The organism is Brevundimonas guildfordensis, assembly GCF_014836405.1.
Classification (GTDB): Bacteria; Pseudomonadota; Alphaproteobacteria; order Caulobacterales; family Caulobacteraceae; genus Brevundimonas; species Brevundimonas guildfordensis.
On sequence record NZ_JACSQU010000001.1, the window covers coordinates 1 to 226626 of the forward strand.

Annotated in this window: 210 protein-coding genes, 1 tRNA gene and 1 pseudogene (1 of these 212 only partly in view); 131 read left to right on the top strand and 81 right to left on the bottom strand. The window is 66.4% G+C overall.

What is annotated here, in order from left to right; translation table 11 throughout:
• Positions 1 to 1103: 1103 nt before the first annotated feature.
• On the bottom strand, positions 1104 to 4013 hold the full coding sequence (locus tag H9656_RS00005; RefSeq protein ID WP_191742277.1) for a TonB-dependent receptor plug domain-containing protein: 2910 nt from the start codon (positions 4011 to 4013) through the stop codon (positions 1104 to 1106).
• A gap of 312 nt (positions 4014 to 4325) precedes the next feature.
• Here H9656_RS00005 and H9656_RS00010 point away from each other — a divergent pair, with 312 nt between their 5' ends.
• The 12 genes from H9656_RS00010 to H9656_RS00065 all read left to right on the top strand — a co-directional run bounded on the left by H9656_RS00010 (position 4326) and on the right by H9656_RS00065 (position 21290).
• Entirely contained in the window at positions 4326 to 6350 is a 2025-nt protein-coding gene (locus H9656_RS00010) for an alpha/beta hydrolase family protein (RefSeq protein ID WP_191742278.1), read from the top strand.
• Positions 6351 to 6757: 407 nt separating this feature from the next.
• Complete coding sequence (locus H9656_RS00015; RefSeq protein ID WP_191742279.1) at positions 6758 to 9715, top strand: TonB-dependent receptor; 2958 nt, start codon at positions 6758 to 6760, stop codon at positions 9713 to 9715.
• Positions 9716 to 9842: 127 nt separating this feature from the next.
• Positions 9843 to 11234 (top strand): purple acid phosphatase family protein, encoded by a 1392-nt coding sequence (locus tag H9656_RS00020; RefSeq protein ID WP_225212154.1) that lies wholly within the window; start codon positions 9843 to 9845, stop codon positions 11232 to 11234.
• A 40-nt stretch (positions 11235 to 11274) separates the two neighbouring features.
• On the top strand, positions 11275 to 12471 hold the full coding sequence (locus H9656_RS00025) for an alkaline phosphatase (protein WP_191742280.1): 1197 nt from the start codon (positions 11275 to 11277) through the stop codon (positions 12469 to 12471).
• Between the two features lie 292 nt (positions 12472 to 12763).
• Positions 12764 to 13171 carry a Zn-ribbon domain-containing OB-fold protein gene (locus H9656_RS00030; protein WP_191742281.1) on the top strand — a complete coding sequence of 136 codons (408 nt, stop codon included), beginning with the start codon at positions 12764 to 12766 and terminating at the stop codon, positions 13169 to 13171.
• Positions 13168 to 14334: a thiolase C-terminal domain-containing protein gene (locus H9656_RS00035; RefSeq protein WP_191742282.1), complete on the top strand. Its 1167-nt coding sequence runs from the start codon at positions 13168 to 13170 to the stop codon at positions 14332 to 14334. The genes H9656_RS00030 and H9656_RS00035 overlap by 4 nt, the downstream gene beginning before the upstream one ends.
• Before the next feature lie 4 nt (positions 14335 to 14338).
• A complete protein-coding gene (locus tag H9656_RS00040; RefSeq protein ID WP_191742283.1) occupies positions 14339 to 15202 on the top strand; it encodes an alpha/beta fold hydrolase in 864 nt (287 codons plus the stop codon).
• On the top strand, positions 15199 to 15954 hold the full coding sequence (locus H9656_RS00045) for an SDR family NAD(P)-dependent oxidoreductase (protein ID WP_191742284.1): 756 nt from the start codon (positions 15199 to 15201) through the stop codon (positions 15952 to 15954). The genes H9656_RS00040 and H9656_RS00045 overlap by 4 nt, the downstream gene beginning before the upstream one ends.
• A gap of 3 nt (positions 15955 to 15957) precedes the next feature.
• A complete protein-coding gene (locus tag H9656_RS00050) occupies positions 15958 to 17187 on the top strand; it encodes an NAD(P)/FAD-dependent oxidoreductase (RefSeq protein ID WP_191742285.1) in 1230 nt (409 codons plus the stop codon).
• A 70-nt stretch (positions 17188 to 17257) separates the two neighbouring features.
• Complete coding sequence (locus tag H9656_RS00055) at positions 17258 to 18442, top strand: aromatic ring-hydroxylating oxygenase subunit alpha (protein WP_191742286.1); 1185 nt, start codon at positions 17258 to 17260, stop codon at positions 18440 to 18442.
• A 125-nt stretch (positions 18443 to 18567) separates the two neighbouring features.
• Positions 18568 to 20067 (top strand): class I adenylate-forming enzyme family protein, encoded by a 1500-nt coding sequence (locus H9656_RS00060; protein WP_191742287.1) that lies wholly within the window; start codon positions 18568 to 18570, stop codon positions 20065 to 20067.
• A gap of 11 nt (positions 20068 to 20078) precedes the next feature.
• On the top strand, positions 20079 to 21290 hold the full coding sequence (locus H9656_RS00065; protein ID WP_191742288.1) for a cytochrome P450: 1212 nt from the start codon (positions 20079 to 20081) through the stop codon (positions 21288 to 21290).
• 58 nt (positions 21291 to 21348) lie between these two features.
• On the opposite strand, the gene H9656_RS00070 is transcribed toward H9656_RS00065, so the two are convergent.
• On the bottom strand, positions 21349 to 22056 hold the full coding sequence (locus tag H9656_RS00070; protein WP_191742289.1) for a TetR/AcrR family transcriptional regulator: 708 nt from the start codon (positions 22054 to 22056) through the stop codon (positions 21349 to 21351).
• Between the two features lie 242 nt (positions 22057 to 22298).
• Between H9656_RS00070 and H9656_RS00075 the strand changes: the two genes are divergently transcribed.
• The 7 genes from H9656_RS00075 (at position 22299) to H9656_RS00105 (ending at position 30100) form a co-directional block, all read left to right on the top strand.
• Entirely contained in the window at positions 22299 to 24668 is a 2370-nt protein-coding gene (locus H9656_RS00075) for a TonB-dependent receptor (RefSeq protein WP_225212155.1), read from the top strand.
• A gap of 76 nt (positions 24669 to 24744) precedes the next feature.
• A complete protein-coding gene (locus H9656_RS00080; protein ID WP_191742291.1) occupies positions 24745 to 25062 on the top strand; it encodes a 2Fe-2S iron-sulfur cluster-binding protein in 318 nt (105 codons plus the stop codon).
• A gap of 89 nt (positions 25063 to 25151) precedes the next feature.
• Positions 25152 to 26759, top strand: coding sequence for a GMC family oxidoreductase (locus H9656_RS14240; RefSeq protein ID WP_191742292.1), 1608 nt, complete (start codon positions 25152 to 25154; stop codon positions 26757 to 26759).
• 14 nt (positions 26760 to 26773) lie between these two features.
• Positions 26774 to 27196, top strand: coding sequence for a GFA family protein (locus H9656_RS00090; RefSeq protein ID WP_191742293.1), 423 nt, complete (start codon positions 26774 to 26776; stop codon positions 27194 to 27196).
• 43 nt (positions 27197 to 27239) lie between these two features.
• Positions 27240 to 28025: an enoyl-CoA hydratase-related protein gene (locus H9656_RS00095; protein WP_191742294.1), complete on the top strand. Its 786-nt coding sequence runs from the start codon at positions 27240 to 27242 to the stop codon at positions 28023 to 28025.
• Between the two features lie 29 nt (positions 28026 to 28054).
• Complete coding sequence (locus tag H9656_RS00100) at positions 28055 to 28939, top strand: crotonase/enoyl-CoA hydratase family protein (protein WP_191742295.1); 885 nt, start codon at positions 28055 to 28057, stop codon at positions 28937 to 28939.
• Positions 28940 to 28954: 15 nt separating this feature from the next.
• Positions 28955 to 30100 carry an acyl-CoA dehydrogenase family protein gene (locus H9656_RS00105; protein WP_191742296.1) on the top strand — a complete coding sequence of 382 codons (1146 nt, stop codon included), beginning with the start codon at positions 28955 to 28957 and terminating at the stop codon, positions 30098 to 30100.
• Here the strand turns inward: H9656_RS00105 and H9656_RS00110 are convergent.
• The 3 genes from H9656_RS00110 to H9656_RS00120 all read right to left on the bottom strand — a co-directional run bounded on the left by H9656_RS00110 (position 30097) and on the right by H9656_RS00120 (position 32710).
• Positions 30097 to 30759 carry a TetR family transcriptional regulator gene (locus H9656_RS00110; RefSeq protein WP_191742297.1) on the bottom strand — a complete coding sequence of 221 codons (663 nt, stop codon included), beginning with the start codon at positions 30757 to 30759 and terminating at the stop codon, positions 30097 to 30099. The two genes, H9656_RS00105 and H9656_RS00110, sit on opposite strands and share 4 nt — an antisense overlap.
• Before the next feature lie 77 nt (positions 30760 to 30836).
• Positions 30837 to 31913 carry a CaiB/BaiF CoA transferase family protein gene (locus tag H9656_RS00115; RefSeq protein WP_191742298.1) on the bottom strand — a complete coding sequence of 359 codons (1077 nt, stop codon included), beginning with the start codon at positions 31911 to 31913 and terminating at the stop codon, positions 30837 to 30839.
• Between the two features lie 5 nt (positions 31914 to 31918).
• Positions 31919 to 32710: an SDR family NAD(P)-dependent oxidoreductase gene (locus H9656_RS00120; protein ID WP_191742299.1), complete on the bottom strand. Its 792-nt coding sequence runs from the start codon at positions 32708 to 32710 to the stop codon at positions 31919 to 31921.
• Between the two features lie 254 nt (positions 32711 to 32964).
• Here H9656_RS00120 and H9656_RS00125 point away from each other — a divergent pair, with 254 nt between their 5' ends.
• A complete protein-coding gene (locus H9656_RS00125) occupies positions 32965 to 33990 on the top strand; it encodes an NADP-dependent oxidoreductase (RefSeq protein WP_191742300.1) in 1026 nt (341 codons plus the stop codon).
• Positions 33991 to 33992: 2 nt separating this feature from the next.
• Positions 33993 to 34373 carry an EthD domain-containing protein gene (locus H9656_RS00130; protein WP_191742301.1) on the top strand — a complete coding sequence of 127 codons (381 nt, stop codon included), beginning with the start codon at positions 33993 to 33995 and terminating at the stop codon, positions 34371 to 34373.
• 45 nt (positions 34374 to 34418) lie between these two features.
• Here H9656_RS00130 and H9656_RS00135 read toward each other — a convergent pair whose 3' ends face one another.
• Both H9656_RS00135 and H9656_RS00140 read right to left on the bottom strand, forming a co-directional pair.
• Entirely contained in the window at positions 34419 to 35198 is a 780-nt protein-coding gene (locus H9656_RS00135) for an enoyl-CoA hydratase/isomerase family protein (protein ID WP_191742302.1), read from the bottom strand.
• Between the two features lie 3 nt (positions 35199 to 35201).
• Positions 35202 to 36047, bottom strand: coding sequence for an SDR family NAD(P)-dependent oxidoreductase (locus H9656_RS00140; RefSeq protein WP_191742303.1), 846 nt, complete (start codon positions 36045 to 36047; stop codon positions 35202 to 35204).
• Positions 36048 to 36151: 104 nt separating this feature from the next.
• Between H9656_RS00140 and H9656_RS00145 the strand changes: the two genes are divergently transcribed.
• The 4 genes from H9656_RS00145 (at position 36152) to H9656_RS00160 (ending at position 42856) form a co-directional block, all read left to right on the top strand.
• Positions 36152 to 37345 (top strand): acyl-CoA dehydrogenase family protein, encoded by a 1194-nt coding sequence (locus tag H9656_RS00145; protein ID WP_191742304.1) that lies wholly within the window; start codon positions 36152 to 36154, stop codon positions 37343 to 37345.
• A gap of 102 nt (positions 37346 to 37447) precedes the next feature.
• Positions 37448 to 39577, top strand: a complete 2130-nt coding sequence (locus H9656_RS00150; RefSeq protein WP_225212156.1) for an acetate--CoA ligase family protein — start codon at positions 37448 to 37450, stop codon at positions 39575 to 39577.
• Positions 39564 to 41879 carry an enoyl-CoA hydratase-related protein gene (locus H9656_RS00155; RefSeq protein WP_191742305.1) on the top strand — a complete coding sequence of 772 codons (2316 nt, stop codon included), beginning with the start codon at positions 39564 to 39566 and terminating at the stop codon, positions 41877 to 41879. Before H9656_RS00150 ends, H9656_RS00155 begins: the two co-directional genes overlap by 14 nt.
• Positions 41876 to 42856, top strand: a complete 981-nt coding sequence (locus H9656_RS00160; protein ID WP_191743694.1) for an NAD(P)H-dependent flavin oxidoreductase — start codon at positions 41876 to 41878, stop codon at positions 42854 to 42856. Before H9656_RS00155 ends, H9656_RS00160 begins: the two co-directional genes overlap by 4 nt.
• Before the next feature lie 77 nt (positions 42857 to 42933).
• On the opposite strand, the gene H9656_RS00165 is transcribed toward H9656_RS00160, so the two are convergent.
• From H9656_RS00165 to H9656_RS00175, 3 genes are read right to left on the bottom strand one after another with little or no spacing between them, the layout of a single operon-like run.
• Positions 42934 to 44163 (bottom strand): acetyl-CoA C-acetyltransferase, encoded by a 1230-nt coding sequence (locus H9656_RS00165; RefSeq protein WP_191742306.1) that lies wholly within the window; start codon positions 44161 to 44163, stop codon positions 42934 to 42936.
• A gap of 51 nt (positions 44164 to 44214) precedes the next feature.
• Positions 44215 to 44892, bottom strand: coding sequence for a nitroreductase (locus tag H9656_RS00170; protein WP_318240576.1), 678 nt, complete (start codon positions 44890 to 44892; stop codon positions 44215 to 44217).
• Entirely contained in the window at positions 44889 to 46031 is a 1143-nt protein-coding gene (locus H9656_RS00175) for an acyl-CoA dehydrogenase family protein (protein WP_191742307.1), read from the bottom strand. Before H9656_RS00175 ends, H9656_RS00170 begins: the two co-directional genes overlap by 4 nt.
• Positions 46032 to 46193: 162 nt before the next feature.
• On the opposite strand from H9656_RS00175, the gene H9656_RS00180 reads away from it, so the two are divergent.
• Both H9656_RS00180 and H9656_RS00185 read left to right on the top strand, forming a co-directional pair.
• Positions 46194 to 47612 carry an aldehyde dehydrogenase family protein gene (locus tag H9656_RS00180; RefSeq protein ID WP_191742308.1) on the top strand — a complete coding sequence of 473 codons (1419 nt, stop codon included), beginning with the start codon at positions 46194 to 46196 and terminating at the stop codon, positions 47610 to 47612.
• The gene (locus tag H9656_RS00185) at positions 47612 to 48745 is read left to right on the top strand and encodes an acyl-CoA dehydrogenase family protein (protein ID WP_191742309.1); all 1134 of its coding nucleotides are present in this window, start codon (positions 47612 to 47614) and stop codon (positions 48743 to 48745) included. Before H9656_RS00180 ends, H9656_RS00185 begins: the two co-directional genes overlap by 1 nt.
• A gap of 27 nt (positions 48746 to 48772) precedes the next feature.
• On the opposite strand, the gene H9656_RS00190 is transcribed toward H9656_RS00185, so the two are convergent.
• Positions 48773 to 49993 carry an acyl-CoA dehydrogenase family protein gene (locus tag H9656_RS00190; protein WP_191742310.1) on the bottom strand — a complete coding sequence of 407 codons (1221 nt, stop codon included), beginning with the start codon at positions 49991 to 49993 and terminating at the stop codon, positions 48773 to 48775.
• A gap of 145 nt (positions 49994 to 50138) precedes the next feature.
• On the opposite strand from H9656_RS00190, the gene H9656_RS00195 reads away from it, so the two are divergent.
• Genes H9656_RS00195 through H9656_RS00205 form a run of 3 tightly spaced genes read left to right on the top strand, consistent with a single transcriptional unit; the run spans position 50139 to position 54236 of the window.
• A complete protein-coding gene (locus tag H9656_RS00195; RefSeq protein ID WP_191742311.1) occupies positions 50139 to 52211 on the top strand; it encodes a 3-hydroxyacyl-CoA dehydrogenase NAD-binding domain-containing protein in 2073 nt (690 codons plus the stop codon).
• Between the two features lie 44 nt (positions 52212 to 52255).
• On the top strand, positions 52256 to 53428 hold the full coding sequence (locus tag H9656_RS00200; protein ID WP_191742312.1) for an acetyl-CoA C-acetyltransferase: 1173 nt from the start codon (positions 52256 to 52258) through the stop codon (positions 53426 to 53428).
• Positions 53429 to 53456: 28 nt separating this feature from the next.
• Positions 53457 to 54236, top strand: a complete 780-nt coding sequence (locus H9656_RS00205) for an SDR family NAD(P)-dependent oxidoreductase (RefSeq protein ID WP_191742313.1) — start codon at positions 53457 to 53459, stop codon at positions 54234 to 54236.
• Positions 54237 to 54303: 67 nt separating this feature from the next.
• Here H9656_RS00205 and H9656_RS00210 read toward each other — a convergent pair whose 3' ends face one another.
• Both H9656_RS00210 and H9656_RS00215 read right to left on the bottom strand, forming a co-directional pair.
• Entirely contained in the window at positions 54304 to 55491 is a 1188-nt protein-coding gene (locus H9656_RS00210) for an acyl-CoA dehydrogenase family protein (protein WP_191742314.1), read from the bottom strand.
• Positions 55488 to 56549 (bottom strand): phosphotransferase family protein, encoded by a 1062-nt coding sequence (locus H9656_RS00215; protein ID WP_191742315.1) that lies wholly within the window; start codon positions 56547 to 56549, stop codon positions 55488 to 55490. Before H9656_RS00215 ends, H9656_RS00210 begins: the two co-directional genes overlap by 4 nt.
• Before the next feature lie 186 nt (positions 56550 to 56735).
• On the opposite strand from H9656_RS00215, the gene H9656_RS00220 reads away from it, so the two are divergent.
• Entirely contained in the window at positions 56736 to 58019 is a 1284-nt protein-coding gene (locus H9656_RS00220) for an MFS transporter (RefSeq protein WP_191742316.1), read from the top strand.
• A 16-nt stretch (positions 58020 to 58035) separates the two neighbouring features.
• Here the strand turns inward: H9656_RS00220 and H9656_RS00225 are convergent, their stop codons facing one another.
• A complete protein-coding gene (locus H9656_RS00225; protein ID WP_225212158.1) occupies positions 58036 to 59370 on the bottom strand; it encodes a sigma-54-dependent transcriptional regulator in 1335 nt (444 codons plus the stop codon).
• A complete protein-coding gene (locus H9656_RS00230) occupies positions 59367 to 61178 on the bottom strand; it encodes a sensor histidine kinase (protein WP_191742317.1) in 1812 nt (603 codons plus the stop codon). Before H9656_RS00230 ends, H9656_RS00225 begins: the two co-directional genes overlap by 4 nt.
• 254 nt (positions 61179 to 61432) lie before the next feature.
• On the opposite strand from H9656_RS00230, the gene H9656_RS00235 reads away from it, so the two are divergent.
• The 4 genes from H9656_RS00235 to H9656_RS00250 all read left to right on the top strand — a co-directional run bounded on the left by H9656_RS00235 (position 61433) and on the right by H9656_RS00250 (position 69090).
• Entirely contained in the window at positions 61433 to 62716 is a 1284-nt protein-coding gene (locus H9656_RS00235) for an MFS transporter (RefSeq protein ID WP_191742318.1), read from the top strand.
• Positions 62717 to 62828: 112 nt separating this feature from the next.
• Entirely contained in the window at positions 62829 to 65339 is a 2511-nt protein-coding gene (locus tag H9656_RS00240) for a TonB-dependent receptor plug domain-containing protein (RefSeq protein ID WP_191742319.1), read from the top strand.
• Between the two features lie 65 nt (positions 65340 to 65404).
• Positions 65405 to 67567 (top strand): acylase, encoded by a 2163-nt coding sequence (locus H9656_RS00245; RefSeq protein ID WP_225212159.1) that lies wholly within the window; start codon positions 65405 to 65407, stop codon positions 67565 to 67567.
• A 59-nt stretch (positions 67568 to 67626) separates the two neighbouring features.
• The gene (locus tag H9656_RS00250) at positions 67627 to 69090 is read left to right on the top strand and encodes a CRTAC1 family protein (RefSeq protein WP_225212160.1); all 1464 of its coding nucleotides are present in this window, start codon (positions 67627 to 67629) and stop codon (positions 69088 to 69090) included.
• 41 nt (positions 69091 to 69131) lie between these two features.
• On the opposite strand, the gene H9656_RS00255 is transcribed toward H9656_RS00250, so the two are convergent.
• From H9656_RS00255 to ygfZ, 5 genes are all read right to left on the bottom strand, one after another.
• Positions 69132 to 69728 carry a DNA-3-methyladenine glycosylase I gene (locus tag H9656_RS00255; RefSeq protein WP_191742321.1) on the bottom strand — a complete coding sequence of 199 codons (597 nt, stop codon included), beginning with the start codon at positions 69726 to 69728 and terminating at the stop codon, positions 69132 to 69134.
• Positions 69729 to 69814: 86 nt separating this feature from the next.
• Entirely contained in the window at positions 69815 to 70786 is a 972-nt protein-coding gene (locus tag H9656_RS00260; RefSeq protein WP_191742322.1) for a TraB/GumN family protein, read from the bottom strand.
• Positions 70787 to 70833: 47 nt separating this feature from the next.
• Positions 70834 to 71034 (bottom strand): helix-turn-helix transcriptional regulator, encoded by a 201-nt coding sequence (locus H9656_RS00265; RefSeq protein WP_191742323.1) that lies wholly within the window; start codon positions 71032 to 71034, stop codon positions 70834 to 70836.
• Positions 71031 to 71489: a hypothetical protein gene (locus H9656_RS00270; protein WP_191742324.1), complete on the bottom strand. Its 459-nt coding sequence runs from the start codon at positions 71487 to 71489 to the stop codon at positions 71031 to 71033. Before H9656_RS00270 ends, H9656_RS00265 begins: the two co-directional genes overlap by 4 nt.
• Before the next feature lie 110 nt (positions 71490 to 71599).
• On the bottom strand, positions 71600 to 72388 hold the full coding sequence (gene ygfZ, locus H9656_RS00275) for a CAF17-like 4Fe-4S cluster assembly/insertion protein YgfZ (RefSeq protein ID WP_191742325.1): 789 nt from the start codon (positions 72386 to 72388) through the stop codon (positions 71600 to 71602).
• A gap of 225 nt (positions 72389 to 72613) precedes the next feature.
• On the opposite strand from ygfZ, the gene ppdK reads away from it, so the two are divergent.
• The 3 genes from ppdK to H9656_RS00290 all read left to right on the top strand — a co-directional run bounded on the left by ppdK (position 72614) and on the right by H9656_RS00290 (position 76799).
• The gene (ppdK, locus tag H9656_RS00280) at positions 72614 to 75304 is read left to right on the top strand and encodes a pyruvate, phosphate dikinase (protein WP_191742326.1); all 2691 of its coding nucleotides are present in this window, start codon (positions 72614 to 72616) and stop codon (positions 75302 to 75304) included.
• A gap of 221 nt (positions 75305 to 75525) precedes the next feature.
• Positions 75526 to 76059, top strand: a complete 534-nt coding sequence (locus H9656_RS00285) for a porin family protein (protein WP_191742327.1) — start codon at positions 75526 to 75528, stop codon at positions 76057 to 76059.
• Positions 76060 to 76271: 212 nt separating this feature from the next.
• Positions 76272 to 76799: a porin family protein gene (locus H9656_RS00290; protein ID WP_191742328.1), complete on the top strand. Its 528-nt coding sequence runs from the start codon at positions 76272 to 76274 to the stop codon at positions 76797 to 76799.
• Between the two features lie 75 nt (positions 76800 to 76874).
• Here H9656_RS00290 and H9656_RS00295 read toward each other — a convergent pair whose 3' ends face one another.
• The 11 genes and pseudogenes from H9656_RS00295 to H9656_RS00340 form a co-directional block, all read right to left on the bottom strand.
• Positions 76875 to 77141 (bottom strand): hypothetical protein, encoded by a 267-nt coding sequence (locus tag H9656_RS00295; protein ID WP_191742329.1) that lies wholly within the window; start codon positions 77139 to 77141, stop codon positions 76875 to 76877.
• 98 nt (positions 77142 to 77239) lie between these two features.
• Positions 77240 to 78385, bottom strand: coding sequence for a beta-ketoacyl-ACP synthase III (locus H9656_RS00300; protein ID WP_191742330.1), 1146 nt, complete (start codon positions 78383 to 78385; stop codon positions 77240 to 77242).
• A 148-nt stretch (positions 78386 to 78533) separates the two neighbouring features.
• Positions 78534 to 80597: a capsular polysaccharide biosynthesis protein gene (locus H9656_RS00305; protein WP_225212161.1), complete on the bottom strand. Its 2064-nt coding sequence runs from the start codon at positions 80595 to 80597 to the stop codon at positions 78534 to 78536.
• A gap of 190 nt (positions 80598 to 80787) precedes the next feature.
• Positions 80788 to 81606 (bottom strand): HpcH/HpaI aldolase/citrate lyase family protein, encoded by an 819-nt coding sequence (locus tag H9656_RS00310; protein ID WP_191742331.1) that lies wholly within the window; start codon positions 81604 to 81606, stop codon positions 80788 to 80790.
• Positions 81606 to 82283, bottom strand: a complete 678-nt coding sequence (locus H9656_RS00315; RefSeq protein ID WP_191742332.1) for an SDR family NAD(P)-dependent oxidoreductase — start codon at positions 82281 to 82283, stop codon at positions 81606 to 81608. The genes H9656_RS00310 and H9656_RS00315 overlap by 1 nt, the downstream gene beginning before the upstream one ends.
• Before the next feature lie 63 nt (positions 82284 to 82346).
• Positions 82347 to 83243 carry an ROK family protein gene (locus H9656_RS00320; protein ID WP_225212281.1) on the bottom strand — a complete coding sequence of 299 codons (897 nt, stop codon included), beginning with the start codon at positions 83241 to 83243 and terminating at the stop codon, positions 82347 to 82349.
• Positions 83240 to 83734: a GAF domain-containing protein gene (locus tag H9656_RS00325; RefSeq protein ID WP_191742334.1), complete on the bottom strand. Its 495-nt coding sequence runs from the start codon at positions 83732 to 83734 to the stop codon at positions 83240 to 83242. The genes H9656_RS00320 and H9656_RS00325 overlap by 4 nt, the downstream gene beginning before the upstream one ends.
• A gap of 114 nt (positions 83735 to 83848) precedes the next feature.
• Positions 83849 to 83986 (bottom strand): hypothetical protein, encoded by a 138-nt coding sequence (locus H9656_RS00330; protein ID WP_191742335.1) that lies wholly within the window; start codon positions 83984 to 83986, stop codon positions 83849 to 83851.
• Between the two features lie 127 nt (positions 83987 to 84113).
• The gene (locus H9656_RS13990) at positions 84114 to 84398 is read right to left on the bottom strand and encodes a TlpA family protein disulfide reductase (protein ID WP_225212162.1); all 285 of its coding nucleotides are present in this window, start codon (positions 84396 to 84398) and stop codon (positions 84114 to 84116) included.
• Between the two features lie 250 nt (positions 84399 to 84648).
• A pseudogene (locus H9656_RS14290) lies at positions 84649 to 84915 on the bottom strand (prolipoprotein diacylglyceryl transferase family protein); the annotation flags it as partial.
• 96 nt (positions 84916 to 85011) lie between these two features.
• Positions 85012 to 85185, bottom strand: coding sequence for a DUF1328 family protein (locus H9656_RS00340; RefSeq protein ID WP_191742336.1), 174 nt, complete (start codon positions 85183 to 85185; stop codon positions 85012 to 85014).
• A gap of 206 nt (positions 85186 to 85391) precedes the next feature.
• Here H9656_RS00340 and H9656_RS00345 point away from each other — a divergent pair, with 206 nt between their 5' ends.
• Positions 85392 to 87860: a zinc-dependent metalloprotease gene (locus tag H9656_RS00345; RefSeq protein ID WP_191742337.1), complete on the top strand. Its 2469-nt coding sequence runs from the start codon at positions 85392 to 85394 to the stop codon at positions 87858 to 87860.
• 53 nt (positions 87861 to 87913) lie between these two features.
• Positions 87914 to 89710: a DUF885 domain-containing protein gene (locus H9656_RS00350; protein WP_191742338.1), complete on the top strand. Its 1797-nt coding sequence runs from the start codon at positions 87914 to 87916 to the stop codon at positions 89708 to 89710.
• A gap of 34 nt (positions 89711 to 89744) precedes the next feature.
• Here H9656_RS00350 and H9656_RS00355 read toward each other — a convergent pair whose 3' ends face one another.
• The 3 genes from H9656_RS00355 to H9656_RS00365 form a co-directional block, all read right to left on the bottom strand.
• Positions 89745 to 90065 (bottom strand): YdeI/OmpD-associated family protein, encoded by a 321-nt coding sequence (locus H9656_RS00355; RefSeq protein WP_191742339.1) that lies wholly within the window; start codon positions 90063 to 90065, stop codon positions 89745 to 89747.
• A gap of 100 nt (positions 90066 to 90165) precedes the next feature.
• A complete protein-coding gene (locus H9656_RS00360; RefSeq protein WP_191742340.1) occupies positions 90166 to 91572 on the bottom strand; it encodes a HAMP domain-containing sensor histidine kinase in 1407 nt (468 codons plus the stop codon).
• Positions 91550 to 92227, bottom strand: coding sequence for a response regulator transcription factor (locus H9656_RS00365; protein ID WP_191742341.1), 678 nt, complete (start codon positions 92225 to 92227; stop codon positions 91550 to 91552). The genes H9656_RS00360 and H9656_RS00365 overlap by 23 nt, the downstream gene beginning before the upstream one ends.
• A 140-nt stretch (positions 92228 to 92367) precedes the next feature.
• Between H9656_RS00365 and H9656_RS00370 the strand changes: the two genes are divergently transcribed.
• Genes H9656_RS00370 through H9656_RS00395 form a run of 6 tightly spaced genes read left to right on the top strand, consistent with a single transcriptional unit; the run spans position 92368 to position 100826 of the window.
• On the top strand, positions 92368 to 93615 hold the full coding sequence (locus tag H9656_RS00370; protein WP_225212163.1) for an isochorismate synthase: 1248 nt from the start codon (positions 92368 to 92370) through the stop codon (positions 93613 to 93615).
• Entirely contained in the window at positions 93612 to 95240 is a 1629-nt protein-coding gene (locus H9656_RS00375) for a (2,3-dihydroxybenzoyl)adenylate synthase (protein WP_191742343.1), read from the top strand. The genes H9656_RS00370 and H9656_RS00375 overlap by 4 nt, the downstream gene beginning before the upstream one ends.
• The gene (locus H9656_RS00380; RefSeq protein ID WP_191742344.1) at positions 95237 to 95899 is read left to right on the top strand and encodes an isochorismatase family protein; all 663 of its coding nucleotides are present in this window, start codon (positions 95237 to 95239) and stop codon (positions 95897 to 95899) included. Before H9656_RS00375 ends, H9656_RS00380 begins: the two co-directional genes overlap by 4 nt.
• Positions 95896 to 96159: a phosphopantetheine-binding protein gene (locus tag H9656_RS00385; RefSeq protein WP_191742345.1), complete on the top strand. Its 264-nt coding sequence runs from the start codon at positions 95896 to 95898 to the stop codon at positions 96157 to 96159. Before H9656_RS00380 ends, H9656_RS00385 begins: the two co-directional genes overlap by 4 nt.
• A 9-nt stretch (positions 96160 to 96168) precedes the next feature.
• A complete protein-coding gene (locus H9656_RS00390; protein WP_191742346.1) occupies positions 96169 to 100059 on the top strand; it encodes a non-ribosomal peptide synthetase in 3891 nt (1296 codons plus the stop codon).
• A complete protein-coding gene (locus H9656_RS00395) occupies positions 100056 to 100826 on the top strand; it encodes a 2,3-dihydro-2,3-dihydroxybenzoate dehydrogenase (RefSeq protein ID WP_191742347.1) in 771 nt (256 codons plus the stop codon). Before H9656_RS00390 ends, H9656_RS00395 begins: the two co-directional genes overlap by 4 nt.
• Positions 100827 to 100873: 47 nt before the next feature.
• On the opposite strand, the gene H9656_RS00400 is transcribed toward H9656_RS00395, so the two are convergent.
• From H9656_RS00400 to H9656_RS00410, 3 genes are read right to left on the bottom strand one after another with little or no spacing between them, the layout of a single operon-like run.
• Positions 100874 to 101269 carry an OsmC family protein gene (locus tag H9656_RS00400; protein WP_191742348.1) on the bottom strand — a complete coding sequence of 132 codons (396 nt, stop codon included), beginning with the start codon at positions 101267 to 101269 and terminating at the stop codon, positions 100874 to 100876.
• A 29-nt stretch (positions 101270 to 101298) separates the two neighbouring features.
• Positions 101299 to 102195 (bottom strand): pirin family protein, encoded by an 897-nt coding sequence (locus tag H9656_RS00405; protein ID WP_191742349.1) that lies wholly within the window; start codon positions 102193 to 102195, stop codon positions 101299 to 101301.
• Between the two features lie 59 nt (positions 102196 to 102254).
• Complete coding sequence (locus tag H9656_RS00410; protein ID WP_191742350.1) at positions 102255 to 103127, bottom strand: pirin family protein; 873 nt, start codon at positions 103125 to 103127, stop codon at positions 102255 to 102257.
• 127 nt (positions 103128 to 103254) lie between these two features.
• On the opposite strand from H9656_RS00410, the gene H9656_RS00415 reads away from it, so the two are divergent.
• Genes H9656_RS00415 through H9656_RS00425 form a run of 3 tightly spaced genes read left to right on the top strand, consistent with a single transcriptional unit; the run spans position 103255 to position 105252 of the window.
• The gene (locus H9656_RS00415) at positions 103255 to 104211 is read left to right on the top strand and encodes a LysR substrate-binding domain-containing protein (protein WP_191742351.1); all 957 of its coding nucleotides are present in this window, start codon (positions 103255 to 103257) and stop codon (positions 104209 to 104211) included.
• Position 104212: 1 nt separating this feature from the next.
• Positions 104213 to 104770: an NADPH-dependent FMN reductase gene (locus H9656_RS00420; protein WP_191742352.1), complete on the top strand. Its 558-nt coding sequence runs from the start codon at positions 104213 to 104215 to the stop codon at positions 104768 to 104770.
• Positions 104767 to 105252, top strand: a complete 486-nt coding sequence (locus H9656_RS00425; RefSeq protein ID WP_191742353.1) for a GNAT family N-acetyltransferase — start codon at positions 104767 to 104769, stop codon at positions 105250 to 105252. Before H9656_RS00420 ends, H9656_RS00425 begins: the two co-directional genes overlap by 4 nt.
• 117 nt (positions 105253 to 105369) lie before the next feature.
• On the opposite strand, the gene H9656_RS00430 is transcribed toward H9656_RS00425, so the two are convergent.
• Together H9656_RS00430 and H9656_RS00435 are read right to left on the bottom strand one after the other, a co-directional pair.
• A complete protein-coding gene (locus H9656_RS00430) occupies positions 105370 to 106233 on the bottom strand; it encodes a hypothetical protein (protein ID WP_191742354.1) in 864 nt (287 codons plus the stop codon).
• A complete protein-coding gene (locus H9656_RS00435; RefSeq protein ID WP_191742355.1) occupies positions 106230 to 107129 on the bottom strand; it encodes an ABC transporter ATP-binding protein in 900 nt (299 codons plus the stop codon). The genes H9656_RS00430 and H9656_RS00435 overlap by 4 nt, the downstream gene beginning before the upstream one ends.
• A 104-nt stretch (positions 107130 to 107233) precedes the next feature.
• On the opposite strand from H9656_RS00435, the gene H9656_RS00440 reads away from it, so the two are divergent.
• The 3 genes from H9656_RS00440 (at position 107234) to H9656_RS00450 (ending at position 111327) form a co-directional block, all read left to right on the top strand.
• Positions 107234 to 108469, top strand: a complete 1236-nt coding sequence (locus tag H9656_RS00440) for an alkaline phosphatase family protein (protein WP_191742356.1) — start codon at positions 107234 to 107236, stop codon at positions 108467 to 108469.
• A 69-nt stretch (positions 108470 to 108538) separates the two neighbouring features.
• Complete coding sequence (locus tag H9656_RS00445; RefSeq protein ID WP_191742357.1) at positions 108539 to 109843, top strand: TCR/Tet family MFS transporter; 1305 nt, start codon at positions 108539 to 108541, stop codon at positions 109841 to 109843.
• A gap of 95 nt (positions 109844 to 109938) precedes the next feature.
• Complete coding sequence (locus H9656_RS00450; RefSeq protein ID WP_191742358.1) at positions 109939 to 111327, top strand: Do family serine endopeptidase; 1389 nt, start codon at positions 109939 to 109941, stop codon at positions 111325 to 111327.
• A 27-nt stretch (positions 111328 to 111354) separates the two neighbouring features.
• On the opposite strand, the gene H9656_RS00455 is transcribed toward H9656_RS00450, so the two are convergent.
• Positions 111355 to 111774, bottom strand: a complete 420-nt coding sequence (locus H9656_RS00455) for a VOC family protein (RefSeq protein ID WP_191742359.1) — start codon at positions 111772 to 111774, stop codon at positions 111355 to 111357.
• A 67-nt stretch (positions 111775 to 111841) separates the two neighbouring features.
• Between H9656_RS00455 and H9656_RS00460 the strand changes: the two genes are divergently transcribed.
• From H9656_RS00460 to H9656_RS00480, 5 genes are all read left to right on the top strand, one after another.
• Positions 111842 to 113140, top strand: coding sequence for a replication-associated recombination protein A (locus tag H9656_RS00460; RefSeq protein WP_191742360.1), 1299 nt, complete (start codon positions 111842 to 111844; stop codon positions 113138 to 113140).
• A gap of 76 nt (positions 113141 to 113216) precedes the next feature.
• The gene (locus tag H9656_RS00465; protein WP_225212164.1) at positions 113217 to 113657 is read left to right on the top strand and encodes a hypothetical protein; all 441 of its coding nucleotides are present in this window, start codon (positions 113217 to 113219) and stop codon (positions 113655 to 113657) included.
• A gap of 90 nt (positions 113658 to 113747) precedes the next feature.
• Positions 113748 to 114200: a hypothetical protein gene (locus tag H9656_RS00470; protein WP_191742362.1), complete on the top strand. Its 453-nt coding sequence runs from the start codon at positions 113748 to 113750 to the stop codon at positions 114198 to 114200.
• 11 nt (positions 114201 to 114211) lie between these two features.
• Positions 114212 to 114937 carry an RluA family pseudouridine synthase gene (locus H9656_RS00475; protein ID WP_191742363.1) on the top strand — a complete coding sequence of 242 codons (726 nt, stop codon included), beginning with the start codon at positions 114212 to 114214 and terminating at the stop codon, positions 114935 to 114937.
• 79 nt (positions 114938 to 115016) lie between these two features.
• Positions 115017 to 115511, top strand: coding sequence for a CC0125/CC1285 family lipoprotein (locus H9656_RS00480; RefSeq protein WP_191742364.1), 495 nt, complete (start codon positions 115017 to 115019; stop codon positions 115509 to 115511).
• 3 nt (positions 115512 to 115514) lie between these two features.
• Here H9656_RS00480 and H9656_RS00485 read toward each other — a convergent pair whose 3' ends face one another.
• The gene (locus H9656_RS00485; protein ID WP_225212165.1) at positions 115515 to 115952 is read right to left on the bottom strand and encodes a DUF2214 family protein; all 438 of its coding nucleotides are present in this window, start codon (positions 115950 to 115952) and stop codon (positions 115515 to 115517) included.
• Positions 115953 to 115995: 43 nt separating this feature from the next.
• Here H9656_RS00485 and crcB point away from each other — a divergent pair, with 43 nt between their 5' ends.
• From crcB to H9656_RS00520, 7 genes are all read left to right on the top strand, one after another.
• Positions 115996 to 116394, top strand: coding sequence for a fluoride efflux transporter CrcB (crcB, locus tag H9656_RS00490; RefSeq protein ID WP_191742366.1), 399 nt, complete (start codon positions 115996 to 115998; stop codon positions 116392 to 116394).
• A complete protein-coding gene (locus tag H9656_RS00495; protein WP_025977619.1) occupies positions 116391 to 117386 on the top strand; it encodes an RluA family pseudouridine synthase in 996 nt (331 codons plus the stop codon). The genes crcB and H9656_RS00495 overlap by 4 nt, the downstream gene beginning before the upstream one ends.
• Positions 117383 to 118888 carry a putative 2OG-Fe(II) oxygenase gene (locus tag H9656_RS00500; RefSeq protein ID WP_191742367.1) on the top strand — a complete coding sequence of 502 codons (1506 nt, stop codon included), beginning with the start codon at positions 117383 to 117385 and terminating at the stop codon, positions 118886 to 118888. The genes H9656_RS00495 and H9656_RS00500 overlap by 4 nt, the downstream gene beginning before the upstream one ends.
• Positions 118889 to 118916: 28 nt before the next feature.
• Positions 118917 to 119576, top strand: coding sequence for an HAD-IA family hydrolase (locus H9656_RS00505; protein ID WP_318240578.1), 660 nt, complete (start codon positions 118917 to 118919; stop codon positions 119574 to 119576).
• Between the two features lie 9 nt (positions 119577 to 119585).
• Positions 119586 to 120347: an ATP12 family chaperone protein gene (locus H9656_RS00510; RefSeq protein WP_191742369.1), complete on the top strand. Its 762-nt coding sequence runs from the start codon at positions 119586 to 119588 to the stop codon at positions 120345 to 120347.
• An 80-nt stretch (positions 120348 to 120427) separates the two neighbouring features.
• Positions 120428 to 120877 carry a hypothetical protein gene (locus H9656_RS00515; protein WP_191742370.1) on the top strand — a complete coding sequence of 150 codons (450 nt, stop codon included), beginning with the start codon at positions 120428 to 120430 and terminating at the stop codon, positions 120875 to 120877.
• Positions 120874 to 121176, top strand: a complete 303-nt coding sequence (locus H9656_RS00520) for a winged helix-turn-helix domain-containing protein (protein ID WP_191742371.1) — start codon at positions 120874 to 120876, stop codon at positions 121174 to 121176. Before H9656_RS00515 ends, H9656_RS00520 begins: the two co-directional genes overlap by 4 nt.
• On the opposite strand, the gene H9656_RS00525 is transcribed toward H9656_RS00520, so the two are convergent.
• On the bottom strand, positions 121166 to 121924 hold the full coding sequence (locus H9656_RS00525) for a pseudouridine synthase (protein WP_191742372.1): 759 nt from the start codon (positions 121922 to 121924) through the stop codon (positions 121166 to 121168). The genes H9656_RS00520 and H9656_RS00525 overlap by 11 nt on opposite strands.
• 304 nt (positions 121925 to 122228) lie before the next feature.
• Here H9656_RS00525 and H9656_RS00530 point away from each other — a divergent pair, with 304 nt between their 5' ends.
• Complete coding sequence (locus H9656_RS00530; protein WP_225212166.1) at positions 122229 to 122720, top strand: hypothetical protein; 492 nt, start codon at positions 122229 to 122231, stop codon at positions 122718 to 122720.
• Here the strand turns inward: H9656_RS00530 and H9656_RS00535 are convergent.
• Positions 122717 to 123352 carry a DUF938 domain-containing protein gene (locus tag H9656_RS00535; RefSeq protein WP_191742373.1) on the bottom strand — a complete coding sequence of 212 codons (636 nt, stop codon included), beginning with the start codon at positions 123350 to 123352 and terminating at the stop codon, positions 122717 to 122719. The two genes, H9656_RS00530 and H9656_RS00535, sit on opposite strands and share 4 nt — an antisense overlap.
• Positions 123353 to 123561: 209 nt before the next feature.
• Here H9656_RS00535 and H9656_RS00540 point away from each other — a divergent pair, with 209 nt between their 5' ends.
• Complete coding sequence (locus H9656_RS00540; RefSeq protein ID WP_191742374.1) at positions 123562 to 125406, top strand: phosphoenolpyruvate carboxykinase (GTP); 1845 nt, start codon at positions 123562 to 123564, stop codon at positions 125404 to 125406.
• Positions 125407 to 125458: 52 nt separating this feature from the next.
• Positions 125459 to 126481: an NAD(P)/FAD-dependent oxidoreductase gene (locus H9656_RS00545; protein WP_318240579.1), complete on the top strand. Its 1023-nt coding sequence runs from the start codon at positions 125459 to 125461 to the stop codon at positions 126479 to 126481.
• Here H9656_RS00545 and H9656_RS00550 read toward each other — a convergent pair.
• Positions 126478 to 127125: an energy transducer TonB family protein gene (locus H9656_RS00550; RefSeq protein WP_225212168.1), complete on the bottom strand. Its 648-nt coding sequence runs from the start codon at positions 127123 to 127125 to the stop codon at positions 126478 to 126480. The genes H9656_RS00545 and H9656_RS00550 overlap by 4 nt on opposite strands.
• A gap of 240 nt (positions 127126 to 127365) precedes the next feature.
• Between H9656_RS00550 and H9656_RS00555 the strand changes: the two genes are divergently transcribed.
• Positions 127366 to 128163 carry a transglycosylase SLT domain-containing protein gene (locus tag H9656_RS00555; protein ID WP_191742376.1) on the top strand — a complete coding sequence of 266 codons (798 nt, stop codon included), beginning with the start codon at positions 127366 to 127368 and terminating at the stop codon, positions 128161 to 128163.
• An 89-nt stretch (positions 128164 to 128252) separates the two neighbouring features.
• Positions 128253 to 129392, top strand: coding sequence for a DUF2336 domain-containing protein (locus H9656_RS00560; RefSeq protein ID WP_191742377.1), 1140 nt, complete (start codon positions 128253 to 128255; stop codon positions 129390 to 129392).
• 46 nt (positions 129393 to 129438) lie between these two features.
• On the opposite strand, the gene H9656_RS00565 is transcribed toward H9656_RS00560, so the two are convergent.
• The 3 genes from H9656_RS00565 to H9656_RS00575 are packed head-to-tail and all read right to left on the bottom strand — an operon-like array spanning position 129439 to position 131902.
• Positions 129439 to 129915 carry an Hpt domain-containing protein gene (locus tag H9656_RS00565; RefSeq protein ID WP_191742378.1) on the bottom strand — a complete coding sequence of 159 codons (477 nt, stop codon included), beginning with the start codon at positions 129913 to 129915 and terminating at the stop codon, positions 129439 to 129441.
• A gap of 60 nt (positions 129916 to 129975) precedes the next feature.
• Positions 129976 to 130755, bottom strand: coding sequence for an NAD kinase (locus tag H9656_RS00570; RefSeq protein ID WP_191742379.1), 780 nt, complete (start codon positions 130753 to 130755; stop codon positions 129976 to 129978).
• A 31-nt stretch (positions 130756 to 130786) separates the two neighbouring features.
• A complete protein-coding gene (locus tag H9656_RS00575; protein WP_191742380.1) occupies positions 130787 to 131902 on the bottom strand; it encodes a DUF2336 domain-containing protein in 1116 nt (371 codons plus the stop codon).
• Between the two features lie 159 nt (positions 131903 to 132061).
• On the opposite strand from H9656_RS00575, the gene H9656_RS00580 reads away from it, so the two are divergent.
• The 4 genes from H9656_RS00580 (at position 132062) to H9656_RS00595 (ending at position 138106) form a co-directional block, all read left to right on the top strand.
• Entirely contained in the window at positions 132062 to 132832 is a 771-nt protein-coding gene (locus H9656_RS00580; protein WP_191742381.1) for a class II aldolase/adducin family protein, read from the top strand.
• Positions 132829 to 133614: a hypothetical protein gene (locus H9656_RS00585; RefSeq protein ID WP_191742382.1), complete on the top strand. Its 786-nt coding sequence runs from the start codon at positions 132829 to 132831 to the stop codon at positions 133612 to 133614. Before H9656_RS00580 ends, H9656_RS00585 begins: the two co-directional genes overlap by 4 nt.
• A gap of 110 nt (positions 133615 to 133724) precedes the next feature.
• Positions 133725 to 134870, top strand: a complete 1146-nt coding sequence (locus H9656_RS00590; protein WP_191742383.1) for an efflux RND transporter periplasmic adaptor subunit — start codon at positions 133725 to 133727, stop codon at positions 134868 to 134870.
• Entirely contained in the window at positions 134870 to 138106 is a 3237-nt protein-coding gene (locus H9656_RS00595; protein ID WP_225212290.1) for an efflux RND transporter permease subunit, read from the top strand. The genes H9656_RS00590 and H9656_RS00595 overlap by 1 nt, the downstream gene beginning before the upstream one ends.
• 79 nt (positions 138107 to 138185) lie before the next feature.
• On the opposite strand, the gene H9656_RS00600 is transcribed toward H9656_RS00595, so the two are convergent.
• The 3 genes from H9656_RS00600 to H9656_RS00610 all read right to left on the bottom strand — a co-directional run bounded on the left by H9656_RS00600 (position 138186) and on the right by H9656_RS00610 (position 139522).
• Positions 138186 to 138716 (bottom strand): c-type cytochrome, encoded by a 531-nt coding sequence (locus H9656_RS00600; protein ID WP_191742385.1) that lies wholly within the window; start codon positions 138714 to 138716, stop codon positions 138186 to 138188.
• An 83-nt stretch (positions 138717 to 138799) separates the two neighbouring features.
• Complete coding sequence (locus tag H9656_RS00605) at positions 138800 to 139426, bottom strand: TetR/AcrR family transcriptional regulator (protein WP_191742386.1); 627 nt, start codon at positions 139424 to 139426, stop codon at positions 138800 to 138802.
• Between the two features lie 20 nt (positions 139427 to 139446).
• Positions 139447 to 139522: transfer RNA gene (locus H9656_RS00610), tRNA-Thr, on the bottom strand.
• Positions 139523 to 139573: 51 nt separating this feature from the next.
• Between H9656_RS00610 and H9656_RS00615 the strand changes: the two genes are divergently transcribed.
• A complete protein-coding gene (locus H9656_RS00615; protein WP_025977596.1) occupies positions 139574 to 139924 on the top strand; it encodes a DMT family protein in 351 nt (116 codons plus the stop codon).
• A 4-nt stretch (positions 139925 to 139928) separates the two neighbouring features.
• Here the strand turns inward: H9656_RS00615 and H9656_RS00620 are convergent, their stop codons facing one another.
• The gene (locus H9656_RS00620) at positions 139929 to 140366 is read right to left on the bottom strand and encodes an HIT family protein (RefSeq protein ID WP_191742387.1); all 438 of its coding nucleotides are present in this window, start codon (positions 140364 to 140366) and stop codon (positions 139929 to 139931) included.
• Between the two features lie 113 nt (positions 140367 to 140479).
• Between H9656_RS00620 and H9656_RS00625 the strand changes: the two genes are divergently transcribed.
• Positions 140480 to 140836 (top strand): phage holin family protein, encoded by a 357-nt coding sequence (locus H9656_RS00625; protein ID WP_191742388.1) that lies wholly within the window; start codon positions 140480 to 140482, stop codon positions 140834 to 140836.
• A gap of 72 nt (positions 140837 to 140908) precedes the next feature.
• Entirely contained in the window at positions 140909 to 141481 is a 573-nt protein-coding gene (locus tag H9656_RS00630; protein WP_404821519.1) for a DUF2239 family protein, read from the top strand.
• A gap of 15 nt (positions 141482 to 141496) precedes the next feature.
• On the opposite strand, the gene H9656_RS00635 is transcribed toward H9656_RS00630, so the two are convergent.
• The gene (locus tag H9656_RS00635) at positions 141497 to 142900 is read right to left on the bottom strand and encodes a D-alanyl-D-alanine carboxypeptidase (RefSeq protein ID WP_191742390.1); all 1404 of its coding nucleotides are present in this window, start codon (positions 142898 to 142900) and stop codon (positions 141497 to 141499) included.
• Positions 142901 to 143164: 264 nt separating this feature from the next.
• Here H9656_RS00635 and H9656_RS00640 point away from each other — a divergent pair, with 264 nt between their 5' ends.
• The 3 genes from H9656_RS00640 to clpA all read left to right on the top strand — a co-directional run bounded on the left by H9656_RS00640 (position 143165) and on the right by clpA (position 146452).
• Complete coding sequence (locus tag H9656_RS00640; RefSeq protein ID WP_191742391.1) at positions 143165 to 143635, top strand: phasin family protein; 471 nt, start codon at positions 143165 to 143167, stop codon at positions 143633 to 143635.
• Positions 143636 to 143806: 171 nt separating this feature from the next.
• Positions 143807 to 144136 carry an ATP-dependent Clp protease adapter ClpS gene (clpS, locus tag H9656_RS00645; protein WP_003164443.1) on the top strand — a complete coding sequence of 110 codons (330 nt, stop codon included), beginning with the start codon at positions 143807 to 143809 and terminating at the stop codon, positions 144134 to 144136.
• A 12-nt stretch (positions 144137 to 144148) separates the two neighbouring features.
• Positions 144149 to 146452 (top strand): ATP-dependent Clp protease ATP-binding subunit ClpA, encoded by a 2304-nt coding sequence (clpA, locus tag H9656_RS00650; RefSeq protein ID WP_191742392.1) that lies wholly within the window; start codon positions 144149 to 144151, stop codon positions 146450 to 146452.
• 71 nt (positions 146453 to 146523) lie between these two features.
• On the opposite strand, the gene H9656_RS00655 is transcribed toward clpA, so the two are convergent.
• The 4 genes from H9656_RS00655 to H9656_RS00670 form a co-directional block, all read right to left on the bottom strand.
• Complete coding sequence (locus H9656_RS00655) at positions 146524 to 146829, bottom strand: CsbD family protein (protein ID WP_191742393.1); 306 nt, start codon at positions 146827 to 146829, stop codon at positions 146524 to 146526.
• Positions 146830 to 146929: 100 nt separating this feature from the next.
• Complete coding sequence (locus H9656_RS00660) at positions 146930 to 148075, bottom strand: GNAT family N-acetyltransferase (protein WP_191742394.1); 1146 nt, start codon at positions 148073 to 148075, stop codon at positions 146930 to 146932.
• Entirely contained in the window at positions 148072 to 148530 is a 459-nt protein-coding gene (locus H9656_RS00665) for a RidA family protein (RefSeq protein WP_191742395.1), read from the bottom strand. The genes H9656_RS00660 and H9656_RS00665 overlap by 4 nt, the downstream gene beginning before the upstream one ends.
• A 55-nt stretch (positions 148531 to 148585) precedes the next feature.
• Positions 148586 to 149860 carry a DNA polymerase IV gene (locus H9656_RS00670; protein WP_191742396.1) on the bottom strand — a complete coding sequence of 425 codons (1275 nt, stop codon included), beginning with the start codon at positions 149858 to 149860 and terminating at the stop codon, positions 148586 to 148588.
• A 123-nt stretch (positions 149861 to 149983) separates the two neighbouring features.
• Here H9656_RS00670 and H9656_RS00675 point away from each other — a divergent pair, with 123 nt between their 5' ends.
• Positions 149984 to 150349: a response regulator gene (locus tag H9656_RS00675; RefSeq protein WP_191742397.1), complete on the top strand. Its 366-nt coding sequence runs from the start codon at positions 149984 to 149986 to the stop codon at positions 150347 to 150349.
• 3 nt (positions 150350 to 150352) lie between these two features.
• Complete coding sequence (locus H9656_RS00680) at positions 150353 to 151714, top strand: PleD family two-component system response regulator (protein WP_191742398.1); 1362 nt, start codon at positions 150353 to 150355, stop codon at positions 151712 to 151714.
• A gap of 91 nt (positions 151715 to 151805) precedes the next feature.
• On the opposite strand, the gene rpmG is transcribed toward H9656_RS00680, so the two are convergent.
• Positions 151806 to 151973 (bottom strand): 50S ribosomal protein L33, encoded by a 168-nt coding sequence (rpmG, locus tag H9656_RS00685; RefSeq protein WP_003164451.1) that lies wholly within the window; start codon positions 151971 to 151973, stop codon positions 151806 to 151808.
• Positions 151974 to 152099: 126 nt separating this feature from the next.
• On the opposite strand from rpmG, the gene H9656_RS00690 reads away from it, so the two are divergent.
• Positions 152100 to 152708 carry a hypothetical protein gene (locus H9656_RS00690; protein WP_191742399.1) on the top strand — a complete coding sequence of 203 codons (609 nt, stop codon included), beginning with the start codon at positions 152100 to 152102 and terminating at the stop codon, positions 152706 to 152708.
• Between the two features lie 18 nt (positions 152709 to 152726).
• On the opposite strand, the gene H9656_RS00695 is transcribed toward H9656_RS00690, so the two are convergent.
• Together H9656_RS00695 and rnr are read right to left on the bottom strand one after the other, a co-directional pair.
• Positions 152727 to 153434 carry an NUDIX hydrolase gene (locus tag H9656_RS00695; protein ID WP_191742400.1) on the bottom strand — a complete coding sequence of 236 codons (708 nt, stop codon included), beginning with the start codon at positions 153432 to 153434 and terminating at the stop codon, positions 152727 to 152729.
• A complete protein-coding gene (rnr, locus tag H9656_RS00700; protein WP_191742401.1) occupies positions 153431 to 155746 on the bottom strand; it encodes a ribonuclease R in 2316 nt (771 codons plus the stop codon). Before rnr ends, H9656_RS00695 begins: the two co-directional genes overlap by 4 nt.
• 111 nt (positions 155747 to 155857) lie before the next feature.
• Here rnr and H9656_RS00705 point away from each other — a divergent pair, with 111 nt between their 5' ends.
• From H9656_RS00705 to H9656_RS00715, 3 genes are read left to right on the top strand one after another with little or no spacing between them, the layout of a single operon-like run.
• The gene (locus H9656_RS00705) at positions 155858 to 157261 is read left to right on the top strand and encodes a pyridoxal-phosphate dependent enzyme (protein WP_191742402.1); all 1404 of its coding nucleotides are present in this window, start codon (positions 155858 to 155860) and stop codon (positions 157259 to 157261) included.
• A 4-nt stretch (positions 157262 to 157265) separates the two neighbouring features.
• The gene (locus tag H9656_RS00710; protein ID WP_191742403.1) at positions 157266 to 158429 is read left to right on the top strand and encodes a cystathionine gamma-synthase; all 1164 of its coding nucleotides are present in this window, start codon (positions 157266 to 157268) and stop codon (positions 158427 to 158429) included.
• A gap of 55 nt (positions 158430 to 158484) precedes the next feature.
• Positions 158485 to 159711, top strand: coding sequence for a mechanosensitive ion channel family protein (locus H9656_RS00715; protein WP_191742404.1), 1227 nt, complete (start codon positions 158485 to 158487; stop codon positions 159709 to 159711).
• Between the two features lie 84 nt (positions 159712 to 159795).
• On the opposite strand, the gene H9656_RS00720 is transcribed toward H9656_RS00715, so the two are convergent.
• The 5 genes from H9656_RS00720 to H9656_RS00740 all read right to left on the bottom strand — a co-directional run bounded on the left by H9656_RS00720 (position 159796) and on the right by H9656_RS00740 (position 162985).
• Complete coding sequence (locus H9656_RS00720; protein ID WP_003164457.1) at positions 159796 to 160008, bottom strand: cold-shock protein; 213 nt, start codon at positions 160006 to 160008, stop codon at positions 159796 to 159798.
• A gap of 168 nt (positions 160009 to 160176) precedes the next feature.
• Entirely contained in the window at positions 160177 to 160383 is a 207-nt protein-coding gene (locus H9656_RS00725) for a hypothetical protein (RefSeq protein WP_191742405.1), read from the bottom strand.
• A 62-nt stretch (positions 160384 to 160445) separates the two neighbouring features.
• On the bottom strand, positions 160446 to 161138 hold the full coding sequence (locus tag H9656_RS00730; protein ID WP_191742406.1) for a TorF family putative porin: 693 nt from the start codon (positions 161136 to 161138) through the stop codon (positions 160446 to 160448).
• A 37-nt stretch (positions 161139 to 161175) separates the two neighbouring features.
• Entirely contained in the window at positions 161176 to 162102 is a 927-nt protein-coding gene (locus H9656_RS00735) for an NAD(P)H-dependent flavin oxidoreductase (RefSeq protein ID WP_191742407.1), read from the bottom strand.
• Positions 162103 to 162283: 181 nt separating this feature from the next.
• Entirely contained in the window at positions 162284 to 162985 is a 702-nt protein-coding gene (locus tag H9656_RS00740) for a TonB family protein (protein ID WP_191742408.1), read from the bottom strand.
• 201 nt (positions 162986 to 163186) lie between these two features.
• Here H9656_RS00740 and queF point away from each other — a divergent pair, with 201 nt between their 5' ends.
• From queF to H9656_RS00755, 3 genes are all read left to right on the top strand, one after another.
• Positions 163187 to 163648, top strand: coding sequence for a preQ(1) synthase (gene queF, locus H9656_RS00745; protein WP_112999514.1), 462 nt, complete (start codon positions 163187 to 163189; stop codon positions 163646 to 163648).
• A 244-nt stretch (positions 163649 to 163892) separates the two neighbouring features.
• Positions 163893 to 165503, top strand: a complete 1611-nt coding sequence (locus tag H9656_RS00750; protein WP_191742409.1) for an AAA family ATPase — start codon at positions 163893 to 163895, stop codon at positions 165501 to 165503.
• 60 nt (positions 165504 to 165563) lie between these two features.
• Complete coding sequence (locus H9656_RS00755) at positions 165564 to 166379, top strand: DUF817 domain-containing protein (protein WP_225212169.1); 816 nt, start codon at positions 165564 to 165566, stop codon at positions 166377 to 166379.
• On the opposite strand, the gene H9656_RS00760 is transcribed toward H9656_RS00755, so the two are convergent.
• Positions 166369 to 166971: a nitroreductase family protein gene (locus H9656_RS00760; protein ID WP_191742411.1), complete on the bottom strand. Its 603-nt coding sequence runs from the start codon at positions 166969 to 166971 to the stop codon at positions 166369 to 166371. The two genes, H9656_RS00755 and H9656_RS00760, sit on opposite strands and share 11 nt — an antisense overlap.
• A gap of 45 nt (positions 166972 to 167016) precedes the next feature.
• Here H9656_RS00760 and H9656_RS00765 point away from each other — a divergent pair, with 45 nt between their 5' ends.
• The 3 genes from H9656_RS00765 (at position 167017) to H9656_RS00775 (ending at position 168795) form a co-directional block, all read left to right on the top strand.
• Positions 167017 to 167646 (top strand): NUDIX domain-containing protein, encoded by a 630-nt coding sequence (locus H9656_RS00765; protein WP_191742412.1) that lies wholly within the window; start codon positions 167017 to 167019, stop codon positions 167644 to 167646.
• A gap of 28 nt (positions 167647 to 167674) precedes the next feature.
• Positions 167675 to 168496 carry a serine O-acetyltransferase gene (cysE, locus tag H9656_RS00770; protein WP_191742413.1) on the top strand — a complete coding sequence of 274 codons (822 nt, stop codon included), beginning with the start codon at positions 167675 to 167677 and terminating at the stop codon, positions 168494 to 168496.
• 89 nt (positions 168497 to 168585) lie between these two features.
• A complete protein-coding gene (locus H9656_RS00775) occupies positions 168586 to 168795 on the top strand; it encodes a DUF3126 family protein (RefSeq protein ID WP_003167318.1) in 210 nt (69 codons plus the stop codon).
• A 79-nt stretch (positions 168796 to 168874) separates the two neighbouring features.
• On the opposite strand, the gene H9656_RS00780 is transcribed toward H9656_RS00775, so the two are convergent.
• Positions 168875 to 169429, bottom strand: coding sequence for a hypothetical protein (locus H9656_RS00780; protein ID WP_191742414.1), 555 nt, complete (start codon positions 169427 to 169429; stop codon positions 168875 to 168877).
• Between the two features lie 81 nt (positions 169430 to 169510).
• On the opposite strand from H9656_RS00780, the gene H9656_RS00785 reads away from it, so the two are divergent.
• Together H9656_RS00785 and H9656_RS00790 are read left to right on the top strand one after the other, a co-directional pair.
• A complete protein-coding gene (locus tag H9656_RS00785; protein ID WP_191742415.1) occupies positions 169511 to 170377 on the top strand; it encodes a 50S ribosomal protein L11 methyltransferase in 867 nt (288 codons plus the stop codon).
• 37 nt (positions 170378 to 170414) lie between these two features.
• Positions 170415 to 172238, top strand: a complete 1824-nt coding sequence (locus H9656_RS00790) for an aminopeptidase P family protein (RefSeq protein ID WP_191742416.1) — start codon at positions 170415 to 170417, stop codon at positions 172236 to 172238.
• Between the two features lie 84 nt (positions 172239 to 172322).
• On the opposite strand, the gene H9656_RS00795 is transcribed toward H9656_RS00790, so the two are convergent.
• Complete coding sequence (locus tag H9656_RS00795; protein ID WP_191742417.1) at positions 172323 to 172745, bottom strand: DUF2147 domain-containing protein; 423 nt, start codon at positions 172743 to 172745, stop codon at positions 172323 to 172325.
• Positions 172746 to 172867: 122 nt separating this feature from the next.
• On the bottom strand, positions 172868 to 175195 hold the full coding sequence (gene ligA, locus H9656_RS00800; RefSeq protein WP_191742418.1) for an NAD-dependent DNA ligase LigA: 2328 nt from the start codon (positions 175193 to 175195) through the stop codon (positions 172868 to 172870).
• A 133-nt stretch (positions 175196 to 175328) separates the two neighbouring features.
• Between ligA and H9656_RS00805 the strand changes: the two genes are divergently transcribed.
• The 3 genes from H9656_RS00805 to H9656_RS00815 all read left to right on the top strand — a co-directional run bounded on the left by H9656_RS00805 (position 175329) and on the right by H9656_RS00815 (position 177514).
• On the top strand, positions 175329 to 176288 hold the full coding sequence (locus tag H9656_RS00805) for a M28 family peptidase (RefSeq protein WP_191742419.1): 960 nt from the start codon (positions 175329 to 175331) through the stop codon (positions 176286 to 176288).
• Positions 176289 to 176378: 90 nt separating this feature from the next.
• Positions 176379 to 177002, top strand: coding sequence for a methyltransferase family protein (locus tag H9656_RS00810; protein ID WP_191742420.1), 624 nt, complete (start codon positions 176379 to 176381; stop codon positions 177000 to 177002).
• Positions 176999 to 177514 (top strand): hypothetical protein, encoded by a 516-nt coding sequence (locus tag H9656_RS00815; protein WP_191742421.1) that lies wholly within the window; start codon positions 176999 to 177001, stop codon positions 177512 to 177514. Before H9656_RS00810 ends, H9656_RS00815 begins: the two co-directional genes overlap by 4 nt.
• A 139-nt stretch (positions 177515 to 177653) precedes the next feature.
• Here H9656_RS00815 and H9656_RS00820 read toward each other — a convergent pair whose 3' ends face one another.
• Positions 177654 to 178118, bottom strand: a complete 465-nt coding sequence (locus H9656_RS00820) for a peptidylprolyl isomerase (RefSeq protein WP_191742422.1) — start codon at positions 178116 to 178118, stop codon at positions 177654 to 177656.
• An 80-nt stretch (positions 178119 to 178198) separates the two neighbouring features.
• Between H9656_RS00820 and H9656_RS00825 the strand changes: the two genes are divergently transcribed.
• On the top strand, positions 178199 to 178921 hold the full coding sequence (locus H9656_RS00825; protein WP_191742423.1) for an RlmE family RNA methyltransferase: 723 nt from the start codon (positions 178199 to 178201) through the stop codon (positions 178919 to 178921).
• Here the strand turns inward: H9656_RS00825 and H9656_RS00830 are convergent.
• On the bottom strand, positions 178918 to 179478 hold the full coding sequence (locus H9656_RS00830) for a DUF2061 domain-containing protein (protein WP_191742424.1): 561 nt from the start codon (positions 179476 to 179478) through the stop codon (positions 178918 to 178920). The genes H9656_RS00825 and H9656_RS00830 overlap by 4 nt on opposite strands.
• Before the next feature lie 128 nt (positions 179479 to 179606).
• On the opposite strand from H9656_RS00830, the gene guaB reads away from it, so the two are divergent.
• The 6 genes from guaB to H9656_RS00860 all read left to right on the top strand — a co-directional run bounded on the left by guaB (position 179607) and on the right by H9656_RS00860 (position 186720).
• On the top strand, positions 179607 to 181067 hold the full coding sequence (gene guaB, locus H9656_RS00835; RefSeq protein ID WP_191742425.1) for an IMP dehydrogenase: 1461 nt from the start codon (positions 179607 to 179609) through the stop codon (positions 181065 to 181067).
• Between the two features lie 65 nt (positions 181068 to 181132).
• Positions 181133 to 181531 carry an MAPEG family protein gene (locus H9656_RS00840; protein ID WP_191742426.1) on the top strand — a complete coding sequence of 133 codons (399 nt, stop codon included), beginning with the start codon at positions 181133 to 181135 and terminating at the stop codon, positions 181529 to 181531.
• A 1-nt stretch (position 181532) separates the two neighbouring features.
• Positions 181533 to 182828 (top strand): RsmB/NOP family class I SAM-dependent RNA methyltransferase, encoded by a 1296-nt coding sequence (locus tag H9656_RS00845; protein WP_191742427.1) that lies wholly within the window; start codon positions 181533 to 181535, stop codon positions 182826 to 182828.
• On the top strand, positions 182825 to 183520 hold the full coding sequence (locus tag H9656_RS00850; RefSeq protein WP_191742428.1) for a 5'-methylthioadenosine/S-adenosylhomocysteine nucleosidase: 696 nt from the start codon (positions 182825 to 182827) through the stop codon (positions 183518 to 183520). Before H9656_RS00845 ends, H9656_RS00850 begins: the two co-directional genes overlap by 4 nt.
• Positions 183517 to 185079: a glutamine-hydrolyzing GMP synthase gene (gene guaA, locus H9656_RS00855; RefSeq protein ID WP_191742429.1), complete on the top strand. Its 1563-nt coding sequence runs from the start codon at positions 183517 to 183519 to the stop codon at positions 185077 to 185079. Before H9656_RS00850 ends, guaA begins: the two co-directional genes overlap by 4 nt.
• 291 nt (positions 185080 to 185370) lie before the next feature.
• The gene (locus H9656_RS00860) at positions 185371 to 186720 is read left to right on the top strand and encodes a tyrosine-type recombinase/integrase (protein ID WP_191742430.1); all 1350 of its coding nucleotides are present in this window, start codon (positions 185371 to 185373) and stop codon (positions 186718 to 186720) included.
• A gap of 1379 nt (positions 186721 to 188099) precedes the next feature.
• On the opposite strand, the gene H9656_RS00865 is transcribed toward H9656_RS00860, so the two are convergent.
• From H9656_RS00865 to H9656_RS00875, 3 genes are all read right to left on the bottom strand, one after another.
• Positions 188100 to 191057, bottom strand: a complete 2958-nt coding sequence (locus H9656_RS00865; RefSeq protein ID WP_191742431.1) for a TonB-dependent receptor — start codon at positions 191055 to 191057, stop codon at positions 188100 to 188102.
• A 93-nt stretch (positions 191058 to 191150) separates the two neighbouring features.
• Positions 191151 to 192131, bottom strand: a complete 981-nt coding sequence (locus tag H9656_RS00870) for a FecR family protein (RefSeq protein WP_191742432.1) — start codon at positions 192129 to 192131, stop codon at positions 191151 to 191153.
• A gap of 5 nt (positions 192132 to 192136) precedes the next feature.
• Positions 192137 to 192628: an RNA polymerase sigma factor gene (locus tag H9656_RS00875; RefSeq protein ID WP_191742433.1), complete on the bottom strand. Its 492-nt coding sequence runs from the start codon at positions 192626 to 192628 to the stop codon at positions 192137 to 192139.
• Between the two features lie 476 nt (positions 192629 to 193104).
• Between H9656_RS00875 and H9656_RS00880 the strand changes: the two genes are divergently transcribed.
• The 25 genes from H9656_RS00880 to H9656_RS01000 all read left to right on the top strand — a co-directional run bounded on the left by H9656_RS00880 (position 193105) and on the right by H9656_RS01000 (position 218063).
• Complete coding sequence (locus tag H9656_RS00880; protein WP_191742434.1) at positions 193105 to 193347, top strand: response regulator transcription factor; 243 nt, start codon at positions 193105 to 193107, stop codon at positions 193345 to 193347.
• 608 nt (positions 193348 to 193955) lie between these two features.
• Positions 193956 to 195257: an aromatic ring-hydroxylating oxygenase subunit alpha gene (locus tag H9656_RS00885; protein ID WP_191742435.1), complete on the top strand. Its 1302-nt coding sequence runs from the start codon at positions 193956 to 193958 to the stop codon at positions 195255 to 195257.
• Positions 195258 to 195300: 43 nt separating this feature from the next.
• On the top strand, positions 195301 to 196083 hold the full coding sequence (locus H9656_RS00890; protein ID WP_191742436.1) for an SDR family NAD(P)-dependent oxidoreductase: 783 nt from the start codon (positions 195301 to 195303) through the stop codon (positions 196081 to 196083).
• On the top strand, positions 196061 to 196678 hold the full coding sequence (locus tag H9656_RS00895; RefSeq protein WP_191742437.1) for an aromatic-ring-hydroxylating dioxygenase subunit beta: 618 nt from the start codon (positions 196061 to 196063) through the stop codon (positions 196676 to 196678). Before H9656_RS00890 ends, H9656_RS00895 begins: the two co-directional genes overlap by 23 nt.
• Positions 196679 to 196804: 126 nt before the next feature.
• Complete coding sequence (locus H9656_RS00900; protein ID WP_191742438.1) at positions 196805 to 199129, top strand: TonB-dependent receptor; 2325 nt, start codon at positions 196805 to 196807, stop codon at positions 199127 to 199129.
• Positions 199130 to 199223: 94 nt separating this feature from the next.
• Positions 199224 to 200387: a Rieske 2Fe-2S domain-containing protein gene (locus tag H9656_RS00905; RefSeq protein WP_191742439.1), complete on the top strand. Its 1164-nt coding sequence runs from the start codon at positions 199224 to 199226 to the stop codon at positions 200385 to 200387.
• Between the two features lie 34 nt (positions 200388 to 200421).
• Entirely contained in the window at positions 200422 to 201372 is a 951-nt protein-coding gene (locus tag H9656_RS00910) for a PDR/VanB family oxidoreductase (protein ID WP_191742440.1), read from the top strand.
• 16 nt (positions 201373 to 201388) lie between these two features.
• Complete coding sequence (locus H9656_RS00915; protein ID WP_191742441.1) at positions 201389 to 201943, top strand: carboxymuconolactone decarboxylase family protein; 555 nt, start codon at positions 201389 to 201391, stop codon at positions 201941 to 201943.
• Complete coding sequence (locus H9656_RS00920) at positions 201940 to 202929, top strand: ornithine cyclodeaminase family protein (protein ID WP_191742442.1); 990 nt, start codon at positions 201940 to 201942, stop codon at positions 202927 to 202929. Before H9656_RS00915 ends, H9656_RS00920 begins: the two co-directional genes overlap by 4 nt.
• 27 nt (positions 202930 to 202956) lie before the next feature.
• Positions 202957 to 204072 carry a cupin domain-containing protein gene (locus tag H9656_RS00925; protein ID WP_191742443.1) on the top strand — a complete coding sequence of 372 codons (1116 nt, stop codon included), beginning with the start codon at positions 202957 to 202959 and terminating at the stop codon, positions 204070 to 204072.
• On the top strand, positions 204072 to 204917 hold the full coding sequence (hpaH, locus tag H9656_RS00930) for a 2-oxo-hept-4-ene-1,7-dioate hydratase (RefSeq protein WP_225212170.1): 846 nt from the start codon (positions 204072 to 204074) through the stop codon (positions 204915 to 204917). The genes H9656_RS00925 and hpaH overlap by 1 nt, the downstream gene beginning before the upstream one ends.
• A gap of 22 nt (positions 204918 to 204939) precedes the next feature.
• Positions 204940 to 205734 (top strand): 4-hydroxy-2-oxoheptanedioate aldolase, encoded by a 795-nt coding sequence (gene hpaI, locus H9656_RS00935; RefSeq protein ID WP_318240580.1) that lies wholly within the window; start codon positions 204940 to 204942, stop codon positions 205732 to 205734.
• A gap of 1 nt (position 205735) precedes the next feature.
• Entirely contained in the window at positions 205736 to 207118 is a 1383-nt protein-coding gene (locus H9656_RS00940) for an aldehyde dehydrogenase family protein (RefSeq protein ID WP_191742444.1), read from the top strand.
• Positions 207115 to 207798 (top strand): 3-oxoacid CoA-transferase subunit A, encoded by a 684-nt coding sequence (locus H9656_RS00945; RefSeq protein ID WP_191742445.1) that lies wholly within the window; start codon positions 207115 to 207117, stop codon positions 207796 to 207798. The genes H9656_RS00940 and H9656_RS00945 overlap by 4 nt, the downstream gene beginning before the upstream one ends.
• Positions 207795 to 208451: a 3-oxoacid CoA-transferase subunit B gene (locus tag H9656_RS00950; RefSeq protein WP_191742446.1), complete on the top strand. Its 657-nt coding sequence runs from the start codon at positions 207795 to 207797 to the stop codon at positions 208449 to 208451. The genes H9656_RS00945 and H9656_RS00950 overlap by 4 nt, the downstream gene beginning before the upstream one ends.
• A complete protein-coding gene (gene pcaF / locus H9656_RS00955; protein ID WP_191742447.1) occupies positions 208448 to 209653 on the top strand; it encodes a 3-oxoadipyl-CoA thiolase in 1206 nt (401 codons plus the stop codon). The genes H9656_RS00950 and pcaF overlap by 4 nt, the downstream gene beginning before the upstream one ends.
• 2 nt (positions 209654 to 209655) lie before the next feature.
• Entirely contained in the window at positions 209656 to 210720 is a 1065-nt protein-coding gene (locus tag H9656_RS00960; protein ID WP_191742448.1) for a maleylacetate reductase, read from the top strand.
• Positions 210721 to 210749: 29 nt separating this feature from the next.
• Positions 210750 to 211646 (top strand): intradiol ring-cleavage dioxygenase, encoded by an 897-nt coding sequence (locus H9656_RS00965; RefSeq protein WP_318240581.1) that lies wholly within the window; start codon positions 210750 to 210752, stop codon positions 211644 to 211646.
• A 327-nt stretch (positions 211647 to 211973) separates the two neighbouring features.
• Complete coding sequence (locus H9656_RS00970; RefSeq protein ID WP_191742450.1) at positions 211974 to 213176, top strand: CaiB/BaiF CoA transferase family protein; 1203 nt, start codon at positions 211974 to 211976, stop codon at positions 213174 to 213176.
• A gap of 14 nt (positions 213177 to 213190) precedes the next feature.
• Entirely contained in the window at positions 213191 to 213721 is a 531-nt protein-coding gene (locus tag H9656_RS00975; protein WP_191742451.1) for a MaoC family dehydratase, read from the top strand.
• Positions 213722 to 214846, top strand: coding sequence for a CaiB/BaiF CoA transferase family protein (locus H9656_RS00980; protein WP_191742452.1), 1125 nt, complete (start codon positions 213722 to 213724; stop codon positions 214844 to 214846).
• 2 nt (positions 214847 to 214848) lie between these two features.
• Positions 214849 to 215337 (top strand): hotdog family protein, encoded by a 489-nt coding sequence (locus H9656_RS00985; protein WP_191742453.1) that lies wholly within the window; start codon positions 214849 to 214851, stop codon positions 215335 to 215337.
• The gene (locus H9656_RS00990) at positions 215334 to 216491 is read left to right on the top strand and encodes a thiolase family protein (protein ID WP_191742454.1); all 1158 of its coding nucleotides are present in this window, start codon (positions 215334 to 215336) and stop codon (positions 216489 to 216491) included. The genes H9656_RS00985 and H9656_RS00990 overlap by 4 nt, the downstream gene beginning before the upstream one ends.
• Positions 216491 to 216901, top strand: coding sequence for a Zn-ribbon domain-containing OB-fold protein (locus H9656_RS00995; protein WP_191742455.1), 411 nt, complete (start codon positions 216491 to 216493; stop codon positions 216899 to 216901). The genes H9656_RS00990 and H9656_RS00995 overlap by 1 nt, the downstream gene beginning before the upstream one ends.
• 49 nt (positions 216902 to 216950) lie before the next feature.
• Positions 216951 to 218063 (top strand): WD40/YVTN/BNR-like repeat-containing protein, encoded by a 1113-nt coding sequence (locus tag H9656_RS01000; RefSeq protein ID WP_191742456.1) that lies wholly within the window; start codon positions 216951 to 216953, stop codon positions 218061 to 218063.
• Between the two features lie 121 nt (positions 218064 to 218184).
• On the opposite strand, the gene H9656_RS01005 is transcribed toward H9656_RS01000, so the two are convergent.
• The gene (locus H9656_RS01005; protein ID WP_318240613.1) at positions 218185 to 218874 is read right to left on the bottom strand and encodes a dienelactone hydrolase family protein; all 690 of its coding nucleotides are present in this window, start codon (positions 218872 to 218874) and stop codon (positions 218185 to 218187) included.
• 215 nt (positions 218875 to 219089) lie between these two features.
• Here H9656_RS01005 and H9656_RS01010 point away from each other — a divergent pair, with 215 nt between their 5' ends.
• The 3 genes from H9656_RS01010 (at position 219090) to H9656_RS14000 (ending at position 221037) form a co-directional block, all read left to right on the top strand.
• The gene (locus H9656_RS01010; protein ID WP_191742458.1) at positions 219090 to 220067 is read left to right on the top strand and encodes a LysR family transcriptional regulator; all 978 of its coding nucleotides are present in this window, start codon (positions 219090 to 219092) and stop codon (positions 220065 to 220067) included.
• 147 nt (positions 220068 to 220214) lie between these two features.
• Entirely contained in the window at positions 220215 to 220733 is a 519-nt protein-coding gene (locus tag H9656_RS13995; RefSeq protein WP_225212173.1) for a hypothetical protein, read from the top strand.
• A gap of 55 nt (positions 220734 to 220788) precedes the next feature.
• Entirely contained in the window at positions 220789 to 221037 is a 249-nt protein-coding gene (locus H9656_RS14000; protein ID WP_225212174.1) for a hypothetical protein, read from the top strand.
• A gap of 79 nt (positions 221038 to 221116) precedes the next feature.
• Here the strand turns inward: H9656_RS14000 and H9656_RS01020 are convergent, their stop codons facing one another.
• From H9656_RS01020 to fahA, 7 genes are all read right to left on the bottom strand, one after another.
• On the bottom strand, positions 221117 to 222100 hold the full coding sequence (locus H9656_RS01020) for an LLM class flavin-dependent oxidoreductase (protein WP_191742459.1): 984 nt from the start codon (positions 222098 to 222100) through the stop codon (positions 221117 to 221119).
• Positions 222097 to 223191 carry a Gfo/Idh/MocA family protein gene (locus H9656_RS01025; protein ID WP_191742460.1) on the bottom strand — a complete coding sequence of 365 codons (1095 nt, stop codon included), beginning with the start codon at positions 223189 to 223191 and terminating at the stop codon, positions 222097 to 222099. Before H9656_RS01025 ends, H9656_RS01020 begins: the two co-directional genes overlap by 4 nt.
• Positions 223184 to 224047 carry a TetR/AcrR family transcriptional regulator gene (locus H9656_RS01030; RefSeq protein ID WP_191742461.1) on the bottom strand — a complete coding sequence of 288 codons (864 nt, stop codon included), beginning with the start codon at positions 224045 to 224047 and terminating at the stop codon, positions 223184 to 223186. Before H9656_RS01030 ends, H9656_RS01025 begins: the two co-directional genes overlap by 8 nt.
• A 169-nt stretch (positions 224048 to 224216) precedes the next feature.
• Positions 224217 to 224555 (bottom strand): DUF6880 family protein, encoded by a 339-nt coding sequence (locus tag H9656_RS14295; RefSeq protein ID WP_404821549.1) that lies wholly within the window; start codon positions 224553 to 224555, stop codon positions 224217 to 224219.
• A gap of 334 nt (positions 224556 to 224889) precedes the next feature.
• Positions 224890 to 225036: a hypothetical protein gene (locus H9656_RS01035; protein WP_191742462.1), complete on the bottom strand. Its 147-nt coding sequence runs from the start codon at positions 225034 to 225036 to the stop codon at positions 224890 to 224892.
• Between the two features lie 658 nt (positions 225037 to 225694).
• Positions 225695 to 225817: a hypothetical protein gene (locus H9656_RS14175; RefSeq protein WP_263598604.1), complete on the bottom strand. Its 123-nt coding sequence runs from the start codon at positions 225815 to 225817 to the stop codon at positions 225695 to 225697.
• 127 nt (positions 225818 to 225944) lie between these two features.
• Positions 225945 to 226626 carry the 3' portion of a fumarylacetoacetase gene (gene fahA / locus H9656_RS01040; RefSeq protein ID WP_191742463.1) on the bottom strand. 626 nt of this gene lie beyond the right edge of the window, so the window shows 682 of its 1308 coding nt (coding positions 627-1308); its start codon lies off the right edge, out of view; its stop codon occupies positions 225945 to 225947.

The window sequence follows — 226626 nt, forward strand, 5'->3', positions numbered from 1 at the left end:
GATGGAGCAGCCCGGTAGCTCGTCAGGCTCATAACCTGAAGGTCGTAGGTTCAAATCCTACTCCCGCACCCAAGCCTCACCTAACCCCGTAGCCCATGCTGCGGGGTTCTCTGCTTTCTCGGGTCGGCGCGGGCTGCGGACGACGACGAGGCTGCCGTTCAGGGCGCGGGCGACTACGCCCTCTCTGCGCAAGGCCTAGCCCTTTCCCACTTTCAGCCGATCTTGACCCGTTGCTCTCCATGGACGCAGGTTGGCGTTCGCGCCCAGGCGTTGGCGTTGGCCTTGGCAGCCTCCTTGGCGCGTGATCCCCAGGGCGGTCGCTAGCCAGGCTAGAACGCCGGCGTCAGCACGATCATCGCAAGACGCGCTTTCACTTCTCCTATGTGGCCCTGGCGATCGACGCCAATGGGCCAGGGCCGCTTGCACTGGCGAAAGGTGCGCGAGGCGCTGGGAGACCCGCGACGCGGAAAAGGCCAGTCACGGCGCGCGCGACATCCGCTACTACATGCAGGGCGAGGTCGCCCGCATCATGCTGGCCCGCGGGCTGCGCCTGAGGGCTGCCGCCGGCGTCGAAGAGGGCTGCTGGGCATCGACCAGTCGGTCAGCCGCTATCTCTGGGCGCGGGCGGGTCCAAGTGCGAGCTTGAGCAGGGAAGGCGCATCGGCTGAACATGACCCGTCGGCCGGGACGTCGGCCCGGGCGCCTCGCAAGGCGAACGACCCCTCCAGTGGTCCCCGCCTTCGGCTTCTTGCAGGCCGCCCATTGGTGGCTTCCGCGGACGTGGAAGGGCTGTGACGGAGTGAGGCGCGCGTTGGGACCGCCGGCGCCCGGATCCAAAGGCCTGCCCGGGCCCTCGACGCCGCGCTTTCCCCTACATTTGCGCCGCAAGGCCTGACCTTCGAGATCCCGCGGGCAGTCGTTGCTCCGGTCTAGATCGAGGCCTGCATTACCGGCCGCTACTCGGGGCATAAGACATCACCCCGCAACGCGGCCAAGTCGGTTCAGGTCCCGTATCGCCAATCAGTTGGGCATTCAGGCCGATGCCACAAAAGAAAAGGGGCGGCGAATCGCTTCGCCGCCCCTCTGTCTCGCGCCAGTAGGACTTACCAGCTGCGGCTCAAGTTGATGAACCCGCGACGGCCCAGGTAGTCGTACTGGGAGGACAGCGGCACGTTACCGGCGCCGCGTCCGCCACCCGAGCCCGAGGTGAAGGTCGCGGTGTCGTCGAACAGGTTCCGGATACCGACCTGCACCGTCCACTTGTCCATCTTCTTACGGATCGAGACGTTGTGGTTGATGTAGGTGTCAACGGTACGGACCATGTAGACGGTCTCGCCCAGATAGTTCGCGCTGTTGCTGGCGTACAGGTGATCGTTGGAGCTTTCGGCGACGATGTCGGTGCTCCAGTTGAACGTGTAATCGCCCTGGTCGTAACGAGCGGTCAGATTGGCCACCCATTCCGGGTTGCCGATACGATCGTTCAGGTTGGTCGGAACCGAAGCGGTACGCAGTTGCGATTCCCACTCCAGGATGTAGCTGGCGCGAGCGCTCAGCGTCAGGTCGCCCGACTTGAATTCGTGGCCGTAGCGCACGTTCAGGTCAAGACCTTCAGACAGCTGGCGGTTGATGTTGATGTAGCTGTCGTTGATGGCGGTGATGCGATGGCGCTCTGTAGCAATCGGAGTATTGCCCGGAGCACGGGTGAACAGGGTGCAGAGCGGATCGTTCGGGAAGTTTTCCGACAGGTAGCAGCCGGCAACGATGTTGGCGGCGCCGAAGCGAGCCACTTCGTTTTCGATTTCGATCTTGTAGTAGTCGAGAGCGATGCTGAAGTCCGCGAACGACGGCGTCCAGACCAGACCGGCGCTGAACGAGTCAGCAGTCTCCGCTTCCAGCACGCCTGCCCCACCACCCGTGGTGATGGTTGCCGACGAAGACCCGCCAGCGGTCAGATTGTCCGGAACGCCGGCAGCGGCACAGTTTTGCTGCAAGATCGGGTTGGTCGAGTTGGCCCAGTTCAGGCACGGGTCAACCGAGGTTTGGCCCAGGAAGCTGGTCTGGTTGGCCAGGAACAGTTCGTACAGGGCCGGCGAACGGAACGAAGTGCCCTTGGAGGCGCGCAGGCGCCATTCCGGGTTGATGGCCCAGTTCAGGCCGACCTTGTAGGTCGTGTTGTCCCCATAGCTATCGTAATCCGATAGGCGGCCCGACACGTTCAGCGTCAGTTCTTGGATAAGCGGAAGGTCCTTCAGAAGCGGGGCTTCCAACTCCAGGAATACTTCGCGGATCGTTTCTTCGCCCTTGGTGCGGCCTGCCGCCGACATACCCCAGCTGTTGCTGGTGATTTCTTGTTCACCCGGGGTGTCGTCAATCGACTCGCGACGGACCTGGAAGCCAAGAGCGGCGCCCAGGGGACCGGCAGGCAGGTCGAAGAGCTCACCGCTGATCAGGCCTTCAATGTAGGCATGCTCATAAATGGTGGTGCCTTCTTCGTAGCCGAAGAGGAAGTCGGCGTCCTGTTGGCGGAACTGGCCGTCACGGAGAACCGGGACCGAAAAGAAGTCCACACCACCAGCCGGGCAGGCGGTTGCGGTGGTCAGGAAGTCTTCATCGCAGCCGTCATCGCCTTGAGCCGCATACAGGCGGTCTTTGTAGATGAAGGTTGAGCCATAAACTGCGTCAGAGCGGGAGTACTGCGCAGCCAGTTCCCAGTCGAAGCCTCGACCCATGTCGATCTTGCCACGGATACCGCCGAGGGCGCGGTAGTAATCGACGACCTGCTTGGTATCGCTGTTGATCAGGATCGTCGGATCGGCCAGAGCCATATCCTTGAACGGGTTGAGCGGGTGCGACGGACCAATGCCGAAGTCAGCCCAGACCTGGCGGAACGAGGCGGTGCTCGATTCACGACGATTATACATCAGCTCGCCAAACACTTCGGTGTTGGCGGTCAGGTCATATCCGGTGAACAGGTTCAGCGTGATGCGTTCGACCGGGTTGACGGCGGTGCGGCTGCTGTAGCGGTCGTCGTGCGTCGGGTTGCGCTCGGCATAGTAACGACGCTTGGCGGGGTCGCTGTTTGCGGCGGTGACGGCGCAAGCGCCGTAACCGCTGGCGAAGGCCACAACCTGCGCCCAGCCATTTCGGTCACACCCGTTCAGGCCGCCGCCGAGGGTGGCCGATGCATCCGGCTTATAGTCGATAGCCTGGAAGGACGGGTTGTACAGGGTCACCAGGCCGGCAGCGGTCGAGCTGCACTTGTATTTGCCCGTTTGCTTGTCGACCAGGTCGGCGCGGATCAGGTGGTTCGCGTCGTAGTAGTAGTTCAGCTGCGGACATTCGAAGATCTCGCGGTCGCCGAACTCGAGGGCCTGACGGTTGTAGTAGTCTGCCGAAATCGACAGGTAGCCGCGGTCGTAGGTCCAGCCGTGGCTGGCCGAGATGTTGTACTCTTCGCCACCGCTTTCGAACGGCACCGAGGCGTAGCCGGACATTTCGCCGCCATCACGGTTGGTGCGGGTGATGATGTTGACCACACCGGCCACAGCGTCGGAACCGTAGATCGACGAAGCGCCGTCAGTCAGGATTTCAATGCGCTCGATCAGGTTGCTGGGGATGACGTTCAGGTCGGTCGGGCCAACCGTACCGCGCACACCGGCCGGACCGGCGCGACGACCATTCAGCAGCACCAGCGTACGCTGAGCCCCGAGGCCCCGCAGCGAGATGGTGTTGGCGCCCGGCCCGCCGGTGGTCACGTAACCGGTGAAGTAGTTGTTGATCTGCCCCGAGGTCGCGGCAATCGTCGAGCTCTGCAGGATTTCAGTGGTGTCGACCATACCGGCGAGGGCGGATTCCTCGGAGGTGATGACCTGAACCGGTTGGGTGCTGTTGTAAGCGTTGCGCTTGATCCGCGAGCCGGTGACGACGACATCGGTCACCGTCGTGGTCTGCTGCGAGCCGGACTCGCTTTGGTTCGATTGCGCCTGCGCGCTCGCATGGGCGGGAGCCAGCATCACAACGCTGGCCAAGACTGTAGAGGCCAGTAGGCCGATACGATTCACTCTCATAAAACCCCCAGTTTGGTCGCTTAGCAGTTGTCCTGATCGGCTGCCGCGAAGGCGGCCACGTACGGACCATCGTCGATGGCGAATAGCCTACATTTAGACTAGAACGCCGCAATGCCAACACTAATATGACTAACTTTGTTGCTTTTTCGCCGTAATTGTCGTTCCTCGACGAGGTGCGGTTTGCCGCGCTGCCCCATCGTCAGAGGCAGTCGCATCCGTTGCAAAGATGGCGATATCTGAAAATATCAGAGAGAATTCATGACGAGTCAGCTGCTTGGCGGCCTTGTGGCTGCGGTTCTTCTCGCCACAGGGGCGTCAGCCCCGTCAGCGGCGGCGACAAATCCCCCGGAAGCCTCGGCATTCGCGCGAAGGCCAGCGATCTCCAGCGTCTCTATTTCGCCTAATGGCGAACACATTGTGGCGGTCATTTCCGCCGACGGCAAACGTCGCGCCCTCGCCATCTGGAAGGCCGATGATCTGCGATCAGCGCCTCATGTCGTGGGGTCGGATCCCCGTTCCGAAATCATTGCCGCCCAGTTCATCAAGAACGACCGCCTCTTTGTAACGACTCAACAACTTGCCGATTTCAGCCTGAGCGGAACGGCCGAACGTTCCTATAGAACGCGGACACAGGTGCTCGACCTGGAGGGCAATCCGGTGCGGATTGGGCTGAAGTTCGACGGGCTGACCGACGAGCAGCAGCAGTTCGTGGGCATTGGCGGTCTAGTCAGCAGCCTGCCGCAGGATCCCCAATCCATTCTGGTGCGCGATCCCATGCGGGGCGACACCTATGTGCTCAACCTCTATACCGGCCGCAGCGAACGGAGGGAGCGCGGCTCCGATCGGTTCAGCAGCCCGCAGGCCGACCTGAACGGCGAGATCCGTGCGCGACAACAGGTCGATTTTGACAACGGCGCCGCCTACATCGCCCAATGGATCAAAGATCCTAGCGGCAACTGGGCCGAGCACTTCCGCTGGTATGCCCGCGACAGAAAGCCTGTTTCCATCGCCGGCTTCTCGAACGATCCCAACATCATCTTCGTCAGCCATGTAGAGGGTCGGGACCACGACGCGATCTACGAATATGACATCGCGCAGCGTAAGCTAGGCGATGTCGCCTTCGCACATCCTTTGTTCAGCGCCAGCGGAGTCGTCCGTTCGCGATCACCCCAGGATTTCGGCGAAGTCTTGGGCTTCAGCTATGAAGCCGAGCGCGGGCGAGTCTACTGGGCCGATCCTCAGATGGAGGCGGCCTTCAGCCAGATTCGCGCGGCCCTGGGCGTCCGCGACGTCGCTGTGGACTGGAAGGACACGGCGACGGGCCAGGTCGCACGCCTGAACGTTGGGGAGGGCGCTGACATTGACATCGTTTCCTACACCGACGACCGCTCCAAATTCATTATCCGCAAGGCTGGCGGCTCGCTGCCCCCGGAATACTACGTGCTTCAGCACGGCCGAATGAGCCTGCTGGGGCGTGCCAATCCCGAACTACGCGAAGCCAAGCTCGGTCCCGTCAGTCTGGTCCAGTACGCGGCGCGAGATGGCCTCACGATCCCCGCCATCCTAACCAAGCCGGACCCAACCGTGTTCGGCCCCGGACCCTATCCGTCCATCATTACCCCTCACGGCGGACCTTGGGCCCGCGATGAGCTGGACTGGGACGCCAGCGGATGGACCCAGTACTTCGCCACGCGCGGCTACGCCGTCCTGCAGCCGCAATTTCGAGGATCGGAGGGGTGGGGCCAGACGCTGTGGCGCGCTGGGGATGGCGAATGGGGCCGCAAGATGCAGGACGACAAGGACGACGGCGCCCGCTGGTTGATCGAGCAGGGCGTCGCTGCTCCGGATCGGATCGCCATGCACGGCTACTCCTACGGCGGCTACGCCGCCATGATGGCGGCGGTGCGTCCCAACGGCCTCTATCAGTGCGCCATCGCTGGGGCTGGTCCGGCGACGATCGACCTGTTCAAGAAGGGCACTTACAACAGTCGCTTCCTGCGCGAGTTCCAGCACCCCACCGCCAATGGCGAGGACCCGCTGCGGCGTATTGGGGAGGTCTCGATCCCGATCTACCTCTACACTGGCGACCGCGACACGCGCGTCGTTCCGGCTGAGTCCCGCACTTTCGCCGCGGCGCTGGAGCGACTGGGCAAGCCAGTGCAACTGCGCATCTTGCCGGACATGGAGCACACCATAAACACCTGGACGCCTGAGAACACCGAGGCGATCCTCACCTCGATCGAGGAGTTCCTGAAGACCTCCTGCGGCCCCAACGGTCTGTAAGTCTGGCCCAGCGGGCGCGAAGGCTAGCCGGCGGCGCGTCGTCGGCGCATTCAATCGTCATCCGGCACAGGCCGGGAAAGCTGCTCGGTCGCGATCACGGAGCTGACGCCTGATGCGATCGCAGCTCGCTTAAGGGTAACGCGAGAGTGACCTCATTGCGCGGGCACGCCCAATTACTCTGGTCGCGGTGCGATCCAGCGTAAGGTTTTGTCGAAAAATAGCGACCCTAGAGATAACGAGCGTATCTCAGTTCAATATCTCTGTGCGACATAGTTGAAATCACTCTCTGCAGTGAAGGAAATACAAAAAAGGTAAACCAAAACTATTTCAAAGAATGACATTAACGGCCCAGCTTAAGGGCTACATGGCCGCCCGAAGATTTTGTCTCACTTCGGGGGCCTTCGGGCATGCTTACAAAACAGTTCAAATCGGCATTGATGTGCGGCGCGGCCTGCATGGGGCTGGGCGTCGTCGCCATCCCGACGGCCTCGTGGGCTGATGATGCGGCGTCGACGGTTGTAGCTGCGGACGCGGGCCAGGTCAGCGGTGTCGTGACCGACGCCGACGGGCGGAGCTATCTGGTCGGCGCCGAGGTGCGCATCGACGGCTACAGCCAGGTCGCCGTGACCGACCGCGAAGGGCGCTTCACGCTCCAGCGGGCGCCGGTGGGGCGTCATACCCTGAGCATCGCCTATGTCGGCCGCGTCACCCACCGCATGGAAGTTGACATCGCCGCCGGCGCCGTCACGCCCGTGAATGCCGCCCTGTCGATCGACACCGGCGCGTCTTCGGTCGCCGACGTGGTCGTGACCGCCTCGCGCCCGATGGCGGAATCGGAAGCCGCCGCGCTGCAGATCCAGCGCTCGTCGACGTCGCTCGTGAACGTGGTGGCGGCGGACGCCATCGGCCGCTTCCCGGACCAGAACATCGCCGCGGCCCTCAGCCGCCTGCCGGGCATCGCCGTCGAGCGCGACCAGGGCCAGGAGCGCTATGTCAACCTGCGCGGCGCGCCGTCGCGCTGGACGACGATCGCCTTCGACGGCGTCAACGTCATCAGTCCCTCGGGCCGTACCGCGCGCCTCGACACCATCCCAGCCGCCATCGCCAGCTCGGTGCAGGCGCGCAAGGCCGTCACCGCCGCCATGCCGGGCGAGACCCTGGCGGGCAACATCAACATCATCACCCGCAGCGCCTTCGACTATCCGGGCCTAATGGCCGCGGCCGACCTCGGCCTGGGCTATAACGACCTGGGCGGCGGCGCTCAGTACAACGTCGGCGGCTTCATCTCGAACACCTTCGCCGACGGCCGCTTCGGCGTTCTGCTGTCGGCCTCGCGCTATGAGCGCGAAATGGTCACCGACAACTTCGAGACCGACTGGGAAGTGGCTTCGGAAGACCGCGAACCCGGCGCCGAGACACGCACCTGGGCCGACGCCCACCAGAACAAGCTGTACCGTCTGACGCGCAGCAACACCGCCTATTCGGGCCGGCTGGACTATCGTCCCTCGGACGACCACCGCTTCTTCCTGAGCAGCATCTACACCGAGTTCACCGACGACGAGATGCGCAACGCGCATGAGTTCGACTTCGACGACGGCGCAGTGCGCACCGATCGGGCGGCGATCACGCGCGGCTACGCCGACGTCCGCACCGGCAATACGGCGCAGCAGGGCACGATCTACAACGTCGACCTCGACAGCACGCTGAACATCGGCCACACGACCCAGAGCATCTTCACCACCACCTTGGGCGGCGATCAGCGCTTCGGCGGGTGGAACGCCTCCTGGCGGCTGAACTACACGGACGCGAAGAGCGAGGGCGGCCCGGGCTTCAACTCGACCTGGAAGAGCCCGAGTAACCGTCGCCCGACCGTGGTCTATGACTTCACGGACCGCGAGAATCACGGGGTCCGCCTGTACGACACGGTGGTCAATCCCGACGGCTCCTTCAGCCGCGGCGACATCAAGCGTTCGCTGGACCCGCAGGACTACAACTTCGTCAATCTGCGCTCGACCACCAGCCTGGCGCAGACTGAGGCCTATACGGCGCGGCTGGACCTGACCCGCGACGTCGATCTGTTTGGCTTGCCGACCGAACTCGCGTTCGGCTTCCAGTACGACAACCGCACCAAGGAGAACACCACCAGCCGACTGGACATCCTGCCCGGGGCGCTGACGGCGGCGGGCATCGCCCTGCCGACCACCGACGACTTCGCGCTCAACAAGCCCTACAAGGGCGCCCTGCCGCTCGGCTACGCCTTCCGCTACCACTCCAAGCAAGGCGCCTGGGATCTGTGGAACCGCCTTGCGCCCCACGCCGTGGTCGCGCCCGGCGTTGCCGAGGACGGCTATTACAAGGTGAGTGAGGCCGTGACGGCCGGTTACGCGATGGCCACCACCTATTTCGACTGGGGCAACCTGGTCGCCGGGGTGCGGCTTGAGCACACCGAAAACACGGGTGAAGCCCTGGTGGATAAGGGGCAGGGCTATCAGCCGCTGGAAGTCTCGGACGATAACGTCCAGGCCTTCCCGAGCCTGCACCTGAACTGGGACATCAACGATGAGATGAAGCTGCGCTTGTCGGCCAACACCGGGGCGGCCCGCCCCGACTACACCGACCTGCGTCCGAACTTCAGCATCAACGACGAAGACCTGGAAATCAGCGGCGGCAATCCCTCGGCCGGTCCGGAGAAGTCCATCGGCTTCGACGCCTATTTCGAGTGGTACCGTCCGGGCGGAGCCTTCCTGTCGGTCGGCGCCTACTACAAGGATCTGCGCGACGTCCTGTTCGATATCGAACAGGTCCGGTTCGGCAGCGATGTCCTGAACCAGCCTGGCCTGGACCGTTCCGACTATGCGTTCTTCACCATCGACAACGGCGGCGACGGCTTCATCCGCGGCCTGGAGTTCTCCTACTCGCAGACGCTGGAGCCCTACGCCGAGCGTCTGGGCCTGCCGGACTGGGCTTCGGGCTTCGGCGTGCGCGCCAACCTGACGCTGAATGAGTCGGAGGCCACCACGCCGGACGGCCGCAAGGTCGGCCTGCCGGGCGCCTCGGACGTCATCTACAACGCGGCCCTGTCGTATGAGCGTTACGGCTTCTCGAGCCGCATCAGCTGGCAGCACCGCTCCGAATGGCTGGACGGACTGGGCGACGGCGACATCGTCGGCGACAGCTATTGGGACGAAGTGGGCCGGCTGGACTTCAAGGCCAGCTATGCCTTCAACGACAATGCTGAAGTCTACTTCGACGCCAACAACCTGCTGAACGAGCCGGGCATCCGGTACCAGGGCGAAACCTGGCGCGTGTCCGAGTTCGAGCGTTTCGGCGCTCGCTACATGATCGGCCTGCGTCTGAACTTCTAAACGCGTCCGTCTACTTGCGCCGCCGCCGTTCCGACCTCGGGACGGCGGCGGTCGCGGCGTTTTCAGAGGCGCTTTCGCCTCACCATCCGGTCGTCATGACCGTCGTGTAACTCGATTGAGGGCGTCAATGTCCAAGAAGAACCTGTTGCTGGCCGCAAGCGTGATGGTCGCGCTCAGCCTTCCTGCGTCCGCCATGGCTCAGGCCCCCGCGTCTAGCGCTCCGTCGCCCACGCGGCCCGCATGGGCGCCGTCGGGCCTGCCCGACCGCATCGTGCTGAGCCCCGGCGCCGACGCCGCGCGCGAAATGGCGGTCGCCTGGCGCACGGACGGACGCCAGGTCGAGGCCGTGGCCGAACTGGTCGAGGCCATTGACGGTCCCGCCTATGAGGAGCGCGCGCGCACCCTGACCGGCGTGTCGGTCGACGGAGCGGAGCTGAAGGGGCAGGGACGTTACCAGACGGTGCGCTTCGCCGACCTGAAGCCCGCCACCCCCTATCTCTATCGCCTCAAGGGGGCCGACGGCTGGTCCGAATGGCTGTCGTTCCGCACCGCGTCGGCCGAAGCCTCGGCGCCGTTCCGCATTCTCTATTTCGGCGACACCCAGAACAGCATCCTGTCCAAGGGCTCCCGCACCATCCGCAGCGGCCTGCTGCGCACCGCGCCGGACGTGGTGGTCCACGCCGGCGACCTGACGGGCCGATCGCATGACTGGGAGTGGGGCGAGTGGACCGCAGCCGGCGGCTACGGCTTCGCCATGCTGCCGCAGATCGTGGCCGCCGGAAACCATGAGTACACCGACGACGACGACGGTCCTCGCCAACTGGGCCCCTTGTGGCCGGCCCAGTTCGCCCTGCCGGACAACGGCGCCGAACAGGCCTCCGAGACCAGCTATTTCACGGACTATCAGGGCGTGCGCTTCATCGTCCTGGACGGCACCGCCGCCACCAGTCTGGGCGCCCTGGATTCCCAGACGCGCTGGCTGGATCAGACCCTCGCCTCCAGCACGGCGCGCTGGAACATCGTGGTCCAGCATCAGCCCATCTACACCTGCGCCCGGCCCAAGGACACCGAGGCGCTGAAGGCAGCGTGGGAGCCGATCTACCGCGCCCGCAACGTCGACATGGTCCTGCAGGGCCATGATCACTGCTACAGCCGCATCACCGACGCCGAGGGCAAGGACGCCGGGGCCGCGCGCCGCGCTGCGGGCGAAGCTCAGGGGCCGGTCTATGTGGTCTCGGTCGCCGGTCCCAAGATGTACGGGCTGAACGACCGCACCCTGACCCAGCCGGACCGCGTCGCCGCCGACACCCAGCTGTATCAGACCATCGACGTCGAAGCGGGCCGCCTGCGCTACCGCGCCTATACGGCCACGGGCGGCCTCTATGACGCCGTGGACATCGTCCGGACGGCCGAGGGCTCCAAGACCCTGCAGCAGCCGGTCGAGACCTTGCCATCGCTCCGGCTCTGCGACGGGGCCACGGGGCCGGACGGCGTCCCGTGCGTGGGCAGCGCGAAGTAACCGGCGCGACAGTTGTAATCCTTAAGGACTAGCCATTCTCATGACGAACCTCTCTCGCCGGCTTCTGGCCTGCGCCCTCACGGCTTCCCTGGCCTTTGCCGCCGGGGCTCCGGCCTGGGCGGGTGAAGCGGCGCCCAATCGTATGGCCGCCCAGGGCGTCGACGCCTCGCCCGCGCGTGCGAAGAATATCATCCTGTTCCTGGCTGACGCCGGCGGCGTCTCGACGCTCAACGCCGCCAGCCTGATGGCCTATGGCGAACCGTTGAAGCTGCACATTCAACAGTGGCCCCACCTGGGGTTGAGCGAGACATCGCCGGTCGACCAGTTCGTGTCGGATTCGGCCAACGGCATGTCCTCGATCATGACCGGGGTGAAGACGCGCAACGGAGTGATCAGTCAGACCCCGGACGCCGTGCGCGGCCGTCAGGACGGCGCCCCGGCCAAGACCCTGCTGGAGTACGCCGAGGAACGCGGCCTGCGCACCGGCGTGATCTCCAGCCAGTCGATCGCCGACGCCACGCCGGCGGCGACCTACGCCCACTCCAATGATCGCGCAAAGTGGGGGGAGATCTTCCCGCAAGCCTTCACGCCGCGCTTCGGCGACGGGGTGGACGTCCTGTTCGGCGCCGGCCGTCAGAAGATCGGCGAGCAACTGGCCGCCAAGGGCTCAAGCTTCGAGGCGCTGAGCCAGACGCATGACCGGCCGATCTACGCCCGCCTGGACGAGGCGCCCGCATCGAACACCCGGCCCGTGGTCGTGGGCGATCAGATGGACGTGCGCGCGGCCACGTTGAGGGCTTTGGACCTGCTGCAGGCGGCGCCTGAGGGCTATCTGCTGGTGGTCGAGTGGGACGCGCATACGGATGACGCGCGCAAGGGTCTCCAGAACATTGCGGACTTTGACCGCCTGATCGCGGAGGTCGAGGGCCGCGTCGACCTGAGCGACACCCTGCTGCTGTTCACCGCCGACCACTCCTTCGGCCTGCAGGTGGACGGCGGCCGCCGAGGCGAGCCTGTGCTGGAAGGCTACGACGCCTGGAAGGCCGCCGGAAGCGATGAGGATATCGTCCGTCTGGAGAACGTCCTGGTCAACCGCACCCATACGGCGGAGGAGGTTCCGGCCCTGGCCATCGGCGCCGGCGCAGACGGCGTGCGCGGCTATTTCCCCAACACTCGGCTCTTCCATGTGATGATGGAGGCCTGGGGCTGGGGCGCAGCTGACCATCCTACGCGCTGACAAGAGTCCGCGATGGCGCTCGACGCCTAGCTGATTTTCTTCGTGTAAGCCCGCTATCCAACAGGATGGCGGGCTTCATTGTATTGGGACCACGCCCCGAGACGCATTGTTTTCACTGTCTGGCAGGTCAGAGCGTGGGACCGCGGGACGACTTCGCGGCCTCTGCGCCCGCTAGCCACGCACCGCATGATTTCATCAATCGATTAATCACAAAATGACGAGCGACGCGTTTGCGTCCTTGTTCCTTAAATCTAATGTCGTTAGCCTCTCTGGAACTGCGGGAGCTGACGGCATGGAGATTGCCTTGAAGGGACTGGGTAACGACGCCAATTATTGGCAAGCGCTGGGCGAGGGCCGGCTGTCCCTGCCGAAATGCGCGGGCTGCAAGCGCTGGTGCTGGCCGGCGCCGTTCCGGTGTTCCGACTGCGGAAGCTGGGATTTCGACTGGCAGGACGTCGAAATGGCCGGCGAGGTCTATGCCTGGACGCGCGTCCGTCACCCGTTCGGCGGGGCGGAAGCCTTGGGCCTGCCCTATGTGGTCGCCTCCATCGCCTTGCCCGCGGCCAATGGTATCCGCCTGTTCGGTCTGTTGGAGCCCGGGGATGACGCGGCCATCGGCCTGAAGGTGGCCGGCAAGGTCCGCACCAACCGCGCTTTCGAACGAGATGTTCTCGCCATTAGCTGGAGGCCCGTCGCATGAGCACGCCGCGATTTCCCGTGAGCACGGCTGTCGTCGGCCTGGGCGTGCGCCAGTACAAGCGGGGCGCCGCACCGATGTCCGAGCATGGCGTGCTGGTGCGCGCCATCGTCGACGCCTGTGAGGACGCCGGGCTGGACCCCGCCGACATCGACGGCTTCGTCACCTATGGAGACGACAAGAACGAGCCGGTGCGGCTGATGACCGATCTCGGCACGAAGGAACTGTGCTGGTCCACCCAGGTATTCGGCGGCGGCGGCGGCGGCATCGCTGCGGCCTTCGGCGCGGCGGCGGCGGCCATCATCAGCGGTCAAGCCAAGACGGTGGCGGTGTTTCGCGCCCTGGTTCAGGACAACAGCGGCCGACTGTCGGCGGCGGTCATGGCTCACCATCTCACGGACTACATCGTCGGAGTGGGCCTGACGGCCCCGGCGGTGGAGTGCGCCATGCGCGCCCAACGGATGCTGGAGCATCACGGCGTGCCGCGTCAGTGCATGGAGGACATGGTGCGCGCCTCCTATTACCATGGCGCGCGCAACCCTAAGGCGGTCGGCTACGGCAAGGAGTTGGACGTGGAGGCCTATCGGTCCTCGCGCGTCATCGCCGAACCCTTCCATCTGTTCGACTGCAGCCGAGAGAACGACGGGGCCGGCGTGGCCATCCTGACCTCGGCTGAGCGCGCGCGCGATCTGAAGCAGAAGCCGGTCTATCTCAAGGGTGTGGCTCAGGGCGCGGGCAAGGGCTGGGGCGACCTGCTGCAAAACGACGAGCATTACGCCTCGGCCGGCTTTGCGTCGGTGGCGCGGCGGCTGTGGGAGCAGACCGGACTGACTCCGGCGGACATCGACGTGGTCCAGGTCTATGAGAACTTCAGCGCCCAGGGCATCGCCTCACTGATCGACCACGGCTTCTGCACCTATGAGAACGTCGCCGAGGTGGTGCGCTACGAAAACCTGATCGCGCCGACTGGCAAGCTGCCGGTGAACACCGGGGGCGGCAATCTGGCCCAGGGCTTCATCCATGGCATCGGCACGGCCATCGAGGCGGTTGAGCAGTTGCGCGGCACCTCGGCCAATCCTGTCCCGGGCGCGCGCTACTCTCTGCTGGCAGGCGGCCCCGGGGTGCCCACGGTCAGCTCGGCCGTCTTCTCCGTCGATACCGAGTAAGCGGATGACGGGCGAAGGTTCCGGCACACGCACCTATGGCTCCAGCGGCGGGGTCAGCATCGTCGCGGACGGCGGCGGCCCCGAGGGGGCGCCGACGGTGCTTCTGATGCATGGCGGCGGCCAGACGCGCCACAGTTGGTCAGGCGCTATGAACTCGCTGGTCGAGCGGGGCTATCGCGTCGTCAACTATGACGCGCGCGGCCATGGCGACAGCAGTTGGGCCGAGGACGGGGCCTATGCCCTGGACGATCGCGTGGACGACGTGCGCGCGGTGCTGGGCGCTTCGCAGTCGCCGTTCGCCCTGGTCGGCGCTTCACTGGGCGGGGCAACGGCCGTCCATGCCGTAGCGTCGGGTCTGGCGGCGTCCGCCGTCGTCATGGTGGACATCGTGCCGGACCCGGAACCGCTAGGCATCGGCCGCATCGCTGACTTCATGAACAGCCATCTGGACGGCTTCGCTGATCTGGACGAGGCGGCGGACGCGGTCGCCGCCTATAATCCCGAACGCCCCCGACCCAAGGACGCAAGCGGGCTGATGCGTAATCTCCGCCGGCGAGACAACGGACGCCTCTACTGGCACTGGGACCCGCGGATTCTGAAGGACCCGACGGGGCAGAAGGCCATTATTCGTCGCTCGGCCGAGGCGGCTGCAGCGGCTGATCCTCCGCCATTTCTCCTGGTGCGCGGCCTGCACAGCGATGTGGTCAGCGACGCCGGCGTGGCGTCCTTCCGGGCGCTGATGCCGGAACTGGAGGTCGTCGACGTGGCGGGCGCGGGCCATATGGTCGCCGGCGACCGCAATGACGCCTTCAACGCCGGCGTGATCGATTTCCTAGCGCGCAAAATGCCGCCGGAGCGGTCGGCATGAGCGTGGATTTGCACGGACATGTGGCCCTGGTGACGGGGGCCAGCGCCGGTCTGGGGCGTCATTTCGCCAAGACTCTGGCGCGGGCGGGCGCGGCGGTGGTGCTGTGTGCGCGCCGCCTGGAGGTTCTCGAAGGCCTGGCCGAAGAGATCCGCGCGGAGGGCGGCAGGGCGCTTCCCCTCGCGCTCGATCTGTCCGACGCCTCGGCCATGGCCGGGGTGTTCGACGCCGCCGAGGCGACCTTTGGCACGGTGGATATCCTGATCAACAACGCTGGCGTGGCGGATGGCAAATACGCCACCCGCATGACGCTGGACGAGGTGGATCATGTGCTGGCGATCAATGTCCGCGCGCCCTTCCTGATGGCGACGGAGACGGCGCGCCGGCTGATGGCGGCTGAAAAGCCCGGCCGGATCGTCAACCTCTCGTCGGTCGCGGCCTATGCCTATACGCACAAGAGCGCGGCGGCTCTCTATGCCTCGACCAAGGCGGCGGTGGTGAAGATGACCGAGGTCCTGGCGATCGAATGGTCGGCGCAGCGGATCAACGTCAACGCCATCGCGCCGGGCCTGTTCAGGTCGGAAATGAGCGCCGGATACCTTGAACGGGCAGGCGACTTCACCGGGCGTTTCCCGCGCGGGCGGGTCGGCGAGCCTGAGCATCTGGAAAGCACCCTGCTTTACCTGGTCGATCCGGCCTCCAGCTTCGTGACCGGCACGACCATCATCGTCGACGACGCCCAACAGGGACGGTAGGCCATGCAACATTTCGACACCCTGATCGTCGGCGGCGGGCATGCCGGCGCGAGCGCGGCCGCCTCGCTGCGGCAGCTTGGATATGAGGGCAGCGTCGCCATTCTCGGCGCCGAGCCCGTGGCCCCCTATGAGCGACCGCCGCTGTCCAAGGACTATCTGTCGGGCGAGAAGACGTTTGACCGTCTGCTGATCCGGCCCGAGGCCTTCTGGGCCGAGCGGAACGTCGAACTTCTGCTGGGTAGGGTGGCAGAGCGGGTCGCGCCGCACGAGCACCAGGTGACGACGGCGGACGGCGAAACCTTCACCTACGGTCAGCTGATCTGGGCGACCGGGGGGCGACCACGGCGGTTGAGCTGCAGCGGCGGCGACCTGGCGGGAGTGCACAGCGTGCGCACCCGCGCCGACGTCGACCAGATGACGGCGGAACTGGATGCGGTGCGTCAGGTCGTCATTGTCGGCGGGGGCTATATCGGCCTTGAGGCTGCGGCGGTCCTGACCAAGCTGGGCAAGTCGGTGGTGCTGCTGGAGGCGTTGGACCGGGTGCTGGCGCGGGTCGCGGGCGAGCCCCTGTCGCGCTTCTTCGAGACCGAACACCGCGCGCGCGGCGTTGATCTGCGTCTTGGGGCGGCGGTCGACTGCATCACGGAGGAGGGCGGTCGGGCCAGCGGCGTGAAGCTGACGGACGGCCAGATCATTCCGGCACAGATGGTCATCGTGGGCATCGGCGTCATTCCGGCGGTCGAGCCGCTGCTGGAGGCGGGCGCCGCAGGGGGCAACGGCGTCGCTGTCGACGCCCATTGCCGAACGAGTCTTCCCGACATCTACGCCATCGGCGACTGCGCGCTGCACGCCAACCGCTTCGCCCAGGGCGCGGAAATCCGGCTGGAGTCGGTCCAGAACGCCAACGATCAGGCCAAGGTCGCGGCCAAGGCGAGCATGGGCGATCCGGCGGCCTATGACGCCATCCCCTGGTTCTGGTCGGATCAGTACGACCTCAAGCTCCAGACGATCGGCCTGCTGACCGGGCACGACTCCTGGGTGGTCCGGGGCGATCCGGGCTCGCGCAGCTTCTCGGTGGTCTACCTGCGCGGCGACGTGATCTGCGCCATCGACTGCGTCAACGCAGTCAAGGACTACGTCCAGGCGCGCCGCCTGATTACCGAAGGAGTGTCGATAGATCGCGCCGCGCTGAGCGATTCCGATGTCGCTCTGAAGGACCTCGCGCCATCGTGACAGCTTTATCTATTGCCATTAGGTAAGCGCATGCTAATCGTGTGATTAAATCGTTACGAAGGGCATTGGCATGAACCAGGTTTCCGAAATCGCCACGGCGCCGAAGCGCCGGATCACGAGCTTGAAGGCGCTGAACCCCAACCTGCAGGCGGCGATCCGACGGATCCCCGCCGAACGCGACGCCTACACGGATCCCGCCGCCGAGACGCGACCGAATGCGATCTTCACCAGCCAGGCGCACTTCGATCTCGAGCAGGAAAAGATCTTCAAGCGCTTTCCAGTCCCGGTGACCCTGTCGGCCCTGCTGGCGGAGCCGGGCACGGTGATCGCCAATGACGGCTACGGAATTCCTCTGCTGGTGACGCGGGCGCGTGATGGGGTGGTGCGCGCCTTCGTCAACGCCTGCCAGCACAAGGGGTCCAAGATCGTCGAGGACTGCGAAGTGCACAAACAGGGCCGCCTGACCTGCCCGTATCACGCGTGGACCTACGGTCTGGACGGCAAGCTGGTCGGCGTGGCGCGCGCCGACATGTTCAAGGATCTGGACAAGTCGGAGCGCGGCTTGAAGGAGCTGCCCGCGCGCGAGTGGGGCGGCGTGATCTACGTCCAGCTGGACGGCGGCGAGCCGGACTGGTCGAACCTGTCGGATCAGGTGGCGGAAGATTTCGAGTCGCTGGGTATCCCCACTGCCCACGTCTATGGCCGAAAGACCTTTGAGCTGAAGGCCAACTGGAAGCTGGTTCTGGAACCCTTCCTCGAGGGCTATCACGTCCAGCGCCTGCACGCGGCGTCCATCGGCGATCTCTTTGTGGACGCGCCCAACATCGTCGACATGTTCGGCCCCAACGTTCGTCAGTTGTCCGGCCGGATCGGCTACGAGCCGTCGATGCTGGACGAGGACGCAGACGCCAACATCCACAAGCTGATCACCCACGCCTATACCGGCTTCCCGAACTGCGTCGTGATCACGAGCCAGTACTACATCAGCGTCATGCTGCTGAAGCCTAAGGGTGTGGATCAAACTACCGTCGAATACTTCATGCTGACGCCTGGGCCGGCTGAAACGCCCAAGGCCAAGGAGGTTTTCGAACGGTCCTACGAGCTGATCGTCAAGGTCTTCGGCGGCGAGGATTTCCGCGCCGCAGAGATCAGCCAGGCCGGTCTGAGTGCGGGCGTGCCTGAAACGACGCTGTATTGCGGACTCGAGGAGAACATCATCCGCTATTACGAGCATCTCGAAGCCCTAATGAAGTAAGCAATCGGTTTTCCGGCGCTTTCTCGGACGTGAGTGTGGTTATCAAGTATTAGTCTGTCTTCACGGAGCGCATGGCATGCTGGCGATAGATCAGCGCCTGCGCCCCGTGTCCTGGGGAGGAATATATGGCGCAAACGCTATCGGATGCGGTCGCCTGGTGGGCGAGGGTGAGGCCGGATCAGAAGGCCATCATCATGGACGGCGAGCCGCTGTCCTATCGCGAGTACAAGGCCTGGTCGGACCGCGTGGCTGCGATGCTGATCGCGGAGGGGCTGGAGCCGGGGGACAGGGTCGGCATTTGCGATCTGAACAGCCTGGCCTATTGCGCCCTGATCATGGGCGTCATCCGCGCGGGCGGCATCGTCAACCCGATCAATTATCGCTTCACCACCCGTGAGATCGTCGACCTGTGCAGCACGACGGAGCCGCGCTTCGTCTTCGTCGGCGACGACTTCGCGGACAAGGTGCAAGCAGCGAGTCTGGCGACGCGGCCGATGGCCGAGATCAACGCCCTTCGTGACGGCGAGCCCGCTGTGATCAACCGCGACGTCGATCCTGAGGCCGATGTCGTCATCATCGCCACCTCCGGGTCGACGGCCAAGCCCAAGGGCGTGGTCCTGACACACCGCTCGATGACCGCCTATGTCAGCAACTGGTCGCTGGAAGGGACGGGGTCGGCCGCGGGCGCGCGAGTTATCAGCCTGGCCCCGCTAAACACCTCGGCGGGCTTCGTCCAACTGATCCAATATACGACCCAGGGCTGCACCATCTACATGGAGCCCCAGTTCATCCCGGCCAAGGCGCTGAAGATGATCGTGGACGAGAAGATCACCTGCTTCGGCGCCGTCCCGGTCTTCTTCGAGGCGCTCGCCGCCCTGCCGGAGTTCGCCGGGGCCGACTTGTCGGCGCTGAAGCTGGCCACCTGCGGCGGCGCCCGGGTCAGCCGGCGCCTGCTCGAGGCCTACAAGGCCAAGGGCGTGACCATCCGTCAGATCTACGGCCAGACCGAAGTCGGCGGCAACGCCACCATGATGCCCGAGCATCTGGCCCTGGAAGAGCCGGAGAAGTGCGGCTGGGGCGGCGCCTACATCGAGCTGCGCGTGGTGCGCCCCGGCGACATCGATTGCGAGCCCGGCGAACCCGGCGAGATCCTGATGCGGTCGCCGGGCATGATGAAGGAATACTGGCGCAACCCTGAGGAGACCGCCAAGGCCCTGAGCGGCGGCTGGCTGCACTCAGGCGACATCGGGATGCTCGATGAGCGCGGCCTGCTGACCTACATCGACCGGATGAAGGACCTGATTATCTCGGGCGGGCTGAATATCTCCGCCGCCGAGATCGAGGCCGTGGTTTGCGAATATCCGGGCGTCGCCGAAGCTCTGGTCATCGCCGCCCCTTGCGACAAGTTCGGCGAGACGCCCTTCGCCGTCTATCACGGCCCGGCGGAACTCGATGTCGAGGGCCTGATCGCCCACTGCAACGCCAATCTGTCTAACTACAAGGTGCCGCGCTACGTCGCCTTCTCGGCCGACCCTCTGCCGCGCCTCGCCACCGGAAAGCTGTCCAAACCGGCGGTTCGTGAAGCCTATGCCGGGGCGCATCACGCCCTGCCGCGCGTCCGATAGGAGGGATCGTCATGGCAACATCGACCATATCGCCCAAGCCTGAGCATGTTCCCGACCACCTGGTGTTCGACTTCGATATCTACAACGATCCCCGGATCGGGGAGGACGTCCAGGGCACCTACGCTGCGACGCTGGAGCATCTGCCGGACATTTTCTGGACGCGTCAGAACGGCGGCCACTGGATGGTCAAAGGCTTCGACGTCATCGGCGAAGTGGTCCGCGACCCGGAGCACTTCTCAGTGCGCGAGATGCAGATTCCGCGCGTCGAGAACCCGCCCTTCTTCATCCCCTTGAGCCTCGATCCGCCGGACAACCTGCCGTATCGCCAGGCGATGATCCCGATGTTCGGCCCTGTTGCGATCAAGGCGCTGGAGCCGCGCATTCGCGAACTGGCCGGTCAGTTGATCGACAAGGTGACGGCCAGCGGCGCCTGCGACTTCCAGGCGGACGTGTCAAAGCTGTTCCCAGTCATGGTCTTCATGGAACTGATGGGCATGGACCTGTCTCGGCTCCAGGAATTCCGCCGTCTGGCCGAGGGCTTCTTCGAGACAGAGAACGACAGCGCTGAACTGGCGCGGCTCAGCGGCCTTATCATGGGGGTGCTGACCGAACTCATTGCCGAAAAACGCGCCAATCCCGACGGCAAGCTGATGAGCCACTTCATCACCGTCGACATTGGCGGCCGTCAGATGAACGAAGACGAAATCCTGGCGATGAGCTTCGTGCTGTTTCTGGGCGGCATGGACACTGTCACCAACGTGACGGGCTTCGCCTACCAGCAGTTGGCGCAGATGCCGGATGTGCAGAAACGGCTCGCCGACGACCCGGGCCAGATTCCGGCCTTTGTCGATGAGGCCATCCGTCTCTTCGGGGTGGTCAGCACGCCGCGCCTGGTGGTCAAGGATCGCCAGATCGGCGACGTCCTGTTCCGCGACGGCGACATGGTGCTGAATGTCCTGTGTCTCGGCAGCCGCGACCCCAAACGGTACGAGGCGGCCAACGCCTTCAACATGGATCGCAAGAAGGTGGCCCACCTGACCTTCTCGTCAGGGCCGCACCTGTGCGTCGGTCACGTGCTGGGCCGCACCGAGCTGCGCATTCTGACCGAGGAGTGGTTCAAGCGGATCCCGTCCTTCGAAGCGACGCCGGGCCGGCCCCACCATTTCCGCGTCGGCACCGTGATGGCGCTGGAGACCCTGCCGCTGCAGTGGCAGGCGGCCTGACGTCCGAGTTTCCTCCCCCTGGGCGGCTGCGCCGACGCTGGCGCGGCCGCCCTCTTTTTCACGCTTCTGTTGGAGGTACGGAGGCCGCGAACAGGTTCCAGCTGTCGTTGACGGGCTGTCCCATCTCGCCGCGACGATAGCGCTCAGCCACGCCCAGGAAGAACATCCGCAAGGTCTCCTTCAGAAGCTCCTCGTCATCGGCGAAGGGGCTGTTCGACAGGGCGAGGGCGACAGCGGGATAACGATCGGATTGGACGGCGGGCATGGTGTCCGTGCCGCGCGCGCGCGCTGCGGCGCCGAACAGGGCGGAGCCGAACATCAGCTTGTCCGTGCCCTCCAGGATGACCATGTGAAACTGCGGCGGATAGGGATTGGCCTCAGCCGCGTCTTCATAGGCCTGAAGCAGAAGTCGGCGCGGGAAGTACTGCAGCACCAGAACGGCGGCGTGGGGGTGTTGCAGGATCGCCCGGCGAGCCGAGACGCACAGATCGACCATCCGCTCCTCGAACGAAAGGTCGCCGCGCTTCAAAACTGGCAGGCCAAGATCGTCATTTAGCTCCGGCAGGCTGCGGAACAGCAGGCGCACCACCTCTTCCAGAAGCTCGTCCTTGTCCTGGAAGTAGTGATAGAGCGACGGCGGGCGAACCCCGAGCTTGCGCGCCACGCGGTCGAGGCTGAAGCGTGCCAGCCCGACCTCGTCGATGACGTCCAGCGCCGCCTGCGCGGCCGCCGCGCGGCTGATCAGGGGGGTCGAGGGTCGCGCCAAGATCTACTCCCAATGGCCTAATGACCTTCCATTGCACCTCCTGCCGCAAGGCTCAACCCACGGGCGGAGGCAGCGCAGGCGGGGTGGTGGTCGAGATAGTAATCAATCAATCAAATAAATTGACGGGCGCAGTTAATTGTGCGGCTATGCCCCATCATAAAAGCCATTCTAAAGTGGCGAACAAGGGAGATACGACCATGAGGGGAAAGGCAGGCCTTTGGGCTGGCGCCGCGAGCGCGGCTTTGCTGTCGAGTTTCGGTTTCGCGCCGTACGCTGCGGCGCAGGAAGCCCCGGCGGCGACCGCCATTGCGGATGTTGTGGTTCAGGCCCGGCGGCGCGACGAGCGCTTGATCGACGTGCCGGTGGCCATCACCGCCATTGGCGGAGAGGCGCTGGACGACTATTCGGTCTCGCGGGTCAGCGATCTGGCGACTCTTGTGCCGTCGTTGGTTACGGGCAAGGCGGCGTCGGGTTCCTCGGCCAGCATCTTCCTGCGCGGCGTGGGCTCCACGGCCCTGTCCGCCGGTTTCGACCAGTCGGTCTCCTTCGTCATCGACGGCCTGCCGATGAGCCGTGGCCGCGAGATCAGCCTGCCGCAGTTCGACATCCAGAATGTTGAGGTGCTGAAAGGCCCTCAGGCCCTGTTCTACGGCAAGAACACCACCGGCGGATTGATCAACGTCAACTCCAACAATCCGACTTCGACGTTCGAAGCCGGGGCCAAGGCCGGATACGGCTTTGAGGCCAAGGAGATGTATGGCGAGGCCTATGTCTCGGGTCCGATCAGCGACACCCTGCGCGGACGCCTCGCGGTGCGCCTGGCGGACTCTGCAGGCGCTTTCACCAATACGGCAGCGGACACCTATCCGGCTATGGTGCCGGGCCAGGACGACTGGCATCGGCCGAGCGAGCGTCGCGGCGGGTCGCAGAGCCGGGCAGGGCGCCTGACGCTCGACTGGGACCCGACCGCCCAACTCACCGTGCGCCTGAAGGCCGGCATGACGTCGGTCGACGACAGCGGTCCGACCGACATCATCGAACGCCTCTGCGCGGCGGGCCGCACGACGCCCGCCTCGGCCAACGGCTTGCCGCCCAGCCCCAACGCTGATTGTAAGATCAATGGCCGTTCTGACTCTTCGGCCCTGCCGGGCAACGTCGCCTCGGCGAACTATCGTTACGCCCGCGACGGCGAGCCCTACGCCGAGTTCGGCTCGGAGTACGCGGTCGTCACCGCCAACTGGGAAGGATCGAAGTTCGATATCGAATCGATCACCGGCTACTACCACTTCGATCAGTACGATCTGAACAACGTGTCGGGCGAAGCCTATCCGGCGTCCTTCACCCAGTTCGCGGACTTCACGCAGTATTCGCAAGAGCTGCGCTTCGAGACGAAGTTCGATGGGCCGATCAACTTCTCTGCCGGCGGCTTCTGGGCTCAGGGCGACTTCGTGTTCAACACGGACGGCTACATCATCCCGCTGCCGTTCGATCCGGTTACCCAGTCCTATGTGACCTTCCGTCGTGACAACGGCTTTAAATCGGAATCCTTCTCTGTCTTCGCTCAGGCGTCTTGGGCGATGGGCGAGCAATGGGAACTGAGCGGCGGGGGGCGGTTCAGCAAGGAGACGCGCGACAGCTATCAGCGCTCCTTGGCCCCGCACAGCATGATGGCCGCGGCCTTCCCTGGCGGGATCGAATTGGTCGACGATTACGAAGACGACAACTTCTCGCCGGAAGTGACCCTGCGCTACAAGCCGAGCCGCGACACCACCATCTACGCGGCCTACAAGCAGGGCTTCAAGGCTGGCGGGTTCAACATCTCGCAGGCGCTCACTCCCGACGCCTCGGTCGAAATGGGCCGCTTCGGCGCGGAGACGGCTGAGGGCTTCGAGACCGGTCTGCGCACCCTGGCCTTCGATCGCCGCTTGAGCCTGGGCGTCACGGCCTACCACTACACCTACGACGATCTGCAGGTGCAGTTCTATGACCCGCAGACCAACTCTCTGACGGCCGGTAATGCGGGCAAGCTCCGCACCATGGGGGTCGAGGCGGACTTCAACTACCGCGTGGCCAGCGTCGAGGGCCTGGCTATTCGCGGGGCCGTCGCCTGGAACGACGCCGAGTACCAAGACTATATCGGTCAGTGCTTCCCCGGCCAGACGATCGCCGAGGGCTGCGACCAACTGGAATCCGGCGGCGTCTTCAACGGCCAGAACTACGAGGGCCTGACCCCGCCTAAGGCCCCCGAACTGGCGGCCCGCCTGGGCGCCACCTTCGATCGCATCGTCACCGCTTCGGGCATCGCTCTGCGCTGGAATGGTGATCTGAGCTACACGTCCGAGTACTACTTCACGGACGCCTTGCGCCCCGATGGCATCCAGGACGCCTTCGCCAAGGTCGACACCTCGATCTCGCTGGTGGCACCGGATGAGCGTTGGACCGTATCGCTGATCGGCCGCAACCTGACCAACGAGCTGGTCGTGACGGCTGCGAACGACATTCCGTTCACCGGCGGCATCGGCACCGGCACCGGCGCCGGCGTCCGCGCCGACATGTCGGCCTTCGTCGACAACCACCGCGAAGTCTTCCTCGAGTTCGCCTGGCGGTTCTGACGGGAGGGCAGGGCGGCGTGATCCGCCGCCCTGCTTCCATGTCCTGTTGTAGAAGCCTCACCAAGAAGAGTTGAAAATGCCAGTACTGAACGTGACGACCCGGGACGGCGAGAGCCGTCAGATCGAGGCCGCGGTCGGGCGTAGCGTCATGGAGATCCTGCGCGATGCGGGGTTCGACGAACTGGTCGCCATGTGCGGCGGCGCATGCTCGTGCGCGACCTGCCACGTCTATGTTCACGCCGACCACCTGGGGCGGCTAGCGCCTGTTCAGGGCGCCGAGAACGATCTCCTCGACAGCTCCGAACATCGCCAAGCCGATTCTCGCCTGTCCTGCCAACTGCGGTTCGCCGCCGAGCTTGACGGTCTTAGCGTGACCATCGCCCCTGAAGACTAGGGAACCCCGCCGTCGTCCGATGGGGGAGGGCGTCTGATTTCAACAAGCGCCTTGCTCAACGAGGCGTCGACTATCCGAAGGAGGCTGGCGTGGCGGATTATGACTATGTGATCGTTGGGGCGGGGGCCGCCGGCTGTGTGCTAGCCTATCGGCTGAGCGAGGACCCGAGCGTCAGGGTGGCGTTGATCGAGGCCGGCCCGCGCGACACCCACCCCTTCATCTCCATGCCCAAGGGCCTGGCCAAGGTGATGCAGGATCCAGCCCATCTGTGGCTGCACGCCAGCAAGCCGGAAGAGGCCAGCGGCGGCCAGGCGGAAGTCTGGGTCCGCGGCCGCGTGCTGGGCGGATCCAGCTCGGTCAACGGCATGATGTATGTCCGCGGCCAGCCAGAGGACTTCGACGGCATCGCCGCCCTGTCGAGCGACGATTGGAACTGGGCGTCGATTGGCCCGGCCTATCGCGCCTTGGAGAACCACGAACTGGGAGCGGCGCCCACGCGGGGCGATCAAGGGCCTCTGAAGGTTTCCATGCCCACCCTGCGAGACACGCTGAGCGACGCCCAGGTGGCGGCGGGGCGCGCCCTGGGCTGGGCGGGCAAGGCCGACGTCAATGAGCCCGACGATGTGGAGCGGATCGGCTATACGCCCCGCACCATCTACAAGGGCAAGCGCCAGAGCGCGGCCACGGCCTTCCTGCGTCCGGCAGAGGGCCGTCGCAATCTGACTGTGCTGACAGATCGAACCGTCGACCGCGTCCTGTTCGAGGGGCGTCGGGCCGTGGGCGTCGAGGTCGGCAGCCAGGGCGGCGTTGAAACGATCCGCGCCGGTCGTGAGGTCATCCTGTGCGGCGGCGCAATGTCGACGCCGGGGATTCTGGAGCGTTCCGGCGTCGGCGATGCGGCCCGCCTGGAGGCGCTCGGTGTGCCAGTCGTCCATGACCTGCCGGAAGTGGGCGAGGGGCTGATCGAGCACCGCGGCATCGTCATGCAGTGGAAGCTCAACGCCCAGATTTCCCAGAACCAAGAGTTTTCCGGCCTGCGCCTGCTCAAATCGACGGCGCTTTATTATCTCACCAAGGACGGCCCCATGTCGTCCGCCGCCTATGAGATCGGCGGCTGGTTCAAGTCGGACCCGAGCCAGCCGCGACCGGACCTGCAGATGCTGGCGGCGCCCTACAGCTTCAATCTCGCCAACCGGACCGAGCTTGAGCCCTTCCCGGGCATGAACGTGGTCGTCTATCCGCTGCGCCCGACGTCGCGCGGCAGCATCCATATCGAAACGCGCGACCCGACGGCGCCGGCGGTGTTTCAGCCCAACTATCGCTCTACCGACGCCGACCGTGCGGCCATGGTGGCTGGGCTGCGGCGCGTGCGCGACTGGGCTAACCAGCCCGCGCTGAAGGATCTGATCGTCGAAGAGACCATGCCGGGGCCCGCCTATCAGAACGACGCCGAAATTCTGGACGCCTACGACCGCCACGGCATCTGCGGCTATCACGCGGTGGGCAGCTGTCGCATGGGCAAGGACTCGGCTTCGGTGGTCGATCCCGAACTGAAGGTGCGCGGCGTCGAGGGCCTGCGCGTGATGGACACCTCCATTATGCCGATCATCCCCTCGGGGAACACCAATGGTCCGACCATGGCCATGGCCTGGCGCGCCGCCGACATCATCAAGCGCGACGCCGCCGGAGCGGCCTGAGAGGAGGAGCAGTCATGTCCGAAGAATTCAACCTGACCGGCGGGTGCAACTGCGGCGCCGTTCGCTACGCCTTGAGCGCGCCTCCATTGGCGGTCGCGGCCTGCCACTGCTCCAACTGCCGCAAGCAGTCGGGCGCCGCCTATTCGGTGAATCTGGTGGTGCGGGCCTCGACGATGACGGTTGAAGGCGAGCTGGCGGTCTTCTCCGACCATGACACCGAGAGCGGCCAGCCGGTTTCGCGCCAGTTCTGCGCGGCGTGCGGCTCGCCGATCCGCTCGGTTCCTGCCGCCACCCCCAAGATCGTCGCGGTCAAGGCCGGCACCCTGGACGACGCAAGCGCCTATGGGCCGCAGGTGCACATCTGGACGAAGTCGAAACTGCCCTGGGTCGAGCTGCCGGCGGGCGCCGTCGTGTTCGAGCAAGGCCCGCCGGCCTGAAAACATTCGACCCGCCTGACACGATCACATGAGAAGCGTTGAAATGACCACGACCGGCATGACCCTGGACTGGGACGGCCAGATCGCCATCCTGCGGATGGACGACCCTGCGACCTTGAACGCCGTCACCCTGGCCTCCATCGAGACCTTCAGCGACCTGCTGGACGAAGCCGCCGGACGGGCCCGCGCCATGATCCTGACCGGCGCCGGTCGCGCCTTCTGCTCGGGCGCCAATATCGGCATGGGCATGGAAGGTCGGATGGAGGGCGCGGATTACGACGCCGGCGAAACCCTGGACACCCATATCAATCCGCTGATGACGCGGTTGCGCAACCTGCCCATGCCGTGGATCACCGCCGTCAACGGCGCCGCCGCCGGCGTAGGGGCGTCTCTGGCGTTGGCGGGCGATATGATCATCGCCGGCGAGAGCGCCTTCTTTCTTCAGGCGTTTTCGCGGATCGGCCTGTCGCCCGACGGCGGCTCTTCGCACCTGCTGGTCCGCACCGTGGGACGGGCGCGGGCGACGGAGTTGATGATGCTGGGCGAGCGCCTGCCGGCGGCGAAAGCGCTGGAATGGGGTCTGATCAACCGCGTCGTCCCCGATGCCGAATTGACCGAGGCCGCTTTGGCTTTGGCGCAGCGACTGGCGAACGGCGCCTATTCCCAGCGGCTGATCCGCCAGCTGGCGTGGTCGGCGGTCGACGCCGATTGGGAGACGGCCCTGGCCGAAGAGCGCGCCGCCCAGCGCACGGCTGGCCGTAGCGCCGATCACCGTGAAGGCGTTCGCGCCTTCATGGAAAAGCGCCCGACCGCCTTTACCGGCGCCTAAGGCGCCTCCCGCATCAGTCGAGTAGGCTTATGACTTACAACACCATTCGCTACGAGGTCGAAGACGGGGTCGCCCTGATCACCCTGTCACGCCCGGACAAGCTGAACGCCTTCACGCCCGAGATGATGCGGGAAATGATCGACGCCGTGGATCGAACCGACGCCGATGACGCGGTGAGGGCGGTGATCTTTACCGGCGAGGGGCGAGCCTATTGCGCCGGCGCCGACCTTTCGGCCGGAACCCGGGGTTTCGTCGACGAGAGCCAGCAGTCGCTGATGAACACCGACGGTTCGGTCAACTACAGCTCTGAGGCGGCCCGCGACGGCGGCGGCCTGCTGACCCTGCGCCTGTTTGAGTCCAGGAAGCCGCTGATCGGCGCCATCAACGGCGCCGCCGTGGGCATCGGCGTCACCATGACGCTGCCGATGGATATCCGCCTGGCCAGCGAAGCCGCGCGTTTCGGCTTTGTCTTCACGCGCCGGGGCATTGTGCCCGAGGCGGCCTCGTCCTGGTTCCTGCCGCGTGTGGTCGGGGTCTCGAAGGCGTTGGAGTGGTGCTACAGCGGCCGGGTGTTCGACGCTCAGGAAGCTCTGGACGGCGGACTTGTACGTTCGATCCATGCGCCCGAGAACCTGTTGCCCGCGGCTCGGGCTATCGCGCGCGAGATCGTGGAGAACACGGCGCCGGTCTCGGTCGCACTAACCCGACAGATGCTGTGGCGGGGCCTGGGCCAGAGCCATCCGATGGAGGCTCACCGCATCGACAGCCGCGCCATCCTCTCGCGCACCGCCAGCGCCGACGCCGCCGAGGGCGTCGCCTCCTTCCTCGAAAAGCGGCCTGCTGCCTATCCGGACGCGGTTTCAAAGGACATGCCGGATTTCTACCCGTGGTGGGATGACCAGCCCTACCGCTGAAGCGACGGAGCCGACGTGGATTTCGACCTGACCAGCGAGCAGTCCCAACTGCGCGATAACCTCCGCCGCTATCTGGCCGAGGCCTATCCCTTTGCGGCTTATAATGACGCCAGTCGAAGCGGACCGGGCTGGATGCCGCCGATCTGGCGCGCATTGGCTCAGGACCTGGGTCTGTTGGGCGCAGCCCTGCCGGAAGAGGTGGGCGGTCAGGGGGGCGGCCCGGTTGAGGTGATGCTGATCGCGGGCGAGTTGGGCGCCGCCTTGGCTCTGGAGCCTTACGTCGAGACGGTGGTCACGTGCGGCGGCCTTCTGCGCGAGACCGGCGGGCCGGTCGCCCACGCTCTTTTGCGCCAGATCGTCGCCGGGGAGGCCGTCGCAGCCTTCGGCTGGGCCGAGCCGGCCGCGCGCCATGACTTCGCCGACGCAGCGACGACGGCCGTGGTCGAGGGCGACGGCTGGCGCCTGACCGGCGTGAAGTCGGTCGTGACTGCAGCCCCTTGGGCCGACCATCTGATCGTCACCGCGCGCACAGGCGGCGCGCCCGGCGACCGCGACGGCCTGTCGTTGTTCCTGGTAGATCCTGCTGCCGCGGGGGTGGAGCTGAAGGCCTATCCGACGATCGACGGACGCAGGGCGGCGGACATCGTGCTCAAGAATGTGCGATTGGAGGCCAGAGCATTGCTTGGCGAGACCGGGCAGGCCTTGCCGGTGGTCGAGAAGGTGGCTGACGAGGCTGTCGCCGCCCTGTCGGCCGAGGCGGTGGGGGTGCTGCGCCGCATGTTGCTCGATACGGTCGCCTACACCAGCCAGCGTCGCCAGTTCGGCAAGCCGTTATCAGAGATGCAGGTGCTTCAGCATCGTATGGTCGACATGTTCATTCAGGTCGAGGCGGCGGACTCGGCCGTTCTTCTGGCCACCTTGAAGCTAAACTCGCCGGCGGCGGAGCGGATGCGCGCCGTTTCGGCCGCCAAGGTCACGGTGGGCGAGGCCTGCCGGTTCGTCGGCCAGAACGCCGTGCAACTGCATGGCGGCATGGGGATGACGGACGATCTGCCCCTGGGGCGCTATTTCAAGCGCGCCATGGCCATCGACGCCGAGTTCGGCGGCGAGGACCAACATCTGCAACGCTATGGATCGCTGGCGGCGGCTGCCTGTGCTTAAGCCGCCTTGCCCGACTTGATGACCGTGGCGGCGGTAGCGCCGGCCTTTTCGATGAGGAGGCCGGTCAGAACCATGTCCAGCAGGGTGTCGGTGTAGCGGCGACGCAGGTCATCGTCGATTTCATCAACGCCGAAGCAGTGGTGCAGGATATGCTGGCCGAAGAAGATGTGGTCGCAGGCCCCCAGGACGATGAAATAGAACAACATCGGATCGATCTCGCGGATCCGGCCCTGCGCCACAGCTTCCTCGAGTAGGCGTCGCTGGGTCTCGGCCAGGGGCTTGGAGATGGTCTCGGCCACTTCTTTCGCGGTTTCCGGCGTCTGGAACATGGCGTGGATCAGCCGGTTCACGAACGGGTAACGGAAGTAGACGGTGATGATGCCCTTGATATGAAGCTTCAGCTTCTCCACCGGATCCAGGTCCATCTCGAGCAGTTCGCCCATCTGAATAAGAGCGCGGCCGAGGATTTCCTTGACCAACTCCATCATCAGGCCGTTCTTGCTGCCGAAGTAATACTTCACCAGGGCAGAGTTCAGCCCCGACTTCTGGGCAATCTCGCTCAGCGAGACCTCGATGGAGCCCCGCTCGCTCATCAGGGCCGCCGCGGCCTGCAGCAATTGCGCGCGGGACGAGGATTTTGTGGCTTCGACGTCGGTCATCGGTGAGTCCGTTCGATTTTGTCGCCACTTAAGCGGTTGGTTAGGTGGAACGTCAAGGTCAAGGTTTGCAGCACTTGCTAGATTCTTGAAAAACCTAACCCCGTTAGGTGCTTCTGGGTGGAAAGTCGCGGCGGGGCGCAGGGCGTCGCTGAGTAGCGGGGGGCTGGCGCCGGCTGAGGCGCGCCGTTGAGCTCGACAAAGGAGCCGCGCGCGACGTTGTGCGGGTGTTCGAGGGTTTCCGCCATGGAGAGCACAGGTGCAAAACAGGCGTCGGCGTCTTGCAGCAGCGCTATCCATTGATCGCGCGTGCGGGATTTGAACACTGCCGTCAGGCGGGCCTTCTGCTCGGGCCAGAGGGCTTGGTTCATCTGATCGTCGAACAGGGCGTCGTCGGCCAGACCTGTTCGCTCGCGCAGGCGCGCGTAGAACTGAGGTTCAATGGCGCCGAGGGCGATATGCAGGCCGTCGGCGGTCTCATAGGTGTCGTAGAAGGGGGCGCCGGTGTCGAGCAGGTTGACGCCGCGTTCGTCGCGCCAGGCCCCATGGGCGCGGAACCCCCACATCATGGCGGTCAGCAGCGCAGATCCGTCGGTCATGGCGCAATCGATGACCTGGCCCGGCCCGCCGGCCTTCACCGCGAGCAGGGCCGAGACGATCCCAAAAGCCAGCATCATGCCGCCGCCGCCGAAATCGCCGACCAGATTGACGGCCGGCGTCGGCTTTTCGCCCTGGCGGCCGCTCATGCCCAGGGCGCCGGAGATGGCGATATAGTTGATGTCGTGCCCGGCCAGCGGGGCAAAGGGGCCTGTCTGGCCCCAGCCGGTCATGCGGCCGTAGATCAGCTTGGGATTGTCGGCCAAAAGCACGTCAGGGCCGAGCCCGAGCCGCTCCATCACGCCGGGGCGGAAGCCTTCGATCAGGGCGTCAGCGCTCCGGCACAGGGCGCGCAGCCGATCACGATCCGCCTCTGACTTGAGGTCCAGCGTCACGCACGTGCGCGATCGCAGCAGCGGGTCCAGCGGGTCGTGCACCGCGCCGGGACGTTCGACCCGGATGACCTCGGCGCCATGGTCGGCCAACATCATGGCCGCGAAGGGCCCCGGCCCCAGGCTGGCCAGTTCGACGATCTTCAGTCCTGCGAGCGGTCCCTCCATGGCGGTTACAGCGTCTGGCCGTCGTCGATGGTGAAGACCGAGCCGGTCACCTGGGCGCTGGCGTCGGAGCAGAGATAGAGCAGGGTGGCGTCCAGCGCGTCGGCGTCCATGAACCGGTGGCGCGGGAATTTGGCGAGCAGCGCCTGGCCGGTCCGCGATTCCGCCAGGCCTTCGGTCAGGTCGGTGTGCATGTACCCGGGCGCGATCGTGTTGACGTTCACGCCCTTTTCTGCCCAGTCACGGGCCAGTACGCGCCCCATCTGGGTGACGCCCGCCTTGGTCGCGCTGTAGGGCGCCAGGCCAGGCGAGACCTGCTGTCCGGTGATCGAGGAGATGATGACGATGCGGCCTCGGCCGCTCTGTTCAGAGCCATGCGCCATCATGCGCTTGGCCCCTTCGCGCACGGTCAGAAAGACGCCGCGCAGGTTGACGGCCACGACCCGATCGAACTCGGCGATGGGCAGGTCGACGGCGCGACCGATGCTGCTCAGGCCCGCATTGGCGACCACGCTGTCGACCTGACCGAAGGCGGCTTCGGCGGCGTCATAGGCGGCGATGGTCGAGGCCTCGTCAGCGACGTCCATGGCCACTGAGATTGCTTTCACGCCGTCCGCCTCAAGCTCGGTCTGAAGCTCCTGCAGCAGCGGCAGGCGGCGCGCGGCGAGCACGACCTGCGCGCCGCTGGCCCCCAGGATCTTGGCGAAGCGACGGCCGATGCCGGACGAGGCGCCGGTCACAAGCACGGTTCGCCCGCGCAGATCGAAGCCGGGGCGGATATTCGGGTTCACTTCGGTCATGGAAGGCGACGCGTCTCCAAAAGTCGGGCGTCAGAGTGCGCGCCCTGCGCCCAAGCGGTGAAGGCCAATTTAGGCCCCGCCGCCGCCCAGCGTCAATCGGCCGATTAAAATTCTGCGGCCCAGGCTTTGCAAAAGCGATCAGCGCGGATAGATCGATTTAGTCATTCAGTTAAAATGCGGGCGATCGATATGCGGACGCCCCACCTCAACCCTCTGTTCCACGCCCGCAGACTGCGGGCGGCCAGGAGAGCTTCATGACCCTGATCAATCGCAAGTGGATTCTGAAGCAGCGGCCCACGGCCTCGCTGGCGCCTGACGATCTGCAACTGGTCGAGGCCCCAGCGCCGGCCCCGGGCGGGGGCGAAGTCCTGATCCGCAACATCTACCTGTCGCTGGACCCGACCAACCGGATCTGGATGAGCGACCGCGAACAGTATCTGCCGCCGGTCGGTCTGGGCGATGTCATGCGCGGAACGACGCTGGGCGTGGTGGTCGAAAGCCGCTCGGATCGCTTCGCGCCCGGCGACATCGTTCTGCCCCCGGACGGCGGCTGGCAGCTCTATACGCTCGCAGACGCCAGCCAGACACGGCGGATCAAGGGGGAGCCGGGCGTGCCGCTTACGGCCTATCTGTCCGTGCTCGGGGTGACGGGCCTTACAGCCTATGTCGGCGTGATGGACATCTGCCGTCCCAAGGCGGGCGAGACCTTTGCGGTGACGGCGGGCGCGGGCGCGGTCGGCTCCGTGGCGGGGCAGATCGCCGCCATCCAGGGCGCGCGCGTCGTGGGCATCGCCGGCGGTCCGGCCAAGACCGGCTGGCTGACGGGCGAACTCGGCTTCGACGGCGCCATCGATTACAAGGGCGAGGACGTCGGCGCTGCGCTGGATCGTCTCTGCCCCGACGGCATCGATTCCGCGTTTGAGAACGTCGGCGGACCAATCATGGACGCCGTTTATGAGCGCCTGAACACCGGCGGGCGCGTAGCGGTGTGCGGCCTGATCTCCAACTACAACGACGAGGGGCCGATCCCGGGGCCGACCGACTTCGGACGGATGCTGATGAAGCGGCTGACGGTCAGCGGCTTCATCGTGATCGACCATTTCCACCGCGCGCGCGACGCCTGGTCCGATATCTCCCGGTGGATCGCAGAGGGCCGACTGAAGTGGAAGGATCACGTCGTCGACGGGCTGGACAACGCTCCGGACGCCCTCGGCCTGCTGTTCACCGGCGCCAATGACGGCAAGCTGGTGGTTCGCATCTCTGAAGAGCCGGAGGCCTGAGCATGATCAAGATCATCTTTTGCATCCGTAAGTTGCCGGGTCTGACGGACGCGGAATTCCAGCGCTACTGGCGCGAGGATCATGCGGACCTGGTGCGTCAGGCGGCCGGACCGCTCAACATCCGCCGCTACGTTCAGAGCCACGCCTTTGCGGATCCCCGGGTGTCGCCGGCGATCGATGCGCGCGGCATCGAGGCGGCGCCCTATGACGGCATCGCCGAGCTGTGGTGGGATGATATCGACGCCATCCTGGCGGCGGGCGCCAGCAAGGAGGGGCGCGCGGCGGGGCGACGCCTGCTGGAGGACGAGAAGCGCTTTATCGATGTGAAGGCCTCGCCGCTGTTCTATGCGCGCGAGCACGAAATCATCGCGCTGAAGGATTGAGCCTCTTCGGCGACGGCGGGCCGTTTCCTCCGCTGTCGCCGCCCTTCAGGGCAGCCGATCCAGCGCTTCGTTGTCAGCGATAAAGCGGTCGAGGCGCGGACGGACCGCGGCATCTTCCTGCAGCAGCTGGGCGAAGGCGCGCACGCTCTGTTCGGCGTGGGCGCTGTCCGGCCGGGTGAGGCGCAGGATGGCGGCGACCGCGTGTGGGCTTCGTCCGCTCCAACGCGCGGCGACATCCGACGCCGCCTCCAGCGCGTCCGGTGCGACGGCGTCCACCAGGCCCTGAGCCAGCGCCGCCTCCGCCACGACGACTTCTCCGTCGAGGATGAACAGCCGCGCCCGATGGGGTCCGATCAGGCGCGACAGGCGCTCTGGCCCGCCGGAGCCCGGGAAGATGTCAAGCCGGACCTCGGGCAGGCCGATCACCTCGACCGAGGCCTGGGCGATGCGCATGTGGCAGGCCAGAGCGATCTCGAAGCCGCCGCCCATGCACACGCCGTTGATGGCGGCGATGACCGGCTTGTCCGCGCCCTCGATCAGCCGCCCCAGGCGATCGAACGGGGCGCCGACGAAGCTGTCGGGTTGGATCGCGCCATCCGCCACCGCCTGCGCCGCGCGCGAGATCTGGGCGACGTCGGCGTGGCGGATGAAGACATCGTCCTGGCCTGTCAGAATGAGCGCCCGCGTGTCGGGATCGTCGAGCGCCGCCTGAACGACCTCGGCCAGCTGTGCGGCTCCGCCGTTGCTGATGAATCCGCCCGGCGCGTTGGCGTAGCGAATGACAGACACACCGGCGCGTCGCTCGAGGGTGACGGATGCAGCCATGGCTCAGTCGAACCGGACGCCGCCGTCGACGTTGACGGTCTGACCGGTCACGTAGCCGGCGTCCGGCCCCAGCAGGAAGGCGATGGTTGCAGCCTGTTCGTCCGGATGGCCCTGACGACGCATGGGAATGCTGCGGGACACGGCCTTCTTGATGGCGTCGAAGTCGTTGCGGCTGGAGCGGTCGGCCAGGCGGTTGAAGGTGCCGTCCATCATGTCGGTGTCGACCGAGCCGGGGCAGACGGCGTTGACGCGGATGCCCAGCGGCGCCAGTTCCAGCGCCAGTTGCTGGGTGAGGCCGATCACGCCGAACTTCGACGCGCAATAGCCGCCGTAGTTGGCCATGCCGGCGCGACCCGCCAACGAGGACAGATTGACGATGGCGCCGGGCTTCTCGGCGCTGCGCATGGCGCGGCCGGCCGCCCGGCAGACATTGAAGACGCCGTTCAGATTGATGTCGATGGTGCGCCGCCACAGGGCGTCGTCGATATCCAGCAGGGGCGCGCCGCCGGCGCCGCCCGCCGTGCCGGCGTTGTTGACGATGGCGTCAGGGACGCCCAGTTCGGCGCAGGCGCGCTCGATCATGGCGTCGACCTGAGCGATGTCGGTGACGTCGCAATCGACGGCGATGGCGCGACCGCCGCCCTGGCGGATCTCGTCTGCGACCGAGGCGGCGCCGGTCCAGCCGCAGGCCTTTTCTTCGTCGGGGAAGGTGTTCGGGTCGCGCGCCGGCGCGGACACCACGACCGCGGCGCCTTCAGCGGCCAGTCGCAACGCCGTGGCGCGTCCAATCCCCCTCAAGCGGCCCGCCCCAGTGACCAGAGCCACGCGTCCTTGCAATCGACCGCTCATGACAGCTCCCCTTTGTTATTCGCGCGATTAAGATGCGTTGGCTTGCCATCGCCTCCTTCATCGGTCAATTAAAATAACGGGCTGTGCGTCAGCGGAGGGATTGCGTGAACCTGTCTTTCGAACCGTCTGAGCTGGCCTTCCGCGATGAGGTCCGGGCCTATTTCGCTAGCGATTATCCCGCGGATATTCTGGCCAAGGCGCGGAATGGCGAACCGTTGGCGCGTGCGGACCACGTCCGGTCGCAGCAGGCGCTGAACGCCAAGGGCTGGTTCGGGGTCGGCTGGCCTCCTGAGCATGGCGGTCCCGACTGGACGCCGATCCAGCGCTACATCTTCGAAAGCGAGCTGGAGCGCGCTGGCGCGCCCGGCATCATCCCCATGGCCGTCATCTACATCGGCCCGATCATCTGCGCTTTCGGCAGCGAACAGCAAAAGCGCGACTGGCTGCCGGCCATCCTGGAGTCCCGCGCTCTGTGGGCTCAGGGCTACTCCGAACCCGAGGCCGGTTCAGACCTGGCCAGCCTGTCCATGCGGGCGGAGCGGGATGGCGACCACTATGTGCTGAACGGCGAAAAGATCTGGACGTCCTCCGCCCACTGGGCGGACTGGATCTTCTGCCTGGTGCGCAGCTCGGTCGAGCCGCGACGGCAGGACGGCCTGTCGATGATCTGCGTCGATATGCGCACGCCCGGAGTCCAGGTTCATCCCATCATCGGCATCGATGGGTCGCACGAGTTGAACCGCGTCAGTTTTGACCATGTGCGCGTGCCGGTCGCTAACCGCATCGGCGAGGAGGGCAGGGCGTGGACCTACGCCAATGTGCTGTTGAAGGCCGAGCGCCTGTCGTACGCCCATGTCGGGCGCAAGAAGGCCGACTTGGCGCGAATCCGGGCCCTGGCGAGCGAGACGCCGTGGCGCGGCGGGCGCCCTCGTAGCGCGGATGGCCTGTTCATGGCGCGTCTCGCCCGGCTCGAGATCGAGGCGGAGGTGCTGGAGGTGTCAGTGCTGCGCGCGCTCAGCGGGGAGGTCGAGGCCGCCGCCGTATCGGCGTTGAAGATCAGCGCCACGGAACTGGCTCAGAAGATCACGGAACTGGAGATCCTGCTGGCGGGCCGCGACCAGATCGCCTACCCGCCGCGCGCTGGATCGAGCTGGCGCGAGGCGGTGCCGGCCGTGCTGCCCTTCGCGCCGCCAGCCTCGGCGGCCTATCTGTTTGAGCGGGCGCAAACCATCTATGGCGGGGCGACCGAGGTGCAGAAGACCATCATCTGGCGCAGCCTGGCTCGCCTCGCTGGCTGAGTATAGATAATCGATTGATTAAAGCTCCCGGCTTGCTATGGTTTTCTCCGAGGAAACGACCGTGCCGCCCTGTCGCCCACGGCACGAAACGGGGAAGTAGCTTTGCATCAAGACGCTGATCTTCAAGGACGTCTCCAGTCGCTGGATCGTCTGTTCCGACCGCGTTCGATCGCCTTGGTCGGCGCTTCCGACCGGTCGATCTGGTCTGTGTCGGCCTTCGATAACCTGAAGCGCGCGGGCTTCACGGGGCGGGTCGTTCCGGTCAATCCCAAGGGCGGCGTCATTCATGGCGTGGAGGCTGCGACCTCGATCGGCGCAATCGGCGAGCCCATTGATGCGGCCTTGCTGATGGTCCCTGAGGCCGTGATGCACGACACCTTGCACGACCTGAAGGCGGCCGGTGTCGGCGGGGCTGTGATCCTGTCGGCGGGCTTCGCCGAAACGGGCGAGGAGGGCGTGCAGCGCCAGGCCGCACTCAGCGCCACGGCGCGCGAGGCGGGCATCCGCATCCTGGGGCCCAACTGCCTGGGCTTCGCCAACATGGCGGACGGCGCGCCTATCTGGACCACGCCGCTGCGTCGGCCCATGCCGAACCCGACGCTGGCCGTGGTGTCGCAGAGCGGCGCCCTAGCCAGCCAGATGGAGCAGTTCGCCTATCAGCAGCGGATCGCCCTTACGCATATGATCTCGACCGGCAATGAGGCCGACGTCACCATCGCCGATGCGATCGAGTACCTCGCCCATCGCTCAGAGGCGCGCGCCATCGCCCTGTTCCTTGAGACCGTGCGCAATCCGGCCGCCTTCGCCCGCGCGGTCGAGGCCGCCAACGCGGCCGGCAAGGCCGTCGTGGTGCTCAAGGTCGGGACCAGCGAGGCCGCGGCGGCCGCAGCCCAGGCGCATACCGGCTCGCTGGTCGGCGATGACCGGGTGTTCGACGCCCTGTGCCGCCGCCTGGGCGTGGTGCGGGTCAAGTCGCTGGAGGAATTGGTCGTCACCGCCGACATCATCGGCCGCATCGGCAAGGTGGAGCGCCCGGGGCTGGCCATGATGGCCATGTCCGGCGGGCTGTGCGAGATCGCCGTCGATCAGGCCGAGGTGGACGACCTGCCCCTGCCGGCCCTGGCGCCCGAGACCCTTGCGGCCCTGCGCGAGGCTCTGCCGTCCTACGCGACGCCGAACAATCCCCTGGACACCACCGGCGCGGCGATGACGCAGCCCAACCTGATCGCCGAGGCCATGCGCATCGTGTCGAACGACCCGGCCATCGGCCTGGTGTCCTTCGTTTTCGACGCCCCGGCCAAGGCCGACGCGCGCGGCTTCGCCGCCCGCTTCATCGACGCGGTGGGGCAGGGGATCGCGAAGGCCGCGACGCCCGGCCTGATGTTCAGCCACACCTTCTCGCCGGTCAGCGGTGAAGGCCGCGGCATGGCCGACGCGGCGGGCGTCGCCTATTCCGGCGGCGGCTTGCGTCACGCCCTGACAGCCATCAGTCATCTGTTCCGCTGGTCCGAGGCGCAACCGCAGGCGCTGGACCTGAACCGGGCCTCCGGCGTCCGGCCTCAGATCGGCGACGGCGAGCGCGGGGTGCTGGACTACCTGGCCTCGCATGGCGTGCCGGTCATTCCCGGCGCGGTCGCAACCAGCGCCGATGAGGCCGTTGAGACGGCGCGCGGCTTTGGCGGTCCGGCGGTGCTGAAGATCGCCTCGCCTGATATTCCTCACAAGACGGAGGTCGGCGGCGTCGCCCTGCGGCTGAGCGGCGACGAGGCCGTGGCGCAGGCCTATGCCGACATCCGCGCCCGCGTCGAGGCGGCCAAGCCTGAGGCCCGCATCGACGGCGTCATCGTCTCGCCGATGCGGTCGGGAGGCGTCGAACTGTTCGTGGGCACGCTGAAGGATCCGCAGTGGGGGCCGGCCATCGCCGTCGGCCTGGGCGGCGTCTTTGTGGAGGCGCTGAAGGACACCTCGCTGCGTCTGCTGCCGATCACCGAGGCGGACGCGTTGGAGATGATGGACGAGCTGCGCGGCAAGGCCCTGCTAGACGGGTTCCGGGGCGCGGCTGCTGTGGATCGCGCGGCCGCCGCGCGGGCCATTGTCGCCATCGGCGACGCGGCTCTGGCGCTGGGCTCCGACCTGGTGTCGCTGGAAGTGAACCCGCTGCTGGCCGATGGCGAGCGCATCGAGGCCCTGGACGGCCTCGTGATCTGGGAGGACAACGATGAGCACGCCTGAAACGACGCCGGTCATCGTCGGGATTGGCGAATTCATCGACCGTCCTGCCGATGTGACCGAGGCGCTGGAGCCGGTCGCCGCCATGGCCGAGGCTCTGCGCGCCGCAGAGCGCGACGCGGGCGCGGACCTGCTGTCCCGGGCCGAGTCGATCGAGCTGATCGGCCTGATCAGCTGGCGGTACGCCGATCCGGTGAACCTGTTGTGCGAAAAGCTGGGCATCGCCCCTGGCCGCCGCACCAACGCCAGCATGGGCGGCGAGACGCCGATCCGTCTGATCCACGAGGCCGCCGTGCGGATCGCGCGCGGCGAGCAGAGCGTGGCCCTGATCGTCGGCGGCGAAGCGATGAACGCCCGCAATCGGGCGCGCAAGGAGAAGGCCCGCCTGGACTGGACGCCCCAGGTCTCGGCCGACGATGCGGTCGCCTTCCCCGCCAGCCGCTATGCCATGAGCCGCCCGGCCAAGGCGCTGGGGATGATGGATCCGGCCCAGGTCTATCCCTTCTATGAAGTCGCTGCGCAGACCGCCTGGGGGCAGACCCCGGCCGAGGCTCAGGCCGAGTCCGCCCGGCTGTGGAGCCGTTACGCCGCCGTCGCCGCGACCAACGATGGGGCGTGGATCAAGACCGCGCCCGACGCCGAGACCATCGGCGCGGCCAGCGCCGACAACCGACTGATCAACTGGCCCTATCCGAAACTCATGGTGGCCAACCCCAGCGTGAACCAGTCCGGCGCGGTCATCGTCGCCAGTCTGGCGGCGGCCCGAGCCGCAGGCGTGCCCGAGGACCGGATCATCCATATCTGGGGCGGTGCGGCGGCCAGCGAGCCGGAAGACTATCTGTTGCGCGACGCTTACGATCGCTCCACCGCTCAGACGGCGGCGCTCGAGGCGGCGGTCGAGATCGTCGGCGGCGACGCCAAGGCCTTTGACCGTCTTGAGCTCTACAGCTGCTTCCCGGTAGTGCCCAAGATGGCCCTGCGCACCCTGGGCCTGGACCTGGAGACCACCACTCCGACGGTGGCCGGCGGCCTGACCTTCTTCGGCGGGCCGCTCAACAACTACATGACCCACGCGGTCTGCGCGATGACGCGCCAGCTGCGGGCCGCGCGCGAAGAAGTCGGCCTGCTGTATGGGCAGGGCGGCTACGTCAACAAGCACCACACTCTGGTGGTCAGCGCCCGCCCGGCGCCGACGTCGCTGGCGCTGGATTACTCGGTTCAGGAGAAGGCCGAGGCCGCGCGCGGACCCGTCCCCGAACTGTTGGAGACCTATCAGGGCCCTGCCACGGTCGAAACCTACACCATCACCTACGCCCGCGACGGCGAGCCCCTGCAGGGCGTGGTCATTCTGAGGACGCCGAGCGGCGCGCGGGCGATGGCGCGGGTGCTCGCCGTCGATACGGAGAGCCTGGACCTGCTGCGCTCGACCGAAGGGTCGGCGGTGGGGGCGGCTGGCTTCGTTCGCGTCGACGCCTTCGGCAAGCTGGTGTGGGAGGCGGGTGAACAGCGTCAACGTCCGCGCCGGTTCGCCCAGGTCGAGCGGGAAGGGCCGCTAACGATCGTCACCATCGATCGCGCCGAGGCCATGAACGCGCTTCATCCGGCGGCCAACGCCGAACTGGCCGAGATTTTTGACGCGTTCGCCGCAGATCCTGATCAGTGGGTCGCCATTCTGACCGGCGCGGGCGGCAAGGCCTTCTCGGCGGGCAATGACCTGAAGGCCACGGCCGTTTCCATGGCGCGCGGCGAGCCGCTGGAGACGCCGGTGACGGGCTTCGCTGGCCTGACAGCGCGGTTTGATCTGGACAAGCCAGTCATTGCGGCCGTCGAAGGCGTGGCCATGGGCGGCGGCTTTGAAATCGCCCTGGCCTGCGACCTGATCGTGGCGGGAGAGGGGGCGGTGTTCGCCCTGCCGGAGCCGCGCGTGGGTCTGGCGGCGCTGGCCGGCGGCCTGCTGCGCCTGCCGCAGCAGATCGGCCTGAAACAGGCCATGGGCATGATCCTGACCGGGCGTCGGGTGAACGCGGCCGAGGGCGAGCGCCTGGGCTTCGTCAATGAGGTGGTCGCCGACGGCGAAGCTCTGGCCGCTGCCCGTCGCTGGGCCGCACAGATGCTGGAATGCAGCCCCATGTCCCTGCGCGCCTCGAAGCAGATCGTGCAGAAGGCCCTGGACACGACCGTCGCCGACGCCACCGTCCAGCAGAACCGATACTCGGCCGTGCGCGCCCTGTTCCGCTCGGCAGACGTACGTGAAGGGCCGACGGCCTTCGCTCAGAAGCGCGCGCCGCAATGGAAGGGACGCTGATGCTCAAGACCCGTTTCACCGAAATGTTCGGCGTCGAACATCCCATCGCCCAGGGCGGGATGCAGTGGGTCGGCACGGCCGAGCTGGTGTCGGCGGTGGCCAACGCCGGGGCGCTGGGCTTCCTGACCGCCCTGACCCAGCCGACCCCCGAGGCGCTCGCCAAGGAGATCGCACGCACGCGCGAGATGACGGACAAGCCATTCGGCGTGAACCTGACCATCCTGCCGTCGATCAATCCGCCGCCCTATGCCGAATATCGCCGCGCCATCATCGAAAGCGGCGTCGGCGTCGTCGAGACCGCCGGCTACAAGCCGCAGGAACACATCGACGATCTGAAGGCTCACGGCGTCAAGATCATCCATAAATGCACGGCGGTCCGCCACGCCCTGTCGGCCGAGCGGATGGGGGTGGACGCCATCTCCATCGACGGCTTCGAGTGCGCGGGCCATCCGGGTGAGGACGACGTGCCGGGTCTGGTGCTGATCCCGGCGGCGGCGGACCGGCTGACGGTGCCCATCCTGGCGTCCGGCGGGTTCGGCGACGGGCGCGGCCTGGCGGCGGCCCTGGCGCTGGGCGCCGACGGCATCAATATGGGGACGCGCTTCTGCGCCACGGTCGAGGCTCCCATCCACGAGGCCTTCAAACAGGCCATGGTGGCCAATGACGAGCGCGCGACCGACATCATCTTCCGCACCTACCGCAACAGCGCGCGCGTGGCCCGCAACGCCATCAGCCAGGAGGTCCTGCGGCTGGAGAGCGAGGGACGGCCGTTCGAGGAGGTGGCCCATCTGGTCAAGGGCGCGCGCGGTCGCGAGGGCCTGATCTCGGGCGACCTGGATCACGGCGTCTGGACGGCGGGGACGGTGCAGGGGCTGATCCACGACGTCCCGACGGTGAAGGAACTGGTCGAGCGCATCGTCGCCGACGCCGAGGCGGTGATCCGTCAGCGCCTGTCACGGATGAGCGTCGCCGCCTGATCGACCGATCTGACGCGCGAAGAAAAGGGCCGGTCCATCGCTGGACCGGCCCTTCTGTTATCCGCGCACTGCTTTGATCAGATGCGCTCGATGATGGTGGCGGGCGCCATGCCGCCGGCGGCGCACATGGTGACCAGGCCGGTGGTCAGGTCGCGGCGCTCCAGCTCGTCCAGCAGCGTTCCCAGGATCATGGCGCCGGTCGCGCCGATCGGGTGGCCCAGGGCGATGGCGCCGCCGTTCACATTGACCCTGGCCGGGTCGAGATTGAAGTCGCGCATGAACTTTAGCGGCACGACGGCGAAGGCTTCGTTGATCTCGAACAGGTCGATGTCCCCGATGCTCATGCCGGCCTGGGCTAGGGCCTTTTCGGTCGCCGGTTTGGGGGCGTTCAGCATGAGGGTGGGGTTGTCCCCGGCGTTGGCCAGGGCGCGGATGCGCGCGCGCGGCTTCAGGCCGTGGGCGCGGGCGTAGTCGGGCGAGGCGATGATGACCGCCCCGGCGCCGTCCACGACGCCCGAGCTGTTGCCCGCCGTATGGATGTGATTGATCGCCGCGTCCGGATAGGCCTGACGGACCAACTGGCCGTAGGTCGTGCCTTCTTCGTCCAGCGGATGCTCCACCAGCCCCGCGAAGGCGGGTTTCAGCGAAGCCAGGCCTTCGGCGGTCGTGCCTGGACGTGGGAACTCTTCCTTGTCGATCACGACGTCGCCGTTCTCGTCGCGGACAGCGATCAGGCTGCGGTCGAAGCGGCCGTCGGCGATCGCAGCCGCCGCCCGCTTCTGGCTTTCCAGGGCCAGGGCGTCGACGTCTTCACGGGTGATGCCTTCCAACGTAGCGATCAGGTCGCCGCAGACCCCCTGGTGCGGCTGGGGCACGAGGCGACGCAGGTGGGTGTTGCCCGAATCCATGAAGGGCGTCGTCGCCAGGGTCGAGTTGTGCGACATCGACTCCACCCCGCCGGCGACCAGCAGATGCTGGACGCCCGCCATGACGCCCATGGCCGCCAGCTGGACCGAGGTTAGGCCCGAGCCGCAGAAGCGATCGAGCGAAAAGGCCGAGCTGCGCGCGTCGTAACCGGCGTCGAGCGCCGCCATGCGGGCGATGCAGAAGCCCTGCTTGCCGAACTGGGTGCCGCAGCCGGCGATCACGTCGTCGATGTCGGCGGTATTCAGGTTGTTGCGCTCCGCTAGGGCCTTGAGCACGCTGGACAGGATGCGCTGCGGGTGGGTGTCGGCCAAGGCGCCCTTGCCGACCTTGCCGATGGCGCGAGGCGTCCGCGCGGTGTCGATGATCCAGGCTTCATTCATAAGGAGTCTCCAGCGCCGAAAGAGCGCATTATGTAATCGATCAATTAAAATCTAATCGTGGAACGAGACGATTTCGTCAATGGGTGCGCGGGCCACGTGGAACCGATTGACGGCGGCGTCAGGGTCGCGAAAGCCGACAGCCAGGCCCGCGAAGAGCATTTCCTCGCTGTCGGCGCCCAGGTGAGCGTCCACGGTGGCGGCATAGGGCGCCCAGGCCTCCTGAGGGCAAGTGTCCAGTCCCGCCTCGCGGAGCAGCAACATGAGGGTCTGCATCAGCATCCCCACGTCGGACCACTGGGGCGCTCCGTGACTGCGCTGGATATGAAAGAAGATGACGACCGGCGCGCCGAAGGCCCGATAGTTGTTCAGGAATTGACTGCGCCGAGCGGGCTTGTCCTCTCGCGGGATCTTGAGCGCGGCGTAGAGATCCTCGCCGGCCCGATAGCGCCGGTCGCGCCATGGCGAGGCCAGCGGGGAGGGGTAGATCGGGTAGTCCGCCGACTCGCCCTCGGGGCGCTCGATGGCGCGCTGGACGACGGCCGCCTTGAGCCGCTCCAGCGCCTCGCCCGAGACCACGCGCAGCCGCCAGGGCTGAAGATTGCCGCCTGACGGCGTGCGCAGCGCCGTCTCCAGCACGCGACGCAGCACGGCCTCGTCCACTGGAGTCGGCAGAAAGGCGCGGACCGATCTGCGCGAGGCGACGGCGTCCGAGACGGTCAGGCTCTTCACAGCGCGCGCGCCACGACTTCCTTCATGATCTCCGAGGTGCCGCCGAAGATGCGGGTGACGCGGGCGTCGCGCCACAGGCGGGCGATCATGTATTCGTTCATATAGCCCGCGCCGCCGTGCAACTGCAGCGCCTTGTCGGCGACCTCGCCCAACAGTTCGGTGTGAAACAGCTTAGCGGCCGAGGCTTCGGCGGGAGTCAGCTCGCCGTTGGCGTGGCGGATGATGGCCCAGTCCAGGTGCGCCCAGCCGACCTGCAACTTGGCGGCCAGGTCGCCCAGGGTGAAGCGGGTGTTCTGCAGGTCGAAGACCGTCTTGCCGAAGGCCTTGCGTTGCTTGGTGAAATCGACGGCCTCGTCAAAGGCGCGCTGGGCTGAGGCCTGGGCTGAAACCGCGATGGACAGGCGTTCTTGCGACAGCTTTCCCATCAGATAGGCGAAGCCCTTGCCCTCTTGGCCCAGCAGGTTCTCGTGCGGGATGCGCACATCGGCGAAGGACAGTTCGGAGGTGTCGGCCGAATGCTGGCCGATCTTGTCCAGGTTGCGTCCGCGCGTGAACCCGGGACGGTCCGCTTCCACAAGGAAGAGGGAGATGCCTTTGGCGCCGGCGCTGGGATCGGACTTGGCGACGACGATGATCAGATCGGCAAGCTGGCCGTTGGTGATGTAGGTCTTGGAGCCGTTGATGATCCAGTCGTCGCCGTCCTTGCGGGCGGTGGTCTGGATGCCTTGCAGGTCCGAGCCGGCGTTGGGTTCGGTCATGGCGATGGCGACGATAGCCTCGCCGCTGATCATGCGCGGCAGCCATTTGGCCCGCTGCTCGTCCGAGCCGTAAGCCACGATGTAGTCGACCACGATGTCCGATTGCAGCGGCAGGCCCGCTGAGGATCCGGCGTAGGCCAGTTCCTCGTCGATGATGGCGTTGTAGCGGAAGTCGAGCCCCAGGCCGCCATGCTCCTCCGGCACGGTGGGGCACAGGAGGCCAGCCTCGCCCGCCGCCAGCCAGAACGCGCGGTCGACAATGCCGTCGACCTCCCATTGCTCCAGCTTGGGGTGGAGTTCCTGGTCGAAAAAGCGCTTCACCTGATCGCGGAAAAGGGCGTGATCTTCGTTGTAGGCGGCGCGATTGGCGACGGGCAGCATGGCGGCTCCTGGGGGCTGCAAAAGGGGTTTGGACAGTCTCTGCCGCAAATTCAATCAATCGACTAGATATGTTCTTGAGCCTGCCCTATCTTTCGCTCAAGTCCGTCGGGACAGGCCGAGCAAACTGGCCGCCGGCGCCCATCGACGGGGAGGAACAGCGTCATGGACTTCGCTAAAGACTATCGAATGACAATCGACGGCGAGGCCGTGCCCGCCGGGGCGACCTTTGATGTCGTCAATCCGGCGACGGGCGAGGTGTTCGCTCAGGCTCCGGCTGCGACGTCGGCCGATCTGGACCGCGCCGTGGCCGCCGCCGCTGCTGCACAGAAGTCCTGGCGCGCCGTGCCTCTGGAGGAGCGCAAGGCCCTGCTGATCAAGGCCGCCGAGGCGATCGAGGCTCATGCTGATGAACTGGGCGAGCTTTTCATGCGCGAGCAGGGCCGCCCGCTGGCGATGGCCCGCGAGGAAGTGAAGGGCGGCGCCGGCTGGCTGCGCGCGACGGCCAAACTCGACATCCCGGTCGAGGTGACTGAGGACAGCAAGCGTCGCCGGGTCGAGGTGCACCACGAGCCGCTGGGCGTTGTCTGCGCCATCGTGCCGTGGAACTTCCCCTTCCTGCTGGCGACGTGGAAGATCGGTCCCGCCTTGATGACCGGCAATACGGTGGTGCTGAAGCCTTCGCCCTTTACCCCGCTGACCACGCTGAAGCTGGGCGAGATCCTGCTGGATGTCTTCCCCAAGGGCGTCCTCAACGTCATCACTGGCGGGGATGAGCTCGGCCCGCTCATGACGTCTCATCCTGGCTTCCAGAAGATCTCCTTCACGGGTTCGACGGCGACCGGCCGACGCGTGATGGAGTCGGCGGCCAAGGATCTGAAGCGCATCACGCTGGAGCTGGGCGGCAACGACGCCGCCATCGTCCTGCCCGACGTGGATGTGGACGAGGTGGCCATGCAGTTGTTCATGGGCGCCTTCTGGAACACGGCCCAGATCTGCGTGGCGACCAAGCGCCTCTATATCCACGAGGACATCTACGACGCCCTGCGCGATAAACTGCACCAGATCGCCCAGACCATTCCGGTCGGCGACGGCGCGACCGAGGGATCGGTCATCGGGCCGGTGCAGAACGGGCCGCAGTTCCGCCGCGTGCAGGAGCTGATCGAGGACAGCCGCAAGAATGGCTACGCGGTGTTGGAGGGCGGCGCTGTCCCGAACAGCGGTTACTTCATCCCGCTGACCCTGGTCGACAATCCGCCGGACGACTCGCGCGTCGTGGTCGAGGAAGCCTTCGGGCCGATCCTTCCGCTGCTGCGCTTCAGCACCATCGATGAAGCGATCGAGCGCGCCAACAACAGCGAGTACGGCCTGGCGGGCGCGGTCTGGTCCAAGGACATCGAGAAGGCCACGGAGGTAGCGCACCGCCTGGAGACCGGGACGGTGTGGATCAACCAGAACCTGCAATCGACGCCCTTCACGCCTCTGGCGGGCCACAAGCAGTCGGGCTTCGGCGTCGAAAACGGTCTGCACGGCCTGATGGAGTTCACCGTGCCCAAGGCGATCTTCATTCCCAAGACCGCCTGATGGACCTCGCGCTCAGCGATACCCAGACCCAGTTGGCCGAAAGCGTGCGCACCTTCATGGCGCGCCTGCCGGCCGGCGGCATGAGCCAAGCGCCCGGCGCGCCGGGACCGACTGTGGTCTGGCGTGAGATGGGCGAGGCTCTGGGCGTCCTGGCCCTGGCCCTGCCTGAGGATCTCGGCGGGCTGGGCGGGGAGGCCGCCGACGTCATGGTGGTGATGGAGGCGTTCGGCGAAGCTCTGTCGACCGAACCCTATCTGGAGACCGTCGTCACAGCGGCGGGCCTGCTGCGTCGCTGCGACCAGCCCCACGCCCGCGCGCTGGCCCAGGCGATCGGGGAGGGGGCGGCCATCGTCGCTCCGGCCTTGACCGAGCCGGCAGGGCGAGGCGATTGGCGCTTCTGTTCAACGCGCGCTGAGCGCGACGGGGCAGGCTGGCGGCTGAGCGGAGGCAAGGGGCTGGTGGCGCCGGGAGCCTCCGCCGAGACGTTGATTGTCGCGGCGCGCACGCGCGGCGCTGACGGCCAAGGCGACGGGCTGTCGCTGTTTCTCGTCGGGCGGGATGCGCCGGGGCTGACCCTGCGCGATGTGGCCACGCTCGACGAGCGTTGGGCGGCCGAAGTCTTGCTGAGCGACGTGGTCCTGCCGCTGGATGCCCTGATCGGCGACGAGCATGAAGCCGGCCCCCTGATCGCCCAGGTTCTGGACGAAGCGACGGCCGCGCTGTGCGCCGAGGCCGTCGGGGTGTTGCGGCGGATGCTGAACGACACCGTGGCCTTCGCCAAGGAACGACGCCAGTTCGGCCAGCCCATCGGCCGTTTTCAGGCCTTGCAGCACCGGATGGCGGACATGTTCATCCAGTTCGAACTGGCGCGCTCGGCGATGCTTTTGGCCACGCTCAGCCTCGACAAGCCGGAGCGCGAACGTGCGATGGCGGTGTCGGCCGCCAAGATCGCGATCAGCGACGCCTGCCGCTTCATCGGCCAGAATGCGGTGCAACTGCATGGCGGTCTGGGCATGAGCCTGGAAACCGAGGTCACGCGCTATTTCAAGCGCGCGACCGTCATCGAAACCCAGCTGGGCGGGCGCGAGCACCATCTTGATCGCAGCCTGGCGCTCGGCGTCCGGGCGGCCTGATCGCCCTGACGCCGGGTCCTGAGGGCATCAGAGGCCCAGCGCGGCCTTGGCGATGATGTTGCGCTGGATCTCGTTCGAGCCGGCATAGATGGAGCCGGCGCGGTCGTTCAGATAGTGGACGCCGGCCAGCGCAGGGAGCAGGGGGCCGGCGACCCCCGCCGCGTGCGGCAGTAGCGCCGCGCCGCCGGGCCGCCCCGCGTCGGGCTGATAGGCCCGGCCCCAGCCGTCTGCGGCCTCCAGCGCCAGTTCGGTGATGTGCTGGCTCAGCTCAGTGCCCAGAACCTTCATCGCCGACGGGCCTGCGGCGGTCAGGGCGGCGTCGGCCGCGCCGGACATCACGCGGAACTCGAACACCTCCAGCACGGCCAACCGGGCGCGCGCCTCCGCCAGCTTGCGTGCAAAGCCCGGCGTGTCGGCCAGGGGACGGTCGCCGCACAGGCTGCTGCGGGCATAGGCCTCGACGCTATCCAGCCGCTCTTGCAACTCCGGCGCGTAGGCGACGCCGCCGCGTTCGAACTCGAGAAGATATTTGGCCACGGTCCAGCCTTGGCCGATCTGCCCGACGACATTCGCCTTGGGCACGCGTACCTGGTCGAAGAAGACCTGATTCTGGATGTGCTCGCCGGACGGGGCGACGATCGGCCGAACGGAAATGCCGGGCGTGGTCATGTCGATCAGAACGAAGGTGATGCCCTTCTGCGGGCGATCTTCCTTGGACGTCCGCACCAGGCAGAAGATCCAGTTCGCTTGGTCCGCGTGGGTGGTCCAGATCTTGGTGCCTGTGCAGACCAGATCGTCGCCGTCGATGCCGGCTTCCATCTGCAGCGAGGCGAGGTCCGACCCGGCTTCAGGTTCGGAATACCCCTGGCACCAGAAATGCTCGCCGTTGAGCATCCGGGGCAGGAAGTAGGCCTTCTGGGCGTCGGAGCCGTAGCCGATCAGGGCGGGCCCGCACATCTGGACGCCCATGGGGGAAATCGGCGGGGCTCCCGCCGCGACGCGCTCGCGAGTGAAGATGTACCGCTGCAGCACGGACCAGCCGCAGCCGCCGTACTCGATCGGCCAGGCCGGGGCCACCCAGCCCTTCTGATGCAGGATCGCCTGCCACTTCATCGAGGCGTCGTGCTGGGCGTAGACACTGGTCATCAGGCGCCCCGCAGCACGGATTTCTTCGGTCAGATTGTCGTGCAGGAAGGCCCGCACTTCATCGCGAAAAGTCAGGTCGGCGGGTGACCAGTTCAAATCCATCGGGCGGTCCTGTGCTTGCCGCTTGATCGGCCGATTAAAACTAAGTATCCAATTAACTGAAATAGGGGTGCGCGACAAGGTCGGGTGCTCCGCGCGTCGCCGTTGCGGCCATGCGAATACCCTTACGAGCCCATCGGGAGGCGGCGTGTCAGTACCCACCAATTCCATTTCCTCCCTCGAACGCCGCGGCGACGTCGGCGTCCTGACGATCAACTCGCCTCCGGTGAACGCTTTGGGTCAGGCGGTGCGCGCGGCCCTGCGCGATGGGTTGAGCGCCCTGATCGCCGACGATGCGGTCAAGGCGGTGGTCATCCGGTGTGACGGCCGCACCTTCTTCGCGGGCGCCGACATCAGCGAGTTCGGCAAGCCGTTCGTCGAGCCTGATCTGAATGTCGTCTTCGACATCATCGAAGCCTCGGCCAAGCCGGTGGTCGCGGCGATCCACGGCACGGCCCTGGGCGGCGGCTTCGAGGTGGCGCTGGCCTGCCACTACCGCGTCGCGGCGGCGTCGGCCAAGGTCGGCCTGCCGGAGGTGGCGCTGGGGTTGCTGCCGGGCGCCGGCGGCACCCAGCGGGCGCCGCGTCTGGCCGGCGTCGAGGCGGCGCTGGACCTCATCATCAGCGGACGTCCGGTCAAGGCCGACACGGCGCTGGAGATGAAGCTGATCGACGCTGTCGCGTCTGACGCCGGGCTGGTGGACGAAGCGGTTCAGTTCGCCGAAGGCTTGATCGCGGACAGCGCGCCTCTGCGGCGCGTGCGCGATATGGAGGTCGATCTCCAGAGCGACGCCGCGCGCGCCGTCATCGCCGCCTACCAGGAAAAGAACGCCCGCCTGTTCCGCGGCCCGGTCGCGCCGACCAATATCGCCAAGGCGGTCGAAGCGGCGGCGACGCTGCCATTCGAGGCTGGGTTGAAGCGCGAGGCAGAGCTCTTCGAAGAGCTGATGGAGGGCCGCCAGTCGGGCGCCCAACGCCATATCTTCTTCGCCGAGCGCGCGGCGGGCAAGGTGGCGGGCCTGTCCCGCGATGTGCAGCCGGTCGCCATCCAGTCCGTCGCAGTTCTCGGCGCGGGGACGATGGGGACGGGGATCGCCACCGCCTTCCTGTCGGGCGGCTATGAGGTCACTCTGATCGACCTCAACCCTGAGGCGGTCGAGCGGGCTCAGGGTCGGATCTACAAGACCCTGGACGGTCTGGTGTCCAAGGGCCGTCTGTCGTTCGGGGCCGCTGCAGCTCAGAAGAGCCGGCTGGTCATCGACAGCAGCCTGGACGCCGTCGCTTCCGCCGATCTCATCGTCGAGGCGGTCTATGAGAATCTTGATCTGAAGAAGGACGTGTTCCGCCAGTTGGATTCGCGGGCCAAGGCGGACGCCGTGCTGGCCAGCAACACCTCCTTCCTCGATTTGAACGCCATCGCGGCCGTGACCTCACGGCCCGAACGGATCATCGGCCTGCACTTCTTCGCCCCGGCCAACATCATGCGTCTGCTGGAGGTGGTGCGCGGCTCGGCCACGGCGCCGGAGATCGTGGCGACGGGCATGGCCCTGGGCAAGAAGCTGGGCAAGGTGGCGGTTCTGTCGGGCGTCTGCGACGGCTTCATCGCCAACCGCGCCATGGCGCCGCGTGTCACGGCGGCGGAGAAACTGATCCTGGAAGGCCCCATGCCCTGGGACGTCGACCGGGTGATGACCGCCTACGGCTTCCCGATGGGGGTGTTCTCCATGCTGGATCTGGTCGGCCTGGACGTGATCGGCTGGGACCGCGAGAATTCGGCCGGGCGCACTGTTCAGGAAGTCCTGTGCGAGCGGGGGCACTGGGGCCAGAAGACCGGCCAGGGCTATTACGTCTACGACGAAAACCGTCGGGCGACGCCGTCGGACGAGGCGGCGGAGGTCATCGCCGGGTTCGCAGACAAGACTCCGGTGGCGATGGATGACGAGGCCCTGCTGGAGCGCCTGCTCTATCCGGTGGTGAACGAGGGCGCGAAGATCGTCGAAGAGGGGATCGCCCAGCGCGCCTCGGACGTCGATGTGGCGCTGGTCACCGGCTACGGCTGGCCGGTCTGGACCGGCGGTCCGATGTTCTGGGCCGACACCGTCGGGCTGGACAAGGTCATAGCGGGCCTCGAGCGCACGCTCGGTCCCGACGCCGTCTCGCCGCTGCTCCGCAGGACGGCGCAGCAGGGCCAGGCCCTGGCTGAACAGACCGCTCCTCACTGATCGATTGCATTTGAGGCGCCTGTAGCGGGCGCCAGGAGAACCCCATGGGTGAAGCCTATATCGTCGCCGCCGCGCGCACGGCCGGGGGCCGTCGCGGCGGCCGTCTCAAGGATTGGCACCCCGCCGATCTGGGCGCTGTGGTTCTGGACGCACTGGTCGAGCGCAGCGGGATTGATCCGGCCCTGATCGAGGACGTCATCCTGGGCTGCGTCAGCCAGGTCGGCGAACAGTCGATGTCGATCGCGCGCAACGTGGTCCTGGCGTCCTCGCTGCCGGAAAGCGTGCCGGCCGTCAGCATCGATCGCCAATGCGGCTCCTCGCAGCAGGCGCTCCATTTCGCGGCTCAGGCCGTGATGAGCGGGACGATGGACGTGGTGATCGCCGCGGGCGTCGAGAGCATGACGCGCGTCCCCATGGGCCTGCCGACAGCCCTTCCCGCCAAGAACGGCTTTGGCGATCCGATGTCGCCAGGGATGGCTGCGCGCTATCCGGGCGTCGTCTTCTCTCAGTTCGACGGGGCCGAGGCGATCGCGGTCAAGCATGGCTTCGACCGCGAGGCGATGGATCGCTTTGCGCTGGAAAGCCACCAGCGGGCCACGCGCGCACAAGACGAGGGAGCCTTCGACGCCGAGATCGTCGGGCTCGATTACGTCGATGCCGAGGGGCAGACGCAGAGGCATCTCACCGACGAGGGCGTGCGCCGCACAGCGACGCTGGACGGCATCGCCGGCCTGCAACCCATCCTCGAAGGGGGCCGTCTGTCGGCCGGCAGCGCCAGCCAGATCTGCGACGGTTCGGCGGGACTGCTGGTGGTCAACGAGCGTGGCCTGAAGGCCCTCGGCGTCGAGCCTCTGGCCCGGGTCCACCAGATGACGGTCATCGGCGAAGACCCGGTCATCATGCTGGAAGCGCCGATCAACGCCACGCGCCGCGCCCTGCAGCGCGCGGGTCTGAAGATCGAGGATATCGGCCTTTACGAGGTGAACGAAGCCTTCGCCTCGGTGCCTCTGGCCTGGCTCAAGGAGGTCGGCGCCGACCCGGCCCGGCTGAACGTCAATGGCGGCGCCATCGCCCTGGGGCATCCGCTGGGGGCCTCGGGCGCCAAGCTGATGACCACCCTGATCCACGCTCTGCGGGCGCGCGGCGAGCGCTACGGGCTGCAGACCATGTGCGAAGGCGGCGGCCTGGCCAACGTCACCATCATCGAAGCGCTTTGATCGCGCCCCCAATCAGCAGGAGAAGACCATGAAACTGGACGGTAATTCGGCAGTCGTGACCGGCGGGGCCAGCGGCCTGGGCGCCGCGACCGCGCGCGCCCTGGCGGCGCAGGGCGTAAAGGTCGCCATCTTCGACCTCAACGCCGAGCAGGGCGAGGCGGTGGCGGCCGAGATCGGCGGCGTCTTCTGCGCCGTCAACGTCACCGACGACGCTTCGGTCGACGCGGGTTTTGAAAAGGCCCGCGCCGCCCACGGCCAGGAACGGATCCTGATCAACTGCGCTGGCACCGGGAACGCCTTCAAGACCGCCTCGCGCCATCGCGAGACTGGCAAGATCAGCCACTTCCCGATCGAGGAGTTCGATCGCATCATCCAGATCAACCTGGTCGGCACCTTCCGTTGCGTGGCCAAGTCGGCGGCGGGCATGCTGACGCTGGACGTCCAGGAGGACGGCGAGCGCGGCGTCATCGTCAACACGGCCTCCGTGGCGGCCGAAGACGGCCAGATGGGCCAGGCCGCCTATTCGGCGTCGAAGGCCGCCGTCGTCGGCGTCACCCTGCCGATCGCACGGGACCTGATGAGCGAGGCGATCCGCGTCAACACCATCCTGCCGGGCATCTTCAACACGCCGCTGATGAACGCCGCCCCAGACAATGTGAAAGAGGCCCTGGCCGCCAGCGTCCCCCATCCGAAGCGTCTGGGCAATCCGGCGGAATACGCCAGCCTGGCCGTCGAGATGTGCCGCAACGGCTATTTCAACGGCGAGGACGTCCGCCTGGACGGCGCCATCCGCATGGCTCCGCGCTGATCGGACGGATAAGCTGAATTGAAGAGGCCGCCCCGGAACGTTCCGGGGCGGCCTTTTTTGTCGGGCGTCAGTGAGGGGCGGCGAGGGTCTCGCGCTTGATCTTCTTGGCCAGGCTCCATTTGTGAACCTCGGTCGGCCCGTCGTAGATGCGGAAGGCGCGAACCTCTCTGAAGATCTGTTCGACCACGGTGTCGCCTGAGACGCCGGTGCCGCCTAGGACCTGGACGCAGCGGTCGGCGATACGGAACAGGGCTTCGGACACCGCCACCTTGGCCATGGAGCTTTCCGCCGTGCCCAGCACGCCGGTGTCGAGCACGCCGGCGCACCAGTCGATCATCAGCTCAGCCTGTTTCAGCTCGATCAGATTGTCGGCCAGCATGAAGCCGACGCCTTCATGATCGATCAGCGGCTTGCCGAAGGCCTGGCGCTTGACGGCATAGGCCGAGGCGATCTCGTGGGCGCGGCGACAGCTGCCGAGCCAGCGCATGCAGTGGGTCAGGCGGGCGGGGGACAGGCGCACCTGCGCATATTTGAAGCCCTGGTGCGGTTCGCCCAGAATCTGGTCGGCCGGCACGCGCAGGTTCTCGATCTTCAGGATGGAGTGGCCGCCGGGCATGGAGCTGTCGATCGTGTCCAGCACTCGTTCCAGCTGGATGGCGGGGTCAGGCAGGTCGACCAGGAACATGGTGGCCGCGACCTTGCCGTCGCCAGCATCGGTCCGGGCCATGATGATGCCGACCTTGGCGCCGACGGCGCCGGTGATGAAGGCTTTGCGGCCGTTGATGACCCAGTGGTCACCGTCCTGAACGGCGGTGGTCTGGATCATCGAGGGGTCGGCGCCGGCGCCGCCGTCGGCGGCGGGCTCGGTCATGAAGAAGGCCGAGCGGGCCGTACCCGCGACCAGCGGGGCGAGGAAGCGCGCCTTCTGAGCCTCATTAGCCACCCTGCCCAGCATGTAGATATTGCCTTCGTCGGGCGCCATCACATTGAGCGCGACGGGGCCGAGCGGCGAGACACCGGAAGCCTGCAGCACCAGGGCCGTCGCGCGGTGCGACAGATGCGATCCGTCGGCCCCGATGTGCGGCGTCAGCAGGCCGGCTTCGCGAGCTTTGTCGCGCATCTCGGCGACCAACTCTTCAGTCGGGCCGTGGGCATCGGCGCGGGTGTCCTTCTCATAGGGGATGATGGTTTCGCGCACGAAGGCTTCAACCCGAGCGGCGATCTCGCGTCCCTTGTCCAGGTCGTCATGAATCATGTGGTTTCTCCGGTCTGGGCCCAGGCCAGCGCCGCCAGCGCGGGCATGTTGTCGGCCATGGTTTGGGCATGGGCGGAGGCGGCGGTGCCGCGGGCGATCCGCCCCTTGATGCCGTGGAAGATCGCCGCCAGACGGAACATGTTGAAGGCCATGTAGAAACGCAGTTCGCGTTCAGTCGGCAGGGACACGTTCATCCGGTCGCAATAGGCGGCGAGGTAGTCCGCCTCGCTGGGTATCCCCAGAGCCTGCAGATCGGCGCCGGCGAAGCCGCCGATCATCTGCGGCGGCAGGCGGTACATCATCAAATGATAGGTGAAATCGCCCATCGGGTGGCCGAGCGTCGACAACTCCCAGTCCAGCACGGCCCTGACCTGGGGGCCGTCCGGCGCGAAGATCAGGTTGTCCGCGCGGAAGTCGCCATGCACCACGCTGGCGGCGCCGTCGTCCTCGGGCAGATGATCGGGTAGCCAGGCGACCAGACGATCCATGTTCGGGTCGCGTCCGGCCAGGTCGTCTTCCTGATACTGGCGCGACCAGCGCTGGACCTGCCGGGCGAAGAAGTTGCCGGGACGCCCATAGTCCGCCAGGCCGAGCGCCTGAATATCCAGACTGTGCAGCCGGGCGATGGTGGCGTTCAGGGCGTCGAAATGGGCGGCCCTTTGGTCGGGGGTCAGATCGGGCAGGGTGGGGTTCCAGAAGATGCGGCCCTCGACCATCTCCATCACATAGAAGGGCGTGCCGATGACGGCGTCGTCCTCGCACAGGGCCAGCGGCGCCGGGACGGGAAAGCCGGCCGCATGCAGGGCCGAGATGACGCGGTGTTCGCGCTCGACCGCATGGGCGCCTTTCAGCAGCGGCCCGTCCGGTTTGCGGCGCAGCACGTAGGATTTACCAGGCGTGTCAATGCGATAAGTCGGATTGGACTGACCGCCGTTGAACTGGTTCACAGTGATCGGATAGCGAAAATCCGGCGCGTGTCGCTCCAGCCATGCTGTTAAAGCGGCGATGGGCAATTCATAGCCTGGCCTGACCGTCGCCGCGCCTTCGAAAACGTCCAACTGGGTGACTCCGGCTAGTTTTAATCACTCAGCTAAGGCTGTAGCTGCTCGACAGGCTGGTTTCAACGGGTGATCCGAGAGATGCGCCTAAAGTGAACTCCTGCGCCGCGACAAAAACGAGCGTTGCTAAGGATTGGATGAAATGTAATCAATCGAACAAATAAATTGTCGGAGCGGTTGTGGCGGATGGACGAGCTTAAAAAGGCGGGGCCGCCGGGTCCGCAAGGCATCATTGCTGAGCTGCTGCAGGCGAGGCGGCCGATGATCGTGATCGTGCTCGGTATGGCCGTCGGCGTCCTGCCCGTCTATTCGATCGGGGCGTTTGTCGCGCCGATCGCGGCGGAAATGTACTGGGCCGACACCCAGGTGATCGGGTGGGCGCTCGCCCACGCTGTCGGCGCAGTGCTCGCGGCGCCGTTTATCGGGTTGCTCTCCGATCGTTTAGGGCCGCATCGGGTCGTGATGACCGGTCTGGTGCTCTTGGCGGCGGCGTTGTTCGCCAGCGCCTTGCTGCCGCCCATTCTGCCGTTGCTTTACCTGTCCGGTTTCGCGGTTGGCGCGGCGGCGGTCAGCGTGAGCGGCATCACCCTTGGCCGGATTATAGCGGGCCTGTTCGATAAGGGGATGGCGACGGCCTTTGGCCTGATGTCGTGCGGCATCGGGCTTAGCGCCGCTCTCGGGCCCCGTCTGATGCAAGCGACGATCGACGCCGAAGGGTGGCGCCTGGCGTTTCTGGCGGCTGGCGTCGCGCCGCTGTTGGTCCTGCCGGTAGCCTGGCGTTGGCTGCGTGCTCGTCCTTCCCGGCAGGGGGCTCAGCCGGGCGTCGTCCGGGAGGAGGCGGGCCATACCTTACGAACCGTGGTTGGGCTTCCCGTCTTCTGGGTCCTGGGGATCGGGACGGTGCTCTATGGCCTGTGCGCCGGCGGCATGGCGGTGAACCTGATACCCTACCTGACGAGCGAAGGCGTAAGCCGGGCCGACGCCGCCACGGTTCTGGGGCTGCTGGGGCTTTCGACGATGGCCGGGCGGTTCCTGACCGGTGTGCTGATCGACCGCTTTCAACTGAATGCAGGCCTGTTCATGACTGGGGCGCTGATCGTGCAGGCGGCGGCGTTCGCGGTGCTGGCGTTGACCTCGACGCAGTATATGGTGGTCGCCATTCTGGTCTTCGGCCTGACCATGGGGGCTGAGGCGGATTGCGTCGCTTACAGCACGGCCAAACTGTTCGGCCGGCGGGCGTTCAGCGCCATCTTTGGCGTCGTGGGCTATGCGATGCTCTACATCGGCACGGGGGTTGGTCCGGTGCTGTTCAGCGTGGTGCGCCACATGACCGACAGCTACGCATCCGCCCTCTACGTCTGGGCCGCCATCGCCGCCGCCGGCATCCCGCTGTTCCTGATCGTCAGCCGAGCGCTCGCGACGGGCCGAACGCTGGCGTCTGCTCCGCGACCTCTGATGGCGGAGGCCTGAAGAGAGGACGCGAGGCTTAGCGGTAATCGGCTGGGTCGATGTTGAGGCGCTTGAACTTCCCGTAAAGCGTCTTTCGAGGCGTCGCGAGGCGGGCGATGACCTCGGAGACGTTGCCATGAGCGGCTTCCAAAGCCTCGCGGATCACGGCCGCTTCGAAGGCGTCCACCCGGTCTGTGAGGCTTTGAGGGGACCGGGACGCGGGGGCGTCGTCGTCAGGGGCATCGACCAGGGTGCTGAGCGCGAAATTGCGCAGCTCCCGTACATTGCCGGGCCAGCTGTGCTCCATGAGATGCCGGCGAATGCGGTCCGACACGGTGAATGCGTCTTTGTCAGACGGCCGCTTTCGGTCTGCCAAGAAGTGCGCGAAGAGCGGAAGGATGTCCTCTCGCCGCTCGCGCAATGGAGGCATCCGCAGGCGCACGACGTTCAGCCGATAGAAAAGGTCGGGACGAAAAGCCCCCTCGCTCGCAGCGCTTTCCAGATCCCGTTTCGAGGCCGCGATCACCCGGATATCAATAGGGTAGGGCTCGCCGCCCGGTGTCAGGGTACGTTCTTCGAGGACCCGCAGCAGCTTGACCTGCACCGCAGGGCTCATGCTGTCGATTTCATCAAGGAACAGGGTGCCCTTGTCCGCAGCCTCGATCCGGCCGACCTGGGCGCTTCGTCGATACCCTGAGCCATCCAGCGTCTGACCGAACAGTTCGACTTCGGCGAAATGATCGGGGATGGCGCCGCAGTTGACGGGCACGAAGCTCCGGCCGCGTCGCTTGCTGAGTCGATGCAGGGTCAGAGCCGCCAACTCCTTGCCCGTGCCGGTCTCGCCTTCCACCAGAACATCCAGGTCCGATGCCGCGATCCGGGCGATGGACTCCCGCAGGGCGATCATGGCCGGACTTTCTCCGATCAGCAGGGTGTTGGCGTGGGCGGCGGCTTCGGTTGCCGCGCGCAGAGCTCGGTGCGCTAGGGCTCGGGTTCGATAGTCCTGCGCCTGATTCACGGCGTTGATCAGCCGCTCCATGGCGAAGGGTTTCGTCAGAAAATCGAAGGCGCCGTCCTGCAGCGCCTGAACCGCCATCGGGACATCCGCATGCCCGCTGATCAGAATGACTGGTATCTGCGGATCCAGGGCGCGAATGCGCGAAAACAGCTCAAGTCCGTCCATTCCGGGCATGCGGATGTCGGAGATCACCACGCCGCGGAACTGAGGGGTCAGGCCGGCCAAAGCCTGGGCGGCGTCTGGCAGAGCCTGGACAGCGATGCCTTCAAGGTCCAGCGCATCGACAAGCGCCCGCCGCAACTCGGCGTCGTCTTCGATGAAAAGGACTGAGGGAGGCGTTTCCAGAGTCGTCATGCGCGTCTCAATCGAACACAGAATGCTGCGCCGCCCAAGGGCGAAGCAACGAGAGAAAGCGAGCCGCCGAACTCCCGCGCGATGTCGCGGGCGATGCCGAGGCCGAGGCCCAGGCCGGTCGGCTTGCTGGTGACGAACGGGGTAAACAGCGACCCCGCGAGGTCCGGCGCGATGCCCGGACCGTTGTCGGCGATGCTAATGGCGATGTCATCGTCGCCTACTTCCAGCAGGACGGCGATGTTCGGGGCCGGTCGACCCTCGAGGGCGTCGGCGGCGTTTTGGATCAGGTTGATGAAGATCTGCTCCAGTCGCATCTTGTCGGCGCTGACGCGCAGAGTCTGCGTGGGCGGAGTCCAGTCCAGGCGGATGCCGGCGGTCCGCAAGCGGTCGCCGATGAGAAGCAGGGCGCCATCCAACGCCTCGTTCAGGCTCACCTCGTCCACAAGCGGCGTTCGCTTGCGGGAGAAGGAGCGGAGTTCTGTCGTGATCCGGGCGACTCGGTCGGTCAAGCTGACGATGGACGACAGGTCGTCCTGCACCTTGGCGATGGAACCGCGCTGCAGATATCGCACGCCGTTTTCAGCGAAGGCGCGGATCGCGGCGATCGGCTGGTTAATCTCGTGGGCGACCCCAGCCGTCACTTGGCCAATAAGGCCAAGCCGGTTGGCCTGAGTCAGTTCTTCGCTGGCGGCGCGCCACCGACGGTCGGCCTCTAGACGCCCTTGTGATTCCTCGCGCAGGCGTCGATTGGCGTCGCGCAACTCGCTGGTGCGGGCGTCGACTTCCTCCTCCAGGGCCTGACGGGCGCGAACCTGGGCCAGGCGGCCCATGTGAATGCGCCAATAGGCGGCGAAGACCATGAGCGCGGCGGCCAGGATGGCGAAAACGACCAGACGCGCCTGCAGGCTGGCGCTTCTGTACGCGGGCTCCAGAGACGCCACGTGCAACAGGGATGCGCCGTCGATGGCTGAAGCCGTCCTCGCTTGGCGAAACCGGCCTTGGGCGTCAGCCATGCTGAGGTCTCCCTCATCGTTCTGCTGGAACCTGAGCGGCGACAGCGGCAGGGAGGCGAACTGAAGGGCGCTGCGGATGCCCTGATGGTCTTCGGGCGTGAGCGGACGAGTGGCGCGAAACCGCCACGGGTCGTGGTCTGTGATGATGACGACGCCGCGAGGGTCGACGACCAGGGTATGCTCGGTCGTTCCACTCCACTGCGCCTCCAGATCGGCGAAATCGATCTTGACGACAATGACGCCCAGGGTTCGAGCGCCGTCGTCGATCCTGCGGGCGATGAAGAAACCTGGACGCCCTGTGACCGAGCCGACCGCAAAGAGTTCGGCTTCGCCATTGGCCATGGCGTTGAGGAAATACGGGCGATAGCTGAAATTCTGTCCGACGAAGCTTCCGGGCTCGTTCCAGTTGTTCGCCGCCAATGTCAGGCCGTTCGGCGCGATGACATAGATGGCCGCGGCGTCGGTCCGTTCCGCCAGCAGCTCCAGTTTTCCGTTCAGTCGCGCCACTGGCTCGGGGCGGGCGTCGCTGAGCACCGCGTGGACGTCGGGGTATTCGCTCAGAACCAGGGGAAGGAGGCGGAATTTCTGGAGCGCCCCGGCCAGCTGACGCGCACGCTTGTCCGCCTGCTCTGCCGCGGCGGCGTCTGTCGCCAATCGGGCCTGACGCGCCGCCCAATAAGCGCCGCTCCAGACCGCCAGTCCGCACCCCAGCAGCAGGCCGATCGCCATCAGCGTCAACATGCGGTGGCGCGGCTGCAGGGCGTTTTGCACGGAACTGTGTGGTTTGCGGGACAAGTGGCGGTCTCACGTGGGCGCTTTTCGGCACGGCCGAGCGGCGCAGAATCGGGGCTAGGTAGGCATTAAAGCTAAGAAAAACATCGTGTTGTGAAGTATTTGTGAGGCCGCGTTGCCGCGCCGATCGTCCCCATGACTATCATTCTTCATCAAGCCGTCGCAGAGCGGTTTAGGGGTTTGGGGGAGCGGTATGCCAGATTTGATGAGCCGGGATCATTTCGATTGCAAGAATAGATTCTCCCGGAGCTAGTGATATGTCTTCAATGACTAACGCGCGCCGCCTAAAAAACATTATAGGTGGCTCGACGGGCAATCTAGTCGAGTGGTTTGACTGGTACGCCTATGCAGCGTTCGCGCTTTATTTTGCGCCTGTGTTTTTCCCGAGCGATGATGGAACAGCCCAACTCCTAGGCGCCGCGGCCGTCTTTGCGGTGGGTTTCTTGATGCGGCCCATCGGCGCCTGGATCATGGGGGTCTACGCTGACAGGCGAGGCCGCAAGGCCGGCCTGACCTTGTCGGTCACCCTGATGTGCGCCGGATCCTTGCTGATCGGCTGCACCCCGGGCTACGCGCAGATCGGCATCGCCGCGCCGGCTCTGCTGCTGGTCGCTCGACTGCTGCAGGGCATCAGCGTCGGCGGGGAATATGGCTCTTCAGCCACCTACCTGTCCGAGATGGCGACGGCGAAGAACCGCGGCTTCTGGTCCAGTTTCCAGTATGTGACCCTGATCTCGGGCCAGCTTTTGGCTTTGCTGTTGCTCATCGTGCTGCAGGCGGTGATGACGGATGAGGCTCTGAGCGCCTGGGGTTGGCGCATTCCCTTCTTTGTCGGGGCGGCTCTGGCCGTCGTCGTGTTCTGGTTGCGCCGGGGTCTGGATGAGACCAACGCCTTCAAGGCGGAAGATACCCGCGCTGCGCCGAAATCCAGCGCCATGCTGCTGATTCTCAAGCATCCGAAAGAAGCGCTTCTGGTGATGGGGCTGACGGCTGGGGGCACGCTCGCCTTCTATACGTACACGACCTATCTGCAGAAATTCCTGGTCAACACTTCGGGCTTTTCCAAGGACGCAGCCACCCAGATCAGCGCTGCGGCCCTCCTGGTCTTCATGCTGTTGCAGCCAGTTGTCGGGGCCCTGTCGGACCGGATCGGCCGGCGTCCGGTGATGATCGCCTTCGGGGTCATGGGGGTGCTCTTCACGGTGCCGATCATGTCGGCTCTGGCCACGGTGAACAGCGCGCCGGCAGCCTTCGCCCTGGCTCTTGCGGCGCTAGTGATCGTGTCCGGCTACACCGCCATCAACGCCGTGGTGAAGGCCGAACTGTTCCCCGCGCATGTGCGTGCCTTGGGCGTGGCTCTGCCCTACGCCATCGCCAACGCCCTGTTCGGCGGTACGGCCGAGTACGCCGCCTTGTGGTTCAAGTCTCAGAATAACGAGAGCGCCTACTTTTGGTACGTGACGGTCATGATCGGTCTATCGCTCATCGTTTTTGTTTTCATGAGAGATACTAAACATACGAGCATGATTACTCACGATTGAAATCAGTATTGACGAGCGTAATCACAAAAACCCGGCTGCGCAGCGAGGGGCTGTAACGCAAGTTCGGAGTGGGAGGGACTGAGCGATGATTAGGGATTTCAGTGAAGTTGGCTTGAAAGCGGCGAGCCTGGCGTCAGCCAGTCTGCTCAGCCTGACGGCGGGGGCGGCGTTCGCGCAGGATCGAGCGCAGCCTGAAACCGCCGAGGCCGCGCGGGTGGACGATATCATCGTCACCGGCGTGCGCGGAGCGCCGCGTACGGCGATCGAGAGCCCGACGCCCATCGACGTGTTCAACGCCGAGCAGTTGCAGCAGGGGGCCCAGACCGGCGTGTTCGAGTCGGTGCGTTACCTGGTGCCGTCCTTCAACCTGCCGGCGCGGTCGGGCGGCGGCAGCTCCACGGTCATCGCTACCGGAGCGCTGCGGGGCCTGAATCCGGATCAGACGCTGGTGCTGGTCAATGGGAAGCGTCGTCACCGCACGGCGCTGATCAACTCGGTTTCGACGCTCTACAACGGCTCGGTCGGGGTCGACCTGAACATGATCCCGTCCAGCGCCATCGCTCGCGTCGAGGTGCTGCGCGACGGGGCCGCCGCCCAGTACGGCTCGGACGCCGTGGCCGGCGTCATCAACGTCATGCTGAACTCCAGCGCCCAGGGCGGCAGCATTTCGGTGGCTCATGGCCGCAACTTCGATCGCAATGACGGCCGCTATGTGAACCTGGACGCTAACCTCGGTCTGGCGCTGGGCGAGGACGGCTTCCTGAACCTGTCGTACAGCTTCATGGATCGCGGCGCGTCGAACCGGGCGGAGCGCATCGCCGATTCCGTGCGCCTGTATCCGCTGTTGCCCAACGGTTCGCGCGACCCGCGCGAAGCGGTCATCGACCGGATGGTGACGACCAACTACGGCACCATGCCTCAGGTCTCCAATGTTTTCGGGGCGAACGCGGCCTATACGGTCAGCAACGAACTCGAGCTCTACGCCTTCGGCACCTATGGTCAGCGCAAGTCCGACCTGAGCTGGACGTGGCGGCCGCCGACGGACATCACCGTCTTGCCCGAGATCGCGCCGGACGGCCTGCGCACCCTGACGGTCATCAAGGACAAGGACTATGAGGCGGTCGCCGGTGCGCGGGGCGCGCTGGGCGGCTGGGATTGGGACCTATCGACGGGCTACGGCACGAACGTTTCGGACTGGGAGAACTACAGCCTGAACGCCAGTCTGGGGCCGAGCAGTCCGCGCCATTTCTACATCGGACAGCTGGCTTCGGCCGAGTGGGTCAATGCTCTGGATGTGACGCGCGGTTTCACGCTCGAGAACGCGGGCGAGTTGCAGGTGTCCTTCGGCCTGCAGCACCGCTGGGAGAACTACACGATCAAACAGGGGGACGAGGCGAGCTGGATTCAGGGCGATTACGTCCGCCCGCCGGGCCAGCCCTTCGCGGGTCAGCCCCTGCCTCCCGGCACCCAGTCCACGCCGGGTTTCCGTCCCGAGGACGAGGCTGACGTCAGCCGCAACAACTATAGCGTCTATGGCGAGCTGGGCTGGAATCCGACCGAGCGGTTCTATCTCGGCGGGGCTGTGCGCTACGAGAATTTCGACGACTCGGCCGGCGACACCACCATCTACAAGGTCAGCAGCAGGTATGAGTTGAACGACTGGGCCGCTCTGCGCGCTTCGTTCAACACGGGCTTCCGCGCTCCCAGCCTAGCGCAGCAGGCCTATTCCGCCACCACCAGCCAGTTGCGCGACATCCGGGGCACCGGGGTCGCCGAGTCCCTGCGGTTGAAGAACTTCCAGGTCAACTCGCCGGAAGCGATCGCCCTGGGCGCCAAGCCGCTTACGCCGGAAATGTCGGAGAACCTGAGCGTGGGCTTCACCTTGACGCCCTTCTCGAACTTCGTCCTGACGTTTGACGCCTACCAGATCGACGTGGCCGACCGCATCGCCGTCACCACGACCTTCTCGCCGATCGATACGCGCCTGTCGGCGGACGGGGTGACGACCATCGGCCAGCAGTTGCAAGCCATCATGGTGGCCAACGGCCTGTCGCCGGATGTCAGTGGTCAGTACTACACCAACGCCATCGACACCCGGACGCGCGGCTTCGACATCGTCGCCACCTACAAATACGGCACGGTCGACTTCGGCGATTTCGATTTCAGCTTCGGCTACAATCAGAACGAAACCGAGATCACCGGCATCATCGACAACCCCCCGGAGCTGGCGGCGCTGGGCGATATCGTCATCTTCGACCGCAGCAAGCAGGCGGCGCTGACGGAATCCCTGCCGAAATCCAAGATCTCGCTCAACACCGGCTGGGCGCTGGATCGGCTTAGCGCCAACCTGCGTCTGACGCGGTTCGGCGAATACACCACGCGGCACTCGTCCAATCCGGCATTGGACAACGACATCGACGCAGCGTGGATCACCGATCTGCAGGTCAACTACGACGTGACGGACGCCGTTCGCGTGACGCTGGGCGCCAACAACATCTTCAACGTCTACCCGACCAAGATTCAGGAGCCTTCGGCCAACCTGGGCAACGGCATGTACAGCGGGCTTGCGCCGTTCGGCTTTACCGGCGGATCCTGGTTCGTGCGCGCCGCCTACAAGTGGTGATCAAGGGGAACGTCCGGAGGCGTCGCGCCGCGACGTCTCCGGGTCTGGGTGAGAGGGGAAAATTCATGCTGAGAGTTCTGCACCGGGCGACATCGGCCCTGGTTATGGCGACGGCGATCGGCCTTGCGCCGAGCGCCGCCTTTGCGCTGGCCGAGCCGACCTCGACGGCGCAGGCGCCGCTTGCGACCTATAAACCGAGAAGCAATGAGATCCTGTGGGACGGCTACGGCGTCCCCCATGTCTATGGAGTCGACGCGCCGTCGGTCTTCTACGGCTACGGCTGGGCCCAGGCGCGCAGCCACGGCGACAACATCCTGCGCCTGTATGGAGAAGCGCGGGGCAAGGGGGCCGAATACTGGGGCGCGGATTACGAACAGACGACCGTCTGGCTGCTGACCAACGGCGTGCCCGAGCGCGCCCAGCAGTGGTATGCGCAGCAGTCGCCTGACTTCCGCGCCAACCTCGACGCCTTCGCGGCGGGCATCAACGCCTATGCGCAGCAGAACCTGGACGACATCTCGCCCGAGGTGCGGCAGGTGCTGCCGGTCTCCGGCGCCGACGTGGTGGCGCACGCCCATCGCCTGATGAACTTCCTTTATGTCGCGTCGCCGGGCCGCACCCTGGGCGAGGGCGACCCGCCGGATCTGGCCGATCAGGGCTCCAACTCCTGGGCGGTGGCGCCGGGCAAGACGGCCAGTGGGAGCGCCCTGCTGCTGCAGAACCCGCACCTGTCCTGGACGACGGACTACTTCACCTACTACGAGGCGCATCTCGTCACGCCGGACTTCGAAATCTATGGCGCGACCCAGATCGGCCTGCCGGTCATCCGCTTCGCCTTCAACCAGCGGATGGGCATCACCAACACGGTCAACGGCATGCTGGGGGCCACGAACTATCGGCTGACGCTGCAGGACGACGGCTATCTTTATGACGGTCAGGTGCGGCCGTTCGAGCGGCGTCAGGCTTCGTATCGCCTGCGTCAGGCGGATGGATCGACGATCGACAAGCCGCTGGAAGTCCGCTCCAGCGTCCATGGCCCGGTCTTCGAGCGCGCGGACGGCACGGCCGTCGCCGTTCGGGTCGCCGGCCTGGATCGGCCGGGCATGCTTGAGCAGTATTTCGACATGATCACGGCCGACAGCTTCGATGACTACGAAGCCGCCATGGCGCGGATGCAGGTGCCGACCTTCAACATCGTCTACGCCGACCGCGAAGGGACCATCAACTACACCTTCAACGGCGTGGCTCCCAAACGGGCCGAGGGCGACATCGCCTTCTGGCAGGGGCTCGTGCCGGGCGATTCCTCACGTTACCTGTGGACCGAGACGCACCCGCTGGATGACCTGCCGCGCGTCACCAATCCGCCAGGCGGCTTCGTTCAGAACTCCAATGATCCGCCGTGGACGCCGACCTGGCCCGTGACCTACACGCCCAAGGACTTTCCCTCCTATCTGGCGCCCCAGACGCCGCACTCCCTGCGCGCTCAGCAAAGCGTGCGTCTGATGTCCGAGAACGACGACCTGACGCTGGAGCGCTTCATGGCGCTGCAGTTGAACCATCGGGCCGTCATGGCTGACCGCACCTTGCCGGATCTGATCCCGGCCGCCCTGATCGACCCCGATCCCGAGGTTCAGGCGGCGGCGCGTCTGCTGGCGGCGTGGGATCGCGAGTTCACCAGCGACAGCCGCGCCGCCCTGCTGTTCGAGGAATGGGCGCGTCTGTTCGCCGGCCAGTCTTTCGCCGGCCAGGCCGGCTTCGCCACGCCCTGGTCGCTGGATAAGCCGGTCAGCACGCCTTACGGCGTCCGCGATCCCAAGGCCGCCGTCGATCAATTGCGGACCGCTATCGCCAACACCAAGCGCAAATACGGCGCGATCGACCGGTCGTTCGGCGACGCCTCACGCATGATCCTGAACGACGTGAATGTTCCGGGCGCCGCCGGCTACGGCAACCTGGGTTCCTTCCGGGTCTTCACCTGGTCCGATCCTGACGAAAACGGGATTCGCACGCCCAACCACGGCGAGACATGGGTGGCGATGATCGAGTTCTCCACGCCGGTGCGAGCCTATGGCCTGATGAGCTACGGCAACTCGCGCCAGCCCGGCACGGCGCACTACAGCGATCAGATTGAGCGTGTGTCGAAGGCCGATTTCCGCGAGCTGTTGCTGCGGCGAGAGCAGGTCGAGGCCGCCGTCCAGGAACGCACGCCCTTCAACTTCAAGCCATGAAAGGCCTGACCATGACACGACGGATCGGATATTCGGCGAGCGCGGCGTCATTGGCGCTGATGGTCGCCGCCTCTGGCGCGGTTGCAGGCGAGCCGGCCTTCACGGCGGTTCAGGTCGAGGGTTTTTCGGTCGCAGGCGCTCTGTCGAACGCCTGGGCCGACTTCGACAACGATGGCGACCTGGACCTCGCTGTTTCCTGGAAGAGCGGTGAAGTCCGTCTGTATCGCAACGACGGCGGAACCTTCGTCAACATCGGCCCGGAGATGGGCCTGCCCACCTCGGGCATCGAGATCCGCGGGCTGAGCTGGGGCGACTTCGACGGTGACGGCTTCGTCGACCTGATGGGCGGATCGAACGTGATGGGCGACCGCGCGGCCAATCGCTCCTTTGTCTGGCGCAACGAAGGCGGACTGCGTTTTACAGAGCGGGCCGAGGCGCTGGGTCTTCTCGTTCCGGGGCGGATGAGCCGTCAGGCCAACTGGATCGACTACGACAATGACGGCGCGCTGGACTTCTATGCGGCGGACCGCGCAGGGTCGAACCAGCTCTTCCGCAATCAGGACGGCCGTTTTGTTCCGGTGATGGGGGCGGGCGGCGTCAACGACGTTCGCGCCACCGTCGGCGCCTGTTGGCTGGACTATGACCGCGACGGCGACCTGGACCTGTTCCTGGCCAACCAGTCCGGCGCCACCGACGCCCTGTGGCGCAATGACGGGGGAAGCTTCGTCGATGTGGCGCCGGCCCTCGGCATGGATCAGGCCGGGCGGGATCGCAGCACGGGCGGCGTCGGCTGCGCGGTCGGCGACTATGACAACGACGGGAACCTCGACATCTTTGTCGCTGTCTATGGCGCGGACCTGCTGTACCGCAATAACGGCGACGGGACGTTTTCCGAAGTCGCGGCCCAGGCTGGGCTGGGTCATGGCGGCCACGCCGTTGCGGCGGCCTGGGGCGATTATGACAATGATGGCTGGCTGGACCTCTTCGTCACCCATTATGAAGGCGAGCCGGGCAAGCAGATTCCGGTCAATCTGCTGTATCGCAATCTAGGCGACGGGCGGTTTGAACAGGTTCTGACCCGCGAGAGCCTGTTGAACGCCGGCGATCACGGCGTCGAATGGATCGACTACGACAACGACGGCGCGTTGGACCTGTCTCTGACCGACGGATACGGCGACGAGGGCGGCCACTTCCTTTTCCATAATGAACTGGCCGAGCCGGCCCGCTCTCGCAGCCTCAGCGTTCTGGTGCTGGACGACGGCGGCCGCGTCCCGCCTGGAGCGGAAGTGAGGCTGTTTGATAGCGAGGGCAGGATTCTGGGAACCCGCCTGGTATCGACAGGCGGCGGCTATAACGCCCAAAGCGCCGGTCCCGTGCATTTCGGCCTGGCCAGGATGCAGCCGGTTCGGGTCGAGGTCAGCTATATGGGCGGCCAGCGCGTAGTGCTCGAAGATGTCGATCCTCGAACGTTTGCGCGGCAGCGACTGGTCGTGACGCCGGCCGGCCTGCAGGAGAAGCCGTAGGCGGAAGGTGAGACCGGTTTCACGCGAAGCGGATCGGCTTCCTATACGTCTGCGTCGTCGATCTGCGCGTGACGGAAGCAGGTCGTCTGGTGATCGTTCACCATGCCGACCGCCTGCATGAAGGCGTAGGTGATGACCGGGCCGCAAAACTTGAACCCGCGCGCCTTCAAAGCCTTGGCCATGGCGACGCTTTCGGCGGTTTGGGTCGGAGCGTCGCGGAACTCGCTCCATTGGTTCACCCGCGGCTGGCCGCCGACGAAGGACCAGAGCCAGGCCGAAAAGTCCTCGCCGTTGTCGCGCATGTCCAGCCAGATGCGGGCGCCATTGATGGCGGCGTCGACCTTGGCGCTTGAGCGGATGATGCGCGGGTCGGCCAGCAGGCGCGCGCGGTCGGCCTCGCCATAGCGGGCGACGATCTCGGGATCGAAGCCGTCGAATGCCTCGCGCATCCCCTCGCGCTTTCTCAGGATGGTGATCCAGGCCAGCCCGGCCTGAAAGCCGTCCAGCACCAGCTTCTCCCACAGGGCGCGAGGATCGTACTCGGGCACGCCCCATTCCTCGTCATGGTAGGCGATGTAGAGCGGGTCGGTCGTCCCGCACCAGCCGCAGCGCCCTTCAGCCTTTTCGGATTCGGTCATGGCGCGATGTTGCTGGAATGTTCTGGAGGCGCAAGCGAAAAGGCCCGGCGTTTCCGCCGGGCCCTCATGGGATGTTGCAGGGCGTTTTACAGCCGCTCGACCGTGAAACCCCGGGCCGTCAGCATGTCGATGACGCTGTCCTGATCCATCAGGTGGGCGGCGCCGACGGCGACGAAGGCCGTCCCCGAGCCCTGCATCATCGTCTCGATCTGGTTGGTCCAGTCGGTGTTGCGCTCGATCAGGGCGGCGCGGTGAATTTCCTCGTGAATGTCGCGGGTGTTGATGCGGTTGAGGCGGCCTGCCTCTGCGGCGTCGCCCTTCAGCCAGGCGGCGACGGTCTCGTCCAGGTTGGCGACGATGCCGTCGGCGTTGCGGACATAGTTGTTCAGATAGGCGACCTGCGCCTCTTCGCTCATGCCGGCGATGAGGCGGACCTGAATGTCGGCGGTCTCGAAGCCGCGCAGCGTCTTGCCGTCGGCCCTGGCCCGGTCCATCAGCACCTTGTCGACGCCCGCTTCGGGCCGATAGCCGGCTTCGGTCGGACCCGACATGGCGATCATGAAGGCGGCCAGCCACGGGCGATAGGGATCCAGCGCCGCGCCCGATGCGCCGTTGGCCTGGGCGACCTTGTCGAAGGCGGCGAAGTCGTCGGGCGACAGGATCGATGACAAGGGGCGGGAGGGGTCGACGCCGTGCTGCTGGATCACCGGCATGACCACGGCTTGATCGTCCTGATCGGCGATCTCGACCCAGATGTCAGAGGCGCTGGCGAAGGCGGCGTCGACCTTGTCCGATCCCCAGGCCGTGCCGGGACGCAGCACGTGAACCGTGCCGAACAGATAGACGGTGGAGTCCGCGTCCCTCACCACCCACAGCGGCGGGCCGGCGCCCTCGGCGCGGGGGATGGGTGCGACGGCCGGGGCGGGCGCAGTCTGTTCGGCGTGAGCGGCGCCGGGCGCGGCGGCGAGGGCGGCGGAGGCGGCCAGGGCGGCCAGCAGCCCGGCGGCGAAGCGCGAGACACAGTTGGCCGACTGGCCCATGCGGTGTGCGAGGGTCATTGCAAAGTCCTTGAATGTTATGGGTTTAGGTTGGCTGTAGAGACAGGTCAGGCGATGAAGATGGCTTCGATCGGCTGGCCAAAGAGGCGCGAGATGCGGAAGGCGAGGGGTAGGGAAGGGTCGTAACGCCCCTTCTCCAGCGCCTGGACGGTCTGGCGTGAGACGCCCAGGCGCTCGGCCAGATCGGCCTGGGTCCAGTCGCGCTCGGCGCGGAAGACCTTCAGACGGTTGACGAAGATGCTGGTCATCGACGGGCGATCCACCAGGCGCACCAGGCGATGCCGTAGCCGACGGCCTGAGCTGCGAAGGCGGCGGCGACGCCCAGGGCGATCAGGGCGGCGTCGGTGTGCGGCACAGCGGCCGGCAGCAGGTTCACGCCGGAAAAGGCGGCGATCACGACGGCCGCGCCGCCGACGAAGAATCCCAGGTTGCCGCCCCACCACCAGGCCCATTTGTGAGCCTCTTTGGCGGCTTCATCCAGGCTCCGCCACCAGTACAGGGTGTGCAGAACGCCGAAGACGGTCAAGCTGGCGGCGAGGACGACGACACCGATCGATGGCGCGCGGCCCCAGGCTTCAGGCCAGAACGGCGTGGCGGCTGTGGCGCCGACCCCGACCACGGTCAGGGCGCACAGGACGACGGTCAGGTCCTCCATCGACTTCTTGCTAGCGGCGGCCTTGGTTGCGGCGATTTGGTTATTCATGACAAGCTCCCCTGTCGTGGTGACAAGTGAGCTTTACCGCCGGGGCTCGGTTTCCGTCAAGTGCCTTTTACATAACGACAAGCATATTTTCCGTTTTGACGCGTCTGACGTTACAAATCAGGGATCCAGGCGGGTTTCTCGACGCGCGCCGGGCGGCCCTCGACCGTCAATTCGCCGTTCATGCGGTCCAGCCGCATCAGGGCGATGGCGCGCCCCTCGGCGCCGGTCATGACTTCGCCCGCCCGCAGTTCGCCGTTCAGCACCTCTGCGCCGCGCTCGGGGGCGGGGCCGTCGAAGGTGATGGCCATCATGCGGTTCTTGATCGTGCCGCGCCGCTTCATGCGCGAGGTCGTCTCTTGACCGATGAAGCAGCCCTTGTGGAAGTCGATGCCGTTCAGCAGGTCGAAATCCGCCTCGATCGGATAGGTCTTGTCCTGAAGCGTGTCGGCCGCGGGGTCGGGCACGCCCAGAGCCAGGCGGTGCGCCTGCCAGTCGGCCTCGGTCGCGTCGGTCTCGCTCTGATCGCCCCAACGACGGCCGCCGAGGGCGGGCAGACGGGGGTCGTCGATGAAGCCCGCTGGCTTGTCGGCGCCCCAGGCGACGAAGACGGCGTCTGGCATCGGCATGACCTCGACGCTGGAGCGCAGCTGGTACATCGACAGGCGCTGGACGAGAGCGTCGCGCCGGTCCGCGGCGACATCCAGGATGACGCCGTCCTCCTCGCCCCAGATGAACAGGTCGAACAACAGCCGCCCGGGCGGCGACAACAGGGCGCCGAAGCGCAACTCGCCGGGTTGCAGCGTCTCCACGTCCTGGGTCAGCAGATTGTGCAGAAAGGAGCGGGCGTCGGGGCCGCTGATGCGGATGAGGGCGCGACTGTCGAGGCAAGCGATAGGCATAGGACCTAGATAGGCGGCCTCGCTCGCTTCCTCCAGTGCGCCATGCGGCGCCGACCTTGCCGGGACGAAATATCCTCTCACGGATTGTTGCTTCTCCAGCCTCGCCTTCGCAGGTGCAGCGCGCTAGTGAGGGCGTCCGTAAGGCGGGACTCAGATTATACCCCGCCCACTTCTACATATGCGGGGCTGGGACCCGCAGTCAGACCACGGTTCAGGAACTGCGAAATGACCAAGTGGGTGTACGGCTTTGGCGGCGGATCCGCTGACGGCGACGCTTCGATGAAGAACCTTCTCGGCGGCAAGGGCGCGAACCTGGCCGAGATGTCGTCCCTCGGCCTGCCGGTGCCGCCGGGCTTCACCATCACCACCGAGGTCTGCACCTGGTATTACGCCAACCAGGAAACCTATCCGACCGACCTGACCGATCAGGTCAAGGCGGCCCTGACGCACGTCGAGGGCGTGGTGGGCAAAACCTTCGGCGACGCGGCCAACCCCCTGCTGGTCTCGGTGCGCTCGGGCGCCCGCGCCTCCATGCCGGGCATGATGGACACGGTGCTGAACCTGGGCCTGAACGACGAGACGGTCGAGGGCCTGGCCAGGCTGTCGGGCGACCGCCGCTTCGCCTTCGATTCCTACCGCCGCTTCATCACCATGTATTCCAACGTGGTGCTGGGCCTGGGCCACGACTATTTCGAAGAGGTGCTGGACGATCACAAGGATCGTCTGGGGGTCTCGGTCGACACCGAACTGACCGCTGAGAACTGGGAGAAGGTGGTCGCGGACTACAAGGCCCTGGTCGAGCGCGAACTGGGCAAGCCCTTCCCGCAGGACCCTCAGGCCCAGCTGTGGGGCGCCGTCGGCGCCGTGTTCGAAAGCTGGATGAACGACCGGGCGAAATTCTACCGCCGCATGCACGACATCCCCGAAAGCTGGGGCACGGCCGTCAACGTCCAGTCGATGGTGTTCGGCAATATGGGCGAGACGAGCGCCACCGGCGTCGCCTTCACCCGCAACCCCTCGACCGGCGAGAACAAGCTGTACGGCGAGTTCCTGATCAACGCCCAGGGCGAGGACGTGGTCGCCGGCATCCGCACGCCGCAGTCCCTGACCAAGGCCGGCCGCGAGGAGATGGGCGAGACGTCTCCCTCGATGGAAGAGGCCATGCCCGAGGTCTTCGCCCAGTTTGTCGACGTGGTGGGGCGGCTGGAAAGCCACTACCGCGACATGCAGGACATCGAGTTCACGGTCGAGCAGGGCCGCCTGTGGATGCTGCAGACCCGCAACGGCAAGCGCACGGCCAAGTCGGCGCTGAAGATCGCCGTGGACCTGGCCTCCGAGGGCGTGATCTCTCAGGACGAGGCCGTCAGCCGCGTCGAGCCTGCCGCGCTGGACCAGCTTCTTCACCCGACGCTGGACCCCAAGGCGCCGCGCACGGTGGTGGCGGCGGGCCTGCCCGCCTCGCCGGGCGCCGCGACCGGCAAGATCGTCTTCGACGCTGATGAAGCCGAACGTCTTGGCCAGAACGGCGACGCCGTCATCCTGGTGCGCGACGAGACTTCGCCGGAGGATATTCACGGCATGCACGCGGCGCGCGGCATCGTCACGGCGCGCGGCGGCATGACCAGCCACGCGGCGGTGGTGGCGCGCGGCATGGGGCGCCCTTGCGTTTCCGGCGCGGGCGAGATCGCCATCAATGAAAAGGCCGGGACCTTCACCGCGCGCGGCCGCACCTTCAAGGCGGGCGAGGTCATCACCATCGACGGCGGCAAGGGCGAGGTGCTGGACGGCGCCGTGGCCATGATCGAGCCGGAGCTGACGGGCGACTTCCAGACCCTGATGGGCTGGGCCGACGGCATTCGTCGTCTGAAGGTTCGCGCCAACGCCGAGACCCCGCTGGACGCCAAGACCGCGCGCGGCTTCGGCGCCGAAGGCATCGGCCTGTCGCGCACCGAGCACATGTTCTTCGATGAGGCCCGCATCGCCGCAGTGCGCGAGATGATCTTGGCTGACGACGAGGCGGGCCGCCGCGTGGCCCTGGCCAAGATCGCCCCGTTCCAGAAGGCGGACTTCGTCGAGCTGTTCACCATCATGAGCGGCCTGCCCGTGACCGTGCGCCTGCTGGACCCGCCGCTGCACGAGTTCATCCCGCACACCGACGCCGACATCGACGCCCTGGCGACGGCCCAGGGCCTGGACGCCGCCAAGCTGAAGCGCCGCGCCCGCGAATTGCATGAGACCAACCCGATGCTGGGTCACCGGGGGTGCCGCCTCGGCGTGGCCTATCCGGAAATCTATGAGATGCAGGTCCGCGCCATTCTGGAAGCGGCGCTGCAGGTCAAGACCGCGACCGGCGTCGCTCCGATCCCGGAGATCATGCACCCGCTGGTCGCTCTGGGTCTGGAGATGAAGTACCTGCGCGAACTGACGGACCGCACGGCCAAGGCCGTCTTCGCGGACGCCGGCGACAGTGTCGAATACCTGGTCGGCACCATGGTCGAGCTACCGCGGGCCGCTCTGCGCGCCGCCGATCTGGCCGAATACGCCGAGTTCTTCAGCTTTGGCACCAACGACCTGACCCAGACCACCTTCGGCATCAGCCGCGACGATTCCGGCCACTTCCTGCAGGCCTATCTGGACAAGGGCATCTTCGAGAACGACCCCTTCGTCCGTCTGGACCAGAACGGGGTGGGCGACCTGATCCGCATCGCCGAGGAGCGTGGCCGCGCGGCCAAGCCGGGCATGAAGATGGGAATCTGCGGCGAACACGGCGGGGACCCGTCGTCGATCGCCTTCTGCGAAGAGGTCGGGCTGGATTACGTCTCCTGTTCGCCCTACCGCGTGCCGATCGCGCGTCTGGCCGCCGCCCAGGCGGCGCTGGCCGCCCGCTCGGGCGTGGAGCGCGAAAAGGACCGCTAGGACCGGGCCCTCAAAGTCGACAGGGAAAGGGCGATCCGAGAGGGTCGCCTTTTTCTTGTCGTATAATAGTCGATCTTCGAGGAACGCCGTGTGTGCTTCCTGTTGCACAGTCATCGACTTCTTCATGAAGCAGAAGGAACGCCACGGGTCGGCCGAGCTTTGTTTCTCCGCAAGGTGGTCAGGCCAAGCCTGCTCATCGTAATAAGGAGTAATTGAAGCTCATGCGTAAAGTTATTCTCGCCGCCGCCGCGCTGTCTGTATTCGCCCTGCCGGCCGCGGCCCAGGTCGTGCAACCTAGTGGCCCCACCTATTACGGTTCGCTCGGCTATTCGCAGTTGGACCATTCGGACGGGAACCTGGGCGCGGTCACTGGCCGCCTGGGCGCCAAGTTCAATCCCTACTTCGGCGTCGAGGGCGAGGGCTCCATCGGGGTGAAGGACGACGACTTCACGATCGCGGGCGTCGACGGCAAGATCGAGCACGACTACGATCTGGCCGCCTATGCTGTCGGCACCATGCCGCTCACGCCCAACTTCGAGTTGTTCGCCCGCGGCGGTTACGGCACGACCCGGATCAAGGGCGAACTGGGCGGCCTTGAGCGCAAGGCCGACGGCGAAAGCTGGAACTACGGCGTCGGCGCCAACTACTACTTTGACGGGCAGAACGGCCTGCGCGGCGACTGGACCCGTCGAGACTTCACCGACGATGGCGGTGAGGTGGACGTCTATTCCGTTAACTACGTCCGTCGCTTCTAAGCGAACTTGAGACGGCCGAACGGGCGCGCTTCTCGGCGAAGCGCGCCCGTTTCCTATGGGATATCAATGTAACAGTGTGTGTGGCTTTGCTGCATCATCGGCAAACGCGTTCCATGTCTGCTATGGAACTATAAGCTCCGGATTCTCATTTATCTACATGTTGGATGGGGCATGTGATCAAAGAAGTCACATCATCTAAGGAGTATGAAATAATGCGTAACGTTTTTCTCGCCGCCGCTGCTGTGTCTGTTCTTGCCGTTCCGGCGTTTGCTCAAGCGAATCCTGAGCCGCGTGGTTATGGCTCGCTAGGTTACACGCACATGGAGGGCGATGCGGCTCAGACCGGGGCCGTCACTGGCCGTCTGGGCGTCGACCTGAACCGTTACCTCGCCGTCGAGACGGAAGTCGGGGTCGGGGTCAAGGACAAGGACATCACTGTCGCCGGCGTCGACGGCCAGATCAAGCATGAGTGGGACGCCGCCGGTTATGTCGTCGGCAAGTATCCGATCGGCGACAAGCTCGAGCTGTTCGCTCGCGGCGGCTACGGCCACACTGAGCTGAAGCAGGAACTGGCGGGCGCCGAGACCAAGGTCGGCGGCGACAGCTGGAACTACGGCGTCGGCGCCAAATACTATCTCGACGGGGTGAACGGCGTGCGCGCCGACTGGACCCGTCGTGACTTCCGCGACGACCGTGGCGAGGCTGACGCCTATTCGGTCAGCTACATCCGTCGCTTCTAAGAGCGCACGCTCTGAAATGACGAAGGCCCGCTCCTTTCGGAGCGGGCCTTTTTCGTTGGCTGAACTCTTGAAGCGTCAGGCGACGCCCGGCGCCAGGGCCCAGCGCAGGGACCCCTCGCCGAAGGGGCGGATGAAGAAGTCCCGATAGCGTTCAAACACCTCGATGATTTTCATCTTGAGGTCGTGAGTCACCGACTCGCCGCGTTGGCGTTTCAACGCCGCGACGCAGTTGATGACTATATCCTGATGGGCGGAGCCGCCCATGCGTTGCAACACCGTGGCCACGTCGTGGGCCAACGGATCACCGAGTTTTTCAGCCCAAGGCAAAGCTGTCTGAGTCATTCGGGCATCGTCCCCCCTGTTTCTCGACGCGTAACGGTTTGCAAAAATTTCCGAACAGTGCAAGCGGCGCCGGAAATAATGATTCCTGATATGCCGGATCAGGGGCGCTTTTGCACAAAAACCGTGCCGGCCGAATAGCCTGCGCCGAAGCTGCAGATCAGGCCGACGTCCTCCGGCGCGAAGCCGTCCTGGTGCAGATGGAAGGCGATGATCGACCCGGCCGAGGAGGTGTTGGCGTAGTCGTCCAGGATGATGACGTTCTCGCCGGGCTCCGGCTCGCGCCCCAAGACCTTCTTGCCGATGAGGGTGTTCATGTTGATGTTTGCCTGGTGCAGCCACAGACGCTTGAGGCCGTGCGGATCGATCTCAAGCTCGTCGGCGTGGTCCAAGATCATCTCCGACACCATCGGCACGACCTCCTTGAACACCTTGCGGCCCTGCTGGACGAACATCTTGTCGCTGAGGCCGTCGGAGGAGACCGGCTCATGGGCGTCCGTCGGCAGGGCGGCGCGGTTGAGGAAGCCGAAGTTGTTGCGGATGTTGTTCGAGAAGCTGGTCTGCAGCTTCGTGCCCAGAATGTCCCAGCCGCCCGGTCCGGCTTGATCCTCGGCTTCGATGATGACGGCGGTGGCGACGTCTCCGAAGATGAAGTGGCTGTCCCGATCCTTGAAGTTCAGGTGGGCCGAGCAGATTTCCGGGTTGACCATCAGCACGGCCTTGACCGAACCCGAGGCCACGAAGTCCGCCGCCGTCTTGATGCCGAAGGTGGCCGAGGAACACGCCACGTTCATGTCGAAGGCGAAGCCCTCGATGCCCAGCGCCTGCTGCACCTCGATCGCCATGGCGGGGTAGGGGCGCTGCATGTTGGACGCGGCGCAGATGACGGCGCCGATCTCGCTGGCCGGCTTGCCCCAGGTCTTGATCGCGTCCTGGGCCGCCTTGACCGCCATCTCGGCCAGGATCGACAGTTCGTCGTCGCCGCGCGCGGGCAGGTTCGGCAGCATCCGCTCGGGGTCGATGATGCCCGCCTTGTCCATGACGAAGCGCGCCTTGATGCCCGAGGCCTTTTCAATGAAGGCTTCGGACGAGGGCGTCTTGGCCTCGATCTCTCCGGCGGCGATGGCCTGCGCGTTGGCGGCGTTCCAGCCTTCCGCCCAGGCGTTGTAGGCGCCGACCAGTTCTTCGTTGGAAATCGACTGTTCCGGGGTGAACAGGCCGGTAGCGGAGATGACGGCTTTTTGCACTGTGTTGTTCCCTAACGCTCGGCGCGCGGCGCCTCGCTGCATCAGGGAACATCAGGTTCCCGGCGCTCGACAAGCCTTATGTCAGCGCCTCGCGGCGAAGTTCGGGCGCCTCGCGGGCGGACTCAGTCCGTTGCGATGACGAACTTTCTCAATAGGCCGGGGGAAGGCTGCGGTCGAGACTGGCCTTGATCCCTCGCCACCAGCGATTGATGCGGCCGCGCGGCGGGGCGGGCAGGGGGTGGTCGCGCGCGGCGATCAGGGCCTCGACCAGATCCTCGGCCTCGCACGGCCAGCCGTCCGGCGTGACATATACCGGATAACCGATCAGGGCGGCGTGGATCACGCTTGGCAGGGAGGCGCGGCGGGTGCGGCGCTCGAACGTCAGTCGGTCGTCGGTCAGGCCCCAGCCCGCATAGAAGGGGCGGCCATAGACGCTGACGGGCTTGCCCCGCATCAGCGCCTCGAACCCGGTCAGCGAGGTCAGCGTCGCCAGCCGGTCGCAGGCGTTCAGGCAGTCGATGATGTCCAGATCGTCGGCCGAGGCGTCGACCTCTTCCATCGCCGCATGATCCAGCAGGCCGGGTCGGTTGCCCGCTGTCACGTCCGGGTGGTTGCGATAGATCAGGAAGGCGTCCGGGTGATCCGCCCGCGCCGCCTTCACCAGACCGGAGTTGGTGCGGATGTCGGGGCCGCAGCCCATCAGGATCGAGCGGTCGTTCTCGACCTGACCCACGACCAGCAGGATCGGCCTGTCCTTGGGCCAGGACGCCGGAACGCCCGCGCCCTTCAGATTGTATTTCGACAGGCCCGCCTCGACCACGCGGGCGCGAAGCCGCTCGGCGCGCGCTGCCTGATCCGGCGAGGGCTCGCCCGCCTCGATCAGGCTCTCCAAACGGCTGGGCCGGGTCGGATCGTAATAGACGCCCTGATCGTCCAGAGCGACCGACAGGGCGCCGAAGAAGTCGGACCCCAGCCCGCGCGAGCGGATGAAGCCGTCCTCCATGCGCACGACAGGCCCTTCGAAACCGTCGGCGGCGGCGCGGATTTGCGGTGTCTCCTTGCCCGCCCACCAGATCAGCTTGCCGCCCGTGGCGCGCGCATGGGCGACGGCGGCGGACGAGCGCCAGAAGTAGCGGACGCGGCCCTTGGGCGAGTTGAGCAGGCGGCGCACCGGAGGCTGCTTGGCCGGGGCGAAGCCGACGGCGGCGAAGGCGCCCGCCAGCCGGTCGGCCCGGTCGCGCAGGGCGATCAGCCGCTCCAGCGCCTGTTCGGCTTCGCAGCGTTGACCCGTTACCGGATCGACATAACGGGTGTAGGCGATCAGGGCCGCCGCCGCGACTTGCTCCAGCTCGCGCGCCACGCCGCGCCGTGCCGTCTGAACCGCGTCGGTGGTCAGGCCCCAGCCCGAATAGAAGGGCGCGCCGAAGCAGCGCACCGGCAGGCCCCTCAACAGCGCCTCGAACCCCAGCGCCGAAGTGACGACATAGACCGCATTAACCGCCGCCAGCAGGTCGGCGGGCCGCACGTCGGTGTCGATCAGGGTGACGCCCTGAAGTTGGTCCGCCGGGATGCAGCCCTGTTTGCGCCCTGCGGCCACGGCCGGGTGGCGTTTGACGATCAACTGGGCGTCCGGCTCGTCGCGCCGCGCCGTCGCCAGCATTTCGGAGAAGCTGGCCTCGGACGCCAGCCCATAGCCGATGGAGGCGTCGCCGAAGGTCTGGTCCACGATCAGCACCCGGCGGCCGGGTTTCAGCAGGCTGGGGTCCAGCGGCCCGCCCATATTGGTCTTGGACACGCCCGAGGCGACGATGCGGTCGATCAGGTCGCGCGCCCGGGCCTTCATGGGGGCGTCGCACCAGTCGGGCGCGGTCTGGATCAGATGCTCCAGCCGGCTGGGCCGGGTCGCGTCGTAATAGACGCCCAGATCATCGACTATCAGGCTGAGGCTGGTCGCCCCGTTCTCGCCGAGGCCGACCGAGCGCAGGAAGCCGTCCTCCAGCGCGACATAGGGTGTGCCGTGCTTTGCCGCCCAGCGTCGGCCTGTCGCCGCCGTCGGTTTCAGGCCCCAGCCGAGGACGGCCTCGGTCTGCGGCCCCGGCAGGGCGGACAGGTCGTAGTCGGGCAGGAAGACGGAGAGGAACGGGACCTTCAGCACCCCCGGCGCGCACACCCAGGCGCGGGTTTTGGGCAGGGGCGGAAGCGGTGCGGTCATGGGGGTTGTCTACGGTTTGTAGAGTCAGGGCGCCACCCCATGCTTCCTTCTCCCCTTGTGGGAGAAGGTGGCAGGCAAAGCCTGACGGATGAGGGGTGTCTCTAAGCTCGGATGAAGGCGACGAGTTGAAGGTCCCGCAACCCCTCATCCGGCCCTGACGGGCCACCTTCTCCCACAAGGGGAGAAGGGACTACAGCGCCGCCAGCAAATCTTGCGCCTGTTCCAGATGCAGCCGCTCCACCATCTCGCCCTCGAGGCGGAGGACGCCCAGCCCTTCCGCTTCCGGCGCGGCGAAGGCGGCGACGACCTTGCGCGCCCACTCGATTTCTTCAGCCGATGGCCCGAACGCCGCGTTGGCTCCCTCGACCTGCGACGGGTGGATCAGGCTCTTGCCGTCGAAGCCGTAGAGCCGCCCTTGCGCGCACTCGGCCACGAACCCGGCCTCGTCCCGGATACGGTTGAACACCCCGTCGATGACGCTCAGGCCGTTGGCGCGGGCGTGGGCCACGACCGCCGCCAGCCAGGGCTTCAGCGGCTCGCGATCAGGCGAGGCGCCGGTCTTCAGATCCTTTGCCAGGTCGTTGACGCCCAGCATCAGGCCTTTCAGCGCCCCGCCCGCCTCGGCGATGGCGCGCAGGTCGACCAGGGCGCGCGGCGTCTCGATCATGGCCCACAGGGCGACGCCGGGGCGCATTCCCTCCGACAGGGCGCGGACGCTGGCCGCGCTCTCGACCTTGGGCGCGACGATCAGGTCGACGGGCGCGCCCTGCAGGGCTGTCAGGTCGTCGGCGCCCCACGGCGTGTCCAGCCCGTTGATCCGCACGCCCAGGCGCGGGCCGAAGCCGCCTTCATGCGCCGCCGCGACCGCCGCCGCGCGGGCCTCGGCCTTCATCTCGGGCGCGACCGCGTCCTCAAGATCCAGCACCGCCACGTCGCAGGGCAGGCCGCGCGCCTTCGCCACCGCCCGTTCATTGGAGGCGGGCAGGTAGAGGACGCTGCGCGCCCGCATCAGACCTTGCCCGTGACGGGGATCAGGGCGCCCGTCACCGCCCGCGCCTCGGGCGAGGCCAGGAACAGGATGACGGCGGCCAGATCGGCCGGGGCGACCCATTTCGACGGATCGGCGTCCGGCATGTCGGCGCGGTTGGCCGGGGTGTCGATGATGGAGGGCAGGACGGCGTTGACCGTCACCGAGGTCGACTTCAACTCCTCGGCCAGGGCCTCGGTCAGGCGATGGACCCCGGCCTTGGAGGCGGCATAGGCGCCCATGCCGTGCCCGGCCTTGATCGCGCCATTGGCGCCGATGTTGACGATGCGGCCCTCGGCCGAGGCCTTGAGGTGGGGCAGGGCGGCGCGGCTGGCGTTCAGCGTCGTCTTGACGTTGAGAGCGTGCATCCGGTCGAATTCGTCGCCGCCGCCCTCGACCGGGCTCCAGACGAAGCCGCCGGCGATGTTCAGCAGAGCGTCCAGACGGCCGTAATGGGCGGCGACGGCGTCGATCGCCGTCTTGGCCTGCGCCGGGTCGGTCAGGTCCACGCCGTTGATCTCGAACACGTCAGGGCTCGCTTCGCGCGGCGGGGTGCGGCCGATGACGGCGACCGATAGGCCGCGCGCCTGCGCCGCTTCGGTGACCGCCCGGCCAAGGGCGCCGTATCCGCCGGTGATCGCGACGACTCGCTGGCTCATGCTTCTGTCTCCGTGTCGAAGTGTGCGGACAATAGCGGCGCGCGTCGCCGTATCAATCGGGGATCAGGCGTCCCACAGCCGCGCAGCGCCGCGCACGCCCGAGGAATCGCCCCACCTCGCCGGTACGATCCGGCCTTGCCAGCGGTCAGCGAAGACGTAGCGCGTCACGACCTCAGGCAGGCGGTCGTAAAGCTCGCTCACGTTCGACATGCCGCCGCCCAGCACGAAGACTTCCGGATCGGCCAGATTGACCGCCATGGCCAAGGCTCGCCCCAGCCGGTCGATGTAACGGTCCAGAGCGACAACTGCCTGCGCATCGCCGGCGCGGGCGGCCTCGATAATGGCCTGCGGCTTCCACGCCCGGCCGCTAGTCGCCTGATGGTCGCGCTGGAACCCGGTTCCGGAGATCCATGTCTCAAGACAGCCGCTCAGTCCGCACCAGCAGGCGGGGCCGGGCGCCTCTTCGGTCGAGGGCCAGGGCAAAGAGATGTGGCCGATCTCGGCGGCGACGCCGTGCGCGCCCTCCACCAGCTTGCCGTCGATGACCAGGCCGCCGCCACAGCCGGTGCCCAGGATCACGCCGAGCAGGCTGGACGCGCCCGCGCCCGCGCCGTCGGCGGCTTCGGACAGGGCCAGGCAGTTGGCGTCATTGGCCAACCGTACCGGGCGACCCAGCGCGGCCTCCAGATCCTCGTCGAAGCGACGGCCGTTCAGATAGGTCGAGTTGGCGTTTCGGATCAGGCCGGTGCGCGGCGAGAGCGAGCCTGGAACGGCCAGGCCTATCGACCGTGCAGGGCCGGCCTCGGCTTCGACGCGCGCGACCAGGTCGACGACCAGCCGGATGGCGGCGTCATAGCTTCCGGGGTTCGGCTCACGGATGCGCGCGGCGAAGGCGCCTGTATCGTCCAGGGCGGCCGCCTCGATTTTGGTCCCGCCGAAGTCGAGGCCGATCCGCATCAGGCGGCGAAGACCCGGGCCATCAGACGTTCCAGCGCCGCAGCGTCCACCGCGTCGAAGGCGGATTTTTCCGTGGCGTCCACGTCCAGCACAGCGATCAGGGCGCCAGACGCGTCAACAACCGGAACCACGATCTCGCTAGCCGATCGGCTGTCGCAGGCGATGTGGCCGGGGAAGGCGTGGACGTCCTCGACCACCTGGGTCTGGCGGGTCCGCGCCGCGGCACCGCAGACGCCGCGCGCGAACGGAATGCGCAGGCAGCCCAGCGTGCCCTGATAGGGCCCGACCACCAATTCATCCGTCTTGACCTCGTCCACGACGTAGAAGCCCGTCCAGAAGAAGACCGGGAAGGCGTCGGCCAGCATGGAGGCGACCGTCGCCATGCGCGCTGTCAGGTTCAGCTCGCCGTCCAAAACGGCCAGAATCTCGGCCTCGACCTCGGCATAGCGTTCGGCCTTGTCGGCGGGACGGTCGTCGCGGGCGACGTAGGACATGAAGCGGGCTCGACGAAATCAGGACAGGTTGAAGGCGCCGCGAACGGGCCGCAGCGTGTCGGCAACATAGTCCTTTGCCGTCGGATCGAAAGTGGGCGTGCTGGCAAAGCGCTCTTAGTCTTCGGGAGGGCCGTCCGGCTCGCCGTCCTGGTCCTTGTCCGCTGCGCGCCTGGGCCCGGATATGGCGCGATCCAGGCCGGTCAGAACCACCGCCAGGACGAGAACGCCGAAGAAGAAAAGGCCTAGGTTCATGCGGAAACAACGGCTCTCGTCGAGCCCAAGTTCCTTCTGATCTAAGGCAGGACGTCGGACTGCGACACCTGGCCTTGCGCGTTCGCCGATCCGCTATCCCGCGGGACAAGCGAGAGTGAGCTGCAGATCATCTTGAATCGATGCGCGCGATTTCAGTAGCCACGCGATCAGGTCCGATCTCGCCGACGTGGGCGCGCACCAATCGTCCATCTTTTCCGAGGAAGAAGGTGACGGGCAGGCCAGCCGCGCCGTAGTGGCGCGACAGGCTCATCTGGGGATCGATCAGGACGTATTCCAGAGCCAAGCCTTCGCGGGCGAGGTAGTCGCGGACGAGGGCTTCGTCCTCGCCCTGATTGATGAACAGGAAGCGCACGTCGGGATGATCCTGCGCGGCGGCGGCGAGGGCCGGCATCTCGCGGCGGCATGGGGGCGCACCAACTCGCCCAGAGATTGATCACCGTGGGGCGATCCGCAGGCGCAGCCAGGTCAAGGGGCGCGCCGTCCAGCCGTAGCAGGGTGATTTCGGCCGCAGGCACGGGTTCCGTCTTCGGTCCCAACTGGTAGGCGCTGATCCCGGCTAGGGCGCTGAGAGCCAGCGGCACCGCCGACCAAGCGCGCTCCTTGCTCGTTCTCAGAAGCGCGAAAGTGGCGAGGGCGACGACCGGGGCGAACCACAACCAGGCAAACCCGCCCTGCCAGATGGCGAGAGCACGCAGGGGGTCTTCCTCAAAGTAGGTCCAGTGAGCGGCGACGTAGGCCAGGCGCGCCACTAGCAGACCGCCGACCACAATACTGGTGCTCCAAGGGTTGAAGCGCGGACTGAGCCTGGCGGCGAGGAGGCCGGACCCGATCACAAAGACGAAGACGGCAACAAGAATGGCAAGCCGCTCTCCCGAGATGAGGAGAGGGCCAAGTTCGAACGCGTTCATCCATTCAGCCTACCACAGCCTTCGGCAGGCAGATTGACGCGGCCCCGAGGCGCGGCGGTGGCAGCCGGGCGCGCACCTCGAAGCCGGCGTCTGGATCTAGGTGATCTTCTTGGCGACCGTGAAGCCGAGCACGAGGAAAATGGCGAAGATGATGAGCGCCACAATCGCCAGGAACTTCGCGATCCCCGCAGCAGCGCCCGCGATCCCGCCAAAGCCTAGCAGGCCGGCGACAATGGCGATTACGGCGAAGATGATGGCCCATTTGATCATGACTTGCTCCTTCGTGATCAATCGCAACGGCAGGCAAGGGCGACGGTTCCGTACACTCATCTGAGCCGAAACGGGCGAAGGCGCATGGAATCTTCGGTCAAGGGATCAACTTGAGATACATTATTCGATCAAGAGTCTGGCTTCTTGCAGTCCGGACCGTTCGGTGTTCTGAACGCGGCAGTTCAAGCGGTCGGAGGGGGAAGCCGATGTTACGCAAGGTTCTGCTGGCGAGCGTCGCCGGTCTGGTCATGCTTGGGGCGTCGGCTCAGGCGATAGCGCAGTCTGCGCCCCCGCCGACGGCGGCCGCCGCAGCCGCCTGGCAGGACGGCCTGTTCGACGTGCGGCTGGATCGCGAGAAGGGCCGGGTTCTGGCGCGTCTGTCGCCGCCGGACGCCGAGGGCGTGATCGGCCGCTACCTGTATCAGCCGGGCCTGTCGGCCGGGCTGGGCATGGACAACGCGGGGCTGGACCGGTCGGGTCTGGGCCAGACGCAGATCGTGGCCTTCCACAAGGTCGGCGGCCGAGTGTTCGCGCGGTTCGAGAACCATCGCTTCCGCGCCTTTGACGCCAGCGACGACGAACAGAGGGCGGTCGCCGCCTCCTTCGCCCCCTCCACCGTCTGGGCGACGGACGTGATCGAGACGGGGGCCGACGGCTCGGTCGTCGTCGATCTGTCGGGCTTCCTGACGCGTGACGCGGTCAACATCGCCGGGCGGCTGAAGCGGGCGAGCCTGGGGTCGTTCAAGGCGGCGCCCGACCTGGGCCATCTGGCCCTGGATCAGAGCCTGGTCTTCCCCGACAACGTCGAGCTGCAGACGGTCCAGACCTTCACAAGCGACGAGCCGGGCGGCGAGCTGTCGCGCATCGCGCCCGACGCGCGCGCCGTCACCCTGACGGTCCAGCACTCCTTCATCCGCCTGCCGGACGACGGCTTCCAGACCGTGGCGCACGATCCGCGCGGCGGCAGCATCAGCCAGGCCATGGCGGTGGATTTCGCCGCGTCGCTGGACCAGCCGGTCATGAAGCGAATGGCGCGCCGCTTCCGTCTGGAGAAGACCGATGCGTCGGCCGCTCGTTCGCCGGTGAAGAAGCCCATCGTCTTCTATGTCGATCGCGCCGCGCCCGTCGCCATTCGCGAGGCCCTGATCGAGGGCGGCAATTGGTGGGCGCAGGCCTTCGAGGAGGCCGGCTATCTGAACGCCTTCCGGGTCGAGCTGCTGCCCGAAGGGGCGCACCCGATGGACGCCCGCTACAACATCATCGCCTGGGTCCACCGCGAGACGCGCGGCTGGTCCACCGGCAGCACCGTCAGCGATCCGCGCACCGGCGAGATCGTGCGCGGCGTGGTGCAGCTGGGTTCGTTGCGCGACCGTCAGGACAAGATGATCATCGAGGGCCTGGTCGGCGCCGCCCGCGCCGGAACCGGCGGCGAGGACGACCCGGACCGTCTCGCCTATCACCGCCTGCGCCATCTGTCGGCGCACGAGATCGGCCACTCCATCGGCCTGGCGCACAACTTCGCCGCCTCGACCTATGAGGACCGGGCCTCGGTCATGGATTATCCGGCGCCCTGGGTGATCGCCGATGGCGACCGGCTGGACTTCAGCCAGGCCTATACGACCGGCGTCGGGGCCTGGGACCGCTACGCCATCGACTGGCTGTATGGCGACGCGCCGGGTCAGAATCCGGAGGCGCGCCGCCTGGCTCTGGCCGCCGAGGCGCAGGCCAAGGGCTATCGCTACGTCGGCGATGGCGACACCCGTCCCCTGGGCAGCCTGCAGCCCTATGGCGGCATGTGGGACAACGGGACCGACCCGGTCGCCGAGTTCGCCAACACAATGGCGGTGCGCCGCATCGCCCTGTCGCGCTTTGGTCTGGGCAACCTGCCGGTCGGAGCCCCGGCGGCGGACCTGCGCCGGGTCATCGTGCCGATCTACCTCTATCACCGCTATCAGACGACGGCGGTCGGGCGTCAGATCGGCGGCGTCGACTACAGCTACGCCGTCAGCGGCGCGGGGCAGGAGCGGGCCGAGGTCGTGCCCGCCGATCAGCAGCGCGCGGCGCTGGAAGCCTTGATGCAGGCGCTGTCTCCGGCCGAGTTGGACCTCAGGGACGACCTGATCGACCTGCTGTCCTCGGTCCAGTCGGGCAATCCGGATCGCCAGACCCAGATCGAACTGTTCGAGGGCAAGACCGACGCCGTGTTCGACCCGTCATCGGCGGCGGCTGCGGCGACCGAAGTGGTGTTCGAGACCCTGCTGGCGCCCGAGCGGCTGAACCGCCTGATCGAACAGCAGCGCCGCGATCCGGGCCAGCTGGGCCTGGTCGAGACGCTGGATCGGGTGGCGTCGGCCGTCGGGCCGGGCGCCGTCCTCAACCCGCGTCAGGCCGAGCTGCGCCGCGTCGCCCGCGCCCGCTACGCCGCCCATCTGTCGGCTCTGATGCAGAGCAAGGATCTGTCTTCGACGGCGCAAGGGGCGGTGCGGGACAGCGCGCGCCGCTTCGGCGAACAGTTGAAACGCTGCCGTGGCGATCGGCTCGAGACGGCGCAGTGCGCCTATCTGGCCGAAGCCCTGACAGGACCGGTCGAGGGGCTGAAGGCGCTCAGCGCGACCCTTCCGGTCGCTCAGCCGGTTCCGCCGGGCGCGCCGATCGGCGGCGGCGAGTGGCATTGACGCAGGCCTAGGCTTCGGCCGACGCCCGTGCTGGTAAGAATAGGAACAGTATCATGAGAACTCTGCTGCTGACGGCCTGCGCCGTTTCGTCGCTTCTAGTCGCGTGGGTCCCGGCGGCGGCGTGCGCCGCCGAGGTCTCCCCGACCGCCGCGCAGATGCAAGAAGCTGGGGCGCGGCTGAAGGCGCTCTATGAGGCGGAAACCGAGGCCGGGATGGCTCGCACCGGCCGCGTCAAAGGCGCCGACGGCGAATACGGCCCGGCGGACCGTCTGGCCGACGTCAGCCCGGCCGCCCAGCAGCAACGTCTGACCTATGCGCGCGAGCTGTTGCAGCAGCTGGACGGCATTTCGCTGGATGAGCTTTCGGACGAGGACCGCATCAACGCCGCCGTCTTCCGCACCAATCTGGAGCATGCCCTGATCGACGGTCAGGCCCGCCAGTGGGAAATGCCGTTCAACAGCGACAGCTCCTTCTGGACCTATCTGGATCAGGCCCGCAGCCTGCGCACCGCCGAGGACTACAGCGCCTTTATCTCGCGGATGCGCGACATCCCGCGCTATTTCGACCAGCAGAAGGCCAATATGCGCGACGGCCTGGCGCGCGGGTTCAGCGTGCCGCGCGTGACGCTGGAAGGCCGTGAGGCCTCGATCACCAACTTCATCACCGACACGGCCGAGGCCAACGCCTTCTACGCGGCCTTCCGCCAGATGCCTTCGACCGTTTCGGCGTCCGACCAGGCGCGCCTGCGCGCCGAGGCCGCGACGGTCATCAATGAGGCCGTGATCCCGGCCTATCGGTCGCTGCTGGACTTCTACCTGAAGGAATACCAGCCGCGCGCCCGCACCACGCTGGCGGCGCGCGACATGCCCGACGGCGTCGCCTTTTATGAATCCCAGGTCCACAAATATACGACGCTGGATCTGAGCGGCGAGGAGATCCACCAGATCGGCCTGTCCGAGGTCGCCCGCATCCAGGCCGAGATGCGCCAGACGATGGCCGATGCGGGCTTCACTGGCTCCTTCGACGAGTTCCTGCATTTCCTGCGCACTGATCCGCAGTTCTACGCCAAGACGCCCGACGAACTGATGATGGTGTCGGCCTGGGTCGCGGTGCGGGCCGATGGCGAGATCGGCAAGCTGATCGGCAAGTTGCCGCGCCGTCGCTACACCATCATTCAGGTGCCTGAGGCGCTGGCCCCCTTCTACACGGCGGGGCGCGGCGGGCTGGAAGCCTGCCAGATGAACACCCACAACCTGCCCAGCCGGCCGCTGTACAACATCCCGGCGCTGACCCTGCATGAATGCGCGCCGGGCCACAGCTTCCAGATGGCGCTGGCCGAGGAGCAGGACGCGGGGCCGACCTTCCGTCGCCATACCTACTTCTCAGGCTATGGCGAGGGCTGGGGCCTCTATACGGAATGGCTGGGCGTCGAGATGGGCATCTATCGCACGCCCTATGAGAACTTCGGCCGCCTCAGCTATGAGATGTGGCGCGCGGCGCGTCTGGTGATCGACACCGGCGTGCACCTGAAGGGCTGGTCGCGCGAACAGGCCATCGACTATCTGGCGGGTCATACAGCCCTGTCGCGCCACGAGGTCGAGACCGAGGTGGACCGCTACATCAGCTGGCCCGGTCAGGCCCTGTCCTACAAGCTGGGCGAACTGACCATCCGCCGTCTGCGCGGCGAGGCCGAGGCCGCCCTGGGCGAGCGTTTCGATCCGCGCCCGTTCCACGACGAAATCCTGGCTTTGGGCTCGGTGCCGCTGAACACGCTGGAGGAGCATATGCGCGCCTTCATCGCGCGCGGCGGCAAACCCGCTGAGACGGCCAAGGCGGTCGCCGCTCAATAAATACGGGCGACAGACGAGAGAAGGCGAGGGCGCGTCAGGGCTTGGACGCGCCCTTGTTTTTTGGGTCGATCAGGACGGCCTGTTGCCATCGGCTCGGCGCCTTGTCGGTGCGATGGATGCAGCCCGCCCAGCAGCAGGGGCGGCGCTTGCCCTCCCGCAGTTCCTCTACGGTTCGCCCGATGCGTCGCTGGCGCGTCGCCGGTTGTTTGGCGTCATCAACCCAGCAGATGAATTCATTGCGACCCAGCGGCGTCAGGTTTCGCCACAGGTCGAAAACCTCGGCGTCCGCCTTCAGGGCGTCCTGAAGGTCGACGGCCGCCTGATGCACGGTTCCCTGCGGAAAACCGTCTGGCATGGGGGGCCTCCTGTAGCTCGCGACCGATCTGTCGGCCTCTCGGGAATATAAGGGGGAAGCCGATCGCGACCGCAAGATCGGGGCGCGTGCCGGACCAGGCTCAAGCCTTCGCCGTGGTGAGGGGCAGCGCCAGCTCCACCGCCAGTCCCGGCTGATTGTCGTCCAGTCGAAGCTCGCCGCCATGGGCCCGCGCGACGGCCGCCACCATGGCCAGACCCAGACCTGCCCCGGACGTATGGTCGCTCGCCCCCTGATCCAGGCGATAGAAGCGGCGCAGCACCTTGTCGCGCTCGGCTTCCGGCACGCCGGGGCCGTGGTCGGCGATGCGGATGATCGCCCGGCCGCCCTCGCTTGACGTCGAGACCTCGATCTGGCCGCCGCCGTGGAAGACGGCGTTCTCGATCAGATTGGCCAGCGCCTGTTGCAGCAGGGCGGGGTCGGCCTCGATCGTTCCTGTTGGGGCCAAGGCGACGGTCAGGCGCCCGCCCGCCTCTTCGACGAAGGGGCTGTAGATGTCGGCCACGGCGCCCGCCAGGGCCGCGAGATCCAACTGTTCGGTGTTCAGGGCGGCGTCGCCGCTTTCGATCCGCGCCAGCGTCAACAGGGCCTCGAACAGGGCGCTGACCTGGTCCGTTTCTTCAAGCGCGCGTTCGACGGCGGCTTCGCGCGCCTTTGCATCGTCCAGATTGGCGGCCAGGTCCTCCAGCCGGTGGCGAACCCGGCTCAGCGGCGCGCGCAGTTCGTGGGCTACGCCCTCGGACAGGGTCTTTAGCGTCGTCAGCGCCGCCTCCTGCCGGTCCAGCATCCGGTTGAGGTTGGTCGACAGCTCATTGAACTCCCGCCCCAGGCCTACAGCGGGCAGGCGGGCCGAATCCTGACCGGCGATGATGCGGCCGACCGCCTGATTGACGCCCTCCAGCCGTCGCAGGAACAGCCGTCCGGCGAACCAGCCCCCTGCCAGCGCCAGCAGGATCAGCACGATCCCGCTCATCAGGGCATAGCGGCGGATGCCGCCGCGCAGTTCGTCCAGATGCTGGATGTCGCGCCCGACCGCCAGCAGGCCGCCGTCGGACGCCCGTGCGCTAAGCGTCAGCATGTTGGGCGTCTGGTCGGGCCAGCGGGCGGGGCGCGCCTTGTTCGGCAGGTTGCGGCGGAAGCCCGTCTCATTGACCGCCAGCCGCGTCAGGCCGTTGGAGAAGGTGCTGCCGTCCGGCGCCTCGACCAGCAGCAGATAGCGCCGGGCGTCGCGGTTGCGGGCCTCGGCGTTCAACTCCAGCACCAACTGGGCCGTGCCGTGTCGGTTGGCGTCGGCGCGCATGACGGCCATCTGGTGGTTCAGCCCATCGCGGACCTCGGCCTCGGCGAAGCGCATCAGGCCGTAGTCCACGCCCGCGATCATCACCGCCGCGCCCAGGCCGAACAGGACCGAGAAGGCGGCGGCGTAGCGCAGGCTGGCCGTGGACCAGACCGAGGGGCGCTTCGGCTCAGTCCGGGGCCTTGAGGACATAGCCCACCCCCCGGATGGTGTGGATCAACTCCTGATCGAAGCCGCGATCCACCTTGGCGCGCAGACGGCTGATGTGGGCGTCGATCAGATTGGCGCGCGGGTCGAAGTGGAAGCCCCACAGGCTTTCCAGCAGCATGGTGCGCGTCACCGCGTGCCCGGCGTTGCGGGCCAGTCGCTCCAGCAGCTTGAACTCATGCGGGGTCAGGTCCAGCGGTTTGCCCGCGCGGGTCGCCCGGTGGGCGGCCACGTCGACCTCAAGATCGGCCACCCGATGTCGCGTCGATGTCTCGGCCAGCGGCGGGCGCCGCACCAGAGCCTGAAGCCGCGCGCTCAGTTCGCTGAAGGCGAAGGGTTTGACCAGATAGTCGTCCGCGCCCGCGTTCAACCCCGCCACCCGATCGTCCACCGAACCCAGCGCCGTCAGCATCAGCACCGGCGTCTTCAGCCCGCCGGCGCGCATGGCTTGGACGGCTTCCAGGCCTGGGAGGCCAGGCATCATACGATCGACGACAAGGGCGTCGTACTGTCCCTCCATCGCCATGTGCAGGCCGGTCTCGCCATCGCCGGCCTCATCGACGGTGTGCCCCTGCTGGCGCAACCCTTCGGCCACGAAGGCGCGGGTTCGGGCATCATCGTCAATGACTAGCATTCGCATGAGCGCCCTTCTAAACCTCTGCGGCGAAACGACCAGACCGGCTTGGAATTAATCTCGCCGCAAGACAACGCGAAGGTTGCTCCGCTATAGGCCGATTGTTGCGAATGATATGCAACAGCTTGAGTGCGGCAGGGATCAGCATGGAGTCGAGAGTAGCGGAGTTTTGGGGCGCGCCCGATCTGTCGGTTCAGATCGGCGGCGGCGCATCCGAACGGCAAGAGGTCGCCGCTCCTAAGGACGACATGGACTGGGCCTTTGGACTGAGCACGCCGGAGCTTCGCCTTTTCACCACGGGCCTGAAGCAACGCCTGACGCCGGGGCCGGCGGCGACCCTGGGCGCGCGCGTGCGCCGCTTCTTCGCCGATTTGCCCATTGCCCCGGAAACCGATGAGCCGTCGCCGCGCCTGCTGGTCGGCGCCTTGCCATTCGACCGCAACGCTGACGATTGCCTATTCCTGCCCGAGCGAGCGGCCAACCGCATCTGGGATATGCGCACGACCGCGCCGCGCCCCTCGATCCGCGCCCTGACGCCCGAGCCCTCGCGCGCAGCCTATGAGGCGGCGGTGACGCAGGCGCTGGCCGCCATGCGCGCCTCGCAAGGCGGCGCCGAACCGGTCGACAAGGTGGTGCTGTCGCGCAGCCTGAAGGTTCAGGGCGATGGCGCGATCGACCCCTTCGCCCTGTGGCGCGACCTGAAAGCTGACCCGACCGCCGCGCGCTTCCTCACGCCGTTGGGAGCGGGGCAGGGCGGAGCCATGCGCCGTCTGGTCGGCGCCACGCCGGAACTGCTGGTCTCCAAGCGCGGCCCGGCCGTCTTTTCTCATCCCCTGGCCGGATCGGCCCGCCGCAGCGTCGACGTGGTGCAGGACGAGGCGGCGGCGCAGAGCCTTTTGGCTTCGGACAAGGACCGTCGCGAACATGCGCTGGTGGTCGAGGCCATCATGGATCTGCTCGCGCCCTATTGCAGCGACCTGCGCGCGCCGCCGGGACCGGCGCTCGTCTCGACGCGGACCATGTGGCACCTGGGCACGCGCATCGAGGGGCGTCTGCATCGCCCCGATGAAACCTCGGCCGCCGAACTGGCCGCTCTGCTGCATCCGACGCCCGCCGTCTGCGGCTCGCCGCGCGACCGGGCGGCCGAGATGATCCGCGCGCTTGAAGGCTATGACCGGGGCTTCTATGCCGGGGCCGTGGGCTGGACCAACGCCTTCGGCGACGGCGCATGGTACGTCTCGCTGCGCTGCGCCGAGACGTGCGGCGATCAGGCGCGTCTCTATGCCGGGGCGGGTGTTGTCGAAGGCTCCGACCCCGCCGCCGAGGCGGACGAGACGTCAGGTAAATTCCAGGCCGTTCTTCGCGCCCTGGGCGTTGATGAGGCGAGCGTATGATTCCCCTGCAGCAGGTCTGGCCGGACGATCTGGCGGCCCTTTATCGGGCCAAGGGCTATTGGCGTGGAGAGACCTTCTCCCAGCTGCTGCGCAATCGCGTCGAGGCGCAGGCCGACGCCGTCGCCGTCGTCGGCATGGACCAGCGCTGGACCTATGGCGAACTGCTGGCAAAGGCCGAGACGGCCGCCGCTGGTTTCCTGGCGCTGGGGCTGAAGCCGGGCGACCGGGTCGTGGTGCAGTTGCCGAACCTGCCCGAGTTCCTCAGCGTGATCTTTGGTCTGTTCCGGGCCAAGCTGATCCCCGTCTATGCGCTGCCGGCCCACCGCTCGACCGAGATTGTCCACTTCCTGCGTCGGGCCGAGGCCTCGGCCTATGTCGTGGCCGACCGGCATGAGGGCTTCGACTATCGCGCCCTGGCCCGCGCCGTTCAGGCCGAGGTCCCCGAACTGCGCCATGTGGTCGTGGTGGGCGAGGCGGAGGAATTCGCCTCGTTCGACGCCTTTCGCGCCGATCCCGCCTCCTTGCCGACCGAGGACGCCGATCCGTCCGACGTGGCCTTCCTGCAGATTTCGGGCGGGTCGACCGGCCTGTCCAAGCTGATCCCGCGCACGCACGACGATTATCTGTACAGCGTGCGCGAAAGCGCGGTGATCTCGAAGCTGAGCTCGTCCAGCGTCTATCTGACGGCCCTGCCGGCGGCGCATAACTTCCCGATGAGCTCGCCGGGTTATCTGGGCGCGCTCTATGTCGGGGCGACGGTGGTCATGTCGCCGTCGCCGTCGCCGGACGCCTGCTTCCCCCTGATCGAGCGCGAAGGCGTGACGATCACGGGTCTGGTCCCGCCGCTGGCCCTGCTGTGGATGCAGGCGGCGCCGCGAAAGACCCACGACATCTCCAGCCTAGAAGTGCTGCTGGTGGGCGGCGCCAAATTCCTGCCAGAGGCGGCGCGCCGAGTACGCCCGGAGTTGGGGTGCACCCTGCAACAGGTGTTCGGCATGGCCGAGGGGCTGGTCAACTACACCCGGCTGGACGATCCCGAGACTCTGATCGTCGAGACGCAAGGACGCCCAATCAGCCCTGACGACGAAATCCTGATCGTTGACGATGCGGGCGCGCCGGTGGCCGAGGGCGAGCCGGGCAACCTGCTGACGCGCGGCCCCTATACGATCCGCGCCTATCACAACGAACCGGCGGCCAATGCGCGGTCCTTTACCGACGACGGCTTCTACCGCACCGGCGACGTGGTCCAGCGCACGCCCGAGGGCTATCTGGTCGTCATGGGCCGGGCCACCGACCACATCAACCGCGCCGGCGAGAAGATTTCGGCCGAGGAGGTCGAGGATCATCTGCTGGCCCACCCGGCCGTATTCGACGCCGCCGTGGTGTCGGTGCCCGACGACTATCTGGGCGAACGCATCTGTGCCTTTGTCATCCCCAACGGAACTGCGCCGCGCGGCGTCGAGCTGAAGGCCTGGATGCGCAAGCGCGACATCGCCGACTTCAAGGTGCCGGACCAGATCGTCTTCGTGGAAGACTTCGCCGTGACCGCCGTCGGCAAGGTCAGCCGCCGCGAGCTGCGCGCGGCGCTTCGTCAGCGCATTCTGGAAGAAGAGGGCAAGGCGTGAGCGAGCGACCGGACAACACGGGCAAGGGCCTGCCGACCGTCCCCGCCTACGCCCTGCCGACCGAGGCGGAAGTTCCGGCTTCGCGGGCACAGTGGACGCTGGAACCGGGCCGCGCGGCCCTGCTCGTCCACGACATGCAACGCTATTTCATGCGTCCCTATGCGCCGGACGCCGAGCCGTTGCCGGGCCTGATCGCCAATATCGCCCGCCTGATCGAGGCGGCGCGGGCGGCGGGCGTTCCCGTCTTCTACACCGCCCAGGAAGGCGAGCAGGACCGCCGGGACCGGGGCTTGCAGGCCGACATCTGGGGGCCGGGCATGAGCCGCACGCCCGAGCATCAGGACATCCTGCCTGAACTGGCCCCGACGCCTGGCGATTTCGTGCTCGTCAAGCATCGCTGGAGCGCCTTCCAGCGCAGCAATCTGGGGACGCTGATGCGCGCGCGCGGGCGCGATCAGTTGATCATCTGCGGCGTCTACGCCCACATCGGTTGCCAGGTTACGGCGTCCGAGGCCTTCCAGCGCGATATCGAACCCTTCTTCGTCGCCGATGCGCTTGGCGATTTTTCCCGGCAGAAGCATATGGACGCCGTGGCCTGGGCCGCCGATGTCTGCGCCGTCGCCCTCTCAACCGCGCGCGTTCTGGAACGACTGAAATGACCAAGCTGACCCCGCAGGATCTGACGCTGGAGCGGATGCGCGCCGATGTCGCCGCCCTGCTGCATGAAACGCCGGACTCCATCCTGGACGACGACAATCTGATGGACCTGGGCATAGACTCCCTGCGCGCCCTCAATCTGTCGCTTGCCTGGAGCGAGGCGATCCCGCTGGAGTTCAGCGAACTGGCCGAGCACACCACGCTCGCGGGCTGGTGGAGCGTGGTCCAGGCGCGCCTGCGCGCCGCCGGTCACGACGCTTGACCTGACATCATGGACGACGGACGCATCGCGGCGGCGCTGGAATACCCGCTGACGGAGGCTCAATCCGGCCTGTGGTTCGCCCAGAGGCTGGACCCTGCCAATCCGATCTTCAACACGGCCCACTATCTCGACATCCGGGGCGATCTGGATGTCGAGGCCTTCCGCGCCGCTGTCGATCAGACCGCCGCCGAGGCCGAAGCCCTGTCGCTGCGTTTTGTCGAGCGGGGCGGCGAGGTCTTCCAGACCATCGACCCGACCCATCGGCCGTTGCTCCAGATCGTCGACGTGTCCGACGCGGCTGATCCGGTCGCCGACGCCATGGCCGCCATGCGCCGCGACCACGAGACGCCGCTGAATCCGGCGCGCGATCCGCTGGCCGCCAACATCCTATTCCGCATGGGGCCGCAGCGTTTCCTGTGGAGCCTGCGCGTCCACCACCTGGCCACCGACGGCTTCGGCATGGCCCTGCTGACCAACCGCACAGCTGAGCTTTACAACGCCGCGCGCGGCGGCGCGGCGCCCGGCCCGGCGTACAACCCTATCGCCAAGGTGTGGGAGGAAGACGCCGCCTATCGCGTCTCGGACAAGCGCACGGCCGACGCCGCCTACTGGCGCGAGGTCATGGGCGACGCGCCTGAAGTGGCCTCGCTGGCGCCCGGCAAGGCGACCACCGCCCACCGCTTCCACCGCATCGAGCGCGCCCTGCCGCCCGAGGTCACGGCCCGCCTGCGCGCCCGCGCCGACGCTGGGCGCCTGTCATGGCCCGATGTGCTGACCGCCATCGGCGCCGCCTATGTTCGCCGCTTCTCAGGCGCGCAAGAGGCCGTGATCGGCGTGCCGTGGATGGGCCGCATGGGCAGCGCCTCGGCGCGCACGCCCGCCATGATCATGAACGTCCCGCCGCTGCGTCTGACGCTGGACGAGGACGCGCCGCTGGACGAGCAGCTGATCGTCGCCTCCAAGGCCCTGATCAAGACCCGCCGCCACGGCCGTTACCGCAGCGAGCAGCTGCGGCGCGACCTGGGCCTGATCGGCGGGGCGCGGCGCCTGTATGGGCCGCTGGTGAATGTCCTGCCGTTCGACCTGCCGCCGCGTTTTGCAGGGCTGGACACGACGCTGAAGGTGCTGGGCACCGGCCCGGTAGACGACATCAGTTTCACCTTCCGCGGCGACGCCGCCCCGGCTCTGACGCTGGAAGTCGACGCCAACCCCGACCTCTACACGCTGGACGAAGCCGCCGCACACGCAGAGCGTCTGGCCGCCTTCCTGACCAACGCGCTGGATGCCGAGACGCTGGGCGAAGTCCCCATCGCCACGCCGCAAGAGGCCGCTCGCGAACTCGAAGCTTTCAACGCTACCGCCCACCCGCTCCCCGACACGACGCTGACCGCCCTGCTGGAGGCGGCGATGAAGGCGACGCCGGACGCCTCGGCGCTGACCTTCGGCGAGAAGACCCTGACCTACGTCGAACTGGACCGCCGCACGGCGGCGTTGGCCTCGGCGCTGGCGGCGCGCGGCGTGGGACGCGAGAGCCTCGTCGCTGTCGCTCTGCCGCGTTCGCTGGAACTGGTGATCGCGCTCGTCGCCACCCTGCGTGCAGGCGGGGCCTATCTGCCGCTCGATCTGGAGCATCCGGCCGAGCGCATCGCCGCCATCGTCCGCGCCGCCGGGCCGACCGTCGTGCTGGCCCATGAAGACATCGGCGGCGCGTTTGGCGAGGCCCTGCTGACCCCCGCCGACTGGCCGCTGGATGGGCCTGCGCCTGCCGTCGCCCAAGGAGGCGAGGACGCCGCCTATGTCATCTACACCTCGGGGTCGACCGGCGATCCCAAGGGGGTGCTGATCGAGCATCGGGCCATCGTCAATCGCCTGCTGTGGATGCAGGCCGAATACGGCATCGGCGCCCACACCCGCATTTTGCAGAAGACGCCCGCTACCTTCGACGTGTCGGTGTGGGAGTTCTTCCTGGCTTTGATTTCGGGCGGCGAACTGGTCGTGGCCCCGCCCGGCGCACACCGCGATCCGGCGGCCATAGCGGGGCTGATCCGTCGTCATGCGATCACCGACCTGCATTTCGTTCCCTCCATGCTGTCCGCCTTTCTGGCCGATCCGGCGGCCAGGGGGGTCGCGGTCGCCCACGTCTTCTGCAGCGGCGAGGAGTTGCCCGCCGAACTGCGCGACCGTTTCCATCAGACGGTGAGCGCCGAACTGCACAACCTCTACGGCCCGACCGAGGCGGCGGTGGACGTCAGCTATTGGTCCGCCGGGCCGGACGATACGTCGCGCCCCATGCCCATCGGCTGGCCGGTGTGGAACACGCGGCTGGTCATTCTGGACGAGCGGCTGCGCCCCGTGGCGCCTGGCATGGGCGGGCACCTGCATCTGGGGGGCGTTCAACTGGCGCGCGGCTATGTGAACCGGCCGGACCTGACCGAGGCCGCTTTCATCCCCGACCCGCACCATCCGGGCCAGCGACTTTATCGCACCGGCGACGTGGCGCGCAGGAGGGCCGATGGGGCGGTGGTTTATCTGGGCCGGAGCGACCATCAGGTGAAGATCCGCGGCCTGCGCATCGAACTGGGCGAGATCGAAGCCGCCGTCATCGCCAGCGGTCTGGCGCGCGAGACGGTGGTGCTGGCCCGCGAAGACCGTCCCGGCGAGCGCCGTCTGGTCGCCTATCTGGTTCCGGCCGAGGGGTATGACCCCGCCACCCTGAAGGCGAAGCTGGCCGCGCGCCTGCCCGACTACATGGTCCCCGCCGCCATCGTGGCGCTGGACGCCCTGCCGACGACCTCCAACGGCAAGCTGGACCGCAAGGCGCTGCCCGCCCCGGTGTTCGAGGCGGCGGCAGGCCGGGCGGCCGAGACGCCGACCGAGAAGATCATCGCCGAACTGTTCGCCGAGACGCTGGGCCGGGCCGAACCGGCGGGCGCCGACGACGACTTCTTCACCCTGGGCGGCGACTCCCTGCTGGCGGTCCACCTGATGATGCTGATCCGCGAGCGGCTGGGGCGCGATCCGGGGCTGGGCGCCCTGTTCGACCGGCCGCGCGTGGCGGAACTGGCCGCCCTGATCGACGCCGAGGCCCTGGACTTCGACAACGGGCTGGGCGTGCTGATCCGCCTGGCCGAGGGCGATCCGGCCCTGCCGCCGCTGTTCCTGATCCATCCGGCGGGGGGGCTGTCGTGGGGCTATCGGACGTTGGCGCGCGCCCTGTCGCCGCGCCGCACGGTGTGGGGCGTGCAGTCGCCCGCGCTGGACCCGACCAACGCCCTGCCGGACGGGATCGACGCGCTGGCGTCGGTCTATGTCGATCACATTCTGGCCTTGGGCGTTTCCGGCCCGGTCCATATCGCAGGCTGGTCCGTCGGCGGCATCATCGCCCAGGCGGCGGCGGTCGAACTGGAGCGGCGCGGCGTCAAGGTCGGCCTGATGGCCATGCTGGATTCCTATCCGGCCGAGTGCTGGCGCGCCGAGCCGGAGCCCGACCCGGTGGACGCCCTGCGCGCCCTTCTGGCCATCGCCGGCTACGACCCGACCCAGTATCCCGAGCTGCGCAGCCGCGCGGCCATCCTCGCCTTCCTGAAGGCGGGCGACAGCGCGCTGGGCGGCCTGCCCGAGGCGGCCCTGGACGGGGTGATCCGCGTGGTGATGGACACCAATCGGCTGGTCCGCGAACACCACCACAAGCCCTTCAGCGGCCGCACCACCCACGTCCGCGCGGCTTTGGATCACACGGAGCGCGACCTGACGCCCGGCCTGTGGCGCCCCTACGCCGCCGACCTGGACGTGGTCGAGGTTCCTTTCCTGCACCCGCAACTGACCGGCCCGGCGGCGACGGCCCTGATCGCCCCGGCGCTGGACGCCCGCATGACCGCTTTTGAGGAGATCGCACGATGAGAGACAGCGGACTGTCTGGCCGTCTGGCCCTGGTCACGGGCGCGGGCGGCGGCATCGGCGCCGCCGTGGTGCGCCTGCTGGTCGAGGAGGGCGCGCGCGTCGTCGCCACTGATCTGCCGTCCACCGCCCTGTCGGGTCTGGCCTTCCTGAACGGCGTGCGGGTCGAGCCGCTGGACGTCACCGACGGAGCGGCGGTCGAGGCCCTGTTCGAGCGCATCGAGGCCGAGGACGGCCCGATCGACTTCGTCGCCAGCGTGGCGGGCGTCCTGTCCAATGTGACGGTGGATCAGACTTCTGACGCCGAATGGCGCCGCGTCTTTGCGGTCAATGCGGATGGGGTCTTCCATCTGGGGCGCGAGGTTTCGCGTCGGATGGGGGCAAGAGGCAAGGGGGCCTTCGTCACCGTCAGCTCCAACGCGGCGGGCGTGCCGCGACACGGCTTGGCCGCCTATGCCGCGTCCAAGGCGGCTGCGACCATGTTCACCCGCTCTCTCGGACTGGAGCTGGGCCCCAAGGGCGTCCGTTGCAACGTCGTCGCCCCCGGCTCGACCCTGACGTCGATGCAGACCGGCATGTGGGCCGATGAAGACGGCGCGGCACGAGTCATCGCCGGCTCGCCGGAGATATTCAAGGCCGGCATTCCGCTGCAGAAACTGGCGACCCCGGAGGACATCGCCGAGGCGGTGGTCTTCCTGCTGTCCGACCGCGCCGCCCACATCACCATGACCGACCTGTACGTCGACGGCGGGGCCACCCTGCGCGCCTGAGCGGCCGCCGGACCTGCCGAAAACGCAGGTCCAGCGACGGCGGGGCGTTACGCCAGCCTTGTGTTGACCGGGACCCCGTTCTTGATCGCCAGGGTGACCGGCGTGCGCTCGGCTACGTCAGCCAGGCGTGCGCGCTGGGCCTCATCCAGCGGGCCGACAGGCGTCAGGACGCGCTCGATCCGGGGCGGGTTCTCGCCGCCCAGATATTCGAGCTGGACGTCCAGAGCTTCCAGCGGCCAGTCCTTCCGCTCGGCGTACATCTTCAGCGTGATGGCGGTGCAGGCCCCCAGCGCCGAGATCAGCAGGTCGAAGGGCGCAGGCCCATCATCGCCGCCGTTCAGCCGTTGCGGCTCGTCAGCGGTCAGGTGGTGTTGAAGGTCGCCGCCCGTCCGGATCGTGGTCCGATAGCGGGCGGCGCCGATGTTGGCGTGAGCGATGGCCATGAGGCTGGCTCTCTCTGTTCAGGAGATGATCAGGACATGGGCGGGGGAGGCGGCGTGCGGTCCGGCGGCAGGGGAATGAACTCCTGATCGTCCATGTCGGGCAGCTTCATGCGCCCGGCGCGCCAGTCGGCCTTGGCCTGTTCGATCCGGTCCTGTGACGACGACACGAAGTTCCACTCGATGAAGCGTTCGCCCACCGGCTCGCCGCCCAGCACCATGATCGTGGTCGGTTGCAGGGCATGGATGACCGACGGCGATCCCTTGGACAGCACCGCCATCTGGCCGTGGCCCACGGGCCTGCCGTCGTCGATCTCGACCAATCCCTGAACGACGTAGACGGCGCTCTCGGCATGGTCGGTCGGGGTCTGGAACCGAGCGCCGGGCTCAAGCTCCAGATGCATGTAGTGCAGGGGCGAGAAGGTGCTGACGCCCGCCTTCATGCCCATGGTCTCGCCCGCGACCAGACGGCCTTTGACGCCGTTCTCGATCCAGGTCGGCAGGTCGCCAGGGACGACGTGCTGGAAGGACGGATCGATCTCTTCTTGACCGTTCGGCAGAGCGACCCAGGCCTGGATGCCCTCAAGGCGCAGGCCTTCCATCCGCGCGCGCTCGAAGCGTTCGGAGTGGGTGACGCCGCTGCCGGCGGTCATCCAGTTGACCTCGGCCGGGCGGATGTCCTGCTGCACGCCCAGGCTGTCGCGGTGAGTGATCTCGCCGTCGAACAGATAGGTCAGGGTCGAGATGCCGATGTGCGGGTGGGGGCGCACGTCGACCGTCTTGGGAATGCCCGCAGGCATGTCGACCGGCCCCATGTGGTCGAAGAAGACAAACGGGCCCACCATGCGCCGCTTAGCGTAGGGCAGGACACGGCCGACTTCAAAGCCGCCGAGGTCTTTCCGGCGCTGGTCGATGACGAGTTCGATCATGGAGGCTTCCTTGAAAGGCGGTGGCCCGGCGATGGCCGGGCCGCCTGTTGTTCAGTCTGTCACGCTGCGGCGGGAATGTCGCCGAAGCGGCCGCTGTTGAAGTCCGTGATGGCGGTGCGGATTTCGTCCTCGCTGTTCATCACGAAGGGGCCATAGCCGACGATGGGCTCGTCGATCGGCTCTCCGGTCAGGATCAGCAGGGTCGAGTCCGCATCGGCGCTCAGGCTCACGCTGTCGCCCTGACGGTCCAGCAGCAGGGCCTCGGCGGCGCCCGCGGGCTGGTCGCCGTTGACGGTGACATGGCCCGACAGAACCACCACGATGGCCGTGTGGCCTTCGGGCAGATCCAGCGTCGTCTCGGCGTCCCGGTTCAACCGCACGTCCCAGACATTGATGGGAGTGAAGGTCGTGGCCGGGCCTTTCGAGCCGTCCATCGCGCCGGCGATGATCCGCGCGGTCCCAGCGTTGTCGGGCAGGGCGACGGACGGAATGTCGGCGTTCAGGATCGACTGGTAGCCGGGGCGGGTCATCTTGTCCTTGGCGGGCAGGTTGACCCACAGCTGAACCATGCGGAAGGGCCCGCCGGTGCGCGAGAAGGCCGGGGAATGGAACTCCTCGTGCAGGATGCCGCCGCCCGCCGTCATCCACTGGACGTCGCCGGGGCCGATGATCCCGCCCTGACCGGTCGAGTCGCGGTGCTCGACCTCGCCGTCATAGACGATGGTCACGGTCTCGAAGCCGCGGTGCGGATGCTGGCCCACGCCGCGCCGCTCGGTCGTCGGCTCGAAGTTGTAGGGACCGGCGTAGTCGAGCAGCAGGAAGGGGCTGACCTGTTTGCCCACGGCGTTGTAGGAAAACAGCGAACGGACGGGGAAGCCGTCGCCGACCCAGTGGCCGCGCTCGTTGCCGTAACGGCCCAGAACCTTCTTCATGGTCTAGTCTCCATTCGTTGGATCAGCCGTCAGGAGGAGAGGCCGATCGCGTTGGCGACCTTATGCCGTTGGAACGCCGACAGGGACAGATTGCGAGATCGCCTCGCTGCGTCCTATCAATAGAACGATGAGAGACCTCAACGACCTCTATTATTTCGTGCAGGTGGTGGATCACCACGGCTTCGCCCCGGCGGCGCGGGCGCTGGGGATGCAGAAATCCAAGCTCAGCCGCCGCATCGCCGCGCTTGAAGACCAACTGGGCACGCGGCTGATCCAGCGCTCCTCGCGCAAGTTCTCTGTCACCGAGATCGGTCAGGCCTACTACCAGCATTGTCTGGCCATGTTGGTCGAAGCCGAGGCGGCGCAGGCCCTGATCGACGGCGCCCGGTCCGAGCCGTGCGGCACGATCCGCGTCGCCTGCGCGCCGGGCCTGCTGACCTATCAGATGAGCGGGCTGATCGTCCGCTTCATGGCCTTGTATCCCGAACTTGAGGTGCAGCTTCACAGCACCAGCCGCCGGGTGGACGTCATCGGCGAGGGCTTTGACCTGGCCATCCGCGTCCGCGAGCCGCCGCTGGAACAGACCGATCTGGTCATGCGCAAACTGGACGAGAGCGTGCATCGTCTGGTCGCCAGCCCTGACCTGATCGCTCGCATGGGGGCGCCGGCCGGCCCGGCGGACCTTGCGAACTGGCCCAGTCTGGACTTCGGCCCGGCGCACCGTGACCATGTGTGGGCCCTGACCCACAAGGACGGCATGACGGCCTCTGTGCGCCATGCGCCGCGTCTGGTCACCGACGACCTGCACATGCTGCATGAGGGCGCGCTTCAGGGTCTGGGCGTGGCCCTGCTGCCCAGCGTGGCGGTGATGCACGATCTGGAGGGGGGACGGCTGGTCGACCTTTTGCCGGACTGGCGGCCGAAGAAATGGATCGTCCACGCGGTCTTTCCGTCCCGGCGCGGGCTGCTGCCTTCGGTGCGGATGCTGCTGGATTTTCTGGTCGAGGGTTGCGCTGAGCAGCGAATTCACGGCGAAAGGCTGTCGTCGCCCGATACGGCGACGCTAGCGGAGACGAAGGACTGAAATGCGTCTGGTTGGACTGTCGGGCAGCCTGCGGGCGGCCTCCTACAACAGCGCCCTGCTGCGCGCGGCGCAGGAGACGGCGCCGCCGGATGTGGAACTGATCGCCGCGACTATCCACGGCATCCCTCTCTATGACGGCGATCTGGAGGCCGAGCAGGGCCTGCCCGAGGCCGTGGTCGCGCTGAAGGATCTGATCGCCGGTTGCGACGGCCTGCTGCTGTTCACGCCGGAATACAACAACTCCATCCCCGGCCCGTTCAAGAACGCCATCGACTGGCTGAGCCGACCCAGTTCGGACATCGGGCGCGTGTTCGGCGGGCGGCCGGTGGCGGTGCTGGGCGCCTCGCCCGGGCTGTTCGGGACGCTGATGAGCCAGGCGGCCTGGCTGCCGGTGCTGCGCACCCTGGGCTCGGCGCCCTGGTTCGGGGCGAGGGTGATGGTCACGCGCGCGGGCGACGCCTTTGACGCCGAGGGCCGCCTGATCGACGCGGATACGCGCCGTCGCCTGACCGCCTTCGTCGCCGGTTTTGCGGATCACTGCCGGGGGGCTTCGGCATGAGCGGGGAAGCCTTCGTCATCGTCGCCTATCGCCCGGAGCATCGCGACGCCTGGCGGACCCTGAACGAAGCCTGGCTGGCCGAGGGCGGCTTCGCCATCGAAGCCAAGGACCGCAAGGTGCTGGGCGATCCTGAAGGCCAGATCCTGACGCCGGGCGGCCGAATCTTCTTTGTCGAGCAGGCGGGGCAGGCCGTCGGCTGCTGCGCCCTGATGGCGATGGACGACGGCGGCTATGAGGTCGCCAAGATGACCATTGCGCCGTCCGCGCGCGGTCAGGGGCTGTCGCGCCGCCTGCTGGACGCCTGCGAGGCGGCGGCGCGTGAGGCGGGCGCGCATCGCCTCTATCTGGAGACCAGTTCGACGCTCGGCCCGGCGCTGGCGCTCTATGACAGCTTCGGCTTCGTCCGCCTGCCGCCGCGCGACACGCCCTATGTGCGAGCTGACGTCTTCATGGAGAAGGCGCTGGGTTTCTCCTCCCCATGACATGGGGAGGTGGATCGGCGGCGTAGCCGTCGAGACGGAGGGGCCGCTTGGTTCCGCAGCCCTAAGCCCCTCCACCGCTACGCGGTCCCCCTCCCCACGCAGTGGGGAGGAAAGATTCTACTCTTTCGACAGGTCCTGTCGCTGGAACCACGCCAGGGCCAGAAGGAAGGGGCCGAAGCTCCACAGCGCCAGCCCTGCGATGGCGCGCCAGGCGGCGCCTGCGGGGACGAGGGCGGCTTCCATGCCGCCCTTGATCAGAACCTTCAGCAGTTCAAAGGCGTCGCCGGGCAGCAGCAGCATGGTCGCCCAGTCGCCCATCTGCCAGCCGAACAGCGGGCTCAGCTTGGCCAGGAAGAACTGGCCGACGCCGATGACCAGAGGCACGAACAGCGCCGCCAGCAGCGACCGCGTCACCATCGCCGCCAGCAGGCTGAGCAGCAGAAACTGCACCACCCGCACATAGGACAGCAGCGCCAGCAGGCCGAACGCCTGCGCCTGTTCTCCTCCGAAGCCGAAGGTGAAGCTGCGCCCGAAGATCACGCCCTTGGCGACATCGGCGCCCATGCTGGCGAGCAGCAGAAGGATCAGGCCGACCAGGGTCATCAGCTTGACCGCACCGACCTTGCCCATGATCAGGTTCGGCCGGGTGTTGCGGGCCGTGATCAAACGCCAGGTCTCCCAGCGGTAGTCACCCGCGAAGACGGTGGCCGCGCCGATCAGCAGGAAGGCCAGCACGCCGGGGTTGGCCAGCCCGCCCGCCGCATCGACCAGCGACTGGCCCAGATCGACGGCGCTGGCGGTCAGTTTCAGCTCGACCGGCAGGGTCTGCATCGCCCCGTCCATCTTGGACCGGATGAACAGGAAGCTCGCGGTCGCCAGCCCCAGCGAGATCAGGGGCACGAAAACGACGCTCCAGAACATCGCCGTGCGGTTCTGCAGCAGGCGCCAGGTTTCGGCGCGGATGGCGTCGGCCAGCATCATGGGCGGCCTCCCTCGACGGAAGAGGTTTCAGTCATGAAGACGCTTTCCAGATCGGCGCCGACCCAGCGGGCCTCGTCGATGTCCACGCCCTGTTCGATCAGGGCGCGCAGCAGGGCAGGGGCCTCGGCGCGCGGCACGGCGGCCATGACGGCGTCGTCCTGAACGCTGCCGCGCTCGCCCAGAACCGCCATCACCTTGGCCAGCGGCGTGGCGGCCAGCCGCAGCCGCTCGCCCGAGGCGGTCAGGTCGCTGACCTTGCCTTCCGCCGCCAGCTTGCCCCGGTTCAGGATGGCGACGCGGTCGCAGACGCGCTGGACCTCCAGAAGCTGGTGGCTGGCCAGGATGATGGTCACGCCGTCGTCGTCGGCCAGGCTGCGGATCAGGGCGCGCATCTCCTGAATGCCGGGCGGGTCCATGCCGCTGGTCGGTTCATCCAGGATCACAAGGTCGGGCCGGGTCATCAGGGCGGCGGCGACGCCCAGCCGCTGCATCATCCCGACCGAGAAGCCGCGCACCTTGCGGTCGGCCGCCTCGGACAGGCCGACCCGATCCAGCCAGCGGTCGGTCTCGGCCTCAGCGCCCATGCCGTGCGCCAGCGCCAGCCAGCGCAGAGCCTGACGCGCGGTCAGATAGGGCGGATAGCGCGGCGTCTCGATCATCGAGCCCATGCGCCGGGTCACGGCCGGATCGCCGGTGTGCTGGCCCATCACCCGCACCTCGCCCGCCGTGGGCCGGATCAGGCCCAGCAGGATGCGGAACAGGGTCGACTTGCCTGCGCCGTTCGGCCCCAGCACACCGTAGACCCCGCCGCGCGGTATGCTGAGACTGAGGCTGTCCAGGGCGCGCACCGGGCCATAGGTCTTGGTCAGGCCGCTCGTTTCGATAACGCTGGTCATGAATGGGAACGTGGCCCGCAGTTGAAAAACCGGCAAGCCGTCTTCTGTCTGTCGCGGATTAAGCTTAGGCAATGTTCGCGAAAGTCGGTTTCTCGGGAGTTGTTATGTTTGATCGCCTGTTCGGCCTGGCGCGCGTCGCCGTTCTGACGCTGGGCGTCGCGGCCTGCGCCACCACGCCGTCAGAGCCGGTGACCGAGACGGCCCAGGCGCCGAACGTCATCATGATCTCCATCGACGGCTTCCGCGCGGATTATCTGGCGCGCGGCGCGACGCCGGTGCTGGCGCAACTGGCGGCGGAGGGAGCATCGGGGCCGATGAAACCGTCCTTCCCCAGCGTGACCTTCCCCAACCACTATACGCTGGTGACGGGGCTGCATCCCGACCACCACGGCATCGTCGGCAACAACATGGTCGACGCCGAACTGGGCCGCTTCTCCCTGGGCAACAAGCAGGCGGTCGCCGACCGCCGCTGGTGGGATCAGGGCGAGCCGATCTGGGTCTCGGCCGAGCGGCAGGGCGTGAAGACCGCCACCATGTTCTGGCCGGGGTCCGAGGCCGCCATCCGCGGCGTGCGCCCCAGCTATTGGACGCCCTTTGACCAGTCGATGCCGGGCGACGTCCGCGTCGATCAGGTGCTGACCTGGATGGACCTGCCCGCCGCCCAGCGACCGGCGCTGACCACCCTTTATTTCGACATCGTCGACACCATGGGCCACAACCACGGCCCGGATGCGCCCCAGACACTGGAGGCCCTGCGTTCGGTCGACGCCTCCATCGGCCGCCTGGTCGACGGGCTGAAGGCGCGGGGGCTGTATGAGAACACCATCCTGGTCATTGTGTCGGATCACGGCATGGCGGCGACCTCGCCGGAGCGGGTGACGGTGCTGGACGACCTCATCGATCCGGAGGCGGTGCAGATCGTCTATTCGGGCGCGGTCACCTTCCTGAACCCCGTTGCGGGCCGCGAGGCCGAGGTGGAGCAGGCCCTGCTGGGCTCGCACCCGCACCTGGATTGCTGGCGCAAGAGCGAGATCCCGGCGCGTCTGGCGCTGGGCTCGAACCCGCGCGTCTCGGCCATCGTCTGCGCGTCCGAGCCCGGCTGGCTGCTGGCGACCAAGGCGCGTCCGGTCACCCGGTCCGGCGGCGCCCATGGTTATGACAACGCCGCGCCCGAGATGCAGGCCGTCTTCATCGCCCACGGTCCCGGCGTCATCGCTGGGCGGCGGATGCAGAACCTGGACAGCGTCGACGTCCAACCCTTCCTGGCCCGCCTGCTGGGCGTAACGGCGCCGCGCGGCGACGGTGACCCGAACGACACGCTGCCGGTGACGCAGCACTGAGCGACCGATCGAGGGGTGGGCCGAAAAGGGGCGCGAGAGTAGAACGGCGGTCCACCTCCGCGAGCGTTCATGTCCCTGCACCTCCCCAAGGTCCGCCGCGCGGCCATCGCCTTCATCCTCGTGACCGCGGTGCTGGACATCGTGGCCATGGGAATCGTCATTCCGGTCCTGCCGCATCTGATCGAGGAGTTCGTCGGTTCCAACGCCAAGGCGGGCCTGCTGAACGGGGTGTTCGTGGCCCTCTGGGCGGGGATGCAGTTCCTGGCCTCGCCCGTGATCGGCTCGCTGTCGGACCAGTATGGGCGTCGCCCGGTCATCCTGATCAGCTGCGCGGGGCTGGCGGCGGACTATGTGCTGATGGCGTTGGCGCCGAACCTGTGGTGGCTGGCGGTCGGGCGTCTGATCGCGGGCGTCACCTCGTCGAGCTTCACCACCATCTACGCCTATATGGCCGACATCACCGAGCCTGAAAAACGCGCCCGCGCCTATGGCCTGATCGGCGCGGCCTTCTCGGGCGGCTTCGTGCTGGGGCCGGTGCTGGGCGGCTTCCTGGGCGAATTCGGGCCGCGCGTGCCCTTCTGGGCGGCGGGCGCCATGTCGGGCGCAGCCTTCCTTTATGGCCTGTTCATCCTGCCCGAGAGCCTGGTGCCCGATAAGCGGATGCCCTTCAGCTGGCGTCGCGCCAATCCGGTCGGGGCCATGATCCTGCTGAAACGTCACGCCGAGCTGGCGGGCCTCGCGGTCGTGAACTTCCTGCTCTATTTCGCCCACCACGTCTTTTCGGCGGTCTTCGTTCTCTACGCGGGACTGCGCTACGGCTGGGGGCCGTGGCAGGTCGGGGCGCTGCTGGCCATGGTCGGCGTGCTGGACATGATCGTCCAGGGCGTGTTGGTCGGACCGGCGTCCAAGCGGTTCGGCGACCGCGCGACCATGATCTTCGGTCTGTCCGGAGGGGCGGTCGGCATCGCCTTGATGGGCTGGGCGCCCACGGGCGTCGCCTTCATCGTCGCCATGCTGCCCAACGCCCTGTGGGGTCTAGCCATGCCGACGCTTCAGTCCTTGATGACCCGCCGCGTCGGCGAGAGCGAGCAGGGCCAGTTACAGGGCGCGAACATGAGCGTCGCCTCCATCGCCGGCGTGGCCTCGCCTTTGTTCTTCGGCTGGATCTATTCGGTTTCGGCCGGCGAGGGCGGCGCGCAGGCGGCGACCTGGCTGGCGGATCAGGGTCTGCAGGCGATGTCCGACACGGCCGGCGCCCTGCTGTCCGAGCCGGGGCTGGCCTTCTATCTGGCGTCCGCCGTGCTGGCGCTGGGCGCGCTGATCGGTTTCCTGACGGCGCGCCGGGCGGAACGGGACGAGGTCACATCCGTTTGATCGCCGCCGCGCCCCGGATCGAACGACGGCCTTGATCCTGTCGAAAAGCCGAGGCGGAATGGATGCAACGCCCAAGCTTGTAGAACCGGGACGAGATGAAGACTTCCAGACTGGCCATCGCCGCCGCCCTGATCGTGTCCGCATGCGGCCAGCCGCAGCCCTCCAAGGCGCAGGAAGGCGTCTTTGCCGAACAGCCCCGTGTCGCCCCCCGCGACGCAGGATCGCTGAAGACCAGTTTCGCCCCTGTGGTGCGCGAGGCCGCGCCTGCGGTGGTCAACATCTCGGCGCGGGGCGTGCAGCAGGTGCGCGATCCCTTCTTCGAGCTGTTCGGCGGCGGGCCGCAGTCGCGCGTGACGGGCTCCATCGGTTCGGGCGTGATCGTGCGGCCCGACGGCATCGTGGTCACCAACAACCACGTCATCCAGAACATGCAGCAGATCCGCGTCACCCTGAACGATCGACGCGAGTATCCGGCCAAGGTGCTGCTGGCGGACGAGCGGTCCGACATCGCCGTGCTGCAGCTCGAGAATCTGGACGGCGACCTGCCGGCCCTGCGCATCGACGATCAGGAGCAGCAGCAGGTCGGCGATCTGGTGCTTGCTATCGGCAATCCGTTCGGCGTCGGCCAGACGGTGACCAACGGCATCATTTCGGCGCTGAACCGGACCGAGACGGGCATCAGCGATTCCGGCTCCTTCATCCAGACCGACGCGCCGATCAATCCGGGCAACTCGGGCGGCGCCCTGGTCGACATGGACGGCGAGCTGATCGGCATCAACACGGCGATCTTCTCGCGTTCAGGCTCTTCCAGCGGCGTGGGCTTCGCCGTGCCCGCGGCCATGGTCAAGCGGGTCGTGGATTCGGCTGTCGGCGGCGCCAAGGCGGTCGAGCGCGCCTGGCTGGGCGTCAAGGGCGACACCGTCAGCGCCGACATCGCCCGCAGTCTGGGGCTCGAGCGGCCGCAAGGGTTGATGGTCACGGACGTCTACGCCGGTGGTCCTGGCGCGCGCGCCGGCATCCATCAGGGCGATGTCATCACCGCCATCGACGGGGCCGAGGTCAATGATCAGGGCGGCCTGAACTTCCGCGTCGGCACCAAGTCGCCGAACTCCACCGTCGCCGTCACCGTGCTGCGCGACGGCCGCACGCAGACGCTGAACGCCCGCGTCTCGACCCTGCCGGGCGACGCCGAGCCGGGGCAGGGGACGGTCGTAGGGCAGGGAGCCTTGGCCGGACTTCAGGGCGTGGCTTTGAACCCCGCCCTGGCCGATCGCCTGGGCGGCGATCCCTTCACCAACGGCGTGGTGGTGACGGGCTTGCAGCGCAACAGCGTCCCGGCCCGTATCGGCCTGCGTCCCAACGACCTGGTGGTGCAGATCGACGGCCGCGCCGTGACCACGGTCGCCGCCCTGGGCCGCGCGCAGCGAGGCTCGGAGTTGACCATTGTCCGCGGCGGGCGCCGTTTGACGGGCCGCTTGCCTTAAGCCGGCGTTCCGGCCGCAGAGGGGCGATCAGCCCTTCTGCGGTCCGCCGATGCTCCACAGGTGGCCGAACGGATCGCGGACCTGGCCGTAGCGGTCGCCCCAGAACTGATTCTCCAGCGGCATGACCGGAATGGCGCCGTTGACCAGGGCGCGGTTCCACCACTCGTCGGGGTCGTCGACCTGAAGGTGCAGGGTCACCCCCTTGGGCTCGATGTCGGCCTCGCCGGTCCATTCGGGGAATTCGTCGGCCAGCATGACGCTGCCGCCGTTGATGCGCAGGTGGGCGTGCATCAGGCGCTCGCCATCCTCGGCGGGCACGCGGCGCAGTTCCTCGGCGCCGAAGGCGCGGGCGTAGAACTCGATGGCGGCGGCGCCGCCGCGCGAGGGAATGGTCAGGTGGGGCGTCACCCCGCCGCGTGTTTCCTGATCGAGCTTGGCGTCTGTCATGCGATTCCTCCTTAGAGGCCTTGTAACGGGTGCAGTCGCCCGAACGAACGCCTATCTAGGCTGTTCCATGACTGATTTGTTCGAAGCCTCCGGCATACACGCCCCCGACGCCCCTCTGGCGGACCGCCTGCGCCCTCAAGCGCTGGATCAGGTGGTGGGGCAGGATCATCTGCTGGGCCCCGGCGGGCCGATCCGCCGCATGATCGAGGCCGGACGCCTCGGCTCCATGATCCTGTGGGGGCCGCCCGGCACCGGCAAGACCACCATCGCCCGGCTGCTGGCCAGGGCGGCGGGCTATGAATATCAATCCATTAGCGCCGTCTTCTCGGGCGTGGCGGACCTCAAAAAGGCGTTCGAGGCTGCGCGGATGCGCCGGGCGGCGGGCCAGCAGACCCTGCTGTTCGTCGACGAAATCCACCGCTTCAACCGCGCTCAGCAGGATGGCTTCCTGCCCTTCGTGGAGGAGGGGATCGTCACCCTGGTCGGCGCCACGACCGAGAACCCCAGCTTCGAGCTGAACGGCGCCCTGCTGTCGCGGAGCCAGGTCTATGTGCTGAAGCGGCTGGACGACGCCTCGCTGGATCTGCTGCTGGGCCGGGCCGAGGCGCTGATGGGCAAGCCCCTGCCGCTGACGGCCGAGGCGCGTCAGGCCATGCTTGCCCTGGCCGACGGCGACGGCCGCTATCTGCTGACCATGTCCGAAGTGCTGTTCGATCTGACGGAGGTCGAGCCGCTGGACGTGCAGGCCCTGGCCGGCGTGCTGCAGAAACGCGCGCCCGTCTACGACAAGTCGCGCGAGGAGCACTACAACCTCATCTCCGCTCTGCATAAGTCGGTGCGCGGCTCGGACCCGGATGCGGCGCTCTACTGGCTGGCGCGGATGCTCAACGGGGGCGAGGACCCGCTCTATCTGGCGCGGCGTATCGTGCGCATGGCGGTCGAGGACATCGGCCAGGCCGACCCCCTGTCCATCCTGGTCGCCAACGCCGCCAAGGACACTTACGATTTCCTGGGATCGCCAGAGGGCGAACTGGCCTTGGCTCAGGCCGTCGTGCACCTGGCCACGGCGCCCAAGTCCGTGGGCGTTTATGAAGCCTTCAAGGCGGCCAAGCGCGCGGCGCACGAGACTGGCTCCTTGATGCCCCCGGCGCACATCCGCAACGCCCCGACCAAGCTGATGAAGTCGCTCGGCTACGGCAAAGGCTATCAGTACGACCCGGATACGCCCGAGGGTTTCTCCGGCGCGAACTTCTTCCCGGACGAAATGGAGCGTCGCACCTTCTACAAGCCCAAGGGCGAGGGCCATGAAGAGAAGGTCAAGGCGCGGCTGGAGCGCTGGGCGACGATGCGGGCGCGCATGCCTTAAGGCGACGCTTCGCGAGGCTTGTTGTATTGGCACGCCTCAGCGTAGTTTTCGACGCTTACCGGCTTGGGGAATAATGATGGTCGATATTTCAAAGCGCCCTTCGGCGCCCTGGCATCTGTGGGCGATCGCTGCCGCTTCGGTGGTCTGGAACGGGGTCGGCGTCTGGCAGTGGTATCAGAAGGTCACCGGCGCGCCCGCCTATTGGGGTGCATTGACGATGGAGCAGGTCGCCTATCTGCGAGCCGCCCCGTTGTGGACCGACGTGGCCTTCGGCGTGGCGGTATGGTGCGGCCTGCTAGGCGCGCTGATGCTGCTTCTGAGGCGCCGTCTGGCGTTCAACGCGTTCATCGCCGGACTGATCGCCATGCTGGCGCACGCGGTCTATGTGCTGGCGTTGAGCAACGGCCGCGACGTTATCGGCGCGGGCGGGACGATCTTCACCTTGGTGGTCACTCTGATCTTCGTCGTTCAGATCACCTATTCGTACGCGGCGCGGCGCAAGGGTCTGATCCGTTAGGCTGCGCTTGAAGCGGCATCGCAGGACATATTGTTAAGGTCTGGATTTAGGGCGTAACCTCTCCTCCATCGGCAACCTGGGGAGGGATCAATGGTCGATATTGCAAGGCGTCCTTCGACGCCCTGGCACGTGTGGCTGGTGGGCGTCGTGTCGCTGCTTTGGAACGGCTTCGGCGGCTACGACTTCGTGCAGACCACCACGCGCGGCGAAGCTTATATGCGCGAGGCCGGCTTTGGCGACGAGATGATCGCCTATTACAACGCCATGCCGGCATGGATGTATGCGCCTTGGACGCTCGGTGTCTGGGGCGCGGTGATTGGGTCGCTGCTGCTGCTGGCGCGCAGTCGCTGGGCGGTTCATGCCTTCGCCCTGTCTTTGGTGGGCGCGGTGGTCAGCCTCATCTACTCCAAATTCATCAACCCGCCGCCGGCTCTGCCCCCCGAATTGGCGATGATGGAGTGGATGCCCTTTGTTATCGTCCTAATCGCCGCCTTCCTGGCCTGGTACGCCTGGACCATGGCGAAGACGGGCGCGCTCCGCTAAAGGCTCGGCGGGTGAAGACCCGCCAGCCTGTTTCCCTGACCGAAGATGAGATCGCCGCCGTCCGTTCCTGGGTGGTGCATGAAGACGCGCATCTGATCGCCTTCAACAAGCCGTCTGGCCTGTCCAGTCAGGGCGGGCGCATTCAGGCTCACACGCTGGACGACTTGCTGTGGGCCTTCGCTCGCTCGAACGGCAAGCGGCCGGAGTTGGTCCACCGGCTGGACCGAGACACCTCGGGCGTCATTCTGGCCGCAAAGACCAAGCCTGCCGCCGGCTTTTTCGGCAAGGCGATGCAGATGCGCAAGTTTCAGAAAACCTATCTGGCGCTTGTCGCGGAGGCGCCGGAACCCAAGTCCGGCCGCATCACCTCCGCCCTGCGCCGCGAAGAGATCGGCCGTGAAAGCTATATGCGGGTCGTGGCGTTCGATGCGCCGGGCGCGCAAGGGGCCGCCAGCAGCTACCGCACTCTGGCCTCCAGTCAGGATGGGGCGGTGGTCGAACTCTCGCCCGAGACGGGGCGGATGCACCAACTTCGGGTCCATATGGCTTCCATTGGTCGTCCGCTGGTCGGCGATGTCCGCTATGGCGGCGCCCTGACCTTCGCCGGGCGCGCGGCGCCGCGCCTGATGCTGCACGCGACGAAGCTGAGTTTTCCCCACCCCGACGGCGGCCGTGTGACGGTCGAGGCGCCGGAGCCTCAAGACTTCGCGGCTTTGCGCGCCGCGGCCGGGCTTTAGGCCGTCCTCCCCCCCGTTCAGCCTGTCAGCGGAACAATCCGGGGCGCTTGAACGCTGTTCGGGTATGGGAGACTCGCGCATGAAACGCTTGGCCGTCGTCACGATCGCCGCATCCGCCCTGGCCCTGACGGCATGCGCCAGCCTGGCGCCCTATGGCCCTCAGATGGGGCCGAACGGCCAAGGCTATTCCGAACAGCAGATCGAGCGTGATCGCTACCGCGTGACCTACAGGGGCGTCGGCTCTGCCGGTCCAGTGGCGGACATGGCCCTGTACCGTGCCGCCCAGCTGACGGTTGATCGGGGCTATGACTGGTTTGAGGTGACCCAGCGCTGGATCGACGGCCGTCCTGACAGCGCCGGCGGGGTGCGCCCCAGCGTTTCGCTCGGCGCCGGCTCCAGCCGGTACGGCGGCTACCGCGCTTCGGGCGTCGGCGTCGGCCTGGGCTTCGACCTCAGCGGCCCCCAGCCGACATCCACCACGCTGGAGATCGTCATGGGCCGGGGAAATCGCCCGGACCGCCGCGAAGCTTATGACGCGCGGGGCGTGCAGGACGCCATCCGTCCACGCCTGTAACGCCTAGAACGGCCAACGCGCCATGGCGGCGGCGAAGGCCAGCAATGGGACCAGCAGCAGAATCTCCAGCGCGACCGCGCGCCGTGCGGCCGTCGTTTCGGCCTGCGACGGAATATGGCCAGGTTCGGTCTTGCTTGCTTTGCGCCATTTCAGGATCAGCAATGTCGGACGGATGGAGATCAGGCCGATCAGGGCGAAGGTTGCGATCTTGGCCCAGAAGAAGGGGTTGGCTTCATAGAAGGCCCAGCCCTTGCCGCCCATCACGCGTCCGACGCCTATCAGGACGACCAGCAGGGCTGTGACGCCATAGCCGGCATCCAGCCCGGCCAGACGTTTCACCGGCGGTTGCGGCGTTCGCAGCAGCGCCAGTTCCGACGCCAGCATGACGATCAAGCCCAGGAACAGAAGGTGGTGCAGGATGGCGAGGATCAGGTCGTGCATGGCGGCCTTCGCAAATGATGTCGGAACAGTATAAGCCGCGACCATGACACGTTTTCTGCTGGTTGCGATCGGCGGCGGCCTAGGGGCGATGGCGCGCTATGGTCTGGGCTTGGCGGCAGGTCGCCTTGCTCCGGGCGCGGCTTGGCCGTGGGCGACGCTGACCGCCAATGTGCTGGGCGGCCTTCTGATGGGACTGCTGACCGGCTGGCTGGCGTTGAAGGCGGGGGCGGGGCAGGAAAACATCCGCCTGTTCGCCGCCGTCGGCGTGCTGGGCGGCTTCACGACCTTTTCCGCTTTCTCACTGGACACGGCCCTGATGATCGAACGCCGTGAAATCGTCTCGGCTTTCGTCTATGCGGCGGGTTCGGTGGTCCTCGCCATCGCCGCTCTGTTCGTCGGCCTGATGATCGCGCGCAAACTGTTTACCGGAGTGGGCGCATGAGCCGCGAAGTCCAGACCCTCTATGTCGCCGAGGATGAAGACGACATCCGCCTGGACCGCTGGTTCAAGCGACGCTGGCCGCACCTGACCCATATCCAGGTCGAGAAGATGGCCCGCAGCGGCCAGATCCGCGTCGACGGCTCGCGCGTCAAGCCGCAGGACCGCCTGACCGCCGGCGCCGCCGTGCGCGTGCCGCCGCTGCCCGAGGCCAACCCGCGCAAGCCCGGCGACCTGCATGAACTGACCGAGCGCGACATCGCCTACGCCAAGTCGCTGGTGCTGTACGAGGACCACATGGTCATCGCCCTGAACAAGCCGCATGGCCTGGCCGTGCAGGGCGGCACCAAGACGACCAAGCACGTCGATCGCCTGCTGTCGGCCTGGGGCGAGGGCATGGACCGGCCGCGCCTGGTCCACCGTCTGGACCGCGACACCTCGGGCGTGCTGTTGCTGGGCAAGGGACCAGAGGCGGCCAAGCGGCTGGCCGGGGCGTTCGCCCGCCGTCAGGCCAAGAAGACCTATTGGGCCATCGTCATCGGCAACCCCAAGCCTTCGGCGGGCCAGATCGACATGGCGCTGAAGAAGACCGGCATCAATGACTTCGAGATGATGCGCCCGGCTGAGCCCAAGGACCCCAAGGCCGAACCGGCCGAGACCGCCTTCGCCACCATCAGCCGCGCCGCCCACCGCGCGGCGTGGATGGCGCTGCGACCCTTCACCGGGCGGACGCACCAACTGCGCGCGCACATGGCCGCCATCGGCCACCCCATCCTGGGCGATCCCAAATACGGCGACGACAAGTCGCGCGAACTTTCCGGCCCGCTGAAGCTGCAGCTTCACGCCCGCCGGATCGAGCTGGACCACCCCGGCGGGGGCAAGTTGATCGTCGAGGCGCCGCTGAGTCCTGAGATGAAGGCCGGCTTCAACCACTTCGGCTTCTCCGAGGACGAGGCTGACGAAGATCCCTTCGAGGGCGTGCGGCGGATGCGATGAGCGCAAGTCCGGCGGTTCAGATGCGCCTCCAGCGCGCTAAGGCCCTGGCTCAGCAGGGCGACCTGCTCGGGGCGCTGGCTGAGCTGGAGCAGGCGCCGCCGGCCGAACGCGCGGGCGTCCTGTCGTTCCGGGCCGATCTGCTGAAGGCGATGGAGCGTTTCGAGGACGCGTTAACGATCCGGCGCGCCCAGGCTGCAGCGGCGCCTCAAAGCGTCTTCGCCCAGCATAATCTGGCCGCCCTGCTCGGCGACATGGGCCGCAACGTCGAGGCGACAGAGGCGGCGGAGCGCGCCCTCGCCAACGGCGGCGATGCGCCGGAGACCTGGCTAGTTCTGGCGCGCGCCCTGTCCGGCTGCGCGCGGCATGAAGCGGCTGAGGCCGCCTATCGCCAAGCGGTCCGGCGCCGTCCGACCTATGGCGACGCCATGCGGGAACTGGCGCAACTGATCTGGATGCGTGGGGGAGACCTGGACGCCGCGATGGCGCCGGTTCTGGAGTCGCTGAAGAGCGCGCCCGGCGACCCCGACCTTCTAACCTGTCTGTCGGTGGTGCTGATGTACGGCGGCGCCGATCCGCGCGACGCCTGGGCCGAGTTGACGCAGCGAGCACGCGAAGGCGGGACGAGGGCCGCGACGGTCGAGCTGGCGGCAGGACAGTTGGCTCTGGCGTTCGATCCCGCCCTGGCGACGGATCACGCCCGTGCGGCCACCGAATTGGCGCCCAACACCCTGGATCCCTGGGTCAATCTGGCCGAGGCCTTGATCGCGTCAGGCGATGTCGAGGGCGCGCGAGACATCTTGCGCGAACTGTTGCGCGCGCCGACCCCGGATCAGAAAGTCCTGGCTCTGCACGCCACGGCCAGCCGTCTGGCCGGGCAAGCCGACGCCCTCGGCCTCGACGACATGGATGGGCTGGTCGGGACCTATGTGCTCGACACGCCGCCCGGTTGGCCTGACCTGACGACCTATCTGGCCGACCTGCGCAAGGCGCTGCTGGCTCAGCACGCCTATGACAACCATCCGCTGGGCCAAAGCCTGCGTCACGGCGCGCAGACGCCCGTGGACCTGCGGCTAGTCGATGATCCGGTCATCCGCGCCTTCTTCTTCGCCATCGACGGACCGATCCGGCGACAGCTGGCCAGGCTAGGGCGAGGGGATGATCCGGTGCGCGCCCGCAATTCCGGGGACTATCGGCTGAACGGCTGCTGGTCGGTGCGGCTGGCGCCCGGCGGCTTTCACGAGCCCCACATCCACCCCAAGGGCTGGTATTCCTCAGCCTGCTATATCGACGTGCCGCCGGTAGTCGAGGCGGGCGGTCGCGAGGGCTGGCTGGCCTTGGGTCAGCCGCCGTTTCCCACGCCCAGGCCGCTCGCCCCCCTGCGCTATGAGAAGCCCGAGCCCGGCAAGCTGGTGCTGTTCCCGTCCTGCCTGTGGCACGGCACCGTGCCTTTTACCGGCGACCAGCCCCGCCTGTCCGTCGCCTTTGACATCCTGCCTGCCTGATATGATCGCTTCCGACGCTCCACTGTCCGTGTTTGATATAGACGGCACCCTTGTCGACAGCCGCGCCTCGATCCATCGCGCAGCCTGCGAGGCGGCGCAGGTCCTGGGTCTGCCCGAGCCGGAATACGACCGGGTGCGCCAGATTGTGGGCTTGAGCCTGCATCACGCCCTGCACGTGCTGGAGCCGTCGCTGACGGACGCCGAACTGGCGGATTTCGTCGCCGCCTTTCAGGCCAGCTTCCGCGCCATGTACGAGGCGGGCCATGAAGAGCCGCTCTATCCCGGCGTCATGGACACGCTGCGACGGTTGAAGCGCGATGGCTGGCGGCTGTCGCTGGCTACGGGGCAGAACCGGCGCGGGGTGGCCCGCAACCTGGCGCGGCCGGAATGGAGCGATCTGTTCTTGTCCAGCCACTGCGCCGAGGACGGTCCGGGCAAGCCGGATCCGGCCATGCTGCGCGCCGCCATGACCGCCTGCGGCGCGGATGCGGCCTCCACGACCATGATCGGCGACACCAGCCACGACATCGCGATGGCGGTGGCCGCAGGCGTGCATTCGCTGGGCGTCGGCTGGGGCTTCCACACGGTGGAGGAGCAGGCTGCTGCAGGCGCGCTGCACATCGCCGCCGACTTTCCTGATCTGGAGGCGGCGCTCGATCGTTTCGCCTCCGCCAAGTTGTTCGCCTAGAAGTCCGTCATGACCTACATTCCGCCGCTCGACCCCAACGTCGCCGCCCAGAAGGGCTTTCGTGAATCCGAGGAGCGCATCAAGCGCTTCTGGAAAGCCGCGGGGGTCGAGGCTCGCGACGGTGGCTGGATCGTGCTTCTGGACGGCCGCGCGCCCAAGACGCCCGCCGGAAACGCCATCGTCCTGCCGACCGAGGCCGCGGCGGGGCTGGTGGCCGAGGAGTGGAACGATCAAGGCGAGCATCTGATGCCCGCCGCCATGCCCGCCACCCGTCTGGCTTCGACCGCCATCGACCGGGTCAGCCAGACGCGCGGGCCGGTGGCCGAGGAGATCGCCCGCTACGCCGGATCGGACGTGCTCTGCTATCTGGCCGAGACGCCATCGGGCCTGATCGAGCGCCAGCATGCGGAGTGGGGGCCGTGGCGCGACTGGGCCGCGCGCGAATTGGGCGTCGAGCTGCATCCCGTCGAGGGCATCATCCACCGACCCCAGGCGCCCGAGGCCCTGGCGCGGGTCGAGGCCCTGGCTCTTGAGATGGACGACTTCGCCCTGACGGGTCTGGCGACGGCCGTGCCGCTGTTCGGCTCGGCGGTGCTGGGGCTGGCGGTGCAGCGCGGGGCGCTGTCGGGCGAGACGGCGCTGGACCTGTCGCGGCTGGACGAAGCCTTCACCGAGGAGCGCTGGGGGGTGGACGAAGTGGCGGCGGCCCGAACCGCTGCCCACCGCGCCGAAGCCTCATTGCTGCAGCGGTGGTTCGAGGCGCTCAGATAACTTTCCGATCTGGAAAGTTATGACTTGACGAAATGGAAAGTTACCGTCATTTTCCGCCTTGGAAAGTGAGGGATTTATCCATGTCAGATACGCAGGACGCTAAGGCCGCTCTGGAGCAGATTCGCCAGACGCGCGAACAGGCGCTCGGGAAGATGAACTATTGGCCGTGGTGGTATGACGCCGGCTACGCCCTGGCGTGCGGGCTCTTGGTGGCGGGGCAGGGCTTCCCGACCGCGATCGGAATGGTCTGTGTGGCTGTCGCCATCGCCATCCTGGTGACGATCATGCGGGTTTGGCAGGGCCGCACCGGCGTTTGGGTGAACGGATACGCTCCGCGTCGCGCCCGCTGGGCCGCCTTTGGCCTGGCGGCGATCCTGATGGGGTTGATGGGCGTCAGCATCTGGTTCGGGCGGTTGCAGGGCGTCGTCTGGGTTCCCTTCGCTAACGGATTTGCGGCCGCCGTGCTGGGCGTCGCGGGCATGAGGGTCTGGATGCGCCTGTACCGCATCGACGTGCGGAGCTTGTCGTGAGGCCGCCTGTTTTCGATCCGGTGATCCACGCTCCGGGCAGGTTGCAGATATGCGCCATCCTGTCAGCCGCCGAAGCCGAGTTCGCGGTGGTGCGCGACGCCATTCAGGTGTCTGACTCCGTTCTGTCGAAGCATGTGAAGACGCTGGAGGAGGCTGGCTACCTTGCGGTGCGCAAGGCGGCGCAAGGCGGCCGGCAGCGTACCTGGCTCAGCCTCACCGGGGCGGGCAAGGCGGCCTTCGCCTCGCATGTCGCCGAATTGAGCCGTCTGGCGACCATGACGGCGCCGATCAGCCCCTGATCAGCGCCGCGCGCTCGTCGGCCGTCAGCATCCGCCATCGGCCCTCGGGCAGGTCGCCCAGCTTCACCGGGCCGATGCGGATGCGATAGAGGTCGACGACCTCCAGCCCCACCAGTTCGCACATGCGGCGGATCTGGCGGTTGCGGCCCTCGCGCAGCAGGAAGCGCAGGCGCTGGGGCTCCATCTGGGTGACGCGGGCGGGCTTCAGCTGGCGGCCGTCGAGCTCAAGCCCGTGACGCAACAGGGTCAGCTTGGCCTCGGTCACGGCGCCGGAGACGCGGACCAGGTATTCCTTGTCCAGGTCCGACTGCGGACCGATCACCGCCTTGGCCACGACCCCGTCCGACGACAGCAGCAGCAGGCCGCGCGAGTCCTCGTCCAGCCGTCCGACCGGGGGCAGGGAGGCGTCGCGGGCGGGGGCCTCGCCTTCGCCGACCTTGTTGGCGGCGGTCAGCAGGCGCACGGCGGGAATCTTGCCGGGCTCGGGCTGGCCCGAGACGTATCCGACCGGCTTGTGCAGCAGGATGGCGACGCCCGCCGCGAGCGCGGCCTCGCCCGTGTCGTTCAGGGTCAGGGTCTGGCCCGGCTCGATCTTGCGGCCCGCGTCGCGCACGACCTCGCCGTCGATGCTGACCAGCCCCTCGGCGATCAGCCCCTCGGCCTCGCGGCGCGAGCAGACGCCGGTCTGGCCCAGCCATTTGTTGATGCGGACGGGTTCTGCGCCGTCATAGGTGCGGGTGAAGGCCATGGCCTGACTGACTCTCCGATGCGATCGGCTGTGTAGGGCGGGCCTGCGCGCGGAGGCAAGGCCGAGGCCGTTCTGGCGCGATCCAGATTTCCACGGTCAGGTTTCAGTTCACGTTTTCGTCGTCAAGTTGACCTTGAGCATCATAAGCCTATATCAGCAGTCACCCTGATGATTTTGACGCATTCGCTTCCGATCGGTTCGGATTGCGACGTTTGCCGTGTCTGAACGAAGTTCGACGCGCAGGGCGCGACGGTTTTTAGAAACCGTCTGCGAATATTGATCGATAACCTTCGAAGGAGACATTTTGTCCGCTCAACGCAAGACCTCGACCGCCCCTCGTTCCCGCCAATACGGCAACCGCCCCGCGCCGACCCGCCTGCGTTTCGGCCTGATCATGCGCAAGGGCATGGATTTCGGCGAACTGGGCGACATCGAAACCGCCCTGCGCTTTGAAGGCGTGTCGCTGGCTCCGATCTCGACCGGCGAGGGCAGCCTGGTTTCGGGCGGCTTGACGGTTCTGGCCACGGCGACGGCCGACGACATCAGCGGCGGCCGGGTTCAGGGCGTGGTGGTTCCCGGCGGCGTCGCCGATGAGGCCGGTCTGGTCCAGGTGAAGGCGCTAGTGAACCTGGCCAAGGTGCAGGGTCTGCCGGTTCTGGCCTTCGCCGACGGCGTGGCCCTGACGGCTGAAATCTTTGGCGACGCGGCCGATGCGCCGGGCGCTGCCTTCCGCGACGGCAAGGTCGCCCTGCTGAACGAACGCGCCGAACTGACGGCCGTCGTCGCCGCCATCTAACCACGGCGGAAGATCAGGCTCAGGTTGTTGGCGGGCATGGCTCGCCGCAGCGTCAGGGCCAGGCCATGCGACCGGGCGAGCGTCTCAACCTCGCCCCGGTCGCGCAGGCCCCAGGCCGGGTCCCGCGCTTTCAGGCTCTCGTCGAAGGCCGCGTTGGAAGGAGCCAGGGGAACCTCCACCTCGCGATAGGGGCCGTAGAGGTAAAGCAGGCCTCCTGGGCGCGTCAGCGACCGCCGCGCCAGCCGCATCAGGCCCTCGGTCGCCGTCCACGGGCTGATGTGGATCATGTTGATGCAGACGATGGCGTTCACCGGTTCATCGGGCCAGGTGGCCTCATCCAGCATATCGACCCGCTCCGCGGATCTCAGATTCGCCGCGCCGCTTTTCAATCGCCAGGCGTCGATGCTGGCGCGGGCCTCCGGGCTGGGGTCGCTGGGGGTCCAGTCCAGGCCGGGCAGGGCGGCGGCGAAGGCGGCGGCGTGCTGGCCCGATCCGGCGGCGATTTCAAGCACCCGGCCGTCGGCGGGCAGATGCGCGCGCAGAACCTGAAGTATGGCGGCGCTGTTGCGTTCGGCGGCCGGCGACGTCAGGGCTCCCGGAGCACTGGCCGATGTCGATACTGCAGAATCCATCGTCTTCACGCCGAAGGAGATAGCCCTTGGGGCCGGCTGTGACGATTTAATTGTGCGCGTCGTCGACTTGGCCCGGATAACGGGGGAATGAAACGTGCAGCGGTTGACCTTATGGCCCGTCGGGTTCATTGCCCGCGTAACACAGCGTGATCAGCTAAATGCGTGACGGCGACGACAGATCGGCGCGCGCAGCTTCAGGAGAGCAAGACGTGACGCAATCGATTCCCGGACTCCATCCGGCGCCGACCGAACACAAGGGCCTTGTCGCCTGGGTTGAGCAGATCGCCGCCCTGACCAAGCCGGACCGTGTTCACTGGTGCGACGGTTCGAACGCCGAGAAGTCCGCCATCGTCGCCGATCTGATCGGCAAGGGCACGCTGAAGGAGCTGGATCAGGCCAAGCGCCCCGGCTGCTACTACGCCGCCTCGGATCCCAAGGACGTGGCCCGCGTCGAAAGCCGCACCTTCATCTGCTCTCAGGACGCCGCCGATGCCGGCCCGACCAACAACTGGTCCGATCCCGTTGAGATGCGCGCCCGCCTGGACGGCCTGTTCGACGGCTGCATGAAGGGCCGGACGATGTACGTCGTCCCGTTCTGCATGGGCCCGCTGGGCTCCAAGATCTCCGCCCTTGGCGTCGAGATCACCGACAGCGGCTATGTCGCCGTGTCGATGGGCATCATGACCCGCATGGGCAAGGGCGCGCTGGACATGCTGGGCGCCGACGGCGTCTTCGTCCCGGCCGTTCACACGCTCGGCGCGCCGCTGGCCGAGGGCCAGGCCGACGTGCCGTGGCCCTGCAACGACGACAAGTGGATCGTCCACTTCCCCGAAACGCGCGAAATCTGGTCCTATGGCTCCGGCTACGGCGGCAACGCCCTGCTGGGCAAGAAGTGCTACGCCCTGCGCATCGCCTCGATCATGGCCCGCGATGAGGGCTGGCTGGCCGAGCACATGCTGATCCTCAAGCTGACCAGCCCCGAGGGCGTGTCGAAATATGTCGCCGCCGCCTTCCCGAGCGCCTGCGGCAAGACCAACCTGGCCATGCTGCAGCCGGCGCTGGACGGCTGGAAGGCCGAGACGGTCGGCGACGACATCGCCTGGATGCGCTTTGGCGACGATGGCCGCCTGTACGCCGTGAACCCGGAAGCGGGCTTCTTCGGCGTGGCTCCGGGCACCAGCCGCAACACCAACAAGAACGCCCTTGAGACGCTGGCCAAGGACACCGTCTTCACCAACGTCGCCCTGACCGCTGACGGCGACGTCTGGTGGGAAGGCCTGACCAAGGAAGCGCCGGAAGGCCTGACGAACTGGAAGGGCGCGGCCCATGACCCGGCCTCGGGCGAGCCTGCGGCCCACCCGAACGCGCGTTTCGCCGTCTGGGCCGGCCAGTGCCCGTCCATCGCGCCTGAGTGGGAAGACCCCGCCGGCGTGCCGATCGACGCCATCCTGTTCGGCGGCCGCCGCGCCTCGGCCGTGCCGCTGGTGACGGAAGCCTTCGACTGGGAGCACGGCGTCTTCCTGGGCTCGACCGTGGCCTCGGAAGGCACCGCCGCGGCGGAGAACAAGGTCGGCGAGCTGCGCCGCGATCCCTTCGCCATGCTGCCCTTCTGCGGCTACAACATGGGCGATTATTTCGGCCATTGGCTGAAGATGGGCGAGAAGACCGACGCCGCGAAGCTGCCGCGCCTGTTCTTCGTCAACTGGTTCCGCAAGAATGACGAAGGCAAGTTCGTCTGGCCGGGCTTCGGCGATAACGCCCGCGTGCTGAAGTGGATCGTCGAGCGTCTGGAAGGCCAGGCCGAGGCCGTGGACACCGCAGTTGGCCGCGTGCCGTCAAAGGCCGCGCTGGACCTGTCGGGCCTGACGCTGTCGGACGCCGATCTGAAGATCCTGCTGGACGTCGACGCCGACGTCTGGACCGAGGAAGCGGCGCTTATCCCCGCCTTCTACGAGAAGTTCGGCGATCGCCTGCCCAAGGCCCTGTGGGACCAGCACGCCGCCCTGACCAAGCGCCTGGAAGACGCGCGCGCGGCAAAGCTGGCGGCTGAATAAAAGACCGCCATCGACGGTTGAAATCGGGGCGCGGGAGGTCGAAGGACATCCCGTGCCCCTTTCTAATTGTCCCGAACCTTCTTTCGACGTCGTGGTCATCGGCGCGGGCGTTTTGGGCCTGTGCGCGGCGGCGGAGCTGAGACGGCGCGGACGCCGCGTGGCGGTGGTCGATCCAGGCGGCGTCAACGCCTCGGCCGTGGCGGCGGGCATGATCGCGCCCGCGATGGAAAGCGCCGTCGACGACCTTTCGCCTGAAGCGGCGCTGGTTCTGCGGCGAGCGCGTGACCTGTGGCCCGACTTTGCGGCGGCGACGGGCGTGCGCCTGTATGGCGATGTGGCCGAATGGCGGGGCGGAAATGTCGGCGAACTGGCCGCGCGAATGGAGGCGCTGGGCTTCCAGCATCACTATGACGCCGCCTCGGGGCGCCTGACGACGCCGGAGGACGCCAAGGTCGATCCGCCCCAGGCCATGATCGGGCTGGCGCAGGGAGTGGCCGTGATCGCGGCGCGGGCGCTGCGTGCGTCGCGGCACGGGCAGGGCTGGCGGGTCGAGACGACGGTGGGCGCCGTGCATGCCGATCATCTGGTCCTGGCGACCGGGCCCGAGGCGGCGCTGGAGGGCTTGCCGCCGGAAGGGCAGGCGGCGGTCGCCTGCATCACCCCCATTAGAGGCCAGATCGGTCTGGTGAAGGAGAAGCTGGTCGATCACGTCGTGCGCGGACCGGGCGCCTATGTCGCGCCGATGGGCGAGGGCAGCGTGATCGGGGCGACGATGGAGCCGGGCGAGCGGTCGCTGACCCCCGACGCCGCGCGCTGCCAAGCCATGTTGGCCGCCGCATGGGAGGTGCTGGATCGGGCGCCGCGTCCCCTGACGATCGATTGGCGCGCGGGGGTGCGGGGGGCGACGCCCGACGGACTGCCGATGGCGGGGCAGGTTGCGCCGGGCCTGCATGTCGCGCTGGGGCCGCGGCGCAACGGCTGGTTGTTGGGGCCGCTGATCGCCGCCGCCGTCGCTGACGCGACAGAGGGTCGGCCCGTCGCCGAGCCGATCCTCCATCCCTCGCGGTTTCTTTAGTCCTTGGGCGGGTCGAAGCGGATCGCCATGGTGACGCGGGCGCCGTCTACAGCCTGTCCGTCCACTGTGCGCGGGCTGAGGCGGAAGTAGCGGCTCAGGCTGAGCGCCGCCCGGCCGAAGCCCTGATTGCCTGGCGTCTCGGAGGTGACCGAACAGCCGGTGAGGCTGCCGTCCACCCGCACCAGGCAGGACAGGTTCGCCACCCCGCCGACGCCGCGCGCTTCGGCTGCCGAGGGATACGCCCGCATCAACTGATCCGCCGTCGGCTTTCGCACCCAGTCCGGCTGGGTGATGACCGGCGCGGACTTGGGCGGTTCGGGCGTGACCGCCGTTCCGGTCGAGGGCTCGGCCGCAGGCGCGGTGATGTTGATGGCTGGCCCGGGGTCATGGCTGACGACCGGTGCGATCGGAACCTCCAGAGGCGCGACATCGCTGGGCGTGACCTGCGTCGGCCGATGGATCGGCGGCGTCGGTGCTGGCGAGGCCTGGGGCGGCGTCTCAGGTTTAGGCAAGGGTGGACGGATCAGATCGACGATGGTGGGGGGCGGCTCCGTCGGTGCTGGCGGCGCTTCGGCCAGTTCGAACCGCTGCTGATACAGCCAGACCCCCGCGCCGACGTGGACCAGAGCCGAGGCTGCGATCATCGCCCACATCAAAGGGGACAGCGGTTTCCGGCGTTGTTGGAAGTCAAGGGGGCTGACCACGCCGTGGCCCCCGGCGATACGCATCATCATGACTTACGCGCCTCCTGTCGCGGGCCCTCCCCAGCGCCCCACGGAACGAAGTTCGCGCTCGGCTTGCGGCCTTATTGTGGCGCTTCAAATTGTTAACGACGGCGCTGTCGCGTTAAGGTTTGGTTTACCTAGGTTAGCGACCGTTCACACATGACCGTGAAAGCGATTCCATCATCCGGCGGCGTGGAGGCGGCCATTCGGCGCGCCTCGACCTCGACCGGCGTGGACTTCGACTTTCTGATGAAGACCGCGCGCCGTGAAAGCGCGATGAATCCCAACGCGCGGGCGCCGACGTCTTCGGCCTCGGGCCTGTTCCAGTTCATCGAGCAGACCTGGCTGGGCACGGTGAAGCGGCATGGCGCAAAGCACGGCTATGGCCAGTACGCCGACCTGATCTATCAAGGCGGCGACGGGCGCTGGCAGGTGAGGGGCTCGGCCCGTAATGTGGTGCTGGACCTGCGCTTCGACCCCCAGGCGGCCTCGACCATGGCGGGCGAACTGACCGCCTCCAACGCCGCCTATCTGCGCGGCCGCACTGGGCGCGAGCCGAACGGGGGCGAGCTTTACGCTGCGCATTTCCTCGGCCCGGCGGGCGCGGCCAAGCTGATGGAGGCTATGCAGTCTCGTCCTCAAGCCAGTGCGGCGGCCCTGTTCCCCGAAGCGGCTTCAGCCAACCGCTCGATCTTTTATCGCAACGGTCGCTCCGTATCGGTGGCCGAGGTGCACGCCAATCTGCAGCGTACCGCGGGGGAGGCGGCGCCCGCCGCGGGTGTGGGCGCCGTCAAGGCCGGGCCTGAACTGGGCGACAAGGAGCGCGCCCTGGCTGCGCGCCTCGATCGGTTGAAGCAGGACCAAAGCCTGCTGGCCTTGCTCTTGGGCCAGGACGGCCAGGGCGCGGGCGGCGGCTTCGGCGGCGCCTATGGGCCACCGCCAGACCGGGCCGGCTGAAAACCTGCGTTCGCTTTTATTCCTAACGCGGCTTTAACTATGTAACGCTACGGGTGACGATTGATTCTTCGCCGCCCTGAGCTTCATCCATGACCGCCTACCGGGCCCGCCTGACGGAAAGCGACATCCGGCGTCTGATCAAGTCCGACGTCGAGGACGAGCGGGCGGCGGCGGCGCACAAGCTTTTGCGCAGCATCGACCGCATGACGCTGGACGAGGTCGAACGGGCGGCGGCGCAGAAGATTCTGACTGTGCTGGCGGTGGACGCTGCTGAACTGGTGCGCCGCGCCCTGGCCGTGACGCTCAAGGCGTCAATCCTGATGCCGCGCGATGTGGCGCGCCGCCTCGCGGCCGATGTCGACAGCGTAGCACTGCCGGTCATCAACTGTTCGCCCGTCTTTTCCGACGACGACCTGATCGAGATCGTCCGCGCCGGGTGCGCGCTGCGTCAGGCCGCCGTGGCCTCCCGTCCGCAGGTGCCGCGCGATGTGGCGACGGTCCTGGCCGCCGAGGGGCGGCAGGAGGCGGTGCTGGCCCTGGCGGCCAACGACAACGCCGACCTGTCCGAGGAAGCGCTGGGCGTGGTGGTCGATCGTTTTGGCCATGCGCCCGATGTCGTGTCGGCTCTGGCCTATCGTCAGGTTCTGCCTCTGTCGGTCACCGAGCGCCTGGTGGCGCTGACTGCCGATGCTGCGCGTGAGCATCTGATCACACGGCACGCTCTGGCGCCCGAGACCGCCATTCGGTTCGCCGACTTCGCCCGCGAACGGGCCACCGTAGACCTGATCGACCAGTCGCGAACGACGACGGACCTGCCGGCCTTCGTCTCGCGCCTCTACGCCCGGAAGGCGTTGACGCCGTCGCTGCTGCTGCGAGCCTTGGCGCGCGGGCAGATAGGGTTGTTGGAGCATGCCCTGGCCGAACTGGCGGGGACGCCGCATCATCGCGCCTGGCTCATGGTGCACGACGCCGGACCGCTGGGGTTTAAGGCGCTCTATGATCGCGCCGGGATGCCGCCGCGCCTGTTCCAGGCATTCCGCGCGGGCGTTGACACCTGGCGCGCGCTTCAAGCGGAGGGCGGCGACACCTCGGCCGAGCGCTTCCGCCAACGGATGCTGGAGCGCTTCCTCAGCCAGCGCCCAGACGCCGCTCGCGACGATCTGGCCTATTTGATGGAGCGTCTCGACCGGCCAGCGATCCAGACGCTTGAGGCCGCAGGCGCGGCATAGAAAAGGACGCCCGTCAGAGCGCCCTCATCGGCGCCAGATTTGCACCTCAGCCGAGATGCTCGGCCACGCGGGCTTCCAACGCCTCGGCCAGGTCTCGCCCCACCGGGTGTTCGTCGGTCTGAATCTCGTCGCGGACCACAGCCTTGATGGCGTCGACATGGGCGTCGACCAGGGGCAGGGGCGCCTGCATCCGCTTGTCGGCGTCGTCCAGAATCCGGCACAGCGAACCGGCGATGCGCGTCACCAGCGGATACTGGTAGGTCGTGCCCAGCCCCTTCAGGTCGTGGGCGCGGAAATAAAGGGCCTCGGCCGTTTCGGCGCTGTACCCCTTGGCCCGGATGTCGGCCTGCGCCTGGTCCAGCTTAGCCATTTCGTCCTGCAGCCACTGGCCGAACTGGGCCGACATGGCCTTCAGCGCTTCTTCCGCCTTGGCGATGGCGTTGGCGTCGATACCGCCGAACCCGCCGCCGACCTTGGCGCGCAAAGCGTTCGGGGGGCGAAACACGTTGGACGAATTGCTCACGGGAGGACTCCTGAACTGTAAAATGCAGTTTGAAGGCAGAGTTCTAAGAAACCGTGACGTTCAGGAAGCGAACTGTTCGGACATGACGCGCTCTTCGTAGGAGCGGCCAGCGTCGAAAAGCATCGTGAGCCCTATATCGCGTCGCTCGCGCACATCCACGCGGGTGACGCGTCGTACCTCGAAGTTGTCAGCCGTGGCGCTGACGGGGCGCTTGTCGGCTTCGAGCACCTCGAAGCGCACGCGCGCGGTGTGGGACAGCAACGCTCCGCGCCAGCGCCGGGGCCGGAAAGCGCTGATCGGCGTGAGCGCCAGGCTGGGCGCATCCAGAGGAATGATCGGCCCGTGCGCTGACAAGTTGTAGGCGGTGGACCCCGCCGGGGTCGCCACCAAGCAGCCGTCGCAGATCAGTTCCTCAAGCCGCACCCTGTCGTTGATGCTGATGCGCAGCTTGGCGCTCTGGCGCGTCTGGCGCAGCAGGGAGACCTCGTTGATCGCCAGTCCGCTGTGCACCTGGCCGCTCTCGGTCCACGCGTCCATCTGCAGGGGATGCAGCACGGTCCGGTCGGCCTGTATCAAGCGATCCAGCAGGTCGTCTTCCTCATAGTCGTTCATAAGGAAGCCCACCGAGCCGCGGTTCATTCCGTAGACCGGCGTCTGCAGTTGCAGATTGTTGTGGAGGGTTTCCAGCATGAAGCCGTCGCCGCCCAGGGCCACGATGACCTCGGCCTCGGCGATGGGGACAGAGCCATAGCGCTCGCTCAGCCGTCGGCGCGCGTCCTCGGCTTCTGGCCGGTCGCTGGCGAGGAAGGTGACGGCGGTGGGGCGAAAAGGCTGGCTCACGAATCTACGCAAGCGGAGCCGGGGCCGCCTGTCAAACGGGACGGCCGTCGTCGGGCGCCATCAGCAGCTGAAATTCGTAGGCGGCCTGCGACGCCGAACGCTCGGCCAGGCGCCAGTCGGCGCCATCTGGATCGCGCGGGAAGCCGTGGTTCATGCGCCGGACCTCGCTCAGGACGGCCGGAAAGGCCGCGCGATCCAGGCCCGCGGCGGTGCAGGCGAGAAACAGCGGGCGGGCTGTGTCGGCCTTTAGCGCTCGGCGGACTTGATCCAGATCGAGCCGCGCCAGCCGGCTCAACGCGTGGATGAAGACCTCCAGTCGGTCCTCTCGCAGGGCGCGGATCAAGGTGGCGGGGCGTAGTTGGTCTGAAGCCTGGAGTTTGGCGGTGAGGCGGGCGGCCGCCACGTCGGCCGGCGCCGCCTGCTGCGCGGCGGCGCGGGCCGCCCGCTCCAGCCGGGTCGGATCGAGGGTGAAGCGCTCCATGATGGCCTGACGCAACGCCTCGCCCACCCACTGATACAAGCGCGCGCCAAGTTCAGGCGTCATCTGAGGGTGGCGGGCCAGTGGCGCGCGCAATGCGGCCAACTCCCGCGAGCGGCTCACCAGACGGCTCATGCACTCGCCATCGAGCGCGGCCGTCCGGTTTGACGCCAGGGCGGTCATCACCGTGGGATCGTCCGCCTCTAGGATTGCGCGGGCGACGGCGACGCCGAGCCCGGGTCTCAGCGCGACCTGTACGCGGTGGTCCAGCGACGTTTCGGCCAGGAGCCGCAACAGGTCGCCATCCTGCAACAGGGGGCTGGCGGCGATCACGGGACGAGCGATGTCTATGGCGTCGGTCGCCAGCATCTGCACCAGGGCGACGGGCGCCCAGTCGGCGTCCGCCAGCCGTTCGGCGAGCGCTTGGCGGATATCCGCCGCAACCACGTGGACAAGGGCGATGAAGGCGTCGCCAAGCGCCTGAGGCGCGCCATTTCGGCCGCCGGTCGAGCGATAGAGATCCGCCACGCCTTTCAACAGGCCGTGCTGGCGCTCCGGCGGCTGACCCTTGGCCAGATCGACAAGTTGATCGAGGCTGTCCACCGGCAGGGGCCCAGACGCTGCTTCTCGCGTCTCCGTTTCGTTGCGCGTCTCACTGCGGAATTCCACGTCGCCCTCGCGGAAGAGTTGCCTGCCCAAAGCGAGGGCACCTTCGCAGTGGGGCTGTGAAAACAGGGTTAACGAAGTCTTGGAAAGGCGCTGCCCGACGACTTGACGCCGACGCCGGTCAGGGAGACGCTCATCTAAACGCTGATCAGGGGAGTGGTCATGGCGGAGGGGACAAGCGGGGCGCCCTCGTTGCGGGGGCAGGTCTCGGAAGACGAATGGCGCACCCGCGTCGAGCTGGCGGCCCTGTATCGGCTGGTGGCGCTGCACGGGTGGGACGACATGATCTTCACCCACATCTCGGCTCGTGTTCCAGGACCGGAAACGCACTTTCTGATCAACCCCTACGGTTGGTATTTCGACGAGATTACAGCGTCTTCTTTGGTGAAGGTCGATCTGGACGGCAATATCGTTCAAGAGACGAACAGCTTCATCAATCCGGCCGGCTTCACCATTCATTCCGCTGTCCACGCGGCGCGCGAAGACGCACACTTCGTCATCCATCTGCACACGGTGAACGGCGTCGGAGTGGCGGCGCAGAAGGACGGCCTGCTGCCGATCAGCCAGAACGCCTGCCTGCTGCAGCATCAGGTCGCCTATCACGGGTATGAAGGCCTGGCCTTGAACCATGATGAGCGCGAGCGGCTGGTCGCTGATCTGGGCGACAAGTCGCTGATGCTGCTGCGCAATCACGGCACCATGGCGGTCGGCCACACGGCGGCTCAGGCCTGGGTCGGCATCTTCTTTTTGGAGCGCGCCTGCGCCCAGCAGGTCGCCGCCCTGTCGGCAGGGCGCGACAACGTTCTGATCGCGCCCGATGCCGCTCAGGCGGAGACCAAGGAACAGGGACGCGGCATCGGCTTTGTGTCCGCTCTCGCCTGGCCTGGCGCCTTGCGACAACTCCAGCGAAGATCGCCCGGCTACGACGCGTGAGGCCGCTGGGGGGCGGTCTGCAGGACGCGGTCGGCCTTGTCGCTGGGCTGATCGTGCTGGCGGTCGGCTATCCCGCGTGCGCGGGCGCCTGGAACCTGCCCAAGGGCGAGGGGCAGGCGATCGTGAAATACGAGGCCATGCGCGCCGATGAGGCCTTTTCGCCGGATGGCGACCGCGCAGCCTTGTCGCACGACCGCCTTGACCGCGCGCTTTCGGTCTTCGTCGAATACGGGTTGGACGACCGCCTGACGTTGCAGATGAAGGGCGAATGGCAAGAGGGGCGCGACGCCTTCGTGGATTTTCAAGGGCGGGGGCCGCTTGAGATCGGCGTGCGGTGGCAGGCCTTTCGCGATGCGCGCCACGTCGCCGCCCTCTACCTCGGCTACGCCCATGGGGGCGAGGGGCGCAACGCCGGCTATGCGCCCCCAGGCGCCGGTGACCACGATTGGGAAGCGCGCGTAATGGCTGGCCGGAGCGTGGGCGTCGACGGGCAGGGCGGGTTCATCGAGGCTCAGGCAGCCCGTCGGTGGCGTGCCGGACTGCCAGATGAGACCCGCCTCGACCTGACGGCGGGAGCACGTGTGGCCCCCAACTGGACGCTGCTGGCCCAGGCCTATGCGGGGGCGGCGGACGAGGGCGGAGCGCGCTGGCTGTCGCTGGAAACCTCGGCCGTGAGGCGAGTCGGCGACTGGAGCTTGCAGGCCGGTTGGCGCACGGCGGTTGCAGGCCGTGAAACTCCTGCGGGGCAAGGCCCCGTAATCGGAATCTGGCGGCGCTTTTAAAGCAGATTTCCGCGACGGAAACGGAGAGCAGGCTCGTTACAGATACGTTATTTGCGTAACGGCGACGACCCGTTAAGCGGTAGCGCTTCTTGTCGGGGAGACTGCGTCGCGTGTTCAAACGCCACTTTTTCATTATCGGCGCGGCCTGTGTGTTGGGGCTGATGGTCGCCGCTGCGGTCTTCAAGATCGCCTTCAGCGACGGCGACGCGGGCGATCGCAAGGGGCCGCGGGGGCCGGGCGCCGGGCGCGGCCAGGTGGTGGCGGAGGTCGTCGCGCAACGGCGCGAGTTTGCTGACCAAATTCGCGTTCTGGGCGTGGCGCGCGGGCGCCGCTCGGTCAATATCACCTCGAACACGTCAGAGCTGGTCACGCGCGTTATGTTCACTGATGGTCAGGCCGTGGCGGCTGGAACGCCACTGGTCGAGCTTCAGGCGCGCGAAGAAGACGCTGATCTCATCCGCGCCCGAGCCCAGCTTGAGAACGCCCAGCGCGAATACGACCGCTATCGTATTCTGGCCGAACGCGGCGTCGCGCCGCGTGTCATGGCTGAGACCGCCGAAACCGCCTTGAAGACGGCTCAGGCCGCGCTGGCGGCTTCTGAAGCCCGTCGCGGTGATCGCATCCTGCGCGCGCCGTTCGCCGGCGTTCTGGGACTGACTTCAGTCACGCCGGGGACCTTGATTTCGCCGGGTTCGGTCATCACGACGCTCGATGACATCAGCGGCGTGCGCGTCGATTTCCCGCTGCCGGAGCGCTATTTGGGCGCACTTGACGTCGGCGCGTCGCTGACGGCGACGACCGACGCCTTCCCCGGCGAGGCGTTCAACGGGCGCATCGCCCTGCTGGACACGCGCGTCAATGAGCAGACCCGCGCGATCATCGCCCGCGCGGAGTTCGCCAATCCCGGCAACCGGATCCGCCCCGGCATGATGATGCGGGTCTCGGTCCACCAGGGCCGCCGCCAAAGCCTGGCCGTGCCCGAAGCTGCTGTTCAGTATGAAGGGCAGGGGGCCTTCGTTTACCGCATCGTGCGCGCCGAGACCGGCGCGACCGCTCAACGCGTCGAGGTCCAGACCGGGGCGGTCGAGGGCGGCTATGTCGAGATCGTCTCGGGCCTGGCCAACAACGACCGGATCGTCGCCTCGGGTCTGAATCGCATTCAGCCGGGCGCCCCCGTCAGCGTCGAGGGCGAAGCCGCCCAAGCCCGAGCCCCCAGCAAGGGCGGCGCCCGCGCGACGCAGGCGGCCCGCCCATGATGCTGTCTGATGTTTCGGTCCGGCGCCCCGTCTTTGCGGCGGTGGCGGCGATCGTCCTGTGCGTCATCGGCCTGGCGGCCTTCTTCTTCCTGCCGGTGCGCGAATTGCCGGACGTGGATCCGCCGATCGTCTCGGTCAGCACCAGCTACGCCGGGGCCTCCGCCGAGGTGATCGAGAGCCGGATCACTGAGCCGATCGAGCAGCAGATCGCGGGGATTCAAGGCGTTCAGCGCATCAACTCGACCAGCCGCGACGGCCGGTCGAACGTCAACATCGAGTTCTCGCTCGATCGTAATATCGACGACGCGGCCAACGACGTGCGCGATCGCATCTCGCGCGTGCTGGGGCGTCTGCCGGACCAGGCGGACCCGCCGGAAGTGTCCAAAGCCGACTCCGACAGCCAGCCCATCCTGATCATGTTCCTCAGGTCCACCACGATGGATCGCCTGGAGCTGACCGACTACGCCCGCCGCTATCTGGTCGACCGTTTCGCTACCGTGCCGGGCGTGGCCCAGGTCAACATCTTCGGCGAGCAGCGCTACGCCATGCGTATCTGGCTGGACGCTGGGGCGATGGCCGCGCGTGGTCTGACCGTCACCGACGTCGAGAATGCGCTCAACAGCCAGAACGTCGAACTGCCCGCGGGTTCTCTGGAGTCGGCGCAGAAGGACTACACCGTTCGAGTGGCGCGCAACTACGCCGATCCGGCGGACTTCGCCCAGCTTCCCATCGGCACACGCGGTTCGGCCTCAACGGCCACGGGGGCGCAGGCGTCGGGCAGTCTGGGGGCGGCGTCGGCGGCCATGACCAACGGCGTGACCGGCGCCCTGATCGGCAACGCCGCCTATGTCACCCGGCTGGGCGACATCGCCCGTATCGAGGAAGCGCCCGCCGAGGCGCGTCGCCTGTTCCGGGGCAACGGCATCGACCAGATCGGCCTGGCGGTCACCCGTCAGGCTCAATCCAACGACCTGGATATCTCTAAGGGCGCCCGCGCGCTGGTGGAGGAGGTCCGCCACAGCCTGCCGCCGGGCACGACGCTGGAAGTCGGCTCGGACAACTCGGTCTTCACCTCCCACGCCATTGACGAGGTGTGGGTGACGATCGGCATCTCCATGGCGCTTGTCGCTCTGGTCAACTTCATCTTCCTAGGCAGCCTGCGGGCCGCGATCATTCCGTCGGTCGTGGCGCCGATCTGCCTGCTGGCGACCTTCATTGTCCTGGCGCCGCTAGGCTTCTCGCTGAACCTGCTGACCCTGCTGGCCCTGGTCCTGGCGATCGGCCTGGTCGTCGATGACGCCATCGTCGTGGTCGAGAACATTCAGCGCCGTCTCGATAACGGGGAGCCGCCGCTGGTCGCGGCGGAGCGCGGGGCGCGCCAGGTGTTCTTCGCCGTGGTGGCGACGACTGTCGTCCTGCTGTCGGTGTTCGCGCCGTTGCTGTTCCTGCCGGGCTATGTCGGCCGCCTGTTCGTCGAGTTGGCGGCGGCTATCGCCGCGGCGGTGGCGTTCTCGGCCTTCCTGGCGCTAAGCCTGTCGCCCATGCTGGCATCCAAGATCCTGAAGCCGGCGCATACCGGCGGCTGGGTCGCGCGACGTGTCGATGCGGGCATGGACGCGCTGAAGCGGTCCTATGCCGCTTCGCTGGACGCCCTGCTGGGCCGGCGGGTCGCCATTGGCGGCGTGGCTGCCCTGATCGTGCTGGTGGCGGCGGGCGCAACCGGCATCTTCCTGCATCTGCCTAACGAACTCGTGCCGAACGAGGACCGCGGCCGGGTCACCGTGCGGATCGCCGGGCCGGAAGGCACGGGCTTCGACTATACGCGTGAGATCATGCTCGGACTGGAGCCCCTGCTGGCCGAGTATCGCGAGAACGGAGAGGCGGCCAACTACATGATCTCGTCGCCAGGCTTCGGCGGCTCAGGCTTCAGCTCCGGCAGCGCCGTGCTCAACCTGGCCGACTGGTCCGAGCGCGACCGTTCGGCGGACGAGATCGCCCAAGAGTTGAACGGCAAGCTGCGCAACCAGACGGGCGCGCAGGTCAACGCCTCGACGCCTGGCGCCTTCCAGCGTGGCGGGGGCAACTCCAACTCGATCGACATGATCGTCACGGGTTCGGAGTATTCCGCTATCTATAACTGGCTGCAGCCGATCCTGGCGGCGGCTCAGGACAACCCTGGCTTCTCGCGCCCGCGCCTGAACTATGAGCCGAACGCGCCGCGCCTGCTGGTCGATGTGGATCCGCAGAAGGCCGCCGCTCTGGGCGTCTCCTCCCAGCAGATCGGCCGTACGCTGGAAACCATGTTCGGTTCTCGCCGCGCCACGACCTACATCAAGGGCGGCCAGGAGTATGACGTCATCCTGCAGACCGAACGCGACAGCCGGCGCGAGGTCTCGGACCTTGAGGCGCTCTATGTCTCGACCGGCACGGCGCAACTGGTGCCGCTGTCGGCGGTGGTCACGACCAAGACGTCAGGCGATACGCCGGATCGTCGCCGTCTGGACCGCCAGCGGGCCATCACCCTGCAGGCGGACCTGAACCCCGGCACCACCATCGACGACGCCGTTGAGTTCCTGATGGCCGAGGCCGCTAAGCAGCCGCAGGGCGTGACCAACATCCGTTGGGGCGGCGCGGCGCGCGATCAGCAGGAGGCAGGCAGCGCCGTGGGCTGGGCCTTCGCCCTGGCCCTGCTACTGGTCTTCCTGGTGCTGGCGGCGCAGTTCGAGAGCTGGATCACCCCGGCGGTCATCATGCTTACCGTGCCCCTGGCGGCGGCGGGCGGGCTGTTCGGGCTGTTGATGGCGGGCTCAAGCCTGAACATCTACAGCCAGATCGGCCTGATCATCCTGATCGGCGTCGCGGCCAAGAACGGCATCCTGATCGTGGAGTTCGCCAACCAGCTGCGCGATCAGGGGCGGACCATCCGCGAGGCGATCATCGAGTCGTCGTCGTTGCGGCTGCGTCCGATCATCATGACCTCGATCGCCACCGCCTTCGGCGCCCTGCCGCTGGTGCTGTGGCAGGGGGCGGGGGCGGGCAGCCGTCAGACCATCGGCGTGGTGATCTTCACCGGCGCCATGTTCGCCACGGTCCTGACCCTGTTCGTGGTGCCCGTGATCTATGGCGTGCTGGCGCGCTTCACCAAGTCGCCGGAATACACCGCCCGCAAGATCGAGGAATGGGAAGCGCAAGAGAAGCGCCGCGGCGAAGAACCTGACATGAGCCCGGCCGAATAGGCCGCTCAGGTCCTTGCATATGTGAAGGGCGGCGGACCTGCATGGTCCGCCGCCCTTTTGCTTGCCCGGCTATGTCGATTCACTCGCTCTGAGGCTTGAATCCCGTCTCGACCTTCAGGAAGGCGATGACGTCACGGCGGTCCGTGGCGTCGGGCAAACCCGCGAAGCTCATCTTGTTGCCGGGCAGGAAGGTGCGGGGGTTCTGCAGCCAGTGGTCCAACGTCTCGGCGTCCCAGGTGAAGTCCGCCGTGCGCATAGCGTGGGAATAGCTGTATTTTTCCTTGGCGCCCGCCTTGCTGCCGAAGACGCCATAGAGGTTCGGCCCCGTCATGTTCGGCCCGCCCGGCGTGATGGTGTGACACGAGCGGCAGCGCGCGAAGGCGCGGCGGCCGTTGTCCAAATCGGCCTCGTTATAAGGCGCGGGCAGGGCGGCGAGCACGGCGAGCTTCTCGGCCTCGGTAGGCGACGGCGCCTTGGGGGCGGCAGGCGTGCTGTCGGTTGCGGGCGCGGCGTCGTTCGGGCCGCAGGCGGCCAGCATCAGCACGGAGCTCAGGGCGACAGCTGGGGCTGCGATGTTGCGGATCGAGGGGAAGGACGAAAGACGGGACATAACGCACTCCTAAGCCAACGATCATGCTTACCCCATGAAGGGGCCCTCGCAAGGGACAGCTTGTCCAAGCCAGCCAGTGGGCGTCAGCGCCCGGTCGTGAGCTTCACCACGACATGGGCGGTGGTTTCGATGATGGCCTCAGGCGTGTCGGCGCGGCGCATTAGGTCGAAACCCGCGGCGACGGACTCTACGAGGTTCGCCGTCTCATAGGATGCCAGGCGGGGATTCAGGCCTTCGGGGTGCAGGCCGTTGGCGTGGGCCTGGGCGATGCGACGCTCCAACGCCAGGTGAAGGCGACGCAGGCGCCGGATACGGCTCTCGGCGAAGGCGGGCTCGCCCATATCCGCCAGCATCTGTTCGACGCGCAGCACGGGACCGTGGTCGTTCCAGAGATTGAGCACTTCCAGCACATAGGCCCGCGCGGCCTCGAACGCCCGATCGCCCGACCAGTCCGCGTGGATGTGGGCGGCCAGCCGCTGAAAGTCCTCGCCCGCCTCTTCGCACAGCAGTTGCAGGCCTTCCTCGACCGAGGCGAAATAGGTGTAGAAGGTCGGCGCGGATACGCCTGCGGCGACCGCCACGTCAGCGGGGCGGATTTCGCCCAGATGTTTGGTGTTCAGCAGGGCGCGCAGGGCGTCCAGCAGGGCGCGGCGGGTGCGTGCGCCGCGCGTTCGGATCCTGTGACCCAGTTTGTTGGTCGTCTCGGACATGGGGGAGGCGGCCGCGAGAGTGGTGCCGGTTGCAGGAATCGAACCCGCGACCTTCGGTTTACAAAACCGCTGCTCTACCAGCTGAGCTAAACCGGCGTGGCCCGCCTTATGCTGGCGGAATCTCTTTGACGCAAGCACACTGATCGAATGCCCACGCTGCCCTATCTCGCGCCCATCGTCATGCTGGCCCTGTCGAACGTCTTCATGACCTTCGCCTGGTACGGCCATCTGAAATTCGGGGCCAAGCCGCTGTGGATCGTGGTCCTGATCAGCTGGGGCATCGCCTTCTTCGAATACTGGCTGGCCGTGCCCGCCAATCGCATCGGCCATCAGGTCTATTCGGCGGCCGAGCTGAAGACCATGCAGGAGGTGATCACCCTGCTGGTCTTCGCGATCTTCTCGGTGCTCTACTTGGGCGAGAAGCTGACGGTGAATCACCTGATCGGCTTCGCCCTGATCGCCGGCGGGGCCTTCTTCATCTTCAAAGGGCCGCTGTAGACGCTCAGTCGAGCGCGGCGGCGATCTTCCCGGCCAGAATTTTCAGCTGTTCGGCGTCGGCCATGGGGGCGTGGCCATGGCCTTTCATCGGGCGGTCGGACCAGCGCGGCACGATGTGGAAATGCAGGTGGAAGACCGTCTGGCCGCCGGCATCGCCGTTGAACTGCATCAGGCTGAGGCCCTCGGGCTTCAGCGCCTTCTCGACGGCGCGGGCGGTGCGCTGAACGGCGGCCGTCAACTTGGCCAGCGCCTCGGGCTCGATCTCCAGGATGTTGCGGGCGGAGGAGGTCTTGGACACGATCAGGACGTGGCCCTCGGACTGGGGAAACACATCCATGAAGGCCAGGACGTCCTCGTCCTCCCACACCTTCACGCTGGGCATGTCGCCGCGCAGGATTTTGGCGAAGATGTTGTCCGGATCGTAGGCGCCGTGAAGGCTCATGGGGGTCTCCTTCGGGGTAGGGCGCCCAGCCTAGCAGGCGATCCGGCCCGACGCACGGAGCGGATCGCCGCCAGATGCGCTTATATGGTCAAGGTTCAACCGACGGAGGCGTCATGCTGGGTTTCATCGTTCAGGCCGTGGTCACGGCGATCGGCCTGTGGGCTTCGGCCAAGCTGGTGCCGGGGGTTGAGTTCACCTCGACCGGCTCGCTGGTCGCGGCGGCCATCATTCTGGGCCTGGTCAACGCCTTCGTGCGGCCGCTGATGGTGATCCTGACCCTGCCGCTGACCATTGTCACCTTCGGCCTGTTTCTGCTGGTGGTGAACGCCGCCATGATCGGGCTGACGGCCATGTTCCTGGGCGGCTTTGTCGTCGACGGCCTGTGGGCGGGAATCGGGGCGGCGATCGTCACCGGCGTGGTCAGCTGGATTGCGGGCGCCCTGTTCGGCGGTTTGGGTGATCGTGCCTGATAATTCACCCGGATAATATTGACGCCGTGATATCACCCGGGTAATTCCGGCCTCAACAAGTGAGGACGGATGATGACCCTATGCACGGCCTTCGACGGCCACACGATGATTGCAGCCGGGCCGCTGGCGCAAGTCGCCGCAGCGATGAAAGCCGCGCACGACGCCGGACGAGCGGTCCTGGTCTTTCGCGACGAGGATGCGCGGCCGATAGACCTGGATCTGCGCGGAGACCTCCCGACCGTGCTGGCGCGCCTGCCGCAGGAGCAGCCGCAGCCCGAGCCTGAGAAGCGCGGACCGGGACGGCCCAGGCTGGGCGTCACGGCGCGCGAGGTCACCCTGCTGCCGCGCCATTGGGACTGGCTGGCCTCACAACCGGGCGGGGCGTCGGTGGCGCTTCGCAAGCTGGTCGAGGCTGCCCTGCGCGAGGCCGAGGGGCCGGACCGGATGCGTCGCAGCCGCGAGGCGGCCTATCGCTTCATGACGGCCGTGGCGGGCGACCTGCCGGACTATGAAGAGGCCGTGCGGATGCTGTTCGCGGGCGACTGGACGGCGTTCGACGCACACACGGAGGCCTGGCCTGTCGACGTGCGCGATTACGCCCGGCGTCTGGCCGAGCCGGGATGGCGCAACGGGCATGGGCGCTGAGAAACGCCGTCTCGCTTAGCTGGGACGGACCACCATGCAGGTGACGCGGCGTTCCGACAGGGCTTCGCACGCCGCCTCGGCCGCCTGCTGGGTCATGCCGGTGAAGCGCGAGCGATACCAGCCGTTGGCCGTCTGCACGTCACGCTGGGCGTTCGAGAACTGGCTGGAGAAGCGGCGGCTGATGTTGTTCAGCCAGTCGCGGGCCACGGCTTCTTCGCGGAAGGCGCCGACCTGGACGGTCCAGCGACCGGCCGGAGCCGAGGCGGCGGCGCGCGCGGGCGTGCTGCGGGTCGCGCGGGCAGGGGGCGCCGCCGTTGCGGCCGATCCGCCGTTCAGCGCGGCGGTGAGGTTTTCGGGCGCACGGTTCTCGGCGCGGCGGGCCGAAGGCGGCGGGGTCACCTCCGTCGGCAGGTTGCGCGGCGGCGGGCCGGAGACATAGGCCACCTCGGTCGGGGCGCCGACGCCTTCACCGTCCTCGTCGGACAGGGATGCGTAAGCGACCGGCGCGGCGGGCTCGCTGCTGATTCCATAGCCGCGCTGTTCGAAGAAGGCCTGAGCCAGTTGAATGGTCTCGCCCTGGCCTCGCCGGCGTTGCACCTCGAACCCGGTGTCCATCAGTTCAGCGACATGGTCGTTGCGGCTCTTGGTCGAGCGGCCGCCCATGACGATGGTGATCAGCCGCTTGCCGTCGCGCACCGAGGACGCCGCCAGATTATAGCCAGAGGCGTTGGTGAAGCCGGTCTTGATGCCGTCATAGCCGCGCCCAGTGGCCAGCAGGCCGTTGGTGTTGCGGTAGTCGCGACCCTTGTAGAACCAGTCATGCAGGCCGAGGTAGCGATAGTATTGCGGATAGTCGCGCATCACCGCGCGACTGAGGATCGACAGGTCGCGCGCTGTGGTCGCCTGGCGCGTGTCGGGCAGACCGTTGGCGGTGGTGAAGCGGGTGTGCTCCATCCCCAGTTCACGCGCTTTTTCCGTCATCATCTGGGTGAAGCGGCCCTCGGAGCCGCCGATGTGTTCGGCGATGACCACGGCCATGTCGTTGGCGCTGCGGACGGCCGTGGCGCGCATGGCGTCGTCCAGGCTGATCGTCTGACCGGCCGCCAGGCCCAGCTTGGACGGCGGCTGAGAAGCCGCGCGCGGCGAGACGGTCAGGTTGTCGTCCAGCTTCACCTTGCCGGATTCCAGCGCCTCGAACGCCAGATACAGGGTCATGACCTTGGTGATGGAAGCTGGAAAGCGCCGGGCGTCGGCAAAGCGCGAAAACAGCACCTCGCCCGAAGCGGCGTCCACCACGATGGCGGCGTAGCGGCTGTCCGAGGACTGGGCTTCCGGAGGCGCGACGCCGACCGTCGGCGTAAGGACGATGCCCCCCAGGACCAGGGCGGCCAGGAAACGACGGCGGAAGAGGGCGTTCATGGGCAAGCTACTAGCCTCGTCACTGTGGCGCGAAGACGGCTGCGATCACGCACGTTACAAACGCTAACATCGGCTCCCCCGGTTTCGAGAGGGTTAACGACGCGTCAACAGACTTGTGATCGGAGCGGAGGTCGTCAGGTGATCAGCGATAATATTGTGCGTTGCACAAATTTCACTTGAAGTCCCTTCGCAGGTGCACCATATCGCCGTTGTCGCGATGGGCTCCGCCTGTCGCAGGAAACCTTTCGCTTCAGGAGACTCCCCATGGCTGACGCCGCTGAGACCGTGAAGAAGACCGTCGAACAAACGACCGCCAAGGCCAAGGCCCAGGCTGAATCGATCCAGGCCGCCGGCGCCCAGGCGTTCCGCGAAGGCGTGGACAAGTCCGTCGCCTCGCTGAGCGAGATCAACGCGCACGGCAAGAAGAACCTGGAAGCCGTGGTCGAATCCGCCGCCGCCGCCCAGAAGGGCGCCGAAGCCCTGTCGCAGCAGGCCGTGGCCTACGGCAAGAAGTCCTGGGAAGACGGCGTCGCCGCCGCCCAGTCGTTCTCGCAGGCCCGTTCGATGCAGGAATTGTTCGAACTGCAGACCAACTGGGCCAAGTCGGCCGCCGAGGCCTATCTGGCCGAGTTCGGCAAGGCGACCGAGACCATGACCGCCTCGGTCAAGGACAGCTTCAAGCCGATCAACGAGCGCGTTTCGGCCGCTGTCGAGCAGTTCCAGGCCGCCCGCTAAGACGCGCCTCCAACGCTCTACAAGTTCGGAAGGGCCCCGGTGGAAACGCCGGGGCCTTTTCACGTTTAGCTATCAACTGGGCGTGCGTGAGCGTCTGCGGGCTGGACGCCTCTACAAATCAGGCCATCATTCCCTATCTGATCCACGACACTCCCCGATTACGGACCACGAATGCCTAACAGACGGCCAGGTGAACAGGGCGGAGGCGCAGGCGCCGCCGTCGTCACCGAGACAAAGCCGAAACTTCAGCGGCCCTCGCTTTATCGGGTGCTGATCCTGAATGACGACTACACCCCCATGGAGTTCGTCATCTACGTGCTGGAGCGGTTCTTCCAGAAGAGCCGCGAGGACGCGACCCGCATCATGCTGCACGTGCACCAGCATGGCGTCGGGGTCTGCGGCGTCTTCACCTACGAAGTGGCCGAAACCAAGGTCGCCCAGGTGGTCGAGACGGCGCGGCGCCACCAGCACCCCCTGCAATGCACGATGGAAAAGGACTGAGAGGAACCTGCCATGCCTTCGTTTTCCCGTCCTCTCGAAGAGACCCTGCACCGCGCGGTCCATTACGCCAACGAGCGCCGGCACGAATACGCCACGCTTGAACACCTGCTGCTGGCCCTGATCGACGATCCGGACGCCTCGGCCGTGATGACGGCCTGCAACGTCGACCTGGGCGCGCTGAAGGCTGCGCTCGGCTCATATGTCGACACGGACCTGGCCGCTCTGGCCACGGCCGACGGCGACGACGCCAAGCCGACGGCGGGCTTCCAGCGCGTGATCCAGCGCGCGGTCATCCATGTCCAGTCGTCCGGCCGCGAGGAAGTGACCGGGGCCAACGTCCTGGTCGCCATCTTCTCCGAGCGCGAAAGCCACGCCGCCTATTTCCTGCAGGAGCAGGACATGACGCGCTACGACGCGGTCAACTTCATCGCTCACGGCATCGCCAAGAAGGCCGGGGCCAATGAAGCCCGCTCGGTGCGCGGCGCCAGCCCCGAAGAGGCCGAGGACGGCTCGGTCGTCAAACAGGGCGGCGAGGCGCTGGAGGCCTATTGCGTCGACCTGAACGAGAAGGCCCGCAACGGCAAGATCGACCCGCTGATCGGGCGCCAGGCCGAGGTCGAACGCTCGATCCAGATCCTGTGCCGCCGCACCAAGAACAACCCGCTGCTGGTCGGCGACCCCGGCGTCGGCAAGACCGCCATCGCCGAAGGGCTGGCGCGCAAGATCGTCAACGGCGAGGTGCCGGAAGTCCTGAAGGACGCGACCATCTACAGCCTCGACATGGGCTCGCTGCTGGCGGGCACCCGCTATCGCGGCGACTTCGAGGAGCGGCTGAAGCAGGTCGTCAAGGAGCTGGAGAGCCACGACAATGCGGTCCTGTTCATCGACGAAATCCACACGGTGATCGGCGCCGGCGCGACGTCGGGCGGGGCGATGGATGCGTCGAACCTGCTGAAGCCTGCCCTGGCGTCCGGCAGCCTGCGCTGCATGGGCTCGACCACCTACAAGGAGTATCGCCAGCACTTCGAGAAGGACCGCGCCCTGGTGCGCCGCTTCCAGAAGATCGACGTCAATGAGCCGACGATCGAGGACACGGTGAAGATCCTCAAGGGTCTGAAGACGACCTATGAGACGCACCACAAGCTGCGTTTCACCGACTCGGCCATCCGCACGGCGGTCGATCTGTCGGCGCGCTACATCACCGACCGCAAGCTGCCGGACAAGGCCATCGACGTGATCGACGAGGCCGGGGCGTCGCAGATGCTGCTGCCGGAATCGAAGCGCAAGAAGGTGATCGGCCAGAAGGAGGTCGAGGCCGTCATCGCCAAGATGGCGCGCATCCCGCCCAAGTCGGTGTCGAAGTCGGACACGGAATCCCTGCGCGAGCTGGAGACCGATCTGAAGCGCGCCGTCTTTGGACAGGAACAGGCGATCGACCAGGTGTCGTCGGCGATGAAGCTGGCGCGGGCGGGTCTGCGCGACCCGAACAAGCCCATCGGCGCCTTCCTGTTCAGCGGCCCGACCGGCGTCGGCAAGACCGAAGTCGCCAAGCAACTGGCCGCCACCCTCGGCATCGAGATGCAGCGCTTCGACATGTCCGAATACATGGAGCGCCACACGGTCAGCCGCCTGATCGGCGCGCCTCCGGGCTATGTCGGCCATGATCAGGGCGGCCTGCTGACCGACGCCGTCGACCAGCACCCGCACTCTGTCGTGTTGCTGGACGAGATCGAGAAGGCGCACCCCGACGTCTACAACATCCTGCTGCAGGTGATGGACAACGGGACGCTGACCGACGCCGTGGGCAAGAAGGTCGATTTCAGGAACGTCATCTTGATCATGACCACCAACGCGGGCGCCGCCGATAACGCGCGCGCGGCCATCGGCTTCGGCCGCGGCAAGGTCGAGGGCGAGGACGAAAAGGCCATCCAGCGCCTGTTCGCGCCTGAGTTCCGCAACCGTCTGGACGCCATCGTGGCCTTTAAGCCGTTGGGCGCCGAGACGATCCGCTCGGTCGTGACCAAGTTCGTGCTGCAGCTGGAAGCCCAGCTGGCGGACCGCAACATCACCATCGAACTGACCGACGAGGCGACCGACTGGCTGGCCAAGAACGGTTTCGACGAACTGTATGGCGCAAGGCCCTTGGCCCGCGTCATTCAGGAGCACATCAAGAAGCCGCTGGCCGACGACATCCTGTTCGGCCGCCTGACCCGCGGCGGGCACGTCAAGGTCGAGCTGAAGGACGGCAAGATCGCCTTCGACATCACCCCGGCCAAGGGCGCCGCGGTGAAGGAAGCGGAAGAAGAAACGGCCTGATTTCGGTCAGGCGCAAAGAGAAAGGCCCGGACGTCGCCGTCCGGGCCTTTTTTGTATCGCCTTAGAGGCGCTTAGCGCTTGCGGCCCAGGGCGCTGAGCAGCACCGCAGCCCCGGCCAGGATGCCGGTGGTCACCAGCGGTTTGCGACGCGCGAAGTCCAGGCCCTTGCGGGCAGGATCGCGCAGATCGGCGGGGGCCTTGTCCACCATGCCGTCCAGCCCGTCGATGACACGGCCATAGGCGTTCTGGGCCTTGCCCTTGATCTCGTTCAGCTTGCTGTCGACCTGCAGCTTGCTGTCGCCGGTCAGGCGGCCGAGGCCGTTCTGCAGTTTGCCGCCGGTTTCGGTTACGGCGCCTTCGATGCGTTGGTCAGTCATGATCTTCCCTGATGCGATTTAAGGAGGAGGAGGAGGCTCCGGGAAAAAGCGCATCTGGCCGCCGACGGTTCCTGAACCTCTCGCGCTTCGCGACGAAATGTCAGCCCAGGCGGTAGGGCGACAGCTCCGCCGTCATGGCGTGCATCTCCGCCTCGACCGCCGGGCGCTCCTGGTTCAGGTAACGGGCGACGGGATCGCGCAAGGCCGGGTCGGCGATGAAGTGCGCCGAATAGACGGGTGAGGGCAGGTAGCCGCGCGCGATCTTGTGGTCGCCCTGCGCGCCCGCCTCGACCCGGGACAGGCCGCGCGAGATGGCGAAGTCGATCGCCTGGTAATAGCAAAGCTCGAAATGCAGGAACGGCCGGTCGACCAGCGTCCCCCACTGGCGACCGTAAAGGGCATCCCGTCCGATGAAGTTCAGCGCCCCGGCGACCGGCGTCGCGTCTTCAAACGCCATCACGAGGGCGATGCGGTCAGCCATGGTCGCGCCGACGCGGGCGAAGAAGTCGCGCGTCAAATAAGGCCGCCCCCATTTTCGGTCGCCCGTGTCCATGTAGAAGGCGAAGAAGGCCTCCCAATGCGCCTCGGTGATCTGGGCGCCCGTCAGCACGCGAATGTCGAGGCCCGCTTGCGCCTCGCGGCGCTCGCGCCGGATGGTCTTGCGTCGGTTGGACGACAGGGCGGCCAGGAAGTCCTCGAAGCTCCGATAGTCTTCGTTGCGCCAGATGAACTGGATGTCGCGGCGCGGCAGCAGGCCCGCCGCGGTCATGGCGCGCCATTCGGCCTCTAGGGGGAAGTTGACGTGCAGCGACGACACGCCCAGCCGCTCGGTCAGGGTCAGCGCGCCTTGCAGCAGGGCTTCGCGCACCTCGACGGCGTCCGTCCCCGGCGCATTCAGAAACCGCGGGCCCGTCGCAGGCGTAAAGGGGACGGCCCCTAGCAGCTTGGGATAGTAACGCCCGCCTGCGCGCTGATAGGCGTCGGCCCAGCTGTGGTCGAAGACGTATTCGCCCTGGCTATGGCCCTTCAGGTAGAGGGGCATGACGCCGATCACGGCCGCGTCTTCATCGTGCAGGGACAGATGGCGCGGCGCCCAGCCTTCCGACGGGACGGCGCTGCCGGACGCCTCGCAGGCGTCGAGGAAGTCGTAGGAGACGAAGGGATCGCCGGTCGGGGTCGCGCAGGCGTCCCACGCTTCCCGGCCTATCGCGGCGATCCCGTCGTGAACCTGAAGGGTGAAGCTCACTTCACCTCGATGACGGCGTCGATCTCCACGGCGAAGCCGAGCGGCAGCTTGTAGACGCCGACGGCCGAGCGCGAGTGCTTGCCGGCGTCGCCGAAGACCTGGACCATCAGGTCCGAACAGCCGTTGATGACGGCGGGAATGGCTTCGAAGTCCGGCCCGGCCTGGACGAAGCCGCCCAGCTTGACGATGCGGACCACGCGATCCAGATCGCCGTCGACGGCGGCGTTGATCTGGGCCAGCAGGTTGACGCCGCACAGGCGGGCGGCCTCGGCGGCCTGCTCAGGCGTTACGTCCACGCCGACGGTGCCCTTGATGCCGCCTGAGGCGTCGTTCGACAGTTGGCCCGAAATGAAGATCTGCTCGCCCGAGCGGACGTAGGAGACGTAGCTGGCGACCGGCTTGGCGGGCTCGGGCAGGGTGATGCCGAGTTCAGCGATGCGGGCGTGAATGCTCATGGGGCGACTCCGTAAAAAAGGGTGGGATGGGGTTTAGCGCGGCGCGGCCGCCGCGTCATCCGGGGCGTTCGCCGGGACGCTTCAGCGCGCGCCCCGCGACGACGGCGCCCGCCCCGAACTTGCCGCGCAGGGCGTCGATGGCGGTCTCGGTCTTCAGGGCGCGGGTCTCTGCCGTGGCGAACAGGCTGGCCGGGGCATCCTGGGCGTCGGCGATGTCGGCCATGCCGATGCCGATCAGCCTGTAGGGCACGCCGAGCTCGGGTTTCAGCAGGTCTCGTCCGGCGGCGAACAGGGCCCGCGCCGTCTGCACGGGCTCAGCCAGGGTGATGCGGCGGGTGACGATCTTGAAGTCCGTCTTGCGCAGCTTCAGCACCAGCACGCGGCTGGCGACGCCGTCGCGCCGGGCCTTTGAGGCCAGCTTTTCGCACAGGGGCCACAGTTCGGCTTCCAGCGCCTCAGCGGTGATCAGGTCGTCCTTGAAGGTGGTCTCGGCGCTCATGCCGCGCCGGTCGTGGTCGGGGTTCACCGGGCGGCTGTCGCGGGCGTGGCTGAGGTCGTGCAGCCGCAGGCCCGTCTCGCCATAGCGCCGGACCAGATCCTTCACCTCGGCCGCCGCCAGATCGCCGATGTTGGCGAAACCGTCCGAGCGCAGGGTGCGGCCGAACACCGGTCCGACGCCGGGCAGGGTGGTCACGGGGCGCGGCGCCAGCAGACTTTGCGCCTCCGCCGCGCCGATGACGGAGAAGCCTCGCGGCTTGTCCAACTCGGAAGCGATCTTGGCCAGGAAGCGGTTGGGCGCCAGGCCGATGGAGACGCTGAGGCCCGTCTCGTCCTCGATCCAATTCTGCAGGCGCGCCAACTGAAAGGCGGGCGGGCCGCCGTTCAGCCTTTCGGTGCCCTTCAGATCGATCCACGCCTCGTCCAGCGACAGGGTCTGAACCAGCGGCGTCAGGCGCTGCACGGCGCCGAAGATGCGCGCGCTCTCGGCCTTGTATTTGGCGAAGTCCGGCTTGATGACGACAGCGTCGGGACAGGCTTTCAGCGCTTTGAACATCGGCATGGCCGAACCGACGCCGTACAGCCGCGCCACATAGCAGGCGGTGGAGACGACGCCGCGCTTGCCGCCGCCGACGATCACGGGCCTGTCGCGCAGGTCGGGCCTGTCGCGCTTCTCGACGGAGGCGTAGAAGGCGTCGCAGTCCAGGTGGGCGATGTGCAGATCGCTCAGTTCATCGTGGGCGATCACCCGGCGCGAGTCGCACGACGGGCACCGCGCGACCTTGCGGTCGCCGGTCCACAGGCAGTCGCGACAAAGGACCGTGATGGCCAAACTCGAACTCCGTTTCCTCAGCTTCACGTCAACTTAAGACTGACGCCGCCACAGTGCACTCAAGAAGGCGTAACAGCCCGACGCGAAAGCGAATGAACAAGAGGCGCAACGGCCGGGTGGCGGATGTCCAAGAAGATCCTCATCGTCGAGGATAACGAGCTGAACATGAAGCTTTTTCATGATCTGCTCGATTCTCAGGGGTACGAAGTGCTGCAGACCCGCGAAGGGCTGCAGGCGCTGGCGATCGCGCGCGAGCGCCGCCCTGACCTGATCCTGATGGATATCCAGCTGCCGGAGATTTCCGGGCTCGAGGTCACGAAGTGGCTCAAGGACGATGACGAGCTGAACCATATACCCGTCATCGCCGTTACAGCCTTCGCCATGAAGGGTGATGAAGAACGAATTCGTCAGGGGGGCTGCGAGGCCTACATCTCCAAGCCGATTTCCGTCATCTCCTTCCTGGAAACGGTGCGGAAGCATCTGGGGTAGGGGATGAGCGCGCGAATTCTGGTGGTCGACGACGTAGAGGCCAATGTCCGTCTGCTCGAAGCCAAGCTGACTCTTGAATACTATGACGTCCTGACCTGCGGCGACGGGACCTCGTGCCTGCCTATCGCGCGGGACGAGCAACCCGATCTGATTCTGCTGGACGTCATGATGCCGGGCATGGACGGGTTCGAGACCTGCCGTCGGCTCAAGGCCGCCGAGGAGACGCGCCACATTCCTGTCGTGCTGGTGACAGCTCTGGACGGCCGCCATGACCGTATCCGGGGACTGGAAGCGGGCGCTGACGATTTCCTGTCCAAGCCGCTGGATGATGTGATCCTGATGGCGCGCGTAAAGAGCCTGACGCGCCTGAAGATGGTCATGGACGAGTTGCGCGAGCATGAGGAGAGCAGCCGTCGGCTCGGTATGGACGCGGGCGGCGTCGGCCGTTTGAAGGGCTCGGGCGGTCGCGTTCTCGTCGTCGACGACAATGAACTTCAGGCCGAGATGATCGCGCGCGAGTTGTCGGTCGAACACCGGCCAAGCGTCGCAGGAGCCTTGGCGGAGGGGTTGGACGCCGCGAAGGGGGCTGTCGACCTCGTGATCGTCAATGTCTCGTCCGAAGGCTTCGACGGCCTGCGTCTGATCGCCCAGTTGCGTTCCAAGGAGGCGACACGGCGGCTTCCCATATTGGCGCTGATCGACACCCATGACCGGCCCCGTCTGCTGAAGGCGCTGGATCTGGGCGCGCACGACATCCTGGCTCGCCCTGTCGACCCTGAAGAGATGTCGGCCCGTGTCCGGACACAGGTGAAGCGCAAGCGGTATGGCGACTTCCTGCGCGACAAGCTGGACCACAATCTGGAGATGGCGATCACTGACCCGCTGACGGGCCTGCACAATCGCCGCTACATGACCAGCCAGCTCCAGGCCCTCGTTGAGCGCGCCGCCCGGGGCGGCGATTCAGTGGCGGTGCTGGTGCTTGACGTCGACCACTTCAAGTCGGTCAACGACACCTTCGGTCACGATGTCGGCGACGAGGTTCTGCGCGAGTTTGCGGTGCGGCTGGCGACCAATGTGCGCGCGGTCGATCTGCCCTGTCGGTTTGGCGGCGAGGAGTTCGTCGTGGTGATGCCAGGCACGTCGCTGGACGACGCCCATCGCATCGCCGAGCGAATCCGACGCGACGTCGGAGCGGCGCCGTTTCGTATCAGCGGCGGCGAAGTGTTGGGCGTGACGGTCTCGGTCGGCGTGTCGGCCAGTTTAGGCATGAACGACACGCCCGAGGCCTTGATCAAACGCGCCGACGAAGGCGTCTACGAGGCTAAGGCTCAGGGGCGTAATCGCGTCGTCGCCCGCGCTGCCTGACGCGACATTTCCCGCCAGGGCGCAACGAAAAACGCCCGGTCCTGCGACCGGGCGTTTCGATTCTTGCAGATTCAAGCGGAGGGCGAAGCCCTTACTTGATCTTGCCTTCCTTGAACTCGACGTGCTTGCGGACGACCGGGTCGTACTTCTTAACGACCATCTTCTCGGTCATCGTACGGGCGTTCTTCTTGGTGACGTAGAAGAAGCCGGTGTCAGCGGTGGAGTTCAGGCGGATCTTGATGGAAGCCGGTTTGGCCATCGGAATTACCTCTGCGACGGCGAAAGCCGCTTGAAATAAGAGGCGCGGAACATACTCACGCAGGGCCTAAAGTCAACGGTTTCGATGTCGCGTTGAGCGCCGCCTGTTAAGCGCTAGTGTTTCGCCATGAAAAAGCCCTTCTTCAAGCCCGCCTACGCCCTTTCCGCCGCCGTTGTCGCCGCCGGATTGACCCTTTCCGCCTGCTCGTCCGAGCCCGTCGCCCCGGCGCCTGCCGAGGCCCCGGCGACGGCCCAGGACGCCTTCTTCGCCAATCTGACCGCCCTGTGCGGCCAGCGGTTTGAGGGCAAGGTCGTCACGAACGAGGCCGCCGATTCCGATTTCGCGGGCAAGCGCCTGCTGATGCACGTGCGCGACTGCTCGGCGGATGAGATTCGCATCCCCTTCTGGGTCGGCGAAGACCGGTCGCGCACCTGGGTGGTGACGCGCACCGATTCGGGCCTGCGCCTGAAGCATGATCACCGCCAGCCGGACGGCAAGACGGACCCGCTGCACTGGTACGGCGGCGACACCGCCAGCGAAGGCACGGCCGAGCGTCAGGAGTTCCCGGTCGACCAGGAGTCCATCGATCTGTTCAACGCCAACGACGCCTCGGTCTCGACGACGAACGTCTGGGCGATGGAGGTCCACCCCGACAAGACCTTCACCTATGAGCTCCGCCGGCCGAACCGTCACTTCCAGGTCGATTTCGATCTGACCAAGCCGGTCGCCGAATAGGGCCTTGAGGCCGCCGCGTCAGTCCTGATGGTCGATGACGTGGCGGCCGCGCGCCATATGCACGAAGGGCAGGGGGCGCTGAGGCGTCTCCAGCCGCTCGGCGACCTCGCCCAGCACGAAGCGGGTGATGGCGGGCAGGTCGAGGCTCTGAGCCTCCTCCAGCGGGATCCAGGCGATCTCGTCCAGTTCGCCTGAGCCTTCGATGCGGTCCGGGTCGCGCAGGGCCTCGACCGGGGCCATGAAGAAGCGGGCGTCGAAGCGGCGTGATCGGCCCGGCGGGGTTATGGCGCGCGCCACATAGGACAGCACCGACAGATCGGGCAGGGCGCCGGCCTGACGATACTCCCGCCACGGCCCGACGACCGAGGCGGCCGGCGCGGGTCGGCCCAGGATCAGCCCCGTCTCTTCAAACGTCTCGCGTACGGCGGCCAGAGCCAGGGCGCGGGCGCGCCGCGCGGGCATCTCTGCTTCCAGTCGGCGTGCAGCGTCATGCGATAGAGAGCCGGCGTCCGCTGCGGTGAAATCCGCCCGCTCGATGCGTCCGCCCGGAAACACCCACTTCGACGCCATGAAGACATGGCCCGGCGCGCGGCGGCCCATCAGGACTTCGGGCCGCTTGGCCCCGCGCGTCAGGATCAGGGTGGCGGCGTCCTTGGGGCGCTGGGCTCCGCCGGTGCGGGGCGCATCGGCCAGGTCCTTGGCGGCGTCGAAGGGGAGGGGCTTCACCGCCGCTTGCCTTTTCTGACGCCCTTCAGGCCGCCGGAAGGCTTGGCGCCGTTGCCGGGTTTGGGGCCGCCGGGGCGGCCTTTCCCACGCTTGGGCGGGCCGTCGCCGCCGCGTCCGCGCATGCCGTAGCGCGGCGCCGGGGCGTTGGGATCGCGCGGGTCCGGTTCGGACAGCATTTCCAGCACCAGACCGCCGGTGACCGGCGTGGCCTCCATCAGCCGCACCTCGACGCGGCGGCCCAGCGGGAAGCGCTTGCCGGAGCGCTCGCCGACCAGGGCGTGAGCGCGGTCGTCGTGGGTGAAATATTCGTCGCCCAGCGTCGAGACAGGGACCAGACCGTCGGCGCCCGTCTCATCCAGCCTGATGAACAGGCCGAAGCGGGTGACGCCGGTGATCCGGCCGGTGAAGGTCGCGCCGACGTGCTCTTCCAGGAAGGCGGCGATGTAGCGGTCCATCGCGTCGCGCTCGGCGGCCATCGAGCGGCGCTCGGTTTCGGTGACGTGCTCGGCGATGCCGCCCAATTCAGCGATCTCGCGGTCGGTCAGGCCGTCCGAGCCCAGCCTCAGCCCCCGGATCAGCCCGCGATGGACGATCAGGTCGGAATAGCGCCGGATCGGCGAGGTGAAGTGGGCGTAGCGGTCCAGGTGCAGACCGAAGTGGCCGACGTTTTCAGGGCTGTAGATGGCCTGCATCTGGGTCCGCAGGACGACCTCGTTGACGACCTCGGCGTGCGGGGTCTCGCGGGTTTCCTCCAGCAGCTTGTTGAACCGCTTGGTGTTCGGCGCCTCGCCCTTGTTCCAGGGTTTTCCAATGGTGTGCAGGAAGTCGGCCAGGTTGAAGATCTTCTCCTGGCTGGGCGTGTCATGGACGCGATAGATCAGCGGCGTGTGCGTCTTCTCCCGCGTCTCGGCGGCGCAGACGTTGGCCTGGATCATCATCTCTTCGATCAGCCGGTGAGCTTCCAGCGACTTGCGCGGCTCGATGCCGGCGATGCCGCCGTCGGGCGACATGATGATGCGGCGCTCGGGGCTTTCGATGGCCAGGGGGCTGCGGCGCTCGCGGCCCTTCAGCATGGTGCGATAGGCGTTCCACAGCGGATAGAGGATGGCCTCCATGATCGGCCCGGTCGCGTCATCCAGCAGGCCGTCGATGGCGGATTGCGCCTGTTCGTAGGACAGCTTGGCGTGGCTTCGCATCAGGCCGCGCGTGAACTTGTGTCCGGTCTTGCGGCCGTCCTTGTCGAAGACCATGCGCACGGCCATGCAGGCGCGGTTCTCGCCCTGCTTCAGGCTGCACAGGCCGTTGGACAGCACTTCGGGCAGCATCGGCTCGACCCGGTCGGGGAAGTAGGTCGAGTTGCCCTTGGCCCGCGCCTCGCGGTCCAGCGCCGTGTTCGGCCGCACATAGGCGGCGACGTCGGCGATGGCGACCCAGACGATCCAGCCGCCCGCATTGGCCGGGTCTTCATCGCGCTCGGCATAGACCGCGTCGTCATGGTCGCGCGCATCGGCGGGGTCGATGGTGATGAAGGGGACGTGGCGCAGATCTTCGCGTCCCTTCAGCGTCGGCACGTCCTGATCCTCGGCCTCGCGCTCCACCGCTTCGGAGAAGCCGGTCGGCACCCCGTGGGCGTGGATAGCGATGATGGAGGCGGCGCGCGGGTCGTCCTCGCGACCGATGTTCTCAAGGATCTTGCCGCGCTTGGGGCCGTAGCGATGCTCGCCCTTTTCGATCGCGGCCAGCACCAGATCGCCGTCGCGCAGATCGGCGGCCTGTGCCTGCGGAACGATCAGCACGTCTTTGGAGCGTTTGTCGACCGGCTCGACCCGCGTCTCGCGCCCGCCCTTGCGGATGACGCCCAGCACGCGGTTGGCGCCGGTGTCCAGCCGCTTGACCAGACGCGCCTCCCAGCCGTCGACGCCCTGGCTGAACTTGACCAGCAGGCGATCGCCCATGCCGGGCGCGGGACCGCGACCCTCTCGGTCGGGCATAAGCACCGCGCGCGGCGCATCCTCTCCGCCCTTGACCAGCTGGACGTAAAGCTCGCCGTCAGCGTCGCGGTCGACCACGTCGACGACGCCGACCGGGGGCAGGGCGCCGACCTCGGAAAAGCCCTTGCGGCCGCGTTTGCTGAGGCGGCCCTCAGCCTCCAGCTCCTTCAGCATTTCGCGCATCTGCCGCCGCTCGGCGCCTTTCAGGCCGAAGGCGCGAGCGATGTCGGCCTTTTCGGCTTCTCCGGCCTCACGCAGGAAGGCGATCAGGGTTTCTTTGTCGGGCAGGCCCGCAGCGGGGCGTTTTGGAGTCTTGACCATTGCGCCCTTTCTAACGCGCTTCGCGATGAAAGGGTGAAAACTTGCAGGAGTTGACCGCGAACGGGCGGACGCCCAGCTTCACAAGTCACCCGTGCAACGGAGCCTGCCCCCATGTCGATGACCGACGCCCCCGTTCTCAGCCGTCCGGCCAAGTCCCTGCTGGATCTGATCGGCAAGACGCCGATGGTCGAGGTGACGCGGATCGACACCGGCCCCTGCCGCCTTTTCCTGAAACTGGAGAGCCAGAACCCCGGCGGCTCCATCAAGGACCGCATCGCCCTGTCGATGATCGAGGCGGCTGAGAAGGCGGGCTGGCTGAAGCCGGGGGGCACGATTGTCGAGGCGACGGCGGGCAATACCGGTCTGGCGCTAACCCTGGTCGGCAAGCAGAAGGGCTATAAGGTCCTGCTGGTCATCCCCGACAAGATGTCGAAGGAGAAGATCCAGCACCTGCGCGCCATGGGCGCCGACGTCCGCCTCACCCGCTCGGACGTGCCGCACGGCCACCCCGAATACTACACCGACATGGCTGAACGCCTCGCCCAGCAGATTCCGGGCGGCTATTTCGTCAACCAGTTCGCCAACGACGCCAACTCCGAGGCTCATTTCAAGACGACCGGGCCCGAAATCTTCGAGCAGATGGACGGCGACATCGACGCCTTCGTCGCCGGCATCGGCTCGGGCGGGACGATCACGGGCAACGCCCGCTATTTCAAAGCGCAGGGCTCCAAGGCGAAGATCATCCTGGCCGACCCGGTCGGCTCGGCGCTGGCGGGCCTGATCAACGAAGGCGTGCCGGGTCCTGACGGCAGCTATACCGTCGAAGGCATCGGTCAGAACTTCATGCCCGAGACGACCGATCCGGACCTGATCGACGTCGCCTATTCCATCCCCGACGCTGAAGCCATCGCGACGGTGCGCGAGCTGTTGTTGAAGGAAGGCATTCTGGCTGGGTCGTCCTCCGGCACCCTGATCGCTACGGCCCTGCGCTGGTGCCGCGAGCAGACCGAGCCGAAGCGCGTGGTGACCTTCGTCTGCGACACCGGCGCCAAATACCTGTCCAAGGTCTACAACGACGCCTGGCTGGCCGATCAGGGGCTGGCCGAACGCGAACTGCACGGCGACCTGTCCGACCTCATCAACCGCAAATACGCCGCGGGCGACGTGGTGGTGATAGGGCCTGAAGACACGCTGGACACCGCCTTCAAGCGGATGCGCGGCGACGGCCTGTCTCAACTGCCGGTCATTCAGGATGGTCGTCTGGTCGGCATCCTGGACGAGAGCGACATCGTCCATATCCTGAACACCGACGACATCACGCGCCCGGAGCGCTTCGCCAAGCCGGTATCCTCGGCCATGACGCGCGATCTGGATACGCTCCAGGTGACGGAATCGTTGGACGCACTGATCCCTGTCTTCGACCGCGACCGCGTAGCCATCGTGCTGGATGGCGAGGCCTTCGTCGGTCTGATCACCCGCACCGACCTCATCAACCACCTTAGCCTGAACCGGTAAGTCCATGTCCGAACTGAAGAACCGACAAGGCTTCTCCACCCGCGCCATCCATGCGGGCCAGCGGCCGGACCCGTCGACGGGCGCGGTGATGACGCCGATCTACGCCACCTCGACCTACGCCCAGGAAAGCCCGGGCGTGAACAAGGGCTATGAGTACGCGCGCGGCAAGAACCCGACGCGAGAGGCGTTCGAGGCCTGCATCGCCGATCTAGAAGGCGGGGTTCAGGCCTTCGGTTTCGGATCGGGTATGGCGGCGACTTCGACGGCGCTGGAACTGCTGGACGCCGGGGCGCACATCATCACCGGCGATGACCTCTATGGCGGATCGTGGCGGCTGTTCGAGCGGGTGCGTCGCCGCTCGATGGGGCTGGATTTCAGCTACATCGACCTGACCGATCTGGCGGCGGTCGAGGCGGCCATCACCGACAAGACGCGGATGCTGTGGGTCGAGACGCCTACCAATCCGCTGATGAAGCTGGCCGACATAGAGGCCCTGTCGAAGGTCGCCAAGGCGCACAAGCTGATCCTGGTGGTCGACAACACCTTCGCCACGCCCTGGAGCCAGCAGCCGCTGGCGCTGGGCGCCGATGTGGTCATGCACTCGGCGACCAAATATCTGAACGGCCACTCCGATATCGTTGGCGGCGTGCTGGTCGCCAAGGACGCTGAGTTGGCGACCCAGCTGAAGTTCCTCCAGAACTCCATCGGCGGCGTCATGGGGCCGTTCGACGCCTTCCTGGCCAATCGGGGCCTGAAGACGCTGGGCCTGCGCATGAAAGCCCACAATGAGAACGCCCTGGCCGTTGCGCGCTGGCTGGAAGACCGCAAGGACGTCGCCAAGGTGCTCTATCCGGGCCTGATCAGCCACCCTCAGCATGAACTGGCCGCGCGCCAGATGAACGGCCGCTTCGGGGGCATGGTCACCATGCTGATCGACGGCGACCTGGAGCGCACGAAGCGGGTGCTTGAACGGGTGCAGGTCTTCACCCTGGCGGAATCGCTCGGCGGCGTCGAAAGTCTGGTGAACCACCCGGCCATCATGACCCACGCTTCTGTGCCCAAAGAAGTGCGCGAGGCTGGCGGCGTCACCGACAACCTGATCCGCCTGTCGGTCGGGGTCGAGGACATCGACGACCTGATCGCCGACCTGGATCAGGCCATCGGCTGAGGCTGATTGAGGCGCCGGGGTTCAAATCCTCGGCTTGCCTGCCTAGGCTGGGGCCATGTTTGATTTTGACGCCATGCGTGAGCGCCTGGCGGAGTTCCCGACGGCGGAGATGCTGATCGGGCTCTGTCTTCTTGTCCTTGTCGCCCTCATTGCGGACTTTATCGTCCGCCGAGTTCTTACCCGATTGATCCTGAAGGTCGTCGGGCGGGCGGTGCAGGATCTCGACGTACTGTTGCAGCCGGTGGTGCGCAGCTTCACCCGCGTCGTTCCAGCCATCATCATCTACCGGGGCATCGGCGGCGTGCCCCATCTATCGCCCGGCGTCGTGACCCTGATCCAGAATGTGGCTGGGGCCTTTATGATCGTGGCGGTCGCTGTCGGCATCGGCGCGGCGCTGGACATGGCCAACGCCATCTACGCCCGCTCGCCGCGTGCGCATCGGCGCAGCATCAAAGGCTATCTTCAGGTCCTGAAGATCGTCATCTACGCCATCGCCACCATCCTGGTGATCGCTGCGCTGATCGACCAGTCGCCGTTGCTGCTGCTGTCGGGCCTCGGCGCGCTCGCGGCGGTGCTGATGCTGGTGTTCAAGGACACGATCCTGTCGCTGGTGGCGTCGGTTCAGTTGAACTCCAACGACATGCTGCGCGTCGGCGACTGGATCGAGATGCCTCAGGTCAACGCCGACGGCGACGTGATCGACATCGCCCTGCACACGGTGAAGGTGCAGAACTGGGACAAAACCGTAACCACCATCCCCACCTGGCGGATGATCAATGAGTCCTACAAGAACTGGCGCGGCATGCAGGAAAGCGGCGGGCGCCGGATCAAGCGCGCCCTGTTGATCGATCAGGCCAGCGCGCGTTTCCTGACCGAGGAAGAGCGCGACCGGCTGCGGCGCTTCACCCTGATCGACGACTACCTGGCGGACAAGACCGTCGAAATGGCCGACTGGAACGCCAAACTGGTCGCGGCCGGGCGGGACCCCGTCAACATGCGCCGCTCGACCAACATCGGCGCTTTCCGGGCCTATGTGCAGAACTATCTGGAGAACCACCCCCGCATCCGCCAGGACATGACGCTGCTGGTGCGCCAGCTGCAGCCGACGGAGACGGGCCTGCCGCTGGAAATCTACGCCTTCACCGCCACGGTCGCCTGGGCCGAGTATGAGGCGATCCAGGGGGACATCTTTGATCACCTGCTGGCGATCCTGCCCGAGTTTGGTCTGCGCCTGTTCCAGTCGCCCAGCGGCGCCGACTTCAGTCAGTTGAAGCCCGCATAAGAAAAGCGCGCAGAGGGCGACCTCTGCGCGCTTCAATCCTTGTCACCTACGCCCATCGTCGCCGACGGGGAGGGGACGGCTGGATCAGCCTTCGGTCTTCAGTTGACCGGCCGATTCCTTGCCCGAGCGACGGTCGCGCTCGATTTCGTAGGAAACCTTTTGGTTTTCGTCCAGGCCGCGCAGGCCGGCTTGCTCGACGGCCGAGATGTGGACGAAAACGTCCTTGCCGCCGTCATCCGGCTGGATGAAGCCGTAGCCCTTGGTGGAGTTGAACCATTTAACAGTGCCGGTAGCCATTTTCAGGACCTCCGCTAGAAGTTGGCCTCAGAGAACGTCCCTGATGACCTGTCGGGTCTGAATGGATCGGCTTAGACCTCGGTGCGCGGGGCAGAAGGCAGAGCGTTACGCAGAGAGATCGACCCCACTAGAGTGGACCTTCCCTCGCCCGAATGCAAGGGGCGGGCCCTACAACTCCGCCGTTTCCGGCGGCGAAATCCAGTTCTCCTGGCACAGTTTGCGCAAGGCCGAGGTGATGGTCGAGCCGTACAGAGCGTCTTGAATCCGCTCATACCCCTCGGTCTTCAGGGCCTGTTTGACATCGCCTACGGTCCGGCAGGCGCCGCTCTGGGCCAGTTGGTACGCACGTTCCAAAGTCGTCGGTCGAAAAGTCATGGCGTTAGCCTAAGCCTTTTCGCAGCAAAGGTGAAACCGGCGCCCGAAACGCAGCGCGCCGGTCAGAAATAGACGCTGATGCCGGCGACCAGGGCGTCGTCGTACTGCTCGCCGGGAACCTTGGCGTTGGTGCCGTGCCAGCGCAGTTCGGCCTCCAGGTTATCGGTCAGGGCGTAGGTCGCGCCGATGTTGTAGCCGGTGTAGTCGACGCTCTCGTTCTGCTCGCGGCGGCCCACCTCGGCCGAGACGTTCAGCTTGTCGGTGAAGTCCCAGCCCCCGCGCACGGCGACCCAGGTCCAGGATTTGACCGAGCCGGCGCCGTCGGGCGAGTGCTGCAGCCGCAGGCGGGCGCTGGCCGGGCCGATCGAGCGCTTCATGTCGGCGGTGAACTCCCAGGCCTTGTCGTCGTAGCCCGGATCGGCGTCCACGCGCCACTTGTAGGCGGCGCCGAAATCGAAGTCGAAGCCGCCCCACTGGGGCCGCACGCCGGCGTTGAACTCGGCTTCCAGTTCAGAGCCGCCGCTCTTGATCGTCTCCAGGCCCGGCCCGGCGTAGAAGAGGCCGCTTTCGCTTTCCCATTCCGCCGCGCCCCAGACGAAGGGATCGCCGTCCGACTTGGAGGCGTCCTTGGAGCGGTTGTCGCTGGCGGCGCCGGCGCTGAAGCTCCAGCGGCCGGGCAGCTCTTGCGCCTGGGCGGCCGAGGCCAGGATCAGGAGCGGGGCGGTCGCCATCAGGGCGGTCGTCAGGATGCGCATGGTCGGCCTCGATCAGGGAAGGTGTCGAGGCCGCTTCCTAGAGACGCTTCTTGTCGAATTTGTCACAAGCCTGCGAAAATTCGTCCGTCAGCCGAGCGACAAGCTGAGCCGTCGTGGGCGTGTCGTGGATGGCGCCCGAGCCCTGACCGGCCGACCAGACGGTCTTCCAGGCCTTGGCCTCCTCGCCCATGTCCAGCTTGTGCTCGGGCAGGGACTTGGGGTCGATCTTGTTCTCGACCAGCGACGGCGTCAGGAAGTTGGCCGGGATGCCCGAGACGGCGGGGGTGTAGGTGATGTCGGCCGAGCCCGCCTGGACGATCATGTCCTTGTAGTGCGGCTGGGCCTCGCTCTCGGTCGTGGCGATGAAGCGGGTGCCCATATAGGCGAAGTCGGCCCCCATCATCAGCGCCGCCGCCACGTCCTGACCTGTCGAGATGGCGCCCGCCAGGATGATGGTCCCGTCATAGAAGCTGCGCACCTCGTTGATCAGGGCGAAGGGGTTCACGACGCCGGCGTGCCCGCCCGCGCCGTTGGCGACCAGGATCAGGCCGTCGACCCCCGCCTCTGCGGCCTTGCGCGCATGACGCACATTGGCGATGTCGTGGAAGACCACGCCGCCATAGCCGTGCACCGCATCGACCACGTCGCGCACGGCGCCCAGCGAGGTGATGATCAGCGGCACCTTCTCCTCGACCGAGACCATCATGTCGGCCATCAGCCGCTCATTGGTCGGGTGGATGATGTGGTTGACGCCGAAAGGGGCGGCGCCGGGCGCCAGCCGCGACTTGATCTCGCGCAGCCACTCCCGATAGCCCTCGGTCGTGCGCTGGTTCAGCGAGGGAAAGGTGCCGATCACGCCCGCGTTGCAGGCCTCGACCACTAGATCCGGGCCGGACACCAGGAACATGGGGGAGGCGATCACCGGCAGCTTCAGACCGGACTGCAGGGAAGCGGGAATGGCCACGGGGAGACTCTCCTGAGTTGCTTTTGGCTACGCTAACCGGCTGTCGTCGGGGAAGGCAATCACGCTTTCCACCCATGACTGCGACCTTCGTCCGCCGGGATGAGCGGTGTTGACGGTTGTGCGCAACTGGAAGCCACCTGGAAAAAACAGAGTCCAATTCGTCTGAATCGTCTGAAATCGTTCAGTGGATGCTGAAGGGTACGGTGACGACGAAGGTTGTTCCGACCTCTTCCGGCTTGATCGTGGCGGGGTCCAACCGTCCGCGAAGCACGATTTTGACGGCCGCCTCGCCAAAGCCGCTGCCGCGAGGAACTTCGCCGATAACGACGCAGTTGGTCGGCTTGCCTGACAGCGCGACTTCGCAACGGACGGCGGCGCCGCCCGAGAGCCCGCGATCGACCGCCCTTTGCGGATAATCAGACGCTGTGGGGCGAGGCGGCGTCAGCCATCGGGCTTCCACATTGGCGAACGTCCGGGCCGGTTCCTGCGGGGGCGGTTCGGCGGCGAGATTGAACGGCACGCGGACGGCGAAACGGCGAGAGGCCGCGTCAGCGCCGTCATCGCTGACCACCACGCGTCCGCGTTGCACGATGCCGAGGGCGGCCTGACCGAAACCCATGCCCGGAGGCGTTTCAGAACGGATTTCGCAGTTGACGGGGCTGCCGTCCGGCGTGGCGTCGCAGGCGATCACGGCGGATCCGCTGACATCCGCCTGCAGGGCCGCCTCAGGGAAGTCATCGACAAAGGCCTGCGGTGGCACGCTCCAGCGCGGGGGCGGCAAGGCTTGATCGGCGTCCTGGGCAAGAGCTGAGGGCAGGGCGACGCCCCCTGAAACGATCATGAGGGCGCCCAGGGCAAAGCCAAACCTGGTAGGTAGGATCATGGATGCTCCTGAAACAGGCGACTGAAGAACGCTTGGAAAAAAACAGAGTCCAATTCGTCTGAATCGTCTGAAATCCCCTCGTCCCCGCACGGCCAGTCTCTCCGCGGCCGGGGCGCAGTCTAGCACAGGCGATACGGGGGTCAGGCCGATTGCGGCGGGGGCGGCGTTTTCTTTGGCGGGGCGAAGGCCTAAATGGCGGGCATGACCCACTATACCGACAGCCTCAGCCAGCTCGGCGTCCAGACCGCCGCCCCGACGAACCCGGAAGAGGCGGTGCTGGAGCGCGTGCCCAATCCGCACGCCGACACGCTCTATGTGGCGCGCTTCACCGCGCCGGAGTTCACCAGCCTGTGCCCGGTGACGGGCCAGCCCGACTTCGCCCACATCGTCATCGACTATGTGCCGGGCGACTGGCTGGTCGAGAGCAAGAGCCTGAAGCTGTACCTGACCAGCTTCCGCAACCACGGCGCCTTCCACGAGGACTGCACCGTCGCCATCGGCAAGCGGCTGGCCGAGCTGCTGCAACCGAAATGGCTGCGCATCGGCGGCTATTGGTACCCGCGCGGCGGCATCCCCATCGACGTCTTCTGGCAGACGGGCGCGCCGCTGGAGGGCGTGTGGCTGCCGGATCAGGGCGTGGCGACCTATCGCGGGCGGGGGTGAGAGGGCTGGGTGAAACGCAAAGTTGTGGTTCGCAGCGTTTGTGCTTTGGCCTGCAGCGGCGTCGCGATTCGGCCAGCTTAAGCCTGACTCAGAGCGGCAATTGAGATTTCTCTTCCGCTGGCGTAGCGATAACGCCGGTATAGAATCAGTTTGATAGGCGTGCGGCCTTGCCTACTATGATGCAGTTTATACCACTTTTCTGTGGGTAGTTGAAATCAACTTAAATCAATAAAGGGTCAATCTAGTGCGAATCTCCAAAATTCGGCTCAAGAACGGCTATAAGCGCTTTCACGACCTCACCATAGATCTAGGTAAAGCTCCAGCGCGTATTGTTGCATTGGTAGGTCCGAACGGTTGCGGCAAGAGCAGCGTTCTGGATGGCCTGCTTTATCACGCGAGTGCGCATGAGCGGGTTGGGCAAGGTGTCAATCGGGACCATAACTACCACTCGATGACAGGTGCCAATTCGTTGACGTGGCAGGACGTCGAGATTCAATTTACCACGGGAACGTTCGGTGAGGCCCACCAGTTAAGGAGAGCTACCGGGAAATCGAACACTATCTTCTCGTTCCGCAGTCCGTACCGCTACAACAGCCAGCTAAAAATATCGCAGACTAGCGCGGTCCCGGAGATAAAACTAAATTCTTATGGTGCGGGGGATGCCTCAAGTCTTGATGCAAAGATGGAGGATAACTACCGGCGTCTCTATGCTCTTTATAACCGATATCGCGACGACAACGATATCAAGCCCAGTGAGGCGAAGGCCAAAGTTATTGGCGATCTCAATGCTTCTATCAAGAATTGTCTTGATTTGGAGATATCCAGTATTGGGAGCGTTGAGGGCAACCAAGGCACACTCTACTTCAAAAAGTTAGACCACCCGAAGGAATTCGAGTTCAACGTTCTATCTTCAGGGGAGAAGGAGGTTGTGGATATCCTTCTCGATCTTTATCTCCGCAAGGACGACTATAGTGACACGATCTTCCTTATAGACGAGCCGGAACTGCACATAAACACCGCGATACAAGGCAGTCTGCTTGTCGAAATTGACAGGCTTGTTGGGGCTGAATGTCAAATCTGGCTAACGACACACAGCATCGGGTTCCTGCGTGCGTTGCAGACCAAGATGCGGGACAAATGCCAAATTATCCAATTTCGACCTGAGTATAATCTGGCGGCAGAGTCGCGAACTTTGACGCCGGTCGAGGTTGGTCCCGGCACTTGGCGTGACCTATTCGCTATCGCGTTGGATGACTTGGCCCATCTCGTTAGCCCAACCACCATCATCTACTGCGAGGGGAGGGCGGAGCCTGGGTCTGGGGGGCGGGAAAGAGGAATGGACGCTCAGGTGTTCAACAAGATTTTCGCTCGCTCGCACCCTGACGTCTTTTTTACTTCTAGCGGGGGGAATACTGAGCCTGACCAGCGCAGCGCGATTGCCCTAGCTGTACTCGGAAAGGTGTTTCCTGCCGTGGACATCTGGGTTCTTAAGGACCGGGACATGGCGTCTGGAAAATTCACGGATGAAAATGATCGTCAAGTTTACCTGCGAACAAATCCTCAAAATCATCGGGTTCTAAAGCGTTGGGAGATTGAGAACTACCTCTACGACAAGGAAGTGTTGAGGGCCTACTCTACAGGGGAGGGGCTGTCCTTTGACGAGGTAGCTTACGACACTTTCGTGACCAACATCGTGGACCAAAACCTCAAGGACGAAACGCAGAGGGTCAAGAACTTCTGTGGGGTCAAGAGCAGCATTAATGCTGATGTATTTAAAGTCGCTTTGTCAGGGTACATGACACATGAAATGTCAGTGTTTCAAGAGCTTGAAGATTGTATATTTAATCGGTCCTAATTTACTCCGCCCATGACCCCATCCTCCCGCCTCCCGCTCGAAGCCTGGGGCCGTCGGCTGATGACCCGTGCGGAGGCGTGGGCCGACCGCTCGCGGCTTCGCCGTTACGCCTATGAGTTCCTGTGGTTCGGGCTGAAGCAGGGGTGGGCGTGTCTGTTCGGCGGGGCGATGCTGGCGCTGATCGTGGGGACGTTCCTGTTCTGGCCCGATCAGGCGCCGCTGGCGCGCTATGACTTTCTGGTGCTGGGGGCGCTGGGGATACAGGCGCTGATGCTGGCTTTCCGGCTGGAGAGCTGGGAGGAGGCGCGGGTCATCTTCCTGTTCCATGTCGCCGGGACGATCATGGAGCTGTTCAAGACCTATCACGGGTCGTGGATCTATCCGGAGGAGTCGGTGCTGAGGATCGGCGCCGTGCCGCTGTTCTCGGGCTTCATGTATGCGGCGGTGGGCAGCTACATCGCGCGGGTGCAGCGCATCTTCCATATCCGGGTGCGGAACTATCCGCCGCTGTGGACGACGTGGGTGCTGGCGGCGGCGATCTACGTCAACTTCTTTGCGCACCACTGGCTGCCGGACATCCGGCTGGCGCTGTTCGCGGCGACGGGGCTGCTGTTCATGCGGGGGTGGTTCTACTTCACCGCCGACCGGACGCGGCGGTCGATGCCGCTGCTGCTGGGCTATGGGCTGGTGGCGCTGTTCATCTGGTTCGCGGAGAACCTGGGGACGTTCGCGCGGGCCTGGGTCTATCCGGGGCAGGCGGACGGGTGGCACATGGTCAGCCTGAACAAGCTGGGGGCGTGGTTCCTGCTGATGATCATCTCGGTGGTGCTGGTGTCGATCGTGCACCGGCCGGAGGAAGAGGACGTTACGGCCTGACCGTCACCTTGTGCTCCAGGTTGGGGCGGGGGCGCTCCAGCGAGGGCTCGGTCAGGGAGCCGACGTGGATGAAGCCGGCGATGCTCTCGCCGTCCTCGACGCCGAACAGGGCGACGGCGGCGGGGTCGTAGGAATACCAGTCGGTGATCCAGCTGGCCGAGTAGCCCAGCGCATTGGCCGCGTGCTCAAGGTTCATGCAGACGGCGCCGGCGGACAACTGCTGCTCCCACACCGGAACCTTGTGGCCTTCGATGGGGGTCGAGACGACCAGGATGGTCAGCGGCGGGTTGGCCAGCTTGGCCAGGGAGGCGATCTCTTTGCCGGTGCGGTTCTGGGTCTCGCCCAGGACGGCGAGGGCCTCGGACAGCTCAATGCGGCTCTGGGGGCCCAGGACGACGAAGCGCCAGGGGAAGAGCTTGCCGTGGTCGGGGGTGCGGGCGCCCAGCAGAAGCATCTGCTCGACCTCGGCGTCCGAGGGGCCGGGCTGAGCCAGCAGCTGGGCCGAGGCCGAGCGGCGGATGGCCAGGCGCGACAGCAGCTCGTCGGAACGGACGGGCAGGGGCAGGGGGGCGGACAGGTCTGACGGGCTCATGGCGTCTAGCTAGGATTTCCCGGCCTCCGGCGCCATAGCAGGGGGATGAGCAAGATCCGCGACATCAAGCCTCGCTGGGCCGAGGGCCTGCCGGAGACGCCGCCGTGGCGCAGTCTGGGAACGAGCGTCCTGATCGATACGCCCTGGATGCAGGTGACGCGTCATCCCGCCGTGGCGCCGACGGGCGCGCAGTCCGACTATATGGTCATGCGGCCGAGGAATGTGGGCACGGGGGTGCTGCCGCTGCATGACGACGGGACGGTCAGCCTGGTCGGGCAGCACCGCTTCGCCCTGATGCGCTATTCGTGGGAGATGCCCGAGGGCGGGGCGCCGCAGGACGAGGACCCGTTCGAGGCCGTGAAGCGAGAACTGGCCGAGGAGGCGGGGCTGACGGCGCAGCACTGGCGCGCGGCGCTGGACATGGACCTGTCCAACTCCATCACCGACGAGCGGGCGATGACCTGGGTGGCCTGGGGGCTGGAAGCCACGGACAAGGCGCCGGACCCGACGGAGGTGTTCCTGTCGGCGCGCGTGCCCTTCGGCGAGCTGATGGCCGAGATCGCGCGCGGCGCGGTGCGCGACAGCCTGACGGTGGCGACGGCTTACCGCGCCTACCATATGGCCCGGGAGGGCGAGCTGCCCGCCGCGCTGGCGCGTTCCATGCTGGGCGCGTAAGATCGCCGCCGAACGCGAAGGAAGCCTGATGGCCAAGCTGGAAGTCGTGCCGCAACAGCCGGACCTGTGGGCGCAGCTGCGCGCCGCAGCCCAGGACGCTGCGCGCGAAGAGCCTCGCCTGGCGTCGCAGCTGAACGCCGTGGTGCTGGCGCACGAAGACTTCGCCGGGGCGCTGAGCTTCCAGATCGCGCGCAAGCTGGGCGATGCCGAGCTGGGCGCCATGACGGTGCGCGAGGTGGCCCTGTCGGCCTTCGCCGCCGATCCGGGCATCGTCGCCGCCGCCGAGGCGGACCTGAAGGCGGTGCAGGAGCGCGATCCGGCGATCCGCTCGCTGCTGCAGCCCTTCATGTATTTCAAGGGGTTCCAGGCGCTGCAGGCGTGGCGTGTGGCGCACTGGCTGTGGGAGCAGGACCGCGACACCCTGGCGTTTCACTTCCAGAGCCGGATTTCGGAGCTGTTCCAGCTGGACATCCACCCGGCGGCGCGAATCGGTTCGGCGGTCTTCATCGACCACGGCACGGGCATCGTCATCGGCGAGACGGCCGTGGTCGGCGACGAAGTGTCGATGCTGCACGCCGTCACCCTGGGCGGGACCGGGGCCGAGCGCGGCGACCGTCATCCGAAGATCGGACGCGGGGTCCTGCTGGGCGCCGGGGCCAAGGTGCTGGGCAACATCACCGTCGGCGACTACGCCAAGGTAGCGTCCGGCTCGGTGGTGCTCAAACCCGTGCCGGCGGGCTGCACCGTGGCGGGCGTTCCCGCGCGGCTGGTCAACTGCCCGACCGACGCCACGCCGGCGCGGACGATGGACCATACGCTGTCCGACATCGTCTATGACTTTGTGATCTGAGACTCTGCTGTGGGCCGATCCTGTGCGGGCTTCCAATCAGCAGACGGCTTCTCTACCCTTCGCGGCCAACGAGTTGAACGAGGCTATCCGTGACCGAGAACGATCTGAAGCGCGTCGAGACGCACCTGAAGCGCACCTTCAACCACGGCGGCATCAAGGTGAAGGGCCGCAAGGTCGCCGATTCCGCCGAAGTCTATGTCGACGACGAGTTCATCGGCGTGGTGTTCGAGGATGAAGACGAAGCCGGTTCCTACATGTTCGAAATGGCGATCCTGGCGGAAGACCTGCCGCCGGCCTGAGGCCTGCCTGACGACACGAATTGAAAAAGGCCGGAGAGGGCGTCCTCTCCGGCCTTTTCTATTGGCGATCAGCGCCGGATCACAAACCGAACAGACGGGCGAAGAAGCCCTTCTTCTTTTCGGGGGCGGGCGTGTCGACCGGCTTCACCGGCTCGACCGCCGCAGCGGCGGCGGCGGGCGCCGTGGCCTGAACGGGCGGCTCAACCGGGGCGGCGACGGCGGCGACGGCCGGCTCGGTCTTGGGCTCTGAAGCGGACGGCGCGGCTTTCACGGCGGGCTTGGCTGCGGGGGCCTTCTTCGGCGCTGCTGCCTTCTTGGGCGCGGTGTCCTTGGCGGCAGCCGTCTTCGCAGTCTTGGCGGCCGGAGCCTTTTCCGCTGCCGGCTTCTTGGCGGTCGCGGACTTGGCCGTCGTCGCCTTGGCCGTCGTCGTCTTGGCTGCGGCCGGCTTGGCCTTGGGCTCAGCCTTGGGCGCGGCCGCCTTGGCGGGAGCCTTGGTCGCCGCGGCGGCCTTTACGGTCTTGGGCTTGGCGTCAGCTTTTGTCGCTGCGGCGCTCGACTTTGCCGCTGGTTTCGGCTTGGAAGCGACAGAAGCCGCTTTCGCGGCAGGTTTCGTCTCAGACGGTGCTTTGGCCATAAACTCCCCGACCCCTCGTTGGACGCGGGCGTGTGATCCAAGCCCGCACTGGCGATTCGTCATTATAACGGTGTTTGAGAAATGTCCGAATCCGCAGTTCAGGTGATCGCACGCGGCGACCGCGCCCCGGCCGAAGCCGCCGCCGCCGCCATCGACGCCAATCCCCTGCTGGAAGGCGCCACCTATTCCATCCTGGAAGAGGATGAGGACCAGGAAATCTGGCGCATCGACGCCTTCCCGACGAGCGACGAGGAAGCCGAGGGCATCGCCGAGATTCTGCGCGCCACGCCGGGCCTCGAAGTGGTGGTCGAGAAGCTGGCCGACGCCGACTGGCTGGCCATGAGCCTGTCGGGCCTGCCGCCGGTCGAGGCGGGGCGCTTCTTCGTCTACGGCGCCCATGATCAGGGCAAGATTCCCGAGGGCCGGGTCAATCTGAAGATCGACGCGGGCGCCGCCTTCGGCACGGGCCACCACGGCACGACGGTCGGCTGCCTCGAGGCCTTCGACAACCTGCTGAAGACCGAGTCGTTCGAGAAGGTGCTGGACGTCGGCTGCGGTACGGGCGTGCTGGCCATCGCGGCGGCGAAGACCGGCTCGCCCATCGCCGTCGGCACCGACATCGACGAGCCCTCGGCCCGCATCGCCAATGAGAATGCGGCGATCAACGACGCCAAGTGCAAGTTCCATTTCGCCGATGGCCTGAGCGACGCGCGCATCGCGCAGCACGCGCCCTATGATCTGGTGTTCGCCAACATCCTGGCCGCGCCGCTGGTGTTCCTGGCGCCTGAGATAGCGGCGGCGCTGAAGTCGGGCGGGGTCGCCATCCTGTCGGGCCTGCTGCGGACGCAGGAAGAGCGGATTCTGGAGGCCTATCTGCCGCTGGGCTTCGTGGTGGAGCAGACGATCCATCACGACGCGTGGAGCGCGCTGCAACTGCGCAAATCCTGATCCTTCTTTCGTCGGGGGAGAAGGGATAAGAGACGTCATGCGCCAGACATTCGACGAAACGACCGATCCGTCCTTCGGGGCCCAGCACCTGCCTCTGCTCCGCGCCGAGATGGCGAAGCAGGGGCTCGACGGCCTGCTGGTCCCGCACGAGGACGAGCACCAGAACGAATATCTGCCCGACGCCAATGAGCGGCTGGCCTGGGTCAGCGGCTTCACCGGCTCGGCCGGGGCGGGCGTGGTGCTGAAGGACAAGGCGGCGGTCTTCGTCGACGGCCGCTATACGGTGCAGGCCAAGGCCCAAACGGACGAGGCCCTGTTCGAGCGGCAGCCGCTGAATGCGCTGACAGACTGGCTGGCGGCTGTGCCGGCGGGGTCGGTGATCGGCTATGACCCGCGGCTGCACAGCCCCGATGCGCTGGCGACCCTGAAACGCGCGGTCGGGAAGGCCGGGGCGACGCTGAAGGCGGTCGAGGCCAATCCGATCGACCTGGCCTGGGGCGACGCCCGCCCGGCCCAGCCGCAGGCGCCGGTGGTCCCGCACGAGGACCGCTATTCCGGCGAGGGCGCGGCGTCCAAGCGCGCGCGCATCGGCAAGGCCATCGCCGACGCCGGGGCCGAGGCCGCCGTGCTGACGGCGCCGTCGTCGCTGGCGTGGCTGTTCAACATTCGCGGCGGCGACGTGATCCGCACGCCGCTTCCGCTGGGTCAGGCGGTGGTGAAGGCGGACGGGACCGCCAGCGTCTTCCTCGATCCGGCCAAGGTGACCAACGAACTGCCCGGCTGGCTGGGCGACGCCGTAACGCTGGAGGCGCCCGAGGCGCTGCCCGGCGCGCTGGACGCCCTGTCGGGGCATAAGGTGATGATCGATCCGGCCGTGTCCCCGGCCTGGTATTTCGACCGGCTGGAAGCGGCGGGCGCGACCATCGTGCGCGGCATGGACCCCTGCGCCTTGCCGCGCGCCCAGAAGAACGCGGTCGAGATCGAAGGCAGCCGTCAGGCGCACATCCGCGACGGCGCGGCCCTGACCCGCTTCCTGCACTGGGTCGATACGGTCGCGCAGAAGGAGCTGCCGGACGAGCGGGCGGTGGTCGAGGCGCTGGAAGGCTTCCGCGAGGCGACCGGCATGCTGAAGGACCTGTCCTTCGACACCATCGCCGGGGTCGGGCCGAACGGCGCCCTGCCGCACTACAAGCCGGTCGGGGCCAAGATCCGGCCGATGGAGAAGGGCTCGCTGCTGCTGGTGGACGGGGGCGGTCAGTATCTGGACGGGACCACGGACGTGACCCGCACCATGGCCATCGGCGAGGGCACGGCCGACCAGCGCCGGATGTTCACTCTGGTCCTGAAGGGCCACATCGCCATGGCGGTGATCCGCTTCCCGGCCGGGACGAGCGGGCGCCAGCTGGACGCCATCGCGCGTCAGCCGCTGTGGAACGCGGGCTTCGACTTCGACCACGGCACAGGCCACGGCGTCGGGTCGTATCTGGGCGTCCACGAGGGGCCGCAGCGCATCGCCGGCTGGGGCACGGACCAGCCGCTGTTGACGGGCATGATCCTGTCGAACGAGCCGGGCTATTACCGCGAAGGCGAGTGGGGCATCCGCATCGAGACGCTGCAGGTCGTCACGGCCCCGGCTCAGGTTCCGGGCGGCGAGCGGGCGATGCATGGCTTCGAGCAACTGACCCTGGCGCCGCTGGATCGTCGTCTGATCGATGTGGCGCTGCTGACGGCCGACGAGCGGGCCTATGTCGACGCCTATCACGCCGAGGTCCTGGCCAAGGTCGGGCCTCTGCTGGCCGACGGCGTTCAGAAGGACGAGGCGGCCCTGGAGTGGCTGAAGGCGCAGACGGCGCCGCTGTAAGGCGAGCGCGCGAGCGTGGATATGAAGACGCCTCCCTCGCGATCGCGGGGGAGGCGTTTTTCATTGCGGCCCTGTGGGACAGTCCTACTGGACCCGGGTCCAGGTCTGGGTCTTGCACAGGGGGGCGACGATGCAGCCGCGCAGACGCAACGTATTGTCGTTGGTCAGGGTGATGGTCCCGCGATAGGTGCCGCCGTCGTCGGGGTTGTAGACCGAACCGCCGCGCCATTCGGTCGGCCCGCCGGTGAAGCCCGACAGCATCCGCAGGCCGCGTAAGGGACGGTCGCGCAGGGCGGCGTCCTTGTTGCGCTGGTCCTTCACTTCGGGATTGGCGCGGATGTGGCTGGAGGTGACGAGCGTGCCGCACAGGGCCTGGCCGCAGCGTTCGATACGGACCTGGCCGCCGTTGGTCGGGGTCTGCCACAGGCCGGTCGGGTCGCTGGCGAGGGCGGGAGAGGCGAGGGCGGCGGCGGCGACGGCGAGCGCCGTCAGGACGGAGGTCTTCATCGGCGTTTTCCTTCTGACGGATCGTTGAGCCGATCCCCTGGCCGGAGGGTGATCCGGGTTTCGGACGGAAACAAGGCCGAACTTGCGAGGTTCCATCAAGGATTACATGACCTTAGGTCAAGTTACCCGCCGATCAGCGTGAGCCATTCGTCCTCGCTGAGGACGCTAACGCCATGCTTTTCCGCATCTTTCAGCTTGGACCCCGCGCCGGGGCCGGCGACGACGTAATCGGTCTTCTTCGACACCGAGCCCGAGACCTTGGCGCCGAGGGTCTCGGCGCGGGCCTTGGCTTCGTCGCGGGTGAAGCGCTCCAGCGAGCCGGTGAACACGACGGTCTTGCCGGCCACGGGGCTGTCGGTGGTCGGGGCGGCGACGTCCTCGACGCGCTCGAGCTCGGCCAGCAGGGCGTCGACGACCTGAAGGTTGTGCGGCTCGTGGAAGAAGTGGGCCAGCGCCTCGGCGGCGACCGGGCCGACGCCGGAGACGCCCGCGATCTGGTTCAGGATCTCGGAGGGGCCTTCTGTGCGCGCAACGCGGGCCCAGCGGGTCAGGTCGGCCCAGCCGTTGGAGATTTCCGCCAGCGAGCGGCGGGCGGGCGCGGCCATGCCGGGGAAGGCGAGGGCGATCTTCTGATCCATCGGCGCCTCGGGCCAGGGATCGTCGGAGGGCGGGCGGGCTTCGGCCATCAGCGTCAGGACGCGCGGCGAAATGGCGTGGGTCGCCGCCAGCGTCTTCCAGTCGTCGCTGGCGAGGCCGTCGGCGGCGGTCATGCAGGCGCCCTGGAAGGCGGTCCAGCTGCCGAAGGCGCGGGCCAGGACGAGCGAGGTCTGTTCGCCGATCTCGCGCACGCCCAGGCCGAAGATCAGGCGGTCGAGGCTGATACCGCGCCGCGCGTCGATCCCGGCGATCAGGTTGCGGACGCTGGTCTCGCCATAGCCGTCCTCGGCGCGCAGCAGGGTCAGCTTTTCCTCGTCGCGGGCGAGGCGGAAGATGTCGGCCGGCTCCTTGATCCAGCCGCGCGCGTGGAAGGCGATCAGCTGCTTTTCGCCCAGCCCTTCAATGTCGAAGGCGCGGCGGCTGACGAAATGCTTCAAGCGTTCGACGATCTGGGCGTCGCAGATCAGGCCGCCGGTGCAGCGGCGCTTGACCTCATCCCCCTCGCGCACGGCTTCGGAGCCGCAGACGGGGCAGACGGTGGGGAAGACGTAAGGAGCGGCGCCCTCGGGACGCAGCGTGTCGACCACGCCGACGATCTGGGGGATGACGTCGCCGGCGCGTTGCAGGACGACGGTGTCGCCGATGCGGACGTCCTTGCGGGCGATTTCGTCCTCGTTGTGCAGGGTGGCGTTGCGCACCACGACGCCGCCGACGGTGACGGGATGCAGGCGGGCGACGGGCGTCAGGGAGCCGGTGCGGCCGACCTGAATGTCGATGCCTTCCAGGACGGTCGTCGCCTGCTGCGCCGGGAATTTGTGGGCGATGGCCCAGCGGGGGCTGCGGGCGATGAAGCCGAGGCGCTGCTGCCAGTCCAGCCTGTCGACCTTATAGACCACGCCGTCGATGTCGTAGCCGAGGCGGCTGCGGTCGGCCTCCAGCGTCTGATAGACGCCGATCAGGCCCTCCGCGCCCTCGACGCGGGCGGAGCGGTCGTTGACCTGAAAGCCCCAACTGCGGAAGGCCTCCAGCGCGCCTGCCTGCGTCTCGGCGAAGGGGGCGGAGGTCTCGCCCCAGGCGTAGGCGAAGAAGGTCAGCGGGCGCAGGGCCGTGATCTTCGGGTCCTTCTGGCGCAGCGACCCGGCGGCGAAGTTGCGGGGGTTGGCGTAGGTGCGCTTGCCTTCGGCCTCGGCCGCCGCGTTGAAGGCGTCGAAGGCGGCGTTGGGGGCGTAGACCTCGCCGCGGATCTCGATGACGTCGGGCCAGCCTGAGCCCGCCAACGTCTGGGGGATGCTGGCCAGCGTGCGCAGATTGGCGGTGACGTCCTCGCCCGTCTTGCCGTCGCCGCGCGTGGCGCCCTGGACCAGAACGCCCTTTTCATAGCGCAGGCTGGCCGAGAGGCCGTCGATCTTGGGTTCGGCGACGAAGGCGATGGGCTCGTCGCCCGGCAGCTTCAGGAAGCGGGCGATGCGGGCGACGAAGTCGCGCACCTCGTCGTCATCGAAGGCGTTGTCCAGCGACAGCATGGGCACGCCGTGGCGGACCTCGGCGAACTGGGTCGAGGCCGGTGCGCCGACGCGCTGGGACGGGGAGACGGGACTGGACAGGGCCGGGAAGGCGGCCTCGATGGCCAGGGCGCGGCGCTTCAGGTCGTCATAGTCGGCGTCGGAAATCTCGGGCGCGGCGTCGGCGTAATAGAGGGCGTCATGGCGCGCCAGTTCGGCCGACAGGCGATCCAGCTCTTCGCGCGCCTGGGTTTCGGTCAGGGTTTCGACGGGCGTGAAGAGATCGGACATGAGAATCGCAGGAAGTCGGCAAAGGCGGAAGGGGTTCCTTATCACCCTGCCGCCGCCATGACAGAAACGTAATCTGACGTGACGGCCGGGGGCCGCTAGCGTCCCGCCTCAAAGATTCCTGCCGGAGCCCTCCATGCGTCCTGTTCTTGTCAGCCTGTCCGTGATCGCCGCCGCTTTGACGCTGGCCGCCTGTGAGACGACGGCCCCCGTCGCGAACGATACGGCGGCTGTGACCGTCTCGGCTGACTATGCACAGTTGATGGACGACCTGCGCATCCTGTCGGCGGACGACATGCAGGGGCGGGACACCGGCTCGGAAGGCGGGGCCAAGGCGCGCGACTACATCGTCGGGCGGCTGGAGGCGCTGGGCGTGCAGCCCTCGCCCATGGGGCGGCTACAGCCGTGGGAGATGCTGGGCCGCACGCGCGAGGGGACAAAGACCTATAACGGGACCAACATCATCGGCGTGATCCCCGGCACGCGGGTGGGCGATAAGTACATCGTCGTCACGGCGCACTATGACCACGTCGGCGTCAACGACGGCCAGATCTTCAACGGCGCGGACGACAACGCCTCGGGCGTGGCGACCATGCTGGAGCTGGCCAAACGGCTGAAGGCGAATCCGCCCGAGCACAGCGTGCTGATCGTGGCGCTGGACGGCGAGGAGCGGGGCCTGCTGGGCGCCAAGCATTTCGTCGAGGCGCCGCCGGTGCCGCTGCACGCGATCTCGATGAACCTGAATTTCGACATGACGGCGCGGGCCGACAGCGACGGCAAGCTGTGGGTGACGGGGACGTACCAGCATCCCTACTTCCGCCCGGTGCTGGATCAGGTTCCGGCGCGTCCGAACGTGGCGTTGGCCTTCGGCAAGGATACGCCCCAGGATGAGGGCGCCGACAACTGGGTCGAGGCGTCGGACCACGCCGCCTTCCACCGCGCGGGCCTGCCGTTCCTGTATTTCGGCGTGAACTACCACCCCGACTATCACCGCCCCAGCGACGACTTCGAGAAGGTCAATCCGGCGGTGTTCCAGGACTCGACCGAGCTGGCCATCGCCGGCTTCCGGGCGCTGGACCGGTGGCTGGATCAGTGACGGCTGTCGCAAAACCCTTGCAAAGATAGGCCTTGAAAGCGCCGTCAGAGCGGCGTTCTGTCGCAGCCTCAGCAGTCGAGGAATACAGTGATGACGGCGACGCAAGGGTTTGACCTTCAACGGGTGCAGAAACTGCGCAAAGCGGCGCTGCTGGTCGGATTGATCGGGGTGGTCGGGCTGGCCTTCGTCAGCCGCTCCATCGGCGGCGAGACCATGCTGCACGAAGGGCTGGAGGCGTTCGGCCTGGGCCTGATCGTCGTCTGCATCGTCGGACGGGCCTGGTGTTCGCTCTATATCGGCGGACGCAAGAAGGCCGAGATCGTGGATCGCGGGCCGTATTCGATCAGCCGCAACCCGCTGTATGTCTTCAGCTTCATGGGGGCGTTCGGCGTGGGCGCGCAGACGGGCAGCGTGACGCTGGCGACCGTCTTCCTGCTCCTGACGGTGGCGGTCTTCTACGCGACGGTGAAGCGCGAGGAGGCCTGGCTGGCGGGCGCTTTCGGCCAGACCTATGCGGACTATTGCGCGCGGACGCCGCGCTTCGGGCCGGACTTCTCCAAATGGCGCGACGCCGACAGCCTGGAGGTGCGGCCGCAGTTCTTCCTGACGACCTTGCGTGACGGTCTGGTCTTCCTGCTGGCCGTGCCGCTGTTCGAGTCGGTCGAGCGGCTGCAGGATCTGGGCTGGCTGTCGACCCTGCTGCGCCTGCCATGAGGGCGTTGTCGATCCTGCTGGCGGGGGCCTTGGCCCTGACGGTCGCGGCCTGTGATCGGGGCGCCGTGCCGGACAAGGCTCCCTCGGCGACGGCGTTCAAGCACGACCTGCCCGAGGACGTGTCCGGCTACTACATCCCGACGACGGGGGTGCAGGTCGGCGACTGGCGGCTGCATCACCTGTTCATGGGGCAGGTTCCCGACTTCATGGCCTGGCGCGACGGTCAGCGCACGGCGGGGTTCGCGCCGATCATGATGGAGTTCGAGACGGGCGATAAGGCGCGGCGCACGCGGCTGATTCCGACGGCCTATGACGTGACCGAGGACCGGGTGCGCTTTGAGGCGTCGTCGCGCGAGCTGGGCGCGGTGTCGTTCGAGGGGGCGCTGGATCAGGGCGCGCTGGCGACGGCGCGGCGCAACCTGGGCGATCAGGGCGTGGTCCTGAAAGGACGGCTGAAGGTCGGGGACCGGACCTTCGACGGGGTGTCGATGCGGTGGTGGGCGGGGGACTGATCTTCTCCTCCCCATGACAATGGGGAGGTGGCGCGACGCCGAAGGCGCCGTGACGGAGGGGCCGCTTGGTTCTGCCGTCGCCAAGCCCCTCCACCACTTCGTGGTCCCCCTCCCCACGCCGTGGGGAGGAGATAGTTCCTTAGGCGACGGTCGCCTTGACGATCTTGCCCGGCGCGCGCGGGGGCTCGCCCTTGGGCAGGGCGTCGACGTGTCCCATGCCTTCGATCACTTCGCCCCAGACGGTGTACTGGCCGTCCAGGAAGCGGGCGTCGTCGAAGCAGATGAAGAACTGCGAGTTGGCGCTGTCCGGGTTGGCGGTGCGGGCCATCGAGCAGACGCCGCGCACGTGCGGCTCCTTCGAGAACTCCTGCTTCAGGTTCGGCTTGGACGAACCCGAGGTGCCGGTGCCCGTTGGGTCGCCGCCCTGGGCCATGAAGCCCGGAATCACGCGGTGAAAGACCACGCCGTCGTAGAAGCCTTCCTTGGCCAGGTCGGTGATCTGCTTGACGTGGTTCGGCGCCAGGTCGTCGCGCAGCTTGATGACGACGTTGCGGTCTTCGCCGTCGCCGGTGTCCAGGGTGAAGGTCAGGGTTTGGTCGGCCATCGGGCGCTCCTTGAGGTTATGCGAGCCGGAATTGTGCGCGGGTCATAGCGGCTGAACGCCGTCAGGGCTATGTGGGAAGCATGAGTGAAGACGAAAAGCCCGCCGACAAGCCGCAGGAACGCCGCCGCATGGTGCGTCTGCCCTCGGGCGGCACGGCGGCCGGCCGCAAGGTCGGCCAGAAGATCAAGACGGCAGACAAGAAGACCCTGTCCAGCCAGGCGTGGATCAAGCGCCAGCTGTCGGACCAGTGGTCCGAGCGCGCGCGCGCCGAGGGCTGGCGCAGCCGCGCCGCCTTCAAGCTGATGGAGATCGACGACAAGTTCCGGCTGATCAAGCGCGGCTCGCGGGTCATCGACCTGGGCGCGGCGCCGGGCGGCTGGGTGCAGGTGGCGCTGGACCGCGGCGCGGCGGCGGTGGCGGGCGTGGACCTGCTGATGATCGAGCCGATCCCGGGCGCGACGTTGATTCAGGCGGACTTCACCGATCCGGGCGTGGATCAGCAAATGCTGGACGCCATCGGCGGGCCGCCGGACCTGGTGCTGTCGGACATGGCGCACAACACCATCGGCCACCGTCAGACGGACCACCTGAAGATCATCGCCCTGATCGAGATCGCGGCCGACTTCGCCATCCGCACCCTGCGGCCGGGCGGAAATTTCGTGTCTAAGAACTTCCAGGGCGGCGACGCCGGCGGGGTGCTGACGCGCCTGCGCGAGGAGTTCGAGACGGTGAAATACGTGAAGCCGGAATCGAGCCGCAAGGGCAGCGCCGAGGTCTTCCTGGTGGCGCTGAACAAGCGCTAGGCCGACGCGCCTTCCGCCTCGGCCGCAGCCCGCCGGGCGGCTTTTTTGGCTTCTGCGCGTGTCCAGATGCGGTCGTGCAGGGTGAAGAAGGCGGTCTGCACCAGGGGCTCGATGGTGCCGATCGCCAGGGCGATGCGGATGTCGCGCGTCAGGGCGAAGGCCACCAGAACCGCCACCGTGAAGTGCATGACGCCGTAGGTGACGGTCTTCAACGCCACCTGCTTCAGGTTGCGGGGCAGGGCGTGGCTATGGCCATGATGGTTGTGGGCGCGGTTCTGCTCGTGCGCGTCCATCAGCTCAAGACGAGCGGTGAAGGCCTCGGCCGTCTCCTCCACGCCGGACAGCATCTTGCGGCGCTCGACCCGGTGCCAGACGCGGTCGTGAACCGAATAGGCGACGGTTTGGAAGATCGGCTCGACCACCCCGACCGCCAGCGCCAGCCGCCAGTCGCGCGTCAGGGCGAAGGCCACCAGGATCGCCACGATCAGGTGCATGGCGCCGTAGCTGGCGATCTTGAGAGCCAGCTCCCGCGCCGTGTTGATCAAGATGCGAACCATTCTCGCGGAATGCGTCCCTTCGCCGCCCGTTTCAAGCCAATTCCTCTTATATGGACGATAGCGCGGGCTTGGGGTTGCGGTTCCCCGCCAACGGGGGCTATACGCGGCCCGCAAAATGGAGGCTCCAAATGGAGATACGCGAAGGCCTAACCTTCGATGACGTTTTGCTCGAACCCGGCCCGTCCGAGGTCATGCCGGCTGATGTCGATGTCTCGACCCAGCTGACGCGCGAAATCAGATTGAACATCCCGCTGCTGTCGTCCGCCATGGACACGGTGACGGAAAGCCGCCTGGCGATCGCCATGGCGCAGGCGGGCGGCCTGGGCGTGCTGCACCGGAACATGACCATCGACGAGCAGGCCGAAGAGGTCCGCGCCGTCAAACGCTACGAAAGCGGCATGGTGGTGAACCCGGTCACGGTCGCCCCCGACACGACGCTGGGCGAAGTGCTGCAGATCGTCGAGCGCAAGAAGATCACCGGCTTCCCGGTGGTCGATCCCAAGAGCGGCAAGCTGGTCGGGATGCTGACCAACCGCGACATGCGCTTTGAGACGGACCTGAACCTCAAGGCCGCCGATCTGATGACGACCGGCGAGCTGATCACCCTGCGTGAAGGCTCGGCCGGGCGCGAGGCGGCGCGCGAGCTGCTGCGCACCCGCAAGATCGAGCGGGTCATCGTGGTGGACGACGCCTATCGCGCGGTCGGCCTGATCACCATGAAGGACATCCAGAAGGCCCAGGCCTTCCCCAACGCCTGCAAGGACGAGCAGGGCCGCCTGCGCGTCGGCGCCGCCTCGACTGTCGGCGACGCCGGCTATGAGCGGGGCCTGGCGCTGGCTGAAGCCGGCGCGGACGTGGTGGTGATCGACACCGCCCACGGTCATTCGGCCTCGGTCGCCGAGGTGGTGCGCCGCATCAAGCGCGAGAACAACCGCATCCAGATCATCGCCGGCAACGTCGCCACCTATGACGCCACCCGCGCCCTGATCGACGCGGGCGCCGATGCAGTGAAGGTCGGCATCGGGCCGGGCTCCATCTGCACCACCCGCATCGTCGCGGGCGTGGGCGTGCCGCAGCTGACGGCCATCGTCGACGCCGCCCGCGCGGCGCAAGGCACGCGCGTCTCGGTCATCGCCGACGGCGGCATCAAGTTCTCGGGCGACCTGGCCAAGGCCATCGCGGCCGGCGCCAATGTCGCCATGATGGGCTCGATGTTCGCAGGAACGGATGAAAGCCCGGGCGAGGTCTTCCTGTACCAGGGCCGCTCCTACAAGTCGTATCGCGGCATGGGCTCGGTCGGCGCGATGGGCGCGGGCTCGGCCGACCGCTACTTCCAGAAGGAAGTCTCGTCCGAGAAGCTGGTCCCCGAGGGCATTGAGGGCCAGACCGCCTACAAGGGCCCGATCGCCCCGGTGGTGCACCAGCTGGTCGGGGGGCTGCGCGCCTCGATGGGCTATGTCGGCGGCGCCACCATCCCGGACTTCCAGGAACGCGCGCGCTTCGTCCGCATCACCAATGCGGGCCTTCGTGAAAGCCACGTCCATGACGTGATGATCACGCGCGAGGCGCCCAACTATCGTCAGGGCTGACCTGATCCGCTCCCGGCCCTGGCCGGGAGCGGTTTTGTTTTGGGCTTGCGGAACAGGAGACAGGCATGACGATCGAACTGACCTATCTGGCGGCGACGCTGGTCCTGGCGCTGGTCCAGATTCTGTTGCCCGCCTTCGCCCGGACGCGTGAGTTCGGCCTGTCGTGGAACGCCGGGGCGCGGGACAAGACGCCCGAGGCCAGAAGCCCCGTCGTCGGCCGTCTGGAGCGGGCGCAGGCCAATCTGTTCGAGACCCTGCCGCTGTTCATCGGCGCCGTGCTGATCGCCCAGGTCGCCGATCGGACCGGCGCGCTGACGGCGTGGGGCGCGGCCCTCTACTTCTGGGCGCGCGTCGCCTATATCCCGCTGTACGCCCTGGGCGTTCCCTATATCCGGTCGCTGGTCTGGCTGGTCTCGCTCGCGGGACTGGCGCTGTGCCTTCTGGCCCTTTTCATCCGAGTCTGATTTGACCCCAGCCGCCCGTCTGGCCGCCGCCGCCGCCATCATCGACAGCATTTCGCAGGGCCGTCAGCCCGCGGACGCCGTGCTCAAGGCCTGGAGCCAGCAGAACCGCTATGCCGGTTCAGGCGACCGCCGCGCCATCGCCGAGCGCGTGTATCAGGTGCTGCGCGCGCGGGGCCGTCTGTCGGCCTTCATGGGCGGGCGTCAGGACGGACGCGCCCTGATCGTCGGCGCCCTGTCGCTGCTGGACGGCGCGACGCTGGAGGAGATCGAAGGCCTCTACAACGGCGAAGGTTATGGCCCGCGTCCCCTGTCCAAGCACGAACGCGGCCGCATCGCGGCGCACGAGGACGCGGCCGATCTGGCCGAGGTCGCCCTGCCGGACTTCGTGACGGCGGACCTGAAGGCGGTCCAGGGCGACCGCTGGCGTGAAGAGGTCGAAGCCCTGAGCGGTCGCGCTCCGGTCGACCTGCGGGTCAACGGTCTGCGCGCCACGATGGAAGAGGTCGAGGCCGAACTACGCGACGCCGGTCTGTCGCCCCAGCGCACGGAGCTGTCGGGCTGGGGCCTGCGTCTGGACGCGGAGCCCGCGCCGAACGTGCAGCCGCTGGACGGTTTCCAGAACGGTCATTTCGAGATTCAGGACGAGGCCAGCCAGGTTGTCGGCTGGCTGTCCGGCGCCTTCCCCGGCGCGACGGTGGTGGATTACTGCGCGGGCGGCGGCGGCAAGACGCTGGGTCTGGTGCAGGCCATGCAGGGGCAGGGCGCGCTGATCGCCTGCGACGTCTCGGCCAAGCGGCTGGACAATGTGAAGCCGCGACTGGCCCGCGCGGGCGTCGAGGCTGACCTGCGCCTGCTGGGCACCAATGGCGGCGGGGTCGAGGATCTGAACGGTCAGGCCGACGTGGTGTTCGTCGACGCGCCGTGCTCGGGCTCGGGCGCCTGGCGGCGTCGGCCGGAGGACAGCTGGCGCCTGACGGCAGAGGAAGTCGCGCGCCTGCATGCGCTGCAACTGCGCATTCTGGGGCAGGCGGCCAAGCTGGTGCGGCCGGGCGGGCGTCTGGCCTATGTCACCTGCTCGGTGCTGGGCGCGGAGAACGAGGCCACGGCCGCCGCCTTCGAGGCCGCGCATTCGGACTTCAAGCCCGTCCCTGTCGCCGATGCGGCGCACAGCGCGGACCTGACCGAGGCGGGGCGCGAACGCCTGACCACGCTGGCGCAAGGAAACCGCCTGCGTCTGTCGCCCGCCGCGACCGGCACGGACGGCTTCTTCATCGCCCTGTTCGAGCGCGCTTCATGAGGCTTGAGCGCTACGGTGCCGTCACGGTCCTGCCGGTGATGGCGGCGCCTGCGGAATACGGCGAGCACCTGCGCGCCCGCATCGACCCGCTGATGACCGGCATCGGGCCGGTCGAGGGGGCTGTGGCGCTGACGGCGGGTCTGGCGCGGCTGGAGGCGAGGGGAGAGACGCCGGACCTGATCCTGTCTCTGGGTTCGTGCGGGTCGCGCGTGCTGGATCATGCGGCCGTCTATCAGGCGTCGTCCGTGGCCTATCGCGACATGGACGCCAGCGCGTTGGGGTTCGAGAAGGGGGTGACGCCGTTGCTCGACATGCCCGCCGTTCTGCCGCTGCCGTGCCCCATCCCTGACGTACCGAGCGCGCGCCTGTCGACCGGCGGGAACGTCGTCTCGGGCGCCGCCTATGACGCCATCGACGCCGAGATGGTGGACATGGAGACGTGGGCGCTGGTGCGCGCGGCCCAGAACTTCGGCCTGCCTCTCGTCGCCCTGCGCGGCGTGTCGGACGGCAAGGCCGAGTTGACCGGCCTGCATGACTGGACCTCGACCCTGCATCTGGTGGACGAGAACCTGGCCAAGGCCGTGGACAGCCTGATCGCGGTGCTGACGAACTCAGGCCTCTCCGCCCTTGAAATTCCGGCCCTTCAGGGCCAAACCCTCGCGCAATCGCTCGCCCCGGATTCGACCTCATGACCCAGCCGACCCAACACCAGAAGGTGCTCATCGTCGATTTCGGCAGTCAGGTGACGCAGCTGATCGCGCGCCGCCTGCGCGAGGCGGGCGTCTATTGCGAGATCCATCCGTTCAACAAGGCGGGTGAAGCCCTGAAGTCGATGCAGCCGCAGGCCATCATCCTGTCGGGCGGCCCGAACTCGACGACCGACGCCGACAGCCCGCGTGTCGACCGCGCCGTCTTCGACTATGGCGCGCCGATCCTGGGCATCTGCTACGGCGAGCAACTGATCTGCGCCGAGCTGGGCGGCAAGGTCGAGAGCGGCCACCACGCCGAGTTCGGCCGCGCCGAGATCGTCATCACCAAGGACAGCCCCCTGTTTGCGGGCATCGGCGCCATCGACCATCGCGAGCCGGTGTGGATGAGCCACGGCGACCGCGTGACGGCCCTGCCAGAGGGCTTCCACGTCATCGCCACCTCGGAAGGCGCGCCCTTCGCCGCCATCGCCGATGAGACGCGCAAGATCTACGGCGTGCAGTTCCACCCCGAGGTGGTGCACACGCCGCGCGGCGCCCAACTGTTGAAGAACTTCACCCATGGCGTCGCGGGCCTGACCGGCGACTGGACCATGGCCGCCTATCGCGACGAGCAGATCGCCAAGATCCGTGAACAGGTCGGCGACGCCAAGGTCATCTGCGGCCTGTCGGGCGGGGTCGACTCATCGGTCGCGGCCGTGTTGATCCACGAGGCCGTCGGCGACCAGCTGACCTGCGTCTTCGTCGACACCGGCCTGATGCGCAAGGGCGAGGCCGACCAGGTCACGACCCTGTTCCGCGAGCACTACAACATCCCGCTGGTGCACGTTGACGCGTCTAAGGAGTTCCTCGGCGAGCTGGCCGGGATTTCGGACCCGGAAACCAAGCGCAAGACCATCGGCCGCGTCTTCATCGAGGTGTTCGACCGCGAGGCGAACAAGATCGAAGGCGCCGCCTTCCTGGCCCAGGGCACCCTCTATCCCGACGTGATCGAGAGCGTGTCCCCGACCGGCGGCCCCTCGCACGTGATCAAGAGCCACCACAACGTCGGCGGCCTGCCGGACTTCATGAAGCTGAAGCTGGTCGAGCCCCTGCGCGAACTGTTCAAGGACGAGGTCCGCGCCCTGGGTCGCGAGCTGGGCCTGACCGACGCCTTCGTCGGCCGCCACCCGTTCCCTGGACCGGGCCTGGCCATCCGCATCCCCGGCGAGATCACGCCGGAGGCCGTCGCGACCCTGCAGGACGCGGACGCCATCTATCTGGACGAGATCCGAAAGGCGGGCCTGTACGACGACATCTGGCAGGCCTTCGCCGTGCTGCTGCCGGTCAAGACCGTCGGCGTCCAGGGCGACGCCCGCACCTATGAAAAGGTGCTGGCCCTGCGCGCCGTCACCTCGACCGACGGCATGACGGCCGACTTCTACCAGTTCCCCTGGGACGTCCTGGCCAAGACCGCCACGCGCATCATCAACGAAGTCCGCGGCGTCAACCGCGTCGTCTATGACGTGACGTCCAAGCCGCCCGGGACCATCGAGTGGGAATAATTCAGGCCTTTCGGGAGCTTTCGGGATCGCTTGAGAAGAAGCCGATAAGTCGCTGACGTAAAAGTGAATTTTTACGAGACCCTTCGAAGCCTTTCGGAGGGTCTCTTTTTTGTGATGACGGCTTTGCTGACGGTCTCGCGTCCGTTGCCTCAGCCGCCCCTGATTCATACCGTCACCCCATTAAGGGCGTTCTGACGGTCTTTCTTTCGAAACAAGCTTTTGAATTGTTTACGAAAAATCGCCGTGGAGGACCCCGAAAACGCTTGACGGTCTTTTGGTAGGGGAGATGGCATGCTAACCGATGCAGAACTGAGGAATACGCGAGGAAAATCAAAGGCGTATAAAAAGACCGACAGAGACGGTCTTTACGTGCTCGTAACACCGTCGGGAGGCATCGCCTTCAAGTACGACTATCGCTTCAACGGGCGGCGCGAGACGGTCACTTTCGGGTCCTACGGGCTGACAGGCCTGTCGCTCGCCAGGGCCCGGGAGAAGCTCATCGAAGCCAAGCGTATGATCGCCGACGGCGTGTCGCCAGCTCTGGAAAAGCAGCGCGCCAAAAGACGGCTCCGGGAGGCTCGCGACTTCGCCCATGTGGCGCAGAAGTGGATGGATGAGGCGCCCATGGCCGACAGCACGCGCAACATGCGGCGGTCCATCTTCAACAGGGAGGTTCTGCCGCAATGGTGCAACCGGCTGCTCACCGAGATCACGCCGGACGACCTGCGCGCCCATTGCAAGTCCATCGCGGAGCGGGGCGCGCCCGCCACGGCCATCCACGTCCGGGACATCGTCAAGCAGATCTATGCCTGGGCCATCCTCCATGGCGAGAAGATCGATAATCCAGCCGACGGCGTGGCGCCCGCGGCGATCGCGCGCTTTCGGCCCCGCGACCGGTCGCTGTCTCCGTCTGAGATCCGGATTATGCTCGGGCTGCTCGGGGAGGTCGCGACCCTTCCGACGATCCGTCTGGGTTTGAAGTTCATCCTGCTGAGCATGGTCCGCAAGAGCGAGCTGCAGGATGGGACCTGGGACGAGGTGGACTTCGACAACGCGGTCTGGTCCATCCCTAAGGAACGGATGAAGCGGTCGCGCCCCCACAACGTCTATCTGTCGACCCAGATGCTCGACATCCTGATCGCTCTGAAGACCTGTTCTGGAAACTCCCGCTACATCCTGCCGTCGCGCTACGACGCCGACGCGCCCATGTCCCGGGCGACCTTCAACCGGGTGACCATGGCTATCGCGGAGCGCGCCCGGGAGCAGGACCTGCCGATCGAGCCCTTCACCGTTCACGACCTGCGGCGGACGGCTTCAACCCTGCTGCACGAGATGGGCTTCAACTCGGACTGGATCGAGAAGTGTCTCGCCCATGAAGAGCGGTCATCGCGGGGCGTCTACAACAAGGCGGAGTTCGAGGCGCAGCGGCGGCATATGGCCCAGGAATGGTCGAATGCCGTCGATGCCTGGGAAGCGGGCCGGTCATGGACCCCCGCGCTCTCTATCCGATCTAAGACGAACCTCGCTTTCGCCCTGTTTCGTCTGGCGGGTGACAAGGAAGTCAGCGTCCGGACTGGCCGCGAGGACCACCTCGTCGGGCTCCATCGGCGAGAGACAGGCTGGCGTCCCGTTAAGGCGTGACAGACAGGCCTGATCGACCAGGGTGCGAGCTCCCATATCCCGGGGCGAAGGGTTCCACCGCACTGGATTGCCCATATCGACGATCTGCCCCTGGTCGCGAAGCTGCCCGCGAGCGAGCAGCGGACTGTCCGGCGTGAAGCCATAGACGCCGTCAGAGCGTTGGATGGCGGCGCGTCCGTTAAGCTCAACAATCCGTTCCGAGGGCTCCCGGACAGGAATAAGGTCAGAAGAGGCTGAACCGGGACTGACCCAGACCCGGGTGCCGTCAGCGGTCCGGGCCTGAACAATTGGCCGGCGGCCGTCCCAACTTGCAAGAGGAATGGCGACGCCGTCACAGGTGCGCTGAACCCAGGGGGTTAGAGGCCCCAGATCAAGCGCCCTGGCGCGTCCATTCGACGATACAGTCCAGAACCGCCCGTCCTTGTCGAAGTCGCCGCCAAGGGGACGGCCGAAGACGATGAAGGCGTCGGACGCGGGCGACCAGGTCATGAGGTACATGGCCAGATCCTGGTCGGGCAGTGGAGCGCGCACGATGCCGCTGTCGAGCGCTACGAGGCTCAGACGTCCCCGGCGTATAGGGTCGCCGACCCGGACCGGGCGATCCGGTCGGGGTTGAAGATCTTCGGCGTCTTCCAGAAGTGCAGCGTGGCGGCCGTCAGGTGAGAGCCTGAGATCAAACCACTCCCCGCGGGCCAGCATCCGCGGCGTCCTGGCGAGGATGTCCAGGACGACAAGGGTGGACGGCTCGGCCTGGGTTCGGGACTGCCGGGTCTCGCCGCTCGGGATGTAGACGGCGCTGGCGCCATGACCGCTGGCGGCCGTGCGCCACAACTGCTCCACGCGTTTCTGGACCTTGAACCCGACCCGCATGGCGACAGGCGGATCGTGACGCGGTCGGGCGATGAAGACTAGTTCAGTGGGAGATCGCCAGGCGACAGTTTGGCCGAACTGGATCATCTCCGGAGTGAACGGCGTCCAGAGGATTTCGCCGGTGGCGAGTGTAAGCACGCCGAGCTGAAGATCGTCGGCTGTCACGCGAAACACGACCATGCGGGCGCCGTCGGGCGAGAAGGGGCCCGACAGGTGGCCGGCCTCGTGGCTGGGCGAGGCGAGGCGGATCGGCGCCTGATCCTGTGCGACGCGATGAATCTCCAGATCGGTCAACATGGCGCTGACCATGGTTGACAGATCATAGGACCCGGCTTGGTCATAGGGGCGCCGATGCTCGATCGCGACCCATTCCCCATCGGGACTGATGCGGGTCGTTCCGATGTCCTCGTGACCAAGCAGATCATCGATCGAGAAGGGGCGGGGCGTCTGGGCCGCGACCGGCCATGCCGTCGTGGTCGCCAAGGCTAGCGCGAGAAGGGAGCGCCGCATCACCAGGCCTTCGTCAGTTGCAAAGAGACGAAGCGCCCCATCACATTGGCGTTGGCGGCGTCATAGGCCACGCCCTCCGGAGCGTCATAGAAGGGCGGATCGCGGTCGAACAGGTTCTGCACCGTAAAGGTGAGACCCGTTCCGGCCAGCGGACCATGGTCGGGCGTGAAGCGGACCGCGAGGTCGGCGGTCGTCCACGAGCCGATGCGCTTCCCGATCAGGTCCCGATAGGAATTGACGAAATTAACCGAGGACGAGACGGACCAGGGGCCGCGCGACCATGAGGTTGAGCCGCGTCCGCGCAGACCGACTGGAAAGTTGGGCCGGTCTAGCTGGGAGACTGCGGCGGAGGTCGGGGTCGGCTGCGCGTCTAACCGTTCGAGCCACGTCAGGTTCAGGCCGAGATCGAAAGCATCCGCTCCCCGGCTGAAGCCGTAGTCGATATTGAGGTCGGCGCCTTGAATCTGGACGCTGGCCGTATTGACGTAGCGGGCGTCGACGATGGTCCCATAGGATGAGGCCGGAAATTGGTCGCGCAACCCGGTCGTGGGCAGATCGAGGATGGCCTGGATAGCAGCGAGATCCTCGCTGTCGGCGGGGTTCAGGGTTCTGACGAAAGGTGCGAGAGAAGGATCGCTCAACACCGTCATGATACTTTCTAGGGCCGGCTGGCCGATCCGGTTTTCGAAATCGGTCCTGAAGCCGTTCACGCCGAGACGCAGTCCGGGAACAAGGTGCGGACGGATTTCGAAGCCGAGGGTCCAGGTGTCGGCCTCTTCGGGCTGAAGGTCAGGATTGCCGCCATAGAGAATCATGGACAGGATCTGCTGCGAGCCGCGTGGAAGGATCGAGGGGCTGGCGCTGGGCGCGTCGTGAACCTCGCGCAGCGCGGGCGCTCTGAACGAGCGGCCGTAGTTGGCCTTGAGGCGCAGCGCATCGACAGGATCCCAGAAGATCCCGACCTTGGGGCTGGTCGTCTGGCCGACGTCGGCATAGTCCTCGAACCGGGCCGCGAGCGAAAGCTCGAGTCGTTCTAAGCCAGCACGACGGTTGTTGGCGCCGAAGACAGGGACGCGGACCTCGCCGAAGGCCGCCGCCACCTGTCTTTCCGTCCTGACCGCGGCGCCGATGGTGGGGGCGAGACCGCTGCTGAAGCCGGTGGACTGCCGTTTGAAGGTCTCTTCGCGGAAGGAAAGGCCCGTCGCAAGTCGGAGCGGCCCGCCCGGAAGCTCCAGGAGAGCGCCGGAAACCTGGAAATTGGCCGATGCGACGCCTGTCCGGCTGTAGGCGCGCGAGTAGCCCGAACTGATGAAGTCGAGGACGGCGGCCGTATTCACCGCCTCGTCGCCGAAGGGGTTCAGGTATCCGTCCCGCAAAGGACTGAAAGACGTGGCGGGATTGTCGGCGATCGCCCCGAGCGCTTCGCGCAGATAGGTGGACTGAAGCGCTCCGGAAGAGCCGGTCCGGCTCTCCTCCGAGGCGTAGGCGACATAGGCGTCGATCCGCCAGTCGTGGGACAGGTCGAAGGCGCCGCCCAGGCTGGCGCCCAGGCTCTCGACCTCGCCGAAGACGCGCGGCGGAGCAATCTGACCCTGGAAGGAATAGGCTATGGTATGGGAGCGGGCTCCCGTCGGCGAGACGAAAAAGGGGTTTGCGTCGGTCACCGTCAGCAGGGCGCTGATCGGAAAGGAGTGGGTTTCATAGTTGCGCTTGCCGTACCGGGCGTCGGCTGTGACCTCGAGCCGATCGCCGAAGCCCTGCCGCCAGAGGGCGTAGCCGCTGTGCCGGGTCTGCCGCGGCAGGACGTTGATGCCGGCGCGCAGGTTTTCGAGATTGACCTGCCCGGGCAGGAAGTCGTCGGGCTGAAGGCCGACGCCTGATTGACCCGGCGGTATGGCCCAGGCCGGAATATAGCCGCCTGACGCCGGATCGAAGACGACGATGTTTCCCGGATTGCTGTAGAATTGACGGCGATCAGTCCCGCCGCGCCATCGGAGATCGGAGTCGCTCGCCAGCCGCCTCTCCGTTCCGGAGAGGGCCTCGCGATCATTGTATTCATAGGTGAGCAGGGCGTTGCCGCTGCTCCAGCGACGGCCGAAGGTCTGGCCGAACTGGTATTCCCCACTCGCCCCGTCGCTGGTGTTCCCGACCCGGATCCGCGTTTCCGCGCCGTCGTAGTCGTCCCGCAGGATGATGTTGACCACGCCGCCCACGGCGTCGGCGCCATAGATGGCCGAGGCGCCGTCGAGAAGGACGTCGACCCGCCTGATCGCGGCCGTCGGAATGGAGGAGACGTCGGCGAAATCGCCCTTGGAGCCCGTGCCCGCCATGCGGCGGCCGTTGATCAGTACAAGCGTGGCGTCGCTGCCCAGACCGCGAAGATTGACGCCGTTGGCGTAGGTCGAGTTGGTCCCCGAGCGATCGGCGCCGTTGTTAAGGGCGCCCTCATTGGCGGTTCCGCCGAAGTTCTGGGGCGGGGCGGCGAGCAGCTGGGCCACGGTGGCTCGGCCCTCGCGGTCCATCTGGTCCCGGTCGATGCTGACCACGGGCGAGGGGCCGTCGCCGACACCCCGGATCAGACTGCCCGTAACGACGACGTCGTCCACCACGGTCAGTTCGTCGTCGGTCAGCCCGGCGCGCGCGTTCGGATCGTAAAGCACGTAAACGTTGGGGCGGGTCCGGCGGAAAGCCAGCCCGGTGTCGCGCAGCAGCGCAGCCAGCCCCGCTTCTGCGCTGTAGTCGCCCTGCACGCCGGGAGAGGTGCGGCCCTCCACAAGGGCGGCAGGATAGAGAATCTGGAGGCGGCTCTGCTCGACGAAGACGCTCAGGGTCCGGGCGAGAGGGCCGGCGGGCGCATCATACCGCCGCACGGCGTCCGCGCCCTGGGCCCAGGCCGGCGCGACGCAGGCTAAAAGGGCGGTTGATAGTGCTGTCGTCGTCCCCAATCCGATACGCATGATCTTCCCCGTTTGCTCCTCCCGCGTGGTGCGGGACGGGCAGAGACGCCGGGAAGGCGCGGGCCCCCTAACTCCACCTAAAGATTATTTTCCTCAGGTTATCGGCGCCTCAAGAATGATGGCGCCGTCGGCGCCCGTGGATGCTGTGACGCCGTAGAGGTCAGAAAGCGCGGCGATGAAGGCGTCGGTGTCGCCTGTGTCGAAGGCGCCGCTGACGGGAATCTGCGCGATGCCCGCGTCCTTCAGTTCGATCCGACGGTCGCTGTACCGGCTGACCTCAGCGATCGCCTCCTGGATCGGCGTTGCGGCGAAGATCAGCCGTCCCGTGGTCCAGCTGGTTTCACGGGCCGCGTCGACCGACTGGACCTGCGGACTTCTTCGGGCGGTGACGACCTGCTGGCCCGGCGTCAAGGACCAGGCGGGCTTGGACATGCCGGAGGTCCCTACGTCGACGCGGCCCTCGATCAGGGTGACCTTCGCGCCCTGGCCCAGCTTCCGGACATCGAACCGCGTGCCGACGGCGGTGACGGTGGTGTCGCCGGCGGCGACGATGAAGGGGCGGGCCGGGTCGCCCTCAACGTCGAAGAAGGCCTGGCCGGAGATCAGGATCACGGATCGGCGGTCTGAGCGCAGGCGGACCTCCACCCGGCTGTTGGTGTCGAGGACGACCTGGGATCCGTCGGCCAGACGCAGGGAACGCTGCTCGCCGACGCCGGTGGCGTAGGCCTGCGGCCGGTTCAGGGTCCAGACCGAGACCAGCCCTAGGGCGGCGAGCGCCATGGCGCCGGCTGCGATCGGCTTCCACAGGCGCGACACCATGTGGCGGGCCCGCACCCTCGGCGGGGCCTGGCCCAGGGCTTCCGCCGTCAGGGCGGCGATGTCGGGATCCTCGGCAAGCGTCCGACTCGTGTCCCAGGCCTTCTCGACGCGCTCGTAGGCGCGGGCATTGTCCGGGTCTTTCCGCCATTCGAAGAAGTCGTGGATATCGGTCGTCGACACGCGCTTCTGACCGAGACGGGCGAACCATGTCGCGGCTTCGTGCCGCCGGGCGTCCCGTTCCTTATCGATCGTCATCCCGCCTATCCGTCCAGTTGCTCGACGCAGTGCTGCAACGCCTTAGACATACGCCACTCCACCGCCTTGACGCTCAACCCGCGGGCGGCGGCGATCTCAGGATAGCTCATACCGGCAAAACGGCTCAGGACGAAAACTTCACGGTAGAGGGCGGGCATGGTCAGAACCGCCTGCTTCATCATCAGCGCTTCGACTTGATCGGCCGCTTCGCCCGGGTCGGCGGCTTCCGTAAAGGTCTCTGTCGTTCCCCGTCGTTTGCGTCGGCGGCTCTCGTCCCGGACCACGTTCATGGCGATCCGCAGGAGGAAGGCCCGGGGATGCCGGATGAGACCGGCCGAATAGGGGGCGGCGCGGATGTAGGTTTCCTGGACCACGTCTGCGGCCTGATCCGGGTCGACGTGGGCCCGCAGCCTGCCGTCAAGCCAACGCGCATACTGGCGATAGAGGGCGTTCAGGCCCTCCAGCGCATCCGCTTTCAATTCCTTGACGTCGCTCACGTCGACCTCCCGCCTCCAGGGCGGGCCGGGAATCCCGTGGGTCTTGGTCAGCCATGATCATCCGGACGCAGGACGTAGCCTGCGCCAGGTACGACGACAGCTCACGCAGCAATTGCGCTTTCCAAATCCGAGTCCGCAAAGGGGATTCCAAGCCCCTGTCGGCGCCAGGGCCGACGCCCAAGCATGAATCAAACCGAATCCGGACGCAAGGCGAGGGGGTCGGGCGTTGGAATCCTCGCGGAACGAGGCCCGCTATCTGCCAACGGAGCGCCGCCTTGCCCGAAGGGCCCCCGGCTCCAGCTCCGCGCCTGTTTCGCGGCGCCCGACGCCCAATCCTTAGGCGGGGGCCGCTCCGGGTTCAACCATGTGATGGAGGTTATTCCGCAGAGAAGTTGCGGTCTGACCGCAACTCTTAGGCGTAGAGAATCGCCGTTATCGCCGTGTACGGACGGAGCAGCAGCCGGTGGGGGGAAGGAATGGACGCCAACCTGAACAGCCAGACCGCATGGACGGTCACGCCCGGATTGAGCCCGCGCGAGCTCGAATGTCTCGCTTGGGTCAGCCAGGGCAAGAGCTCGACCGACATCGGAGCCATATTGGGCCTGTCAGCTCGCACGGTGGATAGCTATCTCGAGAAGGCAGCGTCCAAACTGGGCGTGCGTACGCGGATAGAGGCGGTGGCTGTGGGGGTGAGGCGAGGTCTCATCGAGGTGGACTAAGCGGAGGGTAGGCCTTGAGCCGCCCTTCTTCAGTCTGTTGAGGCTGACCTATACGTGGAACTGGCCTGCCGCTGGGGCATCCGTTGAGATTGAATGCCTATGAGTTGTATGTGTAATTTTGTTCCGCCTTAGAACCCTGCTGGTTCCTCTACAAGGTGCTGAAGCGGAGCGGGCCGTCTCCAGAGCTGACCTCTGTTGGGGACGTATTCTGCAAGGGCCGCCTCGTCGCGCAATTCGCGACGATCACCACCAAGACCGAAATAAAGGAAGTTGGCGAGGCGAGTTTCTGGCTGGTCTGATTGGCGAGGGCGGGGCGCGGGGTAGTCGGACCACTGCGGATGACCAGCTTATGGGACTGGACTGCGTCAGATGGGGCTGGCGAGAGTCGTCATTTCTTACTTGGGTCAAGACTCCTGCCAGCCAGGCGGCGATAAGGCTTGGTTATCACGGCGCTGGAGTTTGGATTGGCGGCCCGGAAGGGCGGGCCGTAGTGTTTTTTTTGCAGCCTACCAGGGACGCGAAATAGGTCCCGATATGGAAGCTTCCTGACAATAGGCGGGGGCGCGCATATTTTAGGCAAACGACAATAGTGGGCGTTGGAGGGGAAGTTGGGCATCGATCTGAGCGATCTAGTTGACACCGGAGGCTCTTCTCAAAAGAAGAGAATTCACGTCGACGAGGAGCTGTACAAGCTCGAGCTGGAGCGTATTTTTGCTCGATCCTGGCTGTTCCTGACGCACGAGTCCCAGATTCCAAATCCGGGCGATTATTTCTCGACCTATATGGGCGAGGACGCTGTCATTGTGGCCCGTGGCTCGGACGGCGAAATCCGCGCCTTCATCAACAGCTGCACCCACCGCGGGGCCAAGGTCTGCTCGGCTGAGGCCGGCAATACGCGCGCCTTCGTCTGCCCCTATCACGGCTGGACCTTTGGCACGGACGGGGCCCTGCGCGGCGTGCCGGTAGACAAGGCGGGGTGGGGCGCTGACCTGGACAAGAGCAAGCTCGGCCTGACGCCGGTGGCCAAGGTCGAGAGCTATGCCGGTTTTGTCTTCGGCTGCTTCGACAAGGATGCGGTGTCGCTGAAGGAATATCTGGGCGACCTGACCTGGTACATGGACTCCTTCACCGCGCGCGGCGGGGTGGAGCTGCTGGGGCCGCCCGTCAAATCGGTGATCCACTGCAACTGGAAGGTTCCGAGCGAGAATTTCCTGGACGGCTATCACGTCGGCTGGACCCACAGGCCGGCTCTATCCGTCCTGGGCGGGCCGATGTCGCAGATTGCCGGTAATGTCGACCTGCCGCCCGATGGCGGGGTGATCGCCAGCACCAAATACGGTCACGGCGTAGGCGTCATTTATGATGCAGCACCCGGTCTGCACCGCGCGCCGGACTACTACATGTGGCTTATGCAAAACCGGCCCCAGGTCGAGACCTTGCTGGGCGAGCCCCAGGCGCGGCTTTACGGCTCGCATATCGCCTCGACCATCTTCCCGAACTGTTCCTTCCTGCACGGGACCAACATCTGGAAGGTCTGGATGCCGCGGGGGCCGCGCGAGATCGAGGTCTGGACCTGGACCATGGTCGAGAAGGACATGCCCGCCGACCTGAAGCGCAAGATTCAGAAGGAAGCCATGCGCGGCTTCGCCACCGCAGGCACGTTTGAGTCCGATGACGCCGACAACTTCCAGTCGGTGACGGAAGCGGCCCGCGGCACGGTGACCCGGCGCGGCGCCCTGAACGCCACCCTGGCCCAGCAGTATGACACCCGCAGTGATGTCCTGCCCGGTCTGGTGAGCGAGTTCATCATTTCCGAGGCCGGGGTTCGCGGCTTCTACAGCGCCTACAAGGACACGCTGGAGGCGGAGGACTGGGCCGACATCAAGCGCCGACGGGCGGACCGGGGCTGACGGTCGGACGATATTTACCCAGGGTTCAGGGACGGGGGTCTCCGTGAGATTTGAAAACAAGACAGCCATCGTGACGGGCGGCGGCAGCGGCATCGGCCGGGCCACGGCCGAGCGGCTGGCCAGGGGTGGGGCCAATCTGGTCATCGCCGATATTGATGCCGGTCGCGCCAATCAGGCGGCTGAAGCCTTGAAAGCTGCCTATGGTGTCCGCGCCGTGCCGGTGGTGGGCGACGTCAGCCAGGAAGCCACGGCTGCTAGCCTGGTGGGGACCGCGACCGATGATCTGGGCGGCCTGGATATCCTGATCAATGCAGCGGGAATCCATCACACCGGCGACATCGATGAAGTCTCGCTCGAGGACTGGAACCGCGTCATCGCCACCAACCTGACCAGCATGTTCCTGATCTCGCGGGCGGCCATCCCCGCCATGGCGCGCCAGAAATCGGGGAGCATCGTGAACCTGGGCTCGGTTTCCTCCTTCATCGGTCAGGAGATGCAGGGCAAGAGCAGCTTTGTTTACAACGTGACCAAGGCGGGGGTCCGCCAGCTGACCACGTCCCTGGCCACCCGCCACGCCGTGGACGGGATCCGGGTGAACTGCGTGTGTCCCGGTGCGGTGCGCACGCGCATGAGCCTGTCGGAAGAGCATGAAGCGATCCCGCCCGTCCGCGACGCCATCCTGGCGGCCATGGCCGAGGGGCATCCCATGGCCCGCGTGGCGGATCCGGACGAGATCGCGGCGGCCATAGCCTTCCTGGCGTCGGATGACGCCTCCTTCATCACGGGCACGGCCATGCCAGTCGATGGCGGCTATCTGGCTAGGTGAGTTCAATACCGGAGATGCCGAAAAGGCATCCGGCGCGGGTCGGCGATCCGCGCAAAAGGAAGAGGTAGAGGGTAAGGCGATGGGCAGGGACGTCAGTCACGAGACCTACAGCGAGGTGTGCCGCTTCTATTACAAAGAGGCGCGCCTGTTCAGCGAGCAGGACTATCGGCAATGGCTGGACGCCATGGTCGACAAGTCGATCGTCTATTTCCTGCCGATCTTCGAAGAGCGCTATCGGCGCGATCGCAAGGCCGAGCCGGAGTTCCCGCCCTTTATCTACAACGACGACTTCTCCGACCTGGACCAGCGCATTCAGCAGCTGGAGACCGATCTGGCCCGTCGTATCGATCCGGCCGGGCGCATCCGTCACCTGATCACCAACATCGAGGCCTTCGAGGGGGAGGCCGAAGGTGAGATTTCGACCTACTCGAATTTTCTGATCTGTCGAAATCGCCGGGAAAGAGAACAAACCATTTTAGTAGGCGGGCGAGAAGATCGCCTGATCAAGGGTCCTGACGGACTGCGTATTGCGTACAGGATGATAACAATACCGCAGAGAGTGATCTTGGACTCCGATCTCTACTACATGATGTAGGTTCCGGGGCCGCTTCAGGCGGGACAAATAAAGATAAAATCAGGGAGAAAGCCCGTGGCACGCCATATTGGTTGCGACGTTGGGAAAACACGTCTGTTGTCTTGCGCGGCAGGGGCCGCAATCTTAATGGCCGGTGGCGGGGCCGTAGCCCAGGACGCCGGTTCGGAACCGCAGGCCGGTTTCCAGATCGAAGATGTCGTCGTCACGGCCCAGAGGCGATCGGAAACCGCACAGAAGACCGCGCTGTCGATTACGGCTGTTGGGGGAGAGACCCTGGTCCAGGCCGGTGTCACCAATCCGGACGACATCACCCGGGTAGTGCCGGGGGTTCAGGTCAGCGGCGGCACGACGACGCAGATCTATGTACGCGGGATCGGCGACTATGGCGTTACGGCCCAGGCCAACCCGGCCATCGTGACCAATATCGACGGCGTGGTGGTCAGCCGTCCGCAAGCCTTCTCTGGCAACCTCTTCGACATCGAGCGCGTCGAGGTTCTCAAGGGGCCCCAGGGCACCCTCTATGGCCGCAACGCGAGCGGCGGCGTGCTGAACGTCCTGACGGTCCAGCCGAAGCTGAACGAGTACAGCGGCTATTTCGACGCCACCTTCGGCAACTACAGCCAGGTGGGCGGGGAGGGGGCCTTCAACCTGCCTCTGGGCGATACGGCCGCGCTCCGCCTCTCCTATCAGTTGAACCGCCGCGACGGCTATCTGTCCGACGGATCGGAAGATGATGATCGCGAGGCCGTCCGCCTGCAGGTGAGGACGGCGCCGAATGAGCGGCTGAGCCTGACCGGGTCGCTGTCCTATACCCATCTGGGCGGCGTCGGCTCGGGCATTGTGCCGATCCCCGCCATACCGGGAATGTCGCCGTGGTCGGGCATCACCGACCCGCGGGTGTCCGCCGTGTTCCAGGACATCGTGAACCAGACGTATGTGCAAAGCGGCGGGCAGTCGGTTCCGCCGTTCCTGATCGATCCCCTATCGGATTCGCCCCTGTTCCGGGATGTGAAGTCCTGGGCTGCCAGCGCCCACCTCGAATATGACCTGGGCTTTGCCACCCTGACGGTCATTCCGGCATGGCGCGAGACCGATGCCCAGCTGTCCTACAACTTCAACTACCACTATAATCTGGGCGCGCCCTACAACGCCGCCGGCGACAGGCCTGACGGGGAGAACTCGACCCAGACCTCGCTTGAGGTGCGGCTGGGCAATGAGACGGATCGGGTCAAGTGGGTCCTGGGCGGCTTCCTCTTCGCCGAGGACCAGACCACGGATTACCAGCTACGCGCTGGCGCGATCCTCAATACGCTTAACAAGATGAGCTTGAAGACGGACTCGGCGGCCGTCTTTGGTCAGGCGACCTATGACCTCACCGACCGATTCCGTGTGACGGGCGGCCTTCGCTACACCAGCGACACCCGCAAGGCCTTCGATTTCGAGCGGTATGCCATTTCGCCGATGATGTTGGGCATGGCGCCGTCGCCGATGGACTGCACCCCGCCCAACGGGGCCATGCCGGGCACGCTCTGCCCCATCTACAATCCGACGCCCGGCTTTTATGACTCCGAGAAGACCTTCAACGAGGTCACGGGCAAGGTCGGGGTCGAATACGATCTTGCATCGGCCAGCCTGCTCTATGCGGATATCAGCCGCGGCTTCAAGGCAGGCGGGTTCAACCAGTCGGTGGCGCTTGTGACCCGCGACGCCCTCATGCCTTTCGAGCCTGAGGAGATCATCTCCTACACGATCGGGGTCAAGAACCGCTTTCTGGAGAACCGACTGCAGCTGAACGGTGAGCTCTTCTATTACGACTACACCAATATGCAGCTGTCGAATCCCGGCTTTGACGGCGACAACTCCGTTGTTCTGGTTACGGGCAATGCGGCCGGGGCCACCATCAAGGGGGCTTCGGTCGACATGGTCGCCATGCCCTGGCAAGGCGGCACGATCCGCGCCTCGGTCGAGTATGTCGACGGGGTCTATGATAACTTCCAGGTTCAGCAGCCGGCCAACTTTGTTCCGCCAGGTCGCATCGGTTGCCCGGTCTCGCCGCCGACCCCGCAGGGCGTGGTCAATATCGACTGTTCCGGATTCCCCCTCCTGCGTTCGCCCAAATGGAGCGGCGCCTTGGGGATTACCCAGTACGTAGATCTGAACAACGGCGACAGCCTGGTCTTCAACGCGGATGTGGCCTGGGCTGACAAGGCCTGGCTGATGCCGGACTTCCACCCGAACCAGCAGGCTGACGCCTACGCAAATGTCTCGGCGTCGGTGACCTACAACTTCCCCAATGACCGGTGGCACGTGGCCCTTTGGGGCCGCAACCTGACGGATGAGGCCATCTACACGGGCGGCGGCGGCCTGCAGCACGGCTTTGTCACGGGCTGGACCACCAGCTCGATCGCTCCGCCGCGGACCTACGGCGTCCGGCTCGGGGCCCGTTTCTAAGGATGAAGGACATGGCGCGGGCTGCCTCCACGCCATGTCCATCCGTCGAGTGCGCACGCGCACAGCCCAGTTTCACGCGTTCGAGAAAGACATCATGAGCACGACAGAAGCCTCCTCCCCAGGGCGCACCAAATATCGCTTCGAAGACGTCGCCCCCGATACCCTGGCGGGCCGTTTCATGCGCCAGTTCTGGCAACCGATCAGCCTGGCCTCGGCCATCGAGCCGGGCAAGGCGCGGCCGGTGCATGCCTTCGGCGAGTCCTTCACCCTGTATCGGACCGAGGACGGCGCGGTTCACCTGACCGAGTTCCGCTGTCCGCACCGTCGCACCCAGTTGTCGACGGGCTGGGTCGAACCGGATGGCATCCGCTGCATGTACCACGGCTGGAAGTTCGGCACGGATGGGCAGTGCAAGGAGGTGCCGGGCGAGGACAACGCCAACTACATCAAGCGCATCAGCCTGAAGACCTATCCGGTCCAGGAATACCTCGGCCTGATCTTCGCCTGGCTGGGCGGAGGCGAGCCGCCCGCCATGCCGCGCTACACCGCCTTCGAAAAGGCCGGCTATCTCGATGTCACGACCTACTTCCGCGACTGCAACCACTTCCAGAACATCGAGAACGGGATCGACGAGGTCCACGTCAACTTCACCCACAGCGTGGGGGTGTTCGGCACTTCCGGGCTGAACGAGGAAGTGCCCCAGGTCCAGGCCGAGCAAACGTCCTACGGCCTGGTGGCCAAGGGCATCCGCAGCGATGGCCGGGTGCGCGACACTCAATTCCTGATGCCCAACATCCTGATGCTGAAACTTCCGGCCACGGCGGAGGGCGAGACGGACTGGCGCAACTACATCAGCTGGCGGATTCCGGTCACCGAAACCCTGCACATGGCCTTCATCGTCCAGGGCATAGCGGTGTCCGGCGACGACATCGGCAAGTTCGTCGCCGCCCGCGAGGCCGAGGCTGCGGAAATCGCCAAGCTGCCCAGCTTCAAGGAAGTGTCCTTGAAGGTCATGGCCGGCGAGATCTCGATGACGGACGTGCCCCTGAGGCCCGACATCACCGGCATCCAGGACTATGTCACCCAGGTCGGCCAGGGCGAGATCGTCGACCGCTCGCAGGAGCATCTGGGCCGCTCGGACATCGCCATCGTCCTGCTGCGCCGGCTCTGGGAAAACGAGTTGCGTCTGCTGGAGCAGGGCCAGCCCCTGACCCAGTGGCGGGTCCCCGACATGCTGGCTCCGTCCAAGGGGCTGTAACAGCCCCCGCCCTCAAGACACGTGTAGCAGTGAAATGACTGAATCCATTGATCTAAAGCTGACCAGCATCGTTCTTGGATCAGACAGTGTGAACCTCTACAGCTTCGCCCCGGCGGGCGGCGGCGCCCTGCCGCCCGCCGAGGCGGGAGCCCACATCACCCTGCTGCTGCCGGGCGGGCTGGAGCGCCAGTATTCGTTGGTCAACATCGGCGACGCGCCGACGCACTACACCATTGGCGTCAAGCGTGAGGCCGAGAGCCGCGGCGGTTCCGCCTATGTCCACGACAGCCTGCGCGTCGGGATGGTCGTGCCGGTCCTGCCGCCCCAGAACCACTTCCCTCTGGTCGAGGATGCCGAGGACTACATTCTGATCGGGGGCGGGATCGGCATCACGCCCATCTATGCCATGGCGCAGCGGTTGACGGCTCTGGGACGCAGGTTCCGTCTCTATTACACGGCGCGATCCCGTTCTGACGCGATCCTGCTCGACGAGATCGCTGCCTGGCCCAGCGCCGAACTGCGCTTCGATGACGAGTGCGACGGCCAGCCCTTCCCCTTGGCCCAGACGGTCACGAGCGCCGGTTCTGGCACGCACCTCTACTGCTGCGGCCCGGGCGGGATGCTGAATGCCTTTGAGGAAGCCGGGCGGGCCTGCGGCATCCCGCAAGACCGCATCCACGTCGAGTATTTCGCCGCCAAGCATGAGGCCGCCACCGACCAGACCTATGTGGTCGAGCTGGCGCGCTCGAAGAAGGAACTGGTCGTGCCCAAGGGCAAGACCATTCTGGAGGTGTTGATCGCATCCGGCGTCTACGTCTCTCACTCGTGCTCAGAGGGGGTGTGCGGGGCGTGCGAGACCACTGTCCTGTCCGGCAAGCCCGATCACCGCGACGCCATCCTGAACGATCAGGAACGCGAGGCCAGCGAGACCATGATGATCTGCTGCTCCGGCTCCCTCAGCGAGCGCCTGGTGCTGGATATCTAGAAAGAGAGCCGAGACTATGAGCGACAAGATCGAGCGCCTGGAGTTCGACCAGTTGGCCCCCCGCGTTCAGCATGTGCTGCGCGCCCGGGTGGAGCGCCTGGGCTATCTGGGTGAGTTCTTCAAATGCTCGGGGCACCAGCCCGACATTCTGGCCCCCTTCATGGAGATGACGGAGGCGTTGAAGGCCGCGTTGCCGGATCGCCTGACCGAGGTCGTCGCGCTGACCGTCGCCACCATGATGGGCAATAAGTACGAGTTGCACCAGCACGAGCGCCTCTCCCGCAAACTGGGCTTTGGCGAAGACTGGGTGGCCGCGGTCGAGCAGATTTCGCGAGACGCCCCGCTGATGTCCTCGGCCGAACGCGCCGTGCAGCAGTTGGCGGCGGCCCTGCTTGAGCGTCGCGGCATGGGTGTGAGCGCCGAGCTGGAGCGCGTGATCGAGGAGATCGGGGCTGCTCAGGGGGTCGCGATCATGTTCCTGGTCGGGCGCTATGTGACCCATGCCCTGATCGTCAATGCTCTCGAACTTGAGCCGCCGGTGTCCTCCATCTTTGCGGAGGGCGTGAAATGAGCGGGGGCTTGTGGATTTCCGAGGCCGAAGTCGTCGACCTGATGTCCCTGCCAGAGGCCATTGAGGCCCTGCGTCAGGGGTTGCTGGAAGAGGCGGCCGGCCGGGCCGCCAATATGGTCAAGACCCATTCAGCCTGGGCCGATGGGTCGACCCTCCATGCCATTGGCGCTGTGTTTGAGGGCTGGGGTGTTGTCGGGACCAAGACGTGGGCCCACACGGCGGGGGGCGCCATGCCGCTGCTGATCCTGATGGATGCGACCACGGGCCAGGTTCTCGGCGTCATCGAAGCCTTCGCCATGGGCCAGATGCGCACGGGCGGGATCAGCGGGCTTGGGACTGATCTTCTCGCGCGCCCGGATGCGACGCGTTTCGCCATGATCGGCGCCGGAAAGCAGGCGATCACCCAGGTCGCCGCAGTCGCTGCGGTGCGTCCGCTGGAGCGAATCGCCGTCTGGAGCCCGACCCCCGCCAAACGGGAGGCGCTGGCGGAACGGGTCGAGGCCGAGCTGGGCATCAAGGCCCTGGCCGCCGCAACCCTGGACGAGGCCCTCGACGGGGCAGACATCGTGACGCTGGCCACCCGCGCGAGGAGCCCTTTCCTGAAGTCGGACGCCCTGCCGGCCGGGGTTCACATCAATGCGGTCGGGGCCATTACGCCGGAGCGGGCCGAGTTCGAAACAGCCCTTCTGGACCGGGCCACTGTGATCAGCGCCGACAGCGTGCCCCAGGCCCGCAAGCTGAGCCGCGAGTTCATGCAGGCCTATGGCGAGGACGAAGCCCGCTGGGCCCGACTTCAGCCGCTCAGCCGGCTGGTGGCCGAGGGCCGGGGCCGGCCGGCCGAGGCGGACCTGACCGTGTTCAAGGCCATGGGCATGGGCATTTCGGACCTGTCGCTGGCGGTCGCCATCCTCAAACGCGCGAAGGCTGCCGGCCTCGGCAAGCCCCTGCCGGACGTCAAACGAAAATCACCTCGCCTGGTCGCCTGATCAGGCCATGAGGGAAAAGGAATAGAGATGAACGATCTGCGCACCAATTTCGAAGACACCGTCGGCAAGTTCGTCGATGTCAGCGGCCAGTTCTATCCGGAGAACCAACCCTGGGCGCCGGCCATCGTGACCAAGGAGCAGATCGACGCCGAGATCGAGCGACTGGCCTCCATTCCCATGCCGGATAACGGCCGGCGATCCTCCCTGATCGTCCACCCGCGCGCCAACCCCCTCTCGCCGGGCCTGGCCCCGACCACCCAGGTGACGCTGAATGTGCTGAAGCCCGGCGAAAGCACCGTGCCCTTCCGGCACAATGGAGCCGAGGTGAATTTCTGCATCCTCGGGTCGGGCGTTGCAGACGTGAATGGCCGCAAGATCCCGTTCGGCCAGTATGACGTCTACAACGTGCCGTCCTGGACGGCCCACAGCCGCGTCAACAACGGCGCCGGGCTTCAGGTTTTCCTGACCTATTCCAACGCGGCGCTGCTGCAGTTCATGCAGGTTCACCAGTATGAGGTGAACCCCGACGTCAGCCTGGCCGTGCCTGAGATGCAGGGCGGCGAGATCAACCCCCGCCGGGTCAGCCCCTATGGCACGTTTGAGATCGGCGACGATGGCGCGCAGCTCATGCCCTATGAGAAGCTGATCAACCCGCCCGCCGAGGCCTCGCCCTGCCTGCACTGGCCGTGGGAGCGGGTTGAGGCCGAGATCAAGAAGCTGGCCGATCTGGGGCAGGACTACGTCGGGCGCCGTCTCTACCTGCTCTATAATCCGGCGACGGGCCGGACCAATGGCACGACGCACAACTTCTTTGCGACCATGACCATCCGTCCGCCCAAGATCGTGGACCGCCCGCATCGCCACATCTCAGATGCCATCAATTACTACTTCAAGGGCTCGGGCCGCAGCACGGTGGCGGGCAACACCTATGAGTGGAAGGCGGGCGATCTGATGCTGTCGGCGCCGGGCTGGGCCGTGCACAACCACGCCTCCTATGACGACTATGTCTATGAGTTGACGATCCAGAACCAGCCGCTGAACATCGCCATGGATTCCCTGCTCTGGCAGGAGAACCTGAAGGAGCCGCCGGCGCTGCTCGGCTCGCAGATGGGCTTCGACACCAACCGCAAGACGGTCGCCTGATGGCGGGGGCGGACGCCAGAATCCTGGGCGACCTCGGCGAGGCTGTGCTGACGCCGGCCGAGGTTCTGGCGGCTGCCCGCGCCTTGGACGGCGCCGAAAGACGCCGCGAGCAGATCAGGCTGCTGAGCGAGACCCACCCCGCCATGACCATGGCCGATGCCTATGAAATTCAGGCCGCTTGGGTCGGGATGAAGGAGGCGGCGGGCGATCCTCGGATCGGCTGGAAGATCGGCCTGACTTCCAGGGCGATGCAGGCGGCGCTCAACATCGACATCCCCGATTCAGGCGTGCTCCTGCGCTCCATGGTCTTTGCCGGCGGGGATGTGGTTCCGCCGGGGCGCTTCATCCAGCCGCGCGTCGAGGCCGAACTGGCCTTTGTCATGGCCAAGGATATCGCGCCGGACGCCACGCCCGAGCAGATTCTTGAGGCGACTGATCACATCGTCCCGGCGCTGGAAATCCTCGACACCCGGATTACCCGAGCGGACCCGATGACGGGACGCGCCCGGACAGTCTTCGACACCATTGCGGATAACGCCGCAAACGCCGGAGTCGTTCTGGGCCAGCCTCGGCGGGGTATGAGCGCATCCGACCTGCGCTGGGCGGGTGCGATCGTCTCGCGCAATGGCGAGGTTGAGGAGACAGGCCTGGGGGCGGGCGTCCTGGGCGATCCGTTGCTGTCCGTGTCCTGGCTGGCCCAGAGGCTGGGGGCCTATGGCGACCGTATTCGGGCTGGGGAGGTAGTCCTTTCCGGCTCGTTTATCCGGCCGATCGAAGCGCCGCCGGGCTCCAAGATCTCTGCTGATTTCGGCCCTCTGGGCCTTGTGACCTTGAATTTCGACTAGGGCGACAGAAAGAAGACGATCCGTGGTGAACCGCTTCAAGACCGCCATTCAGCAAGGCCAGGCCCAGATCGGATTCTGGCAGGCCTTGGCCAATCCCTATACCGTCGAGATCTGCGCCGGGGCCGGTTTCGACTGGCTCCTGCTCGATGCCGAACATGGGCCCAATGACCTGCCGTTGATCCTGTCCCAGCTCCAGGCCGCCGCGACGGGAACGGCCGAGCCGGTGGTTCGACTGCCCGTGGCCGACACGGCTCTGGTCAAGCAGTATCTGGACATCGGCGCTCGCACCCTGCTCATCCCCATGGTCGAGACGGCCGAAGAGGCGGCGGCCATGGTACGGGCGACCCGCTATCCGCCCCATGGCGTCCGGGGCGTGGGCTCCGCCATTGGTCGGGCCAGCCGGTGGAACCGCGACTCCGACTATCTGAAGACCGCCGAGGCGGACCTATGCTTGTTGGTCCAGGTCGAATGCCGTCGGGCGCTGGACAATCTGGAAGCCATCGCGTCGGTCGAAGGTGTCGACGGGGTTTTTATTGGACCCTCAGACCTCGCCGCCGACCTGGGCCACCTCGGCAATCCGGGACATCCTGAAGTTCAGGAGGCGATACTGGGCGCCATCGCCACACTGAAACGGTGCGGCAGGCCTTCGGGCATGTTGATCGCCGATCAGGCCTTGGCCCGGACCTATATCGAGCTGGGGGCCAGTTTCGTCGCCGTCGGCACCGACGTCACCGTTCTCGCTCGCGGCGCCGAGGCGTTGGCGGAACGCTTTGGGCGAGGTCCGAAGCATCAGGTCGCCTCGGGCGGGGTGTACTGACATGGCCGTTGAAGCGATCTCGATCAATCCGGCCACCGGGAAGGAACTGGGCCGGTATCCCTTCATGACCGCTGACCAGATCGAGGCGGCGGTGGCGAACGCTGAGGAAGGATCGGGAATCTGGGCGGGTCTGCCGATTGAATCGAGGATGGCGGCCCTGCGACAGCTAGGGGAGGTGCTGAGCCGCAGGCGTGAAGACCTAGCCCGGACGATCAGCCTTGAAATGGGCAAGCCTGTCACGGCCGCCGTGGCCGAGGTCGTCAAGTGCGCTCACCTTTGCGCCTGGTATGCCGACCATGCCCCCGCTCTGCTGGCCGACGAAGCTCCTGACGTCGGCGATGAGCAGGCCGTGGTCCGCTATCTGCCGCTCGGCGTCATCCTGGCGGTCATGCCCTGGAACTTCCCCATCTGGCAGGTCCTGCGCGCCGCCGTGCCGGTGATGACGTCCGGCAACGGCTTTATCCTGAAGCACGCCGAAAACGTGCAGGGCTGCGCCCGGGCGCTGGAAGCCTGTTTTGCCGAGGCCGGTGTCCCGCGCGGGGCCTTTGTCGTCATCAACGCCGACCGGGCGGCCGTAAGCGGCCTTCTGGCTGATGCCCGCATCGCGGGTTTGACAGTGACGGCAGGCGTGGCCGCCGGATCGGCCCTGGCAGCCGAAGCGGGACGCAATCTGAAAAAGAGCCTGCTCGAACTGGGCGGCTCAGACCCCTACATTGTGTTGGCCGATGCTGATCTGGACGCTGCGGTCGCCACCGCCATCGCCGCCCGTTTCCAGAACTGCGGACAGGTCTGCATTGCGGCCAAGCGCATCATTGTCGAGCGTTCGGTGGCGAAGGCCTTCATCGAGCGTTTCGTGGAGGCGGCTTCGCGATTGAAGGTCGGCGATCCTCTGGACCCGGCGACGCAGATGGGACCGTTGTCGCGCCGTCGGCTTCGGGCGGAACTGCATGACCAGATCACTCGCAGTCTGAACATGGGGGCGCGGCTCCTGCTCGGCGGGGCCCTGCCCGACGGGCCGGGGGCCTATTATCCGCCGACTGTCCTGGTGGGCGTGCCTCAGGACGCGCCGGTGCTGCGCGAAGAGACCTTTGGTCCGGTCGCGCCCATCCTCATCGCCGAGGACGCGGACGAGGCAGTGCGGATCGCCAATGACAGCGACTTCGGCCTCTCGGCCTCTCTGTGGTCGCGGGATATCGACCGGGCGCGGTCCCTGGCCGCTCGCATCCAGACCGGGGCCGTCTTCATCAATGGCATGTCGGCATCGGACCCACGCGTGCCGATCGGCGGGATCAAGAAAAGCGGATATGGCCGCGAACTGTCGCACTTCGGCGTGAAGGAGTTCACCAATGCCCAGCTGGTCTGGGTCAAGGGGGACGGGCGATGATCAACAAGATAATGGCCTCCGCGGCGGAGGCGGTGTCGGATATCGGCGACGGCTCCACCATCATGATCGGCGGGTTCGGCGCGGCGGGGATGCCGGATCAACTGATCGACGCCTTGATCGACCAGGGCGCGAAGGATCTCACCGTTATCAATAATAACGCCGGCAATGGCGACCGGGGGCTGGCGGCCCTGATCCGCGAGGGGCGGGTGCGCAAGATCATCTGCTCCTTTCCGCGGCAGTCGGATTCCCAGCATTTCGACGCCCGCTATCGGGCCGGTCAGATCGAGCTGGAGCTGGCGCCGCAAGGCAATCTGGCGGCGCGCATCCAGGCTGCGGGGGCGGGTCTCGGCGCCATCTTCACCCCGACCGGCTATGGCACCGACCTGGCCAGGGGCAATGAGGTCCGCGAGATCGACGGAGTCATGCATGTGCTGGAATATCCGCTCCACGCCGACTTTGCCCTGATCCAGGCCTTCAAGGGGGATCGCTGGGGCAATCTGGTCTACCGCAAGGCGGCGCGGAATTTTGGACCCATCATGGCCATGGCGGCCCGTTGCGCCATCGCCGAGGTCAGCGAGACGGTCGAGCTGGGCGACCTGGATCCCGAGGTGGTCGTGACGCCTGGCGTCTTCGTCCAGAGGCTTGTCTGCGTCCCCTCCGCGCTGGAGGCTGCGGCATGAAGCGGATGAATCGTCAGATGATGGCCTATCGGCTAGCGCAGGACATACCGGACGGGGCCTATGTGAACCTGGGGATCGGCCTGCCCACCCTGGTGGCCAACTGCCTGCCGCCCGATCGCGAGATCATCCTTCAGAGCGAGAACGGCCTCCTCGGCATGGGGCCAGCGCCCAAGGCGGGGCAGGAGGATCCTGACCTCATCAATGCGGGCAAGCAGTCCGTCACCCTTCTGCCGGGCGGATGCTTTTTCCACCACGCTGACAGCTTCGCCATGATGCGGGGCGGCCATATCGACATCTGCGTCCTGGGGGCCTTTCAGGTGGCCGCCAACGGCGATCTGGCCAACTGGCACACAGGGGCCCCCGACGCCATTCCTGCCGTGGGCGGGGCGATGGACCTGGCGGTCGGTGCGCGCCAGACCTTTGTCATGATGGAGCTTATGGCCCGTGATGGCTCCAGCAAGCTGGTCAAGCAGTGCACCTATCCGCTGACGGGCCTGGCCTGCGTCTCGCGCATCTATACGGATGTGGCGATCTTTGAGCTGAGCGGCGGACGCGCCGGGGTCATCGAGCTCGTGGACGGCCTGACGTTCGACGAGCTTTGCAGCATGACCGACCTGCCCCTGATCGACGCCCGGGAGGGAGCTTCAGCATGAGCCAGGCCTTTATCTGCGACGGGGTGCGGACGCCCATCGGTCGTTATGGCGGTGGGCTGGCCGGGATCAGGGCGGACGATCTGGCCGCCTTGCCGCTCCGCACCCTGGCGGCCCGCCACGAGCAGCTCGATCCGGCGGGAATTGATGAGGTGATCCTGGGCTGCGCCAATCAGGCGGGCGAGGATAACCGCAACGTCGCCCGCATGGCCGTTTTGCTGGCCGGGCTGCCGCACACGGTGCCGGGCGTGACGGTCAACCGGCTGTGCGCCTCGGGTCTCGAAGCCGTCGGGCAGATGGCACGAGCCATTCGCTGCGGAGAAATGAGCCTGGGGATTGCGGGCGGGGTCGAAAGCATGACGCGCGCGCCCTTCGTCCTGGGCAAATCCCCCACGGCTTTTGATCGCGGGGCGCAGCTGGAAGACACCACTATGGGATGGCGCTTCGTCAACCCGCAGCTGTCAGCCGACTATGGCGCCGAATCCATGCCCTGTACGGCCGAGATGGTCGCCGATGAATACGGCGTCTCGCGCGCCGATCAGGACGCCTTTGCCCTGCGCAGCCATCAGCGCGCCATTGCGGCCCAGGCCAGTGGCTTTTTCGCGGGCGAGATCATGCCCGTGACCGTGCCGGGACGGCGCGGCCAATCGACGGAAGTCACGACCGATGAGCGACCACGCGCCGACACCGACCTGGAGGGGCTGTCGCGTCTCAAGCCCCTGTTCGGACCGGAAGGAACGATCACGGCGGGCAACTCGTCCGGGATCAATGACGGCGCGGCGGCCCTGCTGATCGCCAGCGAGGAGGCGGCCAGCCGTCATGGTCTGACGCCCAGGGCACGCATCCTGGGGATGGCCTCGACCGGGGTGCTGCCGCGCATCATGGGCATAGGCCCGGTGTCCGCCGCTCAGAAGCTCATGCGCCAGCTTGGGCTCTCCATCGCGGACTTCGACGCCATCGAGCTGAATGAGGCCTTTGCCAGCCAGTCTCTGGCCGTGATGCGCCAGCTCGGCCTGCCGGATGATGCGTCTCATGTGAACCCCAATGGCGGAGCTATTGCTCTGGGCCATCCGCTGGGGATGTCGGGCGCCCGCCTGGCCCTGACCCTGGTCAGGCAGCTTGAGGCGACCGGCGGCCGCAAGGGCCTGGCCACGCTCTGCGTCGGCGTCGGCATGGGCCTGGCCCTGGCTGTAGAAAGGGTATGAAAATGCAGGCTTTCACCTATGAATCCCGTCCGGGGCGGGTCGTGTTCGGCGAGGGCAGTCTCAAGGGCGTGGCCGAAGAAGTCAGGCGCCTTGGCCTCGAGCGGGTGGTTGTCGTGTCGGGGGCTGAACTGCGGCCGCTGGCCGATGAGGTCGCCGGTTTGATCGGCCAGACCTGTGCGGGCGTCATCGCCGAAGCCGTGATGCACACGCCTGTCGCGGTGACCGAGGCGGTGCTTATGCAGGTCCAGCGACTCGAGGCCGACGGTCTGGTGGCCATTGGCGGCGGCTCGTCGATCGGCCTGGCCAAGGCGGTCGCCCTGCGAACGGATCTGCCCCAGATCGCCATTCCGACCACCTATGCCGGATCGGAAATGACGCCGGTGATCGGCGAGACCAAGGATGGAGCCAAGGTCACCCAGACCACGCCCAAGGTCCTGCCCGAGGTGGTCATCTATGACGCCAACCTCACCCTTGGCCTGGCTGTCGGCATCTCTGTGACCAGCGGAATCAACGCCATCGCCCACGCGGTCGAGGCCCTTTATGCCCGGGATCGCAACCCGATCATTGATCTGATGGCCCGTGAGGGGATCCGAGCCCTTTTTGAGGCCCTACCGACGATCGCCGGAAATCCCGCTGATCGCGCCGCTCGCGCAAAGGCCCAATACGGGGCCTGGATGTGCGGAATGTGCCTGGCGGGGGCGGGCATGGCCCTGCACCACAAGCTCTGCCACACCTTGGGGGGCAGCTATGGCCTGCCCCATGCCGAGACCCACACGGTCATCCTGCCTCACGCCCTGGCCTACAACGCTCCCGCCGTGCCGGAGGCGATGGCCGCCCTCAGATTGGCCACGGGAAGTGACGACCCGGCGCTGGCCCTACAGGAGCTGTCGCGCAAGGCCGGCGGCCCGGTGCGTCTGAGCGACCTGGGTCTGGCGGAGGCCGACATCGACGGTGCGGTCGAGCGGGCCCTGGCCAACCCCTACTGGAATCCGAGGCCGCTGGAGGCCGGGCCTTTGCGCGAAACCCTGAGGCGCGCCTTCGCCGGCGAAGCGCCCGTTAGCCCCTAGGGCGCCCGCAGATGAGAGAGGAGAGGATCGTGTCAGAGGCTTCAGATCGGTCGGTCGCCTGGTTCGACAAGGCCAGGTCCGCCGAGATCGTCAACGGACGCATGGGGCCCGAAACGCCCGCGCGACTGCGCGAGGTGGTCTCGGTTTTCGTCAAACACCTGCACGCGGCCGTGGTGGAGTCGCGCCTGACCGAAGCCGAATGGATGGAGGGCATCCAGTTCCTGACCGCCGTGGGACACAAATGCACCGATTGGCGTCAGGAGTTCATCCTGCTGTCCGACGTGCTGGGCCTGTCCATGCTGGTCGATGCGGTGTCTCACGACCGACCCGAAGGCGCGACCGAGAACACGGTGCTGGGTCCTTTCTACGTCCCTTCCGCCCCGGCCTACCCCAAGGGAGGCGACATCTGTTTAGACGGGCAGGGCGAGCCGCTGCTGGTCACGGGGCAGGTTCGCAACGAGGCAGGCCAGCCCTTGGCCGGCGTCACGGTCGAGGTGTGGCAGACCAATGACGAGGGTTTTTACGACGTCCAGCAGCCGGGGGTTCAGCCCGAGAATAATCTGCGCGGCGTCTTCGTCACGGATGAGGAAGGCCAATACGCCTTCGTCAGCGTCAAGCCGCGGCATTATCCGATCCCCGATGACGGTCCGGTGGGCCAACTGCTGAGCGCACTTGGTCGACATCCCAATCGCCCGGCCCACATCCATTTCATCGTGCGCCAGGACGGATATGACCCGGTCACGACCCACATCTTTGCGCCGGATTGTCCCTATCTGGAGAGCGACCCGGTCTTTGGCGTCAAACCGTCTCTGATTGCTGAATTCCGGGACAGTCGCGACCAGAATCTGGCCAGGACCTATGGCCTGGAATCGCCGTTCTGGCACGTCGAGTGGGACTTTGTTCTCGTCGGGAAGGCTGACCGCTGACTTGGAATTATCGCCTAATTTCAATGCTTATGTCTGGATGAGCTCCGCATATGAAAGCGATAACCGGGGGTTATCGGGGCGCTGAAAATCGGATTGGTTCGAGCGTTCCGGCCCAGCTAGACTCGGTCTCATAGGTTAGCCTTTTGAGAAAGGCTCAGGACTCGTCGCAACCTCAGTTCTGTCCTTGCCGATGACGGTCCCTGTTCCGAACAGGGCCTGGGAACTCTTCGGCGCAGGACCCTGACTACGGCGTGTATCCGGCCTTCTTTTCTTTGGCGACGGGGCGGCCCGAAGGGTTGCGGGGCAGTTTTGGGGGACGGGTTTTCAGTGTCGATTACGCCATTAGCCGGAATCAGGATTCTCGATTTCAGCCACATACTGGCCGGTCCCTATTGCACGCGGCTGCTGGCGGATTTCGGCGCCGACGTCATCAAGGTCGAAAGTCGCACCCGTCCGGACATGACGGGGGCCTTGCGGCCCGGCGAGCAGGTCGAAGGGCGTCAGGATCGCCCCCCCCTGTTCCTGAACACCAACCGCAGCAAGCAGTCGATCACCCTAGACCTCAAAACTGAGGCCGGGCGCGAAATCGCAGCCCGACTGGCGGCCAGCGCCGATGTCGTGGTCGAGAATTTCAGCACCCGCGTCATGGGGCGACTGGGCCTGGACTACCCCAGCCTCAGCGCGGTCAATCCACAGCTCATCTATCTGAGCCTGTCCGGCTATGGGCACACCGGTCCTCGCAAGGACTGGACCAGCATGAACATGAACCTCCAGGCCCATTCGGGTCTGATGCTGGCGACCGGAGAAGCGGGCGGTCCGCCTGTCGCCATCTCCAACTCGTGGAACGACTATATGGGCGGCATCCACGGGGCCTTCGCCATCATCGAGGCCCTGGCTGAACGTCGCAAGACGGGGCATGGCGCCAACCTCGACGTCAGCCAATTCGAATGCAGCGTCGCCACCCTCGGCGGACTTCTGACGGCCTGTTCGGTCAATCAGAAGGCGGTTCCCCGCCCCGGCAATCGCTGTAGCCACCATGCGCCGCAAGGCCTTTATCGCTGTGCGGGCGAGGATGAATGGTGCGCGCTGGTGGTCGAGACCGATGGCCAGTGGCAGGCCCTCAAGACTCTGATCGGCCATCCCGAGCTCGAAGCGGCCGAGCTGAACGAGATCGAGGGGCGTCAGGCCGCAAGCCGGCGTCTGGATCAACTGATCGAAGCCTGGACCGAGAAACAGGACAGCCGGGCGCTGGACCAAGTCCTCAAGCAGGCAGGCGTCCCGGCGTCCCGCATGAACCGGATCGCCGACGTCATGGGCCTGGCCGAGGCCGCACGCGCCTTCCCGACCCTGGATGATCCTGACGACATCCCGCGCCGCGTTGCGGGCCTGCCCATCCGCTGGGATGGGCTGCGTTCGCAACTGCGACCTGCGCCGCGCGTCGGGGAACACACTGAAAGCGTCCTTGGCGACTGGCTGGGTCTCACACCCGCCGCGATCGAGGACTTGGACCGCGAGGGGGCCTTGCGGTGAACAGAGAGATCAAGATGAGCGACCCTGAGGACATTATCGGTCCCGAACTGAAGGCCTGGATCGGCCGCTCCATCGGACGCATTCCCATTCCGGAGCCGATTTCGGGCTCTGAGGTTCGCCGCTACATGCGCGCGACGGGGGACAACAACCCCCTGTGGTTCGATGACGACTTCGCCCGCGCGGCAGGCTATCGCGGGCGCGTCGTGCCCCCCATGGTCGTGCACGAGGTGTTTCGGCGCGTGGGCGGCGAGGGTGGCGAGTGGGCGGACCCCTGGATCAGCCTGCCCTTGCCGGAGGGCTATACGGACGCCCGCAACGCCGGCAGCGAGTCCGAATGGCTGCGCCCGGTCTATCTGAACGAGCCCCTTGGCGTGGAATGCCAGATCACCGGCATAAAGGCGCGCCAGGGCAAGAGCGGCGCCGTCACCATCTTCGCCGAGCGCGAGGAGCGCCTGGTCAATGGGGAGGGAGAAACCGTCTTCCGCCGCCTGCAAACCATGGCTCACCTGAAGCCCCAGCCCGCTGCGGCCAAGGGAGCGGCCTGAATGGCCCGGGTGCTGGACCTCACGACGGAGACGGGGGCCTATGCCGCCAGACTGCTGGTCGAGGCCGGACATGACGTGGTGCGGATCGAGCCGCCCCAGGGGGACAGCCTTCGTCGTCGTGGGCCCTTTCTGGAGGGGGCGCCGCCGCTGGAGGCCAGCGCAGATCATCACTTCCTGAACGCGGGCAAGCGCAGTCTGACCCTGGACCTGACCGTAGAGGCTGGTCGCCAGATCCTGTTGAGATTGGTCGAAGCCGCCGATCTGGTCGTCGCCAACCTGCCTCTGCCGATCAAGGTCAATGACCTGATGCAGGCCCGGCCGGGGCTGATCTTCATTGGCATCGAAGGTGACGGGCATGAACTGTGTACCGCGGCCCGCACAGGCATTTTGTCGATCACCGGCCAGCCGGGCGAGCGCCCCTCGGTCCCGGGCGCTCATGTCATCCAGGCTGTGGTGGCCTTGCACGTCGCCACCACGGCGTCCGCGGCTCTCTATGCGAAGGATCAGACGGCGCAGGGACAGAAGATCATCGTCTCCGAGGCGGAATGCCTGGTCGCCATGATGGAACAGGCCATGGTGACCTGGACCACGACGGGCAAGTCCACCGAACGCAAGGGTTATCGCGGGGCGGTCACCGCCGTGTCGGGAGCCTTTGCCTGTGCCGACGGCTACTGGATGCTCAGCGTGCCGCCATCGGGCGACGGCTGGTCGCGGTTTGTCGAATGGATGGGTGATCCGAGGCTGGGCCAGGATGGCGCCCTTGGCAGCGAAGCTTCGCGCAATGCCGAGAAGGAAAACATCCTCGAGACGATCGACCGCTGGTCCGCCTCGCAGCGGAAGCTCGATCTGGTCACCCAGGGCCAGGGCAGGCACATCCCGGCCACCCCGGTGAACACGCCCTTGGAACTGACCAATGATCCACAGCTGATCGGTCGGGGCTTCCTGCGGGACGTGGATCATCCGCTGCTGGGGACAATGCGGTTGCCGGTCGGGGCCATCGCCGCCCTGAGAGGCGCGGCCCCCGTGCGGGCCCCGGTCCTGGGCGAACACAGTCGAGAGATACTCTGCGAGCTTGGCTACTCCGACGAGGAGCGGCGCTCGCTCATGGAAACGGGGACAGTCTGATCATGGTCGAGCGTATTGAGTTCTCTCCCGCCAACCACCAGGGCCAGTGGCCGACCTTCGAAGAGGTGTCGGTCGGCGATGTCGTTGTCTCCGGAGCCTATGGCTCCGTCGATATCATCGACGTGGTCCGCTGGGCCGGGTTTCAGGAAAACTACGCCCAGCTTCACTATGATCGCGAATATGTGCGCACTGAAGCCGGCCTGCCGACCTTCATCGCCAGCGGGGCCTTCCGTGAATCCCTCATGGTGCGCCTCCTGACCGATTGGATGGGGCCTGCAGGACGTCTGGCCAAGCTGAAGACCCGCCAAACCTATTCGACCTTCGAGGGGGACAGTCTGCGTTTCACCGGCCGGGTGGTCGAGAAGTCGCAGAACGGCAGCGATCCCTGGCTGGTCTGCGAGATGGAAGGCTTCAACGGCGAGGATCGCCAGATCCTTCAGTCCACCTGCACCATACGTCTGGAAGCCGCCGCACAGGCGGACCCGTCATGACGGGCACACCCTGCGCCATCGTCGGCATCGGCGAGACCGAGGTCGCCCGACGCAGCGACCTGACAAGCGTTGAGTTGGGCCTGAAGGCCGCCATTGCCGCCATCCGCGACGCCGGGCTCCGCAACTCTGACATTGACGGGGTCATCACCCAGCAGACGCGCGCCAATCCCCAGGCCAACGCCTCGCCGCTTCTGTCCCAGCGGCTCGGCATTCAGCCCGCCTATGTCAACGACATCAGCCTCAGCGGGGGGGCCCCCTCGGCCATGGTAGCCAATGCGGTGGCGGCCATCAGTGCGGGGCTGTGCTCGGTCGTCCTGTGCGCCTCTGGCGGGGGCGATCAGCCATTGAGTCGCGAGGGCAGAGGACGCGGTCGCCTGTCCACCGGATGGGAAGACTTCATGAACCCCTTTGGCGCGGCGGCCGCTCCGGTCAGCTATGCCCTGGGCGCCCGCCGTCACATGCACGCCTATGGCACCACGTCTGAACAGTTCGGCGCCGTGGCGGTGGCCTGTCGCAAGCATGCCCAGCTCAATGCCAATGCGGTCATGCGCAAGCCCATGACCTTGGAGGATCACCAGTCCTCCCGTCTGTTGGCCGATCCCTATCGCCTGCTGGACTGCTGTGTTCCGGCCACTGGGGCAGGAGCCGTCATCGTCACCACGGCTGAGCGCGCCCGCGACTTGAAGCAAAGAAGCGTCGAGGTCGCCGGCATTGGTCAGTCCTCGATCTTTGCCACATTGGAACACGCCCAAGCCCTTGAAACCTCGGCGGCCAGGGGTGCGGCGGAACGCGCCTTTGCCATGGCGGGTCTGACACCCGCCGAGATCGATATGGCCCAGCTCTATGACCCCTTCACTTCGGTGGTTCTGGTCACGCTGGAAGACTATGGCTTCTGCGCCAAGGGCGAGGGCGGGGCCTTTGTCGAAGGCGGCAGGATCGAACTGGGCGGCCAGCTGCCGGTCAATACCCACGGCGGACTCCTGTCGCAGGGGCATCTCGGCGGGATCGCCCACGTCACCGAGGCCGTACGCCAGCTGAGGCATCAGGCCGACGAGCGACAGGTGGCCAAGGCTCGCACCGCCGTCGTCAGCAGCCAATGCGCCCAATTGGGCATGCACGTCTCGCTGATCCTGACCAATGAGAGGGTTCACTGATGTCCGACTTCAGGTTCGCTCCCATTGAGAATCCCGACACCGAGGCCCTATGGGCTGGCTTGAGGGACGGCAGACTGCTGATTCAGAAATGCAGCGCCTGCAACGCCCATCGCCATCCGCCTAGCCCCATCTGCCACCGTTGCAACGAAGGTGAGCATGAATGGGTCGAGGCCAGTGGTCGGGGCACGGTCTGGAGCCACAGCGTGGTCCACGAGCCGCTGGACGGCTGGCCAAGCGAGGTGCCCTACACCGTGGTCATCGTCACCTTGGAAGAGGGGGTGAAGATCGTCAGCAATCTGGTCGAAGGCTCGCACGAGGCGGTCCGCATCGGGGCCCCGGTTGAGCTGGCTGTCACCCAAGGGGCGGCGGGGGTGGCTTTGCCTCGGTTCAGGCTCGCTGACGCAGGATAAGGCGTCGGATTGACCGAATAAAAACTACAGGGATTACAGGGAGAAGAACGTGGCTATCTGTCTATCTCATTCGGGGGTGTCATCCTATGCCTCCGGTACTCGCTCTAACGAGATCTATGTCGGCACCACCGACGGCATTTCCCTGCTGAAGCGCGGCGGCGATGGTCAGTGGCAGGCGGTGGACCAGTTGTTGGGGGGCTATCACATCTGCTCCCTGTCGATTGAGCCGACGACCGGCGCCATGCTGGCCGGCACCCATAACGGCGGCTTTGCGGTGAGCACCGACCGGGGCGCGACCTGGGAGTTCCGCAACGAGGGTCTGGCCTCGCAGAACGTCTTCGCGGTGGCCAGCTCAACGGTCGGTGACGAGATCCGGGTCTATGCCGGGATCGAGCCCGCCCACCTCTATGTCAGCAAGGATATGGGCAAGACCTGGGTCGAGCTGGACGGCCTGCGCAAGGCGCCGAACATCGACGACTGGACCTTCCCGCCGCCGCCGCATGAGGCCCACGTCAAGCACATCATCTTTGATCCGGCTGACCCGGAGTGCATCTATGCCTGCGTCGAGCAGGGCGAGTTGCTGCGCTCAACGGATGGCGGCGCCACCTGGGAAGATATGCTGAGCCGCGCCGGCGTGGTGGACGAGGCCGAGGGAGACGCCCACCGCGTGGTCGTGCGCCCGTCGCATCCGAACGAGCTGTTCATGCCGACAGGCTTTGGCCTCTTCTTCAGCGATGACAAGGGCAAGACCTGGAAAAACATCAAGGAGCGCACGCCGTGGATCGGCTATCCGGACCCGATGGTCTATGACCCGAACCGCGAGAATGTCATGTTTGTCGCCGGTGGCCGTCGCAATCCCGGCTTCTGGATCGCCAAGCAGAACGCCAGCGCCAGCGTCGCCCGCACCACCGACGGCGGCGCCACCTGGGAACTGGCTATGAATGGCCTGCCGGAGACCTTCACCGCCAGCATCGAGGCCATGTGCCTGGATAGCTATGAGGGCGGCTGCTCGGTCTATCTGGGCACGACCGATGGCGATGTCTTCTGCAGCGACGATGACGGCCAGTCGTGGTCGAAGATCGTCAGCGGCCTGCCCCCGGTGTCCAAGGGTGTCCACTATATGCTGGTTCAGGGCAAGATGGGCGGGCCACCCCCGCAATAAGGGCCTGTTCAGGCAACGGGAAAGCGCGCCAGGGGGCAGTCCCTGGCGCTCTTTTCCTTGCGGACGTGAAAAAAAGACCGCGGCCTTCTGGGGCCGCGGCAAAGTCGGGGGAGAAGGTTGATCAGCCCGCGTGGGCCTTGTTGAGGAAGGCTATGGTCTGGCCATCCGCGATCTCGGCCGCCTCGGCCATAAAGGCCGGCGACTTGCGACGGGCAAAAGCGTGGCCGACGCCGTCGTGGCTGCTGATGGAGACCAGCGGATTGCCCGCCAGCGCCGCCTTGATCCGGGCCTGGCTGTCCGGCAGGCACAGGCTATCCTCGACCGGCAGGTGCAAGAGGACAGGGGCCATAAGATCGGTATGGCGGTCCAGAACCGCCTCGATGCCGACGCCATAATAGCTGACGGCCGGATAGGCGGCCTTGGTCGCCGTCAGATAAGCTAGCTTTCCGCCCATGCAGTAGCCGACCACGCCGACCCTGGCATCATCATCGGCGGACGAAGCCAGATAGTCGGCCGTCGCCAGGATGTCTGACACGGCTAGGTCTTCATCCAGTCCCTTCAGCAGGGCCATGCCGGTGTTGCGGTCTTCTTCGAGCGCCGGATTGAGCTCCCTAATGTTGCCCTGGCGGGCGAAAAGGTCCGGTACGGCCACGCGGAAACCCTGGCCGGCCAGCCAGTCCGCGACGGCCCGCATGGAGGCGTTTACCGCAAAGATCTCGTGCGCGATGACGAGGCCTGGCCCGCTGACGCCAGCCACATAGGCATTGAATCTGTAGCCGTCCGCGGCCGTTATCTGCACCGTGTCTGTCACGTTCAAATCCCCGTTTCTGAAATCGAACCAGACGCCACTTGGCCCAAGCCGGAAGCCTGAAACGAGTTAGAACTTCCTCAGACCAATAAGGCGCTCTTATGGGGATTGCGGCGTTCGCCGGACGGCGCTTGTCTAGCTTCCCGCTTTCCCCTAGTCTGGCTGTTAGTGGCTTGAATTCTTGTGTAAATGCTAAGTGCGGCTTCTTAGGGGGGGCTATGACGCGCATTGATCCCCAGAGGCTTTTACGCCTGGCTGTCCTGATCAAGGAAGGCAGCTTCCGGAAGGCGGCTGACACGCTCGGTATTACTCAACCGGCCCTGTCCCAGAGCATCGCGCAACTTGAAGATGAGGTGGGCGTCCAACTTATTACTCGCTCTGCGCGAGGCGTGCAGCCAACGGTATATGGTGAAGCCCTCTATGGCCACGCGCGGATCATTGACTCCGAACTGGTTCGCGCGACGCAGCAGATTCAGAACCTGTTTGCCGGCAGTTCAGGATCACTCCTGATCGGATCGCCCACGGGTGGCGGTATCTTCATTGTCGCCCAGGCCATATGCGGCTTTATGAGCGCGCGGTCCGACGTCAATATGCGCATCATCGAGAATGTGCAGGTCGAAGAACTGATCAGCCAGCTTCATGATCGAACGATCGATCTGGTCGTCTGTCCCAAGCTGCCCGAGATCGCTTTGCGGGGCGCCCGCGCCATCCGGCTTCTCCAAACAAAGCGTGTCCTGTGTGTTCGTAAAAATCACCCTATGGCGGACGACCTCAGCATTGAAAATCTCAAGGATTATTCGTTTGTCTGCCCGCCGGACGACATGGGCATCCTTTCAGATATCAAGTCTGTGTTCTCTCTGAGCGGTCAGCCCATTCCGTCCAGGTTGATCATCTCGAATTCCATATCCTTGGCCAAGGATATAGTTCTGAACTCAGATGCCTTTACGATCATATCGGATATTTCGGCGTTGAGAGAATCCGGGTCTGAACTCATCTGTAAGGAAATGCCTAGCAGCCGTAGTAGCTGGTACTATTTTGTCTGTCGGCCAGAATACATCGCCACAGAGCCTGTCCGGGCCTTTCTCGGCGAGTTCATCACTGTGTGTGAGCAGTGGGGACTGCCTGTTCACAGTGATGCGGTGCATTATCAAAAATTTGGTCGCGCGCCTCGGGATAGCAGTACCTCCCAAGAATAGTCTTCAAGTTTATTAAGCTATTAGCTAACCGATGACGAACCACTAGCAGCGCGAAATCGGTATCGCTTTTGATATTGCCATCTGCACGTCTCGGTTAGCCTGGCACCGGTCGACGTTACGGAAGAGAGGAGAGAGCAAGGCGGTGTGATGGTCTCGCTTGGACAATGGCTGGAAGCGACGCCAGTGCCTGGTCTGCTGATCTTTATGGCCATGATCGCCGCCGCAATCGGTGGCTCGCTCGCCCGGCGTTCGCGGGAGAAAGCAGGAGTCCGGTCCAGCGACGCCAAGGATAACGCGGACGGCTATATCGTCTCCGCCGTCCTGGGGTTGCCGGCGCTCCTGCTGGGCTTCACTTTTGCGCTGGCCGTCGACCGGTTTGAAACGAGGCGCGTTCTTGTGCTCCAGGAAGCAAAAGCATCGGCGCCGTCCATCTGTATGCCCAGCTTTTCGGCGAGCCGCACCGTTCGCGCATCTCGGAGATTCTGGGCGATTATGCCGATAATCGCGTGGAACTGGCCGTGGCTAGGCCGGACCAGAAGCAGGGCTGTTCGCTCAGAACGACCGGCTGCTGGTCGATCTCTGGTCGGCGACAGCGGCCGCGCACGACGCCGTAAAGACAACGGCTTTCTCAGTCGCGCTGCTCCAAGCGGTAAGTCAGATCATTGACCTCGACACGACACGCAAGAGCGCGCGCCTGGCCCGCGTGCCCACAATCGTGTTCGTGGTACTGGTGATCTACGTCGTCGTTACGGCCGGGATGCTTGGCTATGTGAGGGTGACATCGCAGGGCCTGGCTGCTGCAGGCTTTCTCTTCGCCCTGGTGACCATGTCGCTGATGCTCATTCTCGACATTGACCGTCCGGCGGGCGGAGCCATTCGCGAGTCACAGGCGCCAATGGTCGCTCTGAGCGAAACGTTGCGAACTCAGCCGCCGGGCACGTTCGACCGCTGGCGGAAGCCGCCTGGCTAACCAGTCCGCGGCGGCGCCAGCTCTGCTGCATGAGTTTTGCCCGTCCGCCCAAACTTGTCAGTGTAAACCCTCGCGTGAGCTATTGTTTCATCGCCTCAGCGATCAGTTCGATCGAACGCAGTCGCGCGTGATGCTCGTAGACATCCGAGACGATCATCACCTCGTCGACGCCCGTCTCGGCGACAAACTCTTGCAGCCCTGAACGCACAGTTTGCGCGGAGCCAACGACCGAACGGGCGAGCATGCGCGTGGCCTGGGCCCTTTCATGCGGCGACCAGTAGGTTTCGATATCGTCGATGGGCGGCCGGCTCAGGCCGCGTCGTCCGCTGAAGATGTCGGCGAAGGACATTTGCTGGGTGGTCGCTAGCCGCCTGGCTTCGGCGTCGGTGTCGGCTGCGATGACGTTGATCCCGGCCACCGCATAGGGCCGGGCGAGTTGCTCTGACGGCTTGAAACGGCTGCGGTAGAGGTCGAGGGCGGGCAAAAGCATGTCCGGCGCGAAGTGCGAGGCGAAGGCGTAGGGCAGGCCGAGCTCGGCCGCCAGCATCGCACCGAAATCGCTCGACCCCAGAATCCACAGGGGCACCTGCGTTCCGGCCGCCGGCACGGCCGCGATGCGCTGATCCGGCCCGGCCGGCGCGAAGAAGGCCTGAAGCTCGAGTACGTCCTGAGGAAAGCGGTCAGAGGCGTCAGGCGAGCGCCGCATCGCCCGTACCGCAATCTGGTCGGTGCCCGGCGCCCGGCCGAGCCCCAGGTCGATGCGCCCTGGGTAGAGCCGCTCCAGCGTGCCGAACTGTTCGGCGATGATGTAGGGCGCGTGGTTCGGCAGCATGATCCCGCCGGCGCCGACACGGATCGTCCTGGTGCCGCCGGCGATGTGGGCGATGACGATCGAGGTGGCGGCGCTGGCGATTCCCGCCATGTTATGGTGCTCGGCCACCCAGATGCGCTTGTAGCCCCATTCCTCCGCATGGGCTGCGAGATCGCGCGCATTATTGAGGGCGGCTCCGGCGTCGGTGTCCGGCGTGACGCGGACAAGCTCCAGCAGCGACAGCGCGCTCATTTCGACGCCGTCTCGGCAGCGGAACGCTCGATGGCGTCGATCGTCCCATGCAGCGCCACGGCGTCGCGGAAGCTGGGCGCAGCGCGCGTGCCCGAGCGGATGTCCTGCGCCACCAGAGCATAGAGCCGCGCGACATTGCGTGTGAGGGAATTGTCCGGCCAGCCTTCATAGGCCGAGGCAGGCGGCGTCAGCGGAGCGAGTTCGGTTGCATCACCGTTGGCGCCGCGGATCGACAGTTGCACGATCTGGGAATGGCCGGTGGCGCCGGTCACCTGAATGTCGCCTTCCGTGCCGTTGATCTCCCACAGCAAGTTGGTTCCGCGCGACATGCCGCCGCGATAATGGATCGAGACCGCCGCGCCGCTTTCAAGCGCGCCCTGGACGAGCACCTGGTCGGGGGAGGTCGCGGGGATGGTTTCGCCCGTGTCGGAGACGTGGGTCGCCCCGCGGCGGTTGATCAGGCGCGCGGACAGGTCGCCGAAATCTCCCAGCACCTCGCGCATGCCGGCCAGCGTGTGACCCAGAGGAATGGTCAGCACCGTCGCGCCATTGGCCTTGTCGTAGAGGTAGGCGTGGGCGGCGTCGGTCTGGCCGCCCCATTCGCCGCCGCTGCCCACCAGGGTCGTCGAGAGAACCTCGCCGACATAGCCGTCGGCGATGAGCTGGCGCAGATATTCCACCTCGGGCGCGACGCGCATCTGGGTGCCGATGGCCGCGACCGCGCCCTTGGCGTCGGCGAGATCAGCGAGTTCCCGCGCCTCCGCCAGGCCGTTGCCCAGCGGCCATTCGCAGTAGACGTGCTTGCCGGCGTTCAGCGCCGCCGTCACCAGTTCGTGGTGGTGCGGAACCTTGACGGTGACGACGACGAGGTCGACCTCGGGGGAGTTCACCAGCGCCTGCGCGTTCTCGAAGGCATGGGGCAGCCCGAAGGCGTTGGCGGCCTTGCGGGCGCTGCCCACGCTGGTGTTCGCCACCCCGACCACCTCATAGGCGTCCGGCAGCGCCTTCAGGGCGGGGATGTGGGCCGTCGCGGCCCAGTGAATGCCGGGGTTGAGGCCGATGAATCCAACGCGGATGGGCTTGTCAGTCATGAACTGGTCCGGACTTCTTACGTGAACAGGGAGGGCGGGGCGTGTCGGCAGTCGTGCCGCGGGCGAGGTAGCCGAAGGCCAGGATCTCCTCGATCAGCTCCGGGGTTGTGCCAAACTCGCCGGCCTTGTCGTGGACGAAGGCCGAGCCCAGCGCGCTCAAAAACAGCGCGGGTGCGGAAACCGACGGTCTGGCTGAGCCTTCGGCCTGGGCGCGTGAGAGAAACTCGTCCGTTATCGCGACGAGCGTCCGGCATGTAAGCGCCAAGGGCGATGTCTTGGCTTCGAAGGCGTCGATGAACGGTTGGGGCAGGCCGGTGAAGGCGCTGAGATAGTCCTTGAGCGCCACCATCCAGGCGCGCAGCGCGTTTTCTGCGCTCGGCATCGCCGAGGCTTCCTCACGTCCTGACAAGAGAGCCGCCTGCCGTTCGTGCAGAACTTCGCACAGCAGGTGCTCGCGGGTAGGAAAATGACGATAGAGCGTGCCGGGCCCGACGCTGGCCGACCGGGCGATCTCATCGAGCGAAGCATTGACGCCGCTGAGGGCGAAAGCCGCCTCGGCCGCCTTGAGGATCAGATCGCGGTTACGTCTGGCGTCTGCTCGCCTGGGGGCAACGTCTCGTCCCGCTTGCTCCGCTCTCGTTCCCATAGATCGCCAGATAATCGGAGAGAGCCTCCGTTTCAAGGCTTGTGCACAACATCGGCCGTCGTCGCCATGTCCCCTTCTGTTCCCTGCGGAAGCTCCCGTCGCAATTTCATCGAGGCTTGGAAACCGGTCATAGAGCGAAGGCTCCAAGACGCCGCGCAACGCGATCGGAATGTCGCGCTTGCGGCAGGGAGGCGGTAGTTCCGCGAGCATTTCGCGTGAGCATTTAGGGGCTGACGCCTGCGCATTCGTCTCTCCACCGGTCGCTTGCAAGGCGATGTTTCCAGTGGAGTTTTTGTGCGCAGTTCAAAGCCTGTATCCGTTTCTACAAGTTGTGAGCGGGGTAGGGCGGGCTCGGTGGCAGTTCAACTGCGGCTCTTGGCTAAAAGCAGACTTCGGCAAGGTTTGCGTTTATTCGTCGATCCCTGGTTCCCCAGGATTCCGCCTCGGGATAACGCTGGGCCAGACGGGAGGTCCAGTCCGCAGACTTCGGGCGAGCCTGCCGAGCTTCCCGGTGCCGCGCCAGGACGAGGGCGGCCGCTTCCTTGTGAGTTGGCTGGTCCAACAGGAGGCGCATGGCGGCCTCGAAATCCGGGTGGCTGGAGGCGTGGGCGAAGGCCCGGTCCAGGGCCTCGACGTCGTCAAAGTCGGGCAGGCGCGAGAGGTAGTCACGCAGGACCGGCGCCGACAGGTCGCGTTTGAAGAAACACTTTCGCCAAATCCCTGAACGACTGGGTGCCCTCTAAGCCGGTGAAGTAGACGTGACCGATCCGGTGTTCGCGGTAGAGAAGAAGCTCGATCCGGGCGTTCAGCGCCGCAAGATCGATTGACAGCGTGACGAGAAAGCTTCCGTTCCACGCATTGCCACATCTAGAGGCGGGTAGAACAGTCGAGAGGCGCGGCGTGCACTCAGTTGGCGCGCTCTAGGCGCTGTTAACTGTAGCATGTCAGTGTGATGTCTCTCGAGGTCATCAACTCAGCAAGACGGATTCCGCTCAAAGAAGCCACAGAACGTGGGATAGTTCAGGATTTATGCCGGTGGCATGGAGGCGGCATCAAGCCAGCGGAATAATGAACATCTGGCTATAGCCGTTCCGATCATCGCTGATGGGAAAGGCTACAAAGTCTGCGCCAGCGTCGTCATTGGCCTGGCGCACCACGTCGTTGAACTCAGCGGCCCGTTTAGGGTTGCCGACCAGCAAGAAGCCGCCGTTGTCCCGCCGAACTTGGTAGGCGGGTGACGCTTCCAAGAGAATGTCGAGAAGTCGCCCCATAGGCGAAATATGACCATCGCTCGGCGAACCATGCAAGCTAAGCAATGGAAGGTAACCCCTAAGGAGGGGCGCGTGAGTAGAACTACCTGAGTGTTTTCGCCGGTGACTGTGGCCGCGTCGCGGCCGGGTGTCATGTGTTGTCGCGGTGATCGTTCTGTGCGGGCGCAAGTTCAAGCACCATCGCGTCTTGAGCATCTTCACTCGGTCGGGACGCACCTTGGGTGTTTCCATTGCCCACACTGGACCCACACTGGAAAGGCCCGCTCCCGCCCCAATGCTCTCCGAGCATACTATATCGGTGTGTCGGCTGTCCGACCGCAAGCGAGCCAGCAGCCTATCGACGGCTGCGGGTGAGCCTTCAAAAATCTGTATAATAGGCCCTCGGCGTAGGCGAGCACGTCTATGAACTCGAGCCGATGCCCCAAGAATCTGCGACAGGTTTGGCGGTGCTGCATCGAGACCGTTGATCAGCTACAGTAGATCACTCGCTTCCCGCGCATAACCCCGGTCCTCCCTTTGCGTCAAGGCTAAGAGAGACGCGCGTTCTGCAATCTGACGTCACCTTTGCAAGCGCAACCCGTCGCCATCAGAGCAGAGTCGCGGCCGCGGCTTCGGAGGCATTGTTCTTAAGCGCAGCGGCAGCGCCCCAGCGATAGGCGACAGACAGGCCGATGAAGAGGATGAAAAGCATCGCAGCGGCGATGGCCAACGTTCAAGTTCGCTCTGTCGTTCGTGTTGTCCATGATCCGGTCCGGGCGCCCACTATCAGACAGGCCGGCGTCCTGAAACGCTTCAGGCTGCCGGCCGTCTGCACGAAGAAAGGAAAATGGGCGTCATCAAGCCAGGGGCAGGGCCGGTTTGATGACGGCCTCGCAGGGGCCGAAGCCGATGGAGACATAGCCGTCAGCCTTGGCGCTGGCCGAGAAGGCTATCAGGTCGCCGTCCTCGGCGAAGGTGCGCGCGCCGCCGGGGATCTCGACCGGCTCCGCCCCGCCGCGGGTGATCTCCATCAGAGAGCCGAAGCCCGAGCGTTCCGGGGCCGAGATGGTGCCCGATCCGAGCAGGTCGCCGGGTTTCAGGTTGCAGCCGTTCGAGGCGTGGTGGGTCACGATCTGGGCGACGGTCCAGTACATGTTGGTCGCCGGGCCTTCGCTGAGCTGCACGGGCGCGGCGCCGTCCTTGCGCATGGCCTCGCTGCTGATGGAGACCTTGAGATCGATCGACAGCGCGCCGCCCGCCTGATCCGCCTCGTCCCAGATGTAGGGCAGGGGCTTGGGATCGCCTTGCGGGCGCGCTTTCTGGGCCACGAAGAAGGGCGCCATGGCTTCGATGGTGATGACCCACGGCGAGATCGTCGACATGAAGTTCTTGGCCAGGAATGGGCCGAGGGGTTGGTATTCCCAGGCCTGGAAGTCGCGCGCGGACCAGTCGTTCAGCAGGCAGAAGCCGGCGACGTGGTTCAGGGCGTCCTCGATCCTGATCGGCTGGCCCAGTTCGTTGCCAGCGCCGACCCAGACG

Excerpts from the sequence above, each read along its gene's own strand:
- H9656_RS00915 (WP_191742441.1), top strand. The coding sequence starts at position 201,389 with ATGAGCGACAAGATCGAGCGCCTGGAGTTCGACCAGTTGGCCCCCCGC.
- H9656_RS00200 (WP_191742312.1), top strand. The coding sequence starts at position 52,256 with ATGGGTGAAGCCTATATCGTCGCCGCCGCGCGCACGGCCGGGGGCCGT.
- H9656_RS00175 (WP_191742307.1), bottom strand. The coding sequence starts at position 46,031 with ATGCTGCCCGTCGCCAATCGCGCCGCCTACAACGAAGATCACGCCCTT.
- H9656_RS00640 (WP_191742391.1), top strand. The coding sequence starts at position 143,165 with ATGGCTGACGCCGCTGAGACCGTGAAGAAGACCGTCGAACAAACGACC.
- H9656_RS00525 (WP_191742372.1), bottom strand. The coding sequence starts at position 121,924 with ATGGCCTTCACCCGCACCTATGACGGCGCAGAACCCGTCCGCATCAAC.
- H9656_RS00235 (WP_191742318.1), top strand. The coding sequence starts at position 61,433 with ATGTCTTCAATGACTAACGCGCGCCGCCTAAAAAACATTATAGGTGGC.
- H9656_RS00920 (WP_191742442.1), top strand. The coding sequence starts at position 201,940 with ATGAGCGGGGGCTTGTGGATTTCCGAGGCCGAAGTCGTCGACCTGATG.
- H9656_RS00825 (WP_191742423.1), top strand. The coding sequence starts at position 178,199 with ATGAGTGAAGACGAAAAGCCCGCCGACAAGCCGCAGGAACGCCGCCGC.
- H9656_RS00450 (WP_191742358.1), top strand. The coding sequence starts at position 109,939 with ATGAAGACTTCCAGACTGGCCATCGCCGCCGCCCTGATCGTGTCCGCA.
- H9656_RS00375 (WP_191742343.1), top strand. The coding sequence starts at position 93,612 with ATGATTCCCCTGCAGCAGGTCTGGCCGGACGATCTGGCGGCCCTTTAT.
- H9656_RS00925 (WP_191742443.1), top strand. The coding sequence starts at position 202,957 with ATGAACGATCTGCGCACCAATTTCGAAGACACCGTCGGCAAGTTCGTC.
- H9656_RS00630 (WP_404821519.1), top strand. The coding sequence starts at position 140,909 with ATGACCCTATGCACGGCCTTCGACGGCCACACGATGATTGCAGCCGGG.
- H9656_RS00045 (WP_191742284.1), top strand. The coding sequence starts at position 15,199 with ATGAGCGTGGATTTGCACGGACATGTGGCCCTGGTGACGGGGGCCAGC.
- H9656_RS00100 (WP_191742295.1), top strand. The coding sequence starts at position 28,055 with ATGACTTACAACACCATTCGCTACGAGGTCGAAGACGGGGTCGCCCTG.
- H9656_RS00555 (WP_191742376.1), top strand. The coding sequence starts at position 127,366 with ATGACCGTGAAAGCGATTCCATCATCCGGCGGCGTGGAGGCGGCCATT.
- H9656_RS00795 (WP_191742417.1), bottom strand. The coding sequence starts at position 172,745 with ATGAAGACCTCCGTCCTGACGGCGCTCGCCGTCGCCGCCGCCGCCCTC.
- H9656_RS00495 (WP_025977619.1), top strand. The coding sequence starts at position 116,391 with ATGAGCCGCGAAGTCCAGACCCTCTATGTCGCCGAGGATGAAGACGAC.
- H9656_RS00220 (WP_191742316.1), top strand. The coding sequence starts at position 56,736 with ATGGACGAGCTTAAAAAGGCGGGGCCGCCGGGTCCGCAAGGCATCATT.
- H9656_RS00245 (WP_225212159.1), top strand. The coding sequence starts at position 65,405 with ATGCTGAGAGTTCTGCACCGGGCGACATCGGCCCTGGTTATGGCGACG.
- H9656_RS00725 (WP_191742405.1), bottom strand. The coding sequence starts at position 160,383 with ATGACTTTTCGACCGACGACTTTGGAACGTGCGTACCAACTGGCCCAG.
- H9656_RS00715 (WP_191742404.1), top strand. The coding sequence starts at position 158,485 with ATGTTTGATTTTGACGCCATGCGTGAGCGCCTGGCGGAGTTCCCGACG.
- rpmG (WP_003164451.1), bottom strand. The coding sequence starts at position 151,973 with ATGGCCAAACCGGCTTCCATCAAGATCCGCCTGAACTCCACCGCTGAC.
- H9656_RS00385 (WP_191742345.1), top strand. The coding sequence starts at position 95,896 with ATGACCAAGCTGACCCCGCAGGATCTGACGCTGGAGCGGATGCGCGCC.
- H9656_RS00155 (WP_191742305.1), top strand. The coding sequence starts at position 39,564 with ATGAGCACGCCTGAAACGACGCCGGTCATCGTCGGGATTGGCGAATTC.
- H9656_RS00625 (WP_191742388.1), top strand. The coding sequence starts at position 140,480 with ATGCTGGGTTTCATCGTTCAGGCCGTGGTCACGGCGATCGGCCTGTGG.
- H9656_RS00410 (WP_191742350.1), bottom strand. The coding sequence starts at position 103,127 with ATGAAGAAGGTTCTGGGCCGTTACGGCAACGAGCGCGGCCACTGGGTC.
- H9656_RS00975 (WP_191742451.1), top strand. The coding sequence starts at position 213,191 with ATGAGCGACCCTGAGGACATTATCGGTCCCGAACTGAAGGCCTGGATC.
- H9656_RS00790 (WP_191742416.1), top strand. The coding sequence starts at position 170,415 with ATGCGCCAGACATTCGACGAAACGACCGATCCGTCCTTCGGGGCCCAG.
- H9656_RS00360 (WP_191742340.1), bottom strand. The coding sequence starts at position 91,572 with ATGTCCTCAAGGCCCCGGACTGAGCCGAAGCGCCCCTCGGTCTGGTCC.
- H9656_RS00780 (WP_191742414.1), bottom strand. The coding sequence starts at position 169,429 with ATGGCCAAAGCACCGTCTGAGACGAAACCTGCCGCGAAAGCGGCTTCT.
- H9656_RS00680 (WP_191742398.1), top strand. The coding sequence starts at position 150,353 with ATGAGCGCGCGAATTCTGGTGGTCGACGACGTAGAGGCCAATGTCCGT.
- H9656_RS00260 (WP_191742322.1), bottom strand. The coding sequence starts at position 70,786 with ATGACCCTCGCACACCGCATGGGCCAGTCGGCCAACTGTGTCTCGCGC.
- H9656_RS00620 (WP_191742387.1), bottom strand. The coding sequence starts at position 140,366 with ATGAGCCTTCACGGCGCCTACGATCCGGACAACATCTTCGCCAAAATC.
- H9656_RS00445 (WP_191742357.1), top strand. The coding sequence starts at position 108,539 with ATGTCCCTGCACCTCCCCAAGGTCCGCCGCGCGGCCATCGCCTTCATC.
- H9656_RS00290 (WP_191742328.1), top strand. The coding sequence starts at position 76,272 with ATGCGTAACGTTTTTCTCGCCGCCGCTGCTGTGTCTGTTCTTGCCGTT.
- H9656_RS00255 (WP_191742321.1), bottom strand. The coding sequence starts at position 69,728 with ATGACCGAATCCGAAAAGGCTGAAGGGCGCTGCGGCTGGTGCGGGACG.
- H9656_RS00740 (WP_191742408.1), bottom strand. The coding sequence starts at position 162,985 with ATGATCCTACCTACCAGGTTTGGCTTTGCCCTGGGCGCCCTCATGATC.
- H9656_RS00350 (WP_191742338.1), top strand. The coding sequence starts at position 87,914 with ATGAGAACTCTGCTGCTGACGGCCTGCGCCGTTTCGTCGCTTCTAGTC.
- H9656_RS01030 (WP_191742461.1), bottom strand. The coding sequence starts at position 224,047 with ATGCTCGCGGAACTACCGCCTCCCTGCCGCAAGCGCGACATTCCGATC.
- H9656_RS00560 (WP_191742377.1), top strand. The coding sequence starts at position 128,253 with ATGACCGCCTACCGGGCCCGCCTGACGGAAAGCGACATCCGGCGTCTG.
- H9656_RS00180 (WP_191742308.1), top strand. The coding sequence starts at position 46,194 with ATGGACTTCGCTAAAGACTATCGAATGACAATCGACGGCGAGGCCGTG.
- H9656_RS00995 (WP_191742455.1), top strand. The coding sequence starts at position 216,491 with ATGTCCGACTTCAGGTTCGCTCCCATTGAGAATCCCGACACCGAGGCC.
- H9656_RS00830 (WP_191742424.1), bottom strand. The coding sequence starts at position 179,478 with ATGGTTCGCATCTTGATCAACACGGCGCGGGAGCTGGCTCTCAAGATC.
- H9656_RS00035 (WP_191742282.1), top strand. The coding sequence starts at position 13,168 with ATGAGCACGCCGCGATTTCCCGTGAGCACGGCTGTCGTCGGCCTGGGC.
- H9656_RS00760 (WP_191742411.1), bottom strand. The coding sequence starts at position 166,971 with ATGAGCCCGTCAGACCTGTCCGCCCCCCTGCCCCTGCCCGTCCGTTCC.
- H9656_RS00015 (WP_191742279.1), top strand. The coding sequence starts at position 6,758 with ATGCTTACAAAACAGTTCAAATCGGCATTGATGTGCGGCGCGGCCTGC.
- H9656_RS00330 (WP_191742335.1), bottom strand. The coding sequence starts at position 83,986 with ATGAACCTAGGCCTTTTCTTCTTCGGCGTTCTCGTCCTGGCGGTGGTT.
- H9656_RS00060 (WP_191742287.1), top strand. The coding sequence starts at position 18,568 with ATGGCGCAAACGCTATCGGATGCGGTCGCCTGGTGGGCGAGGGTGAGG.
- pcaF (WP_191742447.1), top strand. The coding sequence starts at position 208,448 with ATGAGCCAGGCCTTTATCTGCGACGGGGTGCGGACGCCCATCGGTCGT.
- H9656_RS00210 (WP_191742314.1), bottom strand. The coding sequence starts at position 55,491 with ATGATTCATGACGACCTGGACAAGGGACGCGAGATCGCCGCTCGGGTT.
- H9656_RS00270 (WP_191742324.1), bottom strand. The coding sequence starts at position 71,489 with ATGAATAACCAAATCGCCGCAACCAAGGCCGCCGCTAGCAAGAAGTCG.
- clpS (WP_003164443.1), top strand. The coding sequence starts at position 143,807 with ATGCCTAACAGACGGCCAGGTGAACAGGGCGGAGGCGCAGGCGCCGCC.
- H9656_RS00430 (WP_191742354.1), bottom strand. The coding sequence starts at position 106,233 with ATGATGCTGGCCGACGCCATCCGCGCCGAAACCTGGCGCCTGCTGCAG.
- H9656_RS00120 (WP_191742299.1), bottom strand. The coding sequence starts at position 32,710 with ATGACCGAAGTGAACCCGAATATCCGCCCCGGCTTCGATCTGCGCGGG.
- H9656_RS00185 (WP_191742309.1), top strand. The coding sequence starts at position 47,612 with ATGGACCTCGCGCTCAGCGATACCCAGACCCAGTTGGCCGAAAGCGTG.
- H9656_RS01020 (WP_191742459.1), bottom strand. The coding sequence starts at position 222,100 with ATGAGCGCGCTGTCGCTGCTGGAGCTTGTCCGCGTCACGCCGGACACC.
- H9656_RS00605 (WP_191742386.1), bottom strand. The coding sequence starts at position 139,426 with ATGTCCGAGACGACCAACAAACTGGGTCACAGGATCCGAACGCGCGGC.
- H9656_RS00080 (WP_191742291.1), top strand. The coding sequence starts at position 24,745 with ATGCCAGTACTGAACGTGACGACCCGGGACGGCGAGAGCCGTCAGATC.
- H9656_RS00010 (WP_191742278.1), top strand. The coding sequence starts at position 4,326 with ATGACGAGTCAGCTGCTTGGCGGCCTTGTGGCTGCGGTTCTTCTCGCC.
- queF (WP_112999514.1), top strand. The coding sequence starts at position 163,187 with ATGACCCACTATACCGACAGCCTCAGCCAGCTCGGCGTCCAGACCGCC.
- crcB (WP_191742366.1), top strand. The coding sequence starts at position 115,996 with ATGACACGTTTTCTGCTGGTTGCGATCGGCGGCGGCCTAGGGGCGATG.
- H9656_RS00515 (WP_191742370.1), top strand. The coding sequence starts at position 120,428 with ATGTCAGATACGCAGGACGCTAAGGCCGCTCTGGAGCAGATTCGCCAG.
- H9656_RS00595 (WP_225212290.1), top strand. The coding sequence starts at position 134,870 with ATGCTGTCTGATGTTTCGGTCCGGCGCCCCGTCTTTGCGGCGGTGGCG.
- H9656_RS00850 (WP_191742428.1), top strand. The coding sequence starts at position 182,825 with ATGAGGCTTGAGCGCTACGGTGCCGTCACGGTCCTGCCGGTGATGGCG.
- H9656_RS00055 (WP_191742286.1), top strand. The coding sequence starts at position 17,258 with ATGAACCAGGTTTCCGAAATCGCCACGGCGCCGAAGCGCCGGATCACG.
- H9656_RS00465 (WP_225212164.1), top strand. The coding sequence starts at position 113,217 with ATGGTCGATATTTCAAAGCGCCCTTCGGCGCCCTGGCATCTGTGGGCG.
- H9656_RS00710 (WP_191742403.1), top strand. The coding sequence starts at position 157,266 with ATGTCCGAACTGAAGAACCGACAAGGCTTCTCCACCCGCGCCATCCAT.
- H9656_RS00945 (WP_191742445.1), top strand. The coding sequence starts at position 207,115 with ATGATCAACAAGATAATGGCCTCCGCGGCGGAGGCGGTGTCGGATATC.
- H9656_RS00285 (WP_191742327.1), top strand. The coding sequence starts at position 75,526 with ATGCGTAAAGTTATTCTCGCCGCCGCCGCGCTGTCTGTATTCGCCCTG.
- H9656_RS00345 (WP_191742337.1), top strand. The coding sequence starts at position 85,392 with ATGTTACGCAAGGTTCTGCTGGCGAGCGTCGCCGGTCTGGTCATGCTT.
- H9656_RS00165 (WP_191742306.1), bottom strand. The coding sequence starts at position 44,163 with ATGAATGAAGCCTGGATCATCGACACCGCGCGGACGCCTCGCGCCATC.
- H9656_RS00405 (WP_191742349.1), bottom strand. The coding sequence starts at position 102,195 with ATGATCGAACTCGTCATCGACCAGCGCCGGAAAGACCTCGGCGGCTTT.
- ligA (WP_191742418.1), bottom strand. The coding sequence starts at position 175,195 with ATGTCCGATCTCTTCACGCCCGTCGAAACCCTGACCGAAACCCAGGCG.
- H9656_RS00910 (WP_191742440.1), top strand. The coding sequence starts at position 200,422 with ATGACTGAATCCATTGATCTAAAGCTGACCAGCATCGTTCTTGGATCA.
- H9656_RS00135 (WP_191742302.1), bottom strand. The coding sequence starts at position 35,198 with ATGGCTGCATCCGTCACCCTCGAGCGACGCGCCGGTGTGTCTGTCATT.
- H9656_RS00860 (WP_191742430.1), top strand. The coding sequence starts at position 185,371 with ATGCTAACCGATGCAGAACTGAGGAATACGCGAGGAAAATCAAAGGCG.
- H9656_RS00985 (WP_191742453.1), top strand. The coding sequence starts at position 214,849 with ATGGTCGAGCGTATTGAGTTCTCTCCCGCCAACCACCAGGGCCAGTGG.
- H9656_RS00225 (WP_225212158.1), bottom strand. The coding sequence starts at position 59,370 with ATGACGACTCTGGAAACGCCTCCCTCAGTCCTTTTCATCGAAGACGAC.
- H9656_RS00905 (WP_191742439.1), top strand. The coding sequence starts at position 199,224 with ATGAGCACGACAGAAGCCTCCTCCCCAGGGCGCACCAAATATCGCTTC.
- H9656_RS00325 (WP_191742334.1), bottom strand. The coding sequence starts at position 83,734 with ATGTCCTACGTCGCCCGCGACGACCGTCCCGCCGACAAGGCCGAACGC.
- guaA (WP_191742429.1), top strand. The coding sequence starts at position 183,517 with ATGACCCAGCCGACCCAACACCAGAAGGTGCTCATCGTCGATTTCGGC.
- H9656_RS00190 (WP_191742310.1), bottom strand. The coding sequence starts at position 49,993 with ATGGATTTGAACTGGTCACCCGCCGACCTGACTTTTCGCGATGAAGTG.
- H9656_RS00315 (WP_191742332.1), bottom strand. The coding sequence starts at position 82,283 with ATGAGCCAGCGAGTCGTCGCGATCACCGGCGGATACGGCGCCCTTGGC.
- H9656_RS00635 (WP_191742390.1), bottom strand. The coding sequence starts at position 142,900 with ATGAACGCCCTCTTCCGCCGTCGTTTCCTGGCCGCCCTGGTCCTGGGG.
- H9656_RS00820 (WP_191742422.1), bottom strand. The coding sequence starts at position 178,118 with ATGGCCGACCAAACCCTGACCTTCACCCTGGACACCGGCGACGGCGAA.
- rnr (WP_191742401.1), bottom strand. The coding sequence starts at position 155,746 with ATGGTCAAGACTCCAAAACGCCCCGCTGCGGGCCTGCCCGACAAAGAA.
- ygfZ (WP_191742325.1), bottom strand. The coding sequence starts at position 72,388 with ATGCCTATCGCTTGCCTCGACAGTCGCGCCCTCATCCGCATCAGCGGC.
- H9656_RS00340 (WP_191742336.1), bottom strand. The coding sequence starts at position 85,185 with ATGATCAAATGGGCCATCATCTTCGCCGTAATCGCCATTGTCGCCGGC.
- H9656_RS00500 (WP_191742367.1), top strand. The coding sequence starts at position 117,383 with ATGAGCGCAAGTCCGGCGGTTCAGATGCGCCTCCAGCGCGCTAAGGCC.
- H9656_RS00025 (WP_191742280.1), top strand. The coding sequence starts at position 11,275 with ATGACGAACCTCTCTCGCCGGCTTCTGGCCTGCGCCCTCACGGCTTCC.
- H9656_RS00390 (WP_191742346.1), top strand. The coding sequence starts at position 96,169 with ATGGACGACGGACGCATCGCGGCGGCGCTGGAATACCCGCTGACGGAG.
- H9656_RS00065 (WP_191742288.1), top strand. The coding sequence starts at position 20,079 with ATGGCAACATCGACCATATCGCCCAAGCCTGAGCATGTTCCCGACCAC.
- H9656_RS01025 (WP_191742460.1), bottom strand. The coding sequence starts at position 223,191 with ATGACTGACAAGCCCATCCGCGTTGGATTCATCGGCCTCAACCCCGGC.
- H9656_RS00115 (WP_191742298.1), bottom strand. The coding sequence starts at position 31,913 with ATGGAGGGACCGCTCGCAGGACTGAAGATCGTCGAACTGGCCAGCCTG.
- H9656_RS00870 (WP_191742432.1), bottom strand. The coding sequence starts at position 192,131 with ATGACGATCGATAAGGAACGGGACGCCCGGCGGCACGAAGCCGCGACA.
- H9656_RS00090 (WP_191742293.1), top strand. The coding sequence starts at position 26,774 with ATGTCCGAAGAATTCAACCTGACCGGCGGGTGCAACTGCGGCGCCGTT.
- H9656_RS00030 (WP_191742281.1), top strand. The coding sequence starts at position 12,764 with ATGGAGATTGCCTTGAAGGGACTGGGTAACGACGCCAATTATTGGCAA.
- H9656_RS00110 (WP_191742297.1), bottom strand. The coding sequence starts at position 30,759 with ATGACCGACGTCGAAGCCACAAAATCCTCGTCCCGCGCGCAATTGCTG.
- clpA (WP_191742392.1), top strand. The coding sequence starts at position 144,149 with ATGCCTTCGTTTTCCCGTCCTCTCGAAGAGACCCTGCACCGCGCGGTC.
- H9656_RS00990 (WP_191742454.1), top strand. The coding sequence starts at position 215,334 with ATGACGGGCACACCCTGCGCCATCGTCGGCATCGGCGAGACCGAGGTC.
- H9656_RS00950 (WP_191742446.1), top strand. The coding sequence starts at position 207,795 with ATGAAGCGGATGAATCGTCAGATGATGGCCTATCGGCTAGCGCAGGAC.
- H9656_RS00400 (WP_191742348.1), bottom strand. The coding sequence starts at position 101,269 with ATGGCCATCGCTCACGCCAACATCGGCGCCGCCCGCTATCGGACCACG.
- H9656_RS00705 (WP_191742402.1), top strand. The coding sequence starts at position 155,858 with ATGTCGATGACCGACGCCCCCGTTCTCAGCCGTCCGGCCAAGTCCCTG.
- H9656_RS00655 (WP_191742393.1), bottom strand. The coding sequence starts at position 146,829 with ATGACTGACCAACGCATCGAAGGCGCCGTAACCGAAACCGGCGGCAAA.
- H9656_RS00730 (WP_191742406.1), bottom strand. The coding sequence starts at position 161,138 with ATGCGCATCCTGACGACCGCCCTGATGGCGACCGCCCCGCTCCTGATC.
- H9656_RS00395 (WP_191742347.1), top strand. The coding sequence starts at position 100,056 with ATGAGAGACAGCGGACTGTCTGGCCGTCTGGCCCTGGTCACGGGCGCG.
- H9656_RS00365 (WP_191742341.1), bottom strand. The coding sequence starts at position 92,227 with ATGCGAATGCTAGTCATTGACGATGATGCCCGAACCCGCGCCTTCGTG.
- H9656_RS00690 (WP_191742399.1), top strand. The coding sequence starts at position 152,100 with ATGAAAAAGCCCTTCTTCAAGCCCGCCTACGCCCTTTCCGCCGCCGTT.
- H9656_RS00425 (WP_191742353.1), top strand. The coding sequence starts at position 104,767 with ATGAGCGGGGAAGCCTTCGTCATCGTCGCCTATCGCCCGGAGCATCGC.
- H9656_RS00130 (WP_191742301.1), top strand. The coding sequence starts at position 33,993 with ATGATCAAGATCATCTTTTGCATCCGTAAGTTGCCGGGTCTGACGGAC.
- H9656_RS00900 (WP_191742438.1), top strand. The coding sequence starts at position 196,805 with ATGGCCGGTGGCGGGGCCGTAGCCCAGGACGCCGGTTCGGAACCGCAG.
- H9656_RS00550 (WP_225212168.1), bottom strand. The coding sequence starts at position 127,125 with ATGATCGCAGCCTCGGCTCTGGTCCACGTCGGCGCGGGGGTCTGGCTG.
- H9656_RS00785 (WP_191742415.1), top strand. The coding sequence starts at position 169,511 with ATGTCCGAATCCGCAGTTCAGGTGATCGCACGCGGCGACCGCGCCCCG.
- ppdK (WP_191742326.1), top strand. The coding sequence starts at position 72,614 with ATGACCAAGTGGGTGTACGGCTTTGGCGGCGGATCCGCTGACGGCGAC.
- H9656_RS00250 (WP_225212160.1), top strand. The coding sequence starts at position 67,627 with ATGGTCGCCGCCTCTGGCGCGGTTGCAGGCGAGCCGGCCTTCACGGCG.
- H9656_RS00420 (WP_191742352.1), top strand. The coding sequence starts at position 104,213 with ATGCGTCTGGTTGGACTGTCGGGCAGCCTGCGGGCGGCCTCCTACAAC.
- H9656_RS00600 (WP_191742385.1), bottom strand. The coding sequence starts at position 138,716 with ATGTCCCGTCTTTCGTCCTTCCCCTCGATCCGCAACATCGCAGCCCCA.
- H9656_RS00895 (WP_191742437.1), top strand. The coding sequence starts at position 196,061 with ATGGCGGCTATCTGGCTAGGTGAGTTCAATACCGGAGATGCCGAAAAG.
- H9656_RS00865 (WP_191742431.1), bottom strand. The coding sequence starts at position 191,057 with ATGCGTATCGGATTGGGGACGACGACAGCACTATCAACCGCCCTTTTA.
- H9656_RS00580 (WP_191742381.1), top strand. The coding sequence starts at position 132,062 with ATGGCGGAGGGGACAAGCGGGGCGCCCTCGTTGCGGGGGCAGGTCTCG.
- H9656_RS00295 (WP_191742329.1), bottom strand. The coding sequence starts at position 77,141 with ATGACTCAGACAGCTTTGCCTTGGGCTGAAAAACTCGGTGATCCGTTG.
- H9656_RS00125 (WP_191742300.1), top strand. The coding sequence starts at position 32,965 with ATGACCCTGATCAATCGCAAGTGGATTCTGAAGCAGCGGCCCACGGCC.
- H9656_RS00370 (WP_225212163.1), top strand. The coding sequence starts at position 92,368 with ATGGAGTCGAGAGTAGCGGAGTTTTGGGGCGCGCCCGATCTGTCGGTT.
- H9656_RS00435 (WP_191742355.1), bottom strand. The coding sequence starts at position 107,129 with ATGACCAGCGTTATCGAAACGAGCGGCCTGACCAAGACCTATGGCCCG.
- H9656_RS00765 (WP_191742412.1), top strand. The coding sequence starts at position 167,017 with ATGAGCAAGATCCGCGACATCAAGCCTCGCTGGGCCGAGGGCCTGCCG.
- H9656_RS00675 (WP_191742397.1), top strand. The coding sequence starts at position 149,984 with ATGTCCAAGAAGATCCTCATCGTCGAGGATAACGAGCTGAACATGAAG.
- H9656_RS00005 (WP_191742277.1), bottom strand. The coding sequence starts at position 4,013 with ATGCTGGCTCCCGCCCATGCGAGCGCGCAGGCGCAATCGAACCAAAGC.
- H9656_RS00265 (WP_191742323.1), bottom strand. The coding sequence starts at position 71,034 with ATGACCAGCATCTTCGTCAACCGTCTGAAGGTCTTCCGCGCCGAGCGC.
- H9656_RS00440 (WP_191742356.1), top strand. The coding sequence starts at position 107,234 with ATGTTTGATCGCCTGTTCGGCCTGGCGCGCGTCGCCGTTCTGACGCTG.
- H9656_RS00810 (WP_191742420.1), top strand. The coding sequence starts at position 176,379 with ATGACGGCGACGCAAGGGTTTGACCTTCAACGGGTGCAGAAACTGCGC.
- H9656_RS00140 (WP_191742303.1), bottom strand. The coding sequence starts at position 36,047 with ATGAGCGGTCGATTGCAAGGACGCGTGGCTCTGGTCACTGGGGCGGGC.
- H9656_RS00940 (WP_191742444.1), top strand. The coding sequence starts at position 205,736 with ATGGCCGTTGAAGCGATCTCGATCAATCCGGCCACCGGGAAGGAACTG.
- H9656_RS13990 (WP_225212162.1), bottom strand. The coding sequence starts at position 84,398 with ATGCCGGCCCTCGCCGCCGCCGCGCAGGATCATCCCGACGTGCGCTTC.
- H9656_RS00510 (WP_191742369.1), top strand. The coding sequence starts at position 119,586 with ATGACCTACATTCCGCCGCTCGACCCCAACGTCGCCGCCCAGAAGGGC.
- H9656_RS00205 (WP_191742313.1), top strand. The coding sequence starts at position 53,457 with ATGAAACTGGACGGTAATTCGGCAGTCGTGACCGGCGGGGCCAGCGGC.
- H9656_RS00535 (WP_191742373.1), bottom strand. The coding sequence starts at position 123,352 with ATGGATTCTGCAGTATCGACATCGGCCAGTGCTCCGGGAGCCCTGACG.
- H9656_RS00310 (WP_191742331.1), bottom strand. The coding sequence starts at position 81,606 with ATGCGGGCGCGCAGCGTCCTCTACCTGCCCGCCTCCAATGAACGGGCG.
- H9656_RS00095 (WP_191742294.1), top strand. The coding sequence starts at position 27,240 with ATGACCACGACCGGCATGACCCTGGACTGGGACGGCCAGATCGCCATC.
- cysE (WP_191742413.1), top strand. The coding sequence starts at position 167,675 with ATGGCCAAGCTGGAAGTCGTGCCGCAACAGCCGGACCTGTGGGCGCAG.
- H9656_RS00460 (WP_191742360.1), top strand. The coding sequence starts at position 111,842 with ATGACTGATTTGTTCGAAGCCTCCGGCATACACGCCCCCGACGCCCCT.
- H9656_RS00020 (WP_225212154.1), top strand. The coding sequence starts at position 9,843 with ATGTCCAAGAAGAACCTGTTGCTGGCCGCAAGCGTGATGGTCGCGCTC.
- H9656_RS00615 (WP_025977596.1), top strand. The coding sequence starts at position 139,574 with ATGCCCACGCTGCCCTATCTCGCGCCCATCGTCATGCTGGCCCTGTCG.
- H9656_RS00840 (WP_191742426.1), top strand. The coding sequence starts at position 181,133 with ATGACGATCGAACTGACCTATCTGGCGGCGACGCTGGTCCTGGCGCTG.
- H9656_RS00050 (WP_191742285.1), top strand. The coding sequence starts at position 15,958 with ATGCAACATTTCGACACCCTGATCGTCGGCGGCGGGCATGCCGGCGCG.
- H9656_RS00755 (WP_225212169.1), top strand. The coding sequence starts at position 165,564 with ATGACCCGTGCGGAGGCGTGGGCCGACCGCTCGCGGCTTCGCCGTTAC.
- H9656_RS00480 (WP_191742364.1), top strand. The coding sequence starts at position 115,017 with ATGAAACGCTTGGCCGTCGTCACGATCGCCGCATCCGCCCTGGCCCTG.
- H9656_RS00470 (WP_191742362.1), top strand. The coding sequence starts at position 113,748 with ATGGTCGATATTGCAAGGCGTCCTTCGACGCCCTGGCACGTGTGGCTG.
- H9656_RS00980 (WP_191742452.1), top strand. The coding sequence starts at position 213,722 with ATGGCCCGGGTGCTGGACCTCACGACGGAGACGGGGGCCTATGCCGCC.
- H9656_RS00485 (WP_225212165.1), bottom strand. The coding sequence starts at position 115,952 with ATGCACGACCTGATCCTCGCCATCCTGCACCACCTTCTGTTCCTGGGC.
- H9656_RS01010 (WP_191742458.1), top strand. The coding sequence starts at position 219,090 with ATGACGCGCATTGATCCCCAGAGGCTTTTACGCCTGGCTGTCCTGATC.
- H9656_RS00355 (WP_191742339.1), bottom strand. The coding sequence starts at position 90,065 with ATGCCAGACGGTTTTCCGCAGGGAACCGTGCATCAGGCGGCCGTCGAC.
- guaB (WP_191742425.1), top strand. The coding sequence starts at position 179,607 with ATGGAGATACGCGAAGGCCTAACCTTCGATGACGTTTTGCTCGAACCC.
- H9656_RS00040 (WP_191742283.1), top strand. The coding sequence starts at position 14,339 with ATGACGGGCGAAGGTTCCGGCACACGCACCTATGGCTCCAGCGGCGGG.
- H9656_RS00720 (WP_003164457.1), bottom strand. The coding sequence starts at position 160,008 with ATGGCTACCGGCACTGTTAAATGGTTCAACTCCACCAAGGGCTACGGC.
- H9656_RS00665 (WP_191742395.1), bottom strand. The coding sequence starts at position 148,530 with ATGAGCATTCACGCCCGCATCGCTGAACTCGGCATCACCCTGCCCGAG.
- H9656_RS00960 (WP_191742448.1), top strand. The coding sequence starts at position 209,656 with ATGCAGGCTTTCACCTATGAATCCCGTCCGGGGCGGGTCGTGTTCGGC.
- H9656_RS00880 (WP_191742434.1), top strand. The coding sequence starts at position 193,105 with ATGGACGCCAACCTGAACAGCCAGACCGCATGGACGGTCACGCCCGGA.
- H9656_RS00805 (WP_191742419.1), top strand. The coding sequence starts at position 175,329 with ATGCGTCCTGTTCTTGTCAGCCTGTCCGTGATCGCCGCCGCTTTGACG.
- H9656_RS00415 (WP_191742351.1), top strand. The coding sequence starts at position 103,255 with ATGAGAGACCTCAACGACCTCTATTATTTCGTGCAGGTGGTGGATCAC.
- H9656_RS00815 (WP_191742421.1), top strand. The coding sequence starts at position 176,999 with ATGAGGGCGTTGTCGATCCTGCTGGCGGGGGCCTTGGCCCTGACGGTC.
- H9656_RS00305 (WP_225212161.1), bottom strand. The coding sequence starts at position 80,597 with ATGACCGCACCGCTTCCGCCCCTGCCCAAAACCCGCGCCTGGGTGTGC.
- H9656_RS13995 (WP_225212173.1), top strand. The coding sequence starts at position 220,215 with ATGGTCTCGCTTGGACAATGGCTGGAAGCGACGCCAGTGCCTGGTCTG.
- hpaH (WP_225212170.1), top strand. The coding sequence starts at position 204,072 with ATGGCGGGGGCGGACGCCAGAATCCTGGGCGACCTCGGCGAGGCTGTG.
- H9656_RS00455 (WP_191742359.1), bottom strand. The coding sequence starts at position 111,774 with ATGACAGACGCCAAGCTCGATCAGGAAACACGCGGCGGGGTGACGCCC.